213 protein-coding genes, 4 tRNA genes and 3 pseudogenes (1 of these 220 only partly in view) are annotated in these 218816 nt (G+C 63.8%); 133 read left to right on the top strand and 87 right to left on the bottom strand.

Annotation, left to right across the window (positions count from 1 at the left end):
- The 3 genes from YUA_RS0107335 to YUA_RS43605 all read left to right on the top strand — a co-directional run.
- The coding region (locus tag YUA_RS0107335; RefSeq protein ID WP_027530093.1) for a GDP-mannose 4,6-dehydratase at nucleotides 1-372 on the top strand (372 nt) is incomplete at its 5' end.
- Entirely contained in the window at nucleotides 353-1309 is a 957-nt protein-coding gene (locus tag YUA_RS43610) for a GDP-L-fucose synthase (protein ID WP_305728008.1), read from the top strand. The genes YUA_RS0107335 and YUA_RS43610, both read left to right, overlap by 20 nt.
- Before the next feature lie 597 nt (nucleotides 1310-1906).
- A complete protein-coding gene (locus tag YUA_RS43605; RefSeq protein WP_063627777.1) occupies nucleotides 1907-2272 on the top strand; it encodes a helix-turn-helix domain-containing protein in 366 nt (121 codons plus the stop codon).
- On the opposite strand, the gene YUA_RS43600 is transcribed toward YUA_RS43605, so the two are convergent.
- Together YUA_RS43600 and YUA_RS50900 are read right to left on the bottom strand one after the other, a co-directional pair.
- Entirely contained in the window at nucleotides 2269-3021 is a 753-nt protein-coding gene (locus YUA_RS43600) for a transglutaminase-like cysteine peptidase (protein WP_051383113.1), read from the bottom strand. The two genes, YUA_RS43605 and YUA_RS43600, sit on opposite strands and share 4 nt — an antisense overlap.
- Nucleotides 3022-3258: 237 nt before the next feature.
- Nucleotides 3259-3516, bottom strand: coding sequence for a hypothetical protein (locus YUA_RS50900; protein ID WP_027530092.1), 258 nt, complete (start codon nucleotides 3514-3516; stop codon nucleotides 3259-3261).
- A 192-nt stretch (nucleotides 3517-3708) separates the two neighbouring features.
- Between YUA_RS50900 and YUA_RS0107310 the strand changes: the two genes are divergently transcribed.
- The gene (locus tag YUA_RS0107310; protein ID WP_027530091.1) at nucleotides 3709-4083 is read left to right on the top strand and encodes a hypothetical protein; all 375 of its coding nucleotides are present in this window, start codon (nucleotides 3709-3711) and stop codon (nucleotides 4081-4083) included.
- Nucleotides 4084-4093: 10 nt separating this feature from the next.
- Here the strand turns inward: YUA_RS0107310 and YUA_RS0107305 are convergent, their stop codons facing one another.
- Nucleotides 4094-5353 (bottom strand): polysaccharide deacetylase family protein, encoded by a 1260-nt coding sequence (locus tag YUA_RS0107305; RefSeq protein ID WP_027530090.1) that lies wholly within the window; start codon nucleotides 5351-5353, stop codon nucleotides 4094-4096.
- Between the two features lie 178 nt (nucleotides 5354-5531).
- Entirely contained in the window at nucleotides 5532-6338 is an 807-nt protein-coding gene (locus tag YUA_RS0107300; protein WP_051383112.1) for a polysaccharide deacetylase family protein, read from the bottom strand.
- A 76-nt stretch (nucleotides 6339-6414) separates the two neighbouring features.
- Between YUA_RS0107300 and mgtE the strand changes: the two genes are divergently transcribed.
- The 4 genes from mgtE (at nucleotide 6415) to YUA_RS0107280 (ending at nucleotide 10113) form a co-directional block, all read left to right on the top strand.
- Entirely contained in the window at nucleotides 6415-7836 is a 1422-nt protein-coding gene (mgtE, locus tag YUA_RS0107295; protein ID WP_027530088.1) for a magnesium transporter, read from the top strand.
- A gap of 65 nt (nucleotides 7837-7901) precedes the next feature.
- The gene (locus YUA_RS0107290; RefSeq protein WP_027530087.1) at nucleotides 7902-8213 is read left to right on the top strand and encodes a DNA-binding transcriptional regulator; all 312 of its coding nucleotides are present in this window, start codon (nucleotides 7902-7904) and stop codon (nucleotides 8211-8213) included.
- A 129-nt stretch (nucleotides 8214-8342) separates the two neighbouring features.
- The gene (locus YUA_RS0107285; protein WP_027530086.1) at nucleotides 8343-9161 is read left to right on the top strand and encodes an aldo/keto reductase; all 819 of its coding nucleotides are present in this window, start codon (nucleotides 8343-8345) and stop codon (nucleotides 9159-9161) included.
- 49 nt (nucleotides 9162-9210) lie between these two features.
- Nucleotides 9211-10113 carry a hypothetical protein gene (locus YUA_RS0107280; RefSeq protein ID WP_027530085.1) on the top strand — a complete coding sequence of 301 codons (903 nt, stop codon included), beginning with the start codon at nucleotides 9211-9213 and terminating at the stop codon, nucleotides 10111-10113.
- A 1254-nt stretch (nucleotides 10114-11367) separates the two neighbouring features.
- On the opposite strand, the gene YUA_RS0107275 is transcribed toward YUA_RS0107280, so the two are convergent.
- Nucleotides 11368-12081 carry a DUF599 domain-containing protein gene (locus tag YUA_RS0107275; protein ID WP_027530084.1) on the bottom strand — a complete coding sequence of 238 codons (714 nt, stop codon included), beginning with the start codon at nucleotides 12079-12081 and terminating at the stop codon, nucleotides 11368-11370.
- A 120-nt stretch (nucleotides 12082-12201) separates the two neighbouring features.
- On the opposite strand from YUA_RS0107275, the gene YUA_RS0107270 reads away from it, so the two are divergent.
- From YUA_RS0107270 to YUA_RS0107250, 5 genes are all read left to right on the top strand, one after another.
- Nucleotides 12202-12864 carry a glutathione S-transferase family protein gene (locus YUA_RS0107270; protein WP_027530083.1) on the top strand — a complete coding sequence of 221 codons (663 nt, stop codon included), beginning with the start codon at nucleotides 12202-12204 and terminating at the stop codon, nucleotides 12862-12864.
- 81 nt (nucleotides 12865-12945) lie between these two features.
- Nucleotides 12946-13314, top strand: coding sequence for a YidB family protein (locus YUA_RS0107265; protein WP_027530082.1), 369 nt, complete (start codon nucleotides 12946-12948; stop codon nucleotides 13312-13314).
- 183 nt (nucleotides 13315-13497) lie between these two features.
- On the top strand, nucleotides 13498-13701 hold the full coding sequence (locus YUA_RS0107260) for a hypothetical protein (RefSeq protein WP_084292202.1): 204 nt from the start codon (nucleotides 13498-13500) through the stop codon (nucleotides 13699-13701).
- A 157-nt stretch (nucleotides 13702-13858) separates the two neighbouring features.
- Entirely contained in the window at nucleotides 13859-14842 is a 984-nt protein-coding gene (locus tag YUA_RS0107255; RefSeq protein ID WP_027530080.1) for a hypothetical protein, read from the top strand.
- Between the two features lie 42 nt (nucleotides 14843-14884).
- Nucleotides 14885-15325: a DUF1489 family protein gene (locus YUA_RS0107250; protein ID WP_027530079.1), complete on the top strand. Its 441-nt coding sequence runs from the start codon at nucleotides 14885-14887 to the stop codon at nucleotides 15323-15325.
- Here the strand turns inward: YUA_RS0107250 and panC are convergent.
- Complete coding sequence (gene panC / locus YUA_RS0107245; RefSeq protein WP_027530078.1) at nucleotides 15322-16173, bottom strand: pantoate--beta-alanine ligase; 852 nt, start codon at nucleotides 16171-16173, stop codon at nucleotides 15322-15324. The two genes, YUA_RS0107250 and panC, sit on opposite strands and share 4 nt — an antisense overlap.
- Nucleotides 16174-16443: 270 nt before the next feature.
- On the opposite strand from panC, the gene YUA_RS0107240 reads away from it, so the two are divergent.
- The 4 genes from YUA_RS0107240 to YUA_RS0107225 all read left to right on the top strand — a co-directional run bounded on the left by YUA_RS0107240 (nucleotide 16444) and on the right by YUA_RS0107225 (nucleotide 20253).
- Nucleotides 16444-17367, top strand: coding sequence for a division plane positioning ATPase MipZ (locus tag YUA_RS0107240; RefSeq protein WP_027530077.1), 924 nt, complete (start codon nucleotides 16444-16446; stop codon nucleotides 17365-17367).
- A 344-nt stretch (nucleotides 17368-17711) separates the two neighbouring features.
- On the top strand, nucleotides 17712-18572 hold the full coding sequence (locus YUA_RS0107235) for an alpha/beta fold hydrolase (protein ID WP_027530076.1): 861 nt from the start codon (nucleotides 17712-17714) through the stop codon (nucleotides 18570-18572).
- A 130-nt stretch (nucleotides 18573-18702) separates the two neighbouring features.
- Nucleotides 18703-19458, top strand: a complete 756-nt coding sequence (locus YUA_RS0107230) for a hypothetical protein (RefSeq protein ID WP_027530075.1) — start codon at nucleotides 18703-18705, stop codon at nucleotides 19456-19458.
- Between the two features lie 69 nt (nucleotides 19459-19527).
- Nucleotides 19528-20253 carry a DnaJ domain-containing protein gene (locus tag YUA_RS0107225; protein WP_027530074.1) on the top strand — a complete coding sequence of 242 codons (726 nt, stop codon included), beginning with the start codon at nucleotides 19528-19530 and terminating at the stop codon, nucleotides 20251-20253.
- Nucleotides 20254-20474: 221 nt separating this feature from the next.
- On the opposite strand, the gene YUA_RS0107220 is transcribed toward YUA_RS0107225, so the two are convergent.
- Complete coding sequence (locus YUA_RS0107220) at nucleotides 20475-22295, bottom strand: D-alanyl-D-alanine carboxypeptidase (RefSeq protein WP_027530073.1); 1821 nt, start codon at nucleotides 22293-22295, stop codon at nucleotides 20475-20477.
- A gap of 388 nt (nucleotides 22296-22683) precedes the next feature.
- On the opposite strand from YUA_RS0107220, the gene YUA_RS0107215 reads away from it, so the two are divergent.
- Complete coding sequence (locus tag YUA_RS0107215; RefSeq protein ID WP_027530072.1) at nucleotides 22684-23022, top strand: phasin family protein; 339 nt, start codon at nucleotides 22684-22686, stop codon at nucleotides 23020-23022.
- 72 nt (nucleotides 23023-23094) lie between these two features.
- On the opposite strand, the gene YUA_RS43595 is transcribed toward YUA_RS0107215, so the two are convergent.
- From YUA_RS43595 to YUA_RS0107200, 3 genes are read right to left on the bottom strand one after another with little or no spacing between them, the layout of a single operon-like run.
- The gene (locus YUA_RS43595) at nucleotides 23095-23688 is read right to left on the bottom strand and encodes a TadE/TadG family type IV pilus assembly protein (protein WP_051383111.1); all 594 of its coding nucleotides are present in this window, start codon (nucleotides 23686-23688) and stop codon (nucleotides 23095-23097) included.
- Nucleotides 23685-24245, bottom strand: a complete 561-nt coding sequence (locus YUA_RS0107205; RefSeq protein ID WP_027530071.1) for a TadE/TadG family type IV pilus assembly protein — start codon at nucleotides 24243-24245, stop codon at nucleotides 23685-23687. Before YUA_RS0107205 ends, YUA_RS43595 begins: the two co-directional genes overlap by 4 nt.
- A gap of 9 nt (nucleotides 24246-24254) precedes the next feature.
- Nucleotides 24255-25658: a TadE/TadG family type IV pilus assembly protein gene (locus tag YUA_RS0107200; protein ID WP_051383110.1), complete on the bottom strand. Its 1404-nt coding sequence runs from the start codon at nucleotides 25656-25658 to the stop codon at nucleotides 24255-24257.
- A 481-nt stretch (nucleotides 25659-26139) separates the two neighbouring features.
- Here YUA_RS0107200 and clpS point away from each other — a divergent pair, with 481 nt between their 5' ends.
- Both clpS and clpA read left to right on the top strand, forming a co-directional pair.
- Nucleotides 26140-26472 (top strand): ATP-dependent Clp protease adapter ClpS, encoded by a 333-nt coding sequence (gene clpS, locus YUA_RS0107195; RefSeq protein WP_027530069.1) that lies wholly within the window; start codon nucleotides 26140-26142, stop codon nucleotides 26470-26472.
- A gap of 293 nt (nucleotides 26473-26765) precedes the next feature.
- Nucleotides 26766-29177, top strand: coding sequence for an ATP-dependent Clp protease ATP-binding subunit ClpA (gene clpA, locus YUA_RS0107190; protein WP_027530068.1), 2412 nt, complete (start codon nucleotides 26766-26768; stop codon nucleotides 29175-29177).
- Between the two features lie 79 nt (nucleotides 29178-29256).
- Here the strand turns inward: clpA and YUA_RS43590 are convergent, their stop codons facing one another.
- The 4 genes from YUA_RS43590 to YUA_RS0107170 all read right to left on the bottom strand — a co-directional run bounded on the left by YUA_RS43590 (nucleotide 29257) and on the right by YUA_RS0107170 (nucleotide 33304).
- Nucleotides 29257-30678, bottom strand: a complete 1422-nt coding sequence (locus YUA_RS43590; protein ID WP_051383109.1) for an MFS transporter — start codon at nucleotides 30676-30678, stop codon at nucleotides 29257-29259.
- A 183-nt stretch (nucleotides 30679-30861) separates the two neighbouring features.
- Nucleotides 30862-31887, bottom strand: a complete 1026-nt coding sequence (locus YUA_RS0107180; protein WP_027530067.1) for an aldo/keto reductase — start codon at nucleotides 31885-31887, stop codon at nucleotides 30862-30864.
- A 115-nt stretch (nucleotides 31888-32002) separates the two neighbouring features.
- Complete coding sequence (locus tag YUA_RS0107175; protein WP_245285120.1) at nucleotides 32003-32293, bottom strand: hypothetical protein; 291 nt, start codon at nucleotides 32291-32293, stop codon at nucleotides 32003-32005.
- Between the two features lie 54 nt (nucleotides 32294-32347).
- Complete coding sequence (locus tag YUA_RS0107170; RefSeq protein ID WP_027530065.1) at nucleotides 32348-33304, bottom strand: helix-turn-helix domain-containing protein; 957 nt, start codon at nucleotides 33302-33304, stop codon at nucleotides 32348-32350.
- 198 nt (nucleotides 33305-33502) lie between these two features.
- Between YUA_RS0107170 and YUA_RS0107165 the strand changes: the two genes are divergently transcribed.
- Nucleotides 33503-34519 (top strand): carbon-nitrogen hydrolase family protein, encoded by a 1017-nt coding sequence (locus YUA_RS0107165; protein ID WP_027530064.1) that lies wholly within the window; start codon nucleotides 33503-33505, stop codon nucleotides 34517-34519.
- Nucleotides 34520-34547: 28 nt separating this feature from the next.
- Nucleotides 34548-35588 carry a phenylacetaldoxime dehydratase family protein gene (locus YUA_RS0107160; RefSeq protein WP_027530063.1) on the top strand — a complete coding sequence of 347 codons (1041 nt, stop codon included), beginning with the start codon at nucleotides 34548-34550 and terminating at the stop codon, nucleotides 35586-35588.
- On the opposite strand, the gene YUA_RS0107155 is transcribed toward YUA_RS0107160, so the two are convergent.
- Nucleotides 35585-36223 (bottom strand): HAD family hydrolase, encoded by a 639-nt coding sequence (locus YUA_RS0107155; protein ID WP_027530062.1) that lies wholly within the window; start codon nucleotides 36221-36223, stop codon nucleotides 35585-35587. The genes YUA_RS0107160 and YUA_RS0107155 overlap by 4 nt on opposite strands.
- Nucleotides 36224-36295: 72 nt before the next feature.
- The gene (locus YUA_RS0107150) at nucleotides 36296-37336 is read right to left on the bottom strand and encodes a TRAP transporter substrate-binding protein (protein WP_027530061.1); all 1041 of its coding nucleotides are present in this window, start codon (nucleotides 37334-37336) and stop codon (nucleotides 36296-36298) included.
- Nucleotides 37337-37375: 39 nt separating this feature from the next.
- Here YUA_RS0107150 and YUA_RS0107145 point away from each other — a divergent pair, with 39 nt between their 5' ends.
- The 4 genes from YUA_RS0107145 (at nucleotide 37376) to tsaA (ending at nucleotide 40108) form a co-directional block, all read left to right on the top strand.
- Nucleotides 37376-38398 (top strand): lytic transglycosylase domain-containing protein, encoded by a 1023-nt coding sequence (locus YUA_RS0107145; RefSeq protein WP_051383108.1) that lies wholly within the window; start codon nucleotides 37376-37378, stop codon nucleotides 38396-38398.
- Between the two features lie 99 nt (nucleotides 38399-38497).
- Complete coding sequence (locus YUA_RS0107140) at nucleotides 38498-39238, top strand: AzlC family ABC transporter permease (protein ID WP_027530059.1); 741 nt, start codon at nucleotides 38498-38500, stop codon at nucleotides 39236-39238.
- Nucleotides 39235-39585 (top strand): AzlD domain-containing protein, encoded by a 351-nt coding sequence (locus tag YUA_RS0107135; RefSeq protein ID WP_027530058.1) that lies wholly within the window; start codon nucleotides 39235-39237, stop codon nucleotides 39583-39585. The genes YUA_RS0107140 and YUA_RS0107135 overlap by 4 nt, the downstream gene beginning before the upstream one ends.
- Nucleotides 39586-39616: 31 nt before the next feature.
- Nucleotides 39617-40108: a tRNA (N6-threonylcarbamoyladenosine(37)-N6)-methyltransferase TrmO gene (gene tsaA / locus YUA_RS0107130; RefSeq protein WP_027530057.1), complete on the top strand. Its 492-nt coding sequence runs from the start codon at nucleotides 39617-39619 to the stop codon at nucleotides 40106-40108.
- A 110-nt stretch (nucleotides 40109-40218) separates the two neighbouring features.
- On the opposite strand, the gene YUA_RS0107125 is transcribed toward tsaA, so the two are convergent.
- From YUA_RS0107125 to YUA_RS0107110, 4 genes are all read right to left on the bottom strand, one after another.
- The gene (locus YUA_RS0107125) at nucleotides 40219-40644 is read right to left on the bottom strand and encodes an HIT family protein (RefSeq protein ID WP_027530056.1); all 426 of its coding nucleotides are present in this window, start codon (nucleotides 40642-40644) and stop codon (nucleotides 40219-40221) included.
- Nucleotides 40645-40705: 61 nt separating this feature from the next.
- Complete coding sequence (locus YUA_RS0107120) at nucleotides 40706-41947, bottom strand: GNAT family N-acetyltransferase (protein ID WP_027530055.1); 1242 nt, start codon at nucleotides 41945-41947, stop codon at nucleotides 40706-40708.
- A gap of 55 nt (nucleotides 41948-42002) precedes the next feature.
- Nucleotides 42003-42749 (bottom strand): glycerophosphodiester phosphodiesterase, encoded by a 747-nt coding sequence (locus YUA_RS0107115; RefSeq protein WP_027530054.1) that lies wholly within the window; start codon nucleotides 42747-42749, stop codon nucleotides 42003-42005.
- A 10-nt stretch (nucleotides 42750-42759) separates the two neighbouring features.
- Entirely contained in the window at nucleotides 42760-43227 is a 468-nt protein-coding gene (locus YUA_RS0107110) for a RidA family protein (protein ID WP_008130072.1), read from the bottom strand.
- A gap of 253 nt (nucleotides 43228-43480) precedes the next feature.
- Between YUA_RS0107110 and YUA_RS0107105 the strand changes: the two genes are divergently transcribed.
- From YUA_RS0107105 to YUA_RS0107095, 3 genes are all read left to right on the top strand, one after another.
- Nucleotides 43481-44326: a cell envelope integrity EipB family protein gene (locus tag YUA_RS0107105; protein WP_027530053.1), complete on the top strand. Its 846-nt coding sequence runs from the start codon at nucleotides 43481-43483 to the stop codon at nucleotides 44324-44326.
- Nucleotides 44327-44399: 73 nt separating this feature from the next.
- Nucleotides 44400-44801 carry a RidA family protein gene (locus YUA_RS0107100; protein ID WP_027530052.1) on the top strand — a complete coding sequence of 134 codons (402 nt, stop codon included), beginning with the start codon at nucleotides 44400-44402 and terminating at the stop codon, nucleotides 44799-44801.
- A 594-nt stretch (nucleotides 44802-45395) separates the two neighbouring features.
- Nucleotides 45396-45743, top strand: a complete 348-nt coding sequence (locus YUA_RS0107095; protein WP_210164564.1) for a DUF6188 family protein — start codon at nucleotides 45396-45398, stop codon at nucleotides 45741-45743.
- An 80-nt stretch (nucleotides 45744-45823) separates the two neighbouring features.
- Here YUA_RS0107095 and YUA_RS0107090 read toward each other — a convergent pair whose 3' ends face one another.
- The 3 genes from YUA_RS0107090 to YUA_RS0107080 form a co-directional block, all read right to left on the bottom strand.
- Nucleotides 45824-46492, bottom strand: a complete 669-nt coding sequence (locus YUA_RS0107090) for a transposase (RefSeq protein WP_027530050.1) — start codon at nucleotides 46490-46492, stop codon at nucleotides 45824-45826.
- A 90-nt stretch (nucleotides 46493-46582) separates the two neighbouring features.
- Nucleotides 46583-47872 carry a DNA polymerase IV gene (locus YUA_RS0107085; RefSeq protein WP_027530049.1) on the bottom strand — a complete coding sequence of 430 codons (1290 nt, stop codon included), beginning with the start codon at nucleotides 47870-47872 and terminating at the stop codon, nucleotides 46583-46585.
- Nucleotides 47869-48180, bottom strand: a complete 312-nt coding sequence (locus YUA_RS0107080) for a DUF3572 domain-containing protein (RefSeq protein WP_027530048.1) — start codon at nucleotides 48178-48180, stop codon at nucleotides 47869-47871. Before YUA_RS0107080 ends, YUA_RS0107085 begins: the two co-directional genes overlap by 4 nt.
- 239 nt (nucleotides 48181-48419) lie before the next feature.
- Between YUA_RS0107080 and YUA_RS0107075 the strand changes: the two genes are divergently transcribed.
- Both YUA_RS0107075 and YUA_RS0107070 read left to right on the top strand, forming a co-directional pair.
- Nucleotides 48420-48785 carry a response regulator gene (locus YUA_RS0107075; protein ID WP_008566616.1) on the top strand — a complete coding sequence of 122 codons (366 nt, stop codon included), beginning with the start codon at nucleotides 48420-48422 and terminating at the stop codon, nucleotides 48783-48785.
- A 14-nt stretch (nucleotides 48786-48799) separates the two neighbouring features.
- On the top strand, nucleotides 48800-50173 hold the full coding sequence (locus YUA_RS0107070; protein ID WP_027530047.1) for a PleD family two-component system response regulator: 1374 nt from the start codon (nucleotides 48800-48802) through the stop codon (nucleotides 50171-50173).
- A gap of 188 nt (nucleotides 50174-50361) precedes the next feature.
- On the opposite strand, the gene YUA_RS0107065 is transcribed toward YUA_RS0107070, so the two are convergent.
- Entirely contained in the window at nucleotides 50362-50967 is a 606-nt protein-coding gene (locus YUA_RS0107065) for a TetR/AcrR family transcriptional regulator (protein WP_027530046.1), read from the bottom strand.
- Between the two features lie 130 nt (nucleotides 50968-51097).
- On the opposite strand from YUA_RS0107065, the gene YUA_RS0107060 reads away from it, so the two are divergent.
- Nucleotides 51098-52336, top strand: coding sequence for an MFS transporter (locus YUA_RS0107060; protein ID WP_027530045.1), 1239 nt, complete (start codon nucleotides 51098-51100; stop codon nucleotides 52334-52336).
- 176 nt (nucleotides 52337-52512) lie between these two features.
- Here the strand turns inward: YUA_RS0107060 and YUA_RS0107055 are convergent, their stop codons facing one another.
- Nucleotides 52513-52962 (bottom strand): cytochrome c, encoded by a 450-nt coding sequence (locus YUA_RS0107055; protein ID WP_027530044.1) that lies wholly within the window; start codon nucleotides 52960-52962, stop codon nucleotides 52513-52515.
- Between the two features lie 312 nt (nucleotides 52963-53274).
- Here YUA_RS0107055 and YUA_RS47910 point away from each other — a divergent pair, with 312 nt between their 5' ends.
- Complete coding sequence (locus tag YUA_RS47910; RefSeq protein ID WP_084292196.1) at nucleotides 53275-54177, top strand: heme-binding protein; 903 nt, start codon at nucleotides 53275-53277, stop codon at nucleotides 54175-54177.
- A 323-nt stretch (nucleotides 54178-54500) separates the two neighbouring features.
- On the opposite strand, the gene YUA_RS0107045 is transcribed toward YUA_RS47910, so the two are convergent.
- From YUA_RS0107045 to topA, 7 genes are all read right to left on the bottom strand, one after another.
- Nucleotides 54501-56366, bottom strand: coding sequence for a tetratricopeptide repeat protein (locus YUA_RS0107045; protein ID WP_027530042.1), 1866 nt, complete (start codon nucleotides 56364-56366; stop codon nucleotides 54501-54503).
- A 242-nt stretch (nucleotides 56367-56608) separates the two neighbouring features.
- The gene (rpmG, locus tag YUA_RS0107040) at nucleotides 56609-56776 is read right to left on the bottom strand and encodes a 50S ribosomal protein L33 (protein ID WP_007603295.1); all 168 of its coding nucleotides are present in this window, start codon (nucleotides 56774-56776) and stop codon (nucleotides 56609-56611) included.
- A gap of 124 nt (nucleotides 56777-56900) precedes the next feature.
- Nucleotides 56901-58226, bottom strand: a complete 1326-nt coding sequence (locus tag YUA_RS0107035; RefSeq protein WP_027530041.1) for an LLM class flavin-dependent oxidoreductase — start codon at nucleotides 58224-58226, stop codon at nucleotides 56901-56903.
- A gap of 159 nt (nucleotides 58227-58385) precedes the next feature.
- Nucleotides 58386-59135 (bottom strand): NUDIX domain-containing protein, encoded by a 750-nt coding sequence (locus tag YUA_RS0107030; protein ID WP_027530040.1) that lies wholly within the window; start codon nucleotides 59133-59135, stop codon nucleotides 58386-58388.
- Nucleotides 59136-59168: 33 nt separating this feature from the next.
- Entirely contained in the window at nucleotides 59169-59609 is a 441-nt protein-coding gene (locus YUA_RS0107025) for a DUF983 domain-containing protein (RefSeq protein ID WP_027530039.1), read from the bottom strand.
- The gene (gene rnr / locus YUA_RS0107020) at nucleotides 59603-61960 is read right to left on the bottom strand and encodes a ribonuclease R (protein ID WP_027530038.1); all 2358 of its coding nucleotides are present in this window, start codon (nucleotides 61958-61960) and stop codon (nucleotides 59603-59605) included. The genes YUA_RS0107025 and rnr overlap by 7 nt, the downstream gene beginning before the upstream one ends.
- A 7-nt stretch (nucleotides 61961-61967) precedes the next feature.
- Entirely contained in the window at nucleotides 61968-64709 is a 2742-nt protein-coding gene (topA, locus tag YUA_RS0107015; protein WP_027530037.1) for a type I DNA topoisomerase, read from the bottom strand.
- A gap of 225 nt (nucleotides 64710-64934) precedes the next feature.
- Between topA and YUA_RS0107010 the strand changes: the two genes are divergently transcribed.
- Nucleotides 64935-65174, top strand: a complete 240-nt coding sequence (locus YUA_RS0107010; RefSeq protein ID WP_027530036.1) for a hypothetical protein — start codon at nucleotides 64935-64937, stop codon at nucleotides 65172-65174.
- A 179-nt stretch (nucleotides 65175-65353) separates the two neighbouring features.
- Here the strand turns inward: YUA_RS0107010 and YUA_RS0107005 are convergent, their stop codons facing one another.
- Nucleotides 65354-65839, bottom strand: a complete 486-nt coding sequence (locus YUA_RS0107005; RefSeq protein ID WP_027530035.1) for a helix-turn-helix domain-containing protein — start codon at nucleotides 65837-65839, stop codon at nucleotides 65354-65356.
- Nucleotides 65840-65960: 121 nt separating this feature from the next.
- On the opposite strand from YUA_RS0107005, the gene YUA_RS0107000 reads away from it, so the two are divergent.
- Together YUA_RS0107000 and YUA_RS0106995 are read left to right on the top strand one after the other, a co-directional pair.
- A complete protein-coding gene (locus YUA_RS0107000) occupies nucleotides 65961-66734 on the top strand; it encodes a glucose 1-dehydrogenase (protein ID WP_027530034.1) in 774 nt (257 codons plus the stop codon).
- 176 nt (nucleotides 66735-66910) lie between these two features.
- Complete coding sequence (locus YUA_RS0106995; protein ID WP_027530033.1) at nucleotides 66911-67093, top strand: hypothetical protein; 183 nt, start codon at nucleotides 66911-66913, stop codon at nucleotides 67091-67093.
- Between the two features lie 57 nt (nucleotides 67094-67150).
- Here YUA_RS0106995 and YUA_RS0106990 read toward each other — a convergent pair whose 3' ends face one another.
- Nucleotides 67151-67759: an FMN-dependent NADH-azoreductase gene (locus YUA_RS0106990; protein WP_027530032.1), complete on the bottom strand. Its 609-nt coding sequence runs from the start codon at nucleotides 67757-67759 to the stop codon at nucleotides 67151-67153.
- 83 nt (nucleotides 67760-67842) lie between these two features.
- Here YUA_RS0106990 and YUA_RS0106985 point away from each other — a divergent pair, with 83 nt between their 5' ends.
- The gene (locus YUA_RS0106985; RefSeq protein ID WP_027530031.1) at nucleotides 67843-68253 is read left to right on the top strand and encodes a helix-turn-helix domain-containing protein; all 411 of its coding nucleotides are present in this window, start codon (nucleotides 67843-67845) and stop codon (nucleotides 68251-68253) included.
- On the opposite strand, the gene dprA is transcribed toward YUA_RS0106985, so the two are convergent.
- The 4 genes and pseudogenes from dprA to YUA_RS47905 all read right to left on the bottom strand — a co-directional run bounded on the left by dprA (nucleotide 68250) and on the right by YUA_RS47905 (nucleotide 71281).
- The gene (dprA, locus tag YUA_RS0106980) at nucleotides 68250-69392 is read right to left on the bottom strand and encodes a DNA-processing protein DprA (protein WP_035970575.1); all 1143 of its coding nucleotides are present in this window, start codon (nucleotides 69390-69392) and stop codon (nucleotides 68250-68252) included. The genes YUA_RS0106985 and dprA overlap by 4 nt on opposite strands.
- Before the next feature lie 176 nt (nucleotides 69393-69568).
- Nucleotides 69569-70447, bottom strand: coding sequence for a hypothetical protein (locus YUA_RS0106975; protein WP_027530029.1), 879 nt, complete (start codon nucleotides 70445-70447; stop codon nucleotides 69569-69571).
- A 113-nt stretch (nucleotides 70448-70560) separates the two neighbouring features.
- Nucleotides 70561-70674 (bottom strand): annotated as a pseudogene (locus tag YUA_RS52515) (DNA-protecting protein DprA); the annotation flags it as partial.
- Between the two features lie 118 nt (nucleotides 70675-70792).
- The gene (locus YUA_RS47905) at nucleotides 70793-71281 is read right to left on the bottom strand and encodes a cupin domain-containing protein (RefSeq protein WP_198029378.1); all 489 of its coding nucleotides are present in this window, start codon (nucleotides 71279-71281) and stop codon (nucleotides 70793-70795) included.
- Between the two features lie 139 nt (nucleotides 71282-71420).
- Here YUA_RS47905 and YUA_RS0106955 point away from each other — a divergent pair, with 139 nt between their 5' ends.
- Complete coding sequence (locus YUA_RS0106955) at nucleotides 71421-72665, top strand: amidase (RefSeq protein ID WP_027530028.1); 1245 nt, start codon at nucleotides 71421-71423, stop codon at nucleotides 72663-72665.
- Here YUA_RS0106955 and YUA_RS0106950 read toward each other — a convergent pair.
- The 4 genes from YUA_RS0106950 to YUA_RS0106935 form a co-directional block, all read right to left on the bottom strand.
- Nucleotides 72657-73832 (bottom strand): patatin-like phospholipase family protein, encoded by a 1176-nt coding sequence (locus YUA_RS0106950; protein ID WP_027530027.1) that lies wholly within the window; start codon nucleotides 73830-73832, stop codon nucleotides 72657-72659. The genes YUA_RS0106955 and YUA_RS0106950 overlap by 9 nt on opposite strands.
- A 150-nt stretch (nucleotides 73833-73982) precedes the next feature.
- On the bottom strand, nucleotides 73983-74579 hold the full coding sequence (gene plsY, locus YUA_RS0106945) for a glycerol-3-phosphate 1-O-acyltransferase PlsY (RefSeq protein WP_027530026.1): 597 nt from the start codon (nucleotides 74577-74579) through the stop codon (nucleotides 73983-73985).
- A 17-nt stretch (nucleotides 74580-74596) separates the two neighbouring features.
- Nucleotides 74597-75898, bottom strand: a complete 1302-nt coding sequence (locus tag YUA_RS0106940; protein ID WP_027530025.1) for a dihydroorotase — start codon at nucleotides 75896-75898, stop codon at nucleotides 74597-74599.
- A gap of 5 nt (nucleotides 75899-75903) precedes the next feature.
- A complete protein-coding gene (locus YUA_RS0106935) occupies nucleotides 75904-76851 on the bottom strand; it encodes an aspartate carbamoyltransferase catalytic subunit (RefSeq protein ID WP_027530024.1) in 948 nt (315 codons plus the stop codon).
- Between the two features lie 219 nt (nucleotides 76852-77070).
- Here YUA_RS0106935 and YUA_RS0106930 point away from each other — a divergent pair, with 219 nt between their 5' ends.
- From YUA_RS0106930 to YUA_RS0106920, 3 genes are read left to right on the top strand one after another with little or no spacing between them, the layout of a single operon-like run.
- The gene (locus tag YUA_RS0106930) at nucleotides 77071-77811 is read left to right on the top strand and encodes a M15 family metallopeptidase (protein ID WP_027530023.1); all 741 of its coding nucleotides are present in this window, start codon (nucleotides 77071-77073) and stop codon (nucleotides 77809-77811) included.
- Between the two features lie 19 nt (nucleotides 77812-77830).
- A complete protein-coding gene (locus YUA_RS0106925) occupies nucleotides 77831-79474 on the top strand; it encodes an acyl-CoA dehydrogenase family protein (protein WP_027530022.1) in 1644 nt (547 codons plus the stop codon).
- A 23-nt stretch (nucleotides 79475-79497) separates the two neighbouring features.
- Nucleotides 79498-80262, top strand: a complete 765-nt coding sequence (locus YUA_RS0106920) for a CPBP family intramembrane glutamic endopeptidase (protein ID WP_027530021.1) — start codon at nucleotides 79498-79500, stop codon at nucleotides 80260-80262.
- A gap of 4 nt (nucleotides 80263-80266) precedes the next feature.
- On the opposite strand, the gene YUA_RS0106915 is transcribed toward YUA_RS0106920, so the two are convergent.
- From YUA_RS0106915 to YUA_RS0106905, 3 genes are all read right to left on the bottom strand, one after another.
- Nucleotides 80267-81190 carry an AEC family transporter gene (locus YUA_RS0106915; protein WP_027530020.1) on the bottom strand — a complete coding sequence of 308 codons (924 nt, stop codon included), beginning with the start codon at nucleotides 81188-81190 and terminating at the stop codon, nucleotides 80267-80269.
- Nucleotides 81191-81193: 3 nt separating this feature from the next.
- A complete protein-coding gene (gene ruvX, locus YUA_RS0106910) occupies nucleotides 81194-81685 on the bottom strand; it encodes a Holliday junction resolvase RuvX (protein WP_027530019.1) in 492 nt (163 codons plus the stop codon).
- 76 nt (nucleotides 81686-81761) lie between these two features.
- Nucleotides 81762-82652 carry a LysR family transcriptional regulator gene (locus YUA_RS0106905; protein WP_027530018.1) on the bottom strand — a complete coding sequence of 297 codons (891 nt, stop codon included), beginning with the start codon at nucleotides 82650-82652 and terminating at the stop codon, nucleotides 81762-81764.
- Between the two features lie 96 nt (nucleotides 82653-82748).
- Here YUA_RS0106905 and YUA_RS0106900 point away from each other — a divergent pair, with 96 nt between their 5' ends.
- The 8 genes from YUA_RS0106900 to YUA_RS0106855 all read left to right on the top strand — a co-directional run bounded on the left by YUA_RS0106900 (nucleotide 82749) and on the right by YUA_RS0106855 (nucleotide 90764).
- Nucleotides 82749-83771: a nitronate monooxygenase family protein gene (locus YUA_RS0106900; protein ID WP_027530017.1), complete on the top strand. Its 1023-nt coding sequence runs from the start codon at nucleotides 82749-82751 to the stop codon at nucleotides 83769-83771.
- A 148-nt stretch (nucleotides 83772-83919) separates the two neighbouring features.
- On the top strand, nucleotides 83920-84996 hold the full coding sequence (locus YUA_RS0106895; RefSeq protein WP_027530016.1) for a nitronate monooxygenase family protein: 1077 nt from the start codon (nucleotides 83920-83922) through the stop codon (nucleotides 84994-84996).
- A gap of 138 nt (nucleotides 84997-85134) precedes the next feature.
- Entirely contained in the window at nucleotides 85135-85422 is a 288-nt protein-coding gene (gene gatC / locus YUA_RS0106890) for an Asp-tRNA(Asn)/Glu-tRNA(Gln) amidotransferase subunit GatC (protein WP_007611211.1), read from the top strand.
- A gap of 83 nt (nucleotides 85423-85505) precedes the next feature.
- The gene (locus YUA_RS0106885; RefSeq protein ID WP_027530015.1) at nucleotides 85506-85718 is read left to right on the top strand and encodes a hypothetical protein; all 213 of its coding nucleotides are present in this window, start codon (nucleotides 85506-85508) and stop codon (nucleotides 85716-85718) included.
- Nucleotides 85715-87190 (top strand): Asp-tRNA(Asn)/Glu-tRNA(Gln) amidotransferase subunit GatA, encoded by a 1476-nt coding sequence (gene gatA / locus YUA_RS0106880; protein ID WP_027530014.1) that lies wholly within the window; start codon nucleotides 85715-85717, stop codon nucleotides 87188-87190. Before YUA_RS0106885 ends, gatA begins: the two co-directional genes overlap by 4 nt.
- Nucleotides 87181-87483 carry a hypothetical protein gene (locus tag YUA_RS0106875; protein ID WP_027530013.1) on the top strand — a complete coding sequence of 101 codons (303 nt, stop codon included), beginning with the start codon at nucleotides 87181-87183 and terminating at the stop codon, nucleotides 87481-87483. The genes gatA and YUA_RS0106875 overlap by 10 nt, the downstream gene beginning before the upstream one ends.
- On the top strand, nucleotides 87480-88958 hold the full coding sequence (gene gatB, locus YUA_RS0106870; RefSeq protein WP_027530012.1) for an Asp-tRNA(Asn)/Glu-tRNA(Gln) amidotransferase subunit GatB: 1479 nt from the start codon (nucleotides 87480-87482) through the stop codon (nucleotides 88956-88958). Before YUA_RS0106875 ends, gatB begins: the two co-directional genes overlap by 4 nt.
- Nucleotides 88959-90497: 1539 nt before the next feature.
- A complete protein-coding gene (locus YUA_RS0106855; RefSeq protein ID WP_027530011.1) occupies nucleotides 90498-90764 on the top strand; it encodes a hypothetical protein in 267 nt (88 codons plus the stop codon).
- A gap of 330 nt (nucleotides 90765-91094) precedes the next feature.
- On the opposite strand, the gene YUA_RS0106850 is transcribed toward YUA_RS0106855, so the two are convergent.
- Nucleotides 91095-91187: transfer RNA gene (locus YUA_RS0106850), tRNA-Ser, on the bottom strand.
- 909 nt (nucleotides 91188-92096) lie between these two features.
- Here YUA_RS0106850 and YUA_RS0106845 point away from each other — a divergent pair.
- Nucleotides 92097-93617, top strand: a complete 1521-nt coding sequence (locus tag YUA_RS0106845; protein ID WP_027530010.1) for a porin — start codon at nucleotides 92097-92099, stop codon at nucleotides 93615-93617.
- 445 nt (nucleotides 93618-94062) lie between these two features.
- Here the strand turns inward: YUA_RS0106845 and YUA_RS0106840 are convergent, their stop codons facing one another.
- The gene (locus YUA_RS0106840; RefSeq protein WP_027530009.1) at nucleotides 94063-96543 is read right to left on the bottom strand and encodes a lytic transglycosylase domain-containing protein; all 2481 of its coding nucleotides are present in this window, start codon (nucleotides 96541-96543) and stop codon (nucleotides 94063-94065) included.
- Nucleotides 96544-96785: 242 nt separating this feature from the next.
- On the opposite strand from YUA_RS0106840, the gene dapA reads away from it, so the two are divergent.
- From dapA to YUA_RS0106820, 4 genes are all read left to right on the top strand, one after another.
- A complete protein-coding gene (dapA, locus tag YUA_RS0106835; protein ID WP_027530008.1) occupies nucleotides 96786-97676 on the top strand; it encodes a 4-hydroxy-tetrahydrodipicolinate synthase in 891 nt (296 codons plus the stop codon).
- Between the two features lie 52 nt (nucleotides 97677-97728).
- A complete protein-coding gene (mscL, locus tag YUA_RS0106830) occupies nucleotides 97729-98142 on the top strand; it encodes a large conductance mechanosensitive channel protein MscL (RefSeq protein WP_027530007.1) in 414 nt (137 codons plus the stop codon).
- Nucleotides 98143-98215: 73 nt separating this feature from the next.
- The gene (gene smpB / locus YUA_RS0106825; RefSeq protein WP_027530006.1) at nucleotides 98216-98689 is read left to right on the top strand and encodes an SsrA-binding protein SmpB; all 474 of its coding nucleotides are present in this window, start codon (nucleotides 98216-98218) and stop codon (nucleotides 98687-98689) included.
- A 15-nt stretch (nucleotides 98690-98704) separates the two neighbouring features.
- Complete coding sequence (locus tag YUA_RS0106820; RefSeq protein ID WP_027530005.1) at nucleotides 98705-99298, top strand: peroxiredoxin; 594 nt, start codon at nucleotides 98705-98707, stop codon at nucleotides 99296-99298.
- Nucleotides 99299-99353: 55 nt separating this feature from the next.
- On the opposite strand, the gene YUA_RS0106815 is transcribed toward YUA_RS0106820, so the two are convergent.
- Complete coding sequence (locus tag YUA_RS0106815) at nucleotides 99354-100028, bottom strand: uracil-DNA glycosylase (RefSeq protein WP_027530004.1); 675 nt, start codon at nucleotides 100026-100028, stop codon at nucleotides 99354-99356.
- Nucleotides 100009-100653 (bottom strand): NYN domain-containing protein, encoded by a 645-nt coding sequence (locus YUA_RS0106810; protein ID WP_027530003.1) that lies wholly within the window; start codon nucleotides 100651-100653, stop codon nucleotides 100009-100011. Before YUA_RS0106810 ends, YUA_RS0106815 begins: the two co-directional genes overlap by 20 nt.
- Before the next feature lie 328 nt (nucleotides 100654-100981).
- On the opposite strand from YUA_RS0106810, the gene rpoZ reads away from it, so the two are divergent.
- The 11 genes from rpoZ to parC all read left to right on the top strand — a co-directional run bounded on the left by rpoZ (nucleotide 100982) and on the right by parC (nucleotide 111879).
- The gene (gene rpoZ, locus YUA_RS0106805; RefSeq protein WP_014494742.1) at nucleotides 100982-101374 is read left to right on the top strand and encodes a DNA-directed RNA polymerase subunit omega; all 393 of its coding nucleotides are present in this window, start codon (nucleotides 100982-100984) and stop codon (nucleotides 101372-101374) included.
- A 210-nt stretch (nucleotides 101375-101584) separates the two neighbouring features.
- The gene (locus YUA_RS0106800; RefSeq protein ID WP_027530002.1) at nucleotides 101585-103870 is read left to right on the top strand and encodes a bifunctional (p)ppGpp synthetase/guanosine-3',5'-bis(diphosphate) 3'-pyrophosphohydrolase; all 2286 of its coding nucleotides are present in this window, start codon (nucleotides 101585-101587) and stop codon (nucleotides 103868-103870) included.
- A gap of 45 nt (nucleotides 103871-103915) precedes the next feature.
- A complete protein-coding gene (locus YUA_RS0106795; protein ID WP_027530001.1) occupies nucleotides 103916-104668 on the top strand; it encodes a pyridoxine 5'-phosphate synthase in 753 nt (250 codons plus the stop codon).
- On the top strand, nucleotides 104665-105084 hold the full coding sequence (gene acpS, locus YUA_RS0106790; RefSeq protein ID WP_027530000.1) for a holo-ACP synthase: 420 nt from the start codon (nucleotides 104665-104667) through the stop codon (nucleotides 105082-105084). Before YUA_RS0106795 ends, acpS begins: the two co-directional genes overlap by 4 nt.
- 249 nt (nucleotides 105085-105333) lie before the next feature.
- Nucleotides 105334-106098: a signal peptidase I gene (lepB, locus tag YUA_RS0106785; RefSeq protein ID WP_027529999.1), complete on the top strand. Its 765-nt coding sequence runs from the start codon at nucleotides 105334-105336 to the stop codon at nucleotides 106096-106098.
- Nucleotides 106095-106979 carry a ribonuclease III gene (gene rnc, locus YUA_RS0106780; RefSeq protein ID WP_027529998.1) on the top strand — a complete coding sequence of 295 codons (885 nt, stop codon included), beginning with the start codon at nucleotides 106095-106097 and terminating at the stop codon, nucleotides 106977-106979. The genes lepB and rnc overlap by 4 nt, the downstream gene beginning before the upstream one ends.
- Nucleotides 106969-107895, top strand: a complete 927-nt coding sequence (gene era / locus YUA_RS0106775; protein ID WP_027529997.1) for a GTPase Era — start codon at nucleotides 106969-106971, stop codon at nucleotides 107893-107895. The genes rnc and era overlap by 11 nt, the downstream gene beginning before the upstream one ends.
- 21 nt (nucleotides 107896-107916) lie before the next feature.
- A complete protein-coding gene (locus YUA_RS0106770; protein WP_027529996.1) occupies nucleotides 107917-108297 on the top strand; it encodes a hypothetical protein in 381 nt (126 codons plus the stop codon).
- Nucleotides 108298-108430: 133 nt separating this feature from the next.
- Nucleotides 108431-109183, top strand: a complete 753-nt coding sequence (gene recO, locus YUA_RS0106765) for a DNA repair protein RecO (RefSeq protein WP_027529995.1) — start codon at nucleotides 108431-108433, stop codon at nucleotides 109181-109183.
- Between the two features lie 98 nt (nucleotides 109184-109281).
- Nucleotides 109282-109560 (top strand): hypothetical protein, encoded by a 279-nt coding sequence (locus YUA_RS0106760; RefSeq protein WP_027529994.1) that lies wholly within the window; start codon nucleotides 109282-109284, stop codon nucleotides 109558-109560.
- A 60-nt stretch (nucleotides 109561-109620) separates the two neighbouring features.
- A complete protein-coding gene (gene parC / locus YUA_RS0106755) occupies nucleotides 109621-111879 on the top strand; it encodes a DNA topoisomerase IV subunit A (protein WP_027529993.1) in 2259 nt (752 codons plus the stop codon).
- An 880-nt stretch (nucleotides 111880-112759) separates the two neighbouring features.
- On the opposite strand, the gene YUA_RS43580 is transcribed toward parC, so the two are convergent.
- A complete protein-coding gene (locus YUA_RS43580; RefSeq protein WP_245285118.1) occupies nucleotides 112760-113545 on the bottom strand; it encodes a tripartite tricarboxylate transporter substrate binding protein in 786 nt (261 codons plus the stop codon).
- A gap of 409 nt (nucleotides 113546-113954) precedes the next feature.
- On the opposite strand from YUA_RS43580, the gene YUA_RS0106740 reads away from it, so the two are divergent.
- Entirely contained in the window at nucleotides 113955-114926 is a 972-nt protein-coding gene (locus YUA_RS0106740) for a LysR family transcriptional regulator (protein ID WP_027529992.1), read from the top strand.
- 141 nt (nucleotides 114927-115067) lie between these two features.
- Nucleotides 115068-115223 carry a dodecin family protein gene (locus YUA_RS43575; RefSeq protein ID WP_245285117.1) on the top strand — a complete coding sequence of 52 codons (156 nt, stop codon included), beginning with the start codon at nucleotides 115068-115070 and terminating at the stop codon, nucleotides 115221-115223.
- A 39-nt stretch (nucleotides 115224-115262) separates the two neighbouring features.
- Here YUA_RS43575 and chrA read toward each other — a convergent pair whose 3' ends face one another.
- On the bottom strand, nucleotides 115263-116645 hold the full coding sequence (chrA, locus tag YUA_RS0106730; protein WP_027529991.1) for a chromate efflux transporter: 1383 nt from the start codon (nucleotides 116643-116645) through the stop codon (nucleotides 115263-115265).
- Complete coding sequence (locus YUA_RS0106725; protein WP_027529990.1) at nucleotides 116645-117463, bottom strand: chromate resistance protein ChrB domain-containing protein; 819 nt, start codon at nucleotides 117461-117463, stop codon at nucleotides 116645-116647. The genes chrA and YUA_RS0106725 overlap by 1 nt, the downstream gene beginning before the upstream one ends.
- Nucleotides 117464-117708: 245 nt before the next feature.
- Here YUA_RS0106725 and YUA_RS0106720 point away from each other — a divergent pair, with 245 nt between their 5' ends.
- From YUA_RS0106720 to YUA_RS0106710, 3 genes are all read left to right on the top strand, one after another.
- Nucleotides 117709-118551 (top strand): N-acyl homoserine lactonase family protein, encoded by an 843-nt coding sequence (locus YUA_RS0106720; RefSeq protein ID WP_035970617.1) that lies wholly within the window; start codon nucleotides 117709-117711, stop codon nucleotides 118549-118551.
- A 32-nt stretch (nucleotides 118552-118583) separates the two neighbouring features.
- On the top strand, nucleotides 118584-119225 hold the full coding sequence (locus tag YUA_RS0106715) for a glutathione S-transferase family protein (protein WP_027529988.1): 642 nt from the start codon (nucleotides 118584-118586) through the stop codon (nucleotides 119223-119225).
- Nucleotides 119226-119397: 172 nt separating this feature from the next.
- Nucleotides 119398-120276: a DMT family transporter gene (locus tag YUA_RS0106710; RefSeq protein WP_027529987.1), complete on the top strand. Its 879-nt coding sequence runs from the start codon at nucleotides 119398-119400 to the stop codon at nucleotides 120274-120276.
- Here YUA_RS0106710 and YUA_RS0106705 read toward each other — a convergent pair.
- A complete protein-coding gene (locus YUA_RS0106705) occupies nucleotides 120273-120464 on the bottom strand; it encodes a hypothetical protein (protein WP_027529986.1) in 192 nt (63 codons plus the stop codon). The genes YUA_RS0106710 and YUA_RS0106705 overlap by 4 nt on opposite strands.
- A gap of 31 nt (nucleotides 120465-120495) precedes the next feature.
- Nucleotides 120496-121653, bottom strand: a complete 1158-nt coding sequence (locus YUA_RS0106700) for an MFS transporter (RefSeq protein ID WP_027529985.1) — start codon at nucleotides 121651-121653, stop codon at nucleotides 120496-120498.
- 166 nt (nucleotides 121654-121819) lie between these two features.
- Here YUA_RS0106700 and YUA_RS0106695 point away from each other — a divergent pair, with 166 nt between their 5' ends.
- Entirely contained in the window at nucleotides 121820-123079 is a 1260-nt protein-coding gene (locus YUA_RS0106695) for an adenylate/guanylate cyclase domain-containing protein (protein WP_027529984.1), read from the top strand.
- Here the strand turns inward: YUA_RS0106695 and YUA_RS0106690 are convergent.
- Nucleotides 123076-124320 (bottom strand): MFS transporter, encoded by a 1245-nt coding sequence (locus tag YUA_RS0106690; RefSeq protein ID WP_027529983.1) that lies wholly within the window; start codon nucleotides 124318-124320, stop codon nucleotides 123076-123078. The two genes, YUA_RS0106695 and YUA_RS0106690, sit on opposite strands and share 4 nt — an antisense overlap.
- A 170-nt stretch (nucleotides 124321-124490) precedes the next feature.
- Between YUA_RS0106690 and YUA_RS0106685 the strand changes: the two genes are divergently transcribed.
- The 5 genes from YUA_RS0106685 to YUA_RS0106660 all read left to right on the top strand — a co-directional run bounded on the left by YUA_RS0106685 (nucleotide 124491) and on the right by YUA_RS0106660 (nucleotide 134061).
- Nucleotides 124491-125855, top strand: coding sequence for an Nramp family divalent metal transporter (locus YUA_RS0106685; RefSeq protein WP_027529982.1), 1365 nt, complete (start codon nucleotides 124491-124493; stop codon nucleotides 125853-125855).
- A gap of 607 nt (nucleotides 125856-126462) precedes the next feature.
- Nucleotides 126463-129486 (top strand): adenylate/guanylate cyclase domain-containing protein, encoded by a 3024-nt coding sequence (locus YUA_RS0106675; protein ID WP_245285116.1) that lies wholly within the window; start codon nucleotides 126463-126465, stop codon nucleotides 129484-129486.
- A complete protein-coding gene (locus tag YUA_RS0106670) occupies nucleotides 129483-130760 on the top strand; it encodes a cytochrome P450 (RefSeq protein WP_027529980.1) in 1278 nt (425 codons plus the stop codon). The genes YUA_RS0106675 and YUA_RS0106670 overlap by 4 nt, the downstream gene beginning before the upstream one ends.
- Before the next feature lie 29 nt (nucleotides 130761-130789).
- On the top strand, nucleotides 130790-132595 hold the full coding sequence (locus tag YUA_RS0106665; RefSeq protein WP_245285115.1) for a hypothetical protein: 1806 nt from the start codon (nucleotides 130790-130792) through the stop codon (nucleotides 132593-132595).
- Nucleotides 132592-134061: a Dyp-type peroxidase domain-containing protein gene (locus YUA_RS0106660; protein WP_027529978.1), complete on the top strand. Its 1470-nt coding sequence runs from the start codon at nucleotides 132592-132594 to the stop codon at nucleotides 134059-134061. Before YUA_RS0106665 ends, YUA_RS0106660 begins: the two co-directional genes overlap by 4 nt.
- Before the next feature lie 56 nt (nucleotides 134062-134117).
- On the opposite strand, the gene YUA_RS0106655 is transcribed toward YUA_RS0106660, so the two are convergent.
- The 3 genes from YUA_RS0106655 to hemB all read right to left on the bottom strand — a co-directional run bounded on the left by YUA_RS0106655 (nucleotide 134118) and on the right by hemB (nucleotide 136843).
- Complete coding sequence (locus YUA_RS0106655) at nucleotides 134118-134894, bottom strand: arginyltransferase (protein WP_027529977.1); 777 nt, start codon at nucleotides 134892-134894, stop codon at nucleotides 134118-134120.
- A 130-nt stretch (nucleotides 134895-135024) separates the two neighbouring features.
- Nucleotides 135025-135558, bottom strand: coding sequence for an RDD family protein (locus YUA_RS0106650; protein WP_027529976.1), 534 nt, complete (start codon nucleotides 135556-135558; stop codon nucleotides 135025-135027).
- Between the two features lie 223 nt (nucleotides 135559-135781).
- A complete protein-coding gene (gene hemB, locus YUA_RS0106645) occupies nucleotides 135782-136843 on the bottom strand; it encodes a porphobilinogen synthase (RefSeq protein WP_027529975.1) in 1062 nt (353 codons plus the stop codon).
- Between the two features lie 127 nt (nucleotides 136844-136970).
- Here hemB and YUA_RS0106640 point away from each other — a divergent pair, with 127 nt between their 5' ends.
- The 12 genes from YUA_RS0106640 (at nucleotide 136971) to YUA_RS0106585 (ending at nucleotide 147593) form a co-directional block, all read left to right on the top strand.
- Entirely contained in the window at nucleotides 136971-137474 is a 504-nt protein-coding gene (locus YUA_RS0106640) for a DUF6163 family protein (RefSeq protein WP_027529974.1), read from the top strand.
- A gap of 489 nt (nucleotides 137475-137963) precedes the next feature.
- Complete coding sequence (ldtR, locus tag YUA_RS0106635; RefSeq protein ID WP_027529973.1) at nucleotides 137964-138482, top strand: transcriptional regulator LdtR; 519 nt, start codon at nucleotides 137964-137966, stop codon at nucleotides 138480-138482.
- A gap of 195 nt (nucleotides 138483-138677) precedes the next feature.
- Nucleotides 138678-138914 (top strand): hypothetical protein, encoded by a 237-nt coding sequence (locus YUA_RS0106630; protein ID WP_027529972.1) that lies wholly within the window; start codon nucleotides 138678-138680, stop codon nucleotides 138912-138914.
- A 37-nt stretch (nucleotides 138915-138951) separates the two neighbouring features.
- Nucleotides 138952-139173 carry a hypothetical protein gene (locus YUA_RS0106625; RefSeq protein ID WP_027529971.1) on the top strand — a complete coding sequence of 74 codons (222 nt, stop codon included), beginning with the start codon at nucleotides 138952-138954 and terminating at the stop codon, nucleotides 139171-139173.
- A 262-nt stretch (nucleotides 139174-139435) separates the two neighbouring features.
- On the top strand, nucleotides 139436-140734 hold the full coding sequence (gene glyA, locus YUA_RS0106620; protein WP_027529970.1) for a serine hydroxymethyltransferase: 1299 nt from the start codon (nucleotides 139436-139438) through the stop codon (nucleotides 140732-140734).
- Nucleotides 140735-140749: 15 nt separating this feature from the next.
- Nucleotides 140750-141232, top strand: a complete 483-nt coding sequence (gene nrdR / locus YUA_RS0106615) for a transcriptional regulator NrdR (protein ID WP_027529969.1) — start codon at nucleotides 140750-140752, stop codon at nucleotides 141230-141232.
- Entirely contained in the window at nucleotides 141229-142377 is a 1149-nt protein-coding gene (gene ribD, locus YUA_RS0106610) for a bifunctional diaminohydroxyphosphoribosylaminopyrimidine deaminase/5-amino-6-(5-phosphoribosylamino)uracil reductase RibD (protein ID WP_027529968.1), read from the top strand. Before nrdR ends, ribD begins: the two co-directional genes overlap by 4 nt.
- 1 nt (nucleotide 142378) lies before the next feature.
- Complete coding sequence (locus YUA_RS0106605) at nucleotides 142379-142990, top strand: riboflavin synthase (protein ID WP_027529967.1); 612 nt, start codon at nucleotides 142379-142381, stop codon at nucleotides 142988-142990.
- Nucleotides 142991-143089: 99 nt separating this feature from the next.
- A complete protein-coding gene (gene ribH / locus YUA_RS0106600; protein WP_027529966.1) occupies nucleotides 143090-143581 on the top strand; it encodes a 6,7-dimethyl-8-ribityllumazine synthase in 492 nt (163 codons plus the stop codon).
- A 3-nt stretch (nucleotides 143582-143584) separates the two neighbouring features.
- Nucleotides 143585-144079: a transcription antitermination factor NusB gene (nusB, locus tag YUA_RS0106595; protein WP_008129447.1), complete on the top strand. Its 495-nt coding sequence runs from the start codon at nucleotides 143585-143587 to the stop codon at nucleotides 144077-144079.
- Nucleotides 144080-144232: 153 nt separating this feature from the next.
- Nucleotides 144233-145234 (top strand): thiamine-phosphate kinase, encoded by a 1002-nt coding sequence (gene thiL, locus YUA_RS0106590; RefSeq protein WP_027529965.1) that lies wholly within the window; start codon nucleotides 144233-144235, stop codon nucleotides 145232-145234.
- 238 nt (nucleotides 145235-145472) lie between these two features.
- Nucleotides 145473-147593 carry a sodium-translocating pyrophosphatase gene (locus YUA_RS0106585; protein WP_027529964.1) on the top strand — a complete coding sequence of 707 codons (2121 nt, stop codon included), beginning with the start codon at nucleotides 145473-145475 and terminating at the stop codon, nucleotides 147591-147593.
- 254 nt (nucleotides 147594-147847) lie between these two features.
- Here YUA_RS0106585 and YUA_RS49825 read toward each other — a convergent pair.
- From YUA_RS49825 to YUA_RS0106570, 3 genes and pseudogenes are all read right to left on the bottom strand, one after another.
- Nucleotides 147848-148015: pseudogene (locus YUA_RS49825) on the bottom strand (tripartite tricarboxylate transporter substrate binding protein); the annotation flags it as partial.
- Between the two features lie 578 nt (nucleotides 148016-148593).
- A complete protein-coding gene (locus YUA_RS0106575; protein WP_027529963.1) occupies nucleotides 148594-149595 on the bottom strand; it encodes a tripartite tricarboxylate transporter substrate binding protein in 1002 nt (333 codons plus the stop codon).
- Between the two features lie 126 nt (nucleotides 149596-149721).
- On the bottom strand, nucleotides 149722-150207 hold the full coding sequence (locus YUA_RS0106570; RefSeq protein ID WP_027529962.1) for an outer membrane protein assembly factor BamE: 486 nt from the start codon (nucleotides 150205-150207) through the stop codon (nucleotides 149722-149724).
- 98 nt (nucleotides 150208-150305) lie between these two features.
- Here YUA_RS0106570 and YUA_RS0106565 point away from each other — a divergent pair, with 98 nt between their 5' ends.
- From YUA_RS0106565 to YUA_RS0106515, 11 genes and pseudogenes are all read left to right on the top strand, one after another.
- A complete protein-coding gene (locus YUA_RS0106565) occupies nucleotides 150306-150860 on the top strand; it encodes a ubiquinol-cytochrome C chaperone family protein (protein ID WP_027529961.1) in 555 nt (184 codons plus the stop codon).
- On the top strand, nucleotides 150857-151432 hold the full coding sequence (locus YUA_RS0106560; protein WP_027529960.1) for a DUF177 domain-containing protein: 576 nt from the start codon (nucleotides 150857-150859) through the stop codon (nucleotides 151430-151432). The genes YUA_RS0106565 and YUA_RS0106560 overlap by 4 nt, the downstream gene beginning before the upstream one ends.
- Before the next feature lie 297 nt (nucleotides 151433-151729).
- Nucleotides 151730-152791 (top strand): phosphate acyltransferase PlsX, encoded by a 1062-nt coding sequence (plsX, locus tag YUA_RS0106555; RefSeq protein WP_027529959.1) that lies wholly within the window; start codon nucleotides 151730-151732, stop codon nucleotides 152789-152791.
- The gene (locus YUA_RS0106550) at nucleotides 152788-153768 is read left to right on the top strand and encodes a beta-ketoacyl-ACP synthase III (protein WP_027529958.1); all 981 of its coding nucleotides are present in this window, start codon (nucleotides 152788-152790) and stop codon (nucleotides 153766-153768) included. The genes plsX and YUA_RS0106550 overlap by 4 nt, the downstream gene beginning before the upstream one ends.
- Nucleotides 153769-153901: 133 nt before the next feature.
- Entirely contained in the window at nucleotides 153902-154243 is a 342-nt protein-coding gene (locus tag YUA_RS0106545) for an integration host factor subunit alpha (RefSeq protein ID WP_018456841.1), read from the top strand.
- Nucleotides 154244-154269: 26 nt separating this feature from the next.
- Complete coding sequence (locus YUA_RS0106540) at nucleotides 154270-154848, top strand: MerR family transcriptional regulator (protein WP_027529957.1); 579 nt, start codon at nucleotides 154270-154272, stop codon at nucleotides 154846-154848.
- 110 nt (nucleotides 154849-154958) lie between these two features.
- A tRNA-Pro gene (locus YUA_RS0106535) sits at nucleotides 154959-155036 on the top strand.
- Between the two features lie 249 nt (nucleotides 155037-155285).
- Nucleotides 155286-155552 carry a hypothetical protein gene (locus YUA_RS0106530; protein WP_027529956.1) on the top strand — a complete coding sequence of 89 codons (267 nt, stop codon included), beginning with the start codon at nucleotides 155286-155288 and terminating at the stop codon, nucleotides 155550-155552.
- Nucleotides 155549-156163, top strand: coding sequence for a hypothetical protein (locus YUA_RS0106525; protein WP_027529955.1), 615 nt, complete (start codon nucleotides 155549-155551; stop codon nucleotides 156161-156163). Before YUA_RS0106530 ends, YUA_RS0106525 begins: the two co-directional genes overlap by 4 nt.
- A gap of 110 nt (nucleotides 156164-156273) precedes the next feature.
- Nucleotides 156274-156525: pseudogene (locus YUA_RS47890) on the top strand (transposase domain-containing protein); the annotation flags it as partial.
- 13 nt (nucleotides 156526-156538) lie between these two features.
- Nucleotides 156539-156910, top strand: a complete 372-nt coding sequence (locus YUA_RS0106515; RefSeq protein ID WP_027529954.1) for a hypothetical protein — start codon at nucleotides 156539-156541, stop codon at nucleotides 156908-156910.
- A gap of 1262 nt (nucleotides 156911-158172) precedes the next feature.
- Here the strand turns inward: YUA_RS0106515 and YUA_RS0106510 are convergent.
- On the bottom strand, nucleotides 158173-158412 hold the full coding sequence (locus YUA_RS0106510; protein ID WP_035970566.1) for a hypothetical protein: 240 nt from the start codon (nucleotides 158410-158412) through the stop codon (nucleotides 158173-158175).
- Nucleotides 158413-158605: 193 nt separating this feature from the next.
- A complete protein-coding gene (locus YUA_RS0106505) occupies nucleotides 158606-159196 on the bottom strand; it encodes a TetR/AcrR family transcriptional regulator (RefSeq protein ID WP_245285114.1) in 591 nt (196 codons plus the stop codon).
- 160 nt (nucleotides 159197-159356) lie between these two features.
- Between YUA_RS0106505 and YUA_RS0106500 the strand changes: the two genes are divergently transcribed.
- Nucleotides 159357-160328 (top strand): alpha/beta fold hydrolase, encoded by a 972-nt coding sequence (locus YUA_RS0106500; protein ID WP_027529951.1) that lies wholly within the window; start codon nucleotides 159357-159359, stop codon nucleotides 160326-160328.
- A gap of 115 nt (nucleotides 160329-160443) precedes the next feature.
- On the opposite strand, the gene YUA_RS0106495 is transcribed toward YUA_RS0106500, so the two are convergent.
- A complete protein-coding gene (locus YUA_RS0106495; protein WP_027529950.1) occupies nucleotides 160444-160683 on the bottom strand; it encodes a hypothetical protein in 240 nt (79 codons plus the stop codon).
- 355 nt (nucleotides 160684-161038) lie between these two features.
- Here YUA_RS0106495 and YUA_RS0106490 point away from each other — a divergent pair, with 355 nt between their 5' ends.
- Both YUA_RS0106490 and YUA_RS0106485 read left to right on the top strand, forming a co-directional pair.
- Complete coding sequence (locus YUA_RS0106490; protein WP_027529949.1) at nucleotides 161039-162010, top strand: SDR family oxidoreductase; 972 nt, start codon at nucleotides 161039-161041, stop codon at nucleotides 162008-162010.
- 261 nt (nucleotides 162011-162271) lie between these two features.
- Complete coding sequence (locus YUA_RS0106485; protein WP_027529948.1) at nucleotides 162272-163387, top strand: alpha/beta hydrolase; 1116 nt, start codon at nucleotides 162272-162274, stop codon at nucleotides 163385-163387.
- A 34-nt stretch (nucleotides 163388-163421) separates the two neighbouring features.
- Here YUA_RS0106485 and YUA_RS0106480 read toward each other — a convergent pair whose 3' ends face one another.
- Complete coding sequence (locus YUA_RS0106480) at nucleotides 163422-163928, bottom strand: MarR family winged helix-turn-helix transcriptional regulator (protein WP_027529947.1); 507 nt, start codon at nucleotides 163926-163928, stop codon at nucleotides 163422-163424.
- Between the two features lie 409 nt (nucleotides 163929-164337).
- On the opposite strand from YUA_RS0106480, the gene YUA_RS0106475 reads away from it, so the two are divergent.
- Nucleotides 164338-165825, top strand: coding sequence for a porin (locus YUA_RS0106475; RefSeq protein ID WP_027529946.1), 1488 nt, complete (start codon nucleotides 164338-164340; stop codon nucleotides 165823-165825).
- Between the two features lie 279 nt (nucleotides 165826-166104).
- Here YUA_RS0106475 and YUA_RS0106470 read toward each other — a convergent pair whose 3' ends face one another.
- The 3 genes from YUA_RS0106470 to YUA_RS0106460 form a co-directional block, all read right to left on the bottom strand.
- Complete coding sequence (locus YUA_RS0106470; RefSeq protein WP_027529945.1) at nucleotides 166105-166593, bottom strand: GcrA family cell cycle regulator; 489 nt, start codon at nucleotides 166591-166593, stop codon at nucleotides 166105-166107.
- 72 nt (nucleotides 166594-166665) lie between these two features.
- Nucleotides 166666-166863, bottom strand: coding sequence for a hypothetical protein (locus YUA_RS0106465; RefSeq protein ID WP_007603456.1), 198 nt, complete (start codon nucleotides 166861-166863; stop codon nucleotides 166666-166668).
- Between the two features lie 189 nt (nucleotides 166864-167052).
- Nucleotides 167053-167994: an acetamidase/formamidase family protein gene (locus tag YUA_RS0106460; protein WP_027529944.1), complete on the bottom strand. Its 942-nt coding sequence runs from the start codon at nucleotides 167992-167994 to the stop codon at nucleotides 167053-167055.
- A 183-nt stretch (nucleotides 167995-168177) separates the two neighbouring features.
- Between YUA_RS0106460 and YUA_RS0106455 the strand changes: the two genes are divergently transcribed.
- The 4 genes from YUA_RS0106455 to YUA_RS0106440 are packed head-to-tail and all read left to right on the top strand — an operon-like array spanning nucleotide 168178 to nucleotide 172166.
- Nucleotides 168178-168945, top strand: coding sequence for a YdcF family protein (locus YUA_RS0106455; RefSeq protein WP_035970563.1), 768 nt, complete (start codon nucleotides 168178-168180; stop codon nucleotides 168943-168945).
- 45 nt (nucleotides 168946-168990) lie between these two features.
- Nucleotides 168991-169773 (top strand): DUF169 domain-containing protein, encoded by a 783-nt coding sequence (locus tag YUA_RS0106450; protein ID WP_027529942.1) that lies wholly within the window; start codon nucleotides 168991-168993, stop codon nucleotides 169771-169773.
- 9 nt (nucleotides 169774-169782) lie between these two features.
- The gene (locus YUA_RS0106445) at nucleotides 169783-170961 is read left to right on the top strand and encodes a trans-acting enoyl reductase family protein (protein ID WP_027529941.1); all 1179 of its coding nucleotides are present in this window, start codon (nucleotides 169783-169785) and stop codon (nucleotides 170959-170961) included.
- Nucleotides 170962-170990: 29 nt separating this feature from the next.
- Entirely contained in the window at nucleotides 170991-172166 is a 1176-nt protein-coding gene (locus tag YUA_RS0106440; RefSeq protein WP_027529940.1) for a trans-acting enoyl reductase family protein, read from the top strand.
- A gap of 118 nt (nucleotides 172167-172284) precedes the next feature.
- On the opposite strand, the gene YUA_RS0106435 is transcribed toward YUA_RS0106440, so the two are convergent.
- Entirely contained in the window at nucleotides 172285-173481 is a 1197-nt protein-coding gene (locus YUA_RS0106435) for an FAD-dependent monooxygenase (RefSeq protein ID WP_027529939.1), read from the bottom strand.
- 148 nt (nucleotides 173482-173629) lie between these two features.
- On the opposite strand from YUA_RS0106435, the gene YUA_RS0106430 reads away from it, so the two are divergent.
- On the top strand, nucleotides 173630-174103 hold the full coding sequence (locus YUA_RS0106430) for a MarR family transcriptional regulator (RefSeq protein WP_051383119.1): 474 nt from the start codon (nucleotides 173630-173632) through the stop codon (nucleotides 174101-174103).
- Here the strand turns inward: YUA_RS0106430 and YUA_RS0106425 are convergent.
- The 3 genes from YUA_RS0106425 to YUA_RS0106415 form a co-directional block, all read right to left on the bottom strand.
- Nucleotides 174075-175328, bottom strand: coding sequence for an O-antigen ligase (locus YUA_RS0106425; RefSeq protein WP_027529937.1), 1254 nt, complete (start codon nucleotides 175326-175328; stop codon nucleotides 174075-174077). The genes YUA_RS0106430 and YUA_RS0106425 overlap by 29 nt on opposite strands.
- Nucleotides 175329-175507: 179 nt before the next feature.
- Nucleotides 175508-177055: an undecaprenyl-phosphate glucose phosphotransferase gene (locus tag YUA_RS0106420; RefSeq protein ID WP_027529936.1), complete on the bottom strand. Its 1548-nt coding sequence runs from the start codon at nucleotides 177053-177055 to the stop codon at nucleotides 175508-175510.
- Nucleotides 177056-177175: 120 nt separating this feature from the next.
- Nucleotides 177176-178309 carry a glycosyltransferase family 4 protein gene (locus tag YUA_RS0106415; RefSeq protein ID WP_027529935.1) on the bottom strand — a complete coding sequence of 378 codons (1134 nt, stop codon included), beginning with the start codon at nucleotides 178307-178309 and terminating at the stop codon, nucleotides 177176-177178.
- A gap of 202 nt (nucleotides 178310-178511) precedes the next feature.
- Between YUA_RS0106415 and YUA_RS0106410 the strand changes: the two genes are divergently transcribed.
- A complete protein-coding gene (locus tag YUA_RS0106410; RefSeq protein WP_027529934.1) occupies nucleotides 178512-180782 on the top strand; it encodes an exopolysaccharide transport family protein in 2271 nt (756 codons plus the stop codon).
- 42 nt (nucleotides 180783-180824) lie between these two features.
- Here the strand turns inward: YUA_RS0106410 and YUA_RS0106405 are convergent, their stop codons facing one another.
- The gene (locus YUA_RS0106405) at nucleotides 180825-182006 is read right to left on the bottom strand and encodes a GNAT family N-acetyltransferase (RefSeq protein WP_027529933.1); all 1182 of its coding nucleotides are present in this window, start codon (nucleotides 182004-182006) and stop codon (nucleotides 180825-180827) included.
- 129 nt (nucleotides 182007-182135) lie between these two features.
- Between YUA_RS0106405 and YUA_RS0106400 the strand changes: the two genes are divergently transcribed.
- Complete coding sequence (locus YUA_RS0106400) at nucleotides 182136-183179, top strand: polysaccharide deacetylase family protein (RefSeq protein ID WP_027529932.1); 1044 nt, start codon at nucleotides 182136-182138, stop codon at nucleotides 183177-183179.
- Here YUA_RS0106400 and YUA_RS0106395 read toward each other — a convergent pair.
- The gene (locus YUA_RS0106395) at nucleotides 183169-183390 is read right to left on the bottom strand and encodes a DUF2842 domain-containing protein (RefSeq protein ID WP_027529931.1); all 222 of its coding nucleotides are present in this window, start codon (nucleotides 183388-183390) and stop codon (nucleotides 183169-183171) included. The two genes, YUA_RS0106400 and YUA_RS0106395, sit on opposite strands and share 11 nt — an antisense overlap.
- A gap of 110 nt (nucleotides 183391-183500) precedes the next feature.
- Here YUA_RS0106395 and YUA_RS0106390 point away from each other — a divergent pair, with 110 nt between their 5' ends.
- Nucleotides 183501-184583 carry a COX15/CtaA family protein gene (locus tag YUA_RS0106390; RefSeq protein ID WP_027529930.1) on the top strand — a complete coding sequence of 361 codons (1083 nt, stop codon included), beginning with the start codon at nucleotides 183501-183503 and terminating at the stop codon, nucleotides 184581-184583.
- A gap of 24 nt (nucleotides 184584-184607) precedes the next feature.
- Here the strand turns inward: YUA_RS0106390 and YUA_RS0106385 are convergent, their stop codons facing one another.
- The 4 genes from YUA_RS0106385 to YUA_RS0106365 form a co-directional block, all read right to left on the bottom strand.
- Entirely contained in the window at nucleotides 184608-184952 is a 345-nt protein-coding gene (locus YUA_RS0106385) for a hypothetical protein (RefSeq protein ID WP_027529929.1), read from the bottom strand.
- Between the two features lie 117 nt (nucleotides 184953-185069).
- A complete protein-coding gene (locus tag YUA_RS0106380; RefSeq protein WP_027529928.1) occupies nucleotides 185070-186350 on the bottom strand; it encodes an O-acetylhomoserine aminocarboxypropyltransferase in 1281 nt (426 codons plus the stop codon).
- A gap of 138 nt (nucleotides 186351-186488) precedes the next feature.
- Entirely contained in the window at nucleotides 186489-187073 is a 585-nt protein-coding gene (locus tag YUA_RS0106370) for a CoA-binding protein (RefSeq protein ID WP_027529927.1), read from the bottom strand.
- Between the two features lie 99 nt (nucleotides 187074-187172).
- Nucleotides 187173-187997, bottom strand: a complete 825-nt coding sequence (locus YUA_RS0106365; RefSeq protein ID WP_027529926.1) for an enoyl-CoA hydratase — start codon at nucleotides 187995-187997, stop codon at nucleotides 187173-187175.
- Between the two features lie 86 nt (nucleotides 187998-188083).
- On the opposite strand from YUA_RS0106365, the gene YUA_RS0106360 reads away from it, so the two are divergent.
- The 6 genes from YUA_RS0106360 (at nucleotide 188084) to YUA_RS0106335 (ending at nucleotide 191771) form a co-directional block, all read left to right on the top strand.
- On the top strand, nucleotides 188084-188512 hold the full coding sequence (locus tag YUA_RS0106360; RefSeq protein WP_027529925.1) for a PaaI family thioesterase: 429 nt from the start codon (nucleotides 188084-188086) through the stop codon (nucleotides 188510-188512).
- A 158-nt stretch (nucleotides 188513-188670) separates the two neighbouring features.
- Entirely contained in the window at nucleotides 188671-189135 is a 465-nt protein-coding gene (gene rplM, locus YUA_RS0106355; RefSeq protein WP_008137961.1) for a 50S ribosomal protein L13, read from the top strand.
- Between the two features lie 2 nt (nucleotides 189136-189137).
- The gene (gene rpsI, locus YUA_RS0106350; RefSeq protein ID WP_007611021.1) at nucleotides 189138-189617 is read left to right on the top strand and encodes a 30S ribosomal protein S9; all 480 of its coding nucleotides are present in this window, start codon (nucleotides 189138-189140) and stop codon (nucleotides 189615-189617) included.
- 231 nt (nucleotides 189618-189848) lie between these two features.
- On the top strand, nucleotides 189849-191081 hold the full coding sequence (locus YUA_RS0106345) for a GGDEF domain-containing protein (protein ID WP_027529924.1): 1233 nt from the start codon (nucleotides 189849-189851) through the stop codon (nucleotides 191079-191081).
- Nucleotides 191082-191138: 57 nt separating this feature from the next.
- On the top strand, nucleotides 191139-191375 hold the full coding sequence (locus YUA_RS0106340; protein WP_027529923.1) for a hypothetical protein: 237 nt from the start codon (nucleotides 191139-191141) through the stop codon (nucleotides 191373-191375).
- Between the two features lie 99 nt (nucleotides 191376-191474).
- On the top strand, nucleotides 191475-191771 hold the full coding sequence (locus YUA_RS0106335; RefSeq protein WP_027529922.1) for an antibiotic biosynthesis monooxygenase: 297 nt from the start codon (nucleotides 191475-191477) through the stop codon (nucleotides 191769-191771).
- Between the two features lie 6 nt (nucleotides 191772-191777).
- Here YUA_RS0106335 and YUA_RS0106330 read toward each other — a convergent pair whose 3' ends face one another.
- Nucleotides 191778-192917 carry an AI-2E family transporter gene (locus YUA_RS0106330; RefSeq protein ID WP_027529921.1) on the bottom strand — a complete coding sequence of 380 codons (1140 nt, stop codon included), beginning with the start codon at nucleotides 192915-192917 and terminating at the stop codon, nucleotides 191778-191780.
- A 228-nt stretch (nucleotides 192918-193145) separates the two neighbouring features.
- Between YUA_RS0106330 and YUA_RS0106325 the strand changes: the two genes are divergently transcribed.
- From YUA_RS0106325 to YUA_RS0106300, 6 genes are all read left to right on the top strand, one after another.
- The gene (locus YUA_RS0106325) at nucleotides 193146-193919 is read left to right on the top strand and encodes a gamma-glutamyl-gamma-aminobutyrate hydrolase family protein (RefSeq protein WP_027529920.1); all 774 of its coding nucleotides are present in this window, start codon (nucleotides 193146-193148) and stop codon (nucleotides 193917-193919) included.
- A 400-nt stretch (nucleotides 193920-194319) separates the two neighbouring features.
- Nucleotides 194320-195693 carry a nodulation protein NfeD gene (locus tag YUA_RS0106320; RefSeq protein WP_035970559.1) on the top strand — a complete coding sequence of 458 codons (1374 nt, stop codon included), beginning with the start codon at nucleotides 194320-194322 and terminating at the stop codon, nucleotides 195691-195693.
- Complete coding sequence (locus YUA_RS0106315) at nucleotides 195693-196451, top strand: slipin family protein (RefSeq protein ID WP_371259872.1); 759 nt, start codon at nucleotides 195693-195695, stop codon at nucleotides 196449-196451. Before YUA_RS0106320 ends, YUA_RS0106315 begins: the two co-directional genes overlap by 1 nt.
- Nucleotides 196452-196564: 113 nt before the next feature.
- Nucleotides 196565-196867, top strand: a complete 303-nt coding sequence (locus tag YUA_RS0106310) for a type II toxin-antitoxin system HigB family toxin (RefSeq protein ID WP_027529917.1) — start codon at nucleotides 196565-196567, stop codon at nucleotides 196865-196867.
- A 9-nt stretch (nucleotides 196868-196876) separates the two neighbouring features.
- Nucleotides 196877-197254, top strand: coding sequence for a type II toxin-antitoxin system HigA family antitoxin (locus YUA_RS0106305; RefSeq protein WP_027529916.1), 378 nt, complete (start codon nucleotides 196877-196879; stop codon nucleotides 197252-197254).
- A 9-nt stretch (nucleotides 197255-197263) separates the two neighbouring features.
- Complete coding sequence (locus tag YUA_RS0106300) at nucleotides 197264-197695, top strand: hypothetical protein (RefSeq protein WP_027529915.1); 432 nt, start codon at nucleotides 197264-197266, stop codon at nucleotides 197693-197695.
- A 64-nt stretch (nucleotides 197696-197759) separates the two neighbouring features.
- Here YUA_RS0106300 and glnA read toward each other — a convergent pair whose 3' ends face one another.
- Both glnA and YUA_RS0106290 read right to left on the bottom strand, forming a co-directional pair.
- Nucleotides 197760-199169 (bottom strand): type I glutamate--ammonia ligase, encoded by a 1410-nt coding sequence (glnA, locus tag YUA_RS0106295; RefSeq protein WP_027529914.1) that lies wholly within the window; start codon nucleotides 199167-199169, stop codon nucleotides 197760-197762.
- A 150-nt stretch (nucleotides 199170-199319) separates the two neighbouring features.
- Nucleotides 199320-199658 carry a P-II family nitrogen regulator gene (locus YUA_RS0106290; protein WP_007603495.1) on the bottom strand — a complete coding sequence of 113 codons (339 nt, stop codon included), beginning with the start codon at nucleotides 199656-199658 and terminating at the stop codon, nucleotides 199320-199322.
- A 376-nt stretch (nucleotides 199659-200034) separates the two neighbouring features.
- Between YUA_RS0106290 and YUA_RS0106285 the strand changes: the two genes are divergently transcribed.
- Nucleotides 200035-201534 carry a bifunctional ADP-dependent NAD(P)H-hydrate dehydratase/NAD(P)H-hydrate epimerase gene (locus YUA_RS0106285; protein WP_027529913.1) on the top strand — a complete coding sequence of 500 codons (1500 nt, stop codon included), beginning with the start codon at nucleotides 200035-200037 and terminating at the stop codon, nucleotides 201532-201534.
- Nucleotides 201534-201977 (top strand): GNAT family N-acetyltransferase, encoded by a 444-nt coding sequence (locus tag YUA_RS0106280; RefSeq protein WP_027529912.1) that lies wholly within the window; start codon nucleotides 201534-201536, stop codon nucleotides 201975-201977. Before YUA_RS0106285 ends, YUA_RS0106280 begins: the two co-directional genes overlap by 1 nt.
- A gap of 1 nt (nucleotide 201978) precedes the next feature.
- On the opposite strand, the gene YUA_RS0106275 is transcribed toward YUA_RS0106280, so the two are convergent.
- Nucleotides 201979-203283, bottom strand: a complete 1305-nt coding sequence (locus tag YUA_RS0106275) for a multicopper oxidase family protein (protein WP_027529911.1) — start codon at nucleotides 203281-203283, stop codon at nucleotides 201979-201981.
- Nucleotides 203284-203437: 154 nt separating this feature from the next.
- Here YUA_RS0106275 and YUA_RS0106270 point away from each other — a divergent pair.
- The 8 genes from YUA_RS0106270 (at nucleotide 203438) to YUA_RS0106235 (ending at nucleotide 212089) form a co-directional block, all read left to right on the top strand.
- Nucleotides 203438-203522, top strand: a tRNA-Leu gene (locus YUA_RS0106270).
- 184 nt (nucleotides 203523-203706) lie between these two features.
- Nucleotides 203707-205065 (top strand): trigger factor, encoded by a 1359-nt coding sequence (tig, locus tag YUA_RS0106265; protein WP_027529910.1) that lies wholly within the window; start codon nucleotides 203707-203709, stop codon nucleotides 205063-205065.
- A gap of 307 nt (nucleotides 205066-205372) precedes the next feature.
- A complete protein-coding gene (locus YUA_RS0106260) occupies nucleotides 205373-206008 on the top strand; it encodes an ATP-dependent Clp protease proteolytic subunit (RefSeq protein ID WP_027529909.1) in 636 nt (211 codons plus the stop codon).
- Between the two features lie 450 nt (nucleotides 206009-206458).
- Nucleotides 206459-207730, top strand: a complete 1272-nt coding sequence (gene clpX, locus YUA_RS0106255) for an ATP-dependent Clp protease ATP-binding subunit ClpX (RefSeq protein ID WP_027529908.1) — start codon at nucleotides 206459-206461, stop codon at nucleotides 207728-207730.
- A 325-nt stretch (nucleotides 207731-208055) separates the two neighbouring features.
- Complete coding sequence (gene lon / locus YUA_RS0106250; RefSeq protein ID WP_027529907.1) at nucleotides 208056-210479, top strand: endopeptidase La; 2424 nt, start codon at nucleotides 208056-208058, stop codon at nucleotides 210477-210479.
- A 73-nt stretch (nucleotides 210480-210552) separates the two neighbouring features.
- Nucleotides 210553-210957, top strand: a complete 405-nt coding sequence (locus tag YUA_RS0106245) for a GFA family protein (RefSeq protein ID WP_027529906.1) — start codon at nucleotides 210553-210555, stop codon at nucleotides 210955-210957.
- A 64-nt stretch (nucleotides 210958-211021) separates the two neighbouring features.
- Nucleotides 211022-211098: transfer RNA gene (locus tag YUA_RS0106240), tRNA-Val, on the top strand.
- Between the two features lie 127 nt (nucleotides 211099-211225).
- Entirely contained in the window at nucleotides 211226-212089 is an 864-nt protein-coding gene (locus YUA_RS0106235) for a class I SAM-dependent methyltransferase (protein WP_027529905.1), read from the top strand.
- A 3-nt stretch (nucleotides 212090-212092) separates the two neighbouring features.
- On the opposite strand, the gene YUA_RS0106230 is transcribed toward YUA_RS0106235, so the two are convergent.
- The 5 genes in view from YUA_RS0106230 to YUA_RS0106210 are tightly spaced (at most 55 nt apart) and all read right to left on the bottom strand, a layout consistent with a single transcriptional unit that may run on beyond the window.
- On the bottom strand, nucleotides 212093-213052 hold the full coding sequence (locus YUA_RS0106230) for a cation diffusion facilitator family transporter (RefSeq protein ID WP_027529904.1): 960 nt from the start codon (nucleotides 213050-213052) through the stop codon (nucleotides 212093-212095).
- Nucleotides 213053-213054: 2 nt separating this feature from the next.
- On the bottom strand, nucleotides 213055-216267 hold the full coding sequence (locus YUA_RS0106225; RefSeq protein ID WP_027529903.1) for an efflux RND transporter permease subunit: 3213 nt from the start codon (nucleotides 216265-216267) through the stop codon (nucleotides 213055-213057).
- Entirely contained in the window at nucleotides 216260-217237 is a 978-nt protein-coding gene (gene ihpB / locus YUA_RS0106220; protein WP_027529902.1) for a divalent metal ion exporter adaptor subunit IhpB, read from the bottom strand. Before ihpB ends, YUA_RS0106225 begins: the two co-directional genes overlap by 8 nt.
- Nucleotides 217234-218508, bottom strand: coding sequence for a divalent metal ion exporter subunit IhpA (ihpA, locus tag YUA_RS0106215; protein WP_027529901.1), 1275 nt, complete (start codon nucleotides 218506-218508; stop codon nucleotides 217234-217236). The genes ihpB and ihpA overlap by 4 nt, the downstream gene beginning before the upstream one ends.
- 55 nt (nucleotides 218509-218563) lie before the next feature.
- A protein-coding gene (locus YUA_RS0106210; protein ID WP_051383118.1) for a hypothetical protein crosses the window boundary here: on the bottom strand, nucleotides 218564-218816 show its 3' portion. The gene runs 110 nt beyond the window's last position; only the last 253 of its 363 coding nucleotides appear in the window; its start codon lies off the right edge, out of view — the gene reads right to left on this strand; it ends in the stop codon at nucleotides 218564-218566.

The following is a 218816-nucleotide window of genomic DNA, read 5'->3' as shown; positions in this document are numbered from 1 at the left end:
TACGTCGAGGGCATGCACATGATCCTGCAGGCCGACAAGCCCGATGATTTCGTGCTCGCCACCGGCGAGACGCGCTCGGTGCGGGAGATGGTGGAGCTGTCGTTCGCGCAGGTCGGCCGCCGCGTCGAATGGCGCNGCAAGGGCGTCGACGAGACNGGCGTCGATGCCAAGAGCGGCAAGACATTGGTGAAGATCGATCCGACCTATTTCCGCCCGACCGAGGTCGATCTGCTCGTCGGCGACGCCAGCAAGGCGCGCCAGGTGCTCGGCTGGAAGCCGAAGCGGAGCTTTGCAGAGCTCGTCGCGGAGATGATGGCAAGCGATCTGGCNGANGCNAAACGGGACNNNGNNNNTGGCAAGCGTACCGTTTGAGCTGAAGGGCAAGAGCGTCTACGTCGCCGGCCATCGCGGCATGGTCGGCGCCGCGATTGCGCGCCGGCTGGCGCGGGAGGACGTCAAGCTCGTCACGGTCGACCGGCGCGAGGTCGATCTCTGCAACCAGGCCGCCGTGTTCGACTGGTTCGCGACGGCGCGGCCGCAGGTGATCTTCCTCGCTGCGGCCAAGGTCGGCGGCATCGTCGCCAATAACACGCTGCGCGCCGAGTTCATCTACGACAACATCGCGATCGCGGCGAACGTGATCCACGCGGCGCATCAAAACAACGCCGAGAAGCTGATGTTTCTCGGCTCGTCCTGCATCTATCCGAAGCTCGCACCGCAGCCCTTGCGCGAGGACACCGTGCTGACCGGCCCGCTGGAGCCGACCAACGAGCCTTACGCCATTGCCAAGATCGCCGGCATCAAGATGGCGGAAGCCTATCGCAGCCAGTATGGCTCTGACTTCATCAGCGTGATGCCGACCAATCTTTACGGCCCCGGCGACAATTATCACCCTGAATTGAGCCACGTCGTTGCCGCGCTGATCCGGCGCTTTCACGAGGCAAAGCTGTCGGGCGCGAAGTCCGTCGCAGTCTGGGGCACCGGCACGCCGCGGCGCGAGTTCCTCTATGTCGACGACATGGCGGATGCCTGCGTGCACCTGATGAAGACCTATTCGGGTACGGACCTGATCAATATCGGCACCGGCGAGGACATAGCCATCGCCGAGTTCGCGCGCGTGGTCGCCGAGATCGTCGGCTATCGCGGCGAGATCAGTTTCGACACATCGCGCCCCGACGGTACGCCGCGCAAGCTGCTTGATGTGGGCCGGCTGACAAAGCTCGGCTGGCGCGCAACGACGTCGCTCGAGGACGGCTTGAAGCGCTCCTACGAGGCGTATCAGGCGGGCCTGCCGGCTCGCGCGCTGTAGCCTTCCTGGTCGTTCCAGACGTCGGTGCCATTGGACGCAAACGTCCGCCTGCAATCGCTCCAGCATGCGTCACAAAGCGCTCAGTTCGTCGTGGTGGATATATACGGCACTCGCCTCTGCTTGAGAGAGGTCATTTTGCACCGCCTTTCTTGGCGGACGACTTCCTCTTGGCCTTCGGCAGCTTGATCACCTCGGCATCGTCACCATCGGCCTCACCTCCATCCGTCAGTCCATCGTCATAACTTTCGATACGGTCCGCCCACCTTGTGGGTCGGAAACGAGACGTAATCCAATGCCTCCGGGTTGAGAAATACGGTTTGGTGATAGCCCTCATGCGGCGGGCGGATCAGACCAGGTTCCCGGGCGCTGTAGGTGGAATTGGGGAGGATTCCGGTGTGTGGTAACGCGGACACGGGGGGCCTCAGGCGAACGCGGGTTAGCCATCGGCAATTCAACGGCGGCGCGAAGGCCTTACTAAGCGGTCGATCCGCGCCAGGGCTGGCGTCGTGAACGCACCCGGCTTTTCATAACTATGTTGAAAAGGCTAACTAATCGCGCTTACTAGGGTGAGGCGGGACATTGGCCAAAGAGGGCGAGATGGTCGGCAGGAGACACGATTCGCGGGAAATTTCGGACAAGCTGGCCCAGGCGGATCAACTCGCGGCCAGAGGCAAGACCCAGCGCGAGATATCGAAAGCGCTCGGCGTCAGCATCATGACCTATCATCGCTGGAAGAAGATGATCAAATCCCCGGAGCCGGGGATGGATAGCGCGACCAGCGAAATCGTCAGCGGCTTGAGCGCGCCGCGCGATGCCTCGTCCAACGATGCCATCAAGCGGCTGGAGCTCGAAAACGCCCAACTGCGACGTCTTGTAACTGACATTTTGCTGGAGAAGCTGAAGTACGAAGAGGAGCTTCGTGCACGGCACGAGCCGCGGCTTCGGCGTCCCGAAAAGGGCTAGGGCTTGATCCCCAAGGGGGGAGGCAAGTCGAGCGCCGAGGGGCCAGACACCGGGATGGGCGAGGCCACCACCGGCATTGCCGGTTTGGCCTGCTCGGCGCCGTAGGACACCCAGACGTTCGGATCCGCCGCACTCTGCCGTGACAGATAGCGATAGCTGGTCTCGTACCAGAACAGGATTTCCGGCGTCTGGTTGTCGAGGATCATTTCGCCGCGGTCGGACCGGACGGTCAGGACGGCGTGACGCGTCTTCACTTGGCTCCCTTGGCTCACTTGGCTCCCTTGGCCACGCTCCTCGACGATGGTGATCAGCAGCGCGCCCTGCGGCCACCCGGCCTTGGTGAGCATCCGCCGCTTGAGCAGGACCATGTCCTCGCAATCGCCGCGGTCGAGCGGATAGGCCCAGCGTTCAGTCGCGCCGTAAAGCTCGGCATCGCTGGTCCAGATCACGCGGTCATTGACGTATTTGTTGATCTCGTAGAGTTGCTGGAGCAGGTCCGGCGTCAGCGTCATCTCGCGCGCCTGGTCGGCCGTCGGCTTGCACTCCTCGGCATTGGCGGCGCAGAGCTGCAACCATCCGTTCGGCGCCTTGGTGGCATTCCCGATCGCGGCGAACAGCGTCGGGCGGGCGAGGAAGGCGTGGGCCGGCTCGCCATCCAGCACGACGGTCGCGGCGAGGGCGGCGGCAGCCGTCAGCCATCGGCGAAGCCGTGCGATGCGCTTGCGTTGCTCCCTGCAGAATCCGTTCATGCCCGTCCCCCATCGACGCCCGGATGGGAGGCTCGCAGACAGACTTCGCGATGCCGCTAAGCCGTTCCTTCAAATTGAATCGATCTTGGAGAAAGTCGCACCTCACCCATTGGTCATGGTGTGGTTTCGATTAATGCACGCCTCTTGCAGCTTAGCCAAATGCTGAGCCTGAAGGACCGCCATCAACTCATTGAAATGACGTCAAAAGCGGCCGCCGCAGGAGGGCGCGCCGATCTCCTAGCCATATTCCTCGCCGATCCCGTATTCCCGGTAGATCTCAAGCGGGTCGAGGCCGGGGAACAGGCGGCATTTGGCCTGGGCGAGGTGCAGGCTCACCGCCGCCGGCTCCTTGCCGTTCGCCAGCAGCTTGCGGATGTCGTCCATATGCGCGCTCGGCTGGTGCTTGGCCTCGAGCTGCTCCAGCGCGACCAGCGCGGTTGCGAGCGCCTCGGTCAGGACCCAGTCGTCGTGGCCCGTGATTCCCTTTTTCGGCATCCGGAATCCTCGCGTGTGGCGGCCACAGCAGTCTACCGTAGCTTCGGTTGAATCTCCATCGAGCCGCGGCGGCGGCTCTCACTTGCATTATGGCGGCGCGTGGCTAAAAGGCGGCGGCACGCGGGCGATGGTATCCTTGTTGAAAAGTTGGCGTAGACGGGCCTCGCGCGACCTCTCTCGGCTGGAGCCAGCATGGTCTTTCTAAGCTTCGTCTACCGCTTCCTGACCAACTTCGCGTTCATGGCGCTGGTCTATTTCAGCCTGAACTTCATGGAGAAGTATCAGAACCGGGCGATCCTCGCGATCCTGGTGCTGGTCTATTCCGGCATGCGCGCGGCCTCGACCTTGCGCGCGTTCTACTTCTTCCAGAAGATCGAGAAGCTCGAGGCAGAGACCAAGCGGCTGCAGGCGCCGATCAATGACGGCTCGGGCGGAACCAGCGCGCGCAAGCAGGTCGTGGCCGACGTGGCCCGGCTGCGCCGTGACGGCGAGCTCAAGTCCTATATGGACCTGTTCTTCCTGGCGCTGATCGTGCTGCTCTGCGTCGCCAACATCATGCGGCAGTAACGGCTTTTACTCAGGCGCGCTTCTTCACGCTGTTAGCGACCCGGGTCGGGCGCGGCGCCGTGCTCGTGGCTTGAGCTGCGTGCTTCGGCGCCGCGTGTGCAGCATGGGCGGCTCGCCGTGCCTGTATCTTCGCCGCCTTGCCTTTGCCGGCGTGCGGTGCGTCGGCTGCCATCGCGAGCCGGATTGCGGCCCGTCGCGACAAGGTCGTCGACAGCAGCACCTCGACCGAGCCCTCGGGGATCGCGAACAGATCACGCCCGGGCGCGGGCAGGGTGGTGGCGACATCGGCCTGCGCCATGGTCCTGCGCGGCAGCACCAGCGGCTGGTGCGCGGTCTGCGCGTTGAGATCGGCGAGGCCGGGCGCAGGCAGTGTCGCGGTCTGCGCGAACACGAAGTTCGGCACGGACGGCCAGCGCGCGATCGGCGTCGTCTCCGTCGGCGGATGCAACAGCCACTCCACGGCCGTGGTCGGCGTCGCCGGCTGGTCGGCGGTCGCGGGCACCACATGCACGATGCGATAGCCGCGCGCCTTCAGCTCGCGGATGATCTTCGGCAGGGCCGCGACGGTGCGCGCCTGGATGTCGTGCAACAGCAGAATGCCCTTGCCCTTGGCCTCCAGCCGCTGGATTGCGAGCTGGTAGACGCGATCGGGCGACACATGCCGCCAGTCGTCCGCCGGAAAGTCGGCGCTCCACACCTGGATGCCGCGCGAGATCAGATAGTTCTCGACGCCTTCGGCGCGCATCAGACCGGGAATGCGAAAAAAGGGCGCAAGTTGGGATGACGGCTCGGTCATCGCCGCCGATGTCCACGCGATACCGCCGTTGACCTCGGCCTCGATCTTCTCGATCGGCATTTTGTCGAATGTCAGCGGATGGGTCATGCTGTGCGTGCCGACAGTGTGGCCCGCCGCGACCAGCTTGCGCACGCCTTCCGGGTTCGCCTTGGCCTGTTCGCCGATGGTGAAGAAGGTCGCCTTGATGCACTCGTCGGCGAGGATCTTGAGCACCTGGTTGGAATATTTCGGCAGCGGACCGTCGTCGAAGGTCAGCACCACCTCGTGGTCCTTCAGCGGCAGCGTCTCGCGGTACTGCATGGTGCCGATGCGCGGATGCTCGCGCGGGTCGACGACGAGGGTGCGGGAGGTGCCGATGGCGTCGGGATGGCCAGGGCATTCGACGGCGAAGGCCGCCGGCGACGCCGCGGTCAGCGACCCCAGAAGCAGGACGGTCCACGATCGCGTCCGAAAAACAACGCTACTGCCGATCATGAACCCGGTCTGCCTTCATCTGCGTTTGCCGCCATAGTAGGTCGGAGACATCAGGAAACGGTTCAGGCGCAAAGACCTTTCCCGCCCAAGGTCCCCTCGATCATTGCATGGCGTAGCATGAACAGAATGTTAATAAGGCTCAAATCACCCCATTTTGGTCAGGCGTGACATTCCGGTATCAATGCGCGTCGGCGTTCTTCTGTGATGTGTCCGCCGGCACGATGTGGACCACGTGAAAGCCGTTCTCCCGCAAATACCGCAGGAAGGCCGGCATCATGGCCGCCGTACGCGCCTGGGCATCGTGGAACAGGATGATGCCCTTGCCGGCGGCGGCGATGCGCTCGGTGATCAGCTTCAATTCCTGATCCGGCGTCATGTCGTTCCAGTCGCTGGCCCAGAGATCGGCGCCGAAAACGACGATGCCGCGCGACTGCAGCAGATCGAGCTGGGCCGGCGTGGACTCGAAATAGGGGAAGCGGAAGAACGGCGTCGACGGCGTCGTCGTCGAGACCCCGTGCAGCGCCATCTCGTCGGTGGCGATGCCGCGGTCGATCTCGTACTTCGCCGCATCGGCCGGGATCCGCGCCATGTGCGGATGCGACCAGGTGTGGTGGCCGACCGTGTGGCCCTCGCGGGCGATGCGCTTGACCAAGTCAGGATATTCGGCGGCGCTCCGGCCGACCAGGAAGAAGGTCGCGCGCACGCATTCCTGCGCCAGCGCCGCCAGCACCTTTGACGTCGTCGGCGGACGCGGGCCGTCGTCGAAGGTCAGCACCACCTCGTGATCTGCGAGCGGCAGCGTCTGCGGAAAACTCTTCAAGCCGACGCGTGGGGTCGTCTTGGCATCGACCCTCAGCACCCGCGACGTGCCGAGCGTATCGTTGCGTGGGCAGTCGGCGGCCTCGACTGAGCCGATCGCGGCGAGGGCAGCGAGAGCCGGGCCCACAATGATCGAGGTCCATTTCGGTCGATGCATCTTTGCCATTGCGCTTGCGATTGCCTTGTGGGTATTGCCTGACCGTCAGCTCAAACCGTCAACCTGTCAAACATCGAGGCGTTCCATGGATGAACATATGGATGACGCCGCTTCCGCCGAGACCTTGGTACTCGATCATGTCCCGATGCGCAATGAAGACGGCGAAATTCGGCACGAATTCGTCGAGGAAATTGCCCATGCGATCGAGGCCGCCAACAGCACCGCGCTGCGCGCCTGCGTCGCCGATCTGCACGAGGCCGATCTCGGTGATCTCATTGCGGCGCTCGCGCCCGACGACCGTGTCCGCCTGGTCGAGCTGACAGGCCGCGACTTCGATTTTTCCGCACTGAACGAGGTTGACGAGGCCGTCCGCGAGGAGATCCTCGACGAGCTGCTGCCCGAGACGGTCGCCGAGGGCGTCCGCGAACTGGAATCCGACGATGCGGTCGAGTTGCTCGAAACTCTCGACCAGGAGGAGCAGGAGGAGATCCTCGAGAAGCTGCCGCTGCGGGAGCGCGTCGCGCTCGAGCGCAGCCTGCTGTATCCGGAAAACTCGGCCGGAAGGCGCATGCAGACCGAGTTCATCGCCGTGCCGCAGGATTTCACGGTCGGGCAGGCGATCGACTACATGCGCGATACGCCCGATCTGCCGGACCGCTTCTACGAGATCTACGTCGTCGACAAGGACCAGCACTGGCAGGGCGCGGTTCCGCTGGATGTGCTGCTGCGCGCGCGCCGCCCGGTGCCGCTGACCGAGCTGACCGACGAGGATCGTCGCCGCGTCTCCGTCCTGGAGGACCAGGAGGAGGTGGCGCGCATGTTCGGCAAGTACAACCTCGTCGCAGCGCCGGTGCTCGACACCCATGACCGTCTCGTCGGCGTCATCACCGTCGACGACGTCGTCGACGTCATCGAGGAGGAGGCGGACGAGGACCTCAAGGCGCTCGGCGGCGTCACCAGCGACGAAGAGCTGTCGGACACGTTTCTCACCATCGCGCGCGCGCGCTTCAACTGGCTGCTGATCAATCTCGCGACCGCCTTTCTTGCGTCCTCCGTGCTCGGCCTGTTCGAGGGCCAGCTCGAACAGATGGTCGCGCTCGCCGTGCTCGCGCCGATCGTCGCGAGCCAGGGCGGCAATGCCGCGACCCAGACCATGACGGTCGCGGTGCGCGCGCTCGCGACCCGCGAGCTCGGTTCCTCCAACGCCTGGCGCGTGGTCGTCCGCGAGACGCTGGTCGGTCTCATCAACGGCGTTGCCTTTGCCGTGATCACCGGGATCGCCGCGGTGATCTGGTTCAAGATTCCGGGCCTCGGCGTCGTCATCGGGCTCGCGATGATCTGCAACCTGATCGCCGGCGCGCTCGGCGGCATCCTGATCCCGATGGCGCTCGAGCGCGTCAGGGCCGATCCGGCCGTGGCCTCGGGCACGTTCGTGACGACGGTGACTGACGTCGTCGGCTTCTTCTCCTTCCTCGGCATCGCCACACTGTGGTTCGGGTTGAAGTAGGGGCACGAGACCATCTTTAATCCCACCTTAAGCGTGCTGCCGCATGATCTCTCGCGCTTGGGGGAATGAGCATGCGGTTGCGGCTGAAGGCGGACGGACGGGTCGTTGAGTTGCGCGACGGGCAAGAGTTTCCCGTCCAGCCGCTCGCGTCTGCGGTCGTGACCCCGCCGGCGGAGGCCGGTTCGCTCGCGGTGCGCGATTTGCGCCGGCGCGCCTGTCTCACCCAGATGGAGTTCGCCGCCAAGCTCGGCGTCCCCGTCGAGACCATCCGCAATTGGGAGCAGGGCAAGCGCGCCCCGCGCGGACCCGCTCGCGCACTGCTGGCCGTGATCGCGCATGCCCCCGATACGGTATTCCAGGCGCTGGCCAAAGCCTGAACGCGTGACGCGAACCTCCCGTTAGCATTGCGGCTTAAGATCAGGTCCCGCGGCCGGCGTCCTCCGTTGCACTCTGACGGACCGGGTCCATAATGACATCAGGGGCTGCCGCAACAGAGAGGATTCCTCATGCTGTTCGTCGAGGCCAATGGCGCGAAAATTCCGGCGATCGGGCTCGGGACCTGGGAGCTGAGCGGCCGGACCTGCGCGCGCGTGGTCGAGCAGGCGCTGCGGCTCGGCTACCGCCATATCGACACCGCCCAGGTCTATGACAATGAGCGCGAGGTCGGCGACGGCTTGCGCGCCTCTGGCGTTCGCCGCGACGACGTCTTCGTCACCACAAAAGTCTGGACCAACCATTTCGCGCCCCACGATCTCGAACGGTCGGTCAAGGAGAGCCTGGTGCGGCTGCGGCTTCCCGCCGTCGACCTCGTGCTGCTGCACTGGCCCAATTCGCATGTGCCGCTGGAGGAGACGCTGGGCGCGCTGGCGCACGCCAAGCGGATGGGCCTGACGCGGCACATCGGCGTCTCCAATTTTACGGTGGCGTTGATCAACCAGGCGGTCGCGCTGTCACCCGAGCCGCTCGTCTGCAACCAGGTCGAATATCACCCTTATCTGGATCAGGCGAAGGTGAGGGCGGCCTGCGACCAGCATGGAATGGCGCTCGTTGCCTACAGCCCGATCGCCAAGGGCCGCATCAAGGCCGACCAGACGCTCGCGGGAATCGGTCGCGCCCATCACAAGACACCGGCACAGATCTGCCTGCGCTGGCTGGTGCAGCAGAATGTGTCCGCAATTCCCAGAACTTCGCGTGTCGAGCGCCTGTCGGAAAACATCGAGATCTTCGATTTCGAACTCTCCGATAACGAGATGGCTGAGGTCGCCGCGCTGGCCCGCCCGAAGGGCCGCCTGACCGATTTCGGCTTCGCGCCGAAATGGGATTGAGGGGGAACTTGGGTATGCTAGGAGCAGGGCGGCAACCCAAGATCGGGCGATGGAACCGCGGAAGATCATACGGACGGACATTGCGGCGTCGGCCATCGCGCATCTGACGCTGGTGGCGCTGATCATCGTGATCAGCGAGGTCCATCCGTTTCATTCCGCACCGCCCGAGACTGTCGCGGTCGACATCGTCACGCCGGAGCAGGTGAAGCAGGAGGAGGCCAAAGCAGAGGAAAAGGCCGAAGAGAAGGCTAAAGAGGAGGCGAAGGAGAAGCCGCCGGAGCCGCTCCCCGAACTGAGGCTGCCGAAGCTGGACCTTACCGACAAGGACAAGCCGGACGCCGCGCTGAAGCCTGCGCCCAAGGAGAAGGCGGCCCCGCAAACGTCGACGCAGAAGCAGGCCTCGCACGAACCGCAGCAGAAGCAACCGCAGCCACAGCCATCGCAGGTGCCGCCGCAACAGCCGCCGCCTCAGCCTCAGGCGCAGCAGCCTCCGCCCGCAATGCCGCAGCCGCCGGTCTATCAGGCGCCGGAGCCCGACGTCACCATCAAATACGGCGTGATGTTGGGCCTGCCGCCCGAATTGCCGCCCGAGCCGAAAGACGCCCCCAAGGATGACGGCGGCGATGCCAAGGATTCGATCGGCACCAAGCTGCCGCCCGAGGTTATTGCCGAGCTTCGCCGGCATTTGAGGAGCTGTTCGAAACTGCCAGCGGGGGTCGCGCCGACCGCCGCCGTGCGCATCAGGCTGCGCGCGGTGCTCGCCACCGACGGCACGCTGGCGCGCCCGCCAATCCTGATCGAAGCCCCGCCGTCAGCGAAGGGCGTGGCCATCGTGAAATCAGCGATGAGCGCGCTGGTGGCCTGCCAACCCTACAAGATGTTGCCTATCGACAAGTACGACGAATGGAAGGTGATGGACCTGTCATTCACGCCGGGGGATTTCGGGTCGTAGCGGTCGCCAGAGGGCTGACGTTCATGGAGAGCACCGGATTCTGACAAGACAGGATTGCGCTGGGTTCGCAGAGCTGAGGCGCGGTGCACTGGGTAGCTTCGAGCCTTGAGCAGTTCAGTCGCGCGACCTCGAGTGGTGCGCGTGACCTTGGTCACGCGGTCCTCAAATTGCCCGACGGGCAAAACACAGCGGATGCTGTCAATCCGCGCGGAAAAAAATATTCCACTTTACCGAAATTCGGAAATAGCGTATGTGTCGCGCTATCCCGGCTCATCCTTGAGGGGCGATCGTACGTCGTCACGAATTGCGAGCCGGGTTTGCGGTGGACGCGGCAGCGTCGGCACGAGGGGTGCGGGCAGGGCGGGTAGTCCCTGTGAGCCCGAAGCGGCGTGCGGACGAGCGGCGCTGTCAAGTTCGTCTCGCCAACATTTCGATGGCTACGTGCACGATGCCATCGAACCCTGTGGCATCAGGCGAACGCGCGTACGGCAAAACCGTGTGGTCCTGACCGTCGTTGCTACGGCCAAGCTTTCGCGGAGGTGTGGAGCGCCCAACCGGGTCAACCGCATCGTCAATTCGCGAGGCGAGGGAGGCCAGAAGGAATTCGGCTCCCGGGAGAGCACGGCATAAGCCGTCAACCCATCGCGCAGGGAAGGCCGAGTGATTGGCACCACCTGTATGCTGCTGTGCGGTTTTCCTGCGTGTGCTTTTCGCGCAGCGGACCGCGGGTGCGAGGTCAGCACCCGGCCTTCCCTGCGCCCTCTTGGACAAGAGGGTGGCAAGAAACTGGAGAGATCAAGCAAAGCTCGGGCGAATTGCGCCGCGAGGCCGCGAAGGTGTGTCTGGAGCTGCACACTCGCTGTCATCGCCCGGCTTGACCGGGTGATCCAGTACTCCGAGACGGTTGTGATCGAGCAGAGAGGCCGCGGCGTACTGGATTCCCCGCCTTCGCGGGGAATGACAGCGTCATTTGGAGAACCATGTTGCCTCATACGCCGTCATTGCGAGCGCAGCGAAGCAATCCAGAATCCCTCCCCGGAAAGGCTCTGAATTGCTTCGCTACGCTCGCAATGACGGTGTGGAGGGGGCCCGTGCGACACACTCCGCTCTCGTGCCCCGGACGCAGCGCAGCGTCTCTTCGACGATGCGCTGCAGAGCCGGGGCCCATGTCGCGGCATCGCGTCGTGTCGCCTTCTGGGTCCCGGCTCTGCGCAGCAGCGTTGCACGCTGCAGCGCGTCCGGGACACGAGTGCCTCAATGCCCGCGCTTCGGCGTCTCGTCTACCACCAGATCCGGCGCCATCGCCGCCCATGCACTGGACGCAAACTGCCGTCGCCAGGTCACGACTACCACCGCGGCCGTGGTCACGAACAGCACCCAGGGGCTGACGAACCAGCCGAGATAGCCGAGTGCGAAGAAGAACGCGCGCTGGCCGCGGTTGAAATGGCGGCCGGCGGATTCGAACACGCGCGAGGTGCGGGCGACGTGGGCTTCGGCCTCCGGCGTGTCGCGCAAGGAAGATGGGGGCATGCCGCCGAACAGGATCGCGACGTAGTTGAACAGGCGATAGGCCCAGGCGAACTTGAAGAAGGCGTAGACGCAGATCAGCACCAGGCCAACGCATTTCAGCTCCCACATTGCGGGCGATGTGCTGAGGTCGATCGGCAGCTTGCCCAAAATGGTGATGGCGTCGTTGGTTGCATGCAGCAGCGCCAGCGCGCCGCCGAGCGCGAACAGGCTGGTGGAGGCGAAGAAGGCGGTGCCGTTCTGGAGCGAGGCCATGATCTGCATGTCGACCATGCGCGCGTCGCGGTCGAGCAGGCGGCGGACCCAGACTTCGCGATAGCGATTCATCCGCGCCGACAGGCTGTCGCGGCCATAGGCGGAATGCTCGAGGGTTGCGGCATAGGCCAACCATTCGATGATGAAGAAGCCGACGGCGGTGATGTCGACCCAATGCCTGCTCATGTCTCTCTCCTCGCGACGATCGCAACGATTGCCACGCATGCACCCGTGCGGCAACGATTGATTGGCGGCAGGCGATGGCGTTAAAAGCAGCCGCAGAGGATTTACGGAAGGACCAGAGACATGGCAGCGCTCAAGCTCGCGATCGGCAACAAGAACTATTCGTCATGGTCGATGCGGCCCTGGCTTGCGCTGCGCGCCAACGACATCCCGTTCGTGGAGACCGTGATCCCGCTCTACACCGACAATCCCGCGGACAAGGAGCAGATCCTGTCCTTCAGCCGCGCCGGCAAGGTGCCGGTGCTGGTCGATGGTGACATCACGGTGTGGGATTCGCTCAGCATCATCGAATACATCGCCGAGCGTTACCCGGAGAAGAAGCTGTGGCCCGATGACGTTGCGGCCCGCGCCTTTGCCCGTTCGGTGTGCGCCGAGATGCATTCCGGCTTCATGGCCTTGCGCAATGAATGCGGCATGAATCTGCACCGTCCGGTGCGTGCCGTGACGCTGTCGGCGGACGCCAAGGCCAACGTCGCGCGCGTGCAGGAGATTTGGCGCGAATGCCGGACCCGCTACGGCGCCGGCGGGCCGTTCCTGTTCGGCCGCTTCGGCGCGGCGGATGCGATGTATGCGCCGGTCGTGCATCGCTTCCGGACTTACGCCATCGAGGTCACGCCGGAGGCCAAGGCCTACATGGACACGATGATGGCGATGCCGGCTTTCCAGGAATGGACCCGCGATGGGCTTGCCGAAACACTTGTCATCGAAAAGTTCGAGACCGTGTAATCGCGAATGTGAATGGGCGCAGCTTGACGGCATGGCCGCTGGCGGCGCTCAATCATAGGGAATAACGGAGAGGGGACGGCTATGGGAATTCTGGATTCGCTGGAGAACAATCCCGCGCTGCGCAGCGCGCTTGGCCAGCTCGGCGCCGCCGTCCTGCCGGCCGTGATGAACGAGGTGCTCGGCAGCAACAACCAGGGCGGCTTGGGCGCGATCGTCGCAAAGCTCCAGCAAGCGGGCTTCGGCGACCAGGTGAAGTCCTGGCTTGGTAATGGCCAGAACCTGCCGATCTCCGCCGACCAGCTCCGTGCCGTGCTCGGCAACGACACCGTCCGCCAGCTCGCCGCGCGCTACAACATCCCGGTCGACCAGCTGGGCGAGATCCTGGCCCAGGAGCTGCCAAAGGCCGTGGATCAGGCGAGCCCGCAGGGCCATCTGCCCCATGGCGCCTGAGGCCTGGTTCCAGCGGTCGTCCAAGCCGGCTGTGTTCCCGTTATCGTTCTGAAAAGACTTCAAAATTGGCACGTCCATGCTCGGATGAGGCTGGTCAAAAACGCCGCCTGCGTGCTATACAGCGGCTGGGTTTCCAGCCGGCCTCGCAGTGGGACCACGGGCGAGGCAGGCGTTGTTTGAGTGATGGAGAGGGTGTTGAAGCACAAATTCCCGATTGGAACGCGCGTATTGTTCACGGCCAGCAACGTCGCGCGTCCGGCTGCCAGCGGCTCGTATGAGATCATCCGCCTGCTGCCGACGGACGGTGACGACTGCCAATACCGGATCAAAAGTTCGACCGAAGCCTTTGAACGGGTCGCCAAGGAAAGCCAGCTCGCGCAATCCTGACGGATGACGGCGCTGCGCATGGGTGTCGCGGACGAATCTGCTTCCTCCGCCGTCAAAAGGCCCGCTTCGGCTCGACAAGCTGGGCCGGGGGGCAGTTGCCGAATAGCGGTGCTCGCTTTGACCATTCGCTCTCTGCTCGCGTGAGGGGACGTCGCGCATGAACTGGGCATGGGCCTCGTCGCTCGACGAAATCTGGCGCTCGCCGGCCTTTCCGATGTGGATGACGCTGGCGGCTGCCGGCTTCTTCGGATTGATCCTGCTGATCACGCTGCTGCGCGCCGAGAAATCGGTCGCCAACGGTGCGCTGACCGTTATCACGCTGCTCTCGATCGGCATCGCGGTGGCCGCCACCATGCGGGTCTACGGACCCGTGGGGCAGGCCGCGCCGAGTGAAGCGCGCGCGCTAGTCGTGGCAAATACAAGCCTGCCGGCGCTGTCCTGCCTCGACGATCTCGCCGGTGATGCCGTGGCCGTTGGCTGCGAGAAGGCGCTGTTCGGCGCGCCCGACGCAGCGGCTGCCGCCGTCGCTTATACGGCGGCCCGGATCGATCGGCTGACTGCACTCGGCGACGCCGCGACCGCCGACAAGAGCCTGACACCGGACACGAAGGTGCTGCGCAAGTCGCTGGAGCGCGATCGCTACGGCCTCGTTGCCCAGGTGCTGGTCGTGCGCGACGGCTGCACCCAGTTCGATTGTGCCGCCTTCCGCTCGCTGACCGATCAGCACCAGGTCGCCGCCAACATGGACGCGCATCTCTACGACATGCTGGTCGCGCGCTATGCGCCGACCTGGAACGCGCCCGCAGCGGCACCAGCGGGGCCAGCCACGGCTGCGCTTACCGGGCTGCCGGCGTCGATGCCGACGGGCAAGCCGACCAATGCGGAGTTCCCGAGCGCCTCGTCGACGCCGCCGGTGAGCATCATGAATCCGGAGCCGCCGACGGCGGCCACGCGCCAGGCACCGGCCGCCAATGCGGCCGCAGCGCCGGCATCGCGCGCCCCGGCTGCGACCTCGGCGCAGGCCGCAGCACCGGCTGCGAAGAAGCCGCCGGCGCCGAAGGCTGCGCGCGCGCCCGCAGCTGCGCCGGTTCCGCTCGCACCGCCGCCGGGCTCGGCTCCCGCGGCTGCGGATAACAACTAGTTCGGCTTTGAAAACCTGTGGCTGGCCCGCTAATGCTGGGCCATGCCACTTCATCTGATCAAGCTTGCCGTCGGCTGCGACTCCGTCAAGGAATTGAAGGGGTGGATCGCCGAACGGATGCAGGCGGCCAAGAAGAAAGGCCTGCCGCAACACCACATCCACGTCACCCGCATGGTGCCCAAGCGTGACGCCGAGATTCTCGGAGGCGGATCGCTCTATTGGGTCATCAAGGGCGAGATCGCAGCGCGCGAGAAGATCATCGGCATCGAGCCGTTCCGCGACAAGGACGGCATCGGCCGCTGCCGGATCGTGATGCAGCCGAAAGTGATCCCGGTGTCGCCGCGGCCGATGCGTCCGTTCCAGGGCTGGCGCTATCTCACCGACGATTCCGTGCCCCCCGATCTCGGCAAGTCCGCCGCCGGCACCATCGCGGCGATGCCGGAGCCGATGCGGCGCGAGCTGCGCGATCTCGGACTGCTCTAAACCGCGATATTGTCGATCAGCCGGGTCGCGCCGAGCTTGGCTGCGACCAGAATCCGCAGTGGCCCGCCCGCGCGCGAGGTGACCGGCGCCAGCGTCTCGGCATGACGGAGCTCGAAATAGTCGAGCGCAAAGCCGGCTGACTTGATCATCTCGGCGCCGCGCGCCATCGCGCTCGCGATGGCTTCGCCAGCCTGGATCCGCCCGGCGCTGTCCTTCATGGCGCGGTAGAGGGTGGTGGCGGTCTGCCGCTCATCGGGCGAGAGGTAGACGTTGCGCGAGGACATCGCGAGCCCGTCGCGCTCGCGCACCGTGCGGGAGCCGATCACCTTCACGCCCAGATCGAGGTCGCGCGCCATCTGCGCCACCACGCGCAATTGCTGAAAGTCTTTCTCGCCGAAGATCGCGACATCCGGCCGGCATTGCGTGAACAGCTTGCCGACGACGGTGGCGACGCCGCCGAAGAAGTGTGGGCGGAAGCGGTCTTCGAGGCCGGCCAGTGCCGGCCCCTCCGGAACAATGCGCGTCGCAAAGCCCCCCGGATACATCGCCTCGACCCCGGGGTGCCAGACGATGTCGACATCCTCGGCCGCAAGCTTGGCGATGTCGGATTTCCAGGTCCGCGGGTAAGCGCCGAAATCCTCGGTCGGGGCGAACTGGGTTGGATTGACGAAGATCGACACAACGACGCGGCTTCCGCGTCGCTTCGCGAGGCGCACCAGCGACACATGGCCGTCATGGAGTGCCCCCATGGTCGGAACCAGCGCGACCGTGGCCTTTCGCTTGCGAAGATTGTCGACGGCGCGTCGCAGGGCGGGCACCGTGCGGGTGATCAAGGGGCTTCGTGACATCAGGACTCGGCTAGGTTGGGGAGGGCGCGGCCTGCCGCGCAGCCCGGCTAACCTTAACAACCGGCGGTCGTGGACGCCATGCGTCGACATGCGGCACAGCATCCCCCGCTGCGAGGATGTCGCGCCATCGTGGGCTGGATCACAGACGCAACATCGCGACACGATTCATGATGAAGACCAGCGCACTGATTTCGTCATCCTGTCACGCATTTCACTTGACCGCAGACGCGGCCAACTCGAAGATATTGTTCAGGGGTGTTGAGGATCGCCATGCTTCTGCAGGCTAGCCAAAGCCAATCCGGCTCGGCGCATGTCGTCGTGCTCGGCAATGAAAAGGGCGGCTCCGGCAAATCGACCACCGCCCTGCACATCGCAGTTGCGCTCCTGAAGGCCGGCCAGCGTGTCGCCACCATCGACCTCGACTGCCGCCAGCAAAGCTTCACCCGCTACATCAACAACCGTTCCGCGTGGGCGCGCCGCACCAAGCTCGACCTCGAGCTGCCGATGCATCGCTGCATCAAGCTCGGCGAGACCATGCAGGTCGCGGAGAACGAGAATTCCGAGTTCCTTCAATTCATGGAGGCGGTCTCGGCGGTCGAGAGCAATTTCGACTTCATCGTCATCGATACGCCCGGCACCGACAGCTACCTGATGCGGCTTGCTCATTCGATGGCCGATACGCTGGTCACCCCGATCAACGACAGCTTTCTCGATTTCGACGTGCTCGGCACCGTCGATCCCGCCAATTACGCGGTGACGGGGGAAAGCCATTATGCCGAGATGGTGCGCGACGTCAGGCGCAAGCGCCGCCAGCTCGATGGCTCGACCACCGACTGGATCGTGGTGCGCAACCGCCTGTCGATGCTCGGCTCCCGCAACAAGCAACTCGTCGCCGAGGGACTGAAGGATCTGTCGCTGCGGCTCGGCTTCCGCTACGTCGACGGCTTCGCCGAGCGCGTCGTCTATCGCGAGTTTTTTCCGCGCGGCCTGACCGCACTGGACGAGATCGACGAAGCCACGCTCGGGATGCGGCCCAATCTCGGCCATCTCACCGCGCGGGAAGAGGTGACGAGCCTGCTCCGCCAGCTCAAGCTGCCGCTCGACGAGCGTGGCCGCCGCCGTGCAGCCAATCGCGCCGAGTGGTTCAGCCAGGTCGACAAGCCGCTCGAGGTTCACGACATCCTCGGCGCGTAATCCTGGCGGTATAGCGCTACTTCCAGTCGATCAAGGTTACCGGTTCCCACGGGAACCGCGGTCACGCTTAGCCGTTTTCACCCGACGATTATCGCGAAATTGAACCCGATCGAGACCGGTTGCGTCGGATGGTGACCTGCACGCTGATCTAATCTTATGAGAACGGGATGCCCAAGAAACGTGTGCGGCGCACAATGAAAGGGCTGCCAGTTCACAATATTTGGCCTTCCTGTCACGCCGCTGTGACATATATTAGGGAATAGGCGCGAAGGGGCCGAAGAGCCCCTCGAACAACACGATTTTCAACAGGGATCAGGTCGCAAGACCTGAGGCTGAGGACGAAAATGAAGCGTGGAATTGCCGTTCTGGTTTCTGTCGGAGCCCTCTGCGGCGTCGCTTATTTCACGGCGAGCAAGTGGGCCATCAAGCACGAAACCATCACCTTCTACGACGCTTCGCGCGACAACCGTCCCGTGCCTGTCGACATCGCGATCCGTCGCGACAAGGAAATGCAGGCCAATGCCGGCATGATCACCATGCCGGTCGCCGTGATCAATCACGGCAACACCGTCAAGAACACCGAGTACGGCTTCCTCGCCAACGCCTTCGCGGCCCGCGGCTATCTCGTCGTCAGCCCGCAGCATGATTTGCCGACCGATCCGCCGATGGTGACCAAGCCCGGCGAGATCTATGTCGGCCGCCTGCCGCAGATCCTGCGCGGTGTCGCCAACATCCATCTGGCGATGCAGGAAATGAAGAAGGTTCAGCCCAACGCCGACTATTCTCGGGTGACGATGGTCGGCCATTCCATGGGCGGCGACATCACGATGTACTTCGCCAAGCAGTATCCGGACGAGGTCAAGAAGGTCGTGACGCTGGACAATCTCCGCGTGCCCTTCGTCACCGCCGGCAAGTTCAAGATCCTGTCGTTCCGCTCCAAGGATCCGCAGTTCAAGACCGATCCGGGCGTGATCCCGACCGACGAAGAGTGCGAGAAGGCTGGTATTCAGGTCGTGAAGACCGACTTCCAGCACAACGACATGCGCGACACCGGCCCGGATGGCGCCAAGAATTCGATCCAGGGCATGCTCGATAAATTCCTCACCGACACCGACAGCGCGATCGCGCCGGTCGACACCACGTCGTCGCCGCCGAAGGTGCTCGAGCCCGGCCCGGTCGCTCTGATGGCGCCCGCTAAGAGCTGATCGGATCCGCTCGCCATAGCCGGAAACAAGTCTCAAGGCCTCCGCCGGCTTCCGCCTGCGGAGGCCTTGCACATTGACCGGGCAGGGCGCGCTATCCACATTGGTGGTGTGAGACCAAGTGCGACCCCAGATGTCAGGCGACCCCATCAAACCGCGCGATAGCGATGCCGTCTCGGCGAGAGCCGAAAATGACAGCTCGTTGCCGCAGGCCAAGACCTCGACCTCGGAGGACGTCGCCGCCTTCGTCGCCAAGGCGCGTGCGCTGTCGCCGCATGCGCCTGGTGCGAAGGGCCGCTTGATCTTCGCGCTGGATGCGACAATGAGCCGCCAGCCGACCTGGGACATGGCCTGCGCGCTTCAGGCCGACATGTTTCGCGAGGCCGCGGTGCTCGGAAGCCTCGACATCCGGCTTGTCTATTATCGTGGCTACAACGAATGCCGTGCCACGGGGTGGATTTCCGACAGCGGCAAGCTCGCGACGCTGATGAGCAAGATCGATTGTCGCGGCGGGGACACCCAGATCGGCAGGGTGTTGACCGACGCGCGGCGCGAGGCGGTCGCATCGGGCGTGCGTGCCGTAGTGTTCGTCGGCGATGCCATGGAGGAGAAGGTCGACGCGCTTTGCGCCAAGGCCGGCGAGCTCGGCATGCTCAAGGTGCCGGTGTTCCTGTTTCAGGAAGGCCATGATGCGGTCGCCGAACAGGCGTTTCGCGAGATCGCGCGTCTGACCGGCGGGGCCTGGTGCCGGTTCGATCCGGGCGCGGCGGCGCAGTTGCGCGAGCTGTTGCGGGCCGCTGCGGCCTATGCCGCCGGCGGCCGCGAGGCATTGTTGAAACTGGCGAAGACGGCGAACGGCGCGGCGCAGCTGATCGGACAGATGAAGTAAGCCGCTTAGGCCGGCGCGGTCCGCGGCGGAGCCAATGCATTTTGCCGGAAGGGCGATTATATTCCCGCCATGACACTGATCGCCGGCGTTATCGCCGTTATCACGCTCTATCTGCTGCTCCAGATGTTCCGCTCCGCCAATCCGGCGGTGCTGGCGCGCACCATCAAGTTCGGTGGCGGCGTGGTCGCGCTCGCGGTGGCCGCCTTCACGGGCTTGCGGGGCGAACTGGCCGTGGCGATTCCGCTCGGACTATTCGGTGCCGGACTGCTCGGCTGGACGCCGTTGGCGAATGCGGGCTTCGGCAATATTGGTGGCTTGTTCGGCGGTGGAGCGGCACGCTCGCCCAACCAGAGCTCGCGCGTGCGCTCGCAGTTCCTGGACATGCGGCTCGATCACGAGTCCGGCCAGCTCTCGGGCGAGATCGTCGCCGGGCCTCACGCGGGGCGCAGTCTCGACGAGTTCGATCTTGCAAGCCTGCTGGCGATGGTCCCTGCGTTCGACGCCGAGAGCGTGGCCTTACTTGAAAGCTATCTGGACCGCCGGTTTCCCGCTTGGCGTCAGAACGCGCAGGGCAACGCGGCAGGGGGGCAGCGCCGCACGCCGTCGAGCGGCAAAATGACGGCGGAGGAGGCCTATCAGATCCTTGGCTTGCAGCCGGGGGCGGGGCGCGACGACATCAGCCGGGCGCACAAGTCCCTCATGAAGAAACTGCATCCCGACCAGGGGGGCTCGACGTACCTCGCTGCCCGTGTAAACGAGGCCAAGGATACTCTGCTTCGTACGCATAACGGCTAACTCCGGCACCACGCTACAAACGCCCGTACCGCGTGAACTCCGCTTGCTCTGTCTGCCGTCGCCCCGATGCCCGCCATTGTCGGCGTGGTCGATCCCTTGAGTAAAGTTTTAACTGTAAATCCTTGACGAGAGGTTGTCGCGGAACAGCCTCCAGCGCCACCTCATCCCCAAAAACAAATGCCCGCGCAAGGCGCGGGCATTTGTTCGGAAGGGTCAGACGATCAGTTGCGGACGGTCATGCAGGAGATGTCGGCGCGCTTCAGCGCCTTGCACACCGCTTCGGCCTGGTCCCGCTCGAGCCCGGCAAAGCGGGCGCGGTAGAGCTTGCGGTTGTCCCTGGCGACAACAGGCTCGGTGAACGGATCGGCCTTGCTGAGCAGGCCGCGGGCTGAGCTGCGCGCGGCTTCAATTCGCTGCTGGGCTTCGGTCTCGCTCTCGAGCGCGCCGACTTGGACGATCCAGCCGCTATGGCTGACAACCGGCTTGGTGGTGGCACTCATCTGGATCGGCTGCGGTGACGGATCGGCGGAGGCGAGCCTGGCAACCGGGGCGGGCGCGGGGGCAGCGGCGGTGGTCGCCGGCAGCACGCCGAGGATACCGTTGCCGGTGCCGAAGCCTGCCGGCCGTTGCGGCATCTCGGTCCGGGCGACTTCGGCCCGGGCGGACTCTGGCTTGTTGACGATGTCGGCCCTAGCGACGACAGCGCCGGAGGTCTCGGCAATGTCGGCGCGGGGGGGAATCGTGTTGGTGACCTGCGGCGCGACCTGCGTCGGGGCGGCGGACGCGACCTTGACCGCGCCGGCCTTGACCTGAACCGTCTTGACCCGGACCGGCTTCATCGGCTCGGACGAACCCGGAATGAGAGCGAGCGGCTGGTTCGAGATCACGCCATTGGTCAGCGGCGCGGGCTCGATCTTGGACTCCATGGGCTTGGCTTCGGGCTTGGGCTGGGCCGGCGGCATCGCGGCGGTCGCAGCTGCAAGGGCCGACAGGCGCGAGGCGGCACGCGGCGCGGGTGCCTCGGCCGCCGGGGCGGCCGCGACCTGAACCGGCGCCGCGGAACGGGCCGGGGTATCCGAAGCATCGGCGACGTCGGTGCTGGTGTCGGCGCTGTTGCGCTCGCTCACCGCCACGACAGTGTGGGCGGTCGCGCCCTTCTCGAGATTTTCCGCGAGCAGATTGCGCATGATGGCGTCGCGCGAGCCGCCGCTGCGGCCGCCGAGCACCACGCCAATCAGATGGCGGTTGCCGCGGCGGATCGAGGTCACGAGATTGAAGCCGGAAGCGCGGGTGTAGCCGGTCTTGATGCCGTCCACGCCCTCGACGCTGCCGAGCAGGTGATTGTGGTTGCGGATCTGCTCGCCGCGCCAGGTGAACGAGGTGGTCGAGAAATAGCGATAGTAGCGCGGGAAGCGCTCCTGGATGGCGCGGCCGAGCGTGGCCTGGTCGCGCGCGGTCGTCACCTGCTCGTCGTTGGGAAGGCCGTTGGCGTTGCGGTAGACCGTCTTGGACATGCCGAGCGCGCGCGCCTTGCGCGTCATCATCGCGGCGAAATCGTCCTCGTCGCCGCCGATCGCTTCGGCGATCACGACAGCAGCGTCATTGGCGGAGCGGGTGACGAGACCCTTGATCGCGTCCTCGACGCGGATGGTCTGGCCGGCACGCAGATTGAGCTTGGTCGGATCCTGGTCGGCGGCGTGCTGCGACACCGGCAGCTCGGTGTCGAGCTTCATCTTGCCGGATTCGAGACGCTCGAACAGCAAGTAGAGGGTCATGATCTTGGTGAGCGAGGCGGGATGGCGAAGCCCGTCGGGGCTGGTCGACTGGAGCACCGCGCCGGAATTGCCGTCGACGATGATCGACGCGAATTGCGGGCTATAGCTTTCGGAAACGTCGCGATGCACCCGGTGGTGCGCGTAGTGGCGCCGATAGCGCCGCGCGTCGGCGGCATCGGTCGTGAAGATGACGGCCGTGGTGACCGTGAGAAGCCCGAAAACGCCAACCCGCGCCAAGCGCGAGGAAGACCAGTTGTTACGAAGCATGGAACCCCGTCCCCGTTTGTGACTTGATCACCGGCTCGTGAGGCGAAATTGTGCCCTGCGGACCCGGGATCATTACCTGCTCAGGCTGTCTCTCCGCTGGTGCTCGCCGCGGGAGACGTTGGGCCTGAGCCGCTGTTCTGGCTAAGGTGATGTTCTCAAACGGCTTTTGACCGTCTGCGGAAGGTGAACACGTCCAGGGAATCAGGGTAGGGTGCCGGAGTTTCCAAAAGCTTAAGGAACCCTTGCGGGAAAGCCCGGGAATCTCCGCAACTTGCATCGATTTTTGTGCGCCGCACAAGATTCTTGACTTTTTTGTGCGTTGCACTAATTATGGGCAGAGTCAGGGAGCCGGGGCTTCCGGACGCGAGCCAGGGAAAAGGATTCCAAGATGTTCAAGGTTGAAGACTTTCAGAACTACGGGAAAGAGCAGTTCGAGACGTGCGTTGCTTCCGCGACCTCGGTGCAGCACGGCCTCCAGGCGATCGCCAGCGCTTATGGCGACTACACCAAGAAGTCCTTTGAAGACACCAAGTCCTTCGTCGAGAAGCTTTCCGGCGTGAAGTCGCTGGACAAGGCGATGGAAGCCCAGACCGATTTCGCCCGCTCTGCCTACGAGACCTTCGTCGCGGAATCGCAGAAGATCGCCGGCCTCTATAGCGATCTCGCCAAGCAGGCGTTCAAGCCGGTCGAGACGGTCGTGTCGAAGTTCACCCCGGCTGCCCAGTAACGCTTTCGAAACGTGCTGGAATCGAAAAAGCCCGGCTGGTTCAGCCGGGCTTTTTTTGCGAGTGGTGGCACGTCAAGAGCTTGGGCATGAGGTACCTGGGACGGGCGGCGTGGTCCCGCTTGTGATAGTCGGCACAAAGCTCGTTTGGCGAGGATACAGATAGTAGCTGTCGCTGAGCGAAACTGTCCCGCTGATCGTGTAGCCGAGGTTAGGCGTATAGAAGTACGTCGCCTCACCGAGGATAAGCCCAGCTGTCGTCGGCACCCCCGTAAGGGATGTCGGCAGGTTGACGGTTGATCCGGTCGTTCTTGCCGTGCCGTTAAGCGACTGACTCCAGATCACCTTGGCCGTGACGTTGTCGCCGGTCGGCTGCACCTCCGAGACGGTCACCACAGCCTTGGTGATGTCATAGGGCGAAAGGACTTTCGCAGAGGCGTTGAGAATGCCGGTGACGTCGCTCGTCGTCACACATTTGTTCTGCGACAGGATATCGGCGATGGTATGCACCGTAGCCGTGACCTTGACGTTGATCGAGAGCGCGTTGCCGAGTTCGACTCCGCCCATGCAAAGCAGCAGCATGAACGGCAGCACGATCGCAAGCTCGATGGCTGCCACGCCATTTTCGTCGGCTCGGAATGCCCTCAGGCGCATGGGCAAGCGGGTCATTGATAGGGCTCGTTCTGGAAAGCGGCGGATGCTGTGATCTGGCGATTGCCGTTGGGCAGATTTGCCAGGGTGAAACCGAGCGGTCCCATGAAGACCGGCCATTGGTAGATCACCGCCAGGATGACCTTGTCGGAAGGACCGCCTGGGTTGTAGGGCCAGCTGTTGGCGACAGTGCCGTCGGCATTGAAAGTCAATGTCGGTGCAGCCGCGCTCAGCGCCGACCAGCTGCTCCCGGACTGAACGCTGATCATCAATTTGTTGCAGTTGAAGATGATACGGACCTGCGAGCAGACCAAGGTCGAAAATTGTGTCTGCGTCATGCCGGCCGCCTGTACCTGGCCGGTCATGACCTGGCGCGCCGACTGCTGCACGACCTGCTGAAGCAGCTGCTGGCCGAAGAAGACCAGGAAGATCTGGATGATTCCAACCAGCAACGCGATGAACACCGGTGCAACCAGCGCGAATTCGACAGCGTTCGCGCCGTCTTCGTCTTTGCGGAAAGTTGCGAACAGCTCGCGAAGGCGTCGCTTTCCGGATGCTGCTCGCAGCTTGGGCATGAGGTCAACTCAGTTCGTCAGGTGAGGGGCCGTTTCCACGACCAACAGGAACAGTTTCTTGAGTGCGTCGGTGATGTCGCCGCCCGATTGTACGTCGTAGAACAAGCCGGGCGACGCGCAGGATTTCGCATTTTGCGCGATCTGTCCGGTCGACGACGAGGGATTGTTGAATGGCGCGATGTAGGAGTTATACCAGCTGTTGCTTGTGAGCGGCAGGTACTCGGTATAAAGCACCGCGATGCGAATTCCCCGGTTCTTGATCGTCGTGCATATCGACGTATTGATCGGTTGCTGACATCGATATTTGGAGCCGTTGGCAAGCGGCGTTCCGCTGCAGGACGAGCTCAGCGACACCATCTTGTCGTCAACCCCGTCGGTAACGAGGAACACCACTTCCTGAGGCGTATCCCCGGTCTGATTTGACCCTCCGCCGGGCAAGGGCATGAGGGCGTTGACGCTCGTGAGCGCGTTTTCGATGTCGGTGCCGTAGTCGGTGCTGCAACTCCCCGAAACGACGCAGTTCTGATGGTCGACGGTGAGAAGCGAAATATTGTTGGCGGCCGAGGTCGCGGCACTCGACAGGTCGGCGGATGGCAGCCCCGACGGCGCATAGACCGTGTTGAATCCGTAGTCGAATGTATAGATCGCAGCCTTGTAGGTGTTGTTCTGCGCCGCCTGTACGGTTTGCGCGGTGCTCATGAGACTTGCGGTCGCCTGAGCCACGAGGTCGATTCGCAGCGTAATATTGTTGCTGCGCGCGATGGTGAGGTTGTCCTTGGTCGAGGCACTCGCGCCGCTGTCGAGATTGGGATGCGCTTCATGGCAGGCGAACGCGCAGTTCGCTGAGCCGAGGGGCTGGTTTTTCGTGGCCGTTATCATGGCGGTGATATCGGCCGACGTCGCTGCGATACCCATTGATGGCGAGTCGTCGAGCAGCAAGTAGAAGTTGATGTTCGGCGCGCCGGAGGCGCTGGCCGTCGCTGCGCCCCTGATCGGCCACACGGGGGCACCGAGCAACGTCGGGAAGGCGTTGCTGGAGTTCGCGGTGTAGCTGACGGTCGCAGTGCGCACCAGGCCGGTGTTGCCGACAGTGATCGTCAGGGCAGGGGCCCCTGACAGGCCGCCGGCGATCGCGTTCGCCGTCGCATTGAAGATATTTGTGGCGGTCGTCTGTGCGACTGTCGTGCTTTGGGCCATCATCGACGGCGTCACGGCCGCGATTGCGGCGGCATCGGCAGCGGCGTCCAGCTGCGATTGCCGGCGTTGGGCCTGGGTGTAATCAAGCGTCATGCCCAACAAATAGATGGTCGGGAACAGCATGATCGCGAAGATGACGGCGACGTTGCCTTGCTCGGCGGCGGCAAAACGAGCCAGGGGTCGACGAGTGCACCGGGCGGCGGGCAGGCGAAACATGACGTTCCCCGAAATCTCTGGTTTGCCTGATTTCAAGCCGCGCGGTTGAACATCAGGTAAACTCGACCGTACAAAACCGGGGCCGATTGCGCGCAAAAGGTCGCGCCCCACCGCCGAAGGGGTTTCTGGTTAATGTCGGTGAAACCGAGGACGGATTATTTTGTCAAATCGGTCCGGATTGATTAACCTTGGCCCGGATCGCCCGGACCGGGAATCGGACCGTCGCGGCCGCATCGGCTGGGCCTTTGCATGCTTGCGGCGAGCCGGGGGCGGGCCCATATTCCCAGCAATCGATCCGGCTCCGACCGGACCGGCTGGAAGCGGCGATCCAACAAGGCGGTACGCCCGCGCGAAGCTCCCGAGTCCGGGACCGCGCGGCAAACCGTCATACGCTTCCGTGGGGAATTTGAACGCCTGAGCCATGCCGAAACTGACTTCCAGACTAGACCTGACCGCGGCCGCCGCCGCCCACGCTCCCCGGATGAGCAACGATGAGAACCGTTCCGGCGGCCCGGCGGGTCCGAACACGTCCGTCATCACCAAGGTCAAACCAAAGACCAAGCGGCCCAACCTCTATCGCGTGCTGATCCTCAACGACGACTACACGCCGATGGAATTCGTCGTCCATGTGCTGGAGAAGTTCTTCCAGAAGGATGTCGAGGCCGCGACCAAGATCATGCTGCACGTCCATCATCACGGGATCGGCGAGTGCGGCGTGTTCACCTACGAGATTGCCGAGACCAAGGTGACGCAGGTGATGGATTTCGCCCGCAAGCACCAGCACCCGCTGCAATGCGTGATGGAAAAGAAGTAACCGCGCGTTCGAGTCCCGAGTTCTTTAGATCGGTTCTGTTCGTGCGGTGTGTGATGTCAGCGGATACCGCTGCACGATCCGGCGAAGATCAGCGCCGATGCCAATCCTGCCCAAATGGGTAGTTTTGCCCAAATCGGAACGGGTTTTGCATCGAGAATGCGGTGGGCGCGTAATGCCCATCGAGTCGCGGAACCGGTCTTTTGCCGCGATCTTGTATAACTATATGTGACAAAGGTTGTTGTTGCCTGACCGGGCGATGGCGATCATGATGGTGGGGGCCATAGAGGACGCGAATGCCGACTTTTTCCCAAAGCCTTGAACAATCCCTGCATCGTGCACTGGCGATCGCCAATGAGCGTCATCACCAATACGCGACGCTCGAGCATCTCCTGCTCTCCTTGATCGATGATTCCGATGCAGCCGCCGTCATGCGTGCCTGCAGCGTCGATCTCGACAAGCTCCGCACGAGCCTCGTCAATTATCTTGAGACCGAATTCGAAAATCTGGTGACGGATGGCGCCGACGACGCCAAGCCGACCGCCGGTTTCCAGCGCGTGATCCAGCGCGCAGTGATCCACGTGCAATCTTCCGGTCGCGAAGAGGTGACCGGTGCGAACGTGTTGATCGCGATCTTCGCCGAGCGCGAGAGTCATGCCGCCTACTTCCTGCAGGAGCAGGACATGACGCGCTACGATGCCGTCAACTACATCAGCCACGGCATTGCCAAACGGCCGGGCGTCTCCGAGGCGCGGCCGGTGCGCGGCGTCGACGAGGAGACCGAGACCAAGGGTGCCGAGGACGCCAAGAAGAAGGGCGAGGCGCTCGAGACCTATTGCGTCAACCTCAACAAGAAGGCGCGTGACGGCAAGATCGATCCGGTGATCGGACGCAATTCCGAGATCAACCGCGCGATCCAGGTGCTGTGCCGCCGCCAGAAGAACAATCCGCTGTTCGTGGGCGAGGCCGGCGTCGGCAAGACCGCGATCGCGGAGGGCCTTGCCAAGCGCATCGTCGACAGCGAGGTGCCGGAGGTGCTGGCGGCTGCGACCGTGTTCTCGCTCGACATGGGCACGCTGCTCGCGGGCACGCGCTATCGCGGCGACTTCGAGGAACGCCTCAAGCAGGTGTTGAAGGAGCTGGAGGCACATCCCAACGCCATCCTGTTCATCGACGAGATCCACACCGTGATCGGTGCGGGCGCGACGTCGGGCGGTGCAATGGACGCATCGAACCTGCTCAAGCCTGCGCTCGCCTCGGGCACGATCCGCTGCATGGGCTCGACCACCTACAAGGAATACCGTCAACACTTCGAGAAGGACCGCGCGCTGGTGCGGCGCTTCCAGAAAATCGACATCAACGAGCCGACGGTCGAGGATGCTATCGCCATTCTCAAGGGTCTCAAGCCGTACTTCGAGGACTATCACCGGCTGAAGTACACCAATGAGGCGATCGAGGCGGCGGTGCAGCTCTCCTCGCGCTACATTCACGACCGCAAGCTGCCCGACAAGGCGATCGACGTGATCGACGAGTCCGGTGCGGCGCAGATGCTGGTCGCCGAGAACAAGCGCAAGAAGACGATCGGCATCAAGGAGATCGAGACCACGATCGCCTCGATGGCGCGGATCCCGCCGAAGAGCGTGTCGAAGGACGACGCTGAGGTGCTCAAGCATCTCGAGCAGACGCTGAAGCGCACCGTGTTCGGCCAGGACAAGGCAATCGAGTCGCTTGCCGCTTCGATCAAGCTCGCCCGCGCGGGCCTGCGCGAGCCGGAGAAGCCGATCGGCTGCTATTTGTTCTCGGGTCCGACCGGCGTCGGCAAGACCGAGGTGGCCAAGCAGCTCGCGGCGTCGCTCGGCGTCGAGCTGCTGCGTTTCGACATGTCCGAATACATGGAGCGGCACACGGTGTCGCGCCTGATCGGCGCGCCTCCCGGCTATGTCGGCTTCGACCAGGGCGGCCTCCTGACCGACGGCGTCGATCAGCACCCGCATTGCGTGGTGCTGCTTGACGAAATCGAGAAGGCGCATCCCGACCTCTACAACGTGCTCTTGCAGATCATGGATCACGGCCGGCTCACCGACCACAACGGCAAGCAGGTCAACTTCCGCAACGTAATCCTGATCATGACCACCAATGCGGGCGCATCGGATCTCGCCAAGCAGGCGTTCGGCTTCACGCGCTCGAAGCGGGAAGGCGACGACCACGAGGCGATCAACCGGCAGTTCGCGCCGGAATTCCGCAACCGTCTCGATGCCATCGTCTCGTTCGGCCATCTCAGTGTCGAGGTGATCGGCACCGTGGTCGAGAAGTTCGTGCTTCAGCTCGAGGCGCAGCTCGGCGACCGCGACGTCACCATCGAGCTCTCCGAGCCCGCCAAGACCTGGCTGGTCCAGCATGGCTATGACGAGCAGATGGGTGCGCGGCCGATGGCCCGCGTCATCCAGGAGCACATCAAGAAGCCGCTGGCTGACGAGGTGCTGTTCGGCAAGCTCAAGGGTGGCGGCCACGTCCGCGTCGTCCTGGTCAAGGACGAGGCCGACGAGACCAAGGAAAAGATCGGCTTCGAGTTCGTCGAGGGCCCGGTCACGCCGAAGCAGGAAAAGCTGCCCGGCGCCCGCAAGCGCCCGCCGGGCAAGCCCAACAAGCCGGGCGGCCCCGGCGGCTCCAAGGGGCCGACCTCGAAGGGCCCGCTGGTCAAGGCCTGATCGGTGCATCATGAATAGAAAAGGCCGGCTGAGAAGCCGGCCTTTTTTATTTGCGAGCGTCACGCCTTGTCGGACGACCTCATTCACCCCGTAGGCGCTGGTCGTCCTGCACCCGGACGTGTTCGGCCCCCCGCGCGCCGGCGGGCGACAGCCGCAGCATGCTCAGCATCGCGCCGCAGAGGGCAAATCCAACGGCAGTGAGGAGCGCGATCCGGGTTCCCTCGACCGGATAGCGGCCGAGGAACAGCGCAACCAGCGCGGCTCCGGTGGTTTGGCCGAGCAGGCGCGCCGTGCCGAGCATGCCGCTGGCGCCGCCCGCGCGCTCGCGCGGGGCGGCGGCGATCATGGTGCGGTTGTTGGGCGTCTGGAACAAGCCGAAGCCGGCGCCCGCCAGCGCCATCCGCCAGATCACGTCCAGCGGCGTCGGGCTTGCGGGCAGGAAGGCGAGCGCGGCGAGACCGCAGGCGAACAGCGTCAGCCCGATGCCGCCGAGCAGGCCTGCCGGATAGTGCTCGACCAGCCGACCAGCGAGGGGGGCCGCAAACGCCACCGCGATCGGCCATGGCGTGATCAAGAGGCCCATATGCACGGCCGAATAGCCGAAGCGGCTCTGGAGGTAAAAGGGAATCGCGACGAAGGCCAGCATCTGCCCGCAGAACGAGGCGATCGAGGTCGCAATCGAGAGCCCGAACACCGGGATGCGCAACAGGTCGACCGGCAGCAGCGGCGACTTCACATGCGTCTCGCGATAAATGAGCAACGCGCCGGCGACGATCGCGACGGCGAACTGGACGAGGCAGGTGGTTGTCGCCTCGCCGTGGCCGACGCTGTCGATCGCGGCGATGCCGACGCCGAAGGTGATCGCCGAGAGCCCCGCGCTCTGCCAGTCGAAGGAATGGCTCGCCGGCGTCGTATGCGGCAGGCTGCGCAGGCCGAGCACGAGCGTGATCACGCCGAGCGGAACGTTGATGGCGAACAGCCAGGGCCAGCTGCCGATTGCGAGGATGCCGGCAGCGAGCGTCGGCCCGACCGCGGCGGAGAAGGCGACGACGAGCGCGTTGAGCCCGATGCCGCGGCCGAGCAGGCTGCGCGGATAGGTGAAGCGAACCAGCGCTGCGTTGACGCTCATGATGCCGGCTGCGCCGAACCCCTGGATGATGCGTGCGATCGTGAGCAACGGCAGCGTATGCGCCAGCGCGCAGAAAGCGGATGCGAGCGTGAACAGCACAAGCCCGACCAGATAGACGCGACGATAGCCGACGATCTCGCCGAGCGAAGCCAGCGGCAACAGCGAGATGGTGATCGCGAGCTGGTAGCCGTTGACGATCCAGATCGAGAAGGCGGGGCTCGCATTGAGGTCGGCTGCGATCGTCGGCAGCGCGACGTTAGCGATAGCGCTGTCGACGACGGCCATGGTGATGCCGAGCGCAATGGTCAGGATCGCCTGATTGCGCTGGGGTTGTGGCAGGCCGTCGACATGCTCGATCGGGACAGACGACATGGTGGAGGCGTGCTTGATTCGAGCCGTGATGTTCCCCGGGTTAAGGAATTGCGCGATGCATCGCAACCCGGCAGGACACGGACGGTTCCTGTGCGCCAAGGCAGACCATCCCGGCGTCGCGGACATGAGTAGCGCGGCCCCGCTTGATGCAACCCAAGCCAAGCCGCGCTCGACGTTCGCTTCTTATACCGGCGGCGGGTTGCGGTCGGAGAAGGTCCCCCGCTGGTGCCAGTACGGATAAGGCAGCGTCACCTTGCTCGCGGCATCGAGCTTTTCGATCTGGTCCTTGGTCAAGGACCATCCGACCGCGCCGAGGTTTTCGCGCAGCTGTGTTTCGTTGCGCGCGCCGATGATCAGCGTCGAGACGGTCGGACGCTGCAGCAGCCAGTTCAACGCGATCTGGGACACGCTCTTGCCGGTCTCCTTTGCGACCTCGTCGATGGCCTCGACCACGCGATAGACGTGCTCGTCCGGTACGGGCGGCCCGAAATCCGCGGTCTGGGGCAGGCGGCTCACTTCAGGCTTCGGCTGGCCGCGGCGGATCTTTCCGGTGAGGCGGCCCCATCCGAGCGGTGACCAGACCACGGCGCCAAGCCCCTGATCGAGACCGAGCGGCATCAGCTCCCACTCGTAGTCGCGCCCGACCAGCGAATAGTAGGTCTGGTTGGCGACGTAGCGGGGGAAACCGTGCTTGTCGGCGACGCCAAGCGACTTCATCAGGTGCCAGCCCGAGAAATTCGAGACGCCGACATAGCGGATCTTGCCGGCATGCACGAGGGTATCGAGAGTCCCGAGCACCTCCTCGGGCGGGGTGAAGGCATCGAAGCCATGGAGCTGGAACAGGTCGATATAGTCGGTGCCGAGCCGGCTCAGCGAAGCGTCGATGGCAGCGAGCAGATGTTGGCGTGACGAGCCGACGTCGTTGGGGCCGTCGCCGAAGCGGAACGTGGCCTTGGTCGAGACCAGCACCTTGTCGCGGCGGCCCTTGATGGCTTCGCCGAGAACCCGCTCGGATTCACCGAGCGAATAGACGTCGGCGGTGTCGAACATCGACACGCCGGCCTCGAGACAAATATCCAGAAGGCGCCGCGCTTCCGTGGCGTCGGTCGTCCCCCATGCCGCGAGACGGCCGACGCCGCCGAACGTGCCCGTGCCAAGGCTCAAAGCGGGCACCATGAGGCCGGACCGGCCCAAGCGTCGGTATTCCATCGAACTGCTCCTCACGGCCGCTGATTGATTGACGCGGCCTTGGAGGCGGATCGTAGTGCAAGCAGCCGCGCTGTCCTATCGCGCGCTGACATACCCGCCTTGCTTGGAATATGGCCTAGTCGTGCAGACGCATGTCATCGAATGCTGCATCTGCGACGCGCGTACCGACCGTCGTCGCAGCAGGTTGCGCCGCGATCCTGGCTGCGGACAGGGGGACGCAGGCAGCTTCGTTGTCACGCGCCTGCCGCGGCAGGAGCGTCAGGCCCCAGCCCACCAGGACCAGCACCGCGAGCCGGATCGCGATCACACCCAGCAGCAGCTCCGAGCCGCTTATCGTCGCGTGAGTCCTCATGCACGCCAGCCTGATGCAGGTCGCGAGACCTGACAATCTGGAATTGGCAAGCATGGCCTTCGCCTGAGGCGAAGGCTGATGATGATGATGGCTGACCGGAATGTCATCTCAATGCCGCAGCTGACTCTGCCGGAAGTCGCGTGGCGACATCCCGAAATGCTCGCGGAAGACGCGGCCGAAATGCGAGAGGTCGTTAAAGCCCCAGGCAAACGCAATCTCGCTGATGTGGCGGTGGCTGAGCACGGGCGAGGCGAGGTCGCGTTTGCACTGGGCGAGACGCTCGGCGAGCACATGGCGCTGGAACGAGGTGTCCTCGTCGGCGAGGAGATCGTTGACGTAGCGCGAGGAGATGCCGAGCGCGGCGGCGGTCTCGGCCAGCGAGAGGTCGGGATCGGCGAGGTGACCGCGGATATGCGCCTTGAGCCGGTAGCGCAAAGCGGAGCGATGGGTCGAGGATGGCAATGATGTTCCGCCGAGCCGCTCGCTCAGCGCCATGGCGAGCAGATCGACGGCTTGCTCGGACAGGGCGGCGGCGCTGTTGGGCGCGAGCCGGTCCGCGCTCTGGCAAAGGCGGAAGATGAAATCATAGGCGAGCCGCTCGAGCGGCACGTCAGCGCCGAACGTGATCGCGGTGAGCGTCTCGGTGGCGCCGAGCCGTCGCTGCAACATGTCGCGCGGCACCTTGAAGATGGTCTGGGAGAACGTGTCGTTGAACTTCAGCTCATAGGGGCGCGTGGTGTCGTAGAGCGCGAACTCGCCGGGATGGATCACGGTCTCCCGGCCATCCTGCACCACGCCGCCGTCGCCGCGATGGCCGAGCGCAACCAGAACATAATCCTGATCCGAGCGCGCGATGCGCGAGGGCGTCCGGAACACGTGCTGGCGGTCTGAGCAGACCTCGGAGCAAACGGCCTTGCCCAGCGCGACTTGCGTGACCGAGCCGTGAAAGGCGCTGCCGAGGTCCGACTTGCAGTCGAGCCCGACGAAGACGTCGCAGACGATGTCCTGCCAGAGGGCGAGCCGGCGGTAGCCGGGGCTGCCGTCTGTCGTGAACTGGATTGGCATCTCACAGGCCTCCCTTTCACATCCAGCAAAACCGCATGGTGGCGCAGATCCCGCCTGACCGCAGGCAAGTTCCGTACCGGGGCGGCGATCCCTTCCGGTCGAGTTTTTGTTCCGCCGTGGTCGAGCGCGCGGCCGCCCGGCTTGGCCCTATAGACTGCATCGGACGTGGTCTCCGATCAACCGGCAATGGAGGCGGCAATGGGCATTGAACATCCGAAATACAAGGTCGCGGTGGTGCAGGCGGCACCGGCCTGGCTCGATCTCGACGCCTCGATCGACAAGTCGATCGCGCTGATCAGGGACGCCGCCGAGAAGGGCGCCAAGCTGATCGCATTTCCGGAAGCCTTCATCCCCGGCTACCCCTGGCATATCTGGATGGACTCGCCGGCCTGGGCGATCGGCCGCGGCTTCGTGCAGCGCTATTTCGACAATTCGCTGTCCTATGACAGCCCGCAGGCAGAACGACTGCGCGACGCGGTGCGCAAGGCCAAGCTCACCGCCGTGATCGGCCTGTCCGAGCGCGACGGCGGCAGCCTTTATCTGGCGCAATGGCTGATCGGGCCCGACGGCGAGACCATCGCCAAGCGCCGCAAATTGCGGCCGACCCATGCCGAGCGCACCGTCTATGGCGAGGGCGACGGCAGCGATCTTGCGGTCCATGCGCGCCCCGACATCGGCCGTATCGGCGCGCTGTGCTGCTGGGAGCATCTCCAGCCCTTGTCGAAATACGCCATGTACGCCCAGAACGAGCAGGTGCACGTCGCGGCATGGCCGAGCTTCTCGCTCTACGATCCCTTCGCGCCGGCGCTCGGCGCCGAGGTCAACAACGCCGCTTCGCGCGTCTATGCGGTGGAGGGCTCCTGCTTCGTGCTTGCACCTTGTGCGACGGTCTCGCAGGCGATGATCGACGAGCTCTGCGACCGGCCGGACAAGAACGCGCTGCTGCATGTGGGCGGCGGCTTTGCCGCGATCTACGGGCCCGACGGCAGCCAGATCGGTGACAAGCTGGCGCCGGACCAGGAGGGGCTGCTGATCGCCGAGATCGACCTCGGCGCCATCGGTGTCGCCAAGAACGCGGCCGATCCCGCCGGGCATTATTCGCGGCCCGACGTCACGCGGCTGCTGCTCAACAAGAAGCGATACCAGCGCGTCGAGCAGTTCGCGCTGCCGGTCGACACTGTCGAGCCCATGGAGATCGGGGCAGCGGCGAGCTGATAGCTGAAATCAAGGGGAGCGCACGATCATGGAATCCGCAATTCCGCTACATCTCGAAGCCGAGCGCACGCGCCACAAGCGCGTGCCGGACGATTACCAGCCGCCATATCCGTCCTTCGTGGCGCGCTATAAGCCCGCGGTCGGCCGTGTCGTGATGGCCTATTTCGGTGTGCAGTATCGCGGCGCGACGCCGCCATCTGCGACGGAAGCGCTCACCGAGATCGCGGGGCTGTTCGCCGGCGAGGGTGGTCCCTCGCATTGGGATCGCGCGTACTATGTCGATCAGGCCGGCCACGCAAACATTGTCTCGGTGGCCTATTGGGACGACATCGCGCGCTTCGACGCCTGGTTTGTGCCGGCACGCGAGGCATGGACCGGAAAGCCCCGCGAGGGGATCGGCACCTTCATCGAGCTGCTGCGTCCCACTGTGGCGCGGCACGAGACGCTGTTCTCCTCGCTCGGCAGGCCAGAAGGTGTCGCGGTGATTGCGGACGGCATGAGCGGCGAGGTGCAGGAGCACGCCTATTGGGGTGGTATGCGCGACCGCATTCCGTTGTCGCAGACCGATCCGATGTCGCCGGGCGGCAATCCGGAGCTGATCCGCGACGGTGCCCGGCTGCGCGTCAACGCGCACGACAATCTCTGCCTGATCCGCTCCGGGCAGGACTGGAGCGATACCGAGGCGTCCGAGCGAAAGCTCTATCTCGACGACGTCGAGCCGGTGCTGCGCGAGGGCATGGAGTTTTTGCGTGACGACGGCCTCGGTATCGGCTGCTACGCCAACCGCTACATGCAGGTGCTCTCGGCTGACGGCAAGGCGAGTGAAAAGTCCTACGGCCAGAGCTGGTGGAAAAGTCTCGCCGCACTGGAGCGCTGGGCGGAATCGCATTCGACCCACGTAAAGATCTTCGGTGCGGCGATGAAATATCTCTCGACGCTGGGGCCGTCAGCGAAGCTGCGGCTCTATCACGAGGTCACAGTGGCCGCCGCCGACGAGCAGTTCTTCGAATATCTGAACTGCCATCCCAAGACGGGGATGCTTGCGGCGGTCGAGACGGTTACCGCTTAGGCGACACGGTGCCCGAGCAGCTCCGGATGCGCGGCGCAGATGTGATGCGCGCCGGCGTCCCGCAGCTCGGCCTCGCTGCCATAGCCGTAGAGCACGCCGATTGCGGTCATGCCGTTGGTCCGGGCGCCGACCACGTCATGGCTGCGGTCGCCGATCATGATCGCACTGGTCGCCTCGACCCTGGTCTCGTCGAGCGCGTAGCGGAGCAGGTCGCGCTTGTCGACGCGGGTGCCGTCGAGCTCGGAGCCGAACACGCGTTCGAAATAGGGTTTTAAGCCGAAATGATCGACGATGCGGGTGGCGTAGACCGCGGGCTTGCTGGTCGCGACGAACATGCGCGGTGTGGTCGCGGCGAGCGTCGCCAGCGTGTCCATGATGCCTGCATAGGCCTCGTTCTCGAACAGGCCGACATCGCTGAACCGCTCGCGGTAGAGCAGCAGCGCCTGGTCGGCCAGCGCGTCGGTTCCGGTGAGCTTCTTCAGGCTCGCATGCAGCGGCGGCCCGATGCACCAGGTCAGCTCGTCCTCACTCGGCACCGCGAGGCTCAGCCGCTCCAGCGCGTACTGGATCGAGCGGGTGATCCCGGGTTTCGGGTTGGTCAGCGTGCCGTCGAGATCGAAAAAGATAGTCGCCATCAGGAGCCGGCTCGCCTTGAAACTGCTGGTCCGTTGCTAGCCGGATCGGGTCTCGAGTCAAGACCCGTTACATTATTGCCGCTTCGTCCATTCGACGATCGCGGCGGCATCCGCGCCGGCCTGCGCTTCCCAGGCGGCAATCGTGGCCGTTGCCGCCTTCCGGAGCGCCGCAACGAGGGACTGCGGCGCGGGCTCGGCGATGTTGACGCCGTTGTCGCGCATGCGCGCATAATTCTCGGTCGTGCGATGGGGCAGCAGTGCGATCCGACGTTGCTCGGTCTCGGCTGCGGCAGCCAGCACCTCGCGCTGCATCGGCTCTGGTAGCGCGGCGAACGCCTCGTTGCGGACAAAGGCGATCGAGACCGGCATCGCGTAGTTGATGGCCGTGAAATAGGGCAGGAAGTCCCACAGCTTGCGCCCCGCGCCGCCGTCGCCGGAGGTGAGGAACGCGTTCAGTTGATGCTCTTTCAGGCCGGCAAGCGCTTTGTCCATCGGCAGGAACTGCGCGTTGGCTCCGGCCGCCTTCATCACCTCGCTGGAATTGGCATCATAAGCGCGCAGGTTGAGTTTCGGCAGGTCATCGGCGCCTGCGAGCGCGCGGTCCGACCACAGACCCGTCGCCGGCCAGATCGTCAGATAGAGCAGCTTGAGGCCGCGCGCGGCGAGCGCCTTTTCGTAAAGCGGCCGCGCACGCGCACTGGCGGCGCGGGCGATATCGACCGATTGCACCAGGAAGGGCAGGGTCGAAAAACCGAGTACGGGATCGAGGCCCGAGAGCGCGCCGGCGAAGGCATCGCCGCCGGCGATCCGGCCGTCCAGCGTCGCGCGGGGGATTTCGCCCGAGCTGATCTTCAGCTGGTTGTCGAAGGCATTGGTTACGGTCACGAAACCGTTTGTGCGCGCGGCCACGCGATCGGCGAAGGTTGTGAGCCCGATCCCGGATATGTTGTTCTCCGGATATTCCGTGGTCATCCGCCAGACGATCTGAGGGGCGGCTTGAGGCGAGACTTGCGCCAAGCCCGGCACCGCGCTGACGACGAGCGCAGCGAGGGCAAGCAGGGCACGGATCCGTTTGGCGGGGGAACGCATTGGGAGAAGCAGGTCAGGTAGCATAGAATGGCAACTCGTCGAACCATGGCACGATGCCACGACATGGCAGATCACCTTGTTGCACGCCGCGCCGGCGCCCGCCACCGCGATCCTTGGGCACGGTTGACGCGAATTGCGTCACTCATCGTTGCCGCGTTGCTGGTCCCGGCGACAGAGGTGGCGGCCTCGGACAGTTCGCCGGCAACGACCAACGTCGCCGTCCCCAGCGCCGAAGAGCTTGCGAGGCCGCCGGAGAAGCCGGCGGATGGCCGCGAGAGCGACACGCGGGAATCGATCTGCCTGATCGTGGAGGCGGCCGCGCGCGATGCCAATCTGCCGCTGGAATTCTTCGCCCGCGTGATCTGGCAGGAAAGCCGCTTCCAGGCCGATGCGGTGGGCCCGACGACGCGGAGCGGCGAGCATGCGCAGGGGATCGCGCAGTTCATGCCGGGCACCGCAAGCGAGCGCGGGCTTCTCAATCCGTTCAATCCGGTGCAGGCCCTGCCGAAATCGGCCGAGTTCTTGAACGAGCTGCGCAACCAGTTCGGTAATCTTGGTCTCGCTGCTGCCGCCTACAATTCCGGCCCGCGGCGGGTGCAGGAATGGCTCGCCGGCACCGGTGGCATGCCGGAGCAGACCCGCAATTATGTCTACGCCATCACGGGTGCGACGGTTGACGCATGGGCCAAGGCCGGCAGCACCGGCAAGGGGCCGCCGAGTTCGCCACCGACGAGCTGCCGCGATCTGATGGCGTTGTTGAAGCGCGCGCCGAACCCGTTCGTCGCCGAGCTCGAACAGCACGTCGAGCTCGCCGCCGCGAAGATCTGGGGCGTTCAACTCGCCGCCGGCTTCGACCGCAACAAGGCGCTGGCGATGTACTCTCGTGCCGTCACACGCCTCAGCGCCGTGATCGGCGAGCGCGATCCCAGCCTGTTGAGCTCGGTGGTGCGCAGCCGCGGTTCGCACGCCTTCTACCAGGTGCGCATCGGCACCGACACGCGCCCTGAGGCGGACGATCTCTGCAATCGTATCCGCAAAGCGGGCGGCGCCTGCTTCGTGCTGAAGAACCGGGGCGTAAGCGGGTAGGGAGCGCGCGCATGCCAGCCCCGCCGCGGGCTTCCTTGACGCAGCCGCCTGCATTGGCCGTTATGCAGGCACGATTCCTCACCCGCCGGCCAAGCTCCCGTGGCGCTTCCTTCGCTCGATTCCCCCCAATGGCAAAGTCCGTGGCGCGCCTTCGCGTGGGGGCTGCGCTCGATCACGCAGACGATCCTGACGCTGGTCCTGTTCGCGACCTATCTCGGCATCGGCGCGCTCGCCCATGACAGCCATTTCAGCCTGGTCTGGGCGCTGGCTTCGACACTGTTCGTCTGGGCCGGGCCGGCACAGATCATTTTGATTACCACGCTCGGCTCGGGCGCGACCATCATCCAGTCGGCGATCGCGGTGACCGTCAGTGCGATCCGGCTGTTTCCGATGGTGGTCTCGGTGCTGCCTCTGATGCGCACGCCGACGACCAAGCGGCGTGAGCTGTTCTTCGCGGCGCATCTCACCGCCGTGACGCTGTGGGTCGAATGCCATCGCTTCCTGCCGCAAGTGCCGCGCGAGCGGCGCATCGCCTTCGTCAACGGCCTCGGCTTCGGTCTCGTCTCGGTGTGTCTGACTGCCAACACGATCGGCTATTTCCTCGCCGCCAATCTGACGCAGACATTGGGCGCGGCGATCCTGCTGCTGACGCCGCTGTCCTTCCTGTTCTCGACCGCGCGCAACAGCCGCGAGGTCGCCGACGTCGTCGCGCTGGCGCTCGGAGTTCTGCTCTATCCGCTGGCCGCGAAGATGAACTCCGGCCTCGACATCCTCGTCAGCGGCCTTGCGGCGGGCACGATTGCCTATGGCGTGCACTGGTGGCGGGAGGTGCGCGCATGAGTGCCGCGCAACTGATCGGCGACTGGCACGCGCTGTTCGTGCTGTTCGTCGCCGGCGTCATTCCCAACCAGATATGGCGCATGCTGGGCCTGTGGTTCGGCGGCGGCATCGACGAGGGCTCGGAGCTGCTGGTCTGGGTGAGGGCGGTCGCGACCGCGATCCTGGCCGGCGTCATCGCCCAGATCGTGGTCGAGCCGCCGGGTGCGCTCGCCAGCGTGCCGGATAGCTTGCGCTACGGCGCGGTGGCCGCCGGCCTCGTCGTGTTCCTGCTGACCCGCCGCTCGATCTTTGCGGGCGTTGTCGCTGGCGAAGTCTTCATGCTGGCCGGCACGTGGTGGTTGGGCTAAAACCCTCGCGAATAGCCAAGGAACTGGAAATATGGTTCGCGAGAACGAACTCCGCGAGGGCGAGGTCGCCATCGAGCTGCCGTCGACGGAGGATGCCGGCCTTGTCTTCATCGGTCGTATCCGCACCCCCTGGACCTCGCGGCTGGAGACGCCACGGCAGGGCCGCGCCGACGGCCCGGTGTGCCGGCTCGAGATCTTCGAGCCCTTCGTGCCCGCCATCAAGGGCGTCGATTTCTACAGCAATCTCGAAGTGCTCTACTGGCTTGACAAGTCGCGCCGCGACATCGTCTTGCAAAGCCCGAAGAACAACGAAAAGACCCGCGGCACGTTTTCGCTGCGCTCGCCGGTCCGGCCCAATCCGATCGGCACTTCGATCGTGAAGCTCGTCGGCATCGAGGGAAATGCGATCCTGGTACGCGGCCTCGACTGCCTCGACAACACGCCGCTGATCGATATCAAGCCCGATCGTTGCGAGTTCACCCCGCTGGCCGCGCCGCAAGCCGGGGATTTTCAGACGGAGTAGACCGTCATTCCGGGGCGTGCCGCAGGCACGAGCCCGGCATCCATCAAGCGTCAGAGACGGTGGTGAAATGGATTCCGGGCTCGACGCTACGCGTCGCCCCGGAATGACGATCAGCTATTCAACGCCGCGATCAGCTTCGTCGCATTCTCTTCCAGCACCTTGACGTCTTCCTTGCGGCTCGCAGGCGGTAGCATCGCGACGCCGTCGTGGCGGGGCATCACGTGCATGTGGAGATGAAACACCACCTGTCCGCCGGCGGGCTCATTGAACTGCTGCACGGTGATGCCATCGGCCTTGAACGCGCTCATCGCGGCAGCTGCGATCTTGTGCGTGCCGCGGGCGACGTGGGCGTAGTCGTCGGGCTTGATGTCGAGGATGTTGCGGGCCGGGGTCTTCGGGATCACCAGCGTGTGGCCTGATACCCGCGGCATGATGTCGAGGAAGGCGAACACGTGTTCGTCCTCGTAGACCTTGTGGCAGGGCAGTTCGCCGCGCAGGATCTTTGCGAAGATGTTGTTGGGGTCATAGGCGGTCATGGCAGCTCCTCGGCGGCTCCCTCGAAATTTCGCGCTTACTGTCACCAGCGACGGCAAATCGTCAAGGCGCCTCGTCGATGCCTTTCCGGAACGGGCCGAGCTCGGCCAGCTCGCGCCCGGCCTCAGCGACATAGGCGCGCTCGCGCTTGAGATAATCGTCGATGGCGCGGCGCAGGCCGGGATCCGCGATGAAATGGGCGGAGTGGGTGGTCCGCGGCAGGTAGCCGCGCGCGATCTTGTGCTCACCCTGCGCACCGGCCTCGACATTCGCGAGGCCACGTTTGATCGCAAAATCGATCGCCTGATAGTAACAGACTTCGAAATGCAGGAAGGGATGATGCTCGACCGCACCCCAGTTGCGGCCGAACAGCGTGTCCGAGCCGATGAAGTTGATTGCGCCTGCGATCCAGCGGTCGTTGCGGCGGGCCATCACCAGCAGCACGTCATCGCTCATAGTCTCGCCGATCAGCGAGAAGAATTCGCGCGTGAGATAGGGACGACCCCATTTGCGCGAACCGGTCTCCATGTAGAATTCGAAGAATGCGTCCCAGGCGTCCTCGGTGATGTCTTTTCCTGTGAGCCAGTGGATGGTGATGCCGGCGCCGAGGGCATCGCGCCGCTCCCGCTTGATCGATTTGCGGTGGCGCGAGTTCAGCGTCGCCAGGAAATCGTCGAAACTCGAAAAGCCTTCGTTGTGCCAGTGGAACTGCTGGTCAGTACGCTGAAGGAAGCCGTGCCGGGCGAGCAGCTTCCACTCGGCCTCGCGGGCGAAGGTGACGTGCACCGAGGAGGCCTTGCTGACACCGCACAGCGCCACCAGGCCGCTCGCCAGTGCCTCGGTGATCCGCTCGCGGTCGACGCCGTCGCGGACCAGGAGCCGCGGCCCCGTCGCCGGCGTGAAGGGAACAGAGACCAGTAGCTTCGGGTAGTAGCGTCCGCCGGCGCGCTCATAGGCGTCGGCCCAGCCGCGGTCGAAGACGTATTCGCCTTGGCTATGCGATTTCAGATAGCAGGGCACGACGCCGGCGACACGGCCGTCGATCTTGGCCACCAGATGCCGCGGTCCCCAGCCAGTGCGGATCGTGGCTGAACCCGATTTCTCAACGGCGGAGAGAAACGCGTGCGAGACGAACGGGTTATAGGCGGGTTTTGAGAGGCCGAGAGAATCGCCTGGGAGCCCGGATGAGGTTCCCGCGCCATGCCCATTGCAGGCTTTGCCAGGATTGGCGCAGGCGTCCCAATCCTCCGGCGAAACTTCGCCAATCGACGGTACGGCTTCGAGCGTGATTTCGGGTGATGCCATTGCGCCAAAGATCGTGCATTGCAGCAGTGACTTCAAGGGTGGGGAACATCAAGCTTTACGGCACGAACCCCTCAAAGATCATCTGATCGGCATATTCCCTAACCCGTGTCTGCTGCTCCGGTGTGCGCACGGTCCAGCCGAGCAGGGCGCAGCCGAAGACGTTGCGGGCGACCCAGGGAGCCGGCGCCGGCAGGTGATCGACCTTGAAGGCAACGAAGTGGGGCTGTGTCTGGAAGCCGTGACGCAGGTACAGCATGCTGTCGCGTTGCGCCTCGGTCAGGTAGGCCCAATATTCATCCTCGTAGGTCCGCTGTGCAACGATGCCGCGCGGGCGAGAGGGCAGCAACTCGCGCAGCGCCACCACCTGGTCGGGATCGAAGGACATGCCGACCGCTTGCCCCTGATACGATGCCAACACCTCGGCCATCCGCTTCATCAGCTTGCGGTCGCCGTCAAAATGGCTCTTCACCTCGATCACCAGCGGCACGCGGCCGGCGACCATGGCGCAGAGGTCACTGAGCGACATCATCCGCTCATGCGTATCCTTGAATTTGACGGCTTTCAGCTCGGCTGCGGTTTTCGCGACCACCGGGCCGGTGGCCTCGGTGAGGCGGCCGAGCGCATGGTCGTGATGCACCATGGCCTCGCCGTCAGCCGAGAGCTGGATGTCGACCTCGATCGAGAAATTGCCGGCGATCGCAGCCTGCACCGCGCCCGGCATGTTCTCGACGATGCCGCGCGAAATGTCATGCAGGCCGCGATGGGCGACCGGCCGCGCTGTCAGCCAATCCGGAGCTCGCACGATGCCGGTCTCAGGCGACCTCGAACACGCCTTCGACCTCGACCGCCGCATCCGCGGGCAGCGAGGCGACACCGACGGTGGTGCGGGCATGGCGGCCCTTGTCACCGAAGGCCGCGACCATCAGGTCGGAGGCGCCGTTGAGAACCTTCGGCCCGTCCAGGAAGTCCGGTGCCGAGTTGATGAAGCCGCCGAGGCGCACCACGCGCACAACCTTGTCGAGGTCGCCAAGCGCCGCCTTGACCTGTGCGAGCAGGTTGACGGCGCAGCCGCGCGCGGCCGCAGCACCTTCCTCGATCGAGACGCCGGCGCCGAGCTTGCCCTTGGCGATCAGCTTGCCAGCGGGATCGAAGCAGACCTGGCCGGAGACGAACAGCAGATTGCCGGTACGTACGAACGGGACGTAATTGGCGACGGGAGTGGGGGCCTCGTGCAGCTTGATGCCCTGTTCCGCCAGTTTCTGCTCGACCGTGCCCGCCATGTCTCGACCTCGATGTCTGAAAACTCATCCGCTCCGGCGCGTCTGGTGACGGCCGGGTGCGCCCTGTTTCGCCCATCATGCCGCCACATGCAAGCAAGCCGATAGGGCGGCAGGATGCGCGGGCTGACTGCATTTTCCTGAGGCACGACAGCAGGTTCAACGGAGAGGCGCAACTTTACGTGAAACCGCCGCAGTTGCGACGCAATGGAACGGTCATTAAAGTGTCGAATCTGCGCGTCCTCAGGGAACAGACATGGTGCACCTTTTCCGGACTTCACTGGGTGTGATGGCGCTCGCGGCGGCCGCTGTCGGCGCCGGTGCCGGCGCGCATGCCGCGAACGGTCCGTTCCTCGCGCACCAGGCGCTCTATGATCTGAGCCTGGTCAAATCGCGCTCCAATTCCATCAGCAGCGCGCGGGGCCGCATCCTCTACAATTTCGCCGGCAGCAGCTGCGAAGGCTACACGTCCGAATTCCGCCAGGTCTCCGAGCTCGACAGCGGCGAGGGCAAGGTCACGCTCAGCGATCTCCGCTCCAATTCCTGGGAGGACGCCACAGGGAAAAGCTACCGCTTCAAGATCGAAACGCGGATGAACGAGACCGAGGCCGGCCTGGTCGACGGCTCGGCGGAACGTGACGGCGACCACATCAACGTCAAGCTCAAATTGCCGGCGCCGAAGAATTTCACCCTCGACGGCAAGATCGTGTTTCCGACCGAGCAGATCCAGCACATCATTGCGGCGGCCAGGGACGGCAAATCGCTCCTGGAGCTCTCCGTCTATGACGGATCCGACGATGGCCAGAAGGTCTACAACACGCTGACCGTGATCGGTCAGCCGATCCCCGCCGAGCGCACCGCCTCGCCCGATCCGTCGACGGCGGACGAGCACATGAAATCGCTGAAGCGCTGGCCGGTGACCGTCAGTTACTTCGACCGCGACGTCCAGCAGAAGGAAGGCGAGCAGACGCCAGTCTATGCGATGTCGTTTGAGCTCTACGAGAATGGGGTCTCCCGCCAGCTCGTGCTCGACTACAACGACTTTGTCATCTCCGGTGCGATGGGCAAGTTCGACGTCAAGGACAGCAAGCCCTGCAATTGAGTGCGCAAGGCTAGCCCTCAACGCCGTCTCCGGCTACGCTCTCCCTCAATCACAAACTTCGGGGAGCCCGCCCATGCCCAAGCTCGACCATCTCCGCCCCAGCGGCCTGCACCACAATCCCGCATATTCACACGTTGTCACCGCCTCCGGCGCGCGCACGATCTACATCTCCGGCCAGGTGTCGGTGGATGAGGAGGGGCGGATCGTCGGCGAAGGCGACCTCGCCGCGCAGACCACGCAGGTGATGCAGAATCTCGGCCATGCGTTGAAGGCGGCTGGCGCGAGTTACGCGAACATCGTGAAGATCACGACCTTCGTCGTCGGGTACAAGCCGGAGCTGCGCCCGATCATCGGCAAGGCCCGCTCGGTCTTCTTCGCAGGCATGGAGCCGCCGGCCTCGACCCTCGTCGGCGTCTCCGCGCTTGCCGCGCCGGAGTGGCTGATCGAGATCGAGGCGATTGCGGTCGCGGATTGATTGTGCAGCCCGGGCGGCCTCAAGCTGAGGAAGGGCGAAGCGATGCGCTGACGGCGCTCCCTCCTTGCTGAGGAGCGCCGGCCCACGCTTCTGCAAAAAGCGAAAAACAACCCCATGCACAGTAGAAATGCGGTTGCAGGACGGCACAATTCCCAATCGGTCAAGCTATTGCCGCGTCGAACAAATCGGCAGCAAGGGGGGCAGGGAACGTGGCAATTGCGGCAGGGGCCGGTCTTCGCAAACAACGACGGACAGGGCCAATTGGCCAACGCTCAGAAATCGCTCAGGAATTGCAGTTCAAGGCCCGGCCGGTATTTCGTATTTTACGAATTCTGTTTGACGCGTCGGGCAAAACAGTGCCAATATGCCATGGTGGGATTTTCGAAAGCAGCACCAGCCAGTCGCCGCGACGCAGGACGTCTCGGCCTTTTGGATTCGACGAACGAGCGATCCTCATTTCATGCTGAACCAGATACTTCGTGATTGCGAGGCCGGCAATTGAGGCGATGGTCCGGGTCCGGCACCGCAATTAGCGTGTCTCACTTACGGGTGCAGTCCATCGTAATGCTGTCCGGAACTTACAACAACAAAGCCATGACCAAACGAGAAGATGCTGACCCGATTGTGGGTGACGAACTTGTCGAAGTTTCACTTCGCCCATACAACTTGTCTTTCATTTTCGTGAAATCTGAGCTGCAGATCGATGCTCCATTTGCAGTATCACTTCCGGACGGGACCTCGGCAAAGTTCCTTCCCAAGGAGGGAATTGGGAATTTGGAGATCTTGTGGGGGCTAGTTGGAAAGACAGTTGAGGCTGTGATTTGGAATGAGACAATCACAGTAAGGTTTTCTGATGGGAAGCAAATTTTTGTCGAGCCAAGTGAAGGGCATCCCAGGGGATTGATTAGAGGGCGGGATGACATGACGGTTGAAGATTTCTAGTTAACTATGGACGGTAACAGCTTCAGTGCGCTGAATCGTTTCGCCCCCTTATTACGGTGACAGTGCACTTAATACGAGAATCATTCTTCCTGCTCCGATGGTTTCGGCCCGCGCTTGGCTGGCTTGAGGACGCGTCCGGTCTGGCGCTCGATACGGGCGAGAAAGCGGTTGTCTCCGAGCGGGCGGCCGATGCTCTCCGCGGAGCGCAGTGCATCGAACAGATCGGCTTCCGGTTCGGTTGCCAGCAAATCGCCGAACTCCGGAAAACGATCGCGGATCGGCGCCAGTGCGGTCAGGCCGTCGTCCTTGCCGCGCAGATGCGCGCGCGTGCTCGACCAGCGCCAATCCTGCGCACGCTTTACCAGGCGCGCCCGCACCGGATTGAGCGAGACGTAGCGCAGCGCCGCCGCAAGATGCTGCTCGTCCATCACAACGGCACCGAAACGGCCTTGCCAGAAATGACCGGTGCGCTTGCGCCGCGCCTGGATGGTCCCGGCATAGCTGCGGTGAACCCGCGCAAGCGCGTGGCGCAGCCCGTCGGGATCCGACGGCACGAGAATGAGGTGGACGTGGTTGGGCATCAGGCACCAGGCCCACACCTCGACCCCGGCGGCCTTGCAATTGGTCGCCAGCAGATCGCGATACAGCGCATAGTCGCCGTCCTCGAAGAACGTGCGGGCGCCACCGTTGCCGCGCTGGGTGACATGGTGGGGATGACCGGGAATGACAACACGAGCAAGACGAGCCATGCCGCATCATGCCCGCAAAACCGGCCGGTGTCAATTTAGTGCACTGTCACCGTAATTCCAGTAGCGCAGCAAGATCGCGTTCGGCGGCCATCATTCCTGCGCTTTCTCCGGCCCGTCATATGCGATGCCTCGAATGACGGCGGCGCTGCCGAACTTCTTGCGCAGGCTGTCCACTGCACGCTCGGCATGCGCGGCGCGGCGGTCGAGCATGTCGGTGTCGTCGGCGGGGGAGCCGTCGCGCAGCGCGCTGACGCCCGCGCCCATCAGGCGGAAGGCGGTGCCGTCGATTTCCTTGGCCAGCATCTCGCGGCAGATCGAAAAGATTTTTGCGGCGAGCTGCGTCGGCGCCGCGATCGACTGCGAGCGCGTGCGCTGACGGAAATCGGCGGTCTTCAGCTTCAGCGTCACGGTCGAGCCGGCCAGCTCGCTGCTTTTGAGCCGCGACGACGTCTTCTCGCACAACCGCCACAGGATCTTTTCCAGCGACGCGAAATCGTGGATGTCGGTTTCGAACGTGGTTTCGCTCGAAATCGTCTTGGCGCCGCGGTCGGCCTCGACGCGGCGGTCGTCGATACCACGCGCGAGCCGCCACAGCCTGCGGCCGTCACTCGGAAATTGCCGCATCAGCTCGATCTCGTCGGCCTTTTGCAGGTCGGCGATGCTGCGGAAGCCGCGCTGCATGAGGCGCTCCTGCGTCGCAGGTCCGACGCCGAAGATGAAGCCCACCGGCCTCGAAGCCAGCATCAAACGCGCTTCCTCCTGATCGAGCGCGGCAAAGCCGCGCGGCTTGTCGAGATCGGAGGCGATTTTGGCCAAAAACTTGTTGCAGGAGAGCCCGACCGAGACGGAGATGCCGACGTCGCGCTCGACGTCGCGGGCAAAGCGCGCCAGCACCTTTGCCGGGATCATGCCGTGCACCCGCTCGGTGCCGGAGAGATCGAGAAAGGCCTCGTCAATCGAAAGCGGCTCGACCAGTGGCGTCAGCGCCTGCATGGCCTGGCGCACCTCGCGGCCGACGCGGACATACTTCGCCATGTCCGGCCCGATCACGGTCGCATGCGGACAAGCTTCCAACGCCCTATACATCGGCATAGCCGAGCGCACGCCATAGGTGCGCGCGATGTAGCAGGCGGCCGACACCACCCCGCGCTTGCCCCCGCCGATGATGACGGGCTTGTCGGCGATATCAGGATTGTCGCGCTTCTCGACCGTCGCATAGAAGGCGTCGCAGTCGATATGGGCGATGGTCAGGCGCGCGAGCGCGCGGTGACGGATGAGGCGAGGGGAGCCGCAGGCGGAGCAGCGTCGCACGGCCATATCCAGATCGGCCAGACAATCCCGGCAGAAGCAGCGGGGCCCGGCCGGATCGGGCGCGCTCACGGCACGTCGCGCTCCCAGGTCCGGTCGCCGAGCGCATCGCCCAGCACCTGCCGCGCTGCGGCAACGTTGGTCGGATGCAGTTCCGAGGCCTTGGCAAAGGCCTTCACAGTGTCGTCATCGCGCAGCACGAAATCGAGCACGCTGAGCAGGAAATGGGGGTCCGAGGCGGCGTTCCGGAGCGTCTCCGGGCCGACCCCTGTCTCAGCCAGGAACAGGCCCAGCCTTTCAGGGTCGCCAGCCACAAAGGACAACGCCTGAATCGCAACGATTTCAGCGACTTCGCGAGGGTTGTGAACAGGCTTTTTCACGGGCCCGGTTTGCCTTTCCATTAACTTTCGGTGTCTACTTTGCATCATGCCCGAGTCTCGTGCCTGAGTCTTGCGACCCCGGGGCAAGCAACTGGAAACCACATCGCAGAAAGTGGCCCCTCGGGTTTAACGAAACTCAAGCGAATCTGAGGCTAGTTTGAATCCAGTTTTCGAAGCGCCGGAAAGCGGCGCCTGAGGCGTCACATGCATCGGTCTTTTGGACCAAACAGGAGGGCGGGATGGCTAAGACCGTCCTGATCGTGGAAGACAACGAGCTCAACATGAAGCTCTTCCGCGACCTGTTGGAGGCGCATGGCTACCAGACCTCCGGCACCAGCAACGGCTACGAGGCGCTCGACCTCGTACGCAAGATGCGGCCCGACCTGGTGCTGATGGATATCCAATTGCCGCAGGTCTCAGGCCTCGAGGTGACGCGCTGGATCAAGGACGATCCGGAGCTGCGCGCCATTCCCGTCGTCGCGGTCACGGCCTTCGCGATGAAGGGCGACGAAGAGCGCATCCGCGAGGGCGGGTGCGAAGCTTATTTGTCCAAGCCGATCTCGGTCGGCAAATTCATAGAGACGGTCCGGCGTTTTATCGGATAGGAAGTGAGTGCAAAGTGTCCGCGCGTATCCTGGTTGTCGATGACGTTCCCGCCAACGTCAAACTCCTCGAAGCCCGCCTGTCCGCCGAATATTTCGACGTGATGACCGCCTCGAACGGCACCGATGCGCTGGCGCTGGCCCGCCGCGCCGAATGCGACATCATCCTGCTCGACGTGATGATGCCTGACATGGACGGCTTTGAAGTCTGTCGTCGCCTCAAGACCGATCCGGCCACGCACCACATTCCCGTCGTCATGGTCACCGCGCTCGACAGCCCGTCCGACCGCAACCGCGGACTGGAAGCCGGCGCCGATGACTTTCTGACAAAACCCGTCTCCGACGTCGTGTTGATCGCGCGCGTGCGCTCGCTGACGCGGCTGAAGATGATGACGGACGAACTGCGCATGCGCGCCATCACCTCGCTCGAGATCGGCATGCAGGCGCCCGAGCGCAGCGCCATCGCCGATGCAGGCAAGGGCGGCCGCATCCTTTTGGTCGACGACCGGCAGTCGTCCTATGAGCGGCTGGCGACGATCCTCGCCGCAGAGCACACCATCGACGTCGAGAAGAATCCGACTGAAGCGCTGTTCCACGCCGCCGAGGGCAATTACGATCTCTTGATCGTCTCGCTCGACCTGAACAATTTCGACGGGCTGCGGCTCTGCAGCCAGGCGCGCTCGCTGGAGCGCACCCGCCACGTGCCGATCCTCGCGATCGCGGAAGCGGAAAATGCCACGCGGCTGCTTCGCGGCCTCGAGATCGGCGTCAGCGACTATCTGCTGCGTCCGATCGACAAGACCGAGCTGCTGGCGCGCGCCCGCACCCAGATCCGCCGCCGCCGCTACACCGATCATTTGCGCGACAACGTGCAGAACTCGATCGAGATGGCGATCACCGACGCGCTCACCGGCCTGCACAATCGCCGCTACATGGAGAGCCATCTGGCGACGCTGGCCGAGCAGGCCTCGACCCGCGGCAAGCCGCTGGCGTTGATGATTTTGGACATCGACTATTTCAAGTCCATCAACGATAATTTTGGCCACGACGGCGGCGATGACGTGCTGCGCGAATTCGCGGTGCGCGTGCGCAAATCGATCCGCGGCATCGATCTCGCCTGCCGCTACGGCGGCGAGGAGTTCGTCATCGTGATGCCGGAGACCGATCTCCACGTTGCCGGCATGGTCGCCGAGCGCCTGCGCCGCTCGATCGCCGGCGAGCCCTTTGCCGTCCACAAGGGCACCAAGCGCGTCGAGGTCACGATCTCGATCGGGCTGACCACGCTGGAGCAGAAGGGCGAGGCTGTCGCCGACGTTCTCAAGCGCGCCGACATGGCGCTGTATCGTGCCAAGCACGATGGCCGCAATCGCGTGGTATCGCAGGCGGCGTGAGGCAGCGTCCCATCTTCCGTGAGGTAGCGCCCCATCTTCGGTGTCGTCCCGGCGAAGGCCGGGACCCATAACCACAGGAAGCGGTTATGGTGCAAACTGGCAACTCCGAGTCTTCGTCAAACTACGGCCTGTGGTTATGGGTCCCGGATCTGCGCTCCGCTTCGCTGCGCTTGTCCGGGACGACATTGCTATTGCGGCGCGGGCTTGCGTCCCTTTGCCATCGCCGCATCACCGCCGACATCCACACCCGCATTCCGCAACAGCACCTTCGCCGCTTCCTTGGCCGCACGGGCCATCGCGGGGTCATCGCGGACGAGGTCTTGCGCGATCGAGCCGTCGACCAGCAGCACGAGCTGCGTTGCGAGCGCATCCGCGTCCGCAACACCAAGCTCGTTCAGCCGCTCGCGAAACCAGACGCGGCGGCTCTCCTTGAAGGCGATAGCGATTTTCTTCACGGCGCGATCCGTCGGCCCGAGCTCGGCGACGGCATTCACGAATGGGCAGCCGCGAAAATCCTTCGCCGCGAAGCGCCGCTCCAGCGAATCGAAGGTGGCGAGGATTTGCTCGGCCGGCGGCTTGTCGGAGGGGCGCTGAGCCACGAAGCGGCGCTCGAGATAGGCCGCGATCAGCGCGTCCTTGGAGGGGAAGTGGTTGTAGAGCGTGCGTTTGCTGATGCCGATCTCGGCCGCAATCGTGTCGACGCCGATGGCGCGAATGCCCTGCAGATAGAACAGCTTGTCGGCGGTCTCGAGGATCCGCTCTTTCATCGTCTGTGGGGCGGGCGGGGGAGCCATGCGGTGACGAACATCCTCTTCGCTTGACAGCGCCCGCTACCTATAGACTAATTACACAGGTCTGTGTAATCAAAATCAACGCCGATTGCAGATGCCGGCGCGCGTCCAGCGCCCACGAGGGAGACAAAAAATGCCCCTGTTGCAGGTCCTGCGTCCGACTTTGCCGATCCTGATCGGCGCCTCGATCATGCTGACGCTGAGCATGGGGCTGCGGCAGTCGCTCGGCATCTTCATGCAGCCGCTGACGCACGACATCCACCTCTCGGTGTCGGATTTTACGCTGGCGCTGGCGGTGCAGAACCTCGCCTGGGGATTTCTCCAGCCGCTCGCCGGTGCGATGACGGTGCGTTACGGCTTCCGCCCCATCATGATCGTGGGATCGCTGATGTACATCGCGGGCCTCGCTTTGATGACCACCGCGAACGGTCTCGTCAGCATCATGATCGGCGCCGGCGTGCTGATCGGTACCTCGCTCGCCTGCACCGCGGCCGCGATCGCGATGTCGGTGGCGGCACGCGCAGTGCCGGCGACGGTGCGATCCACCGTGCTCGGCATCGTCTCCGGCGCAGGGTCGCTCGGCGCGCTGCTGTCGGCGCCGATCGGGCAGATGCTCAACGAGGGCTTCGGCTGGCGCGTCGGTCTCGCCGGCTTCGTTGTCATGTCGGTGCTGATGATCCCCGCCGCCTGGTACGCCGGCCGCGTCGACGCCATCCCGCTGCCGAAGCCCGCCGCCGATGACATCGGCGATGCCACGGCCGCGTCCGTCGCCAAATTGGCGTTCGGCAATGCCTCCTTCATGGTGATGACCTGCGCCTATCTCGTTTGCGGCATGCAGCTCGTGTTCCTCACCACGCATCTGCCGTCGTATCTGGCGATCTGCGGCCTCGATCCGATGCTGAGTGCGCAGACGCTCGGCATGATCGGCGGCTTCAACGTGCTGGGCTCGCTGTTCTTCGGCTGGGCCGGCCAGCGCTGGAACAAGCTCGCGCTGTTAGGTGGCATCTACATCCTGCGTTCGCTGGCGCTGGCCTGGTACTTCATGCTGCCGGCGACGCCGTTCTCGACGCTGCTGTTCGGCGCCATCATGGGCTTCCTCTGGATGGGCGTCGGCCCGCTGGTCGCGGGCGCCGTCGCCGAGATGTTCGGCCTGCGCTGGCAGGCCATGATCCAGGGCCTCGCCTTCATGAGCCACCAGATCGGCAGCTTCCTCGGTGCCTACGGAGGAGGGGTGATCTACGACGCGCTCGGCTCCTACAATATGGCCTGGCGCATCGGCGTGGCGCTGGGACTGGCCGGCGGCATCATCCAGGTCACGTTCGCGCTGATCCGGCCGTCGCAACCGCCGGCGCCGGTGTTGCGGACGGCGTAGGCGGGGCGTGTGGTCACACTCGTCAGCTTGCGGGCTTTGAGCGGACGCCGCGCTGCCTGGTCGTGATGGCTCGTTGTGCCGCGGCTTGGTCGACTGCGGCGCAAGCAAACTTTTTACCCTCCACTTTGGAGGGCGCTCAAGCGTGATGGGCAGGGAATCTCAATGCTTGTCGGTTGCTATTTTAGCTGAATGCGACTCAGATAATCGATAACAGCGAGGATGCGTTTTCGCACGACGACTTCCGGGCTTTGCTCCGGCCCGGCCATCTTCCAATAAGACGGATCAACATAGTGAGGCAGGTTGATTATGGGGTTGAATCGCTCCCCCCAAATTGGCATTTCACGGGTACCGTGAGCGGGAACTGTTTTCATTCCGTCTATGGTTTCATAAACAACGTTCGTGGGAAACACGCCGTTGTTGTTCCTGGCCAACATCGTCAAATCGGGAGGCGGTATCTTAAGCTGGTCGCTAACCGGTCCTTTGCCCCTCGCATCCGCACCATGACAACTCGCGCACGAAGACTGAAATTCTGACTTGCCGATGTCGAGGTCTTCAGCCTGAACCGCAGCGGCGAACCCAGCGGCAAGACCGGCAAATATCAAACATTTTACACCACATTTTACCATGTCGCGCTCCGACGCTGGTTAGTAAGATTTCAATTGCTAGCCGTTTCGCTCCCCGACAGTTTGACGCACGTCAAGATTGGCTTCCGGCCTAAGCCTACGAATGCTCTGAGTTCACGCGGATTCATGCAGACGCGAAAGTTGTGTTTGGGCACGCTTCGCGTGAGGCGAAGATCAAAATTGCATGACACGTAAGAGGTGTTGACACACAAAACACCTGTCGGGGCGTGAACCTACGGTCTGACTTCCAGACGAAATTGAGGGGGCTCCCACCATACAATTTCAAGTCACGTGTAATTTGCAGAGGAGTAGCCAATGTTTGTTCAGCGACATCTGCTTTCGTGTTCCGTCAGTGTCCTCGCCGCGCTGCTTGCCGGTCCCGCCATGGCGGACTGTGGATCCTTGCCCAATCTATCGCAGCTTCGATCCGCTTTGGTCGGATCTCTTACGCCGACGAATGGCCCAAATGGCGGGCTTGGCTTTCACATGTGGGGCACGATCATTGACCGCGATGGTACGGTTTGCGCGGTTGCATTCTCCGGCAGCCAATTCACCGCCCAATGGCTTGGCAGCCGCGCGATTTCCGCCCAGAAAGCAAATACTGCGAATGATTTTAGCCTTGGCCATAACGCCACTCCCGCCGGCAGCGCATTCCCAGCCGGTCTTGCATTGTCGACGGCCAACTTGTTCTCGGCCGTTCAACCTGGCGGCAGCCTCTACGGCCTACAGCATAGCAACCCTGTGGACACCGGCGTTGCTTATGGCAATCAGCCCGGGTTTGGGGGCGTCACTCCAGCAAGTTTCAATCCGACTCCGGTCAACAGCCAAGCCTTCGGTACGAACGTTGATCCGATGGTCGGAAAACGAATTGGTGGCGTGAACGTATTCGGCGGCGGCCTTGCACTCTACAAGGCTGGACAGAGAGTGGGTGGTCTGGGTGTCAGTGGCGACACTTCGTGCACCGATCATATGGTCGCGTGGCGGACTCGTCACGCTCTTGGGTTCGATGAGTTTCAAGGGGTTCAGGGAGTCGCTGACGCGAACCACCCAGACAACATCATATTCGACATCACGGCGAATGCCGACGGAACCGGCGGGACCGGACAGGCTCCTACTGGTCAGGGCGGCGTCGGCCAAAGCGCAAGCGGCTTCGGCCATCCCAAATGCCTCAACAATCCGACTCCTTCAGCCGTAGCAGGCCTCCCGGCCGTGAAATGAAGCCGCTGCGCTCGGAGGACACCGCGTTACTTCTCCGAGCGCATTGCTTCGTGGGCTTCCTCTTGTTGGGCGTCGGCCGCTGGTCGCAGCCGCCGGCGCCTGTGTTGCGGGCGGCGTAGAGCTGGCTGCTAGACGCCGCGACGTTCGCCTTCACCGAACGGGCAGCGGAAGGCGCAGTCCGATGGCGTCGTGCAAGACAGCACCGGCAGTGCGACAGCGTTGAATATTGCGCTAGAGATGGTGAGACCCCAGGCGAGGTGTCGCAAGGTGATCTTCTTTGTGAGCATCGCGCAAAAGCCGAGACACGTGCGGAGCCGGGGGGATTACACAGGCAGGAGCGAAGCCTGATCTTGCCTTGCCCGCCACGCGGCGATTTGCCTCTCGAGTTCGACGCGAGCGTCGTCCACCACGCTGGCCCAGTCGCCTCGCTTTGCTTGCCTGAACAGCCGCATCGACCGATACCACGGGCTGTCATCGCGGTTGAGCAGCCAGCGCCAGTCCGGGTTGAAGGGCACCAGCGTCCAGACGGGAGCGCCGAGCGCGCCGGCGAGGTGGGCGACGCTGGTGTCGACCGAGATCACCAGGTCGAGACAGGAGATCAGCGCCGCTGTTTCGCTGAAATCCGTCAGATGGTGCGTGAGGTCGACAATGTCGGAACGTTCTGCGAGGAAGGCGCGGTCCTGATCCCGGACGCCTTTTTGCAAGGAGACGAACTGGACATCGCAATCCAACAGCGGCGCAAGCGTGCGTAGCGCCATCGATCGATTGTGATCGTTCTTGTGATCCGGATTGCCCGCCCAGACCAGACCGACGCGGAAGCGGGTGCGAGGACCAAGCCGGTGTTCAAGCCGGTGTTCAAGCCGTTCTTGCCACGCCTTCACGCGCGACGCCGGCGGCGCAGGAACGTATCCCTCTGCGAGCGGGATTGTATCGATGCGTGTCCTGAACGCGAGTGGCAGCGTTCCAAGCGGGCAGTGCAGGTCGAAAGCCGGCGTTGACGATCGGCCGACACAATCTGCGACTCCTTTGATGCCACCCAAAAGCTGCTGGATCGGAGGCTCGACCTCGAGGATCACCCGGGCGCCGAGCGCGGCCACCATCGGCACGTAGCGGGCGAACTGGATCGCATCGCCCAGTCCTTCGTCGGAGTGAAGCAAGATGGTCTTGCCTTCAATCGGCTGGTCGCCACGCCAAAGGGCTTGCGAAAAGCCGCGATCGACCAGACCGACGGAGGGAAGCCGCCAACGCGCCTCGCGCGCGCGCCAGCCGCGCTCGAAGTCGCCGGTCAAGAGCTGAAGCGTGGCCAGATAGAACAGCGTCTGCGCATCGTTGGGGGCGGCCGCCAGCGATCTGTGCAGGGTCGCGAACGCTTCATCCAGCAATTGCAGATGCAACAAGACCACGGCCTTGTTGTTGAGCACGGCATGAAAATCAGGTCGAAGGGCCAGCGCCCGATCGAAGCAGGCAAAGGCCTGCTCCAGTCGGCCAAATCGCCAATGCAGCAGGCCGAGATTGTTGTGCGTTTCCGCGAGACTCGGATCCAGCGCGATGGATTTTTCGTAGTCGGCCTCCGCTTCCTCGAACCGGTTCACAGCCGAGAGGCAGACGGCGCGCATTTGGTACAGGGCTGCGGAAGCTGGAGTCAGCTTCTCCGCGATGTCGAAGCATTTTACGGCTTCCGCATGCCGGCCGAGTTCGAGCAGCAGCATGCCGCAATTATGCGCGGCCTCCCAATATTGCGGATTCAGCTTCAGCGCCTGCTGCAAGTGCAGCGCGGCCTCGTCCTTGCGCGCGAGTTGCCAGAGGAGGTTGCCGAGGTGATTCCAGAGGCCCGCATCCTCCAGTTTGAGGCTCAAGGCCCGGCTGTAATGTTGCCGTGCGTCCTCGAGCCGGCCCTGCCGCTCCAGCACCATGGCGAGGCTCAGGAGATATTCGGCCTTCGGTAGCTGCCGGACTGCGCGCCCGATCCATTCCACGGCGGCGTCGGGCTGCTGCGCGTGAAAACAAAGCACGCCCAGCAAATGGAGGGCATCCGGGTGCTGCTCGTCCAGAGTCAGCGCCTGCTGGCAGCACAGCTCGGCCTCGGCAAGTCGTCCCGATTGAAGATGCGTGAAGCCCGCCTGACAAAGCGCCGCCGGCGTCGCTTTTCCGGATTGTGTGGCCGCGATCCGGCGCTCTCTGCGATTCATGAACGGCTGGAAATTGTCGCGCTCCGGATCGATGACTTAGAGCGGTGGAAGTGGCTGCAGTCTCGCAAATTTGAAGCCAGCGAGGCTGCCCCTTCTAACCATGGCAGGATTTCGCGAAGCTGATGGCTCGTCGCCAATGACCGCGGGTCAACCCCGCTCGCGTGCCCCGGACGAGACGGGCACCACAAAATAGAACGGGGCCCGAAAGGACCCCGTAAAACTCTTCAACGCCTTCGCCGATCTTACTTGATCTTGGCTTCGCGGAATTCGACGTGCTTGCGCGCCACGGGATCGTACTTCTTCTTGACCAGCTTGTCGGTCATGGTGCGCGAATTCTTCTTGGCGACGTAGTAGAAGCCGGTGTCAGCCGAGGACACGAGCTTGACCTTGATGGTGACCGCTTTGGCCATGTTCTGAACCTCAGAATATTGGGGAATCTGGAGCCGGCCAAACGGCCCGCGTTGGCCGGCAACCTAGCCAGAAACCGCCTGATGTCAAGGTTTTTGGGCCGGAAAACTACCCAAATCGGGCCCATTACGCCTCGAAGAACCGATTCTTCGGCCGCGGCAGGCCCAGATTTTCCCTCAAAGTGGCCCCTTCATACTCTTTCCGGAAAATCCCGCGCCGCTGCAGCTCCGGGACGACCTTGTCGACGAAATCGTCGAGGCCGGCGGGCAGGAACGGGAACATGATGTTGAAGCCGTCGGAGCCGCGGCCGACCAGCCACTCCTCCATCTGGTCGGCGATGGTTTTCGCCGTGCCGACGAAGGACAGCCCGCCGTAACCGCCGACGCGCTGGGCGAGCTGGCGCACAGTGAGCTTGTCGCGCTTGGCGAGGTCGACCATGCGCTGCCGGCCGCTCTTGCTGGCGTTGGTCTCCGGAATCTCCGGCAGTTGTCCATCCGGATCGAAACCGGAGGCGTCGGTGCCGAGGATGACCGAGAGCGAAGCGATGGCGCTGTCGTAGTGCACACGGCTGTCGAGCAGAGCGCGCTTCTCCTTGGCCTCATCGACGCTGTCGCCGACCACGACAAAGGCGCCGGGCAGGATTTTCAGGTGCTCGGGATTGCGGCCGATCTTTTCCATGCGGCCCTTGATGTCGGCGTAGAGCTTTTGCCCGTCGGCGAGGCTGCCGCCGCCGGTGAACACAGCTTCCGCCGTTTCGGCCGCGAGCTGCTTGCCGTCTTCCGATGCGCCGGCCTGCACGATCAGCGGCCAGCCCTGGACGGGGCGGGCGATGTTGAGGGGGCCGCGCACCTTCAGAAATTTGCCGTTGTGGTCGAGCACATGCATCTTCGCGGGATCGAAGAACAGGCCGCTGTCGACGTCGCGCACGAAGGCGTCATCGGCGAAGGAGTCCCAGAGGCCGGTGACGACGTCGTAGAATTCGCGGGCGCGTTTGTAGCGCTCGGCATGCTCCAGGTGGTCGTCGAGGCCGAAATTCAGCGCGGCATCCGGGTTCGAGGTGGTGACGATGTTCCAGCCCGCACGGCCGCCGCTGAGATGGTCGAGCGAGGCAAAGCGCCGGGCGACGTGATAGGGCTCGTCGAACGTGGTCGATCCGGTCGCGATCAGGCCGATGCGCTCGGTGACGGCGGAGAGTGCCGACAGCAGCGTGAACGGCTCGAACGAGGTCACGGTGTGGCTGCGCTTGAGCGCATTGACCGGCATGTTCAGCACGGCGAGGTGATCGGCCATGAAGAACGCGTCGAACTTGCCGGCCTCGAGCTTCCTGATCAGTTGCTTGATGTGGCCAAAATTGAAGTTGGCGTCGGGCCAGGCCCCGGGATAGCGCCAGGCGCCGGTGTGGATGCTGACAGGGCGCATGAACGCGCCAAGCTTGAGTTGCCGTTGTGACATCGCGCCCTAAATCCCGTTCTGGTGTCGTTGGGGCAAGACATAGGCACGCCGGGGAACTCCGCCATTGGGGGCGGCGGGAAGATTCTTTTGTTTTTCGGTGCCCGCTCAGCACAATCCCGTCATTCCGGGGCGCGCGTAGCGGGAGCCCGGAATGACCGATCAGCTCAAAATATCCTTCTGCATCTTGCCGGCGTAGAAATGGAAGAACGGCACTGGCGCGTCATGGCGTAGCGGGCCGGTGGCAAGGCGCGTGTGAAGCTCGTTGAGCACATTCCGTGTCATGGGATGCAGATCGGCGAGCGGTTTTGAGCCGAGCTCGACCCAGACCAGCTCGACCAGCTCCGCATCGGCATGGATCACACCCTCGACGTGATGGGTGATTGCGGAGGCATCCGCCGTGAAGAAGCGCGTGTCGAAGCGCTTGACGCGACCGGGCGGGGTGATCGCGCGCGCGATGAGGTACAGGCTGGAGGGATCGGGCAGCAGGCCTGCGTCCGCAAACGGCTTCCAAGGCCCTTCGAGCTTGGCTTTGCCCTCAGACTTGCGTCCGAGGCAGAGACCGGTCTCCTCGCAGGCCTCGCGGATCGCGGCAATCGCCAGCGATTTCGCGCGCGAGGCCGGGGTTTTCGGGCTGCCCTTGGCGAGATTGGCCTCTAATTCCGTGGTGATGGGGGCCGCGACCGGCACGCGATAATCGTCCTTGTCGACGCGGCCGCCGGGGAAGACGAATTTTCCGGGCATGAACACCACCTTGTCGTGGCGCTTGCCGACCAGGACCTTTGGAACGGAGCCGCTGCGATCGACCAGGATCAGTGTCGCCGCATCCCGGGGACGGAAATAGGGATGGTGATCGGCTTCCTTCTCCTCGTGCACCTTGGCTTTCTCAGCCGTCTGCGCCGTATCCGTCATATCCTCACCCAAACTGCTTTTTGCTTATTTTGCTTACACGGGCGGAATACCATCCGGCGGGGTCTCGTCAAACCCGTGCATGCGCAGAGCCCATTGCAAGCCGACCACAGCTCCCTTGACCGGCTGCAATAGCCCGAGCGAGGCGAAGAAGGTGAAGGGCAGGTAGGCGGCAAAGCTGAACCAGACTGGCGTGGTGTAGTTGGTTTCGATCCAGAGGATCGTGGGCACCACGATGTGCCCGACGATGACAATCACGAGATAGGCGGGCAGATCGTCGGCGCGATGCGGCGTGAAGTCGAGGGCGCAGGACGAGCAATTGTCCGCCGTCTTCAGGAAGGCGCGGAACAGTTTTCCTTGCCCGCAGCGCGGGCAACGCCCGCGAAAACCGCGCTTCATCGCAGCCCAGACGTCGCGCTTCTCGACGAGGCCGGTCTCGCGCGTCCAGATCTTTGGGGCAGTGTGCGTCGTTACCATGCCTTGCCCTTCTGTCCCCCGCCCTTTCCCTTGTTCTTTCCCTTGCCCTTCTTCGCCTTGCCGGATTTTGGCTTCGGCGGCTTGCGTTTTTTATCCGGGCTGCGTCCGGGATGCGCCTTGAACGAGGGGCGGCGCTGCGGACCAGCTTGCCTGCGGTCGCGGGGTGCAGTCTCGCTGGATGACGACAGCAGCTCAAAACGAAGCGCGCCTGCGATGGGGGCTGCCTCGATCAGACGGACGTCAACGATATCGCCGAGCTGGTACATGGTGCGGCTGCGCGTGCCGACCAGCGCATGGCGGCCCTCGTCATAGTTGAAATATTCCGTGCCAAGGGATCGGATCGGGATCAATCCGTCGGCGCCCGTTTCAGCGAGTTTGACAAAGAGCCCGGCGCGCGTGACGCCGGAGACGCGGCCTTGGAAGCTCGCGCCGATGCGGTCGGCGAGGTGATGGGCGATCAGGCGGTCGACGGTTTCGCGCTCCGCCTTCATTGCGCGCCGCTCGGTTACCGAGATATGCGCGGCGACCTCGCCGAGGCTCTCCGGCGTCTCGCTGTCGGGCAGGGCGCCTTCGCCAAGCCCAAGCGCGCGGACCAGCGCGCGGTGCACGACGAGGTCGGCATAGCGGCGGATCGGCGAGGTGAAATGCGCGTAGCGGCGCAAATTCAGGCCGAAGTGCCCATAATTCTCCGAGGAGTATTCGGCCTGCGCCTGGGCGCGCAGCACGACTTCGCTCACCAGCGGGAAGTGGTCGTGGCCTTCGAGCTGTGCCAGGACGCGGTTGAAGAGAGCAGGGCGAAGCGCGCCGCCTTTCGCGAAGGGGACGTCCAGCGTTTGCAAGAATTCCGCGAGCGCGTGAACCTTCTCCAGCGTCGGTTCGTCATGCACGCGGTAGATCAGCGGGAGCGATTTCTTCTCCAGCATCTCGGCCGCCGCGACGTTCGCGAGGATCATGAACTCCTCGATCAGCTTGTGCGCATCGAGACGCTCGGGCACGACGACGCGATCGACGGTGCCGTCGCTCTTCAGGAGGATCTTACGCTCGGGCAGATCGAGATTGAGCGGATCGCGCTCGTCGCGTGCGCGCTTGACGCAGGCGTAAGCCGCATAAAGGGGTTTGAGGATCGGATCGAGCAAGGGGCCGGTGGTGTCGTCGGGCCGGCCGTCGATTGCGGCCTGCGCCTGCGCATAATTCAGCTTGGCGGCCGAACGCATCAGGATGCGGTGAAAGCTGTGCGAACGCTTGCGGCCATCAGGGGCGATGATCATCCGCACCGCGAGTGCGCCGCGCGGCTCGCCCGGCACCAGCGAGCAGAGATTGTTGGAGATCCGCTCGGGCAGCATCGGCACGACGCGGTCAGGGAAGTAGACCGAGTTGCCGCGATCAAGCGCGTTATGGTCGAGCGCGGTGCCCGGCCGCACGTAGAAGCTCACATCCGCGATCGCGACGTCGACGATGAAGCCGCCCTTGTTGTTCGGATCGGGGTCGGGCTGCGCATGCACTGCGTCGTCGTGATCCTTCGCATCCGGCGGATCGATGGTGACGAGCGGGACATCGCGCCAGTCCTCGCGCCCTTTCAGGTTGGCAGGCTCTGCGGCCCCCGCCTCGCGCTCGGCGGCGGAGGAGAATTGCAAGGGAATGTCGTGGGCGTAGATCGCGATCAGGCTGATCGCCTTCTCCGATTTGACCGAGCCGAGCTTCTCTTTCACGCGTCCTGAGGCCAGCCCAAAGCTGCGGGTGCGGACGATGTCGACGCTGACGAGGTCGCCGTCCTGCGCGCCCTTCGTGTCGGCCGAGGCGATGTTCAGCTCGCGGTCGGCGGACCTCTTGTCGACCGGGATCAGCCGTCCGCCGCCTTCGGGCAGGCTGCGGAAGACGCCGAGGATGCGGCTCTTGGTCTTGTCGAAGACCTTGATGATGTGACCGCGATAGGCCGGACCTTCGCTCTCGTTGGTCGGCTCGACGCGCAGCAGCGCGCGATCGCCGACGCCGGCTGCGGTGCCGGGCTTCGGCCGGCGCGGCATTGCGATGAGGATTTTGGGCGGCTCGCCGCCTTCGACCTCGTCCCATTCAGTCGGGGAGGCGATCAGCTCGCCGTCTGTGTCGCGACCGGTGATGTCGGCGACCAGCGTCGTTGGCAGGCTGTCCGGTTCTGAAACCGTATGGCGCTTTTTCTTGATGGTGCCGTCGTCGGCGAGCTCGCGCAGCAGGCGCTTGAGCTCGATGCGATCGGCGTTCTTCAGGCCGAACTCGCGTGCGATCTCGCGGGTCCCGACCTTTCCTGGATGTGCCTTGATGAAGGCGACAATGGCGCTCCTGTCGGGAAAGCCATGGTCATTCTTGCGTTTCACTTAACCTCTAATTGGTGCCGGCACTCTTCTTGGCCGGGGTTTTGGTCGCGGCTGCCTTGGTCGGCGACGTCTTCGCCGTCGACGCCACGCCTGCGCGCGCCTTGCTGGTGGATTCAGATTTGGGTTTGGCCGCCTTCTTCGCGGCCGGTTTCTTCTTCGGCGCGGCGTCGTCGCCGTCCGCGGCCTTCGCCGTAGTCTTCTTGGCCTTGGCCGGCTTTGCCGCCTTCTTCGGCTTCTTGCCGCCGCCCTTGGCCGCGCGCTCGTCGATCAGCGCGATCGCCTGCGGCAGCGTGATGGCGTCTTTCTCGATGTCGCTCGGGATCGTCGCGTTGACGCCGCCAGCCGTGACATAGGCGCCGTAGCGGCCGCCCTTCACGGTGACGGTGCCGAGCGTCGGATGATCGCCGATCGCCTTGCCGGGGTCGACGCCGAAGCGGCGGCTCGGGCCCTTTGCAACCTTTTCGGCAATCAGCGTGACCGCGCGATTGAGGCCAATGTCGAACACTTCGTCGCCGGCCTCGAGGCTGGCATAGGTCTTCTCGTGCTTGACGAACGGCCCGAAGCGGCCGAGACCCGCGGTGATCGGCTCACCGGTCTCCGGATGCTTGCCGATCTCGCGCGGCAGCGACAGCAGTTTCAGCGCAAGCTCGAGCTCGACATCGCCAGGCGAGGCGCCCTTCGGGATGCCTGCGCGCTTCGGCTTCTCGCCTTCCTCATAATCCTTCTGCTCGCCGAGCTGGATGTAGGGACCGAAGCGGCCGGCCTTGACCCAGACATCGCGACCCGTATCAGGGTCCTGGCCGAGCGAACGATCGGCGGTGGTCTCGCTGTCGGCGGCGAGCTGACGGGTATAGCGGCACTCCGGATAGTTCGAGCAGCCGACGAAGGCGCCGAACTTGCCGGCCTTGAGATTGAGCCGGCCGTTGCCGCAGCTCGGGCACTGCCTGATGTCGCCGCCATCGGCGCGGGGCGGATAGATGTGCTGTCCCAGCATCTCGTCGAGCACGTCGAGCACCTGGGCGACGCGCAGATCCTTGATCTCGTCGACGGCACTGATGAAGCCGATCCAGAAATCCTTCAGCACCTGCTGCCAGGAGATCTCGTTGTTGGAGATGCGGTCGAGCTGCTCCTCCAGATTGGCCGTGAAGTCGTATTCAACGTAGCGGTTGAAGAAGCTTTCGAGGAAGGCGACCACGACGCGGCCCTTGTCCTCGCCGTGCAGGCGCTTCTTCTCCAGCTTGACGTAGCCGCGGTCCTTCAGGACCTGGAGGATCGAGGCATAGGTCGAGGGCCGGCCGATGCCGAGCTCTTCCATGCGTTTGACCAGCGACGCCTCCGAGAAGCGCGGCGGCGGCTCGGTGAAATGCTGGGTGACGGAGAGCGACTGCCGCTTCAGCGCGTCGTTCGGGCTCATCGCGGGCAGCCGGCGCGAATCCTCGTCCTCCTCGTCGTCGCGGCCTTCCTGGTAGAGCGCGAGGAAACCGTCGAACTTGACGACCTGGCCGGTGGCGCGGAGCTCCAGCGTGCGGGCACCCGCCTTCGCCGTGATGTCGACGGTGGTGCGCTCGAGCTCGGCCGATTCCATCTGGCTCGCAATGGTGCGTTTCCAGATCAGTTCATAGAGCCGCGCCTGGTCGGCATCGAGCTTGCGGCTCATGCTGTCGGGGCGGCGCGACATGTCGGTCGGGCGGATCGCTTCGTGCGCTTCCTGCGCGTTCTTGGCCTTGGCCTGGTACTGGCGCGGCGCATCCGGCACGTAGGCGTTGCCGTAATCCTCGCCGATCACCTTGCGGGCCTGCGTGATCGCGGACGGATCGATCTGCACGCCGTCGGTACGCATATAAGTAATGAGTCCAGTGGTCTCGCCGCCGATGTCGATGCCTTCATAAAGGCGCTGCGCGATGCGCATGGTGTGCGCCGGCGCAAAGCCGTATTTGCGGCTGGCTTCCTGCTGCAAGGTCGAGGTGGTGAAGGGCGCCTGCGGATTGCGCCGGGCCGGCTTCGCATCGACCGCAGTGACGGCGTAGGCGGCCGTTTCCAGCGCCTTCTTGAAGTCTTCGGCTTCGGCGCCGCTGCCGATGTCGAGACGCTGGATCTTCTTGCCGTCGGCACCGACCAGGCGCGCCTCGAAGGCATCGCCGCGCGGCGTCAGCAGGGTCGCGATCAGCGACCAATATTCGCGGGCGACGAATTTCTCGATCTCGAGCTCGCGGTCGCAGACGAGCCGCAGCGCCACCGACTGCACACGGCCGGCCGAGCGGGCGCCCGGCAGCTTGCGCCACAGCACGGGGGAGAGGGTGAAGCCGACCAGATAGTCGAGCGCCCGGCGTGCCATATAGGCGTCGACCAGCGCGCCGTCGATCTGGCGCGGATGCTTCATCGCGTCTGTGACGGCCTGCTTGGTGATGGCGTTGAACACCACGCGCTCGATCTTCTGATCCTTTAGCGCGCGCTTCTCTTTCAAGACCTCCAAAACGTGCCAGGAGATAGCTTCGCCCTCGCGATCAGGGTCGGTTGCCAGAATCAGGCGGTCGGCGCCCTTCAGGGACTTGGCAATGTCGTTGAGCCGGCCGGCCGCCTTGGGATCGATCTCCCAGATCATCTTGAAATTGGCGTCGGGATCGACGGAACCGTTCTTCGCCGGCAAGTCCCGGACATGGCCGAACGAGGCCAGAACCTCGTAGGACGAGCCCAAATACTTGTTGATCGTCTTGGCTTTCGCCGGCGACTCCACAATGACGATATTCATGTAGTTCCAGTAACTTACGGGGAAATATTAGGCCGAAATCGACAAGATTCGGGTCGGCCGTTTCGTCCCGAACATGGGTGGTGAGGCCCTCGCTGTCAAATCGAGGGGTGTTGAAAGCCCGCAGAATGGGAAAAGTTTCATATCGAGAAAGTTGCGAAATACCACCTTGGAGTTGTGGCCGGTGTCAGCGTAATGTTTCCGCGGGGCATGGATTCGGTGGGGCTGGTGGCAAAGCCAGGAAAGAAACGGAAGCGCGCCGCATCAGGCGTGCGGCGAGGCTCGCGCAACGAGGAACCGGGGGAGGGCGGGGTCGATGAAGCCGCGGCCTTCATCGCCGAGCAGGTGGGCGCATTGCGCAAGCTCGCCGAGCGCCACAAGCTCGACGTGCTGCATTATCTCTTAGGGATGACCAAGCTCGAGGCCGACGAGCATTTGCGGCTGCGGAGCAAACGCAAGCTGTCGTGAGGGATCGGGATGGCGTGAGACCTGAGTGCGCCGCTATTCGAACCGTCATCCTGAGGCGCGAGTGGCGCGATGCGGAGCATCGTGCCGGGAGCCTCGAAGGATGAACGGCCGAGATGCAGCGGGGCCGTCGCCCTTCGAGGCTCGCCCTGCGTCGCAGGACGAGCACCTCAGGATGACGGTTACAGGTTTGAGCGCGCTGAGGCCGATCGCCGCCGCGGCGCTGGCCGCGGCTTCAACGTCGTGTCGGCGAGGGTCAGCAACCGTCCGTCCTCCGCGCGCAGCTCGATCTTCCGGATCGGGCGGCCTTTGGCGCGATCGACCAGGATCGTCTCGATCTCCTCGGGATAATCGTCGAACTCCTCGCTCCATTGCCGCAGCGCCACCAGGATTGGAAAGGTGCCGCGGCCCTTCGGCGTCAGCACGTACTCCTGGTAGGCGCTGCCGTCGGAGGCAGGGGCTGTCGTCAGAATGCCGTGATCGACCAGCGCGCGTAGTCGCGTGGCCAAAATGTTCTTGGCCATGCCGAGCTTGTTCTGAAATTCGCCGAAGCGCCGCACGCCGAGCAGCGCCTCGCGGATGATCAACAGCGACCACCAGTCGCCGAGCGCCTCGAGCGCTCGCGCGACCGGGCAGGCATCGCCCTCAAAACTCGTTCGCTTCACCATGGTCCAGGTCCCGTCGCGCCTGCCGCATCCAGCGGACGATCACGCTCTCGTGTGGTTGCATTATAAAACCATTTGGCCTACATGGCAATCGAGTTTCATTATGCAACTACTGGAGGCGAGCATGAGGCTGAAGAACAAGACGGCACTGATTACCGGCGGCAATAGCGGCATTGGACTGGCAACGGCAAAGCTGTTCGTAGCCGAGGGCGCCAAGGTGATCATCACCGGACGTAACAAGGAGACGCTGGAAGCCGCCGCGAAGGAACTCGGCCCGAACGCACTCGCGGTTGCGGCCGACGCCACCGACATCGCAGCGACCGAGGCCGCGATCAAGAAGGGCACCGAAAAGTTCGGCAAGCTCGACATCGTGTTTGCCAATGCCGGCATTCCCGGCAGCACGCCGCTCGGCTCGGCGACGCTCGAGACCTTCGAGAAGGTGATCAGCACCAATCTCACCGGCGTGTTCTTCACGGTGCAGTCGGCGCTGCCTTATCTCAACGACAACGCCTCGATCATCCTCAACGGTTCGGTGATCTCCGTGCTCGGCATTCCCGGCTATTCAGCTTACGGAGCGGCGAAGGCCGGCGTGCGGGCGATGGCGCGGATCATGGCCTCGGAACTGTCGCCGCGCGGCATCCGCGTCAACGTGGTCGCGCCGGGTGCGATCCGCACGCCGATCTGGGGCGCGGCGATCGCGACGCCCGAAGCGGAGAAGGCGTTCGAGAAGCGCATCGGGCTGTCGACGCCGCTCGGGCGCATTGGTGAACCAGATCACATCTCGAAGACGGTGCTGTTCCTTGCGTCGGACGATGCCGCGCACATCCAGGGCCAGGAGATCTTCGTTGATGGCGGCGCCGTTGCGTCTCCGAGCGGCGCGCCGATCTATCGCGGTTGATCGAATGATGTGAAAATTGAATCGGCCGGCGCGCTGGATGCGGTTGCGCTGGCCGGTTCCCACGTCTTGCGAGCTGTATTTTCTGAAGCTTGCGTGATGCGTTGAACCTTCGCGTGTGTTGCAAAGACTCTTCTACGGGCAGGGGTCAAAAGACTCATTTTTAAAAGGAGTCCGTTATGCCGAAAGCAGCCCGCATTTATTCTCCCATTTCAGCACCGCGTATTTACACCGAACGTTCCGCTATTCCCGCCAAACGCTCCGACACGTCGGAGTTCATCGGGGTTGCCATCTTTTCCGGCATCGGCCTGCTCATTTCGCTCGCTGCCGTGATCTTCGGCGTGCAGGGCGGCTGGTTTTAGCTTTGTCGATCTTTCAGCCGCCGCCGGAGTCCGGCAGCGGCTGTCGTCGGCGTGCTGTCAGGCCGCGCGAAGGCTCGTTGCCGCCTCAAGCGCGCCAGCGAGCGCCTTCTCGCGATGGTTCGGGCCGATCTGGATGCCGTCGGCGGGGATGAATTCGAGGCTCGTGATTCCTATGAAGCCGAACACCCAGCGCAAATAGGTCTCGAGGTGTTCTCCAGCCGCATACGGCGTCTCGGCGCCGTAATAGCCACCGCGTGAAATCGCCACGATCACGCGCTTGCCGCCGGCGAGTCCCTCGGGCCCGGCCGCTCCATATTTGAAAGTCTTCCCCGCAATGAGGACGCGATCGATCCAGGCCTTGAGCTGGCTCGGAATCGTAAAATTGTACATGGGCGCGCCGATCACGACGACGTCGGCATCGAGGAACTCGTTCAGCACTGCCGCGCTCGCCGCGAGATCGGGTGCGAGTTCCGCGGGCGCAGGCGCGCCCTGGGCTGCCGCAAGATGCGAGCCGGAGAGGTGGGCGAGCGGGGTCTGGGTCAGGTCGCGGTAGACGATGTCGAGCGAGGGCGTGGCCTGCCGTAACCGGTCGACGATGGCGGCGGACACCTGCCTGGAGACAGAGTGGGGGCCGAGCACGCTGGAGTCGATATGGAGGAGTTTCATTTGGGTCACCTATGGTATAGATTTGTAACCCGCACTACATGAGTGACCGTCAAATTCCCCGCAAGAACGCACTTTTTTGAGCCATGGGCACATCTTTGAGACCTGCACACACCGATTTGCCTGCACCGCGGGTGCCGGACCCCGACCATGCCGACTGCCGTGGCGTGGCTTCGATCCTGTCGCGCGTCGGCGACAAATGGAGCGTGTTCGTCATCATGATGCTGAGCGACGGACCCAAGCGCTTCAACGAGCTGAAGCGCATGATCAACGGCATCTCGCAGCGGATGCTGACCCTGACCTTGCGCGGGCTCGAGCGCGACGGTCTCGTCACGCGGACGATCTTCCCGACCATTCCGCCGCGCGTCGATTACGAGCTGACGGATCTCGGTCGCGGGTTGCAGGAGCCTGTGAAAGCGCTCGGCGAGTGGGCGATCACGCATCAGGAGCAGATCGCGGCTGCACGCACGCGCTTCGACGAGCGCAACGGCTCTTAAAGCAGCGACACCAGCCCGCCGCCGTGACGTTCGAGTCGCCCCGCGAGCTCCAGTTCCAGCAGCACCGTGCGCACGATCGCGGGCGAGGCGCCGGACATGCGCACGAGGTCGTCGATCGAGATCGGGACAGGCCCGAGGAGACGAGTGATCTGGTCGCGATCATGTCCTTGCGGATCGCTTTCAAAAGGCTCGCTGTCGGGTTCGCTGGCCGGATGCATGACCGGGCGCTCCATGATCGGTGCGACCGCGTTGACGACGTCGGCCGCCTCGGTGACCAGCGTTGCGCCCTGCTTGAGCAGATCATTGGTGCCGGCAGCGCGCGGATCGAGCGGCGAGCCGGGGACCGCGAACACTTCGCGGCCCTGTTCGGCCGCCATGCGCGCGGTGATCAGCGAGCCCGAACGGTGCGCCGCTTCCACCACGACCACGCCGAGCGCGGCGCCCGAGATCAGCCGGTTGCGGCGGGGAAAGTCGCGGGCGCGCGGCTCGTGGCCGAGCGGCATCTCGGAGATCGCAGCGCCCGAATGATCGAGGATAGCGGTGAGCAGATCGCCATGTTCGGACGGATAGATGCAGTCATGTCCGCCGGCGAGCACGGCGACCGTGCCCGTTTCGACGCTGGCGCGATGCGCGGCCTGATCGACGCCGCGTGCGAGCCCGGAGATGATGATAAAGCCGGCTTCGCCAAGCTCGCGCGCGAGCTGGCCGGCGAATTTCAGGCCAGCGCCGGAGGCGTTGCGCGAGCCGACGATCGCGATCATCGGCCGCATCAACGTCGCGTTGTCACCACGCACCGCGAGCAGTGGCGGTGCATCGTCGAGCGTTGCCAGCCGATCCGGATAGCCGTCCTCGCCGGGCGCAAGCCAGGCGATGCCGAACTTGCGGCTCGCCGCGAGCTCGGCCTTAGCCTCATCCACACTGCAAATGCGCCCGGATCGCGACGCGCCGCCACGGCGCGCCAGATCGGGCAGCCGCTCCAGCGCGGCGCGCGCGCCGCCAAAATGATCGACCAGCGAACGAAAGGTGCGCGGCCCGACATTGTCGGAGCGGATCAGCCGCAGGCGGTCGACCCGCTCAGTTTCGGTCAGCTCCACGTTTCGATTGATGGCGTCCACGGCGTCTCCTGGTGGGGGCAGCATGGAACAACCTGAGGGCGTGAGCAACAGGGTCGTGCGCTTAGGCGACATTGTCGCGGCCAGAAGCGATCGGAATTCGCGATACCCTCAGGCGCCGCGGAGGACGAACAGGGGCCGGTGGGCTGCTGCCTTGCTCAACGCTGAAATGAGGAAGGCCAACTTAGCTAGCGGAAGTTTGACTATCTGGTCTCTTCGAACCGCACGGGTGTCTTACCTCCCAAATCCAGCTTCACACGCAACTGAAGCGAAATTGCATCGTCGGCAGTCACAACCACGGACATGGGCCAATCAGGATCAGGGGCGTCGGGGTTATGATAAATGCCGTATGCTTTAACACCCGTTGCGGTGGAAACCTCAAAGTGCCTCGGATGGTCAGACTTTAGATAGCTATATTGCTTCTTCTCATCGTCGTTGAACGTGACAAAACCACCGGTAGGAAAACCATCAACGGCAACGATCTTCCCAATCTCAAAAAATGCCCATTCGCCATGCCGTATGTCTGTAGATGTGTCGCCGGATTCCTTCACTCTGGCTAACAATGGTTCCTGTCCTAGGAAAAACACTCTCGTCTTGATGTTCTTGACGGCTTTCCCTGTGTCCAGGGCATTGCCCACCATTAGGTAATACCTCGACTCGAACAGCCCAGCATTGGTGCCGTCTGCCCATTTAACAAGGCGCGTCTCGACGAACGCGTCATTCCTGAACTTGAAGACGATCTCCGGCTTGACGGTTGGTGTTTCTGAACTTGCTGCATTTTGAACCGGATGATGCTCTTCCTGTTGGACGTTCATTTGAAGGAAAGCAACCAGGCCCACGAAGAACACGCATGCAGAAAAGACCATCAAGTACTGAGGCCACATCCGACCGAAACCTTTCATAAGGTTTTTGCGAATTGCTCTAAGGCACGCTGGAGCTAGTCCCCATACCATCACGCCTATGAGAACCGCATATAGGAGCGCTACTAAAACGGCATGAGATTCAAAAAAATGAGGCTCGATGAGTGCCAACAGCGCGATACCCGCTGCCGCACCCGTACCGATTTTCGTTTGCTCGTCCATGCTGATCGCCCTCAGGACAGCCTATCCTAGGGATATCGATTCTCGAAACTATAGGTGGTTGAAAACCGCTCGCGGCCATGATCTGGCTTTTGTTGCGTTCGAGACATAGCTCCGCGCGGCCCGACATTGTCGGAGCGGATCAGCCGCAGCCGGTCGACCCGCTCAGTTTCGGTCAGCTCCACGTTTCGATTGATGGCGTCCACGGCGGCTCCTTGTGAGGGCAGCATGGAACAACCTGAGGGCGTGAGCAACAGTGTCGTGCGCTTGCGCGTCGCGAAGGGCTCAGAAACGGAAATCTGGCAGCTTCCCTTGCACCTGACAGACCGGCTGCGATTCTTCCACGGTTCAAAAGCGCGACGGGGATTCCACTTTTAAGGGTGGGCCCACCAATGCCATTTCGAATGGCGACCAAAATCCTGGGTCCGTTGGCGCCATCGCGTTCGCCTTGCTGATTTCCAGGAAGAACGCCTCCGCTTGACCCGCTGGTGCGAACACGAAAGTGATCCGTCCCGGCCCTTCGCTTACGTTGACCCAGCAGTGTGGTACTCCACGCGGCCCGAAGGCCGAGTCGCCCGGCCCCAGCAGGTACCGCTCGTCGCCAATCTCGACAATGTATTCACCCTCAATGACGTGGAACCACTCGTCCTGATGGCGATGTAAATGTCGAGGAGGGCCGCCTTTGGCATGATGTGCGATCTCGGCCACCAGAAATGCCCCGTTGCTGTCCGCAGTCGTGACCTTGAAAGAGAGGGTGCCAATGCCAACGTTGCGATGCACCGCGTGTCGGTCGCCGTTACGTTCGACCTGAAATGGCCCTGTCGGCGTCGCGGTCAACTCTACGTTTCGATTTGATGACATTCGCGGCGGCTCCTTGCGGACGCAGCATGGAGCAACCTGAGGGCGTGGGCAACAGCGCCATGCGCTTGCACGGCCTCGTCGCGATGCTAAAAGCGATGCCAATAAGGATTTTGCCATGATCTCACTTGCCGACCTCCAGCGCCGCATCGCTAGCGGTGAGCTTTCGCCTGACGACGCCATCGCCCAGTCGCATGCGGCGATCGAGGCCAAGGAGAAGGACGTCCGCGCCTTCGTCCGTCATGACAAATCCGCGAAGGCGCAGGCCTCCGGCGCGCTGCGGGGCATCGCGGTCGGGATCAAGGACATCATCGACACCGCCAATATGCCGACCGAGATGGGCTCCGAGATCTATCGCGGCTGGCAGCCGCGCTCGGATGCGCCGGTCGTGATGATGCTGAAGCGGGCAGGCGCCACCATCATCGGCAAGACCACGACCACGGCGTTCGCCTCGCGCGATCCGACGCCGACGCTCAATCCGCACAACACCGGCCATACGCCGGGCGGCTCGTCCTCGGGGTCGGCCGCAGCCGTCGGCGCCGGCATGATCCCGCTGGCGCTGGGCACGCAGACTGGCGGCTCGGTGATCCGCCCCGCTGCCTATTGTGGAGCCGCCGCGATAAAACCGTCGTTCCGGATGCTGCCGACGGTCGGCGTGAAGTGTTATTCTTGGGCGCTCGATACGGTCGGCCTGTTCGGATCGCGCGCGGAAGATCTCGCGCGCGGACTTTTGGCCATGACCGGCCGTGCTGAATTCTCCGGGATTACTCCGGCGAACTCTCCGCGCATCGGTGTGGTCCGGCAGGAGTTTGCCGAGGCCGTGGAGCCGGCGGCGGAAGAGGGGCTGCAGGCTGCGATCAAGGCGGCCGAGAACGCCGGCGCCAGCGTGCAGACCATCGATCTGCCCGAGGCGGTGCAGGAGGCCTGGCGCATCCATCCGATCATCCAGGACTTTGAGGCGCATCGCGCGCTCGCCTGGGAGTTTGACGCGCGTCACGACGAGATCGCGCCGATGCTGCGCGCCAGCCTCGATGAGACCGTCGGACTGACGCCGAAAGAATATGACGATGCCCGCCGGATTGCCCGCCGCGGCCGTCGCGAGCTCGGCGAATTGTTCGAGGGGTTCGACGTGCTGCTCACCTATTCGGCGCCGGGCACTGCGCCGGCCAAGGAGCTCGCCTCGACCGGCTCGCCCCGCTACAACCGGCTGTGGACGCTGATGGGCAATCCTTGCGTCAACGTGCCGGTGATGAAGGTCGGCGGCCTGCCGATCGGCGTGCAGGTGATCGCGCGCTTCGGCAACGATCCCGGCGCCTTGGCGGCGGCGTGGTTCCTGGAGAATGCGCTGGCGAAATCAGGCTAGCGCTGGCTCGGCGGCGGGCAGGGGGCGTTGGGTCTCGGCGCCATCAGCGCCTTGCCCAAGCCAGCGCTCGGCGGCTTCGCGGCCGCTCCGATGCAGCGTGCGAATGAAGCCGCGGCCGAGATCAGTGGACGAGCGCTGTGCGAGGCCCTCGATCGAGTCTTCCGCGGCGATCTTTGAGAGCTGCAGCGCGGGTGCTGCGTGCGACTGCGCCCATGCGATCGCCGCGATCTCGGCCTTGAGGGCGGCGTTGGCGGCGATCTGGTCGAGGCGGCGATCGATCGCGGCGAGCGTGATCGGCACATAGCTGTCGCGCGTGGGCGTGATCTGGACGAGCAGCAGGTCGGCGGTTGCCGATTGCTGCGCGAGCTTGATCAGCGGCGGATTGCCGCCGAAGCCGCCGTCCCAATAGCCCTCGCCGTCGATTTCGACGGCGCAGTGAACCAGGGGCGGGCATGTCGACGCAAGCGCAACATCCGCGGTGATGGCGTCATTGCCAAAAATCTCCTGCTGGCCGTCGCGAATGCGCGTTGCCGCGATCAGCAGCTTTGGGCACGCTTCGTCACGCAAAGCCGCAAAATTGATGTCGCGCGACAGCGCCTGGCGCAGCGGATCGAGATCGAACGGATCGAACTGGCCCGAGCGCAGCGTCGGGCCGAAGGCGACCGAGCTTCCCGCCGGCGAGAAGCCGCCGATCAGCATCAGCGAGCGGAACGAGGCCTCATGCATCAGCCGGACCCAGAACCGGTTCAGCCGGCTGCGCGCGCCTTCGCGGCCGCCTTCGGCAAGGCCGCAGGCCAGGAGCAGCGCGTTGATGGCGCCGGCGCTGGCGCCGCTGATGGTGTCGAATTCGATGGAGGGCTCTTCGAGCACCCGTTCCAGCACGCCCCAGGTGAAGGCGGCAAAAGTGCCGCCGCCCTGGAGCGCCAGCGAGAGTTTTCGCGGCGGCCATGGCCGCGCGTGCGTCGGCGCGGGCGCAGCAGTGGTTACGACCTCGACAGCGACAGGAGCTCGCAAGACGGGAGCAGGTGGCGGCGAAACGGTGACAGGCTTTGGCGCAGGAGGCGGCGAGGGCGCGTCGGACCAGATATTGGTCGACGAGAGCAGCCGGCTTGCCGCAGTGCGCCGCGAGCCACCGTCATCGTGCGTGCCGTCAATTTTCTCGCTCATTCTGAGCAACCGCGTAACGCCATTTCCTCTTTCAGGATGACAGGCATGGAACCCGTTTGCTACTGCCACCCACGAGTTGGACGGAAGTTGCGAACAGGATTTGGCATATAATGCGGAGGCCCTGCGGCGGTATCCGTACTTTTTCCGGCTTCAGGCTTTCTCGCCGATCCGGCCTTCTTTTCCCGATTGCAATCGCTTGATGTTCTCGCGATGCATGTAGAACAGCAGCAGCGTCAACACCGCGAACAGCGAGGCCAGCCTGGGGTCACTGAACCACCACAGGAACAGCGGCGTCACGAAGGCTGCCACCAGTGCCGAGAGCGACGAGTAGCGGGTGGTAAAGGCGGTGGCGAGCCAGAGCAGGCAGAACACCAGCGCGCCCGCTGGAATCAGGCCTAGCAGGATGCCGATGTAGACCGCGACGCCCTTGCCGCCCCGAAATCTGAGCCAGACGGGGAAGAGATGACCGAGGAAGGCGCCGAGCCCAGCTAGCAGCGCCGCATTGAGGTCACCGATGCGAAACGCGATCAGCACCGCTGCTGTACCCTTGAGTGCGTCTAGTAGCAGGGTCGCTGCGGCGAGACCCTTGCGTCCGGTGCGGAGCACGTTGGTGGCGCCGATATTGCCGGAGCCGATCGAGCGCAGATCCTGCGTGCCGGCGAGCCTGGTCAGCACCAGCCCGAACGGAATCGAGCCGAGCAAATAGCCAATGACGAAGGCCCCCGGCAGGAATGCATCAAGCCCCATGGTGAGAACTCCGCATGTCAGACATGCTCGTACACCGTTCGCCCGCCGACGATGGTCCTGATAGCGCGGCCTGTAAAGCGGGCTTCGTCGAACGGGGTGTTCTTGCAGGGCGATTTGAGGTCGGCCGGGTCGACCACCCAGGGCACATCGGGGTCGATCACGACGACGTCGGCTGGGCTGCCGACGCGCAGGGTTCCGCCCGGCAGGCCCAGAATCTCCGCCGGCCGGGTCGACATCGCCCGGATCAGCGTCTTGAGGTCGAGCTCTTCATTGTGAACCAGCCGCAGGCCCGCTGGCAGCATGGTCTCGAGGCCGATTGCGCCGGGAGCTGCTTCCGCGAACGGCAGGCGCTTGACCTCGACGTCGTGCGGATTGTGATCGGACATGATGACGTCGACGAGGCCGGAAGCCACCGCCTCCACCAGCGCCCGGCGATCGTCCTCGGTGCGCAGCGGCGGCGACAGCTTCAGGAAGGAACGGTACGGGCCGATGTCGTTCTCGTTCAGCGCAAGATGGTTGATCGAGACCGAGGCACTGACGGCGAGGCCGGCGTCGCGGGCGCGCTTCAAGATCTCGAGCGACTCGATGCAGGACAGCGAAGCCGCGTGATAGCGGCCGCCGGTGAGCGCGACGAGGCGCATGTCGCGCTCGAGGATTACGGCCTCAGCGGCCTTCGGGATGCCCATCAGGCCGAGCCGGCTCGCGAACTCGCCCTCGTTCATCACGCCTTCGCCGACGAGATCGGGGTCCTCGGTGTGATGCACGATCAGCGCGTCGAAATCGCGGGCGTAGGTCAGTGCGCGCCGCATCACCTGCGCATTGGTGACGCTGCGGTCGCCGTCGCTGAAGGCCACGGCGCCGGCGGCCTTGAGCAGGCCGAACTCGGTCATCTCCTCGCCGCGCATGCCCTTGGTGAGCGCCGCCATCGGCTGGATGTTGACGATCGCGGTGTCGCGCGCGCGGCGCATCACGAAATCGACGGTCGCCGAATTATCGATCACGGGCGACGTGTCGGGCTGGCAGATGATGGTGGTGATGCCGCCGGTCGCAGCCGCCTGGCTCGCGGAGGCAAAGGTCTCGCGATGGCTGAAGCCGGGCTCGCCGACGAAGGCGCGCATGTCGATCAGGCCGGGCGCCACGATCTTGCCCGAGCAGTTGACGACGTCGGTGCCCTCGGGGACGCCGGCAGCTCCGATGCCGCGGCGGGTCTCGCGGATGATGCCGTCGGCAATCAGGACGTCGCCGGGGCCGTCGAAATCCCTGGAGGGATCGACGACGCGGGCGTTGGCGAGCAGGATGGGGCGGCGGTCAATCAGCATGAGCATCACGCGTTCGGCAGGTTACGGGCGAGCGCTTCAAGCACAGCCATGCGCACGGCCACGCCCATCTCCACCTGTTCGCGGATCAGGGACTGCGCGCCGTCGGCGACCGCGGTGTCGATCTCGACGCCGCGGTTCATGGGTCCTGGATGCATCACCAGCGCGTCGGGCTTGGCGTAGGCGAGCTTCTTCTGGTCGAGCCCGAAATAGTGGAAATATTCGGAGGTCGACGGCACGAAGGAGCCGTTCATGCGCTCGCGCTGCAGGCGGAGCATCATGACAATATCCGCGCCGTTGAGCCCTTCGCGCATGTCGCGCGCGACCTCGACGCCCATCCGCTCGATGCCGGGCGGCAGCAGCGTGGAGGGGCCGACGACGCGGACCCGGGCGCCCATCGTGTTGAGCAGGATGATGTTGGAGCGGGCCACGCGCGAATGCAGCACGTCGCCGCAGATCGCGACCACAAGGCCCTCGATCCGGCCCTTGTTGCGACGGATGGTGAGCGCGTCGAGCAGCGCCTGGGTCGGGTGCTCATGCGCGCCGTCGCCGGCATTGATCACGGAACCGTCAACCTTGCGGGCCAGAAGTTCCACCGCGCCGGATGCGTGATGGCGCACCACCAGGATGTCCGGATGCATGGCGTTGAGCGTCATCGCGGTGTCGACCAGCGTCTCGCCCTTCTTGATGGACGAGGACGACACCGACATGTTCATGACGTCGGCGCCGAGGCGTTTTCCCGCGAGTTCGAACGAGGACTGGGTCCGGGTCGAAGCTTCGAAGAAAAGGTTCACCTGCGTCCGTCCACGCAGGACGGTACGCTTCTTGTCAACCTGGCGGTTGAGCTCGACATATTCTTCGGACAGGTCGAGGAGGCCGCTGATGTCGGCCGCGGAAAGGCCCTCGATGCCCAGCAAATGCCGGTGGCCGAGGACGAAGGTCGATTTCGATGTCATTAAAGCGAGAGCTATAGGCGCGGATGGCGGGGGGAGCAAGGGCCAATGCCGGGGCGGGGAGTTATCCCCTGATCTGTCTCCCGCTCAGTCATTCCGGGATGGCGCGCAAGTGCCAGACCCGGAATCTCGAGATTCTCAGGTACGCAAGAGCGCACCATAGTTCGATGCTTCGCATCGTCCCGGAATGACGCTGATGGACAAGGAAGCATCGTGAAATCAATTCTTGCTGCATTTGTATCAATCATCGCCATTTCATCAGCCCACGCCCAACCGCTCCCCGGCGGCTTCGTCTATTTGCGCGACGTCGACCCCACCATCATCCAGGACATCCGCTACGCCACACCGAACAACTTTGTCGGCCGCCCGCTCGCCGGCTATGGCGCCGGCGAATGCGTGGTGAAGCGCGAAGTCGGGCTGCGGCTGAAGGCGGTGCAGCAGGAACTGGCCGCACAGAACCTGTCGCTGAAAATGTTCGACTGCTACCGGCCGGCGCGCGCCTCGCTCGACATGGTAAAGTGGTCGCAGAACGGCCACGAGACCGCCGCCGATCGGCGCTACAATCCGCAAATTCCCAAGACCGAGCTGTTCCGCCTCGGCTATATCGCGACCCGCTCGCAGCATTCGACAGGTGCGGCGCTCGACCTCACGCTGGTCGATCTCAAGGCCGACAATTCCGCCAGGATTGATCCCTCTAAATCCTATGCCGATTGCACGGCGCCGGTCGCGGCGCGGTTGCCGGAAGGAAGTGTCGACATGGGCACCGGCTATGATTGCACCGATGCGAAGGGGCATACCGCTGTAACGTCGATCAATCCGGATCAGCGCGCCTGGCGCAAACGGCTGGTCGCTGCGATGGCGAAGCAAGGCTTTGTGAACTATTCGAAGGAGTGGTGGCATTTTTCCCTGCCGGGGGCGGGCGGGGCGGCCTATGATTTCCCGATCCAGCCGCGGCGGAACTGATTCCGCCAAGGAAGCGCAGATGACCCAGCCCAGCTTCGCGACCCACGAGGTCTTCAATCAGTCGCCGCCATTCGAGGACGTCGACCTGTTTGCCGTGGATCGGCCATTGGTCGACGCCGTGAAGGCGCACGGCGGCGCATCGGCGGAGCGGGAGCTGTCCGAGTTCGGGAAACATTGGGGCTCGGCGGCGATGGCCGATCGCGGGCGCGCGGCGAACGAGAATACGCCGAAACTCCGTAGCTTCGACGCCAAGGGCAATCGCCGCGACCAGGTCGAGTTTCATCCCGCCTATCACGAGTTGATGGCGCACAGCGCTCATGCCGGCGTGCACAATTCGACATGGACCGCGGACGGGAAGCCCGCGGGCGATGCCGCCGAAGTCATTCGCGCGGCTAAATTCTACATGGCGTCGCAGGTCGAGACCGGCCATCTCTGCCCGATCACGATGACGCGCGCCTCCGTCGCGGCGCTGGCGATGCAGCCGGAACTGCTCTCACGCGTGATGCCGGTGCTGTCGACGAAGAGCTATGATCCCAGCTTCGCGCCGTGGTGGGACAAGCGCGGCATGACGCTCGGCATGGGCATGACCGAGAAGCAGGGCGGCACCGACGTGCGCGCCAACATGACGCGCGCGGTGCGCGACGGCAGCTCCTATCGCATCACCGGCCACAAATGGTTCATGTCGGCACCGATGTGCGATGCGTTTCTCGTCCTGGCGCAGGCCGAGGCGGGGCTGACCTGCTTCTTCATGCCGCGCTTCGCGCCTGATGGCTCGGTCAACGCCATCCAGTTCCAGCGGCTGAAGGACAAGCTCGGCAACCGTTCCAATGCGTCCTCCGAGGTCGAATTTGTTGGCGCCTATGCCGAGCGAGTCGGGGAAGAGGGCAAGGGCATCCGCACCATCATCCAGATGGTGCAGCTGACGCGGCAGGATTGCGCGATTGCCTCCACGGGCCTGATGCGCTCGGGGCTCGCGCATGCGCTGCATCACGCCCGTCACCGCAGCGTGTTTCAAAAGCATCTCGCCGATCAGCCCTTGATGCAGGCCGTTCTGTCAGACATGGCGCTGCACGTGGAGGCGAGCACGGCGCTGGTGATGCGGCTCTGCCGCGCCTTCGACCGCACGCCACACGATGCGGCGGAGGCCGCCTACATGCGGCTTTTGACGCCGGCGATCAAATACTGGACCTGCAAGAGTGCGCCGCCGTTTCTCTACGAGGCGATGGAGTGCCTCGGCGGCAATGGCTATGTCGAGGACGGCATTCTGGCGCGCCATTACCGGGAGGCGCCGGTCAACGCGATCTGGGAAGGCTCGGGCAACGTGATGTGCCTCGACGTGCTGCGCGCGCTCGCGCGCGAGCCGGAGGGTGCGATGGCCGTGCTGCAGTCCCTTGCGGCCGAGACGAAAGATCTGCCCGGGGTGGGCGAGGCGGTCGCATTCATCGGAAAAACCTTCCGCCGCGCCGATGGTGAGCGCGTCGCACGGCTCGCGGTCGAGAAACTGGCGCTGCTGGCCGCCGCAGCCGCACTCAACGGTGTCTCATCCCACCACGCCAAATTGTTCGCCGCCACACGTCTCGCCACCAATCACGCCAGCATGTATGGCGCGGTCGAGTTCGAGAGCGGCGACGTGCGTCAGTTGCTGGAGCGGGCGCTGCCGTGAGCCTGCCAAATGAAAGCCTTCTGATGGATTCCCTCAATCCCGATCATCCGCCGCTGATCATTAGGCCTGCGCCGCTGCGCGTCTGGAAGTTCTGGGGCACGGCGCTGTGGGGCCTGCTCGTCTTCGTCGCGATGTTCGTCGGCCAGGTCGGGGCGGTCCTGCTGCTGGGGGCGATGCGCGGGCTGCCGCTCGACATGGACTCGATCCAGTCGGTCGGCCGAGAGCCGCAGGCGCTGGCGCTGTCGGTGATCATGGGGCTGCCGGCAACGCTCGCGGCGGTGTGGCTCGCCATCCGCATCAGGAAGGCAACCTTCGTCGACTACCTCGCGCTGCGCTGGCCGGATTGGAAGCAACTCCTGCTCGGCGCCGTCGGCCTCATCCTGACCGTGCTGGCCTGGGAGGTGGTGTCGCGATCCCTCGGCCGCGAGGCCACGCCGGGCTTCATGACCGATCTCTTGAAATCGGGCCGCGACAACGGCGCGGCACTGTTGCTGTTATTCGCCTTCAGCGTGGCAGCGCCGATGTCGGAGGAGGTGCTCGCGCGCGGCTTCCTGTTCCGCGGCTGGTCGGCGAGCTTCCTGCGCGTGCCCGGTGCGATCATCCTGTCGTCCCTGGTGTGGACGGCAGTGCACCTGCAATACGATCTGTACTTCCTCGCCGAAGTCTTCTCCATCGGCCTGTGGTTCGGCTACATGCGCTACCGCGCCAACTCGCTCTGGCTCACCATCGTGCTGCATGCGCTGAACAACATGACCGCAGTGGTGCTGACGATGTGGCTGGGTGGCTGAGGCCTCAGGCCACCAGCGCGATCGCGATCGGCATTGTGATCGCCGCCAAGATCGTCTGCAGCGTGATGATCTGCGCCAGCAATGGGGCATCGCCGCCCATTTGGCGAGCCAGCACATAGGCGCTCGGCGAGGTCGGCACTGCCGCGCAGATCGCGACGATCGCGAGGTTGGTACCTGACAGTCCAAACCAGACTGCGAGCGCCAGCGCGAGCACCGGCATCAGCGCCAGCTTGAACGCCACGCCGATCGTCGCGCCCACGCTCGGACGGAGCAGGCCCTTGAGCTGGAGGCCGGCGCCGGTGACGAGCAGGCCGATCGCGAGCGAGGAGCGGCCGAGCGCGTCGGCAACCTCATGCCAAATCCTTGGCAGGGGCAGGTGAACGACATTAATGAACAGCCCGATGGCGCAGGCCCAGATCAGGGGATTGCGGATCACCGTCATGACGATGGCGCGCGCCGACTGCTTCTCGGGTGATGCGTAGTGCGCGAGCACGGCGACGCTGAACACGTTGACCAGCGGAATGATCGCGACCATCGCGACCGAGGCCAGCGCCAGCCCGACCTCGCCGTACAAATTGGCGGAGACGGAGAGAGCGACATAAGTCTGCCAGCGCGTCGCGCCCTGAAAGATCGAGGTGAAAGCGGGGCCGTCGATGTCGAGCCGCGACAGGGCAGGGCGGAGCGCGAGGCAGAGCAGCGACATCGCGAGTGCTGACAGCAGCAGCGCGCCGCCGACGCCAGCGACCGGCACCTTGGAGAGGTCGGCCTTCACCAGCGTCTGGATCAAGAGCATCGGGAACAGCACGAAATAAGTCAGCCGCTCCAGCCCGTGCCATTGCGTGTCGAGCTGCATCAGGGTGCGCTTCAGCACCACGCCGAGCACGATGAGGATGAAGACCGGCAGCAGTGCCGCGATCACGACGGCCATGGATCAGCCATTCCCCGATGCCGTGCGCAGATTGGCGAGCCGGTCGAGCGCGCCCTGCAAGATGAAGATGGCGGCGTGCTCGTCGATCACCTCGGCGCGCTTGGCGCGGCTCACATCCATGCCGATCAGCTCGCGCTCGACCGCTGCGGTCGAGAGACGCTCGTCCCAGAGGCCTATGGGGAGCGTCGTCAGGTTGGCGAGATTGCGGGCAAAGGCGCGGGTCGACTGCGCGCGCGGGCCCTCGCTGCCGTCCATGTTGATGGGAAGGCCGAGCACGAAGCCGACGACCTTGCGTTCGGCTGCGATGGTGAGCAGCCGCGCCGCGTCCTGCTTGAACGCCTTGCGCTGGATGGTCTCGACACCGGTCGCGAGCCGGCGGTCCGGATTGGACACAGCAACGCCGATGGTTTTGCTGCCGAGGTCAAGTCCGATCAACCCGCCGCGTTCGGGCCAGTGGGTTGCCGCTTCGATGAGCGGGAGGATGGGAGCCGGCATGGCGTTAGCGCATAACACGCGATGCGCTGCGGAGTGAACCAGAGAATCCAGTCCTTCGTGACGCAGCTGCAATGCGTCAGGCCGCGATGCCCTGATCGTCGCTCTTCAAACAGGACAGGAAGCCTTGAAGCGCGCTGGATTGATGGCCGGCGCGGCGCTGGATGAACAGAGTCTCGACGCTGGCGTGCGACGGGGTCAGCGTGTGCATCGTCACGCTACCGGTCATCGCGCTGCGCTCGACCACGGCGCGCGGCAAGAGCGTCACGCCCATGTCGGCGGCGACGCAGCCGATCATGCCGTCGAGCGTACCGAGATCGAAGCGCGCTGCGGAGGGCCAGCCGAATTCGACGAAGATTTGCTCGAGCCGCTGCCGATAGGTGCAACCGGTGCGAAACGCCAGCGCCGTCGGACCGGACTCTGGCGTGCCGGCGCGCAACTCGGCGAGCGAGGCCCAGCGCCGCGCGCTGACCAGCACCAGCTCTTCGCGGAACGCGCTTGTTACGGAGAGGTCAGCATGCGCGATGGGACCAGCGACGAAAGCGCCGTCGAGCGTGCCTTCGAGCACACCGGCGACGAGATCGGCGGTCGGCGACGTGCGCAGGCTGAGCCGCACGGCCGGGAAGCGGCGGTGGAAATCGGCCAGCAGCGGCGGCAGCCGCACCGCGGCCGTCGTCTCCATCGAGCCGATCGCAAGCGGCCCCTTCGGTTCGCCATCGTCGCGTGCCGCGAGCACGGCCTCGTGCGACAACGCCGTCATTCGCTGCGCGTAGGGGAGGAGGCGCTTGCCTGCGCCGGTCAGCGCCATGCCGCGGCTATGGCGCTCGAACAGCGGCGTGCCGATCTCGGCCTCCAAGGCCTTGATGCGCTGGGTGACGTTGGATTGCACCGTGTTGAGCTCTTCGGCGGCGCGGGTGATGCCGCCGGTGCGGGCGACCGCGGCAAAGGTCTGGATGTCACTCAGTTCCATGGCATCGTTTCGCTTTTGTGATGGCAGCGTTCGCAACAATTCATTTTTCGAGAATGCTAGTTGCGCCTAATGTTCCTGTCCAGAGCGGGAGACCCCATGCCGATCGCCACGCCGCTGACGGAGCTTCTCGGGATCAGGCATCCGATCCTGTCGGCGCCCATGGACACGATCGCAGGCAGCCGACTGACCCGCGCCGTCAGCGAGGCCGGCGGCTTCGGAATCCTCGGCGGTGGCTACGGCGACCGCGCCCGACTTCAGGCCGAGGCGGCTGAGTTGAAGGGCTTTGCACCGTTCGGCATCGGCTTCATCACCTGGAGCCTGGCAAAGCAGCCCGAGCTTCTCGACATCGCGCTCGATGCCGGCCCGCAAGCCGTCATGTTGTCGTTCGGCGATCCCGCGCCGTTCGCGCCGCAGATCAAGGCGAGCGGTGCGCGATTGATCTGCCAGGTCCAGAACGAGGACATGGCAAAGCAGGCGCTCGATGCCGGCGCGGAGATTTTGATCGCGCAGGGGACGGAGGCGGGCGGCCACGGCGCATCGCGCACCACGGTCGATATCGTGCCTGCGATCGCCGATCTCGCGGCCGGGCGCGTGCCGGTTGTCGCGGCCGGTGGGATCGCCGATGGCCGGGGCCTCGCCGCAATGATGATGCTCGGTGCGTCTGGCGTGCTGGTCGGCACGCGCTTTTATGCGAGCGTGGAGGCCAATGGCGCCGCCGGGGCCAAGGAGCGCATTCGTAACGCCGACGGCAATGATACCGTGCGCGGTGTCGTTCCCGACTGGTCTCGGAAGCTGTTCTGGCCGGCTCCGTTCACCGCACGCACGCTGGTCAACGATCATATCAAGACCTGGACCGGCCGTGAGATCGAGCTGATGCAGCGCGCGGACGAGGTTTCCAAGGACTATGCCGCGGCAAAAATGGCAGGCAATTTCGAAATCGCGGCTGTCTTTGCGGGAGAAGCGGTCGGCCTGATCCATGATATCCCACCGGCGGCCGAGATCGTCGAGCGGATTGCGTCTGAGGCTGAGCAGTTGCTTGCCGGCCAGCGCAACTCGACGACAGCGGCGCAGGACCAATTCTTACCCTCCCCTGGAGGGGGAGGGTCGCTGCGCATGTAGCGAAGCGAAATGCGTAGCGGGGTGGGGTGATCTCGCCCCTCGGGCAGCGTCTCAATGGAGAGACTGTCACTCCACCCCGCTCGCGCTTCTCGCGATCGACCCTCCCCCTCCAGGGGAGGGTAAGAACAACGAGCAAGAGAGACACACCATGTGGCCTGACCGTCGACTGATCGATCTCTTCAAGACCGAATTCCCGATCGTGCTGGCGCCGATGGCCGGCGTGATGGATGCCGAGCTTGTCATCGCCGCCGCGCAGGGCGGGGCGCTCGGCTCGCTGCCTTGCGCCATGCTGTCGGGGCACAAGATCCGCGAGCAGGTCAATATCATTCGCCAGCGGGTGACGGCGGCGGTGAACCTGAACTTCTTCTGCCACACGCCGGTTGAGCTTACCGCTGAGGCTGAGGCGCGCTGGAAGCAGCGCCTCGCGAGTTATTACGAGGAGCACGGCCTCGATCCGGCTGCGCCGGTCAACGCCGCCAACCGGGCGCCGTTCGATGCCGCGACCTGCGCGGTAGTGGAAGAGTTGAAGCCGGAGGTCGTGAGCTTCCATTTCGGCCTGCCCGAGAAGGCCCTGCTTGATCGCATCAGAGCGGTCGGCTGTCTCGTGATCGCCTCGGCGACGACGGTGAAGGAGGCGGTCTGGCTCGACCAGCGCGGCGTCGATGCGGTGATCGCACAAGGCGCCGAGGCGGGCGGCCATCGCGGTATGTTCCTGACCGAGACCATCGCCGAGCAGCCCGGCCTGTTCGCGCTTTTGCCGCAGGTCGTTGATGCCGTGAAAGTGCCGGTCATTGCAGCCGGCGGCATCGGTGACGGCCGCGGCATTGCGGCGGCGTTCACGCTCGGCGCATCCGGCGTGCAGATCGGCAGTGCCTATCTGCGCTGTCCGGAATCCACGCATACGGCGGCGGGACGGGCTGCGCTTGCGCAGGGGCGGGACGATTCCACCGTGATTACCAACGTCATGACCGGCCGTCCGGCGCGGGGCGTCCAGAACCGCCTGATCCGCGAAGCCGGCCCGATCTCGCCCGATGCCCCGCCATTTCCCCACGCCGCAACCGCCCTGGCGCCGCTGAAGGCGGCAGCCGAGAAGCAGGGCCGAGTGGATTTCACCAATCTCTGGGCCGGACAGGCCATTGCCCTGGGCCGCGAGCTTCCCGCCGCCGAATTGACCCGGGATCTCGCCAAATCGGCGCTGGCACGCCTGCGTCAGATGGCTGGCTAAGTCTTAGGTTCTTGTTTGCGCATGATCTTTTCGAAAAACCGCTTCACACTTTTCCGGATCATGCGCTAGCGCCGGTTGCGGCGCAAAACCGGCCTCTGCTATACGGCACATAGGTTTTGCCGTGAGAGGCCTTATATAATGTCCGTCGACGCCGCTACCGTCCGCCGCATCGCGCATCTGGCGCGCATTGCGGTTTCCGAGGGCGAGGTTCCGCATCTGCAGGGCGAGCTCAACGCCATGCTCGCCTTTGTCGAGCAGCTCTCGGAGGTCAATGTCGAGGGCGTGGAGCCCATGACCTCGGTGACCCCGATGCAGATGAAGAAGCGGCAAGACGTGGTCAATGACGGCGAGATCGCCGACGATATCGTTGCCAATGCGCCTGCGACCGAAGGTCACTTCTTCCTGGTGCCGAAGGTTGTTGAGTAATTTGCATAGCGTTTTCGAGCGAAGTGGAAGCCGGTTCGCGCAAAGAAAACGCGTCAAACTAAAGAGTCTTGGGACGCCGTCCGATGTGCATGCTTTGCGACGATGAGAAGGCCTATCAGGCCTACATGAACTACCTCGACAAGATGGAGCGGCAGGGCAAGGCTGCCGATCCCAATGTCGCTGTCAATGCCGTGCTCGACGAGCTCCAGGCCGCCGCGAATGCAGCCGCCAAAAACGACGACCCGGCCGACGACAAGACCCTGTCTCCCTTCTTCTGCAGCCCGATCAATAAATGACCGATTTGACATCGCTGACGCTCGCCGAGGCCCGCAAGGGTCTCGCCGACAAGACTTTCACGTCACTCGAGCTGACCGACGCGCATCTCAACGCGATCGAAGCCGCGCGCGTGCTCAACGCCTTCGTGATGGAGACGCCCGACCAGGCGCGCGCGATGGCGCGCGAGGCGGACGGCAAGATCGCCAAGGGCGACGCGGGTCCGCTCGCCGGCATCCCGCTCGGCATCAAGGATTTGTTCGCGACCAAGGGCGTGCGCACCACGGCGTGCTCGAAGATCCTCGGCAATTTCGTGCCGACCTATGAGTCCACCATCACCTCGCAGCTCTGGCGCGACGGTGCCGTGATGCTGGGCAAGCTCAACAATGACGAGTTCGCGATGGGCTCGGCGAACGAGACCTCGTGCTTCGGTCCGGTGGGCAATCCCTGGCGCCGTGAGGGAAGCAACACCACGCTGGTGCCGGGCGGTTCGTCCGGCGGCTCGGCCTCGGCCGTGGCGGCGCTGCTCTGCATGGGCGCGACTGCGACCGACACCGGCGGCTCGATCCGCCAGCCGGCCGCGTTCACCGCGACCGTCGGCATCAAGCCGACCTATGGCCGCTGCTCGCGCTGGGGTATCGTCGCCTTTGCCTCCTCGCTCGACCAGGCCGGGCCGATCGCGCGCAGCACGCGCGATGCCGCGATGCTGCTGCGCTCGATGGCCGGGCACGATCCGAAGGACACGACCTCGGTCGACATCCCCGTGCCGGATTACGAGGCCGCGATCGGCAAGTCCGTGAAGGGCATGAAGATCGGCATCCCCAAGGAGTATCGTCTCGACGGCATGCCGGCTGAGATCGAGAAGCTCTGGAGCGAGGGCGCGGCCTGGCTGAAGGCCGCCGGTGCCGAGCTCGTCGAAGTGTCGCTGCCGCACACGAAATATGCGCTGCCGGCCTATTACATCGTGGCGCCGGCGGAAGCGTCCTCCAACCTCGCGCGCTACGACGGCGTCCGCTATGGCTTGCGCGAGCAGGGCAAGAACATCATCGAGCAGTACGAGAACACTCGCGCCGAGGGTTTTGGTGCAGAGGTGCGCCGCCGCGTCATGATCGGCACCTACGTGCTCTCGGCCGGCTATTACGACGCCTATTATCTGCGCGCCCAGAAGGTGCGCACGCTGATCAAGAAGGATTTTGAGGATTGCTTCGCCATGGGCGTTGACGCGATCCTGACGCCGGCGACGCCGTCGGCGGCCTTCGGCATCGGCGAGAAGGGCGGCGCCGACCCGGTCGAGATGTATCTCAACGACATCTTCACGGTGACCGTGAACATGGCGGGCCTGCCGGGCATCGCGGTGCCCGCCGGCAAGGACGCGCAGGGCCTGCCGCTCGGCCTGCAACTGATCGGCCGTCCGTTCGAGGAGGAGACGCTGTTCTCGCTCGGCGAGGTGATCGAGCAGGCCGCCGGCCGCTTCACGCCCGCGAGGTGGTGGTGAATGTCGCGGCCTTCATCGCGAGCCTCGACGGCGCGGCGCCCGCGCCGGACCTGACCGCGCCGCTTGCCGGTCTCTGGTGGGCCGCGAAGGGTGACTGGGACCAGGCGCACAAGATCGTCCAGGACGACCAGGGGCGCGACGCCGCCTGGGTGCACGCCTATCTGCACCGCGTTGAAGGCGATCTCGGCAATGCCGGCTACTGGTATCGCCAGGCCGGCCAGCCCGCGGCAAAAGATTCATTGGAAGCGGAGTGGGAGCGGATCGCTGCCACGCTGCTCGGGAGCAGGACATGAGCACGGCCACGCACAAGCTTCTCAAGGGCGCCACCGGCGATTGGGAGATGGTCATCGGCATGGAGATCCATGCCCAGGTGACGTCGAACTCGAAACTGTTCTCGGGCGCGTCGACCACGTTCGGTGGCGAGCCGAACAGCCACGTGTCGCTGGTCGATGCCGCAATGCCGGGCATGCTGCCCGTGATCAACGGGGAATGCGTCAGGCAGGCTGTCCGGACCGGGCTCGGCCTCAACGCAAAGATCAATCTGCGTTCGGTGTTCGATCGCAAGAACTATTTCTACCCGGACTCGCCGCAGGGCTATCAGATCAGCCAGTACAAGTCGCCGGTCGTCGGCGAGGGCGAGGTGCTGGTCGAACTCGACGGCGGCCGCAGCGTCACCATCGGCATCGAGCGGCTGCATCTGGAGCAGGACGCCGGTAAGCTGATGCACGACCAGTCGCCGACCATGTCCTATGTCGACCTCAACCGCTGCGGCGTGGCGCTGATGGAGATCGTCTCAAAACCGGACATCCGCGATGCCGAGCAGGCCAAGGCCTATGTGACCAAGCTGCGCTCGATCCTGCGCTATCTCGGCACCTGCGACGGCGACATGGAGAAGGGAAGCTTGCGCGCCGACGTCAACGTCTCCGTGCGCAAGCCGGGCGCGCCGCTCGGCACACGCTGCGAGATCAAGAACATGAACTCGATCACCTTCATCGGCCAGGCGATCGAGTACGAAGCGCGTCGCCAGATCGAGATTTTGGAGGATGGCGGCGCGATCGACCAGGAAACGCGGCTCTACGACCCCAACAAGGGCGAGACGCGCTCGATGCGCTCGAAGGAAGAGGCGCATGATTACCGCTACTTCCCCGATCCGGATCTGCTTCCGCTGGAGTTCTCCCAAAGCTTCGTCGACGAGCTGAAGGCTGAGCTCCCCGAGTTGCCGGACCAGAAGAAGACGCGCTTCGTCGCCGACTTCGGCCTGTCGGCCTATGATGCGAGCGTGCTCGTCGCCGAGCGCGAGAGCGCGGTGTTCTACGAAACGGTGCTCGACAGGCTCGCCAACCGCGCCCGCGACGGCAAGATGGCGGCGAACTGGGTGATCAACGAGCTGTTCGGCCGTCTCAACAAGGAAGGCCGGGAAATTGCGGGCTCTCCGGTGTCGTCTGAGCAGCTCGCTGCGATCATCGACCTGATCGGCGAGGGCACGATCTCCGGCAAGATCGCCAAGGATCTGTTCGAGATCGTCTGGCAGGAGGGCGGCGACCCTCGCGCGCTGGTCGAAAGCCGCAGCATGAAGCAGGTCACGGATCTTTCGGCGATCGAAAAGGTTGTCGACGACATCATCGCGGCCAATCCCGACAAGGCCGCGCAGGTGAAGGACAAGCCGCAGTCGCTCGGATGGTTCGTCGGCCAGGTGATGAAGTCATCCGGCGGCAAGGCGAACCCGCAGAGTGTCAACGACCTGCTCAAGTCCAAGCTCGGCATCTGACGTCACGCGCTCGGACGAGACGGTGAGACGCTCGCCGTCACCTCGCGCGACGTCGAGACGAGACGCGCGCACGCATCGCAGACAGCAAACTTCATCCCGCTGAGGTCACGATGCAGTTGCGAATCGCGGTGGTGCGATTCGCGCAAAACGGCGGCTTGCACATGCTCTGACGAGCGCTTCCGCCGTTAAGCATGAAAATAATTTCGTTGCCAAAATTGGCGACTCAGAGTCCGCGACTCGCCTCCACGACGCCATCGCGCGCCTTGCGGCGCGCGTCATCGCACTGATCGCGCGTGATGTGCGCGCGCAGAATAATACTTGCGGCATAGGGTATTCTTGCAATCGCCGCTGTTGTCGAGATCAATGCTGCGAGAAGCATTTGCAATCGCAGACGCGTGTCTCTGCGTGTCGGCAGATCAAGTGCGGCTGGCGCACGCGCGCTGCGCCGTCAACACTTCCTTAAGTGAGAAGATGTTTTTTTCGTCGTGTTGGTGTATTCGGGGTGAGTGCATTCGATCCCCGAATGCGCGCAGCAATTAAGCCATCTCACACATCGGAGGGCAACATGGCCAAGAAAGCAAAGAAGGCGAAGAAGGCGAAGAAGGCGAAGAGCGCAGTGAAGAAGACTGCGAAGAAGACCCGCAAGGTCGCCAAGAAGAAGTAACTTCGCTTCTGAAGTTGCCGGCTCCTAGAGAGCCGGCACGTCATCAGCGCCTCTCAAAAGGTTCTGGTCGACGATAGAGGGTGTCGGCGAGACATCAGGTCAACGGTCGGATCGTCAGCTTTCACGGGCTCGCTCGTCAAAGTCCGGTCCGGCAGAAGAAACAAGTTTTCTTCGTTCGGTGCGGCTCCTTGAATAAGGGCTCCGCAATTCCACAGACGGCCTTCGAGCCAATTTGGAATCTGATCCTGACGTGTTCGCCGACGCCCTCGTTCCCTGAGGCCGGGGTATTGCCGGCATTCCTTTCCCGACATTGTTGATCTGACCGCGACGCAGTCGCATTGTGCTGTCGCGTTGCCTTGGCCGTGCTGTCTTGAGGCAGGCGAGGGTGCGGCGTGATTGCGCGCTGACCGCACGCTGCCTCTCCACTCGCGATGTCATCGCCCGGCTCCGACCGGGCGATCCAGTACGCCGCGGCTTCCCGGGGGACGATTGCTGCCTCTGGAATACTGGGTCACCCGCCTTCGCGGGTGACGACAGCGGGAGGGAGGCATCACAGGACACGCGCGACCGCGCGCGATGGTTATCGATGTCCCAAAATCCCACGGTAAACCGAATCTGACGAATCGCAGAAGTGCCTGCAAATCAGCGACATCTTGAATTGCTTGCGCCTGCGGGACGCGCCCGCGTTTACGTCTGCTTCATCGCGATACTTAAACTGCCATTCAAATTTGCCCGCCATCATTGTCTTCAACAAGCCGGGAAGCGGCATGGACTTGGGGATGAGTTGAACAGCGCATGATCAAGGATCAGGCAATCAGAGTAGACGGGAGCCGCGCTCGGGGGAACGAGGCGGCATAAGAAAAAGGGGATGCGTTATGTTTCAGGGTACTTTCGATCTCGATGCGGCAACGCCGATCGATGCAAGCACGCTGTCGGACGTTCTGTTCGAGCGCGGGATATATTGGGCGAGCGGCCGCTCGGGCCTGGTTGACCTCGTCGCCGCGCACAAATGGTTCAACCTCGCAGCCCTGAAGGGCCGCAAGGACGCCATCGCGCTGCGCCAGGAAGTGGCCGGTCAGATGTCCGAGGCCGAGATCTCGGCTGCGCAGCGTGACGCGAGGGCCTGGGTGTCCGCGCACTGAGCGAACAACGGCGCCAATCGATTTGGCGCGATTGCGCTGAATCGAGCAAATGCGTTGTGCCGTCGCCTGGACCCGCGCGGCATAGGCGATCCCGACAAGAATGACCCAATGGCTGCCGATTCGGATCGCGCCCGACGATTGCGATCTGGAACTCGGGCGACCGCACGGAGGAGGTGCTCATCTCGCCCCCGTATTGGCGTCCGGCCGGTCAGATGCGGGCACACATATATAGGGAGAGCGCGAATCGGGCTGAGCTCAGCCGCGCGGATCCTTGCGCCAGGCTTTCGCGCCGGCTTCATGGTCGCTTCTAGCTTTGATTCTGCGGTTGGGTGGCGGAGAGGGAGGGATTCGAACCCTCGATACAGCTTGAGACCGTATGACGCTTTAGCAAAGCGTTGCCTTCAGCCACTCGGCCACCTCTCCGGTGCGAGCCTTATGCATCTAATTACTTGGGCCGGTCAATTTGGAAGCGCGTGTTTTCGCTCGAATATTCCCAACGATTTCCGCAGGACTGCGCGCCAATAATGACGGTTTGCTATCCAGTCGGGAAAGATCACGTCCGAAAGAGCTAACGCAGACCTAAAGCGTTTGGCAGAGCTGACAGAGATGGTTCCGCGGACGACACTATTTTTGTTTTAGCAAGCGATTGAGTTTACTTGGAATTTCCTGCCGCGCGGCCTGCCTCTCGCGAGGCAGGATACCGGCTTGTTAGGCCGCCGGAGGCCTATGAAGGCTGATCGACGGGCGAATCCTTCCATCTCCGCCGGCCGGGATGCCGGCCCTGATTCCCCAATCGCCCGAACGACGTCAGCTACATAAAGAGTCTGCGCGGTGTCGGCCGTTTTTTGCACGCGTCCTGCCGGAGATCACCGAGAGTTACGGCGCGTTACCGTCCCCTGGAGTCTGCGTGCCGATTCCACGATTCGTGTGTGTCAGAGCCGTCTCTGTGTGTAAGCCGATCCGCGCGCCATCGGATCGGGAACCTCGGCGGCGAATGGAACCGCGTAAAAAAATATAGTAAAAACAATATGTTGTAGGCGTCGTCCGATCACATCTGCGTGTTATTTGTGCAACACCCGTCGGAAAACACGCTTCATAGGCCCGCTTCGGAGCGTTCTCTTGTTGTGTGTGCAAGGACGTTCGGTAATTGTGATCGGGCGACGGAGGGGGGCATCCCAAGGTCGTCCCGTTTAGGTCTTTCGCTTAAGTCCCTCGCGTTCATGCGGGTGTGTCCGAAGACGCGAAGGCGGCCAAAGCGGTGATTTAAAGGGGGTTGGGGAATTGGCCGTTCGGGTCAGTGACCTTCCCTGAAGAGCAACTTGGAGGTTTAACATGAAGTTGGTTAAGAGCCTTTTGCTCGGCTCAGCGGCGGGTCTCATCGCCGTGGGCGGAGCGCAGGCAGCCGATCTCCCCGTGAAGGCCAAAGCGGTCGAATACGTGAAGATCTGCTCCCTGTACGGTGCGGGTTTCTACTACATCCCGGGCACCGACACCTGCATCAAGCTGGGTGGTTACGTGCGCGCTGACGCAATTGTTGGCGGCGCCGGCGACTATGGTTTCAACCAGAGCTCGGCCACTGCGAACGGTGGGTCGAACAACCGTTTGACCAACTACTATTACACCCGCGCTCGTATGGACTTCAACGTCGATACCCGCACGGCGACCGAATACGGTGTGGTTCGCACCTACGCTGATATGATCTTCAGCTACGACACGGCCAACGTGACCGGCGTCGCAGCGGGTGGCACGGCGTTCTCGACCGGCAACCCGTCGCTCGGCCTCTACCATGCGTTCATCCAGTTCGCTGGCTTCACCTTCGGCCGCACGGTCTCGATCTTCGATGCCCCGTGGCAGAGCTATCCGGCTGGCGGTCCCGATTCCATTCCGGGCGGCTCCAACCACGTCACCGGCGTGAACCAGTTCGCTTATACCGCTGACTTCGGCCAGGGCATCACCGGTTCGCTGGCCTTGGAAGAAGACACGACGCTGACCTCCGGTCAGTCGAACCTGTGGAACACCACTGGCTTCGCGACGGCTGCCGCCGCTGGTGCAGCGTTCGTCCAGGGTCAGTACGGCGTCCAGTCTTGGGGTGGAACGCGTACCCCCGACATCATTGGTGCTGTTCGTGTTGATCAGGCTTGGGGTCTGGCCCAGTTCTCGGTTGCTGCCAAGGATCTCCATCCCTCCTACTACGGCACGACGGAACCCACCGGTCATCCCGGCGACAAGTGGGGTTGGGCTGTTCAGGGTTCGTTGTCGATCAAGAACATCCCGACTGGTGCGGGTGACTCGCTCAACTTGCAGGCCGTCTACACCGATGGTGCAAGCAAGTATAACTTCCAGACCCTGTTCCCGCAGAACTTCTTCATGTACAGCGGTTCGGGCATCGGTGCCTATCAGAGCGTCGGCTTCGCCGGCATCTCTGATGGTGTCTTCGGTGGTCCCGGTGGCAGCATCGAGACCGTCAAGACCTGGGGCGTCCGTGGTGGCTTCACCCACAACTGGAACCCCTACTGGGTTAGCGCCGTCTACGGTGGTTACGCTCAGCTGAAGTACACCGACGCGGGCAAGGCGCTGATCTGCGCCAACTTCGCGGCCCTCGGTCCGTCCGCTGGTGCGACTTGCAACCCGGACTTCAACTTCGGCGTGGTTGGCATCAACACCGTCTGGACCCCGGTCAAGAACCTGGCGTTCACTGCGGACTTGAGCTACTCGCGTCTGGACCAGAAGTACGCTGGCACCATCTCGGGTGCGAACACTGCGGTTGCTACCGCTGCCAAGCCGGCTGCGGTGTATGAGCTGAAGGATCAGAACTCGCTCACTCTGCTCCTCCGCGCTCAGCGCAACTTCTGATATCTACCAATCAACTCGAGCCCCGGCGGGAAACCGCCGGGGCTCTTGCTTTTTTTGGCGATACGGCCCTGGCCTTCTGACGCGCAAATCGACAGATGATAATCGACCGGGCAGGACCGGACGGAGCCGATCTCGTCTCCCGAAACGAAAGAGGCCGCCTTGCGAGGCGGCCTTTTCGATTCTGATGCCCAACCGTCCCTATTTCAGTCCAAGCCTCGATTTCAGTCCAAGCCTCGATTTCAGTCCAAGCCTCGATTTCAGTCCAAGCCTCGGCGGTGGCAAAGGCGCGGCAGTGGCGATATCGTTCCAGCCCCAATTCATCTCATCCAGTTGGTTCGGCACGGCGTAGCAAGTCTTGAAGTTCAGACCGCTTCTGCAGTTCTGGACCGGCCTCGCTCAACCCGGCATGGCCGGTGGTGGTTCTTCCGTTCCAGAGAGGGCGGCTCTACTCCACGCTGCCGGCGCCGCGGCGCAAATCGGCCTCGATCTGCAAGCGCGTGCCGCCGCCGAAGCGGGCGCGGTAGACCTGAAGATTCTCCATGATCCGCTGCACGTAGTTGCGCGTCTCGGAGAAGGGAATCAACTCGACCCAGTCGACCGCATCGACCTTGGCGTCGCGGGGATCGCCGTAACGGTCGATCCATTTCTTCACGCTGCCGCGACCGGCGTTGTAGGCGGCGAAGGTCATGATGTAGGAGCCGCGATAATCCTCGAGCAAGCCGCCGAGCTCGGCCGCCCCGAGCGTGGCATTGTAGGACGAATCCTTCTTCAGCCGCGAGAGGTCATAGGTCGCGCCATGCCGCTTGCAGACGTAGCGTGCGGCGTCCGGCGTCACCTGCATCAGGCCGTAGGCCTGCGCCGGCGAGACCACGGAGGGGTTGAATGCGCTTTCCTGGCGCGCGATCGCGTAGACGATGCTGCGCTCGACCTCGGGACCGATCTGCGTGAAGTGTGGAATGCCGTTGACGGGATAAGCGTAGAAGTCGAACGGGAGGCCGCGATTGAGCGCGGCCTTGCCGACCAGCAGCATGCCACGCGCGTCGCTGTAGCGTTGGGTCAGCTCGCCGAGGCCGGTCAGCGCCTCGGGATCGCCGTTCTCACCCATGTCGGCAAGCATCGGCACCGTCATCTCGCGCTCGTCGAGCTCGTAGAGCAATTGCGCCGCGCGCACGATCTCCAGCCGCTCGGCGCCGCGGCCGCGCGGCTGGCTGTTCAGCTCGATCTGCGGCAGGCCGAGCTTTGCGCGCGCGAGCTGGCCGTAATAGCTGGTCGATTGCTCGGCAGCGCGGGCATAAGCGTTGCGCGCCTCCTGCTGGCGACCGGCGGCCTCGGACGCGCGGCCCTGCCAGTAACCGGCACGCGCCAGCGTGGTCGGATTGACGCTGCCGACGCCGATGCGGGCAAAGTGCTGGGCGGCTGCCGCGGGATCGTTGAGGAAGCGCAGCGCGATCCAGCCCGCCGTGAATTCCTGCTCGGTCTTGTAGATGTCACGCGAAGGGAGCGCCGCGTCGCGCGCGATCAGATAGGCGCTGCGGAATTCCTCGGTGTCGATCATCTTGCGCGCCAGCAGGCGCCGCTCGATCCACCATTCGTCGAGGTTGTGGAGCCGGTTCGGATCCTTCGGCGCCGACAGCATGAGCTGGGCGGCTTCGGCAAACTTCTCCTCGCGGCGCAGCAGTTGGATCTTGCTGAAGATGAAGCCGGGATCGTTGTGCAATTCGCTCGGCACTTGTTCCAGCAACGCCCGCGCGTTCGGTGCCTTCTTGAACGAGGCAATGCGGGCCTTGGCGAGCGCGACATAGCCGGCGCCGAGCCGCTTTGCAGCGCGCAACGCGGCCTCGTTCTCGCTGCCATAGAGCAGCGTGTCCATTCGCGCCTTCTGGTCGCCCGGCGTCAGCAGTGCGCCGAACTGGTCGAGCGCGTTGTTCTCGGTGTCCTCCGACATCGGATCGCTGCGCCAGGCCTCGCGCACCAGCCGCTCGGCGTTGGCGCGGTCGCCGCGCGCCAGCATCGCCTTGGCGAGCACGAAGCGGCCCTTGGCCGAAACAGGGGATTCGTTCTCGAACCACGACCAGCCAACGGAATCGTCGCGCCTGTCGTCCCACATCGCGGCTTCGAGGCGCCGGCGCAGGAAGGTTTGCGAAGGCCAGCTCGGATTGGCGGAGAGGAAGGCGCGGTAGCGCTCAACGCTCGCGCCATTGTCCTCGCTACGGAGGATGATCCATTCCGCGAGCTTTCGCGCAACGGGGTCCGAAATCGAATCTGCGTAACTGCTGGCGTCGCCCGGCTTGCGCTTGCGCACGAGCTCGATGACGTTCTCGAGCGTGTCCTTGTCGGCTTGCGACGTCGACGACGTCGCAGCGACCGCGGCCGGCGTGACCGGCTTGCGCGGCGCGGCGTGCTGGCGGGTCGCAGGTGCGAGTACCGGCGTTGCGACTGGTCTGACGGAGGTGGGGGCCGGGGCAGAAGGTCTGACGGTGGCTGTCACCGCCGGCGTGGTCTGGGAGGCCGGGGCATTGGCCGCCGGTTTTGATTTTGGCGCGGGAGCGGCAGCAGCGGACTTCGGCTTGTCCTTCGCGGCATCCTTGCCGGCAGGTTTCTTCGCCGCATCCTTCGCCGCATCCTTGGCGGCTGCTCCCTTGGTCGGGCCCTTGGCTGCTTCTTTGCCTGTGCCCTTGGCTGTTTCCTTGGCCGATCCCTTCGCAGCGTCCTTCGCGGGCGGCTTGGCGGCTGGCTTCGCGGTTCCCTTGGTCGTTCCCTTGGTCGTTTCCTTGCCGGCCTGCCTGGCCGGTTCCTTCGCGGTGTCCTCAGTCGTCTCATTCGACTTGGCCAGGGCGACGCAGCCGATCGACAGGCCGGCCATCAGGCATATGGCCAGACCGGCGGATCGCGCGGATCGCCATGCGGCACCAGGAAAGGAGGTCACGAAGGTTCGTCGCCCCGAATCAGTCAATTGGCTCAAGACCTATCTGTACAAGATCTGGCTGTATTTGATTGAATATGCGGACAAAATACCAACAGCCGCTTACCTTCGCCGGGTTTGCACCACCACCGCGGCAAAATCGCGGCTTAAACGGTGCGTCAGTCGGCAGCAGGTCTTTTACCGGCCGGACAGACCCGATAAGAATGGGGCTTGCTCAAAAATCACGCCGCGTACGGAGGAAGTCCATGGCAGCCAAGACGAAATTCCGGGGGTCGTTCACCGCCTTGGTCACGCCCTTCAAGAACGGCTCGCTGGACGAGGCGGCGTTCCGCTCCCTGGTCAACTGGCAGATTTCGGAAGGCACCAACGGCCTGGTCCCGGTCGGCACCACTGGCGAGAGCCCGACGCTCAGCCACGACGAGCACAAGAAGGTGGTCGAGTGGTGCATCGCTGAGGCCAAGGGCCGCGTGCCTGTCGTCGCCGGCGCCGGTTCCAACTCGACCAGGGAAGCGATCGAACTCGCCCAGCATGCCGAGAAGGCGGGCGCGGACGCCGTGCTGATCGTGACGCCCTACTACAACAAGCCCACCCAGGAGGGCATGTACCAGCACTTCAAGGCGATCAATGATGCGATCGGGATTCCAATCATCATCTACAACATCCCGCCGCGCTCGGTGATCGACATGTCGGTCGACACCATGAAGCGGCTGTGGGAGCTGAAGAACATCGCCGGCGTCAAGGACGCTACCGCAAGCATGGTTCGCGTCTCGCAGCAGCGCGCCGCGATGGGCGAGGACTTCAACCAGCTCTCCGGCGAGGATGCGACCATCCTCGGCTACATGGCCCATGGCGGCCATGGCTGCATCTCGGTGACCTCGAACGTCGCGCCGCGCCTGTGCTCGGAATTCCAGGCCGCCTGGGCCAAGGGCGACGCCAAGGCGGCGCTCGCGATCCACGACAAGCTGATGCCGCTGCACAACAACCTCTTCATCGAGAGCAATCCGGCCCCGATCAAGTACGCGATGTCCTTGCTCGGCAAGCTGGACGAAACGCTGCGCCTGCCAATGGTTCCGGTGTCCGAGCCGACCCGCGTTGCCGTGCGCAGCGCCATGGTGCACGCCGGCCTGGTCAACTGATGCGCTACCAATCGGGGAGCCGTTCATGAGCGTCGACGAAAAGGGCAGGCGGATGCTCACGGAGTTCCGCGATTTCGCCATGAAGGGCAATGTCGTCGACCTCGCGGTCGGCGTCATCATCGGCGCGGCCTTCGGCGCCATCGTCACGTCGCTGGTCGGTGACATCATCATGCCGATCATCGGCGCCGCCACTGGCGGCCTCGACTTCTCGAACTACTTCGCCCCCTTGTCGAAGGCGGTGACCGCCACCAACTTAGCGGATGCGAAAAAGCAAGGCGCAGTGCTTGCTTACGGCAGCTTCCTTACGCTGACGATCAACTTCATCATCGTCGCCTTCGTGCTGTTCCTGGTGATCCGCGCCATGAACACGCTGAAGCGCAGGGAAGAGACCAAGACCGCGGAGCCGCCGAAGCCTTCGGCGGAGGTCGTGCTGTTGACCGAGATCCGCGATCTCCTCAAGAAGTGACGCGCGCGCTTCATCCGAACTGTTAGCTTACGCGCGCATCTCGATCAGGTTTGTTGTCCGGATTTTGTAGGTCATGGCCGATAAGAACGAACGTCCTATCAAGGTCATGGCGGAAAATCGCAAGGCCCGCTTCAACTATGCGATCGAGGATACGATCGAGGCGGGCATTGCGCTGACCGGAACCGAGGTGAAGTCGATCCGTAACGGCAAGAGCACGATTGCGGAGTCCTACGCCGACTCGAAGGACGGCGAGATCTGGCTGATCAACGCCACCATTCCCGAATACCTCCAGGGCAACCGCTTCAACCACGAGCCCAAGCGGCCGCGAAAGCTGCTGCTGCACCGCCGGCAGATCAACAAGCTGATGGGCGCAGTCGACCGCGAGGGCATGACGCTGATCCCGCTCAAGCTCTATTTCAACGAGCGCGGGCGGGCCAAATTGCAGCTCGCGGTTGCGAAGGGCAAGAAGCTGCACGATAAGCGCGAGACCGAGAAGAAGCGCGACTGGAGCCGGGAGAAGGGCCGGCTGATGCGGGCGAGGGGATAGCGGCAAGAGGACGGGATGACTCAGAAGAATTTGCTCGAGGTCGATTGGACCCAAATTCCCCCACCCGCTGACGATGGCGGGGCTGCGCATCTGAAAGGCCTGACGTTGCCCGCAATCAGCCTGCGCGCCACCGACGACAATTCGGTCGATCTGTCGGCGCTCCCGGGCCGCACGGTGGTGTTCGCCTATCCGCGCACCGGCGAGCCCGGCAAGATCGCGCTGGTCGACGACTGGGACATGATCCCGGGCGCGCGGGGCTGCACACCGCAGACATGTGCGTTTCGCGACCTCTTCGCAGAGCTGAAGGCCGCCGGCGCCTCGCAGGTGTATGGCCTTTCGACCCAGAGCAACGACTACCAGACCGAGATGGCGTCGCGGCTGCATCTGCCGTTCCCGGTACTCTCGGACGAGAAGCTGGCGTTCACGCGCGCGCTCAACCTGCCGACCATGGAGGTCGCGGGCCTGACGCTGATCAAGCGGCTCGCGCTGATCATCGACGACGCCCAAATCACGCATGTGTTCTATCCGGTGTTTCCACCCGACCGGAACGCCGGCGATGTGCTGAACTGGCTGAAGGCCAATCCTGCAAAGACCACAGCAAAGGACTGATTAGTTTGACGCGTTTTCTTCACGCGAACCGGTAGCCAATTCGCTCGAAAACGCTCTAGTCGAGATCGGCCTTCACCTTCGCGAACACGCTGCGGAACATGTCCGGCGTCAGCACGCCGGTGTTCGTGTTGTAGCGGGAGCAGTGGTAGCTGTCGTAGAGCCTGAACGCGCCGGCCTGGTGCACGGCGCCGTGGCCGAAAGGGGCCTGCGACGCCTTCAGCTTCAGCGGTCTGAGCACGCTGTCGTGCGCAATCCGCCCGAGCGCGATGATCGCGCGCAGCTTCGGCATCGTTTCGAGATTCGCAATGAGGAACTGCCGGCAGGTGTTGATCTCGACCGGCAGCGGCTTGTTCTGCGGCGGAACGCAATGCACGGCATTGGCGATCCGGCAGTCGACAAGCTTCAGGCCGTCGTCGGGCCGGGCCTGATAGCTGCCCTTGGCGAAACCGTATTCCAGCAGCGTGGCATAGAGCAGGTCGCCGGCATAGTCGCCGGTGAAGGGGCGGCCGGTGCGGTTGGCACCCTGCATCCCCGGCGCGAGGCCGACGATCAGAAGGCGCGCCCTGATGTCGCCAAAGGGCGCAACCGGCGCGTTGTGCCACAACAGCTCGCGCGCGCGGTTCGCCTCGCGAAAGGCGACCAGACGCGGACAGAGCGGACAGTCACGATCGGGGACGAGGGTGGGGGCCTGGCGGCTTGACCGCGCCGTCTCACTCGTCGAGGTCGTCATCGCCCCTCGGCGCCATCGTCGTCGCGCGCTGGAGGAACTGCGGAGCGTGATGGCGCGGCTCGCGGTCGCCGCGATCGCGCGGGGCGGGGCGCTCGGACGGGTCGCGGCCAAGCTTGGACTGCAACTCGACAAGATCGGTGAAGACGTCCGCCTGGCGGCGCAACTCGTCGGCGATCATCGGCGGCTGGCTGGCGATGGTGGAGATCACCGTGACCCGCACGCCGCGACGCTGCACGGCCTCGACCAGCGAGCGGAAATCACCGTCGCCGGAGAACAGCACCATCTGGTCGATATGCTCGGCCAGCTCCATGGCATCGACCGCGAGCTCGATGTCCATGTTGCCCTTGACCTTGCGCCGGCCGGAGGCGTCGATGAACTCCTTGGTCGCCTTGGTGACGACGGTGTAGCCGTTGTAGTCGAGCCAATCGATCAGGGGACGGATCGAGGAATATTCCTGATCCTCGATAATCGCTGTGTAGTAGAACGCCCGCAGCAGCGTCCCGCGACTCTGAAATTCCTTCAGAAGGCGCTTGTAATCGATGTCGAAGCCGAGAGTTTTCGCGGTTGCGTAAAGATTGGCCCCGTCGATGAAGAGCGCGATCTTGTCGGTAGAGGAAGGTGACATTCAGTTTGCTCGCGTAGTGTTCGTGATAAATCGTTTATTGTTGGCGCGGCGGCAGCAAGCCGCGCAGATCAAAGTCCTGCCGAAACCCGTCGAAACCGCAAATCCGGAGAAGTCGGGGCAATCAAGGTATAGTTATGGCGGACTTTCATACACCCGGCGCCGCCCTCAATAGCAGCCCGGGAAACCACCCGTCCCAGCCCCAATGTGGGGGTACCAGAGGCGTTTGGCGAGACCAAATCACAAATTTGCCTTGCGAAACCGCCCTGGCCCCTATAACTAGCCCCGATCATCCACATATTTCGTCCCACCCACAACGGAGCGACAGTCCATGGCTCGCGTCACCGTAGAAGATTGTATCGACAAGGTCGACAACCGGTTTGACCTGGTCCTGCTGGCCGCCCACCGCGCCCGCATGATTTCGTCCGGTTCACAACTAACGGTTGACCGCGATAACGACAAGAACCCTGTTGTATCTTTGCGTGAAATTGCCGACGAGACCATCTCGCCGGAGGATCTCCGCGAGGAGCTGGTGCACTCCCTCCAGAAGTTCGTCGAGGTGGACGAGCCCGAGCCGGACACGGTGCCGCTGATCGGTTCCGCCGGCGCCAGCGTCGATGCCGACGATACCGAAGTCGCTGTGGAGCGCATGACCGAAGAGGAGCTCCTGAAGGGCCTCGAAGGTCTCGCGCCGCCGGAAGAGCAGCCCGAGGAGGACGAGTAATCCTCTTACTCGCGATCGTCGACTTCTTGTGATCTTATCAAAGGCCCGAACCCGCGTTCGGGCCTTTGCTTTTGTTGGCGTTTTCGTGGTTACCATAGCGTTGCCGGTTCGCGCCGCGCGCCTGTCATCGAATTGATCGGCCACGTCCGCGATCGGAGCTTAAGATGTATACAACGGGCCGCTTCATGGTCCGTTTGAAGGCAGGACGGCATGGTGTATCGACGCCGCAGACCCACGCAGATGCAGGCCGCAACCGAATCGGTTGCCGTGGCCCCGACTGCGCCGGTGGCACGGCCAGCGAAGCCGCGCGCGCGCATGATGCGTCAATATGACCTCGTCGAACGCGTCCGGTCCTACAATCCGAACACCAACGAAGACCTGCTGAACCGAGCCTATGTCTACGCCATGAAGGCGCACGGTTCGCAGACGCGCGCCTCGGGCGACCCGTATTTCTCGCACCCTCTCGAAGTCGCGGCGATTCTCACCGACCTGAAGCTCGACGACGCGACCATCGTCGCCGCGCTGCTGCACGACACGATCGAGGACACGGAAGCGACTCGCGCCGAGATCGACCAGCTGTTCGGCCCCGAGATCGGCGCACTGGTCGAGGGCTTGACCAAGCTGAAGCGGCTCGAACTGGTGTCGCGCGAGGCCAAGCAGGCCGAAAACCTGCGCAAATTGTTGCTGGCGATTGCCGACGATGTCCGCGTGCTGCTGGTCAAGCTCGCCGACCGCCTGCACAACATGCGCACGCTCGACTTCGTGCCGACGGAATCGCGCCGGCGCATTGCCGAGGAGACGCTCGACATCTACGCGCCGCTGGCAGGGCGCATGGGCATGCAGGAAATGCGCGAGGAGCTGGAGGATCTGTCCTTCCGCACTCTCGATCCCGAAGCCTATTCGGTGGTGATGCAGCGGCTCGATGGGCTCGCCGAGCGCAACCGCAATCTGATCGGCGAGATCGAGGACCAGCTCTCCAACAATCTGCGCCACCGGGGTCTCGGTGCGCGGGTCTATGGCCGCCGCAAGAAGCCGTTTTCGATCTGGACCAAGATGGAGCGCAAGTCGGTCGGCTTCGAGCAACTGTCCGACATCTTCGGCTTCCGTGTCGTCGTCAACGACATCGAGGCCTGCTATCGCGCGCTCGGCATCGTCCACACCACCTGGCCGGTCGTGCCGGGACGCTTCAAGGACTACATCTCGACGCCGAAGCAAAACGACTACCGCTCGATCCACACCACTGTGATCGGTCCCGGCAATCAGCGCGTCGAGCTCCAGATTCGCACCGAGGCGATGGACCAGATCGCCGAGCGCGGCATCGCCGCGCATGTCTTCTACAAGGAAGGCGTGGGCTCGCCGACCGAATTCCTCAAGCGCGAGTCGAACGCGTTCGCCTGGCTACGCCACACCATTGGTATCCTCTCGGAGAGCGCCAACCCCGAGGAATTCCTCGAGCACACCAAGCTCGAGCTGTTCCACGACCAGGTGTTCTGCTTCACCCCGAAGGGCAAGCTGATCGCGCTGCCGCGCCATGCCAATGTGATCGACTTCGCTTATGCCGTGCATACCGACGTCGGCAATAGCGCGGTCGGCTGCAAGATCAACGGCCAGTTCGCGCCGCTGTCCTCTGAGCTTCAGAACGGCGACGAGGTCGAGGTGCTGACCTCGGAAGCGCAATCGGCGCCACCCTCGGCCTGGGAAACGCTCGCGGTCACCGGCAAGGCGCGCGCCGCGATCCGACGCGCCACGCGCACCGCCGTGCGCGATCAATATGTCGGTCTCGGCCGGCGCATCGTCGAGCGCCTGTTCGAGCGCGCCAAGATCGAATATGCGGACGACAAGCTCAAGGGGGCGCTGCCGCGGCTTGCGCGCACCTCGATCGAGGACGTCATGGCTGCGGTCGGCCGGGGCGAGATCAAGGCCTCCCACGTCGCGCGCGCGATGTATCCCGACTACAAAGAGGAGCGCGTCGCGCGCTACGGCGTCAAGAAGGGGCTCGCCGCCAAGCTCAAGGAGAAGGCGCTGGAGCCGTCGCGCCGTCCAGTTGCGATCCCCATTGGCGGAAACAATTCCGACCTGCCGGTGAAATTCGCGCCGAACGGGGGTGCCGTGCCGGGCGATCGCATCGTCGGCATCGTGACGCCAGGCGAGGGGATCACGATCTATCCGATCCAGTCGCCGGCCTTGAAGGACTTCGAGGAGGAGCCGGAACGCTGGCTCGACGTGCGCTGGGACATCGAGGACTCCGCACCGCAACGCTTCCCGGCGCGCATCAAGGTCGAGAATGTCAACGAGCCCGGCGCACTGGCGCAGATCGCGACCGTGATCGCCGAGCACGACGGCAACATCGACAATATCAGCATGCAGCGCCGCTCGCCCGACTTCACGGAGACGACGATCGATCTCGAAGTCTACGATCTCAAGCATTTGAGCGCGATCCTGGCCCAGCTGCGCGCCAAGGCGGTCGTCGCCCGCGTCGAACGTGTTAATGGATAGGCGGCTGTCGTAGTCGCCTGTCTCTCCGATCTCGTGAGTCCTGAAATGCCCGCATCTCCGCTCCGCCTCGGCGTCAATATCGACCATGTCGCGACCGTCCGTAACGCCCGCGGCGGCCGTCATCCCGATCCGGTCCGGGCCGCGCTGCTTGCGATCGAGGCCGGCGCCGATGGCATCACCGCGCATTTGCGCGAAGACCGCCGGCACATCCGCGACGAGGACATGGCGGGGCTGAAGGCCGAGATCTCCAAGCCGCTGAATTTCGAGATGGCGGCGACCGACGACATGATGCGCATCTCGCTCGCGACCAAGCCGCATGCGGTGTGCCTGGTGCCGGAGCGGCGCCAGGAGGTGACGACCGAGGGCGGCCTCGACGTGGTCGGCCAGCACAATGCGCTCGCGCCCTATATCGCGCGGTTGAACGATGCCGGCATCCGCGTCTCGCTGTTCATTGCCGCGGACCCTGCGCAGATCGCGATGGCGGCGCAGCTGCGCGCGCCCGTGATCGAGATCCACACCGGCGCCTGGTGCGACGCCGTGGTCGACGGCCATACCGACAAGGCCGAGGCCGAATGGCAGCGGATCGTGGCGGGCGTTAAGGTCGCGAAGGACGCAGGTCTTGAGGTCCATGCCGGTCATGGGCTGGACTACGCGACGGCCGAGACGATTGCCGCGCTGCCTGACATCATGGAGCTCAACATCGGCTACTACATGATCGGCGAGGCGCTCTTCGTCGGTCTTGCCGAGACGGTACGCAAGATGCGCGGGGCGATGGATCGCGGACGGAGCCGGGCATGATCATCGGTATCGGCTCCGACCTCATCGACATCACCCGTGTCGGCAAGGTGATGGAGCGCCATGGCGAGCGCTTCCTCGACCGCATCTTCACAGCGGCCGAGCGGGCCAAGGCGGAGCGCCGTTCCAAGAACGAGAAGATGGTGGTGGCGACCTACGCCAAGCGCTTTGCCGCCAAGGAGGCCTGCTCCAAGGCGCTCGGCACCGGCATCAGACACGGCGTGTGGTGGCGCGACATGGGGGTGGTCAACCTGCCGGGCGGAAAACCGTCCATGCGGCTGACCGGAGGGGCGCTGGCCCGGCTCCAGGCCCTGACACCGGAGGGATTCGAGGCCCAGATCGATCTGTCGATCACCGATGACTGGCCGTTGGCGCAGGCCTTTGTGATCATTTCCGTCGTGCCGCGGGCCAAGTCCTGAAACTTTGGTGGTAATTTTATAATTCGTGTTAAAAATCAATATCTTATAAGTTTTTGATGCGATCCTTGATTGCGTGGCCTGCGACAACCGTCTAAAAGTCCGCGAACGCAAATCAGGCTGGGCGAATTCGGCTTTACGCCGGAATTGGCCCTCACTATCAGAATCAGGACAATCTCCTTGGGCTGCGAACCGGTGGGCCGTTCGCGGGGGGAGGGCGTTCTGTGATCGCCGGCCGGAATTGAGAGAGCAATGAGCGTGACTTCGGGAACGAAAACTGAAAGCGGCGTCGGCGAAACGATCCGGGTCGTGATCCATGCTCTCCTGATCGCGCTGGTCATCCGCACCTTCCTGTTCCAGCCGTTCAACATCCCGTCCGGCTCGATGAAGGCGACGCTGCTGGTCGGCGACTATCTGTTCGTCTCGAAATATTCCTACGGATATAGCCACTACTCGATCCCGTTCTCGCCACCGCTGTTCTCGGGACGGATCTGGGGCTCGGATCCGAACCGCGGCGACATCGTCGTGTTCCGCCTGCCGAAGGACGACACCACCGATTACATCAAGCGCGTGATCGGTCTTCCGGGCGACCACGTCCAGATGAAGGACGGGCTGCTCTACATCAACGACACTCCGGTCGAGCGCCAGCGCATGAGCGAATTTGTCGGCGAGGATCCGTGCGGCTCCGAAGGCGGTGGCATCTCGCGGGTGAAGCGCTGGAAGGAAACGCTGCCGAACGGCGTCTCCTACGAGACGCTCGATTGCGCCGACAACGGCTACATGGACAACACCAACGTCTACACCGTGCCGCCCGGCCATTTCTTCATGATGGGCGACAATCGCGACAACTCCACCGACAGCCGTTTCCTCGGCCAGGTCGGCTATGTGCCGCAGGAGAACCTGATCGGCCGCGCGCAGATGATCTTCTTCTCCATCGGCGAGGGCGAGCATGCCTGGATGTTCTGGCGCTGGCCGTGGGTAGTGCGCTGGAATCGCTTCTTCAAAATTGTCCGATGAAAGACGAAGCCAAGGACATCGCGACCCAACCGATCGAGGCGCAAGCCGCTCCTGAGGGCGAAGCTGCAACCAAGACGCTTGCGACCAAGACTCCTGAAACGAAGGCTGCTGAAACTAAGACTACTCCTGCGAAGAAGAAGCGGACGCGAAGCAGCAAGGCCAAGGACAAGGCGAAGGCGGCGGCTGACGCGAACGCGGCGCTCGAAGCGCGCATTGGCCACAACTTCGCCGATCCGAACCTGCTGATGCAGGCGATCACGCATGTCTCGGCGCTGAAGTCCGGACGCAAGCGCGGCGATAGTTATCAGCGGCTGGAGTTCCTCGGCGACCACGTGCTCGGGCTCGTCGTCTCCGACATGCTCTATCACGCCTTCCCGAATGCCGATGAGGGCGAGCTGTCCAAGCGACTTGCCGAGCTCGTGCGCAAGGAGAGCTGCGCCGACGTCGCCAAGTCGCTCGGTCTGCTCGACGACATCAAGCTCGGCTCGGTCGGCTCGAGCGCGGATGCCCGCCTGCGCAAGTCCATCCTCGGCGACATCTGCGAAGCCGTGATCGGCGCCATCTTCCTCGACGGCGGTCATGCGGCGGCGGACGAGTTCGTCAAGCGCAACTGGACCGAGCGCATGCACCAGCCGCGGCGGCCGCTGCGCGATCCCAAGACCGTGCTGCAGGAATGGGCCCAAGGGAAGGGATTGCCGACGCCGGTCTATCGCGAAGTCGAGCGCACCGGCCCGCATCACGATCCGGAGTTCCGCGTCGCGGTGGACCTGCCCGGATTGGCACCGGCCGAAGGCACCGGCGGCAGCAAGCGCGCGGCAGAGAAGGTGGCGGCCTCAGTGATGATTGAACGTGAAGGTGTTGGCGGCGGCAATGACGGCTGAAACAAGCGGCGAGGCGCCCACGGCTACGCGCTGCGGCTTCGTTGCGCTGATCGGCGCGCCGAATGTCGGCAAGTCCACGCTGGTCAATGCGCTGGTCGGAGCCAAGGTCACCATCGTCTCGCGCAAGGTACAGACCACGCGCGCGCTGATCCGCGGCATCGTGATCGAGAGCAACGCGCAGATCATCCTGGTCGACACGCCCGGCATCTTCCTGCCCAAGCGCAGGCTCGACCGCGCAATGGTCTCGACGGCCTGGAGCGGGGCGCATGACGCCGACCTCGTCTGCGTGCTGCTGGATGCCAAGGCCGGCATCGACGAGGAGGCCGAGGCGATCCTCAGCAAGGCCGCCAGCGTCAAGCATGAGAAGATCCTGGTGATCAACAAGGTCGACCTGGTCCAGCGCGAGAAGCTGCTGGCGCTCGCACAAGCCGCGAACGAGCGCATGGCCTTCGCGAAAACCTTCATGATCGCTGCGATCTCGGGCGACGGCGTCGACGACCTCAGGCATACACTGGCCGAGATCGTGCCGCCGGGGCCGTTCCTCTATCCCGAGGACCAGATGTCGGATGCGCCGATGCGGCAGCTTGCGGCCGAGATCACGCGCGAGAAGATTTATCGCAAGCTGCACCAGGAATTGCCCTACCAGTCCACGGTCGAGACCGACAAATGGGAGGAGCGCAAGGACAAATCGGTGCGCATCGAGCAGACGATCTTCGTCGAGCGCGAGAGCCAGCGCAAGATCGTGCTCGGCGCAGGCGGCGCCACCATCAAGTCGATCGGCGCGGACTCGCGCAAGGAGCTCGCCGAGATCCTGGGCGTACCGGTGCACCTGTTCCTGTTCGTCAAGGTGCGCGAGAACTGGGGTGACGATCCCGATCGCTACCGCGAGATGGGCCTGGAATTTCCCAAAGAATAAGCAAGAGCAGATCGGTATTTGATGAGCGTGCCTCGCAACGTCCAGCGCTTTGAAGCGTTGCTCTATGCCTCGCTGATGCTGGACGCCCTGTCGGTGGCGGTGCAGGACCGTACGCCCACCATCGAGATGACCGAGCAGATGATCATGACGGCGACCCTGCTCGCCGGCGCGATGATCCTGCTGCTGGTCTATTTCGTCTGGCTCGCTGCGCACTGGCGCAAGAACTGGCCGCGCTGGGTGCTGGTGGCGGCGCTGGTCCTGTCCGTGATCTCGCTCGGCCAGATCCTGGGCGAGCGGGGCCTCGAGCTCGATAGTGTCATCGAGATCGTCTCCTGCGTGCTGACAGCGTTCGGGCTGTATTTCTCATTCACCGGCGACGCGCAGGGCTGGTTCAACGCGTGAGGTTTTACGCGGTGCCGTAGGGTGGATTAGCGAAGCGCAATCCACCATTTGAGCGTGCACGCGGGATCGGCGGATTACGCCTTCGGCTGATCCGCCCTACGATTTCAGGCTGGAATCCGCTACACTTCACCCCATGGAATGGACCGACGAAGGCATCGTGCTGGGCGTGCGGCGGCATGGCGAAAGTAGCGCCATTGTCGAACTGCTGACGCGCCAGCATGGTCGGCATCTCGGTCTCGTGCGTGGCGGTGCCGGCTCGCGGCTGCGGCCGCTGCTGCAGCCCGGCAACAGTGTCAGCGCGGTGTGGCGGGCGCGGCTCGACGAGCATCTCGGCACTTATGCGGTTGAGGGATTGAAGCTGCGCGCGGCGACGCTGCTGGGATCGTCCCATGGCGTCTATGGCGTCACCCATCTGGCCTCGATTGCGCGGCTGCTGCCGGAGCGCGATCCGCACCAGGACATCTTTGCGCTGCTCGAACATTCGCTCGACGATTTCGACGACATCGGCAGTGCCGCCGTGCACGTGATCCATTTCGAGCTTGCGATGCTCGCCGAGCTCGGCTTCGGGCTGGCGCTGGACAACTGCGCGGTGACCGGGGAGACTACGGACCTGATCTATGTGTCGCCCAAATCCGGGGGCGCGGTGTCGCGCGGCGCGGGCGAGCCGTGGCGCGACCGGCTGTTGCGGCTGCCGGCGTTCCTGCGCCATGGCGACGCCGCGAGCGACCTCACCGACGAGGATCTTCAGGACGGCTTTCGGCTGACCGGACTGTTCCTGCTGCGGCACGTGCTGGAGCCGCGCGGGCAGGCCCATTCCGACGCGCGCGCCGGCTTCATTAACGCCCTGATCCGGCAGCAGACCAAAGCGGCGCTTTCTGCGCCATGATCTGAGGGGCGCCTCTGCTCGTTCCACTGGAACCAAATCGGCCGGGTTGAGTTGGCCCGCGCAGGTTCCGCAGGTTCCACAACGGGGGACAGCCTAAAATGTTGATCAAAGGATTCGTGCTGTCGGCAGCGCTTCTCGCGTTGGCGCCGGCCGCCATGGCTGGCGAGCCACAACCGGGGGTCTTTCGGCGGGCTTCCTGTACCGTCGTCAGGTACTATGTCGCGAAATATTCGGCTGCGGCCGCAGAGACATGGGCGCGATCCCATGGCGCAACCGAGGCCGAAATCGAGGCCGCCCGCCGCTGTGTAGCCAATATGCCGGCGACGCCTCCGGCCAAGGTCGAGCCGACTGTGACGGCCGGCTGGGCAGGGCGGTAGCCGCCCACAGGGAACCAATCCATCCTTGCCCGATTCGCTTCCACGGTTTAACCGGGCGGCATGGGAAAACGAATCGTTCCGCCGGAAGAACCGGCCGAAATTCACGAGGTGCCGCTGCGCGAGGCGCTCGAAGAGCGCTATCTCGCGTACGCGCTCTCCACCATCATGCATCGCGCGCTGCCCGACGCGCGCGACGGCCTGAAGCCGGTGCACCGGCGCATCCTCTACGGCATGCGCCTGCTCAGGCTCGACCCCGGCACCGCCTTCAAGAAGTCCGCCAAGATCGTCGGCGACGTGATGGGCTCGTTCCATCCGCATGGCGACCAGGCGATCTACGACGCCATGGTGCGCCTCGCGCAGGATTTCTCCTCGCGCTATCCGCTTGTCGACGGCCAGGGCAATTTCGGCAATATCGACGGCGATAACCCTGCCGCCTACCGTTACACCGAAGCGCGCATGACCGATGTCGCGCGGCTTCTGCTCGATGGCATCGACGAGGATGGCGTCGAATTCCGCGCCAATTACGACGGCCAGTCGAAAGAGCCGGTCGTGCTGCCCGGCGGCTTTCCGAACCTGCTCGCCAACGGCGCGCAGGGCATCGCGGTCGGCATGGCGACCTCGATCCCGCCGCACAATGCCGCGGAGCTTTGCGATGCCGCGCTGCATCTGATCGAGAAGCCCGACGCGAAATCCAGGGCGCTGCTGAAGTGGGTGAAGGGCCCGGATTTCCCGACCGGCGGCATCTGCGTCGATTCCAAGCAGGCCATCGCCGAAGCCTACACCACCGGCCGCGGCTCGTTCCGCGTCCGCGCCAGGTGGGAGCAGGAAGAGGGCGCGCGAGGCGTCTGGATCGTCGTCGTCACCGAGATCCCCTTTCTGGTGCAGAAGTCGCGCCTGATCGAGAAGGTCGCCGAGCTGCTGGACCAGAAGAAGCTGCCGCTGGTCGGAGACATCAGGGACGAGTCGGCCGAAGACGTCCGCATCGTGATCGAGCCGAAATCGAAGAACGTCGATCCGGCGCTGATGATGGAGTCGCTGTTCCGGCTCACTGAGCTCGAAAACAAGATCCCGCTGAACCTCAACGTTCTGATCAAGGGCCGCGTCCCCAAGGTGGTGGGGCTGGCGGAGTGCCTGCGCGAATGGCTCGACCATCTGCGCGACGTGCTGATCCGCCGCAGCAATTACCGCAAGGCGCAGATCGAGCACAGGCTGGAGGTTCTCGGCGGCCTGCTCATCGCCTATTTGAACATCGACGAGGTCATCAGGATCATCCGCAACGAGGATGAGCCGAAGCCGGCGCTGATGAAGGCGTTCAAGCTCACCGAGGTGCAGGTCGAAGCCATCCTCAACATGCGGCTCCGCTCGCTGCGCAAGCTCGAGGAGATGGAGATCCGCACCGAGGACAAGAACCTCCGTGCCGAGCTCAAGGGCATCAACGCGATCCTCGCCTCCGAGCCCGAGCAGTGGAAGAAGGTCGGTGAGCAGGTCGGCAAGGTCCGCGACATGTTCGGACCGAAGACGCCGCTCGGCAAGCGCCGCACCACCTTTGCAGATGCGCCCGAGCACGATCTCGCCGCGATGGAGGAAGCCCTCGTCGAGCGCGAGCCGGTGACCGTCGTCGTCTCCGACAAGGGCTGGATCCGTACCATGAAGGGCCATGTCGAGGATCTCTCGGGCCTCGCCTTCAAGCAGGACGACAAGCTCGGCTTCGCCTTCTTCGCCGAGACGACCTCGAAGCTGCTGCTATTCGCCACCAACGGCAAATTCTACTCGCTCGATGTCGCGAAGCTTCCGGGCGGCCGCGGCCACGGCGAGCCGATCCGCCTGTTCATCGACCTCGAGCAGGAGGCCGCGCCCGTCGCGCTGTTCGTCAACAAGGGCGGTCGCAAATTCCTGGTCGCGAGCCACGAGGGTCAGGGCTTTGTCGTCAACGAGGATGATTGCGTCGGCACCACCAAGAAGGGCAAGCAGGTCCTCAATGTCGACATGCCGAACGAGGCGCGCACGGTCACCGAGGTGATCGGCGACACCGTCGCGGTTATCGGCGAGAACCGCAAGATGCTGATCTTCCCGCTCGACCAGGTGCCGGAGATGGCCCGCGGTCGCGGCGTGCGTCTGCAGAAGTACAAGGACGGCGGCCTGTCCGACGTCGCTGTCTTCGAAGCCAAGGCAGGCCTCACCTGGAAGGACTCCGCTGGCCGCGAATTCTCGGCGACCATGAAGGAGCTCGCGGAGTGGCAGGGCACCCGCGCCGATGCCGGCCGCCTGCCGCCCAAGGGTTTCCCGAAGTCGAACAAGTTCGGCAAGGTGATCGGGTAGGGCGGCAGGACGCGACTGTCGCCACAATGCCGGCGTCATGCCCCGCGAAAGCGGGGCATCCAGTACACCGCGGCTTCTCGGATTGATCACGACCGTCTCGAATTACTGGGTCGTCCGATCAAGCCGGGCGACGACAGCGAGAGTGAGGCGAGATTAGCCATCGCTCCGTTACACTTTTCAAACAGCAGGCGAGAGTTCGCAATCTCGCGGCGCATTTCGCCCGAGTTTTACTTCTCGCGTCGCCCTCATTGAGACAAGGGCGCAGGGAAGGCTGGATGCCGGCTGGCACCCGAGATCCGTGCGCTACAGAAATGCACACGGGGTGGACCACAGGTGTTGCCGGTCGCCCGGCCTTCCCTGCGCGATGGTTTTAACGTGTCCTTCGTGCTCCCCGGGGAGCGATGCACTATTGCCCCCGTCGCCTTGCGGATGACCGATGCGCGCGCCCGGTCGGGCCGCCGCATCACCGCAAGCCTTGACGCACAGACCCCGGGCGTCAGGACCACACGACTTCTCCGTTCGCGCACGTCCTCGCTGGGAATCCGAGGGGTGGCGTGTGCTCGCCCCCGAAGCCATGCGAAGACGATGTCAGCATCGTGTCGTTCGCGCGAACGCCATTGCTCACGGCCGAAGCCGCCCTGCAACACCGATCCCGCGCGACGTCGTCGCGTCCATCGCACCCTGGCCCGCGGTTCGTGACGATCGCGATCCGCCCCTTGTCTCGGGCCAGGGTGTTTCGCTTGTACGACAAATCCGAATTTCGGTAAAGTGGAATATTTTGCGATTCTGGGGCTTGACAAGCAGTTGGGTCGTTTGGTGTGGCTGTTTTGCCCGACGGGCAGCGATTTGCGCGACGTCGAGCAAATCCGGCGCTAAGCCTTTAGCTGGCAGGCGTGAAGCCTGTGGCTTGCACGATCGCCTTCCACCGGGCGGATTCAGACGCGATTAATTGGCCGAAGGCGGCCATGGAGATGGAATCGAGCTCAACCGACATTTTTGCCATCCCGGATTTTACCTCATTTGATCCTAGGGACTCCTGGATGGCACTGTTGAGCCTCTCGACGGTCTCCGCCGGCGTCCTGGCGGGGACGAAAAACCCAAACCAGGTGACGTCTTCAAGCAGGGGGAAGCCGGCCTCCGCCATGGTCGGCACGTCGGGCAGAAATGAACTGCGGCGCGGACCGGTAGTCGCAAGCGCTCGAATATCGCCGGATCGGACAAGGCCCAACGAAGTCCCCATCGGCATGATGGCCGACGCGATCTCGCCCTTCAGAAGGTCATCGATTGCCTCCCGACCCTGATAGGGGACATGAAGATACTCGAACTGCGCAGTGCGCCCCAGCATCGCACCAGTGAGATGCAATGTGGTTCCCACGCCGGCAGTGCCGTAGGTCGCAATTTTGGGGTTGGCGCGACACCATGTGATGAAATCGGCAATCGTTTTTACATCGCCGGGCACCTTTCGACCTACCGTCAGCGACATCGGAAATGACGCAACAGTCGATACCGGCGTAAAGTCCTCCACCTTGTATCCGAGCGTTTTGTACGTGTGCGGAAACAGTGTGACGAAACCAAGCGGAGCGAACAGGACGACCGATCCGTCCGGATCGGCCGTCCTGAGGGCTTCTGCAGCAATACGACCACCGGCGCCTGGCCGCGTCTCCACGACGATCGAGGAAGCCTAACCCTTCATCTGGCCAGTCACGAGCCTTGCCACTGCGTCAGGCAGCCCGGGAGTGAAACCCGTCAAGACGTGGACGGTTTTCGCAAGGGTTTGAGCCTTGCTCCGCGGCACGATACCAGCTCGGCTCAACGCAAGCCCGACCGCCGACAAAGTTAACAAGCCACGACGTGTCAGCATGACATTTTTCCCCGGAAGCAACCAGTGTTCGGCGGCAGTTGGACGCAAACCGACCAAGGTCGGCGATAAATCATCGCGTGGTTCGATGCGACGGGAACTGGGGGCCACGCCTGCATCGATAGGACGCAACTTGTCCGGGAGGATGCTAGAGGCGTGGATATCCGTCCAATGCTACTGTCTGAGGCTCCCATAACTGTTTTGATAAGGATCGCGGATGCAAGACATCGACAGAGCTCGACGCCGCATCAAACTGCGCGATATGAAGATACTGCTCGCTGTTGCCATGCGTGGAAGCATGGCAAAGGCGGCGGCTGAGCTTGCCATCTCCCAGCCCGCGGTTTCGCGGTCAATCGCGGATCTGGAGCATGCGCTTGGGCTCCGACTTCTCGACCGCGGCCGTAACGGCATTGAGCCCACGCTCTATGGCCGGGCCTTCGTCAGGCGTGGCGCGGCGATTTTCGACGAACTGACACAGGGCCTTCAAGAGCTTGAGTTTCTTTCCGACCCGACAAGGGGACAATTGCGCATTGGCAGTTCCGAGAGCGTTGCGGCAGGCCTGCTCTCGGCCGTAATCGATCAATTTGCACGGCAGCATCCGGGTATACGACTGAACGTCGTGCAAACGGTGCTGGGCACAACGCACTATCGCGAATTGCGCGAACGCAGCATCGATTTGTTGCTCGGATGGGTCCCGACATCATTTGCAGAAGACGATCTGGTCGCGGAGCCCGTATTCAGTGATCGACGCGTTGTGGTCTCGGGACGGCACAGCAAATGGGCGAAGGTTTCCAAACTGAGCCTTGCCGATCTCGCCGGCGAAGCGTGGATCGTGCCGCCGCCCGACACGTTTCCGGGCACCGCCACCGCTGATCTGTTTCGAGAGGGAGGATTGGGCATGCCGCGCGCCACTCTCACGACGCTGTCCATTCACCTGTGCTGCAACCTGGCTGCAACTGGTCACTTTGTTACGCTCTTGCCAGGCTCTATCATGCACTTCAGCGGTCGCGGCTCCTCCTTGATGAAACTTCCGGTCAAGCTTCCGCGAATGTCTGCGATACCGGTGACCATTCTCAGGTTAAAGGGGCGCACGCTGAGTCCGGCAGCCGAATTGTTCATCGAATGCACTCGCGAAGTCGCGAAGCCCCTCACAGGCAGACCGTCGTCTCGAAGGGGCATGAGTCTCTGACCTCAAATCCTGGTTCTTGCCTGGCTCGCTGGCGGCAGGGAGCACCTGCTTCCTGCTTGACCACGAACAGGAGGACGAGCATGTCCGAGAGCGTCTACAAGGTCATCGAGCTGGTCGGCACCAGCAGCAGTTCCGGGGTAGATGGCCGCCGCCAATGCGGTCGAGCAGGCTGGAAAGTCTCCTCGAGACCTCTGCATTGCCGAGGTTGTCAAACTCGACATGCAATTGGACGCCAAGGGCAAGGTAGAGGCCTTCCGCGCCAAGCTGTGCGTGTCGTTCAAACCCGAGGGCACCTGAGTTGACGAAATCTCGCCCCGCTTGCGGGGCGAGATCGCTCTAGATTACGGCGACGAGCCGCAGCGCCACGCCGGCCGCGCAACTGCCCGCGAGCACCGTGAGCATGCCGAGCTTGAAGCGGAAGATCGCGGTCGCCGCCGCGATCGACAGCACCAGCGCCGGCACATCGACGCTCGTCAGGACCGGCCTGTCAAAATCCAGCGGGAAGGCGTGCACCGGCACGGTCTCGCGGAACAGCGTGTGCAGCGCGAACCAGATCGAGAGGTTGAGGATCACGCCGACGACGGCGGCGGTGATCGCGCCGAGTGCGCCGGCTAGCCCGGTGTTGCCGCGCAGGCGCTCGATGTAGGGGGCGCCGACGAAGATCCAGAGGAAGCACGGCGTGAAGGTGACCCAGGTCGCGAGCAGTCCGCCCAAGATTGCCGCAAGCATCGGCGACAGGCCGCTTGGGTCGCGGTAGGCCGCCATGAAGCCCACGAACTGGAGCACCATGATCAGCGGGCCCGGCGTGGTCTCGGCCATGCCGAGACCGTCGAGCATCTCGTGCGGCTTCAGCCAATGATAATGCTCGACCGCCTGCTGGGCGACATAGGCCAGCACGGCATAGGCGCCGCCGAAAGTGACCAGCGCCATCTTCGAGAAGAACAGCGCGATGTGGCTGAACACGCTGGCCTGGCCGAGGACCAACAGCAGCGCGATCACCGGCACCAGCCAAAGTGCAAGCCACAACGCAGCGGTGCGGATTACACGCGCGGTATTGGGGCGGACATGCTCGGGCACGGCTTCGCCGAGCATGCTGTCGATCGCTGCGCTGCTGCCATGGCCGTGACCGGCAGGTGCGAATTCCGGACGGCCGACGCGTGCACCGGCATAGCCGATCACGCCGGCGGCGATGATGATGATCGGGAAGGGGACCGCGAAGAAGAAGATCGCGACGAAGGCCGCGGCCGCGAGCGTGATCATGATGCGGTTCTTCAACGCCCGCTTGCCGACGCGGACCACGGCCTCGACGACGACGGCGAGCACGGCGGCCTTCAGCCCGAAGAACAGCGCCTCGACGAAGCTGACATTGCCGTAGGCCGCATAGACGTAGCTCAGGCCCATGATGGCGATAATGCCGGGCAGGATGAACAGCCCGCCCGCCATCAGCCCACCGGCGGTGCGATGCATCAGCCAGCCGACATAGGTCGCGAGCTGCTGCGCTTCCGGCCCCGGCAGCAACATGCAGTAGTTGAGCGCATGCAAAAAACGGCCTTCCGAGATCCAGTTCTTCTCCTCGACCAGGATGCGGTGCATGACCGCGATCTGGCCCGCGGGCCCGCCAAAGCTTAAGCACGCGACGCGCAGCCAGACGCGAAAGGCTTCACCGAAGCTGATGCCGTGACCGGCATCAGCTTCTGCTTGGGCGTTACGAATATCCATTACGCCTTCACCTTGTTGGTCGGCCAGTTGTGGGTTTCTCCGGTCGCGTCGCGGCACCAGCGATAGAAGGCGTCGTAGAGCAGCATGCCGGCCTCGAGTTGTTCGAGGTCGTCATCGTAGATCCGCGACAGCCCGAGGGAGGCGGCGAGCAGGCCGGGCGCTTCCGGCGCGAGGTCCGGCCGGGCTGTGTCGGCGCCGCGCACCAGGGTGGCCAGCCGCAGCAGCGCCGGCGTCGCGATCCCGAACTCCTCGATCATAACATCGAAGGTGCAGAGCTCGCCGCGGTGGCTCCAGAACACGTTCTCGATGTCGAAGGGGTCGGCGTTGAAGCGTTCACCGACGGCGACGACCTCGGACGGTGCTACGTAGAGGAACACCGCATTGGGATCGACGAAGCGACGGATCAGCCAGGGGCAGGCGATGCGGTCGATCTTGGGCCGCGCGCGCGTCACCCAGATTGTGCGTCCCTTCGAATCGCGCGGCGGCAGCTTTCGCGTGTCGAGCAGCGGCAGCTTTGCTTCCCTCCAGCCTTCGAAGCCGCCTTCCAGCGTTTCGGCTTCAGCGCCGAGCTGGCGCAGCCAGGCCGCGGTGCCCTGCGCGAGTTTCTCGCCGCGGAAACAGGAGACGATGGCCCGGCGGCCGGCGAAGTCGCCGCCCCATTCCGCAACGGTCTCGTGGCTGAGCTTGATGGAGCCGGGGATCAACCGCGGGTCGGCGGCAAAATCCTCCTCCGTCCGCACGTCGATCAAGACAGGGGCATTGGCCGTGCCGATCAGGCGCGCCAATTTGTCGGATGATATGGTCGTGAATGTTGACATGATGCGTCCTCGCATAATCAAACGGGACGCGATACTTGGGCATGTCGCCTCGTGGGGAGATCGCTCAAATCCCCATGGCGCTGATTACAGCGAAACCGCGCCGTCCTGTCAATCGCCGGTTTCATTGGCATTGAACGTTAGAAAGATATGCTGCCGCGACCTACGGTGGGTGGAGGCGGAATTCTGCGGCGAGGTCGGGGTTGATCCTCAGTCGCAGCAGGAAGGCGCTGCAAGGAGGGACCAAGATGACGCCCAAGATCATGTCCAAAATCACGCTCGCTCTCGCCGTTGTTGCGCTCGCGTCGTCCGGCCAGACCGCGCTCGCACAGTCGGAACAATCCGGCGTCGAGAAGCTCTACATCATGAATTGCGGCGAGGGCGTCGCCGGCGACATCGGGCGCTGGTCACCCGGGGTGAACGAAGGCCAGTCGATGGACTTCGTCGACACCTGCTATCTCATCAAGCACAAGCAGGACTGGTTCCTGTGGGACACCGGCATCCCCGACGCGGTCGCCGCGATGCCGAATGGGCTTGCGCCTGCCGATCCCAAGGCCGTGACCTGGAAGCGGCCGAAGACGCTCGCATCGCAGCTCGAGCAGATCGGCGTCAAGCCCGCTGACATCAAGGCGATGGGCGTCTCCCACACCCATCCCGACCACATCGGCAATGTCGAGATGTTTCCGCAGGCCACGCTCTATGTGCAGAAGGCCGAATATGACTGGCCCGGCGCGAACAACGAGCCGCGCTTCAAGCCTTCGCATCCGGTTGAGTTGCTCGTGGGCGACAAGGACGTGTTCGGCGACGGCAGCATCACCATCCTGTCGACGCCCGGCCACACGCCGGGACACCAGTCATTGCTGGTGAAATTGCCGAAGACCGGCGCGGTCGTACTGTCCGGGGATGCCGTTCACTTTAGGAGCAATTGGGAGAACCGCCGCGTTCCCGTCAACAATGTCAGCAAGGACCAGTCGCTCGCCTCGATGCAGAAGATTGCGGACACGCTGACCAAGGAGAAAGCGCAGCTCTGGATCAACCACGACAAGGCGCAGCGCGACAGCCAGAAGATGTCGCCGGAGTTTTACGAGTAGGTCGTGAACTCACAATCCAGGAACGCTTAACTATGCTCACCGTCTATGGCGAAGGTCGTGGCTTCCGCGTTATTTGGCTGCTTGAGGAATTAGGATTGGCTTATCGGCTGCGCCCGGTCGATCTGCTGGCAGTCGAGAATGATCGCGATTTCCTCGCGATCAACCCCGCCGGCTTCATTCCCGCACTGCAGGACGGCGAGACGATCATGGTCGAATCGATCGCGATTCTTGAGTACCTGCTCGCCTGCCACGGCTCAGGCTCGCTTGCCGTCGTCCCGGACGATCCCGCCTTCGCTTCCTATCTGCAATTTCTGCACTTAGGCGAGGCCGGGCTCGCCGGGCCGATGAACGCCGTCTTTGTCGGTCGCGAACTGGCGCCCGAAGCCGAGCGAGATGCCCGGGTTACCTGCTGGGCACTCGAGACCTTCAAGAGCCGGCTGGACTTGGTTATCCGCCGCCTCGCGGATTGCCCCTATCTCGCCGGCGACCGATTCACTGCTGCCGATATCTCGGTGAGCTACGCCCTCCTGCTTGGCCTGCGAACTGGTAACTACGTTCCCGGTTCTACCGAGCGGCACTATCTCGCCCGCACGACGGCACGCCCTGCCTACGTCCGAGCGATGGAAAGCTGCCAGGCCACCAAGGCCTGGGCGGCGAGATCGCCGGGATTGTAGTGCGCGCTTCATCGGAGAGGCCAAGCGCCCGATTGAATAGTTGCGAAACAGACTCTACCGCGAGCGCAACCTCATCAAGCTGTTTTTAGCATTCGCCGGCACTCCTGTTGCCAGGATGGTGGCAGCAGGGTTGTGGTAGGCGCCTCCAAAAGCTCCAGGACGGGAGGCAGCGGTGGGGGAGTGGCTCGGGGTCGCGATCGCGCTGGCGTCGAGCAGCATCGGCGGCACCGCCGCAGCGATTACCCGTTATCTCGTCGCAGGTGCCGATCCGGTCATGCTTGCGATCCTGCGCTGGGGGATCGGTTTTCTCTGCCTGCTGCCGTGCGCGTTGCTGCTTCGCGTCCGCTGGCCGCAGCGATCCGACTGGCCGGCCGTGATGGCGCTCGGCATCTGCTTCTTCGGCCTGTTCTTCATCCTCTACAATATCGCGGTGTCCTACACGACCGCCGCGCGCGCGAGTCTCGCGCTGGCAACGCTACCGCTTCACACCATGGTCGTCGGTGCGATCCTCGGCGTGGAACGGCTGACAGCGCGCAAGATCGCGGGCGTCGGCATTGCCGTGCTCGGCGTGGCTGCGGCGTTGGCCGTGGGGCTCGCGCAGAGCCCGCCGGGCGCGTGGCGCGGCGAACTGATCATGACCGGCGCGGTGTTCTGCATGGCTTTCTATAACGTGCTGTCGCGGCCGCTAATGCAGCGCTCCAGCGCGCTCGGCTTTCTCACCGTCGGCATGGGCGCGGGCGCCGCGGTGCTGGTGCTCGTGGGTTTTGCGAAGGGCAGCTTTGCCGCTCTCGCGCACTTCACCACGGCGCAGTGGATCGCCGGAATCTATCTCGGCGCCGGCGGCGGTGCGCTCGCCTTCATGCTCTGGGTCATGGCGCTGGCGCGCGCGACGCCGACCCGGGTCGCCAACACGATGACGGTCAATCCGATTGCGGCAACCTTGTTGGCGGCACTGCTGATCGGAGAGCCGATCACGCCAAATCTTCTGATCGGGCTGGTTGCCGTGTTCGCCGGGATTTGGATCGCGACCAGCGAGGCGAAGCCGGCTTAGCTCTTCGGTGCCGTGACCGTAGGCGGGCTCGCATCCGGCGTCTTCTTCGGCTTCAGCGTGCCGGCATAGAACGAGAGCAGCCACACCAGCAGAATGGCGAGGAGATAGACGCCCCAGGCCTGCGGCGGTGTCATGGCCCAGCGCAGAAGGCCTTTGAACGTGCGGGGCGGGGGGCTGTCTTCGGTCATGGTGCGCTTGTGCGCGAAAGCGGTGGCACGGTCAATCCGGCCGAGGCGCTGCGCGGATCAGGAACAACGCCGCCAGCGCCGACAGGCTGAGGGCGGATGAGACCATCAGCACTTTGGCGCCCATGACGTCGATCAGCAGGCCGAAAGCCAGCGGTGCCACGGCTTGCGCCATCCGCGCCGGCGCGCCGATGATGCCGAGGCGATAGCCGAAATCCTTCGGGCCGAAGATCGAGAGCGGCAGCGTTCCGCGGGCAATCGTCAAAATGCCGTTGCCGGAGCCGTGCAACAGCGCAAAGGCGCTGGCCGCGGGGGCGCCGAAGATGGCGACGACGGCAGCTCCGATCGGATGGGTGAGGCAGGCGAGCCGCGTCGACCACAGCGGATGGAAGCGGGAGAGAAAGCTCGCTTCGAGGATGCGGGCGACCACCTGCGCCGGGCCGATCAGCGCGCCGGCCGCGATGGCCTCGATATGCGTCGCGCCCATGGTTTCCAGGATGCGCGGGAAATGCACGGCCATGGCGCCGGTGACGGTCCAGACCGCAGCAAAGACGAAGGCGAGCAGAAACATTGTGCGGTCGAGCGGGAGATGTGGCTTGTCGGCCGTTGCCGCAGCCTGCTTCGCGCCCTTGATCGCCGGCAGCATGAAGAAATTGAGCGGCAGGCCGATCAGGATGTTGGCGGCGGCCCAGGCGAAACACGTGTCGCGCCAGCCGATATGAGTGAGGCCCCAGGCCGTGAGGGGCCAGCCGATGGTGGAGGCAAAGCCCGCCATCAGCGTGATGCCGGTGATGGGCCTGCGCGCCGCCGTGCCGTAGATGCGGCCGAGCGCGGCGAAGGCAGCGTCATACAGCCCCATCGCCATGCCGATGCCGAGCACGAGCCAGGCGAGCGCCATCACCGGAACGGATTGCGAGAACCCAAGAAGCACGAGGCCGGTGGCAATGGTCAGGTTCGAGGCCGATAGCACCTGCCGCCCGCCGACGAGATCAATCTGCCGGCCGATGCGCGGCCCCAACATTGCGGAGATCACGAGCGAGACCGAGAACGCGCCAAAGATCCAGTTGGTGGAGATGCCGAGGTCGTGCGCCATCGGATCCGCAAGCAGGGCCGGCAAATAATAGCTGGAAGCCCAGGCCAGGGTCTGCGTCGTGCCGAGCGCCAGGATGATTGGAAGCTGGCGCTGGCTCATGTCCCCGTATTTCTGATCGGCGGTGTCATCATTTGCATTTGCGGCCCGAGGCGAGAGCGCGTCAACAGCGTCCGCGGCATATTCGATCTGCTGCAGGCGGGACCTTGGTCTGCACACGGTCTGCGCGTGGCCTTTCGCTCGTCACGAATGCACGCCATAATGGCGTATGCAATTGACCTCGCGCCTCGCGCTGATGAACTGGCTGGCCGGCCAGGGGCTCACCGGACTGCCCGAACCTGAACTGCTGCGCGGCTTCTGCGAGCGCTGCCGCGCCGACGGACTGGAACTCTCGCGCGGCCTCGTCGTCATCGACACGCTGCATCCGATCTACGAGGGCCGCGCCTTCCGCTGGAGCGATACGCCGACCAACGAGAGCGACGTCATCGAGTACGGCTCGACGGCGGAGGGCGACGCGGCCAAGAACTGGCGCCGCTCGGTATTTTATCATTTGCTCGAACATGGCCATGACGAGATGGTGATCGACCTCGCCGACGCGCCCTCGCTCGATTTTTCGCAGATCGGCGACCTTGCCGAAACGGGTCACCGCCATTTCCTGGCTTTCGTGCACCGCTTTGGCGAGACCGGAGCGCTCGGGCAGATGGACTGCCTCTACTCCTACTGGACCACGCGACGCGACGATGGCTTTACGGAAGCCGAGCTCGCCGCGCTGCGCGATCTCGTGCCAGTGCTGGGGCTGGCGATCAAATCGGCGCAGCAGGTCGACATTGTTCGGACGCTGGGGCGCGTCTATCTCGGGCGCGATGCGTCAGAGCAGGTCCTGCGCGGGCGTATCTCGCGCGGCGTCACCGAGCGCATCAACGCCGTGCTCTGGTATTCGGATTTGCGCGGCTCGACCGGGATCAGCGAGAGCATCGGGCCGGACGAGATCATCCCGTTCCTCAACGACTATGCCCAGGCCGTGATCGACGCGATCCACGATGGCGGCGGCGACGTGCTGAAGCTGATCGGCGATGGCGTACTTGCGATGTTTTGGGGCGAGGACATGGCGGATGCGCGACGGGCCGCGTTACGGGCCGAGCACCTGTTCCGCAAGAATGTCGCGGCGCTCAATGCACGCCGGGCGGCGGAGGGCCGTCCGACCACGTCGGCCTATATCGGCCTGCATGTTGGCGAGGTCTTTTACGGCAATATCGGCAGCGAGGACCGGCTCGATTTCACCGTGGTGGGCCCGACGGTGAACGAGGTCAGCCGCATCGCCTCGATGAGCCGCTCGGTCGATCGCGAGCTGCTGGCGTCGGCGGAATTCTACAAGGGCCTGGACGCTTCCGGCCGCCGCTACCTCGTCTCCACCGGCCGCTATGCGCTGCGCGGCATCGGCCGCGCGCAGGATCTCTACACCCTTGATCCCGAGGTCGATTCGAGCGAGCCGGTGACCGGGAGCTACGAGCGGTATCTGGCGAATTAGCACCGCGCCGGCGCTTCGTCCCCCACCATGGCCGGCTGCCGGTCCAGCACCACCGCGGGCGAGAGCCAAATGATCAGCGCTTGCACGCCGAACACGGCCGCAGCGAGATAGAGGCACGCTTCCGCGCTCCAGAAGCCGCCGACGATCGCGCCGAGCGCCGAGCCGAGCGGGCGGGCGCCGTAGCTCATGATGTTGATCGCGGATACCCGCCCCAACAGCCGCGGCGGCGTCACCGACTGGCGCAAGGTCGTGGTCGAGATCACCCACAGGATCGGGCCGACGCCGAGCAGGAAGAAGCTGAGGCCCGCAAGCCACGGCGAGGGCACCAGCACCGTCAGCGCCATCACCACCGCAGCGACGAAGCCGGTGACCGGGCCGAGGCCGACCACGGTGCCGAACGCGATGCGCTTCATCACGCGCGTGGCGAATAGCGCGCCGATCACCATGCCGACGCCGTACATCGTCAGCACGGTGCCGACGCCGGCGGCGGTCAAGCCGAGATGGCGCACCGCGTAGGGCACGAATACCGCGATCTGCAGGAACCAGCCGGTGTTGAAGATGAACTGCGTGATGAACACCGGCCGCAGCAGCGGATGATGAAACACGAAGGCTGCGCCTTCGCGGATGTCCTGGAACGGATGGCGACGCGGCACCGGTGCGCGCGCGGGCTCGTAGATGCCGGAGAGCAGCACCACGGCGATAGCCGAGAGCGCTGCGGCAAAGCCGAAGGCCGGGCTTGCGCCCCACCAGCCGACAAGCGCGCCGCCGAGCGCGGGACCGCTTGCGAAGGCGATGGTACGGGCAAGCTCGATCCGGGCATTCGCCGCCGGCAACAGCTCCGCGCTCACCAGAGAGGGCACGAGCGCCGGTGCGGCGACGCTGTAGACGACGGTGCCGCACACGGCGGCAAAGCCGAGCAGCGCGAGCAACGACAGATTGAGCACACCGAGCGCGAGCAGGAGCACGATCGCCGCGAGGGCCACCGCGCGCAGCGCCTCGGCGCCCGCCATCAGCGAGCGGCGGGAGATGCGGTCGGCGAGCAGGCCGGCGGGGATGGCGAACAGGACGAAGGGCAGGGTGAGAGCGGTCTGGAGCAGGCCGGTCTGGCCCTCGGCCACACCCAGCGTCAGCACCGCGACGATGGGGGCCGCGGCCAGCGCGATCTGCTCGGCCGACTGGGCCGCGAGGTTGGACCAGGCCAGGCGGTTGAAGGTCTCAGGGAGGCGGGGCGGATTTGACATGGCTCATTTCCTGCAAAGTCGGATTGGCGCCAGTATCGGCTTCCGGGGACGGCCAAACCCACCCGCTTCCCGACAGGCTGGGGCAAAACGAGGCGGTCGCAGGGAACCGATGCGGCTAGATGCAGTTGCAAATGAGTTGCAATAAGGTTCGACATCGGTATTGTGCCAACATGGATGCCCGATCGCCCGATCTCACCCAGGAACTGACCCAGGACGCCGCCGGCTGGCGCGACGACGCGCCGACGACGAAGAGCCTGGCCGAAGTGAACGCCACGGTCGCCATCCCCGCAGGGGGGGCGTGGTGGCGGCGGCTGCTGGCCTTCGTCGGCCCGGGCTACATGGTCTCGGTCGGCTACATGGACCCCGGCAACTGGGCGACCGACCTCGCCGGTGGATCGAAGTTCGGCTACGCGCTGCTCTCGGTCATCCTGCTCTCGAATTTGATGGCGATCCTGCTGCAGTCGCTGGCTGCGCGGCTTGGCATCGTCACCGACCGCGATCTCGCGCAGGCCTGTCGCGCCACCTATTCGCCGGCGGTGAATTTCCTGCTCTGGCTCGCCTGCGAAGCGGCGATCATTGCCTGCGATCTCGCCGAGGTCATCGGCACCGCGATCGCGCTGAAACTCCTGTTCGGCATTCCCCTGGTCGGCGGCGCGCTGATCGCAGCGATGGACGCGTTCCTGCTGCTGATCCTGATGAACCGCGGCTTCCGTTTCCTCGAGGCCTTCGTCATTGCACTCCTCGTCGTGATCGCAGTTTGCTTCACGGTCCAGCTTGCCGCGGCAGCGCCGCCGGTTGCCGAGATGCTCAGGGGGTTCGTGCCGGCGACCGAGATCTTCACCAACCCTGACATGCTCTACATCGCGATCGGCATCATCGGCGCCACCGTGATGCCGCATAATCTGTACCTGCATTCGTCGATCGTGCAGACGCGCGCCTATGAACGTAATGACGAGGGCCGGCGCGAAGCGATCAAATGGGCGACGACGGATTCCACCATCGCGCTGATGCTGGCGCTGTTCATCAATGCAGCGATCCTCGTGGTGGCGGCTGCGACGTTCCATAAGAGCGGTCATTCGGACGTTGCCGAGATCGGGCAGGCGTTCGAATTGTTGTCACCGCTGCTCGGCCTCGGCATCGCCTCGACATTGTTCGCGGTCGCGCTGCTGGCCTCGGGCCTCAATTCAACGGTGACGGCGACGCTCGCCGGCCAGATCGTGATGGAAGGCTTTCTCGACCTGCGCCTGCCGAGCTGGGCCCGTCGTCTCGTCACCCGCGGCATTGCGATCGTTCCGGTGATCGTCGTCACGGTGATCTATGGGGAGCGCGGCACGGCCGATCTTCTGGTGTTCAGCCAGGTCGTGCTGTCGATGCAGCTTCCCTTCGCGGTCATCCCGCTGGTGCGCTTCGTCTCCGACCGCCGCAAGATGGGCCAGTTCGCGATACCGACGTCAGTCGCTGCGATCGCGTGGATCGTCGCAGGCGTGATCGTGGTTTTGAACGTGAAGCTGCTGGTGGATACGCTGTTCGGGTGAGACAAGCCGACCGCTTGCTCCGCCTGTTCACGACAGCCGTGCCCCTTCATTTCGGGCCGCTAGCGGCGCGAGGGCAGGCAGACAGATGGCCCTCGATTTTGTGAACTACGTCGCTTTTCAATTTGGGTGGCACGCGTATACTGGCTCTCAATTACCGGTTGGACGTAATGTGTAGGCGTAATATCATGTTGTTCATTTCAGGATTGATTTTGAACCCCGCGGGATGATCGGCGGTCCCGCGCCGGAGGAAATGCGCCGACTGCATTTTCTCCGGAGCCATCTGTCGGTTGTGCGCGAGCCACGTCGGCGCGCATAATTCTTGCTTAGATTCATTGGTTTGATCGACAAGTTGTTTTTCTGCTGTGCGGGTTCACGTCCGGGAGGGGGCGATGATCAGGCCAGAGCGCATTGGTTGTTTCGGTGAATTCATTGAAGCGTGGAGGCAGCCGTGACCAGGTGTCCCACATGTTCAGCCCGTGCTGCCCCCGAGCATCGCTTCTGCTCCCAATGCGGCGCGGGTCTCGATCGTAGCGCGGAGGAGCCCGACACCGCGGATCAGGATGCGCGCGTTGTCTCGCTGCGTGATCATTTGCCGTTTCGATCAAAGATGCTGACCGAAAACAAGCAGGTCAGCGTGCTGTTCGCCGATGTTTGCGACTCGACCAACCTGCTGCAACATGCCGACCCCGAAGAGGCTCGCGACTTTCTCGGCAAGGCGCTGGACCAACTGGCCGAGGCGGTCGAGACCTACGGCGGCACAGTAAGCCAGTTGCTCGGCGATGGACTCGTCGCCTTGTTCGGTGCGCCACTGGCGCAGGAGGATCACGCCTTACGTGCATGCCTTGCCGCCCTCAAGATGCAGAGAGCAATCATTCCCGGCCACGACGTGCAAAGCGCCGTAAGCCCGATGCTGCGAATCGGCATCAATTCGGGAGAGGTGTTGGTCGGTGTCGTCGGACAATACGAATGGTCTCATTACGGTGCGGATGGCAAGACGATTCACCTTGCGTCACGGCTCGAAAAGATGGCTCCGCCCGGCGGTATTCTGATCAGTGCCGCGACCCAACGGCTGGTCGCCCAGCAGATCGACACGCGGTCGGTAGGGACCCGACCGGTGCGGGGATTGGACGAGCCGATCGAACTTCACGAGGTCGTCGTCGAGACTGAAAGTTCGGCAGCGGCGCCGCTGACGCGCAAGCAACGTTGGGCGCCCCTGGTCGGACGCGAAGAGCCCTTGAGGATCCTGGCCGGAGACGTCGAGGTCGTTCGAAAGGGCGGAATGCGAGTGATCGGGCTGTGTGGCGATCCCGGGATCGGAAAGTCCCGCTTGATCGCCGACTGGACGGCTGCCCTCGCAACCGAAGGTATGGAGGTGTGCGTCTCGCAGGCGAGAGGTTATGCGAGCACGCGCGCTTACAGCACCGCCGCGGACCTGATCGCAAGCCTGGTCGGGTCGGCGCAAATGAACGTGACGGACGTACGACAGTCGGCCAGGCAGGCCTTGATCGAGGGATGGCCCGTCGATGGGGCCGACCACCTCGCGGCGGCCAGCGACCTACTTGGGCTGGCATCGCCCGATCAGGCCTGGCTGGCGCTGAACCCGGCACAACGACGCCGCCGCATTGGCGAGGCACTGCTGTGGCTGGTGCGCAGGCGCGCCCGGTCCGGCCCATTCGTGCTGGTGCTTGAGGACGTTTTCCTGGCCGATCGCGAGAGCCGGAGGTTATTCGAGGCCTTGCTTCCGAAGCTTCAGGGGTTGCCGGTTCTGATTTGCGTCAGCTATCGGCCCGGTTTCGACCATCAGTGGCGACAGGTGCCTTGGTTCGCAGAGCGCATGATCGAGCCTCTACACGACGGCGAGATGCTCAGGCTCGCGCGGGCCCTGCTGGGGGACGAACCATCCGTGCTCGGCGTCATGAGCGAGCTGGTCGCCCGCGCAGACGGCAATCCCTTCTTCCTCGAGCAACTGGTCATCACTCTGATCGATGACGGATCGTTCGAGGGAACGCCGGGCGCTTATCGCCTGCGGAGACCTCTCGGAGAGCTGCGCGTGCCGGGCTCGATCGCCGCGGTCATCGGCGCGCGGACTGACAGGCTGCCCGAGGCCGCCAAGTCTGCGCTCGAGGCTGCCGCCATCCTTGGCGATCCCATCACGCGCGAACTGATCGCCGCGATGCAGGCCGTAGACCTTTCGCGCGCCGAAGAACTGCTCGGCCTTTGCGTCGCGTCCGGATTGCTGACGAGCCCGGAGCAAACAAACGTACTGCTCGAGCCGCACGCATTCGCGTTCCGCCACGCGCTGGTGCGCGACGTCGTGCTTGGGGTGCTCACACGTAGCCGGCTCAAGGCGCTGCATCGGCAGGCCTTCCTGGCGCTGCACGCGCAGCCGGGGGCCGCGGATCCCGATGCCGCGCCAGCGTTGGCGCATCATTCCTTCAAAGGCGAGGAATGGGAGCAGGCGGCGAAGTTCGCCGTCAAGTCGATGGCGCGGGCCATCTCGCATTCGGCCAATCAGGAAGCCCTCCAATTGTTCGAGAAAGGCATCCAGGCGGCGCGGCGTGTCGACGGCGCCTCGACAGCGCAGGCCCTGGAGCTTGCGCTTCGGCTGGAAGCCATGGGAGCAATGCTCGCCCTCGGGCAGATCGACGACATCTTCAGCAACATGGAACGGGCCGAAACCATCGCCGTGCATCTGAACGATCAGCGCGCACGGGCGGCAGTATCGACACAGACAGCGGTATTTCTGTGGATGCGCGGACGTTTCGAGCAAGGCTTGCGCTACGCTTCGCTGGGCCTGGAAGCAGCCCGTCTTGCACAGCGTCGCCACATGATGATGGCGGCGCATCAAACCCGTCTCATGCATCTGCACGCGCTCGGGCGATATGCAGAAGCGGCCGTCGAGGGGCGCGTCCTGCTGTCCGATTATGGACCGGAGCTGTCGGCGCATCGTGTCCAACCCGGATGGGCTGCCATCCCCGTCATCAATCTGTACGCGTTCCATGGCAGCTCGCTCTGGCGCCTGGGCGACGTGGAAGCCGGGCACGACTTCTGCGCCCGCGCCTACGACATCCTGTCGAGCGTCAACCATCCCTATTCCCGGCTGCTGGTGGACACCGTTCAGGCGCAGATCTGGCTCGAGATTGACGAAGTGGACAGGGCCGAAGCCCTGATGCGCAACGGCGTACAGCAATGCATGACGCACAACGTGCCGACCATGCTGGCCGTTTGCTCGGGCGTGCTGGGAGCGGCGCTTGCGCGCAACGGCCAAGCCGCCGAAGGGGCCCGGCTGCTGGAGAAAGGATTTGCTGATCGCATCCACGACGCGGCCGGCCCGTATGGCCGAACCTTCATGCGTGTCAGCCTCGGCGTTGCCTATCGGAATCTCGAACGGCTGGATGATGCGGTCACGGTCGGGCGCAAAGCTGTCGAGCAGGCCGGCGAAGAGTACGGGCATCAGACCGAAGCTCTGTACGAACTCGCTGAAACGCTGCGGCAAGCCGGCAAGGAGTCGGAGGCCCAAGCCTATTTCACACGGACCGCGGAGGCGGCGGACCGCCTGGGCATGCTTTTCTACCAGAGATGGGCCACCAAGGCCCTTGCAGATCTGCGCAAGGATTGGAACGCAGCATGAAGATTACACCCGGCATGCCTGACGCCCTGCCTCCGGGGCTCCGCAACCTTTTCTACGGTATTTTTTGTTGGGCCAACCGCCATCCGGGTGCCCTGCGCGCGGTCGGCGTCATGCTTCGGCGGTGGCCGTTCGTCGCGGGCTGGTTGGGGATGGCGGCCCGCGCCAGTGCAGTCAAAGCCGTGTTGACGAGGCCGAATAGTTTCTCGAACACGGCGCACGCGGCCAACCTGTCGGCCGGTGACTATCTGATCGGAATGGATCCCGGCGCCACCTACACCGCCGACAAGATTTTGCTGGATGATCGGCTGGCTGTCCTGAAGGCGACATTGCCGGCTGCGGCCGATCTGGCGGTCCAGGCCTACGTTAAGGCCCTCCAGCCGCTCGGGGCGGACAAGTCGTTCGATCTCATCGAGGATTACCTGATGTGGATCGTGTTTCGCGCCATGTATCCCTTGTTCGGGCCGGCCACCGACAGGGTGGCGGCGGGCGCGACCGGCAGCCTCAATGACCCCGGACTGCAACGGCAATATCTTCTCGAGATCCGCTACGTGGCAGGGCAGCTTCTGGCCGGCAGTTCGGCGACACTCAGGGTGCAGCGCAGGGCCGAGCTCAACGCTGACGCACTGAAGTCGCGCATCGCGGGCGTGAGGACCGACATTCAAAATGCATGGAGCCTGCCGGGTCACAACATTGACCGAAACGCAATCGGACTTGCCTGGATCTCGCACCCGGTGACGGTGCAGTCGGGGGCTCTTGCCGTTCAGGAGCTTCTGGGGCGCCCCAATGTTCACAAGGCCCTGCGAGAGGAGGCGCGCCGGCTTGGGGACCCCGGAGTTTGGCAGTGTGCGAAATTTCGCGCTTCCGTGCGCGACCATGTGCTGGAGCTGATGCGCTTCCGTCCGATCTTTCCGCTGCTTGCGCGCGATGTGCCCCGCGCCACGGAATTCGAGACGGGCGCGCGGCACAATGCAACATGTCCCGCCGGTGGAAAGATGGCGATCTGGGGGATCGCTGCACTGTTCGATCCAGAAGCGGTGGAGAACAGCAGGCAATTCTGCCCGGCGCGCAACTGGGGCAACCAGGCGGACTTGCGGTGGATGATGTTCGGTTACGGCACCCGCCAATGCCCCGCCATGGTTTACGCGGTCGAAATCCTGACCAGCGCGCTGATTGGCCTGTTGATCCTGCCTGAGCTGCAACTGGCGCGAGGTGAGGGCAAGGCCATCACCTACGACGGACCGCTGATGTCGCAAATGCGCGTGAGTTTCATTTAGCTGGCGGGAGGGGAACGGGCATGCTCGAGATGGTTCGCCAGCAGATGATCTGCATCGTAGTGCCAGGCTGGGACGGCACGACCGATCTTTCGGAATCTGGCAGCGTTTGCACCGGGCTGGACGCTCTGCTGAAAGATGTCGCGGTCGTTCAATTCGCCTCCATCGCATTGCTGCCGGCGAGGGCGGATGCGAAGGACCCGAGACCGTCGCTCATGCTTGAGCTTGCCATCGAAGAGGGCATCGCCCCCTACGATATAGTCTACAGGCTCGTCTATCATCCGAGCGGTGCAATGTGGTCGCTCTACAGCTCGTTTTGGCCCGGCGGTGGTCCACCGCTGCAGAGCGCGCGCAACGACCAATTGCAGGGCAAGCTGATGGAGGGCCTCACCATCGCCGAAGGCGGCTTCATCGGCGCCCGAGACCGGACGGCCCGCCAGATCGAGAAGGAGCAGGATCTGCTTCAATGGACGCGGGACCAGGCGCGAGCCATGAAGGCAGCGAAGCTGTACGGCGATGATCGCGCAGCGTTCGCGCTGGCGCTTGCCCAAAGGGCATTCAAGAACCCTCGCTTCGACTGGGCGCTTGATCCGGCGCCGCGATCCTACTGGCGCGAGAAAGGCGCGAGCATCGGCGCAAAAATCGGCTATGTGCTGGCGCTCTTCGTGCTGTGGCTGGCCGCGGTCTGGCTGATAGGCGCAGTGCCGCGTGGCCTGCTCGGCGTCTACACTTGGCTGTTCGGCGCGCCATATTCCGGCGTGCAAGCCGTGGTGGATGCCGTTAGCAAGGTGAGCGGCTGGGTGCTCGGCGTAAGCATCCGTAGTTTATTCGCGCTGCTCGGGCTCGGGGTTTTGGCAGTTTTTTTCCTGCTCGCACTGCCGGCGGTGTCCAAGTCATGGCGGCGCTGGCTTAAGAGTGTGGGGCGTGAGCTCGATCGGCCCACGGAGACGTGGTCGTCATGGTCCACCTATTGGGTTGGCTGGATCGTCGGCGTGCCGACCGTTCTGGCCGTCGTCGCATGCGCGTTGGTCTTCATCTTCTGTCCTGGGACGATCGTGGACGCGTACCATGCATTGACCGCGAAATTCCTCGGATGGCAGATCATTGCCTTCATCATCCTCGCGATCGTCGCGTTGATCTGCGTCTTCGGTGTGCTCTCCCGGATCGATCAGCAGCTTGCGGCGGCGGGCAACTGGTTCTTTCATCCCTATGAAGACGATGTTCCTCGAGCCCAACAGGTCGATACGTCGATCGATCATTGCGAAGGACTGGTGGTCCGCGAAACGGCGCATATGTTCAGCCTGACGGATATCCGTAGTCCGAACGGCTGGAGTGCCTTCTGGATCCGGGCGTCGCTGCGCATCGTGACACTGTTTGGACGCGTGTTCTTCACCGAGGGCCGGCTGGGTGATGCGCCGGGCATTCATTTCGGCCACTGGCACATCATCGAGAAGGGGCGCCGCTATCTGTTCTGTTCGAACTATGACGGCAGTTTCGGCGGCTACCTCGACGATTTCATCAATGGCGCCACGATCGGGACGACCTTGGCCTGGCGGTGGACCACGCTGAAGCGCCGTGGATCGGCGGCGATCGGCCAGCCCGCCGTCGAAGAGCCGCGCAGCTTCCCGCCGACGCGGTTTATCGTGTTCCGGGGCGTGAAGTGCGAGCTGAAGTTCAAGTCGTATGCGCGCGACAGCATGCTTCCTCATGTGTTCCGCTTCGACGCGCGAAAGGAAACGGTCGACGGGATCAACCTCGCCACCAGTCTCCGCGACGCTCTGTTTGGGGAGCGCAATGACAGCAACGACGACCAGATCATGAGGGCCATCGAATCATGAAAGCGCAAGCGCCGCATCTGGCTGAGCAGTTTGGCGACATCCAGGGAATGCTGAGGAGCGGCTACGGCTGGCTGAAGAGCAGTCGTTTCTGGCTGCTGACGATCAGGGACGGGCAGGAGAAGGCAGCCCGGGCGTGGCTCGCAAAACTCGTTGAGAGCGGAGTGATCGCCAGCGCAAATGACGTCGGGAAATCGAGAGCGCATCCGATCGAGAGGGCTGCGGCGATCGCGTTCAGCTTTTCGGGACTGACAAAGCTCGGATGCATGGAAACCAAAGAGCATCCGTTCCCATCACCATTCCGCAGTGGCATGGGCAGCGACGTGCGCGCGCTGCTGTTGAGGGACAACCCTCGGAAATGGCGTTGGTCCGATGTTGACGGTGTCGCTTGCGGTCCCGTGCATGTCCTGATTGCCGAGTGGACGCCGAAAGACGCCCGGCCCCTCGTTTCGGATGTGGACGAGGCGGTGTTCTGCGTCATCAGGGTCGAGAACGATCCTTGCTCATTCCAGAAAATTGGCGACGGCAAGGATGAGAGATTACACGAGGCATTCGGGTTCCGCGACGGGCTCGCGCAACCAGTGATCCGGGGGCTGAGGCAAGACGACGGTGTCGGACTGAGTCAAGCCAAGGACGACGCCGGCACCCTGTACGATGATCGCGTCGTCTCGGCTGGAGAGTTCATCCTCGGCTATCGCAACGAATATGACGAGCTCACCTACTGTCCAAACGTGGAGGGGTGGACTCAATCAGGCCGCGCCCGACATCCCGGCGGCCGCTTTGCTCTGAACGGAAGCTACCTCGCCGTGCGCCAGATCGAGCAGGACGTAAAGGCGTTCGATGCCTTTCGGGCGGCGAACGGTCAAGGCATCTGTGAGAAGCTGATGGGCCGCCAGGCCAATGGCTTGCCGCTCGGGTGGAAAGACGACCCGAGCAAGCCGATCTCAGATTCGAAAGCTGACGCTTTCCGCTATCGTGTCGAAGACGCCAACGGATTCACGTGTCCCAAGGGGGCGCACATTCGCCGGGTGAATCCGAGGGATACGCTGGGCGTCGATGTCCAATCGAGCATCAAGTCGACCAAGCTGCACAGGCTGCTTCGCCGCGGCCGGCCCTATCGCGAGGACAGCAACGGCGAAACGCGCAAGGGCATCTTCTTCATCGCCTGCAATGCGGATCTCGAGCGGCAGTTCGAGTTCATCCAGCAGCGCTGGGTGCGGAACCCGAGTTTCGTGAATGTCCACGCTGACGATCCGATTGTCGGGTCGTCTGATCCCAAGACCTTCCCAAAGGTCTTGTCCGTGCCGGGCCTGCCGAGCGGTGAAGAGGTCTCCCTGGCGAGCTTCACGACAACGCTGGGAGGAGGCTACTTCTTCCTGCCGGGCATTGCGGCGCTCAATTTCATCGTTGGCAATGACAGCAGTTCGAAGTCCGCGGCATCGGAGGTGGCTGAAGCTGCTGCGTCCTGAAAGCGACAGCTTATGTCGGTGCTGCGCCGTGCACGGCACGACGCACGAACTCGTCGTCAATCCTGCGGCTCCGACGCCGCGTCGCCCTGCGCGTCGATGCGCAGCCAGCCTGAGGGCGCGAGGCGCTGCTGCGGCAGGAAGCGGGCCTTGTAGTCCATCTTCTTGGAGCCCTCGATCCAGTAGCCGAGATAGACGTAAGGCAGGCCCTGGCGCCGTGCACGCGCGATGTGGTCGAGGATCATGAAGGTGCCCATCGAGCGGCTGACCTGGCTCGGCTCGAAGAACGAATAGACCATTGACAGGCCATCGCTGAGCACGTCGGTGAGCGCCACCGCGATCAGCTCCTCGCCGCGGCCGGTGATGCCGCTGTCGGGGCCGCGCTTGCGATACTCGATGATCCGGGTCTCGACATGGCTGTCCTCGACCATCATGGCGTAGTCGAGCACGGTCATGTCGGCCATGCCGCCATGGCGGTGGCGGGCGTCGAGATAGGCGCGGAACACTGAATATTGCTCGGAGGTCGGTACCGCGCTGCGCTGCTCGCCGATGATGTCGGCGTTCCGCGCCATCACCTTGCGGAAGTTGCGGGACGGGCGGAACTCGTTGGCGATCACCCGGACCGAGACACAGGCCCGGCACTGGTCGCAGGCCGGCCGGTAGGCAATCGACTGGCTGCGGCGGAACCCGCCATGGGTCAGGAGGTCGTTGAGGTCGCCGGCGCGCTCACCCACGAGGTGCGTAAACACCTTGCGCTCATGCCGGCCCGGCAGATACGGGCAGGGCGACGGCGCCGTGAGGTAAAATTGTGGGGTGTCGCGCGAGTGCTGGGTCAAGGGACGTCGTGGGCCTCCGAAATAAGTATCAGCATCGCGCTACGAAGGCTCCCGGTCAATCGGTCCGCTTGGTAGGCCAGATCAGTCAGCTTAGCGGAACCAGGTTAGTAGGTCCTTGATCACCAAGTCCTCAATACGTCCTTGCCGTCTGCGGCACCGGCGCCCGAACGGAATTGTTGATCACGACCGTTCCCAGCACGAAATCGTGCAACAAGCGCCGGCGGCCGTTAAACAGACCGACCAGCACGACGAAGGGCGACAGGAACGAGACCGTCACCCAGAACAGCACGGCGTGGGTGGCGCCGAGCACAAAGTAGCCGGGCGCGCCGTACCAGGTGCGCAACTCCAGGTCCATGATCCGCATTCCGACCGTCGCCGACGAGGGGCCGCCGATGCAGGCGCCATAGTAGACGATGGCCCAGATTACGGAGGCCGGCCAGGCCAGCCAGAACAGCGCCCAGCCGATGCCGAGCGTCACTACGCCGAACAATGCGATGAAGATGTAGCCGAGGATGACGGGAACGGAGATCACCACCATGTCGATCAGGAACGCGAACACGCGCCGCATTGCGACACCGCGGAACAGTTCCGGATGCAGATAGGGATCATAGGCGTGAGCCGCGCCATCACTGCGCCAGGTATTGCCTGAGTCCGAATACGACATGGTCCGTTCTCCCGGGGAAACTCCCGTGGCAGGACATGGGAACAGGCCATCCCCGTGCCAAGGGCGCGCGTGGATTAACAAGCCGAAATATTCCGGCGATTCGGGGGCGGGGGAGGCGTCACGACGACGCTAGAAGACAAGACTGCCGGGCTTCACAGGGTGGGCAAAGGCGCTTCAGCGCCGTGCCCACCATCGTTCCGCGATCGCTCACACCCTACGATGCTTATCCTTGGGCCCGCAGCTTCTCTGCCGCCTTCGGCGCGAAATAGCTGAGTACGCCGTCGGCGCCGGCGCGCTTGAAGGCGAGCAGGCTTTCCATCATCGCGCGGTCGCCATCGAGCCAGCCGTTGCCCGCGGCGGCCGCGATCATCGCGTATTCGCCGGAGACCTGGTAGGCGAAGGTCGGCATCGCAAACGTGTCCTTCACGCGGCGGACGACGTCGAGATAGGGCATGCCGGGCTTCACCATCACCATGTCGGCGCCTTCGGAAATGTCGAGCTCGACTTCGCGCAGCGCCTCGTCGGTGTTGGCGCTGTCCATCTGGTAAGTGCGCTTGTCGCCGGTGAGCGTCTTGGCCGAGCCGATCGCGTCGCGGAACGGGCCGTAGAAGGCGGAGGCGTATTTGGCCGCATAGGCCATGATTTGCACGTCGAGCAGACCGCTGCGGTCCAGCCCCTCGCGGATCGCCGCGACGCGGCCGTCCATCATGTCCGAGGGCGCGATGATGTCGCAGCCGGCTTCGGCCTGCACCAGCGCCTGACGCACCAGCACCGCGACCGTCTCGTCGTTCAAAATCTTGCCGTCGACGATCAGGCCGTCGTGGCCGTGGCTGGTGAAGGGATCGAGCGCGACGTCGCAGAGGATGCCGAGATCGGGAAACTCCTTCTTGATCGCGCGCACCGCCTGGCAGACCAGATTGTTCGGGTTGGTCGCCTCCGAGCCTTCCTCGTCGCGCAAGGAGGGGTCGGTATAGGGAAACAGCGCGAGGCAGGGGATGGTGAGCCTCATGGCGCGCTCGGCCTCGCGCACAGCCTGGTCAACGCTGAGGCGATCGACGCCCGGCATCGAGGCGATCTGCTCGCGCTTGTTGTTGCCGTCGATCAGGAACAGCGGCCAGATCAGATCATCGGTGGTGAGCACGTTCTCGCGCACCATGCGCCGAGCCCACTCGGCCTTGCGGTTGCGGCGCGGACGGATGGTCAGATCGAGGGCTGGGGAGGCTGTCGTGCCATCCCGGCGCGAAACCTCGCGCAATTCGATCGGACGTCCGTATTTGATCGCCATCACTCTCTTCCTCCGGCTGGAATTATTCTTATACCAGTTCGCATGGTTCCCGTCACCGCGACTTGACCGGCCGCAAAGGGATGGGCAGCCGATTGATTTTGCGGGGCGAAACAGCCAGAAGGGGGCCATGTCCGAGATCTCCACCCGCGATGCGGCCCGCGACAGCGCCAATGCCAGGGACGCCGTCAGAGACAGCGCCCGAGACAATGCGATGTCGGTGGCGGCGATCTCGTCGGAACGGCCGGAGTCAGACGATAGTGTCTGGACGCGCCGGCTGGTGCTGTTCCTCCGGGTGATGGCGCTGCTGTCGATCCTCAAGGGGCTCTATCACTGGGCGCAGGTGACGGGCTTCGTCGGTGGCGAAGACGAGGCGTTCGAGAACCAGTCGATGGCCTGGCAGGCCTCGACCATCTACTTCGCCGTGATCGAGCTCGTCGCCGCCGTCGGCCTCTGGCTCGCCACGCCGTGGGGCGCGGTGGTGTGGCTCACGACCGTGGTGTCGATGGCGGTGATCGAGCTGATGTTCCCCGGCATCTATGGTGGCAGCCTCGTTGTCGTCGGCATCGAATCCTTCATGCTCGCCGCCTATCTCGCACTCGCCTGGATGGCCGCGCGCGAACGGCCGCCGTAGCGCGACGTCGTCGATATCAGAAATACTCTCGTGCCCCCGGACGCGGCGCAGCGGTGATGCGGCCCATCACCCCACAATCTCGTTTTCGGCTTCTGGGTCCCGGATCTGCGCTTCGGTTGTCCGGGACATGAGAGCGGAGTTGTGCGCGCCTGGTTGACCGCTGGTTGCCTAAAATTCGAGGTAACTTTTCGTTGACTCAGCGAGATCCGCCACAGTTCTTACGCGTGCGTTTCGAAACGGGGCGGGGCTGTTCTGGAATGCGACAGACGGTGTGCACGGAGGGTGAACAGGACCTTGCGACGGTCAACAGACGGTTGCGAAAAGTGCTTGTGACACAGGCTTAATCCGCAATTCACTGTCTTAAATTCATGATCTCTTTATTCTCTTATTTAAGCCGATCTTCAAACGCTCCCCTTAAGTTGCACCTATCAGACGGGACACAAGTTTCGTCGAATAAGTGTCGATAAAAACGACAACAGGGGAAGTGTCATGATGAAAGCCGTCGCAACTGCGGCAGATACCGCAGAGCGCGTTTCGGGCCCGCAGGGTTCGGTGCAGTCGCTCTATCTGGAAGCATTGACTCTGGTGGAGCGGCTGCATCGCCGTCTCCTCGACGTGATCAAGGACGAGTTCGATCGTCGTGGCCGCGCCGACATCAATTCCGTGCAGGCGCTCCTGCTCTACAACATCGGCGACAAGGAGCTGACCGCGGGCGAGCTGCGCACGCGCGGTTACTATCTCGGCTCCAACGTCTCCTACAATCTGAAGAAGCTCGTCGAGCTCGGCTTCCTCGACCATCAGCGCTCGCGCGTTGACCGCCGCTCGGTGCGCATCCGCCTGACGCCGCAGGGCCAGGAAGTTCGCCGCATCGTCGACTCCCTCTACCAGAAGCACGTCAAGACGGTGGAACAGGTCGGCGGCATCTCCGGCGAGGAGTTCTCGACCCTCAACAAGTCGCTGCACCGCCTCGAGCGGTTCTGGACCGACCAGATCCTGTATCGCCTCTGAGTTTTAATGGGATAGGCCAAGCCGGCCCGCAACAAGACCGGCAAGCCCTTCCGAACGTGCCTAACTTCCCCAAGCGCGCCGGCCCGGATTTCCCCGGACCGGTGCGTTTTGTCGTCTTCGCGCTTGCGAAAAAATCGCCGGCCGAATGGAACCGATTTCCCGCATCGCAGTTAGTTGTCCGGATCGGAGGATGCGATGCTGGTCGGACGCGGGTTGCAGGCTATGAACGTCGAGCTCGTGAGCGATGCCTATGCGATCGCCGCGAATTATCTCCGCCGTTCCGGCGCGATCCCCGACACGCTCGTCACCAATGAGCGCCTGCTCGAGATCATCATCAAGCTGCTCCAGCACGGCGAATTCAACAGGATCAGGCTGGCCAACAAGGCCATCGCCAGGTTCGAGGCGCAGGCCGAGGCCAGAGCGGTTGCCTGATCAAGACTCCCAAAACTTCAGAGAACCAGAGGGTGCCATGGAAGCCGCCATCGATCGCATCATGCAGACCTATGACCTGCTCGCCAACCGCACGTCCGCGGCGAGCGCTGAGGCGCGTTTGAAGGTGACGAACTACCTCAACACCTTGATGGAAGCCGGCGAGAAGGACCCCCACAGGTTGACTGTCTGCGGCCTGACCTATCTGCGCCAGCTCGATGGCAGCGTGGACCCCGTGAAGGCGGGATATACCGGGCTGTAGCTGTAGGGTAGGTCCGGGCGCTGGGGCGTCATTAGGGTCCGAAGCGGGCCCTTCTGGGATGATCGGATCGGGGCGGTTCCAGAGAGCCGTCCTCGTCCCAAAATCCTTCAATCCCCACCATATCTTGCATAAATATCAGGCCCGACCCGCAAATGCTTGGCCGGGGGCTGCCGATGTGGTAGATCGCGCTCGCCGCTTCCGATCGCCACACCAGACCGCCCGTAGCCTGCCAAAAGGCTGCGGCGGTGGAGATATTCGCAAGATGACCTTCGCCAAAACCGCCTCCGCACCCGATTCGTTTTTCACCGCCTCGCTCGAGCAGGCCGACCCGGAAATCGCCGCCGCCATCAAGGGCGAGCTCGGCCGGCAGCGCCATGAAGTCGAGCTGATCGCCTCCGAGAACATCGTCAGCCGGGCCGTGCTGGAAGCGCAGGGTTCGGTGATGACCAACAAGTACGCAGAGGGTTATCCGGGCGCGCGCTACTATGGCGGTTGTGAATGGGTCGACGTCGCCGAGAACCTCGCGATCGATCGCGCCAAGAAGCTGTTCGGCGCCAATTTCGCCAACGTGCAGCCGAACTCCGGCAGCCAGATGAACCAGGCGGTGTTCCTGGCGCTGCTCCAGCCCGGCGACACCTTCATGGGTCTCGACCTCGCGGCCGGCGGCCATCTCACCCACGGCTCGCCCGTCAACATGAGCGGCAAATGGTTTAAGGCCGTGCACTACACCGTGCGCCGCGAGGACCAGATCATCGACATGGATGCGGTCGCCAAGCAGGCCGAAGAGGTCAAGCCGAAGCTGATCGTCGCCGGCGGCTCGGCCTATTCGCGTGCCTGGGACTTCAAGCGTTTCCGCGAGATCGCTGACTCGGTCGGCGCGTATCTGCTGGTCGACATGGCGCACTTCGCGGGCCTCGTTGCCGGCGGCGTGCATGCTTCGCCCGTGCCGCATGCCCACGTCACCACCACCACCACCCACAAATCGCTGCGCGGCCCCCGCGGCGGCCTGATCCTCAGCAATGACGAGGTGCTCGCCAAGAAGCTCAACTCGGCGATCTTCCCGGGCCTGCAGGGCGGCCCGCTGATGCACGTCATCGCGGCCAAGGCGGTCGCCTTCGGCGAGGCGCTGCGTCCGGACTTCAAGGTCTATGCGAAGAACGTCGTCGAGAACGCCAAGGCGCTCGCCGAGACGATGAAGAGCCACGGCTTCGATATTGTCTCCGGCGGTACCGACAACCATTTGATGCTCGTTGACCTGCGGCCGAAAGGCCTGAAGGGCAACGTCTCCGAGAAGGCGCTGGTCCGCGCCGCCATCACCTGCAACAAGAACGGCATTCCGTTCGACCCCGAAAAGCCGTTCGTCACCTCGGGCCTGCGTCTCGGCACGCCTGCGGCGACGACGCGCGGCTTCGGCGTCGCCGAATTCCAGCAGGTCGGCGGCATGATCGCCGAGGTTCTCAACGCGATCGCGCAGTCCGACGACGGCAAGGCGCCGCTGGTCGAGGCCGCGATCAAGGAACGGGTCAAGGCGCTCACCGATCGGTTCCCGATCTATCAGTAAGGCTGGGTTCAACGGATGCGCTGCCCGAACTGCAACAGTCTCGATACGCAGGTAAAGGACTCGCGTCCGACCGAGGACTCTTCTGTCATTCGCAGGCGACGCGTGTGCGTCGCCTGCGAATTCCGTTTCACCACCTTCGAGCGCGTGCAGCTGCGCGAGCTCACGGTGATCAAGCGCAATGGCCGCCGCGTGCCGTTCGACCGCGACAAGCTGATGCGCTCGGTGTCGATCAGTCTGCGCAAGCGGCCGGTCGAGCCGGAGCGGGTGGAGAAGATGGTTTCCACCATCGTGCGCGAGCTCGAGACCGGGGGCGAGGCCGAGATTTCCTCCGAGGTGATCGGTGAGACCGTGATGGAGCATCTGCGCACGCTCGACGACGTCGCCTATGTGCGTTTCGCCTCGGTCTACCGCAATTTCCGCGAGGCCAAGGATTTCGCCGACGTGCTCGGCGAGCTCTCCGGTGAGGAGGAAGCGCGGCTCGCCGCGATCCGCAAATGATCTTCCGTATCCTGGAGGATCAATTCGCCCAGAAGATTCGCGAGTCCAAGGATTCCGATCGCCGCTTCATGCAGCTTGCGCTTGCGCTGGGCAGGCGCGGGCAGGGGCGCACCTGGCCCAATCCGGCGGTCGGTGCCGTCATCGTCAAGGATGGCATCATTGTCGGCCGTGGCTGGACCCAGCCTGGTGGGCGCCCGCATGCCGAGCCCGAAGCGCTGCGGCGGGCATGCGAGGCGGCGCGCGGTGCCACGCTCTACGTTACGCTCGAACCTTGCTCGCATTTCGGGAAGTCGCCGCCTTGCGCCGACGCGGTGATCGCGGCCGGCATCAAACGCGTGGTGGCCGCGATCGAGGATCCCAATCCGGACGTCGCAGGCCAGGGCCATGCGCGCCTGCGCGCGGCCGGCATCACCGTGGATGTCGGCCTGTGCGCGGCGGAGGCCGCGTTCGACCACGCCGGTCATTTCCGCCGCATCCGCGATCACCGCCCGCACGTGATCCTGAAGCTCGCGGTCTCGCCCGACGGCAAGATCGGCGGTGCCGACGGCAAGCCGCTCGCGATCACGGGCGAGGCGGTACGCAACCGCGTGCATCTTTTGCGCGCCTCGAGCGATGCCATCCTGGTCGGCATCGGCACGGCGCTGGCGGACGATCCGCAGCTCAATTGCCGCCTGCCGGGCATGGCGGCGCGCTCGCCGGTGCGCGTGGTGCTCGACCGGAGCCTGCGCATTCCCGCCGCGAGCCAGCTCGTGCGTTCCGCGCGTGAGACGCCGGTCTGGGTCGTGGGTTCGGAGCTCGCCGAGGCGGCAGCCGCAACCCGCCTTGGCGCTGCCGGTGCGCAAATCATGCGCATGCCGCCGGGCAGTGCATCGGGGCTCGATCTTCCGGCCGTGCTGCATGCGCTCGCTGAGAAGGGCATCACGCGCCTGATGGTCGAGGGCGGCAGCCGCGTTGCGGCGTCGTTCATGTCCGCCGACCTCGTCGACGAGATCTGGCTGTTCCGCGGAGCGGACGAGGTGGGCGCCGGCGGCGTCGATGCGCTCGATGCATTGCCCCTGTCGAAAATCACGCAGTCGCAGGCCTACAAGGTTCATGCTAGCGAGACATTCGACACCGATACTCTCACCATCTACGAGCGCGCCTAACATGTTCACCGGCATTGTCACCGATATCGGCGAGATCGTCAGCTTCAGGCCAACGGCGCAGGGCCAGCTGCACCGGCTGCGCATCGCCTGCAGCTATGATCAGACCACCATAGCCGACGGCGCTTCGATCGCCTGCAACGGTGTCTGCCTCACCGTGGTCGCCTCCGGCATCGCGGGCGGCAAAACCTGGTTCGACGTCGATGCCGCCGCCGAGACGCTGGCGCTGACGACGGCAAAGCACTGGAAGCTGGGGACGCGGCTCAATCTCGAGCGTGCGCTCAAGATCGGCGACGAGCTCGGCGGCCATATCGTCGCCGGCCATGCCGACGGCATCGCAACCATCGTCGGCCGCGAGGACCTGCCCGACATGGCACGGTTCGAGCTCTCCTCCACGCGGGAGCTGGCGCGCTTCATCGCCACCAAGGGCTCGATCACGCTCGACGGCGTCTCGCTGACGGTCAATACGGTGAAGGACGTGACCTTTTCGGTATTGATCATCCCGCATACGCTTGATGTTACGACGATCGGCGGCTGGAAGGCGGGCACCGAGGTTAATATCGAGGTCGATCTGATGGCCCGCTATGCGGCGCGGTTGACGGAAATGACGGTTTAAAACTTGGCTTACTCGCCTGCGGCGCCTACATAACGCGCCGACCCAAGAGACCAACCAAGCGACCAACCAAGCGACGACTTCACGAAACGGATTGAGACGATGGCAGACGCGCGGCGCGCACCCCTGAAGGACCAGACCGACATTTCCGGCGCGCGGGCGCTGATTGTCGAGGCGCGGTTCTATGACGATCTCCAGGACGCGCTTCTGGACGGCGCGGTCACCGAGCTGAAGGCGGCCGGCCTGACCCATGACGTCATCACGGTTCCCGGCGCGCTGGAGATCCCGGCGGCGGTCGCGATTGCGGTCGACGCGGCTGCGGCAAACGGGAAGCCCTATGACGCGGTGATCGCGCTCGGCTGCGTCATCCGCGGCGATACCATCCATTTCGAGATCGTCTCGCAGGAATCCTCGCGCGCACTGATGGACCTCGCGGTGGCGCGAAAGCTGCCGCTTGGCAACGGCATCCTCACGGTCAACTATGAGGACCAGGCTTGGGCGCGTGCGCGCGCCAGCGAGCTCAACAAGGGTGGCGATGCAGCTCGCGCAGCACTTGCGATGCTGCGCATCAAACGCCGCATGGCGCGGGCCTGAGCGATGGCTGACACCAGGAAACCGGCGGGGCTTACGGAGAAGAAGGCGAACCGGCGTGGTGCTGCGCGGCTCGCGGCCGTTCAGGCGCTGTACCAGATGGACATCGCCGGCGCCGGCATCAACGACATTTTTGCGGAGTTCGAGAGCCACTGGCTCGGCAACGAGGTCGAGGGCGACACTTACCTGCCGGCGGAAGCCGCGTTCTTCCGCGACGTCGTCTCCGGCGTCGTGCGCGACCAGAAGAAGCTCGATCCCCTGATCGACGAGGCGTTGTCGAAGGGTTGGCCGCTGAAGCGGATCGAGGCGATCCTGCGCGCGGTGTTGCGGGCAGGGGCCTACGAACTGGAGCATCGCAAGGACGTGCCGGGCCGCGTCGTGGTGTCCGAATATGTCGACGTCGCGAATGCCTTCGTCGACCGCGAGGAGACCGGCATGGTCAACGCCGTGCTCGACCAGATCGGCCGCCAGTTTCGCGGTGACGAGTTCGGGCGGGGGTAATTGAGACGACCACTTCCGCCGTAGCCGTCACCCTGAGGTGCCGGAGCGAAGCGGAGGCCTCGAAGGGCGGCGGCGTGCCGCTGAGGCGCACCTTGGCCGTGCATCCTTCGAGGCTCGCAAGGGCTCGCACCTCAGGATGACGGGTCTTCTGTTGTGACGCAGGACAAGAAACAGATCTCCGCCGAAGACGCCCTCATCGCGCGTTATTTCAAGCCGCTGGCGACCGATCCCGGTGCGTTCGGGCTGGTCGATGACGCCGGGATCCTGTCCTCGTCCGGCGACGACATCGTCGTCACCACGGATGCCGTGGTCGAGGGCGTGCATTATCTTGCCACCGATCCCCCCGACACCATCGCGCGCAAGGCGCTACGGGTGAACCTGTCCGATCTCGCCGCCAAGGGGGCCGCGGCCGCCGGCTTCGTGCTGACTCTGGCGCTGCGCAGCAAGGAGGACGCCTGGCTCAGGCCGTTTGCGGATGCGCTCGGCGAGGACGCAAAGAGCTTCGGATGCTCGCTGCTCGGCGGCGACACGGTGTCGACGCCGGGACCGCAGATGATCTCGATCACCGCCTTCGGCCGCGTGCCGAAGGGGCATATGGTTGGCCGTACCGGCGCGCGGCCAGGCGACGTTATCATGGTGACGGGGACGATCGGCGATGCCGCGCTCGGTCTCGACGTACTCACTGGCGGTACGGTGGCCACGGCGCTTACGTCCGATCCCGCTGCGAGGGATGCACTCATCTCGCGCTATCGGATCCCGCAGCCTCGCAATGTGCTGGCACAGGCCGTGCGCGACCACGCGACAGCGGCGATGGACGTGTCCGACGGGCTCGCCGGCGACCTGACGAAACTCTGCTCGGCCTCCGGCGTCTCGGCCACGGTCAACGTGGCAACCGTACCCCTGTCACCCGCTGCGGCCGGCCTGGTGGCGGGCAAGGCGATTTGCGTTGAGACGCTGCTGGCCGGGGGCGATGATTACGAGGTGCTGTGCACGGTGCCGCCGGCACAGAGCGATGCGCTGATCGCCGCGGGGCGGGCGGTGGGCCTGGCCGTCACGGCGATCGGCACTATCGTCGCGGGCCATGAGCGACCGCGCTTCCTGGACGGGCAGGGTCAGGAACTGGTCTTGAAGCGGCTGTCCTACAGCCACTTCTAGGAATTGCGCCAAGCCGGCGAGCAGGCGCTCGGCATTAGGTCTAAATACCTGCCGAGATCGGCTTTTTTGGCCTTATCCGGCGTTGCACCCTCAATTTGATTTTGGCAAGCTTGTGACCGACCAGGGCTACCTCTTCGAGGAAGGGGCAGCCCTGTTCAACATAAGGGCGCCCACCGCATGACGGAAAAACAAAGGGCGCCGGGGGTTCGTACATCAAGGATCTGAGGCAAAAAATCACATGACAGCATTATGGTTGATAGTGCTCTGCGGAGTGCTTTCCGTCGTCTACGCGATTTGGGCGACGTCTTCGGTGTTGAGTGCGGACGCGGGGTCACCGCGCATGCAGGAGATCGCGGGAGCTGTGCGTGAAGGCGCACAAGCGTATCTCCGGCGCCAGTACACCACGATCGGCATCGTCGGCATCGTCATCTTTGTGCTGCTTGCCTATTTGCTTGGGCTTTATGTCGCGATCGGTTTTGCCATCGGCGCGATCCTGTCGGGGGCGGCCGGCTTCATTGGCATGAACGTCTCGGTCCGCGCCAATGTGCGCACCGCCCAGGCCGCGACGACGTCGCTCGCCGGCGGCCTCGAGCTCGCCTTCAAGGCGGGCGCCATCACCGGCATGCTGGTGGCGGGTCTCGCGCTGCTCGGCGTGACCCTCTATTTCGGCTTCCTGGTCCACTCGCTGAAGCTCGCGCCCGACAGCCGCACCGTCATCGACGCCATGGTGGCGCTCGGCTTCGGTGCCTCGCTGATCTCGATCTTCGCCCGTCTCGGCGGCGGCATCTTCACCAAGGGTGCGGACGTCGGCGGCGATCTCGTCGGCAAGGTCGAGGCCGGCATCCCGGAGGATGATCCGCGCAACCCGGCCACCATCGCCGACAACGTCGGTGATAACGTGGGCGACTGCGCCGGCATGGCCGCTGACCTGTTCGAGACCTACGCGGTGACCGCGGTCGCGACCATGGTGCTCGCGGCGATCTTCTTCGCCAAGACGCCGATCCTCTCCAACATGATGACGCTGCCGCTCGCCATCGGCGGCATCTGCATCATCACCTCGATTATCGGCACCTTCTTCGTGAAGCTCGGGCCGAGCCAGTCGATCATGGGCGCGCTCTACAAGGGCCTGATCGCCACCGGCATCCTGTCGCTGATCGGCATTGCGGGCGTGATCTATTACCTGATCGGCTTCGGCAAGCTCGACGGCGTCGACTACACCGGCATGGCGCTGTTCGAATGCGGCATCGTCGGCCTCGTCGTCACCGCGCTGATCATCTGGATCACCGAGTACTATACCGGTACCGACTACCGTCCGGTGAGGTCGATCGCCCAGGCCTCGGTGACCGGTCACGGCACCAACGTGATCCAGGGCCTCGCCGTCTCGATGGAAGCGACCGCGCTGCCCGCGCTCGTCATCATCGCCGGCATCCTGGTCACCTATAGCCTCGCCGGCCTGTTCGGCATCGCGATCGCGACCGCCACCATGCTGGCGCTGGCCGGCATGGTCGTGGCGCTCGATGCGTTCGGCCCGGTGACGGACAACGCCGGCGGCATCGCCGAAATGGCAGGCCTGCCTAAGGAAGTGCGCAAGTCGACCGACGCGCTCGACGCGGTCGGCAACACCACCAAGGCGGTGACCAAAGGCTACGCGATCGGCTCCGCCGGTCTCGGCGCGCTGGTGCTGTTCGCAGCCTACAACCAGGACCTCAAGTTCTTCGTTGCGGACTCCGCGCACCATCCGTACTTCGCCGGCGTCAATCCGGACTTCTCGTTGAACAATCCGTACGTCGTGGTGGGCCTGCTGTTCGGCGGCCTGCTGCCGTACCTGTTCGGCGCGATGGGCATGACGGCCGTGGGACGTGCGGCGAGCGCGATCGTCGAGGAGGTGCGGCGCCAGTTCCGCGAGAAGCCGGGCATCATGCAGGGCACCGACAAGCCGGACTATGGCAAAGCGGTCGACCTGCTCACCCGCGCGGCGATCAAGGAGATGATCATTCCCTCGCTGCTTCCGGTGCTGTCACCGATCGTGGTCTACTTCCTGATCTACGCGATCGCGGGCGGTGGCGTGGCCGGCAAGTCGGCGGCGTTCTCGGCCGTCGGTGCCATGTTGCTCGGCGTGATCGTGACGGGCCTGTTCGTCGCGATCTCCATGACCTCGGGCGGCGGCGCCTGGGACAACGCCAAGAAGTACATCGAGGACGGTCATTTCGGCGGCAAGGGCTCTGATGCCCACAAGTCGGCCGTGACCGGCGACACCGTCGGCGATCCCTACAAGGACACGGCGGGCCCCGCGGTGAACCCGATGATCAAGATCACGAACATCGTGGCCTTGCTGCTGCTGGCGATCCTGGCGCACTGAGCCGCGCAAACGGCACAAGACAAAGCCCCGCGGCGCGAGCCGCGGGGTTTTGTTTGGTGATGCGAAGATCTCTCACCGCGTCATTGCGAGCGCAGCCTCAATCTCGCTGTCATCGCCCGCGCAGGCGGGCGATCCAGTATTCCAGAGGCCATAATGGGATACGGATAGGGTGCGGCGTACTGGATTCCCCGCCTTCGCGGGGAATGACAGCAGTGTGTTGGGCGTTGTCTGCCGACCTCGCTTGAGCGCGCCTTCTACTGCACGTCCGTCTGCAACCCTTCCTTCTGGATGATGCCGGCGAATTTCCTCGTCTCCGCGTCCACGAAGTCGGAGAATTGCTGCGGCGTGCTGTAGTCGGCGCGGGCGCCCATGGCGACGATCTGCTTTTTGATGTCGTCGCGCTCGAGCATCGCCTTGACCTGGGTCAATTACGCAATTACGAATTACGCGAATTACGGTGACAGTGCTGGACTGCACCCCTGAAGTGAGACACGATAATTGCGGTGACGGGTGACGGACCATCGCTTAGACCGCCGGCCTCGCAATCACGAAGTATCTGGTTCAGCATGAAATGAGGATCGCTCGTTTGTCGAATCCCAAAGGCCGAGACGTCCTGCGTCGCGGCGACGGGCTGGTGCACCTGCGAAAAACGCCAGCATGGCATCGTGCCACTGTTTTGCCCGATGCGTCGAATGGAATTCGCAAAATGCGAAATACAGACTGGCGCCGAACTGCAATTCCTGAGCGATTTCTGCGCGCTGGCCAATGGGGTCGTCCGTCGTTGTTTTGCGAAGACCGACCCTTGCCGCAGTTGCCGAGTTCCTTGCCCCCTTTTCCGCTGATTTGCTCGATGCTGCAATAGCTTGACCGATTGGGCATTGTGCCGTTCGGGCTCCGCGCTTCTACTGTGCATGGGGTTGTTTTTCACTTTTTGCCGGAGGGGAGCCGGCTTCGCCCAGCAGGGATTGCTTCGCTTCGCTCGCAATGACGGGAGCGAGAGCTACTGCACGTCCATCTGCAGGCCTTCCTTCTGGATGATGCCGGCGAACTTCTTTGTCTCGGCGTCCACGAAAGCGGCGAACTGCTGCGGCGTGCCGTAGTCGGCGCGGGCGCCCATGGCGGCGATCTGCTTTTTCATGTCGTCGCGCTCCAGCATCGCCTTGACCTGGAGATTGAGCGCTTCGAGCACGGGGGCGGCGACGCCTTTGGGCAGAAACACCGAGAACCATGACGACACGTCGAAGTCCGCCAGTGCCGGCGCGCTCTCGCGCATGGTCGGCAGGTTCGGTGCGAGATCACTCCGCTCTGTCGTGGTGACGCAGAGGCCGTTGAGCGTGCCGTTCTGCACCTGCGGCAGGCTCGGATAGAGATTGTCGAACAGGATCTGGATGTCGCCGGCCAGCGCGGCCTGAAGCGCAGGACCGGCACCGCGGAACGGGATGTGCGTCATCTTCAGCCCGGTGAGCTGGAGAAACCAGGCGCCGGTGAGGTGAGGGCTCTGGCCGACGCCGGAGGAGGCGTAGCTGAGCTTGTCCGGGTTGGCCTTGAGAAAAGCGATCAGCTCGGCGACCGACTTGATGCCGGTCTTCGGATGCGCCGACACGATGTTCGGGATCCGGATCATGTTGGAGACCGGCTGGAGCTGGTCCGGCTTGTAGCTGAGGTTCTTGAAGATGCTGTAGGCGATCGCGTTCGGACCGGGATTGCCGATCAGGATGGTGTGGCCGTCGGCCTTGGAGCGAACGACTTCGGCGGTCCCGATCGTGCCGCCGCCGCCTGAGCGATTCTCCACCACCGCGGTCTGGCCCCAGGCGGACTGGAGATGTGCTGCGAGCAGCCGACCCATCACGTCGGTCGAACCGCCCGCCGCGGCCGGCACGATAAGGCGGATGTTCTCGGTCGGCTTCCAATCGCCAAGGCTCGATCGCGGCAGGATGGCTGCGGCGGACAGCCCGGCGGCACCGGCGAGCACGCGACGACGGGACAGAATTTTGTTGGGCACGAATCCACTCCCTGCATTTTGTTTTGCAGAGAGCGTATGGAACCCGGCGGGCAACGGCAAGTCGCGCGCGCATGCGCTGCGGGAACGGCGGCACGACGCCGCAGGCCGAAATATCAGCTCACGATATCAGTTAAAGCTGAGCAGCTTGAACAGCGGCGCGAGGTAGCTCATCTCCTGACCCGAGGTCGGCGTGGTCCGGCTGATGGAGTCGAAGATCTTGCCGTCCTGGAGGCCGTAATTCGCAAGCCGGCGCACGCGCCGGTTCTTGTCGAAATAGACGGCGATGACGCGTTGGTCGACCACCTTCTGGTTCATGAAGGCGACCATGCGCTCCGAGCGCTGCGAGATGTAGTAGAACACTTCACCGTCCAGGGTCGCGACCGTGGAGGGCGTTCCCATCACAATCAGCACCTGGTCCTGGCTCGCGCCGATCGGAATCTGCTCGAGCGCGCCGGGCGGCAGGATGTAGCCCTTCTGGAATTGCTCGCCGGTGCATCCCGCAAGGGCGCCACCGACCAGAGCCACGGCCGCGAGCATGCGCAAGCCGCGCCAGCGTGCGTAAAGGCCGCGCCGCTTGTCTGCGCGCAGGCTGGTCTGGTTCGTTATCGTCATAGCGGAACTGATTCCGTCCCCTTGCGTCGCGCGAGGCGCTGAAGTACCGGGCGGAGGCTCTGAATGCAACTCGCGCGCGCCCGCTTGCGGAACCCACAATGCTTTGGCCGTTCAATCACTTCAGGAAACCCCGGCTAGCCCCGGCCGGCACCATTGAGACCATCTATGGCATGATCGTGACGCAGGCGCGAGAACCCATATTTTACCGGGACTTGGGCGTGCCGGATACGGTTAATGGCCGTTTCGACCTGTTGCTTCTGCACCTCTGGCTGTTGCTGAGACGGCTGCGGGCCGCCACCCAGGGCGGGGCGGAGCTGTCGCAGGCCGTGTTCGACCGCTTCTGCGAGGACATGGACGACAATCTGCGCGAGATGGGTGTAGGCGACCAGACCGTCCCGAAGCGGATGCGGGCCTTCGGCGAGGCCTTTTACGGCCGTGTTCAGGCTTATGATCAGGCGATCGAGACGAGTTCTGAAGCGCTGGCGCAGGCCATCAGCAAGAATATCTTGAACGGGACCGGGATGGACCAGGCGCAGCGGCTGGCCGCGTACGCAGTCGCCGCGGATGCGAAGCTCAGCCAGGCAGGCGATCCCGCGCTGTTGCTCGGATCTTTCAAATTTCCCGCACCGCTCCGGGAGGATGAGACGTCATGAACCGACCGATGACCGGACCCGACCCCTGGCGCGCACCTGTAATCGTGGCGCAGATTCCCGATACCGGGCTGCACCGTGAGCTCGAAGCCTCGGCGGCTGAGCGCCAGGCCATGGCTGATCTCGCGGGCGTGCGCGACATCCTGTCGGCCCATGCCGACTTCGATGTCGTGCCGAAGAGTGGCGGCCGGATCCATGTCACGGGCCATGTCCGTGCCCGGGTCGGCCAGACCTGTGTGGTCACGCTCGATCCGATCGAGAGCGAGATCGACGAAGATGTCGACCTGACCTTTGCGCCCGAGGCCGAGGCGCGGCGGCTGGAGGACCTGATTGAGGAAGGGCAGGACGAGGCGGAGCCGGCGCAGATTGCCGATGCGCCGGAGGCCATCGTCAACGGAATCATCGACCTCGGGCGGATCGCGACCGATGCGCTGTTCCTGGCGATCGATCCCTATCCCCGCAAACCGGGGGTCGTGTTCGAGGCTGAGGTCACCGCGCCCGACCCGGAGGACCATCCGTTCGCGGCGCTGAAGGCGCTCCAGGACAACAAGCAGGGCAAGAAGAAAGGTAAATAGCTGGGCATTCCCCGTAAGACCGCTGTGCTACGGGGTGTGAGGTGTTTGCGGGGCTGGTTTGAAAGGCTGGTCCACCTCTTTGATTTTTAAGCTATTTTTGTGAATTCGAACGTCCGCCGGCGGATCGCCCCTTAATCCAAAAGGCTGGGGGCAAGAGGTTGTTTCGGGATAACAAAACGCTATTGTCCGCCCCGGTCCGGGCGCGGCGTCGCGCTTGGCCGGTCGCCATGTCCATGGCGAACCCATTTCGCGGCCCGCTGATTGACGACCGCGCCAGACCAGGTTTCCGGGATTTTGATGCCAAGCAAGGTTCGTATCGCGCTTGACGCCATGGGCGGCGACGTCGGCGCCCCTGTCGCCATTCCAGGCGCGGCCATCTCGCTCGGCAGGCATCCCGAGACCGAATTTCTGTTGGTCGGGGATCGCGCCAGGATCGAGCCCGAGCTCGACCTCCACCCCAAGCTCAAGGCCGCTTCCCGGATCATCCACACGGACGTCGCCGTCAGCATGGAGGATAAGCCGAGCCAGGCGCTGCGGCGCGGCCGCAAGACCTCCTCGATGTGGCTGGCCATCGATGCCGTCAAGAAAGGCGAGGCGCATGTCGCGATCTCCGCCGGCAACACGGGCGCCTTGATGGCGATGTCGCGCTTCCACCTGCGTACACTGCCGGGAATCGACCGCCCGGCCATCACCGGGATATGGCCGACCAGGCGTGGCGAGTCCGCCGTGCTCGACCTGGGCGCCACCATCGGCGGCGACGCGCACCATCTGGTGTCGCTCGCGGTCATGGGGGCTGCGATGGCAAGCGTGCTCTTCAACAAGGAGCGCCCCACGGTCGGGCTGCTGAACATCGGGGCCGAAGAGATCAAGGGCCACGAGGAGATTCGCGAAGCCAGTGAAATCCTGCGCACGAGGAACCTGCCGGAACTCGACTATATAGGCTTCGTCGAGGGCGACGGCATCGGCAAGGGGCTGGCCGACGTGATCGTCACGGAAGGTTTCAGCGGCAACATTGCGTTGAAAGCCGCAGAGGGAACCGCACGCCAGATGGCGGACTTGCTTCGCAACGAGATTCAGCGGAGCTGGCTGTCCAGGCTCGGTTACCTCTTTGCCCGCAAGGCCTTCCAGGCCCTGCGCGACAAGATGGACCCGAACAAGTCGAACGGGGGCGTGCTGCTCGGGCTGAACGGGCTGGTGGTCAAGAGCCATGGCGGAATTAATGCCGAGGGCTTTGCCTATGCGATCGATGTTGGTTATGAGATGGCCAAATTCGATCTTCTGAACAAGATCAAGCAGATGCTCAACCGCGATGGGGGTGCGCTCGCTTCAGTGCCAACCGCGCCGGAGGATGTTTCGTGACCAAAATTCGTTCGGTCGTGCTGGGCTGCGGCTCCTACCTGCCGGAGCAGGTGGTGACCAATGCCCAATTGGCGGCGCGCATCGACACGTCTGACGAGTGGATCGTGCAGCGGACCGGCATTCGCGAGCGGCACATTGCGGCCGATGGCGAGTTCACCTCGCATCTTGCGCTCAAGGCGGCGCAGGCCGCCCTCGCTGACGCCGGCGTGGATGCGCAGTCGATCGAGCTGATCGTGCTGGCGACCTCGACGCCGGACAATACGTTCCCTGCGACCGCGGTCGCCGTGCAGCACGGGCTCGGCATCAACCATGGTGCGGCCTTCGACCTCCAGGCAGTGTGCTCGGGCTTCGTGTTCGCGCTTGCGACCGCCGATAATTTCCTGCGCACCGGCGCCTACAAGCGCGCGCTGGTGATCGGCGCCGAGACCTTCTCGCGCATCCTCGACTGGAACGATCGCGGCACCTGCGTGCTGTTCGGCGACGGCGCCGGCGCGGTCGTGCTGGAGGCGCAGGAGCAGCCGGGCAACGCCGCGACCGACCGCGGCCTGGTGACCACGCATCTGCGCTCCGACGGCCGCCACAAGGCAAAACTCTTCGTCGACGGCGGTCCGTCCTCGACCCAGACGGTCGGCCATCTGCGCATGGAGGGCCGCGAGGTCTTCAAGCATGCGGTCGGCATGATCACCGACGTGATCGTCGACGCCTTCGAGGCAACAGGGCTCAATGCGGACAGCATCGACTGGTTCGTGCCGCACCAGGCCAACAAGCGAATCATCGACGCATCCGCCCACAAGCTCCATATCGCGCCGGAGAAGGTGGTGCTGACGGTGGACCGTCACGGCAACACCTCGGCCGCCTCGATTCCCCTGGCGCTGTCGGTGGCCCGCAAGGACGGCCGCATCAAGCGCGGCGACATGGTTCTGCTGGAGGCGATGGGCGGCGGCTTTACCTGGGCCTCCGCACTCGTGCGCTGGTAGAGCCACATTCGATAAAATTTGCCGGAATCAGCACCGATTATCGATGCGTCTGCATTGATGAGCGCTGTTGACCGCCGTATCGTAACCTCATAATTTCAGACAACAATTGTTCGCCGTGATGTGGGGCAGGGCGATGACCGATCAAAGTAAAACCGTAACGCGTGTCGATCTCTGTGAAGCCGTCTACCAGAAGGTAGGGCTGTCGCGGACGGAATCCTCCGCCTTCGTGGAACTCGTGCTGAAGGAGATCACCGACTGCCTCGAGAAGGGTGAGACGGTGAAATTGTCCTCGTTCGGGTCCTTCATGGTCCGCAAGAAGGGCCAGCGCATTGGCCGCAACCCGAAGACCGGCACCGAGGTGCCGATCTCGCCGCGCCGGGTGATGGTGTTCAAGCCGTCGGCGATTCTGAAACAGCGGATCAACGCCCAGCACCGCACCAATGGCGATGCCAGCAAGGCTCAACCCGAGGCGTAAGTCGCCTCGCGCGAAGGATTTGGCATTTGGACAAGGCGCCGGATGCGTTCCGAACCATCAGCGAAGTAGCGCAGGAACTCGACATTCCGCAGCACGTGCTGCGGTTCTGGGAAACGCGATTCTCCCAGATCAAGCCGATGAAGCGCAGCGGCGGCCGCCGCTATTACCGCCCCGACGATGTCGACCTGCTCAAGGGCATCCGCCGTCTGCTTTACGGGGAGGGCTACACCATCCGCGGGGTGCAGCGGATCCTGAAGGAGCACGGCATCAAATCGGTGCAAGGCGTGGCCGACAGCTCGGCCGCGGTCTCGTTCGGGGCGATCGAGGACGCCATCGGCGCAAGCCTGATGGAGCCCGACGACGAGGCACCGATCAAGGGCGTCACGGATGCCGACGAGGACGACTACCAGGGCGACGAGGAGGAAGGCATCGACTTCCGTTTCACGGAGGTCGACGACGAGGATATCCTGACCACCTTCCGCAAAGGCGGCACCGCCGCCGCGCCCACCGGCCCCAGTGCCGTCGACCGGGAGCGGTTGGGACGGGCGCTCGCCGACCTGGTCGCCTGCCGGGAAATGCTGGATCAGGCGTTGAAGGACGGGTAAGGCGCTTTTCGCGCGCTTTACGGGCAGTTCCGGGGCCTCGGGGCGGGGATGCCAAAATGGTGTGACCTTGCCTTGCGCAAAGCGGCGATCCTAGCTAATGGAACGACGTTCGGAGCGTGGCGCAGCCCGGTTAGCGCACTAGTCTGGGAGACTAGGGGTCGGAGGTTCAAATCCTCTCGCTCCGACCAACAAAATCAAAGACTTAGCCGGAAGTCGACAAGTTGGCTATAAAATTTGTAGCCATCTTGTAGCCAGCCCTCCAAAAAGAACGCGTACCCTCGCGGATGGGGCGTGTCTCGGCGGCGCGGGTCGGTCCGGCTGTCGGATATTGAGCCGCGCTTCGTATGCAAAGCTTGCGGCCCGCGCGGTGCTATCCTGCATGGCGGCACCGCGCCAACGATCATGAGTCTTCTGCCAAGCTCGAATCGCGATAGGGCATGGCTCATGACGCCGACCGCCCCTTCGCTGATCCAGAAGTTGCCGCGCGCAAGCTGCTTGAATTCGCCCGCGGCATCGAGCCAATCCATGACGGACGCATCTACATTGAGCAGATCAACTATCCAACGCTGTTCAAGCTGAAGGCTTCGCCGGCTGAATACAAGGCTGGAGCTCGCCATTGCGCGCGGCTGGATCGAGCTAAGCTACACGTACACGAAAGCGGGACGTTTGTGAGACTCCTCCAGGGGGCGCGCGACCAGCAATGAAGAAGCGACTGCACAATAACGGCGTCTTCGTCTGCGAGTTCGAGTCGACTGGCGATAACATGAAAGACATCGCCCTCGTTGACAAGCTGCTTGAGGAAAGAGGGCTGAAGCCTCCCCCTGCCACCTTGGAGCGCTCTATTTTCAATCAAGCCAATTCCTTTGCGGGGGCATCGGCCGACATCTTCGAAAAGCATCTATTAAATCAACCACCCAACGGCGCTGCAGTGAGCCCGTTCGTCGTCAACATTGCCTTCGCCATTGAGCTATCCCTCAAGACTCTTTCTATCCAGCACGGGAAACAACTCCGTGGGCATGAGATCAAGAGGCTCTTCAAAAAGTTCCCCGCTCCCGCAAAGAATGAGGTCGAGCATCATCTCCGCCGCCTGAGCACTACCAGCCAATGGGCAGCCGGAACTAAGACGATAGAAGATATCCGGGTCGTCATCGACGAGATCGACACTGCTTTTGAGGATTGGCGGTATCTTCACGAGGACACAACAAAGCCCCTTACGGTCACCTTCAGACCCACAATATTCTTGAGCGAGGTGTTGCACGCGGCATGCGCTGAAAATCTGCTGAAGAATGTGACCGAGCCGAACCGCGGTTCTTAAGATAGGATCGATGGCACAGCGAGGCTGGAGAAGAAAACTCCCGTTCAGTCTGCGGCCTGATCGGGCCACCGCGCCACGCGATCATCCCGCGGCCCTCGCCGGACGGTTACGCCGAGCGTGCCCTGCGCGGCTTTGCACTTGGGCGCAAATCCTGGCTGTTCGCCGGCTCAGACCGCGGCGCTGACCGCGCTGCCGTCATGGCCACGCTGATCATGACCGCCTAACTCAACAACATCGATCCACAGGCCTGCTGGCTCGCCGATGTGCTCGCCCGCATCAACGACCATGCCGTCCACAGGCTAGATGAGCTTCTGCCTTGGAACTGGCGAAAGCCCACGCCATGCTGTGCCGAAGCGGCGTGAGCAAAGAGGACACATGAGATCGAGCGGTCTTTCCGCAACGGAAAAATCGGCGGTGACGGCCGCCTGCCAGCACCTGATCGACGACTTCCTGAAGCCCCGCTTCCTGCCCACCATCCGGCCAACGCAGTTCAACTATCCCGTCGACATACTCGGCAAGTGGCATGGCACCAAGTATCGCTTCATTCAACGCTACCGCTCCGGCTTCCCCGAGAATCTGGGCGAAGAGTTTGATGCGCCCTTCGCCCGCATCGACTGGATCAGCCGCAATCGCTTCGACCTCCAGTGGCATCGCCACACCGGAGAATGGTTCTGCTTACATCGCGGCCTTACCCTCGCCGAAGCGATTGACATTCTAAGATCCGACGGATTGTTCCACCTCTTTTGAACACCGCAGGTTCAGCCATCCCGCGGTGCTCGCCGGATGGATACGATCTTCGCGTGGAAAGGAAAGGGCAGGTGACGATGATCCAGGCAGATCAGATTGGGACCTGACGAGCGCCTGACGCGAAACCGCTAAAGACTTTTACTCTCGATGACAAAGGATCCCGCTAGTGTGCTGACCTTTTAGATAGGTCGTGAAAAATCCGGGTCGAACGTAACGTTGCCGTTGGTCAAGCGTCCATCCAGGTTTAGGATGGCCCCTTACAACTCCATGATTGCAGAAGCAGGCTGCTCCGTGAGGGGTGTGACGAGAACAAGGCTCCGAAGCCACCATTTGCGCGCGGACTATGCCGCCAGCAATCAAGGCTAGTAGGAAGAAGATCACTTTCATCATTCGCCCCCGTGATCAAAATGTAAAATTCCCCGCGCAATCTAAGCGCGAGGGATGATCGCGGGCAATGGGAATTGGCGGGCGGCCCTAGCCGTGCCCAGCTCAATCTCTCGGGCTAACTCGCCAAGCATCCATTCCGCCGTCTTTTCGGCCGTCTTGCCTTCCGATAGTGGGGGTGCTCAAGGCAGACAAGCTGCCCGTCAAAATACCACTCCGATGTGAGCCCGGATATTGGGCCGACCGTTCCCTCTCGATCGTCCCTCATGCGGCTTCCTTCAGAAATTCGTGCGGTCCGAGCACGCCTTCGTCACGACACCACGATTCTACCTCATTAAGTTCTCCGCTCATGACGATGAAGTTTCGATCTACCATACCGTAGGACGCCCGAAGGTTGCTCGCCTCCTTCAGATTTAGCTGGCAGATGCGTAGCTGAAAGTTGGTCGCACGCTCGAAACGGCGGCGGGCCGCTCAGACCGGCTTGAATGGGTCGATTGGCAACTATTTTCTCCTTGTCAGTAGTTGAAAATGATCTCCCCCTGAAAAATCAGCCGGCGGGTGATGCACCGCCGGCTGAGTGACTGACAGAGGAGACACGAACGGGCCGTAAGGCCGTGCGCTAAATTGCGCTATAGTCAGGACGATTCGCCGGCATTAGATGACACATCGAAATTGTTGATTTGTCTGAATAATCTTGTTCAGGGGGTGTCAACAGATTTGCCCGAATGCAAATAGCTTTGGTCTGGGAGACTAGGGGCCGGAGGTTCAAATCCTCTCGCTCCGAGCATTTTTCTTCAGAGATGGGCCGAACGCTTGCGCGATCGCTGATTGGCAAGCGATCTCCTGTTTTCGCAATGAGCCCGTGCCCGCGGTGGCCGTCAGTACGCGCTGCGCTGACACTGCTGCTCCGGTGGACTCTTGCCACGGGCCCATGGCCTAACGGCGAAGGCGAGTTGATGCTGCGCCATCGTCTCCACGAAGGAGGCTTGCGCGCTCTCCAGGCGTTTGACCAACGCGTTGGCATTCAGGTCCAGGAGCGCGTCGGCTGCCAAAAGGGATACTGACAGGAACGCGATAGCGGACGCGACGGCAATTCCCTTCCATTCTGGTGACTTCATCAGCTGACTTTCTCAGGTATTCTCCTGCCCGGATAGGTAGGGCTTCTGCGCACGATTCAACCCCTCGAAGGACTCGCGCACGCGTTCTTGAAGTGCGACGATTCTGTAACAGCGCGCGCCTCGCGGTTGCAGGCCGACCGCAGCTTGCCGAAGCTCGGCTTGGAGTCACCGAGCCTGTATCGAACAACGAGAGCTAAGCCGGTGGCCGCAAAAACCCCACCACCATCCGCGTCGTCTCGTCCACCAGCGTCCGCACCATCTTGTCCGACAGCATCTCGGCCTGGTTCAGCACCGTGTTGTGCGCGACTGCTTCGATTGTGCTGACGCAGATCAAGGTCGCGACATCGAGATCAATCTTGCGCATTTCCTTGCGATGGCTGTTGAAATAAGCGCGGACGTGGGCGTGGACCTCGCGGTTGAAGGCTTCGACGTCGAGCTTTCCTGCGCGCGGGATCTGCTCGGCGAGCACGCGATGCAGTTCGGGGTTGATGCGGTGCGCGTCGATCGCGACAGTGACGAGGCGGCGGACGGCTTTCTCGATCGGCATGTCCGTGACTTCGGTGAGCGTCGTGCGGACGATACCCATGATCTCCTCGTTGTGACGCTCGATCACGGCGGCGACCAGCGCCTCCTTGCTCGGAAAATACTGATAGAGCGAGCCGACGCTGACGCCGGCGATTTCGGCGATCCGGTTGGTGCTCGTCTTCTCAAAACCTTCGCGAACCAGAATGCGAGCAGTTGCCTCGACGAGCGCGTCGACCGTGACGCGGGATCGCTCCTGCAAGGCATTTTTCCGGGGTTTTGTCGGCGGTTTGCGCGCCATGATCCTGTACTTTGAATGCGAGTATGAAAAGCGAGTGAATGCTCGCATTATAGGCGGGGTTGGTAGCCGAGAGATAGAAGCAAGTTGGTGCCGGTCGGGCGCAGCAAATGAGGGCAGGAGCATGAGCGTTGCGAAGATGCTGTCGATCGGGCGGCTTTGCGAATGCAATGTCTCGCGGGCGAAGCCTGCAAACGATCCCGCGCCGAGCTTGCAGAGCCGCGTCTTCAACTTGCTGCTCGGGCTGCTTTCCTACAAGGTGCAGCTAGCCTCAGCCGAGGCCGTGCAGGCGCATGTTCAGAAGCTCGCATTGGCGCCAGCCTCGCATGAGCCTACCGGGCTTGGCCGTGGCGTCGAGGCGACGCTGACGAAGATGGGCGGATGGCCAGTCTATTACACTGCTCCGTCGTCAGGACACGAGGGCTGCAACCACGTGATGTTCCTGCATGGTGGCGGCTACATCAACGAGATCGTGCCGGCGCATTGGCGCTTCGTCGGCCAGATGACACGCAAGGCGGGCGTCGTCTGCGTCGTGCCGATCTATCCGCTTGCGCCGCGCGCGACCGCAGAGGACGTCGTACCGGCGACGGCGGAGCTGTTGCGGATGCTGCTGGAGGATGCCGGGTCGGCAAAGGTCACGGTAGTCGGCAATTCGGCCGGCGCCGGCCTCGCGCTTGCCGCATGCCAGTGGCTGCGCGACCGCGGGCATCGGCAGCCGAGCCGGCTGATCCTGATCTCGCCCGCAGCCGACGCATCGATCAGCCGTCCGGAGCAGGTCGAGATCGCCGCGCGCGATCCGATTCAGGACATTCCGGGAATCATCGAGGCGGGGCGGCTCTATGCCGGCGAACTCGATATCGGCCATCCCTTCGTCAGCCCGCTCAACGGCGCCTTTCGTTCGCTCGCGCCGATGACGATCTTTTCGGGCACGCGTGATCTGCTCTTTCCCGACAGCGTCGATCTTGCCGAGCGGGCGAGGGCGGCCGGCGTGCCGGTTGAGCTGCATCTGCTCCGTGACCAGCCGCACAATTATGCGCTGATGCCGACGCCGGAAGGGAGGCAGGCGCGTGCGAACATTCTGCGTGCGGTGGCTTAAGGGGAAGGGCGTGATCGTTGTCACGCGGCGCGCCGCCGCGATGGGGCTGGCGCTGCAATCTCGCGCGGGGAGGGCGGCCCGGGCGTTTCCTCGATATCAGTAGTTTTGCGGGGCCTTAGGCGTGGCCCTTGATCTCGTAGTGACCCGGCACGCATTTGTAGCGATCGAGGCGCCAGTTGGCGTGATAGATCGGATGCTCGCCCATCCATTTTGCAAGCGGGGCCTGCGCACCGACCGCACACGCCATCATCGACATATCGGGCGTCATGTTGCTGTCGGTCACGATTTCTTCCACGCAGCTGCCAGAAGCAGCGGCGCCAAGCCGGCAGAGCACGGCCACGACGGTTATGAACATTCCAGTCACCTCATCGGTAGTTACGACCACGAGGAGAATGCAAGCCGAGTGCCACAGCCTGTGTCGGAAACGACACGCGGCCGGCCCGAATCGCCCCGCGTTCCCCATTTGACGATTCGGATTGTGAAAAAGTTGGCTCAAACCCGAAGCCGGACCACTACGGGGAATCCACAGGGAAAGGCGCAGGAATGAGCGATCGTCGGGCAGCGCCGCGCGATCCGCCATTCACAAGACCCGGGTAGCAGCGCCGATCCGCTTTTACCTGCGGATGCGGCGCTGCTACATTTGGCGCGCGTCGCATGCGCGGCGCGCCAACGACGAAGAAGCATGCCGATAAGGGGAGGGCCGAAGTCCCATGAAGGAATTTGCTGGAAAGATCGCCGTCATCACCGGTGGTGGCACGGGCATGGGGCGCGAGCTCGCACGGCAACTCGTTGTCGAGGGCTGCAACGTCGCGATGTGCGACGTCTCGGAAGCCGCGATGGCGGCGACCAAGCGGCTCTGCGAGATCGAGAAGCTGCCGCAGGGCCTGCGCGTCACAACGCATGTCGCCGATGTCTCGATCGAGGATCATCTCAAGCGTTTCCGCGACGAGCTTGCCGAGCAGCAAAAGACGGACAAGATCCATCTGCTGTTCAACAACGCCGGCATCGGCGGTGGCGGCAGCCTGTTCATCAACACACGCGAGCAGTGGGAGCGCACCTTCAACATCTGCTGGGGCGGCGTCTATCTTGGCGTCCGCACCTTCCTGCCCATGCTGGTCAAGGCTGACGAAGCCCACATCATCAACACCGCCAGTGTCAACGGATTCTGGGCCTCGATCGGCATGGGCCAGGCGCACACCGCCTACAGCTCGGCGAAGTTCGCGGTGAAGGGATTTAGCGAAGCGCTGATCAACGACCTCCGCTTGCATGCGCCGCACGTCAAATGCTCGGTGGTGATGCCCGGCCATATCGGCACCTCGATCGTGTCCAACTCACGCAAGGTGCAGAGCGGCGACGGATCGGAGCGTCTCAACACCGAGGAGGTCGTGCTGACCCGCAAGCGCATGGTTGCGGCCGGCGTGCCAGATGCTGACAAAATGTCGGACGAGGACATCCAGGCGGCGTTCGCCGAACGCGCCCGCACCTTCCTCGAGGACGCGCCGACGACGGCGGCGCAGGCCGCCAGGATCATTCTCGACGGCGTTAAGGCGGAGCGCTGGCGCATCCTTGTCGGCGAGGACGCCAAGCTGCTCGACGAACGCGTGCGCGCCGCGCCCGAGCAGGCCTATGACCGCGCCTTCTACGAAAGTTTCACCCAGGAAGTCGGCTGGCGACTCGGCTGAGACTGTCAACGAGCGCGCGCAGATGTGGGTATGATGATCATCATTGCAAGAGTGCGCAGGTGATTTTGCTCGGGTAATTTTCGTTGCCCTCCCGCGCGCGTTCTCCGTCTCATGACGTGACGGAATGTCACGCATGCGACATGTGACATGCGTTCAAGCGATGGTGATCTCGAACGGGTCTCATTCAGCGCAGGGCAGCTTGGTTGGCGAACTGAAATAGTTTAGTGAAGCACGGTAACGCCACGATAAAGCGTAGCACCGATGATACCCGCATGCCTCTCCGACGATTTTATCCTCTGCCCGGAGAGAGAGGATATCTCTGCTGAATTCACGCGGCTGCTCACCGCGGCCCAGGAGGGCGGCGCCACCATCGCCGAATGCCTGATGATCGCGCGGCAGCTGAAGCGCGACGACGAGCAGTCCTGGCATCGCGAGTGGAAAAAGCTGGCGCAGGCCAACCGGCATCGTGCCGAGGCGGCGTTCGCGGAAGGCCATATGGTGACCGCGCAGCGCAACTGGCTGCGCGCGATGAACTACTACGGTGCGGCCGCGATGCCGCTCGATCCCGCCGACGAGCGCCGCTGGGTCGCGGTGCTCGCGATGCAGGAATGCGCTCGCCGTTTCCTCACGGCGCGCGGGCCGGCCGGCGAAGTCGTGACAATCCCGTGGGGCGAAGGTCATTCGTTGCAGGGCTATTTCCTGCCTGCGCCTGCGGCGAACGGTCGCGCCCCGACGGTGATCTGCATCGGCGAGCCCGGCCACCGCAAGGAAGAATTCCTGTTCAAGCTCGCGCCCCATGCGCGCGAGCGTGGGTTGTCGATGCTCGCGCTGGACTTGCTCGGCGACCAGCGCGACGATTACGCCGACATGCTCATGCAGCGCCGGGATCTCGAAAGCTCGGTTGCCAGCGCGATGGATTATCTGGAGGAGCGCGAGGACGTCGATTTCGATCGCGTTGCGATCGTGGCTGACGGGTGGGGCTCTTCGTTCGTGGCACGTGCGGTGTTGCAGGAGCCGCGTCTCGCCGCGGCCGTCTGCGATGGCGGCCTGTGGGACCTGCACGAGCGGTCGTTCTTTGCCAGCCGTTTTGCGATGAGCGATCTCAGCATCGTCCCGGTGCCGCATGCGCCGCTGATGGCCTCGGGCGCCGAATGTCCGGTGTTGATCACGCTCGGCGAGGACGGCTGGCTCAAGGCCGACCGGGCGCGTCAGATCCTGCAAAAATCCCAGCTCGGCAGTTCGGATATCGTGCTGAAAGTGTTCACCGCGGCGGAGACCGGCGCGGCGCAGGCTCATGCCGACAACCCGAGCCTTGCCAACGAATACATCTTCGACTGGCTCGAATCGCAGCTCGGTGCCGTCGGCAAGCGGATCTGAGCGCGGCCTCCTGGCGCAAGATCGGATGCGCGCCTCAGAAGTCGAGGGAGATCCTGACGCAGGCCTTTTCAAGTCGGGTCTTCAGCGTCGCGAGCTTGGTGGTGAATTCGGTCAGCTCGTTCTCGTCGAACTCCTGGAAGACGAATTCGCGAATCGTCTTGTACTGCTCGTTGAGGCTCGCGATGTGCTTCTGCGTCTTTTCGACCAGCGACAGCCGTACCACGCGGGCGTCGGTCGGTGAGGGGCGGCGGCGCAGCAGGCCCTTCTTCTCGAGAAGCTTGGACTGGGTGGTGACGAAGGACGGATCGACATGAAGCAGCTTGGAGACCACGTTGACGGGGACGCCGTCGTCCTTGTCGAGGTCGGAAATCGCCATCAGGATCAGCCATTGCGGTCCGCTGATGCCTAGCGTCCTGGCCCAGAACTGACGCAGCTCCTCCAGATACATGTTGATCGATGATATCTCCCAGGTGAATCGCCTGATGATATCGAGATTGCCGACGGAGCGGACGCGCGCCCCTTCTTTCCTCGTCGCTGACACAGCGTCACTCCCGCAGGCTGATTTCTTTCTGGCCGGTCTTCGCGGCGGTCATAGTCCACGCAAGCCTGCCCTGACGCAAGTGCAGAGCAGGGTAATTGTGTCACGGAAATTACAAATATGATCCGGTCAGCCTTTTAGCTCGCGCGTCCGGTGTTGCGCGGCAGACACAGGGTTGGTGAAACCACAAAGCTGAGCTGATAAACTATTTTGATTAACGGAACGGCGCAGGCATATTGATCCGGACGGTGGGGGGTTCTCAATCGTCCCGTTGCAGGTGGTTCGCTCACGTCCCTCGCGTCTCAAGCGGGTGCGTCCGAAAGCGGGAAGCGGCCGAGCGGATTTGAAGAGACGGGGATCTGGGGGGCCTCACGGTCCGGTCTCCGTAAAATGAACAACTTGGAGGTTTTATATGAAAGTGGTGAAGAGCCTTTTGCTCGGCACTGCGGCGACTCTGATCGCCGTCGGTGGAGCTCAGGCGGCTGATCTTCCGGTCAAGGCCAAGGCGGTCGAATACGTGAAGGTCTGCTCGCTCTACGGCGCGGGTTTCTACTACATGCCGGGTACCGACACCTGCATCAAGCTGGGTGGTTACCTGCGCGCTGACGCGGTTCTCGGCGGCACTGGCGACTACGGTTTCAATAACAGCACGAGCTCTGTGAACGGTGGGTCAAACAACCGTGTGACCAACTACTATTACAGCCGCGCCCGTTTCGACTTCAATGTCGACACCCGCACGGCGACCGAGTACGGCGTTGTTCGCACCTACGCCGACATGGTTTTCACCTATGACACGTCCAACGTCACCGGCAGCGGCCCGTCGACGATCTCGCCCAGTGCCCCCGCGCTCGGCCTCTACCATGCATTTATCCAGTTCGCCGGGTTCACCTTCGGCCGCACGGTATCGATCTTCGATGCCCCGTGGCAGAGCTATCCGGCTGGCGGTCCCGACACCATTCCGGGCGGCTCCAACCACACCAACGGTGTGAACCAGGCTGCCTATACGGCGGACTTCGGCCAAGGCATCACCGCTTCGATCGCGTTGCAGGAGGAGACGACGGCGTCAAACGGCCAGTCGAATCTCTGGAACGTGTCGTCGGGTACGGCTGCTCAGTTCGTGACGGGCGTCTATGGTGCCAACTCATGGGGTGGCACGCGTTCTCCCGACATCCTTGGTGCCGTGCGCGTCGACCAGGCCTGGGGTCTGGCCCAGCTCTCGGTTGCTGCGCATGACCTCCATGCTGCCTACTACGGCTTGACGGAGACCAGCGGTCACCCCTCCGACAAGTGGGGCTGGGCTGTGCAGGGCTCTTTGTCGATCAAGAACATCCCGACCGGTGCGGGCGACGTCATCAACCTGCAGGCCGTCTACACGGACGGTGCAACTCGTTACAATTTCCAGAGCTTGTTCCCGCAGAGCTTCTTCATGTTCAGCGGTAGCGGCACCGGCGCGTATCAGAGCACCGGCTTCGCCGGTATTGCTGACGGCGTCTTTGGAACGACTACCGGCATCGATACCGTCAAGACCTGGGGTCTCCGTGGTGGCTATACCCACAACTGGAGCCCGAACTGGGCGAGCGCCGTCTACGGTGGTTATGCCCAGCTGAAGTACGGCAATACGGGCAAGGCCCTGATCTGCACCAACTTCGCTGCGATCGCCGTGGCCGGTTCGACCTGTAATCCGGACTTCAACTTCGGGGTCATCGGTGTCAACACCGTGTGGACTCCGGTCAAGAACCTGGCGTTCACTGCCGACTTGAGCTGGTCGCGTCTGGACCAGAAGTACTCTGGCGCCATCGCGAGCCCGGGCATTGCCACCGCAGCGAAGCCGGCGGCCGTGTACGAGCTGAAGGACCAGAACTCGGTGAGCATGCTGCTGCGTGCTCAGCGCAACTTCTGATCATCGATCGCGCAATTCGATTGGAGAACCCCGGCGGGAAACTGCCGGGGTTTTTTCTTGATGAGGTGCTGATCTTCAAAATCAGAAATGTCCTGCGCGAGCGAAGACGAGCTATGCGATTCGATAGACAAAAATTTTATTTACTTACCTGAGTTGATCAGCTATATTGCTCTTAGCCGGTTTTGAAAATTCGCGGCTCTTAGCTTCACGCTAAGCCTCCAGAAACCTCCGGCAGTGCCCTGCCGGAGGTTTTTCGTTGAGTCCAAGGGACGGCGGGCTTCAGCCGCGCATGACGCGCGCACGCGAGTTCGGCCGGTAGGCGAGGCGCTTGTGGCCGGTGCAATAGGGCTGTCCGTCGTGCGCGGCATTGCCGCAGAAGCAGAAATCCTCCGCACCGGGCGTCGAGATCGGCCAGCGGCAGCGGTTCTCGCCGAGCTCCATTAGCGAGCAGCGATTGGCTTCGTCGATTGGTCCGGTCGCGACAGGCACGTCCGATTCGCCGTAGATCGTGGCGAGCATCTCAAATTGCAGCCGGGGCACTGCTTTGTGCGCGCGCGGCGCGCTAGTCCGGTCCTGGTGCCTGTCTTGGAGTCTGCGCTCGTCGACCGAGCGGCCGCGCGTGAGATTCAGGCGCGACAGCTTGCCGATCACGGCGTTGCGGCTGACGCCGATGTCGGCGGCGATCTCGCGGCAGGATAGACCAGCCTCGAAATGTTGCTTCAGAAGTTCAATTCGTTCGTTGGTCCAGGTTGGTGAGAGAACAGGCATTGTAACGGTCCCAGGTTGCGACAATCGGCCAACCGCAGCTCGAGATCCGTCCGCTTCACGTTCGGCGCACGCTCACGTTCTGCCATTGTCGCGAATCGACAAAAGCCCGTCCTTGATGGCGAGACGGATGCCTTCCTCGATCAAGGTACGTGCGACGCCGGGAACGCTGGTGCCGTGGGTGCCCTGTCTCACCAACTTCTCCAGGTAGGTGATGGTCGAGAGCGCCAAGGTTACGGGAATGCGGTCAGTCTCGGCTTTTTCGGTGGCCATGGCCCGAACGCTAGCCTCTTACTCGGGTACATAAAAGTAACGATTAAGACTCTATTTAGGTTCAGGGGTGGAAGTCAAATGCAGGCTTAGCTCGTCGCTTAGATCGTTGGAATCGTGCAGGAAATCAGACGCGACTCAGCGCGCCGTCCGGAATGCCCGGGCGGCCGCGGTCAGGAGGTGCCGGCGAGATCAGCCGTGCACGATCGCCTTGTCGATCATGCAATGGATGCCCTTGGAGCCGTTGACGGTCTGGGTCACCCGCAGATCGGCCGCGAGACTGCACAATGTATAGGCGTCCTCGCGCGACAGGTTTCGCGTCTCGCCCAGCAGCACGATCATGTCGCGCAGCGCCCGCACCGCGCATTGGTCGAGGTCGGGGTCCATCGCCATGGTCATATAGTGGGTCGGCGTCTCCGCGCGCGGATAGTCGAACCGCAAATCCCTGCGCAGCGTCAGCCGGAAGCGGCCCTGAAGCGCCGTCTCAATCGCGGTGACGCAAACCTCACCGTCACCCTGCACGCCATGACCGTCGCCGCAGGAGAACATCGCGCCCGGGACGAACACCGGCAGATACAACGTCGCGCCGGCGCCGAGCTCCTTGTTGTCGAGATTGCCGCCCATGGCGCGCGGAACGAGCGAGGAGATGCGGCCCCAGGCGGGCGGCGGCGAAACGCCCATCACGCCGAAAAACGGTTTTAGCGGCAGGTCGAGGCCCCACGGCATCCGGCCGACCATTCGCGTCCGGTCCAGCGGGATGTTGAGAATCCGCGTCTCGTGGAAATCGTCGGGCAGGGTGCCTGACAGTGGCTTGATCATGTTCCAGCCCCAGTCCTGGCGGAGCTGGACGTCGAGGATCTCGACTGCGAGCACATCGCCGGGCTCGGCGCCTTCGACCGCGATCGGGCCGGTCAGGATGTGGCCGGGGAGCATGCGTTCGTTCTTGGCGTGAACCTCGAACATCTCCGGCGGAATGTGAAACCTGCTGCGGTCGGGCAGCATGTCCGGGCCGCCGCTGATGGTATCGACGGTCACCTCATCGCCGCTGGCGATGGTGAGGACGGGCTTGAGCGCGGCTTCAAAGAAGCCCCAATGGCAGGTTTCGGGACTTGAATGCAGGTGATGATGGGTCATTTGCCGCGTCCAATCGATTTCATCAGAACTTGTCATGAGATCTTGTTATGCCCGGGCTTGACCCGGCAATCGATCCTCTTCCAAGAAGATTTCTGAAGATGGGCGGGGTCAAGCCTGCGCACCACGATCGTTTCAGCGAGGCTTCCCCTGTACTTCCTTCTTTCCAAGACGCTCGGTGCCGCAGTGGTGCCGATCAATCTTCTGGTCGAACTCGGGATCATCTCGGTCGTGCTGATGGCAACGCGCTTTGCCGGGCTCGGCCGGAAGCTGGCCGCGACCACGCTGATCCTGTTCGCGCTCGCTGCCTTTTCGCCGCTTGGCAATCTCTTGCTCTATCCGCTTGAGTCACGCTTTCCGGCGTGGGATCCGTCGCGCGGCACGCCCGACGGCATCATCGTGCTGGGCGGCTCGGTTGATACCGATCTGTCGGCGGCGCATCACACGCCGGTGGTCTCACACGCGGCCGATCGTTTTTTTGCGCCGGCCGAGCTTGCGCGTCGCTATCCGAATGCGCGCATCGTCTTCACGGGGGGCTCTGCCAACCTAGTCTCGCCCGGCGCCAGGGAAGCCGACTACTCGGTACCGGTCCTGGAAAATATCGGCATATCGAGGGAACGCCTGATCGTGGAACGGGACTCGCGCAACACCTACGAGAATGCGATCTTCACGAAGCGCTTGGTGGCACCGAAACCGGGCGAGCGCTGGCTGCTGGTTACCTCGGCCTTTCACATGCCGCGTTCGATGGGGATATTCCGCAAGGCTGGATTTGATGTCGAAGCCTATCCCGTCGACTGGCGGATGGGCGGACGCGACGATCTGTTCTCTTTCACCAATGTCGGTTCGGACGGTCTCGGCCGAACCGACACGGCTGTGCGCGAATGGATCGGCCTCGTGGCCAACCGACTCGTGGGCAGGACCAGCGAGTTGCTTCCCGGGCCGGCCAAGGACTAGAACAGCCTCAGTAGCCCAACAACAGGGGCGCGCCGGGAGGATGCCATGCAGCAGTTAGCCGCTGATACGATCGATCTTGCCGGCCTCGTGGCCGATCTCAATACCCTGTTGCGGCTGAAGACCACGGTGATCGGCATGAAGCTGTTCGCGCATGCCGCGGACATGGAGGCGATTCCGAAAATCCGGCGGCCGAATGCGGTCCACACCACCGACCAGATCGTCAGCATGGCTTCGCGCCTGGGATGGACCGTCGGCATTACCGGCGACGATCTCGTCGGCGCGCAGTGCCGCGCGGTGATCGGGCTTAGCCCCCAGGACGAGAAATGGCTCGCCGGCGAAAATTATGTCGGGGTCTGGCACGGCACCGCGGAGGATGCGCGCAAGCGCCAGGAGGCGCTGGACGTGGTTCCGTTCGGGCAATATCAGGCGCTCGCGGTCAGCCCGCTGGCGAGCGGCCGGCTCGATCCACCCGACATCTGCCTCGTCTACGCAACGCCCGGCCAGATGATCATCCTGATCAACGGGCTGCAATACACCGGCTACAAGAAGTTCGAATGGGGCGTGGTCGGCGAGACCGCGTGCGCGGATTCCTGGGGCCGGGCGCTCAAAAGCGGCGAGCCCAGCCTGTCCTTGCCATGCTATGCCGAACGGCGCTATGGCGGCGTGCCGGACGAGGAGATGCTGATGGCCCTGAAGCCTGCGCATCTCGCCAAGGCAATCGAAGGCATGAAGGCGCTGGCCAAGAACGGCCTGCGCTATCCGATTCCGCCCTATGGTATTCAAAGCGACGTCCGTGCCGGCATGGGCGTGAGTTACGCGAAGAAGTAAAGGTCGACCATGAGCTCTGCGAAATTCGACATCGTCGTCTACGGCGCAACCGGTTTCACCGGTCAGCTCGTCGCCGAATATCTGACCCAGCATTATAAGAGCGACAAGACACTCAAATGGGCGCTGGCGGGCCGTAGCCTTGGCAAGCTGAAATCGGTGCGCGATGCGATCGGCGCGCCCGGGAATATTCCGCTGATTGTCGCGGATGCGTCGGACGCCGCCTCGCTAAGGGCGATGGCCGAGCAAACGATGTCGGTGATCACGACGGTCGGTCCGTATCAGCTCTACGGCGAGGAACTGCTCGCGGCCTGCGTTGCGACCGGCACGGATTATTTCGATCTCTGCGGCGAGCCGATCTGGATGCGGCAGATGATCGACAAGTACGAGGCGGCTGCGAAGGAAAGCGGCGCGCGTATCGTGTTCTCCTGTGGCTTTGACTCCGTGCCGTTCGAGCTCGGTACGTTCTTCGTGCAGGAAGAGGCCAACCGCGTGTTCGGCGCGCCCGCCGCGCGGGTGAAGGGCCGCGTGCGCGACATGCGCGGCACGCTGTCGGGCGGCACCGCGGCGAGCGCGAAGGCAACCTTCGATGCGGTCGCGAAGGACATCAGCCTCATTGCGATCCTGAACGATCCGTTCGCGCTGACGCCGGGCTTCACCGGACCGAAGCAGCCGAAGGGCAACAGGTCGGTGCTCGAGGACGACCTGCAATCCTGGGCCGCGCCGTTCATGATGGCGCTGATCAACACCCGCAACGTCCATCGCTCCAACATGCTGATGGGCTTTCCCTACGGCCAAGACTTCGTCTACGACGAGATGGTTCTGACCGGTCCCGGCGAGAAGGGCGAGGCCAACGCCAAGCGCGTGATGGCGGCCAACGCCGAGAAGACCGGCCCGAGCGCGCCGAAGCCGGGTGAGGGACCATCGAAGGAAGAGCGCGAGAACGGGCTCTTCAATTTGCTTTATGTCGCGATCGCGCCCGACGGCCGTGCGGTCCGCGCCGGTGTCACCGGCGACCGCGATCCCGGCTACGGCTCGACATCGAAGATGATCTCCGAATGCGCCATCTGCATGCTGCGCGACGTGACCGACGTCGCAGCCGGCTTCTGGACCCCTGGCGCAGCGCTGCAGCACAAGCTGATCAAGCGGCTGCGGGACAACGCAGGGCTGACATTCACAGTGGAAGCATAAGGTCTGCGATCCCCAAGGAAGCGTGATCCGTGTCTGCGAAGTTCGACATCGTCGTCTATGGCGCAACGGGATATACCGGCCAGCTCGCGGCCGAGTATCTCGCCGCGCACTATGTCGGGGACGGTGCGCCGACATGGGCGATGGCAGGGCGCAGCCGAGACAAGCTCGCGTCGGTTCGCGATGCGATCGGCGCACCCGCGCATACGCCGCTCATCGTTGCGGACGCAGCCGATCCTGTATCGTTACGCGCGATGGTCGATCAGGCGAAGCTGGTCGTCACCACCGTCGGCCCGTATCAGCTTTATGGCTCCGATCTGCTTGCGGCCTGCGTCGCGTCGGGCACCGACTACATGGATCTCTGCGGCGAGCCGATCTGGCTGAAGCAGATGATCGACAGGCATGAAGCGGCCGCCAAGGCGAGCGGCGCGCGCATTATGTTCTCCTGCGGCTTTGACTCCGTGCCGTTCGAGCTCGGTGCGTTCTTCGTGCAGGAGGAAGCCAGGCGCGTGTTCGGAGCGCCGGCGCCGCGCGTCAAGGGGCGCGTCCGCGATCTCAGCTGGAAGTTCTCCGGCGGCACCTCGGCGAGCGCAAGGCTCACCTTCGCAGCGGTTGCGCAGGATCTCAGCCTGGTGTCGATTCTCAAGGATCCCTTTGCGTTCACGCCAGGCTTCGAGGGGCCGAAGCAGCCGCGCGGCAATAAGCCTGTTTTCGAAGAGGACCTGCAATCCTGGTCGGCCCCGTTCGCGATGGCGACGCTCAACACGCGCAATGTCCACCGCTCCAACATGCTGATGGGGTTCCCCTATGGCCGGGATTTCGTCTACGACGAGATGGTGCTGACGGGAACGGGCGACGAAGGTCAGGCCAACGCCAGGCTTGTCATGGCCGCCAACAGCGAAAAGACCGGCCCCGAGGCGCTCAAGCCCGGCGAGGGGCCGTCGAAGGAAGAGCGCGACAACGGGCATTACGACTTGCTCTATGTCGCGATTGCGCCCGATGGCCGTCAGGTTCGCGCGGCCGTGAAGGGCGATCTCGATCCCGGCTATGCGTCAACGGCCAAGATCATCTCCGAATGTGCGATCTGCCTGCTGCGCGACACGCCTGATGTACCGGCAGGGCTCTGGACGCCGGGTGCAGCGATGCAGCACAAGCTGATCAAGCGGCTCGTCGATCACGCCGGTCTGTCGTTCGCTGTGGAGAGCTAGCTCGGTTTCGTAGGATGGGCAAAGCTGAGCGTGCCCACCACTTCCATTGCGGAGAGATGGTGGGCACGGCGCGTTGCGCCCTTTGCCCACCCTACGACACCTACACGACAGTTCGCCATTACACCGCTCGCGCGTCGTACGCGTACATGAAATCCATGCTCTTCGATCCCAGCGGCAGCAGCCATTTCATCATCTGATTTCTCATCCAGGCGCCGGTGGCGCTGAATTCGCGCTTGCTGTTGCCGTTGCGGCGGGCGATGGCGACGATCTTCTCGGCGCGGGGGCGACGTTCGGCCTCAAAAGCCTGGAAGGTGGCGGTCAGCTCCTGGCCCTCCTGCATCAGTCGCGCAAGCCGCATCGCATCCTCCAGCGCGAGTGAGGCGCCCTGGCCCGCGTGGGGGCTGGTTGCATGCGCAGCATCGCCGATCAGCAGCGAGCGCTTGCGCGACCAGGTCGGCAAGGTCGCGACGTCGAGCGTGTCGGTGACCACGATCTTCTCGGCCGCCTCGATAATGGCAGCGATCGGATCGTGCCAGCCGTGATGGAAGCCGCGCAGATGCTGCTTCAGCGTCTGCTGGTCGAGCGCGCGGAACATCTCGGCATCCATGCCATACGCGGGCTGCGTGCTCCACCACATCACGCCGTCCTTCGGATCAGGGCTGCAATAGCCATAGCCGAAGAAGCCGCTCCGCCCGAACGTGGTCTCGACATGCCGGCCGATCGACCGGCTGTCGAGTACGGTGTGCGGCACGAAGCCGCCGAACCCGATGAGGCCGGTGTTGAAGGGCGTTGGTCCGTCCGGCACGACCTGGCGCCGCGTGATCGAATGCACGCCGTCGGCGCCGATCAGGAAGTCGCCTTCGGCCGTGGTGCCGTCGGCGAAATAGGCAATGATCGGCTGGTCGCCGCGATCCTCGATCTTGATCAGGCGCTTGTCGAAATAGAGCGAGACGCAGGCGCACCAGGCCTTGTCGATCAGCATCTCGTTCAGCGTGGCGCGGCAGACATTGACCGCGGGCTGGCCGAAGCGCCGCGCCATGTCGCGGTTGATCGAGCCGAGCCGTCGGCCTTCTTGCGAATAGAAGTCGAAGGATTCCGCGATCGAACCGCGACTGATCAGCTCGCCCGAAAGCCCGATCTCGTCCATCACATGCATGCCGTTGGGCGCGATCTGGAGGCCGCCGCCGATGCCCTTCGCGTAGGGCCAGGCTTCGTAGATCGCGGATTCGATGCCGGCGCGGCGCAACAGGATGGCGGCAACGGGCCCGGCGATGCCGGCGCCGATGATCAGGGCCTTGCGGGGACGATGAGGCATTGGCTTGCTCCCGACGCTTCCGTGGTGCTAGGAGAAATTACGGCCGCTAAATCTCTTAGTGGCTAAGATATATATCGACTAAGAGATGAGGTGGGCCTTGTCAAGGGCAAAGGCGCGCGCGGCGCTGCTCGGAGAATTGGAAGAGGCGATGCGGCGGTCTTCGGCGCAGGGCGTGCTCTATGGGCAAACCGTTGCGAACGTGGCCGGAATTGCCAATTCCGACCTCGAATGCATGGACATCCTCTACCTCGAGGGGCGCGTGACCGCCGGCCGGCTCGCCGAGGTGACGGGGCTAACGACTGGCGCCATCACCGGCGTGGTCGACCGGCTCGAGAAGGCGGGGCTGGTGCGCCGCGAGCGGGACGAGACCGATCGCCGCAAGGTCTACATCGCCGTCGTGCCGGAAACCGCCATGAAGATCGGCCAGCTCTACGTGCCGATGCAGCAGGCAATGGAGAAGGTCTTCAGTGCCTATTCAGACGAGGAACTGCGCCTGCTGCTGCGCTTCGCGAACGAAGGCTACAAGGGCGTCCTCGCGGCGACCGCGGCGCTGAAAGGCCTGCTCGATACGCCGCCGGAGAAGCGGCCCGCGCTCAAGCTGAAGCATCCTCGCCAGACTTGATCTTGTAAGCCTGCGCGGCGGCGATCATGCCCCACATCGCGCCCAGCATCATCCAGAAGTGGCGCCAGTGATCGGTGTCGATCACGAAACTTTCGCCGACGGTGCCGACGAAGGCCGAGAACACCGCCAGATAAGCGCGCTGCCAGGGCACGCGGACGAAGATGTGGCGGAAGCCTGTGATCATGGTGGTGAAGACCAGCGCGGGATAGCACACGCCGGAGAGCCAGCCGCCGGACATGAAGGCGTTCAGGTAGGAATTGTGGGTGTCTTCGGGAAAGAAGCGGTGGAATTGTAGGGGACCGATGCCGAACGGCAGGTCGAGCGCCATCTCTGCGCCAAGGATGTGCCGGCCGAACCGGCCGAAGCGGCCTTCGTCATAGCTCTGGTCGAAGCTCGCGCGCTGCTTGAACATCTCGGCGATGGAATCGAACGACAGCAGCACCGCGATCAGCGCGAGGCCCAGCACCACCGCGACGATGGCCATGATGATGATGCGCGAGCGCTGCGCATTGGTGCGGCTTGTCAGCACCATCAGCGCCAGCATGAAGGCCGAGGTCAGCACCAAGCCGCCCCAGGCGGCGCGGGAGAAGGCGAGCAGGATCGCCAGTGACATGATGCCGAAGGCGATAACGTTGCGGAATGCCTTGGCCAGCTTGTCCGAGACCACGCTCTGGAGCGCGAACAGCGCCGGCAGAATCAGGAACGCGCCGAGCACGTTCGGGTCCTTGAACGTGCCTCGCGCGCGCTCGTAGAGCGTCAGCAGATCGTGGCCGCCGGGAATGAGGTTGAAATAGCCCGCGATCGCCGAGAGCGATGCGACCATCGCGCCGACCACGAGGCCGCGGCGCAACATGTCGAGCCGCGCCGCCGTGTCCTCGGAGGTGACCATGGCGAAGAACACCACGGTCACCGCCATGTACCAGGAGGTCGCGATCCAGCTTGCGACCTCGGACTGGTCGAGCAGCGGGATCGCGCTGATGGTGTAGCCGAAATTGAGCAAGATCAGGGCCAGCACCAGCGGTATCAGTACGAGCTTGAGCCGCAGGCCGGTGGCGAAGAACGCGACGGTGGCGAATAACGTCGCGATCTCGTAGGGGCTCGGCTCGATGAAGACGATCGCACCGGAAGCGCCGACCAGCCACACCAGCGCGCGCTGGAGGGCCAGCACGCCGGGCGCAGCCGGTGCGGCTACGTTCATTCCACCGGCTGTTGCCGCATACGCCATCATACGCTCATACGCTTACGCTACTTGTACGCCACAAACACCGCTGTCATCGCCCGGCCTGACCGGGCGATCCTGTATTCCGCGGCGCCTATTGCGAAACGGCTGATGCCGCGGAGCACTGGATGCCCCGCCCCAGTGCGCAATTGCGCACAAGGCGGGGCATGACAAAGAAACTCAGATCAATACGCGTTCTCGTTCTTGGTCAGAAGCGAGAGCGGCGTCTTCAGGAGAATGACGAGGTCGAACAGCACCGACCAGTTCTCGATGTAATAGAGGTCGAACTCGACCCGCTTCTGGATCTTCTCTTCGTTGTCGATCTCGCCGCGCCAGCCATTGATCTGGGCCCAGCCGGTGATGCCGGGCTTGACGCGATGGCGGGCGAAATAGCCGTCGACGGCTTCGTCGAACAGGCGGCTCTGGAGCTTGCCCTGCACCGCATGCGGACGCGGGCCGACCAGGGAGAGATTGCCGGAGAACACCACGTTGAACAGCTGCGGCAACTCGTCGAGGCTGGTCTTGCGAATGAAGCTGCCGACGCGGGTGACGCGCGGATCGTTCTTGGTCACGACCTTCGACGCCGTCGGGTCGGCCTGGTGATGATACATCGAGCGGAACTTGTAGACGTCGATGCGCTCATTGTTGAAGCCGAACCGCTTCTGGCGGAACAGGACAGGGCCAGGGCTGTCGAGCCTCACCGCCAGCGCCACCAGCGCCATCACGGGGAGCGCAGCAAGCAGCGCGAGGCCGCCGACGACACGGTCGAACAGCCATTTCATCACCAGATCCCAGTCGGTGATCGGCGCCTCGAACACGTCGAGCGTCGGCACCTCGCCGAGATAGGAATAGGAGCGGGGACGAAAGCGCAGCTTGTTGGTGTGCGCGGAGAGGCGGATGTCGACCGGCAGCACCCAGAGCTTCTTCAGCATTTCCAGCATGCGCGTCTCCGCCGAGATCGGCAGCGAGAACAGCACCAGATCGACCCTGGTGCGGCGGGCGAATTCGACGATGTCGTCGACCTTGCCGAGCTTGCGCGCGCCGGCGCAGGTGTCGAGCGCGCGGCTGTCGTTGCGGTCGTCGAACACGCCGAGCACGTGGATGTCGGAATCTTCCTGTGCCTTCAGCGCCTCGACGAGCTGCTCTCCATTGCTGTCGGAGCCGACGATAATGGTGCGGCGGTCGAGCCGGCCCTGACGCGCCCAGTTGCGCACAAGCGAACGCAGGATGAGGCGCTCGACGATCAGAGCCGTGAAACCGAGAATATAGAAGCCAGCAAGCCACACGCGCGATGTGTCGCTGCCGAATTTTGCGAAGAAGGAGATGCCGATGAACAGCAGGAAGACGAACGACCAGGAGGAGATCATCCGTGTCATCTGCCGGAGGTGACCGCGGAACAATTGCACTTGGTAGATGTCGGCAGCCTGGAAGCAGACCACGGCGGCGACCGCCACGGCGGCGATCTCTGCGGGGTAGACCCAGCTGAAGCCGGCGAGCGGCATAACGTAGCCGACATAGAGGGTGACGCCGACGAAGCTCAGCAACACGAAATCCGCTGCGCGCACGATGCCGGCGATCACGATCGGCGAATAAGCGCGGGCAACCTTCTGGTTCACGACCTCGAGCGCGGCCGGCGTCAGCCGGCGGCGGCGTTCGATGAAAGCTGTCTCGGCCGGCTTGGCCGCGGCGCTGGTCGCGGCATCGAGCATCGAGCGTGCATTGAGCGGTTCCACGGGCGTCCACGTCCATTCCAAAGACCCGCGGGCGCGGCTTTGCGTCCCCGGGGCATCCATCCCCTGGCACTTCGATTATCGGACAAATCGGAAGATTCTCTAAAGCGGCCTTAAGGATGGTTAATGATTGGCGAATGCATCGCGATAACCCGCGAGCACGCCATCGACCATCGCCTGCTGGGAGAAATGCGCCGAGATGCGCTCGCGCAAGGCGACTGCGCGTTGCGCGGTCGCCTGCGGGTCATCGAGCGCGGCCGCGATCGCCTCGGCCATGGCTTCGGCGTTGCTGGCCGCGAACAGGGCCGGGCTCTCCGCGCCAAAAATCTCCGGGATGCCGCCGACGCGTGCGGCGATCATGGGAATGCCGGCCGCGCCGGCCTCGATCACGACATAGGGCATGGAATCGCCGCGCGATGGAACCACCAGCAACCGCCCCTTGGAAAAGCCGTAGCGCGCCTTGACGTGGCCGACGAAACGGATCGCGCCCGTCAGGCCGAGCCGCTCGACCTGTGCCTTCAGCGTCGCCGTCTCCTCGCCGTCGCCGCCGAGCGTCAGCGTGACCTTCTTGCCGCTCTCATGCAGCCGCGCCACCGCATCGACCAGGAGGTCTGCGCCCTTGATGTGCCTGAACTCGCCGACATAGGCGAGGTCGGTGGCGTCGTCGGTGATGACAACGGGCTCGAACTCTTCCGGCGTCACGCCGTTGAAGACGCAATGCACCACGCCTTTGGGCGTGCCGACGATGCGCTGGTAGGTGTCGCGGGCAAAGGCGCTCTCGAACAGGAACAGGTCCGTCGCGTCCATCAGCGTGCGCTCAAGCCGCGCGTAAAACTCACCCTTCAGGGTGTTGAGGGGATAGTGCAGCGAGCCGCCATGCGGGGTGTAGATGCGGATGGTGTCGTCCGCGCGACGCCGCATGCGGACGAAGGCGCCGGCCTTTGCGCCGTGGCCGTGCAACACGTCGGGCTTGAGCGTGACGATCAGGCGGCGCATGCGCAGCCAGACCAGAAAATCCTCCGGCGAGGGTTCGCGACGGATCGCGAGCCGATGCACGCCGAGTTTCAACCGCGGCGCGAGTTCGGCCAGCGCCTTGTCCGCGCGCTCGCCGCCGGTGAGGCTGTCGGCGAGAATCCCGACATGATGGCCGCGATCGACCTGGCCGTTGGCGAGGTCGAGGATGTGGCGGATGATGCCACCGACGGGGGCGCGTACGGCATGCAGGATACGGAGCGGCTGGTCGGAAGAGGGGGGCATGATCAAAACCAGCGCTCGACGGCGAATGCCGAACAACGTTCTCGAAATATCGAGATGGATTAAGGGCCCTCGTGGTTAACAAACGGTGACGAGCGCACATGCGCTACCCGCGAGACCTCGTGATTAACCCAGCGGCAACCTTAATGGAGTGTAATTGGCCCCATTGAGGTAGACGAGTGGCGTTGCCCTGCGGGAGTGTTCGATGCGTTTAGCGTTCTGGCGTGCCGGCAAGGACAAGGCCGTCATCGAGCGGGTCGTTTCGAAGGCCAAGCACCAAGCCAAGCCCGAGTCCAAGGTTGAGACCAGGCCCGGAGTTGAAGCCAGGCCCGCGTCGGTTGTTGCGCCGCAGGCGCCCGCCGAATCCGGTGACATCGATCTGCACGCGCTCGGTGGCGCGCTCGCGCGCAAGCGCGGCTGGATCATCGTGCCGACGGTGCTTGCGCTCGTCGCATCCGTTGCCCTCGTCAATTCCATCACGCCGCGCTACAAGTCGGAATCGCGCATCCTGATCGACGGTCGCGAGAACGTCTTCCTGCGGCCGAGCAGCGACCGCAGCACCGAGGAGCGGCAGGCGCTCGACCCCGAGGCCGTCACCAGCCAGGTGCAGCTCGTACTGTCGCGCGACCTCGCGCGCGAGATCATCAAGAAGAACAAGCTTGCCGAGCGGCCGGAATTCGATCCGGTGCTGCAGGGCGTGTCGCCGCTGAAATCGCTCGCGGCGCTGGTCGGCATCGGCCGCGATCCGTTCTCGATGACGCCGGAAGAGCGCGTGCTTGATTCTTATTACGATCGCCTTCAGGCCTATGCCGTCGACAAGTCGCGCGTGATCGTGGTCGAATTCCAGTCGGCTGACCCGGAGCTCGCTGTCCGCGTCGCCAACTCGATCGCCGACGGCTACCTCGTGCTCCAGCAGAACGCGCGCCAGGATCAGGCGCGCAATGCGAGCCAATGGCTTTCGGGCGAGATCGAGAATCTGCGCAAGAAAGTCTCCGACGCCGAAGCCAAGGTCGAGGACTTCCGTTCAAAATCGTCGCTGTTCGTCGGCACCAACAACACCACGCTGTCGAACCAGCAGATGGGTGAGGTCAACACCCAGCTCAACAATGCGCGCGCAATGAAGGCTGACGCAGAGTCCAGGGCCCGGCTGATCAAGGAGATGCTGCAGAGCGGCAAGCCCATCGAGGCATCCGAGGTCGTGAACTCCGAGCTGATGCGGCGCTTGTCGGAGCAGCGGGTGACGCTGCGCGCCCAGCTCGCCGAACAGTCGTCCACCCTGCTCGGCAATCATCCGCGCATCAAGGAATTGAAGGCACAGCTTGGCGACCTCGACAATCAGATCCGCGACGAGGCGGCCAAGATATCGCGCTCGCTCGAAAACGACGCGCGGATCGCCGGCGGCCGGGTCGACGGCCTGACTGCGAGCCTCGAGCAGCTCAAGAAGCAGGCGACTTCGACCAACGGTCAGGATGTCCAGCTCCGTGCGCTCGAGCGCGAGGCCAAGGCGCAGCGCGACCTGCTCGAGACGTATCTTGGGAAGTATCGCGAGGCCAGCACCCGCGAGAGCATCGACGCTGCGCCGGCGGAAGGCCGCATCATTTCGCGCGCCATCGTCTCCAACACGCCGGCCTATCCGAAGAAGCTGCCGATCGTGCTGATCGCGACACTGGCGACGCTGCTGCTTTCGTCCGGTCTCGTCGTCACCGGTGAGTTGCTGCGCCAAACCGCGCCGCGCGCGGTGGCTGTGTTTACGCCGGCGGCAACACAAGGGTCGATTCGCCGGGAGGCGATTGTCGAGCCCGTGGTCGAACCGATCATGGCAGAACCTGCATCGCTCCAGCCGGAGATGACGGCAGACGCCGATGCCACCGAATTGGCCGAGATCGAACATCTAGCCGACAGGCTGCGCGCCGCAGGCGCTGCGGCGAAGAAGGTCACGGTGCTCGGCACTGCGGCCGGCGAGGCCATCACGTTGTCGACGCTGACGCTCGCGCGGCATCTGGCGCGCGACGCGCGCGTCGTCGTGGTCGATCTCGCCGCGTCCTCACCGACGATCGCAGCGGTGTCCGTTGATCCGGCGGCGCCCGGTCTTGCCGAGTTGATGCAAGGGCAGGCCTCTTTTGCGCAGGTCATCACGCGCGACAAGCTCTCGCGGCTGCACCTGGTCATGGCCGGCCGTCCCGGCTTCGACCGCAGCCTGCTGCAGTCGCCGCGGGTGACACTCGCGATCGATGCCTTGCTGCGCGCCTACGATCATGTGCTCCTTGATGCCGGCAGCGCCTCCGATCTGCCGGCCGAACTGCTGACGGCGAATGCCCGCGCCGTCGTAGTGCCCGATGTCTCGATGGATGTGGATGCGCGCGCGCTGATGTGCGAGCAGCTGAAGGCCGTTGGCTTCAGCGAGGTGACGATGCTGAGCCGGCCGGTGCAGCCGTCTGATGCCGGCGAGACGCCGCCACGCGTGGTAGCGGCGTAGGCCGCTCGCAAGCGGATAGAGCTCTTTGAAAGCTTGAGCCTGCTAACCGAACGCCTGGCGCAGCCGTCGCGCCAGGTCGAACAGCATCTGGTTCTGCTTCACCAGGCGCTTGCCGTGGTTGAGCGAGGACATCGCCATTGCCGCGAGCTTGCCGCGCGAGGTCAACGGGACGAAGCTGTCGAAGATGTCCTCGTCGTCCTTGCAGAACATGCGCTTGTACTCGTCCGTGCCGATGCCGAGATCGAGCGAGCGATAGCCGCGCTCGCCGCAGCGGTCGATGATGTAGCGCATCAGGATCAGGCCCGGGCTGTAGCGGGCGTGCTCGGACATCGTGTAGGTGTTGAACATCGTCGAGAAGCGGTGGCCGTCGGCGACCCCGGCGAAGATCGCGATCACCTCGTCGTCGCATTCGAGCGCATGGATGTCGATGACACGGCCTTCGCCGCACGGCGCAAGGCAGGCGCTGCGGATGAACTGTTCGACACCCGGTTCGGCAAAGACGTTCGGCAGTTTTTGCTCCGCCATCCGTACCGGCTTGACGCGGAAGAACCAGTCGAGCAGGCGGGTGACGTCCGCGTCCGTCGTGGCAAGGTGATAGCGATAACCGGCGAGCGTCTGGAGTTTCTTCTCCTTGCTCTTCAGCCGGCGGCGGAAAGAATTGCTGATCCGGGATGCGGGTGGGCCACCCGGCTCCATCGCCAGCAGCGGGCAGCCGTTAATCGCGCTCTGCTGCGGCAACAGCGCAAATGGATTCTGCTGGTCATGCCAGCGCTTTGGCTGCTGTGTCAGCGCGAGAACGTCGACCTGATCACGAAGCGGGGCGAACAGCACGTCGAGATCGGCGGCGACAGCCTGTGCTGCGAACTCGGCGTTCCACAGACCCATGTTGAAGGTCGTGTGCTTGCCGCCCATGAAGCAGGCCGTGCGCACACTGTGGCCCTGGCGCAGCGCGAGCGGAAACAGCGCAAGCGGCGTCTGCTCGCCGTTGCGGGCGATCACGACCAGGGGGCGGGCGCCTTCGTGCTCCCCGACTGATTGCGCCCACGAGCCCAGGAGATCGAACCGCTGATAAGGCGTGAAGAGATGACCGGGCTCCTCAAGTGCGCGCCAGGCTGCCTCAGCCTCTGCAATATCGCTGATGAGGTCGACATGCGCGATACGGCTCGCTTTCGACCGCGCTGGCGATTCTGCCGTCCGGCTTTGCATCGCCACAGCCATGGTCATCCGCGAAACCTGTCGAGAAAACGAAAAATACGTATTTCGGCCTGTGGCCGACCTTTGCAAATAAATGTCAACAAAGGGTAATGACAATAGCTGAGGGAACGGGCCGCCGGCGAACGCGAAGGTGGAATATTGGCATCCGACGACAGATGGCTGGAGCGGTTGCGGCTCGAACTGGCCTGGTTCACCGGCCAGCCGCTGCTGCGCAGCCGTGGCGCAGGTGCGATCATGCGCTTCGAGCGCGTGCGGCCGCGGCGGAGCGGCGCGTTCCAGCCGCTGCGCCAGAACGAGATCACGCCGCAATTTCTCGATCGCGCCATTCGCGCGCTGAAGCGCTGGAATTATGATTTTCTCGGCATGGACGAGGTCTGCCGGCGCGCGGTGACGCTGCCGGAGAAGCGGCGCTTCGTGGCGTTGACCTTCGACGGTGCTGCAAAGGACTTCATCAGCTTTGCCTATCCGGTGCTGGCGCGCCACGCCGTGCCGTTCACGCTCTACGTTCCCACTGCCTTTCCCGATGGTGTCGGCGAGGCGTGGTGGCTCGGGCTCGAGCAGGTGATCGTGCGTGAGAGCCGGATCAGCCTGATGATGGGCGACAAGGAGCAGCGCTTTACCGTGACGGGCAATGCCGAGAAGCAAGCGCTGTTTTCGCATCTCGAGAATTGGCTGCGCTCGCTGGCGCCGGCGGATCTGTCGGCGGCGATCACCGATCTCTGCACGCGCTACCGCATCGATCTCGCCGTACTCTCGCGCGAGGCGTCAATGGATTGGGGGGATCTGGCCAGGCTCGCGGCCGATCCGAGTGTGACGATTGGCAGCGCGACTGTGAACTATCCCGTTCTCGCCAACATGAAGGACGCGGCCGCGCTGCGTGAGATGACGATGGGCAAGGCGGTGGCGGAAGCGTCCTTCCGCCGCGAGATCCGGCATCTGGCGTTCCCGTTCGGCGATCGCTCGTCGTTTCGGCGCAGCCACGTCGTGATGGCGGAGGAGGCCGGCTTTGCCAGTGCGGTGTCGACTATGCCGGGCATCGTGGATGCGGAAGGGCGCACCAATCTGCGCGCGCTGCCGCGGATTTCCTGGGACGGAAGGGTGCGCTCGCTGCGCATGATGCGCGTGCTGGTGTCCGGTGTTGCGTTTGCGCCGGTGAAACCAACCGGCAGCGTTACGAGCTAGATTTGGCCCGGTCCGGCCGCTGCATCCAACTGACGATCGGCATCGCCGGCAGCACCCAGCCCATGCCGACCACCACGTAGTAGATTGCCTGCCGCCAGCCGGACTCAGCGATCCACGGCATCTGCGCCAGCGCCATGCCGAGCAGAGCCCAGACGGTGGCCAGCACCAGGAGCAGGATGGCGCCGAGGAACTTGCGGGTGCGGATCGTCATGGCGGACTATTGCGGCTTTCGCGTAACTTGCGCTGCGGGAGCGGGGGACTATAAGGGGCACGCAGTTCGGTTCAAGTATCTTCGGTACAAGGCTTGGTTTTGCTCCTGAAATGACGACGAATTCCGCCCCGACCAACTCGCATCGCGCCGTGCGCTGCTGGCTGATCTCCGTGGCCGCCCTGATCGCGCTGATGGTGCTGGTCGGCGGCGCGACGCGGCTGACGGAATCCGGTCTTTCGATCGTCGAGTGGAAGCCGGTCACCGGCAGCGTTCCGCCACTGTCGGACGCGCAGTGGACCGACGCTTTCGAGGCCTACAAGAAGATCCCGCAATATCGCGAGCTCAATACCGGCATGAGCCTGTCCGAGTTCAAGCAGATCTTCTGGTGGGAATGGAGCCACCGGCTGCTCGGCCGGTTCATCGGCGTCGCCTATCTGCTGCCGTTCCTGTTCTTCCTGTGGCGCGGCGGTCTGTCCGGTGAGTTGAAGCGGCGGCTATGGCTGCTGTTCGCGCTCGGTGGTCTCCAGGGCGCGGTCGGCTGGTGGATGGTGGCATCAGGACTGTCCGAGCGGGTCGAGGTGTCGCAATATCGGCTGGCGACGCATCTGATGCTCGCGCTACTGATCTTTGCCGGCATCGTCTGGACGGTGCGACGGCTTGCCGATCGACCGCAGATTGCGGTGTCGGCGCGGCTGCGCTTCACCAGCGCGGTGCTGGTGATCGTGACCTTCGTCCAGATCTATTTCGGTGCGCTGGTCGCGGGCCTGCGCGCCGGGCGCGCCTACAACACCTGGCCGCAGATCGACGGCGCCTTCATTCCGTCGGCGGAGCGGCTGTGGTTCGAGACGCCCTGGTGGCGCAACATGTTCGGCAATGTGCTGACCGTGCAGTTCGAGCACCGCATGACGGCTTATCTGCTGTTCACGCTGGCAGCGCTGCATGCGTTCGATGCGGTGCGTTCACGCGCGGGCTCAGCGGCGAGTGGCGCGCTTTGGCTCTTCGCGGCCGTGAGCGTGCAAGCGGTGCTCGGCATTCTCACGCTGCTCAACCAGGTGCCGATTGATCTCGCGCTCTCGCACCAGGCGGTTGCGATCGTGGTGCTCACGCTTGCGGTGATGCAGGCCGAACGGCTCGCGTCGCGGCAGAACGCGGAAGCGCAGCAGCGCGCGGTTCCGGTCGGGCAGCCCGGCTGATCACCATCGGCCCGGCTGATCAGATCAGCAATAGCCGTAGATGCCGCACGAGTAGGGCAGGCGCCAGAAATAATCGACCTGCTTCCCGCCGTAATACGACCCCTGATAGTCGTAGTCCCACGGGCGACCGTAATAACCCGGCAGCGTGTGCGAGCCCGGCAGCAGCGGCGTGCCCGGCAGGTTGCGGATGTAGCTGCCGACGCCATAGGCCGGCGAGATCAACGCATCCGGATCGGTCTCGACATAGACCTTTGGCGGGTCCTGCGGCGGAGCGGCGGCCCGCCGCTTCGGCGTGGCCGGAAGGTCTGCGGCGAGCGCGATCGAGAGCGTCATCATCACCGCAAGGGCAGGCACCGTCCAGCGCAGCATCGTCGGCTCCGAATCCAAGGCGATCCAAAGACGATGTATGCGCCAGATGTGGTTAACGACTGTTAACTGGGGCCGTCATTCCGGGGCAGCTCTTTGCGGCGCCCCGGACGACAACAACTACGCGCCCAGCGCCTGCTCCAGGTCTGCGATCAAATCTTCCTTGTCCTCGATGCCGATCGAGAGCCGGACCACGTCGGGACCGGCGCCGGACTTGATCTTGGCGGCATCGTCGAGCTGGCTGTGCGTGGTCGAAGCCGGGTGGATCACCAGTGAGCGGGTGTCGCCAACATTGGCCAGATGCGAGAACAGCTGCAATTTCGACACTAGGCTGACGCCGGCGTCGTAGCCGCCCTTGAGGCGGAAGGTGAACACAGCGCCTGCGCCCTTTGGCGCGTATTTGCGCGCGAGCTGGTTGTACTTGTCGCTGGCGAGGCCGGCATAGTTCACCGCGGACACCGCGGGATGGCCAGCGAGGAATTCGGCGACCGCCTTGGCGTTGTCGCAATGCTTCTGCATCCGCAGCGGCAGCGTCTCGATGCCGGTGAGGATCATGAAGGCATTGAACGGCGACAGGGCAGGCCCGAGGTCGCGCAGGCCGAGCACGCGGCAGGCGATGGCGAAGGCGAAATTGCCGAACGTCTCCTGGAGACGGATGCCGTGATATTCGGGCCGCGGCTCCGAGAGCATCGGATATTTGCCACCGGCGGACCAATCGAAGGTGCCGGCATCGACGATGATGCCGCCGAGCGAATTGCCGTGGCCGCCCAAAAACTTCGTCAGCGAGTGCACGACGATGTCGGCGCCGTGGTCGATCGGGCGGATCAGATAGGGCGAGGCCAGCGTGTTGTCGACGATCATGGGCACGCCCGCCTTGCGCGCCACCGTCGAGATCGCCTCGATGTCGGTGATGCTGCCAGCGGGATTGGCGATGGACTCGATGAAGATCGCCTTCGTGCGCGGCGTCACCGCGCGCTCGAAGCTCGCGATGTCATCGGGATCGGCCCACACCACATTCCAGCCAAAGCTCTTGAACGCATGCGCGAACTGGTTGATCGAGCCGCCATAGAGCTTTCGCGCGGCGATGAATTCGTCGCCGGGCTGGAGCAATTGCTGCAACACCACGACCTGCGCGGCATGGCCTGAGGCCACCGCAAGCGCGGCGGTGCCGCCCTCGAGCGCGGCCACGCGCTCTTCCAGCACCGCGTTGGTCGGGTTGCCGATGCGAGTATAGATGTTGCCGAACGCCTGCAGGCCAAACAGCGAGGCGGCGTGGTCGGCATCGTTGAAGACGAACGAAGTCGTTTGATAAATCGGAGTCGCGCGCGCACCGGTGGTCGGATCGGGCTGTGCACCGGCATGCACGGCGAGGGTTGAAAATCCCGGAAGGCGATCGCTCATTGAGGGCGTCCTGTTCTTGTGGTCTGAAATCGCGCGGCATGCTGATCGGCGCCTCGCCCGGCGTCAAGCCGCGGCTTCACATCGCAACGATCGTGCTACGCATTGTCGCGTGCGCGAAATGAATCCTTTGCAATTGCGTCAGCTTTGCTCGCTCTTGTTTTTGGCTGCGCGATCGGAGGCCGCGGTGTCGCCGCCGCCGACACTCATCCGATTGAGGGATAGACGCATACCCTGCGTCGGCGCAGGCGGGCGCTTGGAACTGAGCGTGCGGGAATTGACGCCCATCCATGAAATCTCCGACGACAGTCGGCCATATTCGATCTTGGGGCAGCGGTTCATCACGACCTTGATACCCGCAGCCTCGGCTTTTTCCGCCGCCGCATCGTCACGCGCGCCAAGCTGCATCCAGATCACCTTCGGCAACGGATCGAGCGTGAGGGCTTCTTCGACCACCGGCATGATGTGGCTGGAGTTGCGGAAGATATCGATCATGTCGACGGGGCGGCCGATGTCGCGCAGCGAGGCGACGAAGGGCTTTCCGAGCAGGTCCTTGCCGACATGACCAGGATTGACCGGGATCATGTCGTAGCCGCGCTGCGCCAGATATTTGAACGCGAAATAGCTCGGCCTCACATTGACCGGCGAGGCGCCGACCATCGCGATCGACTTCACGCTGTTGAGGATGCTGCGGATGTAATTGTCGGGATAGGCGTCGTGGTTCATTTGTCGTTCTTCCTTGCGAGGAGCGAAGCGACGAAGCAATCCAGCCTGTTTTCCAGGGGTAATTTCTGGATTGCTTCGCTTCGCTCGCAATGACGAATGTCACTCATCCCGCCATGTCGGCGTGCGCTTCTCGATGAAGGCGCCGATGCCTTCCTCGGCGTCGCGGGCCATCATGTTCTCGGTCATGACCTCTGCCGCATAGCGATAGGCGTCCGCAAGACTCATCTCGGCCTGACGGTAGAACGCCTCCTTGCCGAGCTTGACGGTGTAGGCGGATTTCAGCGCGACCTGTTGCGCCAACGCGATCGCGGTGTCGCGCTCGGTGCCGGCGGCGACCACGCGATTGACGAGGCCGATCTCCCGGGCCCGCGCGGCCGGGACCGGCTCGCCCGTGAGCAGCATCTCCATCGCCTGTTTACGCGGCACGTTGCGGGAGAGCGCCACCATCGGCGTCGAGCAGAACAGGCCGATGTCGACGCCGGGCGTGGCGAAGCTCGCTGCTTCCGATGCGATCGCAACGTCGCAGCTCGCCACGAGCTGGCAGCCGGCCGCGGTCGCGATGCCCTGGACGGAAGCGACCACCGGCTTCGGCAGATGCACGATCGCCTGCATCATCGCGCTGCAGGCATTCATGGTCTCGGCGAAGAAGGCGCGGCCGCGATCCGGATCGGCGCGGCGCGCGGTCAGCTCCTTCATGTCATGACCGGCCGAGAAGGCAGGACCGTTGGCGGCAAGCACGACACCGCGGATTGCCTTGTCGTTGCGGATATCATTGAGCTCGGCATGCAGGCTTGCGATCATTGCCATCGACAAGCTGTTGCGTGCGGCCGGCCGGTTCAGGGTCAGCACCGCGATGGGGCCTGCCATTTCGCGCAGCAGAATTGGCGGTTGCGGGGAGGGGGCGCGGGCGACCTGGGCAGACATCGAGGCGTTTCCGGTTGGATTATTACGTTTGGATGATGCAGATAACCTAATGTAACAGGCGACGTGAAGCGAGGGTTGGGAACAGCATGGCACTAGCGAAAATGAGCGTGGCGGAGGTCGAGCAGTTTCTTCGTGACGAGTTTCCCCAGGCCTTCGGCGGCGACGACATCATGATCGAGAGCGCAGACGGCCAGACCTGCCTTTTGCGTCAGCGTTTCAGCGAGCGGATGCTGCGGCCGGGTGGAACCGTGTCCGGCCCGACGCTGATGGCGTTGGCCGATTTCGCCATGTACGTGGTGCTCCTCTCGGCCATCGGACCGATCGGGCTCGCGGTGACAACCAATCTCAACATCAATTTCCTGCGCAAGGGCCAGCCCGGGCAGGACGTGCTGGCGGAAGCCCGGCTGCTTAAACTCGGCAAGCGCCTGGCGGTCGGTGAGGTGAACCTGTTGTCCGGGACCTCGCCCGATCCCATCGCTCACGTCACATCGACCTATTCCATTCCAAATGTTTGAGCTTTTCGCGGGTAATATGGCACCATAATTTTAAATCGTTGATTTTGCTCATATAATTTCCATCTCTGGGCATTGACCGTTGTGCGTCTCTTCTCTAGAAATCCGCGCAGTCCGGTGCGGTGTTCGCGCCGATGCTCCCCGTCCACGGAAACTCTGACATGAAAACCTTTTCGGCAAAGCCGGCCGAGGTGACGAAGAAGTGGGTGCTGATCGACGCCAAGGGTCTGGTCGTCGGCCGTCTCGCCACCATCGTTGCCATGCGTCTGCGCGGCAAGCACCTACCGACCTACACCCCGCACGTTGATTGCGGCGACAACGTCATCATCATCAACGCCCAGCATGCGGTCCTCACCGGCCGCAAGCGCGAGCAGAAGACCTACTACAAGCACACCGGCTATGTCGGCCACGTCAAGGAGCGCACCGCGCGCCAGATCCTTGAAGGCAAGCATCCCGAGCGCGTGCTCGAGAAGGCCGTCGAGCGCATGATCCCCCGTGGTCCGCTCGGCCGCGTCCAGATGGGCAACCTCCGCGTTTATGGCGGCGCTGATCATCCGCACGAGGCCCAGACGCCCGAGAAGATCGACATCGCCAAGCTGAACCGCAAGAACACGAGGGCCGCATAATCATGGCCGAATCCATTCAGTCGCTCGACCAGCTCTCGCAGCTCAAGACCGCGGCGGCGCCGGACGCGCCCAAGCACGAGAAGAAGGTCGACAAGTTCAACCGCGCCTACGCCACCGGCAAGCGCAAGGACGCGGTCGCCCGCGTCTGGATCAAGCCGGGTGCCGGCAAGGTCACGGTCAACTCGCGCGAGGTCGAGGTCTATTTCGCTCGTCCCGTGCTGCGCATGATGATCGAGCAGCCGTTCTCCGTGGCCGCGCGTTCCGGGCAGTACGACGTGATCTGCACCGTCGCCGGCGGCGGTCTGTCCGGCCAAGCTGGCGCTGTGCGTCATGGCATCTCCAAGGCGCTCACCTATTTCGAGCCCGAGCTGCGCACCGTGCTCAAGAAGGGCGGCTTCCTCACCCGCGACTCCCGCGTGGTCGAGCGTAAGAAGTACGGCAAGGCCAAGGCCCGCCGGTCCTTCCAGTTCTCGAAGCGTTAATCGCTTCGGTCACATTCGCCGCGAAAGCGGCTTCAATGAGATGCAAAAGGGCGCTGATTTCAGCGCCCTTTTTGTTGTCCGTTTGTACGCAAATTGATGACGTGTTTCGCGAAAACTTGGCCTCGCGCGAAAACCTGAATGGAACTTGGCGGACTTAGCGTCGCATTTGGAAGGGCGCGCAAGTCGGATGTGCCGATCGCGTAACTGCTATGTTTCAAGAGGGGGGCCGACATGATGTCGCTCGATAGCATCACGCTCTATTTGGTCGCCACGATGGTCGCCGCATTGCTCGGCGCCATGATGGTGTTTTTTGGCAGGCAGGAGAACAGCCCCGCGCTGAAATGGTGGGGCACCGCCTATCTGCTCGGCGCAGCCTCCGTCGCGCTGTGGACGGCGACCGGCGACAAGCTCGGCCCGCACCTTTATCTCGCGCTCAATGCGGTCGGCTTCGTCGCCTGCGGCATGGTGTGGAACGCGGCGCGCGTCTTCCACGGCCGCAAGCCGAACTGGCCCGGTCTCGTGCTCGGCGCGGTCGCCTGGGTCGCGACGGTGACGCTGCTCGATCCCGCCGCGTCGATGCTGCGCATGATCATCGGCGCCGGCATCGTCTCGGTCTATGCGGCACTGACCGCGAGCGAGCTCTGGGTCGAACGGCGCAAGAGCCTGCAACGGCGATGGCCGGCTTTCGTGGTGCCGGTGATGCACGGCTGCGTGCTGATGATGCCGATCCTGCTCGGCAGCTTCCTGCGCCCGAATGATGCCGGCTTCTCCCACAGCGTCTGGGTCACCGTGTTCGCGGTCGAGCTCGTGCTCTATGCCGTCGGCACCGTGTTCGTGATCTTCATGCTGGTGTCCGAGCGCACGGTGACTGCGCACCGCACTGCCGCGTCGACCGATCCGCTGACCGGCATGCTCAACCGCCGCGGCTTCTCGGAAGCCTGTGCGCGGATGATCGAGCGCGAGGCCAAGGGCGGCCGGCCGGTCACGGTGATGATCTTCGACATCGACCATTTCAAGTCGATCAACGATCGCTTCGGCCATCCCGCCGGCGACGAGATGCTGAAACTGTTCTCGACCATCGTCGTCAACAATCTGCGCATCTCGGACCTGTCGGGCCGCATCGGCGGCGAGGAGTTCGCCGCGCTGCTGCCTTGCGCGCTGGAGGAGGGTGCGCTGGTCGCCGAGCGCGTTCGCGAGGCGTTTGAAACCTCCGGTATTGTGGTCGACGAGGGTCCGGTCGACACCACCGTCAGCATCGGTGTGGCCGGCGGGCCCGCCGGCACCGAGCTCGAGGTTCTGCTGGCCTCGGCCGACACTGCACTCTACCAGGCCAAGCGCGGCGGCCGTAACCGCGTCGAGGCGGCGGAGGAGTTGCCGTTGTCGCTGGAGAACTGGCGTCGCCAGAGCGCCGCGCGGATCGGTGTGCCCAGGGGAGAATCCAAGACACAGCCGGCGACGGCCTGAGACGAAAAGGCCTCGCGGTAATCTCCTGTTTACCATTCGGTTCCTACCATTGCGGTCATGGAATCGATCCGTCGACAGAATCCGCAGGCTGCCCTGATGTCGCTCGAAGCCGCTGCGGCCTCGGCACGCGGCGGTTTCGGCTGTCTGTTCTCGACCGCGGACGAATACGAGACCGCACTGATTGCCGAGCGCCGCGCCCAGGGGCGCTATGCGCAGAGCCGCAGCTATTGGCCGATTGCGCTGTTTCTCGGTTGCGCGTTCATCGTTGCAGGCACAGTGCTGTTGTTCGCCTGAGAGCGGCGCGTTTTCGGCCGGGCAGGGCGCCGTTTCGGCGCCTTTTTCTTTAGCCCCGGCTGCGGTAGATACGCCCATCAAACAACGGGGTGGAAACCGATGATCACCGAGATCGCGCAAATCGACGTCAAGCCGGGCAGCGAGAAGGATTTTGAGGCCGCCGTCGCCAAGGCCAAGGCCGCCTTCGGCCGCTCCAAGGGCTTTCATAGCTTCGAACTGCACAAGTCGATCGAGAAGCCGCAGCGCTACCGGCTGATGGTGAAATGGGCAACGCTGGAAAACCATACCGTCGACTTCCGCGGCTCCGAGAATTTCACCGAATGGCGCGGCCTCGTCGGCCAGTATTTTGCCTCGCCTCCGGAGGTCGAGCATACCGAGACCGTGCTGACGACCTGAGGCGGCTTACGCCGCCTCCGCCAGAGGCGGCGCCTCATACGTCTTGAAATGGTCGATCATGACCTTGACGATGGCGACGAGTGGCAACGCCAGCGCCAGGCCCCAGATTCCGAAGACGACGCCGAGCAGGATCTGGAACGCGAACAGCGTGGCCGGCGGGATGTCCAGCGCCTGGCGCTGGAGGATCGGCGTCAGCACGTAGCTCTCCATCGCGTGCACGCCGAGGAACAGGATCAGCGCCGATAGCGCCGGGATCCAACCCGAGGCGAGGCTCGCCAGCACCACGACGACGCCGGCGATGATGGCGCCGACCGTGGGGATGAAGGCGAGCAGGCCGGCCTGGATCCCCAGGATGAACGAGCCGGGGATACCGATGATGGCAAGCCCGATCCAGGTCACGACACCGACTGCGATCATCACGATGATCTGGGCGACCAGCCAGCGCTCGAGCGTCTCGCCGATGCAGTCGATGATGAGGGTCGCGCGGATGCGATGTTTCGCCGGCGCGAGGAACAGCAGCCCGTCGCGATAGATGCCGGGCTGCGTGGCGAAGGACAGCCCCAGAAACAGCACGATGAAGATGTTTCCCACACCGTGGATGGTGCCGAGCAGCAGCTTGAAGGTCTGGCTCACGATCGCTCCGCCGCTGGAGGCCAGCGCGCCGGCACCGGGCAAGGGACCGCGCGGGGGCGTTGCCGGCGAAGGCGTCGAGTCCGACGGCGTATTGGCCGCGGCGTCAGATGCACCGTTGCCGAAATCGAAGAAGCTGGTGTCGATGCCGTGGTTATCCAGGAAGGACTTCACATTGCCGATCTGCGACTTGATGGTGCTGCTGAGAACCGAGGCCTGCTCGGCGATGGTCGCGCCGCCGAGATAGGCGACGCCCGCGAGCAGCGCCGCAAGCACGAAGCAGACGATCGCAAGCCGCACCGCATGCGGCAGGCGGACATGGCGGCCGAGTGCGTTGGTCAGCGCGTTGAGGCCGACGCCGAGCAGCATGCCGGTGAAGATCAGGAGCAGGGTCGCCGAAAAGTACCAGGTGAAAACCAGCGCCGTGGTGAACAGCACGATCCCGATGCCGCCGACCATGATAGCCCAAGCCAGATCGGAGCGGGTTTTGGGCTGTTCATCTCTGGAAGCCGTCACATCGGGTCCTTTCGAAGCGGGCCGGAGCACTCTTTCGTGAAATCTCTCCGGGGATCAAGCCCGGGGCCAACGCCGCCGGCGCGCGGGGGGGCGATCAGGGGTTATGGGCGCGCTGAGGGGGCATTTGCGCGAAAATAGCATTGCCGTCCCGCGATCCCTTCTGTTGAATTTGTTCCATCCGAGGGGCATGTTTGGAGAATCTTTTTCGGCGCGAGGTCGGAACGGGAGATGAGAAAGCCGGTCGTCGGCGTGATCGGGAACGCCAGTCGCATCGAAAATCGATTTCAGGTGCAGATGGTCGGCGAGCGCAATCTGCGCGCCGTGGCCGAGGTTTCCGGCGGCTTGCCGGTGATGTTCGCGGGCTCGCCCGACATCACCGATATCGCCGCGCTGCTCGATACGGTCGACGGTATTGTCCTCACGGGTGCCCGTGCCAACGTCCATCCGACCCGCTTCAACGTTGACCCCTGCGAGAAGCACGAGCCCTACGACATCCACCGCGATGAGGTCGCGCTTGCGCTCTCGGTCGCCTGCGTCGCCCGCGGCATCCCGCTGTTCGGCATCTGCCGGGGCTTGCAGGAGATGAATGTCGCCTTCGGCGGCTCGCTCCACCCCGAGATCCGCGAAATCCCGGGCCGCATGAACCACCGCATGCCCAGGCTCGAGAATGGCGAGATCCATCCCGACCCGACCGTCGTGTTCGCCGACCGTCACGACGTCGACCTTACGCCGGGCGGCGCATTCGCAAAGCTCCTCGGCTGCGAGAAGATCCGGGTCAATTCGCTGCACGGGCAGGGCATCCTCGATCCCGGCAAGCGCGTGCTGATCGAAGGCGTGGCCGAGGACGGCACCATTGAGGCGATCCGCATCGCGGAAGCGGCGAGCTTCGCACTCGGTGTGCAATGGCACGCCGAATACGACCCGCAGCGCAATCCGATCAATCGCAAGCTGTTCGAGGCGTTTGGCGAAGCGATGGTGGCGAAGCAGAGGGCGGCGGCGTAGGCGCAGGTCTTTTGGTCGCGTCGACATTGCGAGCGCAGTGGAGCGGGACGTGCGGCTGCGTGCTATTTCTCCATGCCCGTGCTTCGAAAGGCGGCGGATTACGCCTTCGGCTAATCCGCCCTACGAACTGTGCTCGCGATATCTCAGACAGAATAAACCAATCAGCAAGAATTGGTGCATGCCGATTTTCGCGATTCCGATTCGTTCTTCGAGAACGAAATGGAGTCAGATGTAGAACAAAATCGACGGGACGAACGTACCGCGCCCCGTCTGCGATCTCGTCCACTTCGACCCCATCCATTGCATCGCACAATCGCAGCGGCGGCCACGTACGCTGCTGCATTGAGGTTCGCGAACCGACCACCATATATGTGGCAAGGGAGCCCTTGCCGTGTGGATCATGAAGGCGGCCCTCATAGCGGCGATCGGCGTCGTCGCTCTTGCTCTCTGCCTCCTTCCCGGTGCGGCGGAGGAGAACGGCCGTCTTGCACTCACTGTCACGATCGACGGAGCCATCGGACCGGCGTCGGCGAGCTACGTGAAGGAAGCCTTGGCCACGGCAGCCGCGCGGCGCGCCGAGGTCGTGATTCTGAAAATGAACACGCCCGGCGGTCTCAACTCGAGCATGCGCGAGATCATCGCGGATGTGCTTGGTTCGCCCGTCCCTGTCGTGGGGTACGTCGCGCCCTCGGGCGCTCATGCGGCGAGCGCGGGGACCTACATTCTTTATGCAACCCATATCGCGGCGATGGCGCCCGGTACCAACCTCGGTGCCGCGACGCCGGTGCAGATTGGCGGTCCCCTCCCGGGACTGCCGAGCGGCACGCCCGACAAGGACAGCAAGGACAAGGCGGCTGAGCCGAAAGACGCGATGACGGCAAAGGTGACGAACGATGCCGTCGCCTTCATCCGCAGCCTTGCCGAGTTGCGCAATCACAACGCCGATTGGGCCGAGAAGGCGGTCCGTGAAGCCGCCACGCTCTCCGCCAACGGCGCGTTGCAGGAAAAGGTCATCGATCTCGTCGCGCGCGATCCAGCCGAATTGCTCAGGCAGATCGATGGTCGCGTGGTCGAGGTCGCAGGCGGCAAGACGCAGCGACTTGCGACGAAGAACGCCGTGGTCGAAGTCGTCGATCCGGGATGGATTTCCCGATTTCTGGCGGTCATCACCGATCCCAACGTTGCCTTCATTCTCCTGATGGTCGGATTCTACGGCCTGATCTTCGAGTTCGTGTCGCCCGGTGCGGTCGCCCCGGGAGTGGTCGGGACGATCTGCCTATTGATCGGCCTCTATGCCCTCAATCTTCTGCCGATCAACTATGCCGGCCTCGGCTTGATGCTGGTCGGGATCGCGCTGCTGGCCATCGAGGCGTTCAATCCAACCGTGGTGATCGGTCTTGGCGGCGTCGTCGCCTTCGTGCTGGGAGCGCTCATGCTGGTCCGGGTCGAAGCGCCGGGCTACCGGCTGTCATGGTCGGTCATCGCCGTCGTCGCGGCGATGTTCACCGGCTTTGTTCTCGTCGTGCTCGGCGCGCTTCGGCGCGCCCACAACGCCCCGACCCGGGTCGGCGCGCAGGCCATGCGCGGCTTGTCCGCCGAGGTCCTCGACTGGAACGAGACCGAAGGTCACGTCTTTGCGCATGGCGAACGCTGGCAGGCGCGTGGCGCCGGCGCCTTCAGGCCCGGCGAGCGGGTCGAGGTCGCCAACATCGTCGATTTGACGCTGGTGGTCCGGCGACCCGGCCCGGCCAGCGGCGAGGGAGGTCAACTCTGATGATTGAATATTCGATCTATGCGGTGCTTGCGCTGCTCGTCGTCATGTTTCTCACCCAGGCGGTTCGCATCCTCAGGGAATACGAGCGCGGCGTCATTTTCACGCTCGGTCGCTTCACCGGGGTGAAGGGGCCGGGCCTCGTCATCCTCGTTCCGGTCGTGCAGCAGCTCGTCAAGGTCGATCTCAGGGTGATGGTGCAGGTGGTGCCGCCACAGGACGTGATCTCGCGCGACAATGTCTCGGTCAAGGTCAACGCCGTCCTATACTTCCGTATCGTCGATCCCGAGCGCGCCATCATCAAGGTCGGCGATTACATGGCCGCGACCAGCCAGCTCGCCCAGACCACGCTGCGCTCGGTGCTCGGCAAGCACGATCTCGACGAGATGCTGGCCGAACGCGACAAGCTGAACGCCGACATCCAGGAGATCCTCGACAAGCAGACCGACGTCTGGGGCATCAAGGTCACGGGTATCGAGATCAAGGACGTCGACATCAATGAAACCATGATACGCGCGATCGCGAAGCAGGCCGAGGCGGAGCGGTTGCGGCGCGCCAAGGTGATCAACGCTATGGGCGAGCAGCAGGCCGCCGAAAAGCTGGTCGAGGCCGGCCGCATTCTGGCACAGGAGCCGCAGGCGATGCAGCTGCGTTACTTCGCGGCTCTGCACGACATCGCGGGCGAGCGGTCGTCGACCGTCGTGTTTCCGCTGCCGACGGGCCTGCTCGATCATTTGATGCCGCGGCGGGACACGCCGTGATTGAAGAATGTAGGGCGGGCCGCAGCCGGTAGGACGGGTATCGCTCCGCCCGACCGTCACCGCAGACTATTGCACCTGCTTGACGCGATGTTCCCAATATGGGAATATATGCTGTGAGGATCATCAAGCAGTCCACGCTGGCCAAATTCGCGGCGGGAAATCCCAAGGCGAAGCCGGCGCTGACCCGGTGGGTCAAGCTTGTCCGGATGGCCAAATGGGCTTCAATGAATGAAATCCAGACGACCGTTCCGGGAGCGGTCGTTCTCAACGGCGAGCGTGCAAGATTCGAAGTCGCGGGCGGCAACTTCCGGCTGATCGTCTCGTTCTCGTTCAAGCATCAAATCGCGTTCATCAAGTTCATCGGCACGCATGCGGAATATGACAGAATCGACGCGCTGACGGTCGCGATATACTGAGGAGCCATCATGGAAATCCATCCAATTCGGACTGAAGCAGACTATGATGCCGCCGTTGCCGAGATTGAGCGGCTCTGGGGCGCAGAGCCCGGAACCGATGACGGTGACAAGCTCGATATTCTGGCAACGCTCGTCGAGAAATACGAGAACGAGCATTGGCCGATCGATACCGCGCGCGTCGATCCGATCGATATGCTGAACTACCTGATCGAGGAGGGCGGGCATACGCAGGCCGAGCTCGCCGAACTGCTCGGCTCCCGCTCGCGCGCGTCGGAGATTTTGAACCGAAGGCGGGCGCTGACGGTGGAGATGATTTTTCGTATCAGCGAGGCTTGGAAGGTGCCGGCCGAACTGTTGGTCAGGCCGTACCGGTTGAAGGCGGCTTGAGGTAAGAACATGGATGTCGAGGCGACCCTCACTGCGCACCTTGTCGGTCGTCACCTCGCCGATGTTAAGCGTCGCGAATACGATTGGAGCTTTGGTTTTGGGGACGCCGGGGCGTCAGGGTTGAGTGGTGAATGCCCTTGGCGGATCATCGTCGCAAATAGAATTGCATTTGCTAGCAGCGATGATGGCCAACAGTTCGGGCTGGCGACTCCTCTCGATGGCGAGAAGATAGCGCTAAGCCTTCTCGGCGCGAAAATCATCGAGCGCGTTTCGATCCGCCCGGATACGGGAGACGTGTCGATTTTCTTTTCAGGCAATTCTGTCTTGGAAGTTCTCAATATGTCGTCCGGCTATGAGGGGTGGCAAATCGGCATTCCAGGGCTCCAGATTATCGCGACTGGGGGCGGCGAATTGGCCGTCTTCCAAAAAAGAGAGAGCTAACTAGCCCAAAACGAAAAGGCGCCCTGCGACGGGCGCCTTTTGCTTGCGACGGTCTTCCGGCCGATCAGCCCGAATAGTACATGTCGAACTCGACCGGATGCGGGGTCATTTCGAAGCGGGCGACTTCGGTCATCTTCAGCTCGATGTAAGCGTCGATGAAGTCGTCGTCGAACACGCCGCCGGCCTTGAGGAAGCCGCGGTCCTTGTCGAGGTTTTCGAGCGCCTCGCGCAGCGAACCGCACACCGTCGGGATCTGCTTCAGCTCTTCCTTCGGCAAATCATAGAGGTCCTTGTCCATCGCCGGACCCGGATCCATCTTGTTCTTGATGCCGTCGAGGCCGGCCATCAGCATCGCGGCGAAGCCGAGATAGGGATTGGCGAGCGGATCGGGGAAGCGCACCTCGACGCGCTTGGCCTTCGGCGAAGCGGTGTAGGGGATGCGGCAGGAGGCCGAGCGGTTGCGCGCGGAGTAGGCGAGCAGCACGGGAGCCTCATAGCCCGGGACCAGACGCTTGTAGGAGTTCGTCGACGGGTTGGTGAAGGCGTTGATCGCCTTGGCATGCTTGATGATGCCGCCGATGTAGTGGAGGCAGGTCTCGGACAGGTCGGCGTACTTGTTGCCGGCGAACACCGGTTTGCCGTCCTTCCAGATCGACTGGTGGACGTGCATGCCCGAGCCGTTGTCGCCAAAGACCGGCTTCGGCATGAAGGTGGCGGTCTTGCCGTAGATGTGCGCGACCTGGTGGATGCAGTATTTGTAGATCTGAAGGTGGTCGGCCATCAGCGTGAGCGTGTCGAACTTCATGCCGAGTTCGTGCTGGGCGGAAGCGACCTCGTGGTGATGCTTCTCGACCTTCACGCCCATCTTGGCCATGGCGCCCAGCATCTCCGAGCGCATGTCCTGCACGGAATCCTGCGGCGGGACCGGGAAGTAGCCGCTCTTGGTGCGGATGCGGTGGCCGAGGTTGCCGCCTTCATATTCGGTGTCGGTGTTGGTCGGGAGCTCCGAGGAGTCGAGCCTGAAGCCGGTGTTGTAGGGGCCGCTCGAGAAGCGCACATCGTCGAACACGAAGAACTCGGCTTCGGGGCCGACGAAGACGGTGTCGCCCACGCCCATCGACTTCACCATGGCTTCGGCCTTCTTGGCGATGCCGCGGGGGTCGCGGTTGTAGGGCTCGCCAGTGGTCGGTTCGAGCACGTCGCAGGTGATGACCATGGTGGTCTCGGCGAAAAACGGATCGATCGTCGCGGTCACCGGATCGGGCATCAGGCACATGTCGGACTCGTTGATCGCCTTCCAGCCGGCGATCGAGGAGCCGTCGAACATCGTTCCTTCGGCGAAAATGTCCTCATCGATCATGCTGACGTCGAACGTCACGTGCTGCCACTTGCCGCGCGGATCGGTGAAGCGCAGGTCGACGTATTTGACGTCGTTGTCCTTGATCGATTTCAGGACGTCTTTGGCGGTCTTCATGCATACCCCTTTTGGCTCTGCGGGTCGATTTCCAGGTGAGCAGATTCGTTCTCGCTTTCGGCGAGTTGGCGCAACCGCACAAACGAAATCAGGCCGCCGAAGCAGCCTTTTTTCTTTCAGAGTGTCGCAAGATTCGGGATAGCACCCGGCTCAGATAGCGTCCAGCCCGGATTCGCCGGTTCGGATGCGGATCGCCTCTTCAATATTGGAGACGAAAATCTTGCCGTCGCCGATGCGCCCGGTTTGCGCCGCGCGGCGGATCGCGTCGATGGCGCGCTCGACCAGGTCATCGCCGATCACGATCTCGATCTTCACCTTGGGCAGGAAGTCGACGATGTATTCTGCGCCGCGGTAGAGCTCGGCGTGGCCCTTCTGGCGGCCAAAACCCTTGGCCTCGGTCACGGTGATGCCCTGAAGGCCGACTTCCTGAAGCGCTTCCTTCACCTCGTCGAGCTTGAACGGCTTGATGATGGCTTCGATTTTCTTCACTGCGCGCCTCCGGCCTTTCGATCAAATAGCAACGTCTTCGTCAGGATGCGCTTTTCTTAAAGCACGGACTTGTCTTCGCTGTCCCGGGTCGCCTGACCGGCCCGGTGGCGGCCGGCCACACCCGGATAATGCCAGTGAGCACGACGAACCGAAGCGGCTTCCTCGAAAGCAGGGTCTATGCCAAGTTGCAAATGCCCTGGTTATTGGAGCGTTATCAGCCTTTTAACGAGCATCTCTGTAGGTGGAGCCGACTGGTCCAAAATAGCGGAGACTGCGAAATAGGCAAACGGTTCAATCTCTGTGCAGATCAGGGTTTCAAGTTTGGGGTCGGCATGGAAAATGCCTGTCGAAAAGGCGTTTGTACCAGGGAAGTGGCATGGAAGTTCTGACCAACGCCGAAATGCAGCGGGCCGACCAGCTCTCTATCGCGGCCGGCACGCCCGGATTCAAGCTCATGCTGAGCGCTGGCCAGGCGGTCGCCGAAGCCGCCAACGCGCTGGTGGAGGAGGGGCCGATCCTGATCGTGGCCGGCCCCGGCAACAATGGCGGTGACGGTTTTGTCGCAGCCGCCGAGCTCGCTGCCCAGGGCCGCGAGGTCTCGGTGATCCTGATGTGCGAGCGCGACCAGCTCCAGGGCGACGCGGCCTCGGCCGCGCGGGGCTGGAAGCATCCGGTGCTGCCGTTCACTCCGCAGGCGATCGGAAAGCCGGCGCTGATCATTGACGCGCTGTTCGGTGCGGGCTTGAGCCGTCCCGTCGACGGCGAGGCGCACGCGATGATCGAGGCGATCAACGCCAATGGCGCGCCGGTGCTCGCCGTCGATTTGCCGAGCGGCATCAATGGCACCAGCGCGGCCGTGCTGGGCGTCGCGGTGAACGCAGCCGAGACCGTCACCTTCTTCCGCAAGAAGCCGGCGCATTTGCTGCTGCCCGGTCGCATGCATTGCGGTCACGTACGCGTCGCCGACATCGGCATCGACGCGCAGGTGCTGGACGAGATCGCGCCGCAGACTTTTGAAAACGATCCGGACTTCTGGGGCGCGGCTTTCCCGGTGCCGCGCATCGACGGCCACAAATACGCCCGCGGCCATGTGTTGGCCGTTTCGGGCGATGCGGCCGCGACCGGCGCTGCGCGGCTTGCCGCCCGCGGCGCGCTGCGCGCCGGCGCGGGCCTCGTGACGCTCGCGACCCCGCACGATGCGCTCGCGATCAATGCAAGCGCGTTGACGGCCGTGATGGTTCGCCCTGTCGACACCGTGCTCGAGTTCGGCGAGCTCCTCGATGACAAGCGCTACAACACCTGCATGATCGGGCCCGGCGCCGGCGTCGGCGAGCGCACCTGCGATTTCGTTCACACCGCGATCTCGGCGCAGCGCCATGTCGTGCTCGACGCGGATGCGCTGACGAGCTTTGCCGCCAATCCCGAACGGCTGTTTGAGTCGATCAAGTCCGCGGCTGAGGCCCAGGTGGTGCTGACGCCGCACGAGGGCGAGTTTCCACGGCTGTTCTCCGACCTTAGTAACAAGACCCCAGGCCGCTCGAAGCTCGAGCGCGTGCGCGCCGCCGCGGAACGCTCCGGCGCCGTCGTGCTCTTGAAGGGCCCTGACACCACGATCGCCGCGCCCGACGGCCGGGCCACTATGGCCGCCAACGCGCCACCCTGGCTCGCGACCGCAGGTGCCGGCGACGTGCTCGCCGGCATCATCGCTGGCCTCTTGGCGCAAGGCGTGCCGGCGTTCGAGGCTGCCAGCATCGGCGTTTGGATGCACGGCGAGGCGGGAAGCGAAGCAGGGCCGGGCTTGATCGCGGAAGATCTCACCGAGACGCTGCCGGCCGTGCACCGGCGGATCTACAACGCGCTCGGGATCGAGTACTGATGCTCCGACCGCTCGCGCTCACCGACATGGGCGCGGCGGCGCAGGTCCATCGGACCGCCTTTGACCAGGCGATGCCGTCGCTCGTCGGGCTGCACACGCCGGATCAGGATCACTGGTTCTACCGCGAGCGTGTCTTTCCGATCTGCCGGGTGTGGGGACACTTCGACGGCGATGAGCTGAGCGGGATCATCGCGTTTCGTGACGACTGGATCGAACAGCTCTACATTCGTCCCGCCGCGCAGGGCCGCGGCATCGGCACGGAGCTGCTCGACATCGCCAAAGGCACCAGCGAACAGCTCGAGCTGTGGACCTTCCAGCGCAACGCACGGGCGCGACGCTTCTACGAGGCGCGTGGGTTCACGCTGGCCGAGGAAACGGACGGAACGCGGAATGAGGAGAAGGAGCCAGACGCCCGGTACGTCTGGACGCGAACGAGCCGATAGCTCACTCCACCCCATACCACCGCACCAATCGCGGCGCGGCCCAATCCGTCACGACGGATTCGATCAGCCACCGTCCCGGTGAGGTCGCAGCGAGGGCGATGCGCTGCGTCTGGCCGGGCTCGATGGCGAGCGTGTCGAGCCAATAGGGCTTCCAGCCGTCGTCGAGCCGGTCGAGCAGGCGGAAATGATGGCCGTGCAAATGGAAGACGGTTGTGACGGGCGCGGGGTTCTTCAGGGCCAGCACGACGGTCCGACCGGCCTTGGCACGGAAGGCGGGGGCGGAGGTGGTGGAGAAATTGGCCGTCCGGGTCCAATCGGTATCGGCCGCGCCGAGCGCGACATCGAACCGCAGGGCGCCTTTCAGGTCGAGCTTCTCGGGCAGATCGTTCGAAGGAAGCGCCTGCGGCGCCAGCAGTGGCGTGCGTCGCTCAAGTTTGCCGGAGACCGCGAGGCGCCCGATCGGACGCGCCTCCTTGCCGTCATGCAGCACCAACGCGGCCGACATGGCCGCATCCACAAAGGCGTCGGCGCGGGCGCCGGGGGCCAGCACCAGGGCACCGTTGCGGGCCGGGAACGGCTCGGCCGGCTGTCCGTCCAGGGCCATCACCTGGACCTCGTGGCCTTCCAATTTGATCGCCAGAACAGAGCGTTGCGAGCCGTTGATGAAGCGCAGCCGCAATCGCTCGCTGGCCGCGGCTGAGAGTTCGAATGAAGTCCGCCCGTTCAGCGTGTAGAGCGGAGTCGTGTCTTTGGCATCCTGGCCCGGCGGAAGCGCGGTGCCGTCCAGCCTCACGCGCCATTCCTCGATCAGCAGAACCTCGTCGCGATCGACGGCGACGCGGCTGGTCTCCTCGGCAATCACCGGGAGCGGACGCATAGGCTGCTTCAGGCGGTCTTCAAAGAGGCGGAAGTCGGCTACCAGGGTCCCGGCGTTTGGTATTGAAATAATTGATATTTCGGTTGCGTCCGGAGCGGTGGGTGCGCGCCCCCGCAAGGGATCGGCCACCGCAGCGCCGTCGAGGCCGTACCAGACTGGCGCAAGCGGGACAGGCAGGGCGTTGCGGAAGGTCACCTCGCAGCGGTCGCCGCGTCTGAGATGGACGTTACCGAGATGGCTTACGGCGGTGAGTTCCCAGATCGGTGCAGGGGGCTGATCCGGCCTCAGAGCCAGGGTCGCCGGGCGGGCCTGGAGGGCAAGCTGGGTGGTCGTAACGGGCGTTGCGCCACCGCCAAGCAGACCCGCGGCGGAGGCCCCAAGGCCGGCCAAAACCTCGCGTCTGGTCGGGTTGAAAATCCGCGGTTTCATGGGCTCGATCCGGACCACGCCGCGCTGGATAAGTCCAGCCATCGTGCCTACTTGGAGAGTGCCTCCATCGGGCCATTTTTTTGCTGCGAACAGTCGGGCGCATGCTATAAGCCCGCCGCTCGCGGCATCGCGGCCGGTCTTGATGCAAATATACGCGGGCGTGGCGGAACTGGTAGACGCGCTGGATTTAGGTTCCAGTGACGAAAGTTGTGGGGGTTCGAGTCCCTCCGCCCGCACCAAGCGCTTTCAGCGTTTGCACGGATTTACCGAAGGCTCTGGCTCCGAGCGGACGTTTGTTCGTACGGAGCAGGGCTCTGATGAACCCACCGGCGCAGGGGTGTTGGCCTCGCGCGCCGGACCGATTGATGACAGCGTCCCGACGCGCGAGCGTGCCGGGACCGAACGAGAAGAAGATTGGACGCCATGCAGGTCACAGAAACCCTCTCGGAAGGCTTGAAGCACGAGTTCAAGATCAGCGTTCCCGCGTCTGATCTCGACGCCAAGGCTGGCGCCAAGCTCGTCGACCTCAAGGACAAGGTGCGCCTCAACGGCTTCCGCCCCGGCAAGGTGCCGGTTACTCACCTCAAGAAGGTCTACGGCCGCTCGGTGATGGCGGAGACGATCGACCAGACCATCCGCGACACCAATACCCAGCTGTTCTCCGACCGCGGCTTCAAGCTCGCGACCGAGCCGAAGATCACCATGCCGACCGAGCAGGCCGAAGTCGAGGAGCTGCTCAATGGCAAGACCGACCTGACCTACACGGTCGCGATCGAAGTGGTGCCCGCCATCGCGCTCGCCGACTTCAAGACCTTCCAGGTCGAGAAGCCCGTCGCCGACGTCTCCGATTCGGACGTCGACGAAGCGATCAAGCGCATCGCCGACACCAACCGCGGCTATGCCGACAAGGGTGAGGGCGCCAAAGCCGCCTCCGGCGACCGCGTCACCATCAACTTCAAGGGCACCATCAACGGCGAAGCCTTCGAGGGTGGCGCCGGAGAGGGCATCCAGGTCGCGATCGGCTCCAACACCTTCATCCCCGGCTTCGAGGAGCAGCTCATTGGCATCGGCGCCAACGAGACGCGCACGCTGAAAGTGTCGTTCCCCAAGAACTACATGAGCGAGAAGCTCGCCGGCCAGCCGGCCGAATTCGAGACCACCGCGACCTTGATCGAGGCGCCGCAGGATCTCACCATCGACGACGAGTTCGCCAAGACGCTCGGCCTGGAATCTCTGGACAAGCTCAAGGAAGCCGCGCGCGAGCGACTGGTTGCCGAGTACGCCGGTGCGACGCGCCAGCGCGTCAAGCGCGCGCTGCTCGACCGTCTCGACGAGGCGCATCGCTTCGAGGCGCCGCCCTCGCTCGTCGACGAGGAGTTCAATCTGATGTGGAACTCGGTCAAGGCCGAGATGGACTCCGCCGGCAAGACCTTTGCGGACGAGGACACCACTGAGGACAAGGCGAAGGAAGAGTACCGCAAGATCGCCGACCGCCGCGTGCGGCTCGGCCTCGTGCTCTCCGAGATCGGCGAGAGGAACAAGATTACCGTCACCGACGACGAGGTCGGCCGCGCCGTGATCGAGCGTGCGCGCTCGATGCCGGGCCGCGAGAAGGAAGTCTGGGACTATTATCGCAGCAACGCCCAGGCGCTGGCCCAGCTTCGTGCCCCGATCTATGAGGACAAGGTCGTCGACTTCATCCTCGAGCTCGCCAACGTGACCGAGAAGAAGGTCTCGCGCGAGGACCTGTACAAGGACGACGAGGAAAAGACTGCAGCCTGAAGGCTTTGAGACGGTCTTCTATTAAGCGGTCTTCTATTAAGGATGATCAGCGAACGGGCCCAGCTAGCCAGATGGCCGGCTGGGCCTTTTTGCCAGAATCAGCTTCAAGTGCCCCAAAGGGCTCAATGGATTAAGCCTTAATTCGCTCCGCACTTGTCTGGCGTGAATTGGGCTATATCTGTCGGTACATACGCGTTCTACCTCTACCAACTTCCTGCATCACGGGACGTCCATCGGCCTTCCGGCACATCCAGCCCGACTGGCAGCCAAGACTGGCGATGTCCGCCTCTAAAAACCTAGGTGACTCATGCGCGATCCGGTTGAAACCTACATGAACCTCGTGCCCATGGTGGTCGAGCAGACCAACCGTGGCGAGCGCGCCTACGACATTTTCTCGCGCCTGTTGAAAGAGCGCATCATCTTCGTGACCGGGCCGGTCGAGGACGGCATGTCGACGCTGGTCGTCGCGCAGCTGTTGTTCCTTGAGGCGGAAAATCCGAAGAAGGAAATCTCGATGTACATCAACTCGCCGGGCGGCGTGGTGACGTCGGGCCTTGCGATCTACGACACCATGCAGTTCATCCGTCCGCCGGTCTCGACCCTGTGCACGGGACAAGCTGCGTCGATGGGCTCGCTGCTGCTCGCGGCCGGCGAAAAGGATATGCGCTTCTCGCTGCCGAACGCGCGCATCATGGTGCATCAGCCCTCCGGCGGCTTCCAGGGCCAGGCCACCGACATCATGCTGCACGCCCAGGAAATCCTGAACCTGAAGAAGCGGCTCAACGAGATCTACGTGAAGCATACCGGCCAGACCTACAAGTCGATCGAGGATGCGCTGGAGCGCGACAAGTTCCTGACCGCCAACGACGCCAAGGAGTTCGGCTTGGTCGACAAGGTCATCGACAAGCGTGCGGAAGAGCCCGCGGCAGCGAAGACCCAGTAGCATTACCGGGACTGCAACAGCGATCCTCGGAATTAGCGGGGATCGTCAGCACGGCGTTCGGGTTAAGAACGCGTTCGCAACGGCGCAAAAAGCCAGTTTTGCGCCCTGCGACAGGCAGAAAGTTCCGCTTTCGTGCTCGTTTTTTCGTGGTAATGCAGCAACGCTGGGGTGATTTCGATCACTTCGCCCGTGCCAAGACGTGAAATCACGGTATTGTCACGGGTAGCCGGCGAGCCCCCGATTAGCGAATTCTTGATAGTCGGGTGACAGCATGGTTGGCTACGAATGATCGGCTATGATCGCGGAGAATCGAGTGACCGTGATTCGCACGGGATGTAACGCGTAGGGTCTTTTTTGGTACGGAATTTGCTCTATTTGAATCCCTTACCCGCCAACGTTTCGGGATGGGACGATCGAGCGGACGGGATCGAACCGCGGACGGAGACATGAATGAGTAAGGTCGGCACGAGCGACTCCAAGAACACGCTATATTGCTCGTTCTGCGGCAAGAGCCAGCACGAAGTCCGCAAACTGATCGCGGGTCCCACGGTCTTCATCTGCGACGAGTGCGTCGAGCTCTGCATGGACATCATCCGCGAGGAGAACAAGTCCTCGCTGGTCAAGTCGCGCGACGGGATTCCGACGCCGAAGGAAATCTGCAAGGTCCTGGACGATTACGTCATCGGTCAGAGCCATGCGAAGAAGGTCCTGTCGGTCGCGGTGCACAACCACTACAAGCGCCTCAACCACCAGACCAAGCACAACGATGTCGAGCTCGCGAAGTCGAACATCCTGCTGATCGGTCCGACCGGTTCAGGCAAGACGCTGCTCGCGCAGACGCTCGCCCGCATCCTGGACGTGCCGTTCACGATGGCGGACGCGACCACGCTGACCGAAGCCGGCTATGTCGGTGAGGACGTCGAGAACATCATCCTGAAGCTGCTCCAGGCTGCGGACTACAATGTCGAGCGCGCCCAGCGCGGCATCGTCTATATCGACGAAATCGACAAGATCAGCCGCAAGTCCGACAATCCCTCGATCACGCGCGACGTGTCGGGTGAGGGTGTGCAGCAGGCGCTGCTGAAGATCATGGAAGGCACGGTGGCTTCGGTCCCGCCGCAGGGCGGCCGCAAGCATCCCCAGCAGGAGTTCCTGCAGGTGGATACCACCAACATCCTGTTCATCTGCGGCGGTGCGTTCGCCGGCCTCGAGAAGATCATCTCGACGCGCGGCCGGTCGACCTCGATCGGCTTCGCCGCCCAGGTGATGGCGCCGGAAGATCGCCGTACCGGCGAGATCTTCCGTCACGTCGAGCCTGAGGACCTCCTGAAGTACGGCCTCATCCCTGAGTTCGTCGGTCGTCTGCCGGTCGTGGCGACGCTCGAGGATCTCGACGAGGCTTCGCTGAAGAAGATCCTCACCGAGCCGAAGAACGCGCTGGTGAAACAGTACCAGCGGCTGTTCGAGATGGAGAATATCGAGCTGACCTTCGCCGACGAGGCGCTTGGCGCGGTTGCCCGCAAGGCGATCGAGCGCAAGACCGGCGCGCGTGGTCTGCGTTCGATCCTCGAAGCGATCCTGCTCGAGACCATGTTCGACCTGCCGGGCCTGGAAGGTGTGGAAGAAGTCGTGATTTCCCGCGAAGTTGTGGAAGGCACGGCGCGTCCGCTCTACATCTATGCCGATCGGTCCGATCGCGCCGTCGAGAACGCCAGCGCCTGATTTTGCGGCGTTGGAACGCTCCAAACGTCATTCATAGTAGCGGCTGCGGACATGTACTCCGCAGCCGGCGTTGTGTCGCTTACTCCAGTGCGTAAGCGCCTGATGGCGCGTGTTTTTCAATGACTTGACACCCCCCGGGTCGATAGCCACCTAATGTCGGCGGCGAGCGAGAATTCTGTTCAAGATTCGCCTCCGTTCCGATCCGGCAAGCCCGGTCCAACCTTCAAATGGTAGGCTGGTTTTGTGGATCACCTCGGCACCTTGTGGCGGTTGCGCATGAGAGAAGCGGACTGCGTGCGAGGGGGCAAAGCAAAAGGAAAAGGCCATGACTAATCCAAAACCCCGGCCAACCATCGTCCATGGTGAGACGCACGCTTATCCCGTGTTGCCGCTGCGCGATATCGTCGTCTTCCCGCACATGATCGTTCCGCTCTTCGTCGGTCGCGAGAAGTCGATCCGCGCGCTCGAAGAGGTGATGAAGAACGACGCGCTGATCATGCTCGCGACGCAGAAGAACGCGTCGGACGATGATCCGGCGCCCGATGCCATTTACGAGACCGGTACGCTTGCAAGCGTCCTGCAGCTCTTGAAGCTTCCCGACGGCACCGTGAAGGTGCTGGTCGAAGGGCTCGAGCGTGCGCGCGTGCAGAAGTACACCGATCGCGCCGATTACTATGAAGCCACCGCAGTTGCGCTCGCCGACACCGATGCGAAGTCGGTCGAGGCGGAAGCGCTGTCGCGTTCGGTCGTGTCCGACTTCGAGAGCTATGTGAAGCTCAACAAGAAGATCTCGGCCGAGGTCGTTGGCGTCGTGCAGGCGATCACCGATTTCGCCAAGCTCGCCGACACCGTTGCCTCGCATCTCGCCGTCAAGATCGCGGATCGGCAAGGAATCCTGGAAACGCTGTCCGTCACCACGCGCCTGGAGAAGGTGCTGGGCCTGATGGAGAGCGAGATCTCGGTGCTGCAGGTCGAGAAGCGCATCCGCTCGCGCGTCAAGCGCCAGATGGAGAAGACCCAGCGCGAGTATTATCTCAACGAGCAGATGAAGGCGATCCAGAAGGAACTCGGCGACGACGACGGTCGCGACGAGCTCGCCGATCTCGAAGAGAAGATCTCCAAGACCAAGCTCTCCAAGGAAGCGCGCGAGAAGGCGCAGCATGAATTGAAGAAGCTGCGTCAGATGTCGCCGATGTCCGCGGAAGCGACCGTCGTGCGCAACTATCTGGATTGGCTGCTGTCGATCCCGTGGAACAAGAAGTCCAAGGTGAAGAAGGATCTGGAAGCGGCGCAGGCCATTCTGGACTCCGATCACTACGGGCTGGAGAAGGTCAAGGAGCGTATCGTCGAGTATCTCGCGGTGCAGTCGCGTGCCAACAAGCTGACGGGCCCGATCCTGTGCCTCGTCGGTCCTCCCGGCGTCGGCAAGACCTCGCTCGGCAAGTCGATCGCGAAGGCGACCGGACGTGAGTTCGTGCGCGTCTCGCTCGGCGGTGTGCGCGACGAGGCCGAGATCCGCGGTCACCGCCGCACCTATATCGGCTCGATGCCCGGCAAGATCATCCAGTCGATGCGCAAGGCGAAGTCGTCCAATCCGCTGTTCCTGCTGGACGAGATCGACAAGATGGGCGCCGATTTCCGCGGCGATCCGTCCTCGGCGCTGCTCGAGGTCCTGGATCCCGAGCAGAACGCGACTTTCAACGACCACTATCTCGAGGTCGACTACGATCTGTCCAACGTGATGTTCATCACGACCGCGAATACGCTGAATATTCCGGGACCGCTGATGGACCGCATGGAAATCATCCGGATCGCCGGCTACACCGAGAACGAGAAGGTCGAGATCGCGCGCAAGCACCTGATCCCGACCGCGGTGTCCAAGCACGGCCTGGACTCCAAGGAGTTCTCGATCGACGACGACGCGCTGCTGCTGCTGATCCGCCGCTACACCCGCGAAGCGGGCGTGCGTAATCTGGAGCGTGAGCTCTCCACACTCGCCCGCAAGGCGGTGAAGGAGCTGATGATCTCCAAAAAGAAGTCGGTCAAGGTCACCGAGAAGACTCTGGAAGAGTTGCTCGGCGTGCCGAAGTACCGCTTCGGCGAGATCGAGAGCGAGCCGCAGGTCGGCATCGTCACCGGCCTGGCCTGGACCGATGTCGGCGGCGAGCTCTTGACCATCGAAGGCGTCATGATGCCCGGCAAGGGCAAGATGACGGTCACGGGCAATCTGCGTGACGTCATGAAGGAATCGATCTCGGCGGCAGCGTCCTATGTCCGCTCGCGCGCGATCGTCTACGGCATCGAGCCGCCGCTGTTCGACCGGCGCGACATCCACGTGCACGTGCCGGAAGGCGCGACGCCGAAGGACGGTCCGTCGGCGGGCGTGGCCATGGCCACCGCGATCATTTCGGTCATGACCGGCATCCCGGTCCGGCACGATGTCGCGATGACCGGCGAGATCACGCTGCGCGGCCGCGTGCTGCCGATCGGCGGCCTGAAGGAGAAGCTGCTCGCGGCTGCCCGCGGCGGCATCAAGACTGTGCTGATCCCCGAGGACAACGCCAAGGATCTCACGGAGATTTCCGATGCGATCAAGGGCGGCATGGAGATCATCCCGGTCTCCCGTCTCGACGATGTCGTCGCCAAGGCGCTGGTGAAGAAGCCCGTGCCGATCGTCTGGGAAGAGGACACCAAGGTGACGGTGAAGCCGGACGGCGACGAAGCCGCCGGCGGCCTGACCGCTCACTGAGATCGCAATTCGAAAAGATGATAAAACGGCGCCTTCGGGCGCCGTTTTTGCTTTGGGGAAAGGGACGCGGGCGATGCGGGTCGACGGTCGCTGCCATTGCGGAAAGATCACCTTTGAGGCCGAAATAGACCCTGACACCGTCTCGGTCTGCCACTGCCGCGACTGCCAGACCCTGACGGGATCGCCGTTCCGGGTGACAGCGATCTGCACCGGTGCCGACGTGCACGTCACCGGCGGCACGCCGAAGGTCTACGGCAAGCGCGGCGACAACGGCCGGATGCGTTTCCAGCATTTTTGCGCCGACTGCGGTTCCCCGCTGTTCACCAGCGGCGAGGGCGACCAGACCGACGATTGGGGCATCCGCTGGGGCAGCATCCGCCAGCGCGACAAATTGCGCCCCGTCAGGCAGATCTGGTGCCAGTCGGCCGCGGTGTGGATCGACGCGGTCCCGCTGCTGCCGGGGCGGCCGGGGGATTGAAGGCCCGGGGATTGACGTTCCGTACTTGCCCGTACGGGGTGGGTAGGGATAAAGAAGCGCCGTGGGGCGGTTAGCTCAGCTGGTTAGAGCATCTCGTTTACACCGAGAGGGTCCGCGGTTCGAATCCGTGACCGCCCACCAGCCTGCGCTCGCGAAGCGAGGCTGGGCCACGCCGGAGCCCAACAGGGCGAAGGCGGGCTTTTCAACGCGAGCTGCGGCTCGGCAAGCCAACCTTCGCAATGAGCTTTGTCGAGCGAGGGAGGGCCTAATGCATCAGCCAAGCGGGCACGAACAGAACGCCGACCAGATCGCCTATTGGAATGGCCCAAGCGGGCAGCGCTGGGCCGACCGACACACGGCGCAAGAGAGTCTGCTCGGGCCCATTGCCGACGTGCTGATCGACCGTGCCAAGCCCAGGCCGGGTGAGCGCGTCCTCGATGTCGGCTGCGGCTCCGGTGCAACGACCTTTGCATTCGCGAAAGCTGTCACACCGAATGGATTTGCGCTCGGCCTCGATGTGTCCGATCCGATGCTGTCGCAGGCACGCGCGATGGCGCCGAAGGGGCTGCCGCTCGATTTCGCGCTGGCGGATGCGACGGTCCATCCGTTCGAGCCGGCGAGTTTTGATCTGCTCGCCTCGCGCTTCGGCGTGATGTTCTTTGCCGATCCCGTCGTATCCTTCACTAATCTTCGTCGCGCGCTGAAGCCGACCGGGCGGCTCGCGTTTGCCTGCTGGCGCGAGCCGAAGGAAAACCCGTGGATGATGGCGCCGCTGATGGCGGTCTACAAACACGTTCCGAAGATGCCGCCGGTCGGGCCGGAAGAGCCAGGCCCGTTCGCCTTCGCCGCGGAAGAGCGCGTGATACGCATCCTCAAGGGCGCCGGTTTCGTCGACGTGGCGATGGAGCCGCATAATCTTGCGATGGACATCGCCATTGGCGGCGGTCTCGATGCTGCCGTCGACGGCTCACTCCAGATCGGCCCCGCCAGCCGCGCGCTGCAGGGCCATCCTCCGGAGACGTATCAGGCCGCCAAGGCGTCGATCCGCGAGACGCTCGCTCCGTTCGTGAAAGGGCAGAACGTGGCGCTGCAGGGCGCGATCTGGATCGTGACGGCGCGGATGGGCCCGTGAGTCCTAAACCACATCATCCGGCGCCAGCGCGCAGCCATTGTCGGGATGCGTCTCGACCTGGAGCGTGGTGTGGCCGATGCGGAAAGATGTCTTCAGCAGCTGCGCGGTCTCCATCAGGAACGCGTCGGCGGTGCCGGCGGGCATCACGAGATGGCAGGTCAGCGCCGTCTCGGTGGTCGAGATCGGCCAGACGTGGAGATCGTGGATCGCTGATACGCCGGGCCGCGCCAGCAAAAACGCCCTGATAGCGACGAGGTCGGTGCCCTTCGGCGCGGCCGCCATCGACATGTCGATGGAGCCGCGCAGCAGGCTGGTCGTGCCCCACAAAATGCTCGCGCAGATGACGAGGCTGGTGACGGGATCGAGCCAGAGCCAGCCGGTCCAGATGATCAGCGCGGCCGAGACGACGACGCCGAGCGAGACCGCAGCGTCGGCGGCCATGTGCAAGTACGCGCCTTCGATGTTGATGTCGTCCTTGCGTCCGCTTGCGAACAGCAGGGCGGTAAAGCCGTTGATGAAGATGCCGATGCCGGCCACCACCATCACGGTGACGCCCGCGACCGGCTCGGGCTCGCGCAGCCGCAGGATCGCTTCCCAGCCGATCGCGCCTGTTGCGACCAGCAGGAACACCGCATTCGCGAGCGCCGCCAGGATCGTGGAGGCGCGAAAGCCATAGGTGAAACGGCCGCTCGGTGCGCGCTGCGCCGCGATCGATGCGCCCCAGGCCACGACCAGGCCGAGCACGTCGGACAGATTATGGCCGGCATCCGCCAGCAGCGCTGTGGAGTTGCCGAGATAGCCATAGACCGCCTCGGCCACGACCAGCGCGGTGTTGAGCACAATGCCGATCGCGAACGCCTTGCCGAAATCGGCAGGCGCATGGACATGACCATGACCGTGGGCATGATCATGCGCGTGGCTGTGGTCATGGTGGTGATGGCCGTGGTGGTCGTGACTGCCCAAACCTAGCGCTCTCCGGAAATCGCCAAATCAGGCGCCATTGTAGGCGTTTCGCCCGCGCCGTCACGCCGGAACAGTATGTAGAGCGCCGGCAGCACGAGTAGCGTCAGCACCGTCGAGGAGATGATGCCGCCGATCACGACGGTTGCCAGCGGCCGCTGCACCTCGGCGCCGGCACCGGTGGCGAGCGCCATCGGCACGAAGCCGAGCGAGGCGACCAGCGCCGTCATCAGCACCGGTCGCAGTCGCGTCAGCGCGCCCTCGCGCACGGCCTCCGCGATGGGGTGCCCCTCGCTGCGCAGACGCTCGATGAAGGCGATGATGACGAGCCCGTTGAGTACGGCCACGCCCGACAGCGCGATGAATCCGACCCCGGCGCTAATCGACAGCGGGATGCCGCGCAGCAAGAGGGCCGCGACGCCGCCGGTCAGCGCCAGCGGCACCCCGGAGAACACCAGCGCCGCATCCGCCATCGATCCCATGCTCATGAACAGCAGCAGGAACACCAGCGCGAGCGCCACCGGCACGACGATTGTCAGCCGTTTGCTGGCGGAAACCAGCTGCTCGAACTGGCCGCCCCAGCCGATCCAGTAGCCCGGCGGCAGTTTCACCTTCTCGGTGACGGCGGCTTCGGCCTCCGCGACGAAGGAGCCGAGATCACGTGCGCGGACATTGGCGGTGACGACGATCCGCCGCTTGCCGTTTTCGCGGCTGATCTGGTTCGGTCCGGGCGTCGCGTCGACGGTTGCGACCGACGACAGCGGCACATAGCGCATCTGGGCGAGAGGGGAGCCCGGCAACGCCGTTCGGATCGGCGCGCTCGCGTCCTCGCCGGGCGGCAGCGGAATCGGGATAGCTCGGATCGCATCGAGATTGCCGCGCAGATGCTCCGGGAGACGCACGACGATCTCGAAGCGGCGATCGCCCTCGAACAGCTTGCCGGCGGACTTGCCGCCCACCGCGATCTCGACGATGCCCTGCACCTCACCGATGCTGAGGCCGTAGCGGGCGAGCGCCTGACGGTCGAGCCGGACGGTGAGGATCGGCAGGCCCGAGACCTGCTCGATTTTGACGTCGCTGGCGCCGCGAATGCCGCGGATCGCGGCCTCCACCTGTTTCGCTGCACCTTGCAGGATGTCGAGGTCGTCGCCAAAAACCTTGATGCCGACGTCGCTACGCACGCCGGAGATCAACTCGTTGACGCGGAGCTGGACCGGCTGGGAGATTTCATAGGCGCTGCCGGGAATGTCGTCGCCGGCCTTGTCGATGGCCTCGATCACCTCCGATTTTGGCTTGCCCGGGTTCGGCCACTCGGCGCGCGGCTTGAGCATGATGTAGCCGTCGGTCTGCGCCGGCGACATCGGATCGGTGGCGACCTCGGCCGTGCCGATACGGGTGAAGAATTCTTTCACCTCGGGAATCTGCGTGATGCGCTTTTCCAGCGCCTTCTGCAGGTCCAGCGATTGCGTGAGGCTGGTGCCGGGAATCCTGATCGAGGCCAGCGCTACGTCGCCTTCGTCCAGGCTCGGGATGAACTCGCCACCCATGCGTGACGCAGACACGCCGCTTGCAATGACGATGATTGCGGCCATAATGGCGACCGCGACGCGATTGTCGAGGGCAAGGCGGAGCAGGGGGAGATAGGCGCGCCTCGCCAGCCGCATGAACAGGTTTTCGTGCTCGGACACCTTGCCGGTGACAAAGAGGGCTACGGCCGCCGGCACGAAGGTGATGGAGAACAGCGCGGCGGCGCCGAGTGCCATCAGCACGGTGAGCGCCATCGGCGTGAACATCTTGCCCTCGACGCCCGTCAGCGTGAGCACGGGCAAATAGACCACCGCGATGATCAGTGTTCCGAACAGGCTCGGCTTGATGACCTCGCTCGACCCGCGCAGGATCGTGCGCAGCCGTTCGGACGTGGTGAGCAGCCTGGCTCTCTCGCGCTGGGCTTCGGCGAGCATCCGCAAACAATTCTCGACGATGATCACGGCACCATCGACGATGATGCCGAAGTCGATCGCCCCCAGGCTCATCAGATTGGCGCTGACCTTGGTCTCGACCATGCCGGTGACCGTCATGGCCATGGACAGCGGAATGACGCAGGCCGCGACGAGCGCGGCGCGGATGTTGCCGAGGATCAGGAACAGCGCGCCCACCACCAGGGCTGCGCCTTCGAGAAGGTTGTTCTCGACGGTGCGGATGGTGGCCTCGACCAGATGGGTGCGGTCATAAACGGTGCGGGTGACGACGCCCTCGGGCAGCGATTTGGCGATGTCCGCGAGACGGGCCGCAACGCTGGTCGCCACCGCGCGGCTGTTTTCGCCGATCAGCAGCATGGCGGTGCCGAGCACGGTTTCCTCGCCGTCGCGCGTCGCCGCGCCTGTGCGCAGGTCGCGCCCCTCCGTAACGGTCGCGACATCCCTGATCCTGACCGGATTGCCGTTGCGCGAGCCGATCACGATGTCCCGGATTTCGCTGATATTGCTGACCTGGCCCGGCGAGCGGACCAGATATTGCTCGCCGTTGCGCTCGATATAGCCGGCGCCGACGTTGGCGTTGTTGGCGGCGAGCGCTGTCATGACGTCGCGAAAGCCGAGCCGGTAGGCCATCAGCTTGCCGGGGTCCGGCAGCACGTGGAATTGCCGCTCGAAGCCGCCGATGGTGTTGACCTCGATCACCCCCGGCACGTTGCGAAGCTGCGGCCGGATGATCCAGTCCTGCACGGTGCGCAGGTCCGTCAACGAATAGTCGTGGCCGGCTTGCGTCTTCGCGCCGGCCTTCGCCTCGACCGTGTACATGAAGATTTCGCCGAGCCCGGTCGAGACCGGGCTCATCGCGACCTCAACTCCCGCCGGAATCTGGTCCTTCACCTGCTGGATGCGCTCGCCTACGAGCTGTCGCGCAAAATAGATGTCAGTGCCATCCTGGAACACGACCGTGACCTGGCTCAGGCCGTAGCGCGACAGCGAGCGGGTATGGTCGAGCTTGGGCAGGCCGCCCATCGCGGTCTCGACGGGGAAGGTGATGCGCTGCTCGGTCTCCAACGGAGAGTAGCCGGGCGCGCGGGTGTTGATCTGAACCTGGACGTTGGTGATATCTGGCACGGCGTCGATCGGAAGCCGCTGGAAATTCCAGGCTCCGAAGGCGACGGCACCGAGCGCGAGCAGGAGCACCAGCCAGCGCTGTTGCAGCGAGACGGCGATGAGGCGCTCAATCATGTTGGGCCTCGCCCTTGCCCATCTCCGCCTTCACGACGAAGCTGTTTTCGGCGACGTAGTGTTCGCCGACGGATAGACCGGCGCGGATTTCGACGAACTGCGGATCGGAATCCCCAAGCTCCACGGGCCGCGCCTCGATCTTGTCGACGTCCTCGCGGACGAACACGATGGTCCTGTTTTCGAGCGTCTGGATCGCGCTGCGGCGCACGGCGACCCCGACGTTGCGGGCGGCGAGGATCAGCCGTGCCGTGACGAACAGACCGGGGCGCAAGCGCCCGTCGGGATTTGGCAGCACCACGCGCGCCAGCGCGGTCTGGGTCTCGCTCGAGCCGATCGGGGCGATGTAGGAGATCGTGCCCTTGATCTCGCCGCGGCCATCATCGGGATCGATCAGCACTTCGTCGTTGAGGCGGACACGCTTGAGGTCCTGCCGGTAAATCGAGAGATCGACCCAGATGGTCGAGAGGTCGGCGACGACGAAGGCCGGTTTCTGCTCGGAAGCATATTCGCCGAGCGAAATCTGGCGTTCGATCATGGTGCCGGCGATTGGCGCCTTCAGCTCGTAGACGGTGAGGCTCTGGTTGCTCTCGATCGTGGCGAGCAGATCGTCCTTGCCGACCGTGTCACCGATGCGCTTCCGGATCGATTTGGCGAGGCCCGGGAAACGCGGGGTCACCTGCACCACGGCCTCCTGGTTGGTGCGCAAAATGCCGTTGAAGGACAGCGTATCGGTCAGCGTAGTGCCTGCGGCTTCCGCGAGCGTCACGCCGGCAGCGGCGAGCTTGACGTCGGAGATGCGGATGCGGTCGGCGCCGTGCTCGTCCTGCTCGACGTGGTCGTTCGGCTTCTCCGGCTTCTTCTCTTCGGTATGCGCGGCGGGCGCAAGCTTGGCCGGGGCGAGCAGGGAATAGCCGTAGGCGCCGAGCGCGGCGGCAATGATGGCGACGAGGATGGTGGAGGATGCCTTCATCGTGCGCTCTCCCGCGCCAGCGCAAAGGGATTGCCGACGAGACCTTCGATGGTGGCAACGCCGGCGTGGAAGTTTTGTAGCGCTTCCTGCTCGCGCAGCCGTGCCTGCGTCACGCTCGCCTGGGCGTCGAGAACTTCCAGCAGTGTGAAGCGGCCCTGGCCGTAGCCCTGCGAGATCGCGTCAGCCGCTTCGGTCGCCTTGGGAATCGCGGTCTCGCGCAGCACCGCAAGCTCGCGCAGCGAGCCTTGGAGCGAGTCGTAGGCGCGGCCGGCGACCACGATCAGCGTGTTGCGGTTGGCCTCGCGCTCGGCGCGGGTCTTGGCGAGACTCTCCTGCGCCGAGAGGATGTTGCCCTGGTTCTGGTCGAATACGGGGATCGGCACCGAGACGGAGAGGCGGACTGCGTCGTCATTGGTCTCGTTGAAATGGCGCCAGCCGGCGGCGATGCGCACGTCGGGATAGGGCCTCAGCCGCGCCATCAGCAGCTCGGCGTTGCGCTGGGCATAGACTGCGGTCCAGCGCACCAGCTGCGGGTTGGCATCGATGGCGGCGACCACCGACTGGAAGGCGGGCGGCTTGCCCATGGTGTCGAGACGTCCCGAGACCTCGCCGAATTTTGCCGCGGGATCGCCCATCAGCACCGCGAGCTCGCGCCGCGCGCTGGCCAGCGTCGCCTTGAAGCGCTCGCGGTCGGCCTTCACCAGGGCGGAGGCGACTTCGGCGCGGCCGGTTTCGGCCGGCGAGGAGGCGCCGGCCTCGACGCGGCGTCGCAAGAGCGGCGTCAGCTTGTCGATCGCGCTGATCTGCTCGTCGAGGATCTGGATGCGCCGCTGCGCACCGAGCACGCTGAGGAAGGCGATCGCGGTTTCCGACAGCACCTCCAGTCTGACAGCCTTGCGCTGGATCGCAGCGACTTCGATGCCGGCCGCGCCGGCTGCGATCCGCGCCTCGCGTTTGCCGAACAGCTCAAAGGCCTGGCTGATCTGGAGCGTGGTCTCGGCCGATTTGGTGCCGCGATAGATGCCCGACCCGAACGAATTGTCCTGCTCGTAGGACAGTTCCGGATTGAGCAGGGCACCGGCCTGGATGCGCTGGCCGGTGGCGATGCCGACATCGCGCTCCGCCGCGGTCAGGCGCGGGCTCGCGGCCAGCGCGCGCGAGAGCGCGGCGCGCATCGTGAGCGTCTGGGCGTGGGCGTGCTGCGTCAGCCAGGGGCTGACGATAATCGCCATCGCGCACGAAAAGCGCGCGGCAGTCCGTCTGCAAGACATGGGGGGACCTGTGAACAATAGCATCGTGGGCGCACGCAGCGCCCGGCTGATCAGTTCAGGTCAGGTGTTTAGGGGGCCGGGAGTCGGTATCGGGCGCGATGCCGATCAGCGCGAGCGCGCGCTGCGGAACCGGCGCGGCAACGATGTCGGCCACGATTTGGGACTGCATCGGCTGCGCGACGGCCACAGAGAAGCAGCCGTGGCAGTGATGGCCGCCGATGGCCTTGTGATCGCCATGGACGGAACCGTTGTCGAGGATCGAGGCGATCTCCGACCCACCGGAGGGGCTGGTGACATCAATGTCGTGC

This window comes from Bradyrhizobium sp. WSM3983 (assembly GCF_000473045.1).
Lineage (GTDB): Bacteria > Pseudomonadota > Alphaproteobacteria > Rhizobiales > Xanthobacteraceae > Bradyrhizobium.
Note: the sequence above shows the minus strand (reverse complement) of the source record. Positions and strands in the feature narration are given on the sequence as shown.

Excerpts from the sequence above, each read along its gene's own strand:
- YUA_RS0106415 (WP_027529935.1), bottom strand. The coding sequence starts at position 178,309 with ATGCCCCCCTCTTCCGACCAGCCGCTCCGTATCCTGCATGCCGTACGC.
- YUA_RS0107025 (WP_027530039.1), bottom strand. The coding sequence starts at position 59,609 with ATGGTAACGACGCACACTGCCCCAAAGATCTGGACGCGCGAGACCGGC.
- YUA_RS0106660 (WP_027529978.1), top strand. The coding sequence starts at position 132,592 with ATGAAAGCGCAAGCGCCGCATCTGGCTGAGCAGTTTGGCGACATCCAG.
- YUA_RS0106955 (WP_027530028.1), top strand. The coding sequence starts at position 71,421 with ATGATCTCACTTGCCGACCTCCAGCGCCGCATCGCTAGCGGTGAGCTT.
- YUA_RS0106815 (WP_027530004.1), bottom strand. The coding sequence starts at position 100,028 with ATGACGACCTCGACGAGTGAGACGGCGCGGTCAAGCCGCCAGGCCCCC.
- lon (WP_027529907.1), top strand. The coding sequence starts at position 208,056 with ATGACTAATCCAAAACCCCGGCCAACCATCGTCCATGGTGAGACGCAC.
- YUA_RS0106605 (WP_027529967.1), top strand. The coding sequence starts at position 142,379 with ATGTTCACCGGCATTGTCACCGATATCGGCGAGATCGTCAGCTTCAGG.
- YUA_RS0107110 (WP_008130072.1), bottom strand. The coding sequence starts at position 43,227 with ATGGCGGGCACGGTCGAGCAGAAACTGGCGGAACAGGGCATCAAGCTG.
- YUA_RS0106380 (WP_027529928.1), bottom strand. The coding sequence starts at position 186,350 with ATGAGCGATCGCCTTCCGGGATTTTCAACCCTCGCCGTGCATGCCGGT.
- YUA_RS0107200 (WP_051383110.1), bottom strand. The coding sequence starts at position 25,658 with ATGTTTCGCCTGCCCGCCGCCCGGTGCACTCGTCGACCCCTGGCTCGT.
- YUA_RS0106435 (WP_027529939.1), bottom strand. The coding sequence starts at position 173,481 with ATGCCTCATCGTCCCCGCAAGGCCCTGATCATCGGCGCCGGCATCGCC.
- YUA_RS0107270 (WP_027530083.1), top strand. The coding sequence starts at position 12,202 with ATGGCAGCGCTCAAGCTCGCGATCGGCAACAAGAACTATTCGTCATGG.
- YUA_RS0106855 (WP_027530011.1), top strand. The coding sequence starts at position 90,498 with ATGTTTCAGGGTACTTTCGATCTCGATGCGGCAACGCCGATCGATGCA.
- YUA_RS0107280 (WP_027530085.1), top strand. The coding sequence starts at position 9,211 with ATGGAACCGCGGAAGATCATACGGACGGACATTGCGGCGTCGGCCATC.
- YUA_RS0107275 (WP_027530084.1), bottom strand. The coding sequence starts at position 12,081 with ATGAGCAGGCATTGGGTCGACATCACCGCCGTCGGCTTCTTCATCATC.
- clpS (WP_027530069.1), top strand. The coding sequence starts at position 26,140 with ATGAGCAACGATGAGAACCGTTCCGGCGGCCCGGCGGGTCCGAACACG.
- YUA_RS0106245 (WP_027529906.1), top strand. The coding sequence starts at position 210,553 with ATGCGGGTCGACGGTCGCTGCCATTGCGGAAAGATCACCTTTGAGGCC.
- YUA_RS0106305 (WP_027529916.1), top strand. The coding sequence starts at position 196,877 with ATGGAAATCCATCCAATTCGGACTGAAGCAGACTATGATGCCGCCGTT.
- YUA_RS0106995 (WP_027530033.1), top strand. The coding sequence starts at position 66,911 with ATGCCGAAAGCAGCCCGCATTTATTCTCCCATTTCAGCACCGCGTATT.
- YUA_RS0107090 (WP_027530050.1), bottom strand. The coding sequence starts at position 46,492 with ATGGCTCGTCTTGCTCGTGTTGTCATTCCCGGTCATCCCCACCATGTC.
- YUA_RS0107265 (WP_027530082.1), top strand. The coding sequence starts at position 12,946 with ATGGGAATTCTGGATTCGCTGGAGAACAATCCCGCGCTGCGCAGCGCG.
- YUA_RS0107285 (WP_027530086.1), top strand. The coding sequence starts at position 8,343 with ATGCTGTTCGTCGAGGCCAATGGCGCGAAAATTCCGGCGATCGGGCTC.
- YUA_RS0107100 (WP_027530052.1), top strand. The coding sequence starts at position 44,400 with ATGCCCAAGCTCGACCATCTCCGCCCCAGCGGCCTGCACCACAATCCC.
- YUA_RS0106905 (WP_027530018.1), bottom strand. The coding sequence starts at position 82,652 with ATGGAACTGAGTGACATCCAGACCTTTGCCGCGGTCGCCCGCACCGGC.
- YUA_RS0106510 (WP_035970566.1), bottom strand. The coding sequence starts at position 158,412 with ATGAAGTCACCAGAATGGAAGGGAATTGCCGTCGCGTCCGCTATCGCG.
- YUA_RS0106385 (WP_027529929.1), bottom strand. The coding sequence starts at position 184,952 with ATGCTGCGCTGGACGGTGCCTGCCCTTGCGGTGATGATGACGCTCTCG.
- YUA_RS0107235 (WP_027530076.1), top strand. The coding sequence starts at position 17,712 with ATGAAGCGTGGAATTGCCGTTCTGGTTTCTGTCGGAGCCCTCTGCGGC.
- YUA_RS0106485 (WP_027529948.1), top strand. The coding sequence starts at position 162,272 with ATGATACCCGCATGCCTCTCCGACGATTTTATCCTCTGCCCGGAGAGA.
- ribD (WP_027529968.1), top strand. The coding sequence starts at position 141,229 with ATGATCTTCCGTATCCTGGAGGATCAATTCGCCCAGAAGATTCGCGAG.
- clpX (WP_027529908.1), top strand. The coding sequence starts at position 206,459 with ATGAGTAAGGTCGGCACGAGCGACTCCAAGAACACGCTATATTGCTCG.
- YUA_RS0106320 (WP_035970559.1), top strand. The coding sequence starts at position 194,320 with ATGAAGGCGGCCCTCATAGCGGCGATCGGCGTCGTCGCTCTTGCTCTC.
- YUA_RS0107095 (WP_210164564.1), top strand. The coding sequence starts at position 45,396 with ATGACCAAACGAGAAGATGCTGACCCGATTGTGGGTGACGAACTTGTC.
- YUA_RS0107125 (WP_027530056.1), bottom strand. The coding sequence starts at position 40,644 with ATGACCGCCTATGACCCCAACAACATCTTCGCAAAGATCCTGCGCGGC.
- YUA_RS0107105 (WP_027530053.1), top strand. The coding sequence starts at position 43,481 with ATGGTGCACCTTTTCCGGACTTCACTGGGTGTGATGGCGCTCGCGGCG.
- YUA_RS0106715 (WP_027529988.1), top strand. The coding sequence starts at position 118,584 with ATGCTCACCGTCTATGGCGAAGGTCGTGGCTTCCGCGTTATTTGGCTG.
- YUA_RS0106885 (WP_027530015.1), top strand. The coding sequence starts at position 85,506 with ATGTGCATGCTTTGCGACGATGAGAAGGCCTATCAGGCCTACATGAAC.
- YUA_RS0106565 (WP_027529961.1), top strand. The coding sequence starts at position 150,306 with ATGCTTTGGCCGTTCAATCACTTCAGGAAACCCCGGCTAGCCCCGGCC.
- YUA_RS0106545 (WP_018456841.1), top strand. The coding sequence starts at position 153,902 with ATGACCGATCAAAGTAAAACCGTAACGCGTGTCGATCTCTGTGAAGCC.
- mgtE (WP_027530088.1), top strand. The coding sequence starts at position 6,415 with ATGGATGAACATATGGATGACGCCGCTTCCGCCGAGACCTTGGTACTC.
- YUA_RS0106795 (WP_027530001.1), top strand. The coding sequence starts at position 103,916 with ATGCCCGCATCTCCGCTCCGCCTCGGCGTCAATATCGACCATGTCGCG.
- ribH (WP_027529966.1), top strand. The coding sequence starts at position 143,090 with ATGGCAGACGCGCGGCGCGCACCCCTGAAGGACCAGACCGACATTTCC.
- YUA_RS0106740 (WP_027529992.1), top strand. The coding sequence starts at position 113,955 with ATGCAAGACATCGACAGAGCTCGACGCCGCATCAAACTGCGCGATATG.
- lepB (WP_027529999.1), top strand. The coding sequence starts at position 105,334 with ATGAGCGTGACTTCGGGAACGAAAACTGAAAGCGGCGTCGGCGAAACG.
- YUA_RS47910 (WP_084292196.1), top strand. The coding sequence starts at position 53,275 with ATGTTTGTTCAGCGACATCTGCTTTCGTGTTCCGTCAGTGTCCTCGCC.
- YUA_RS0107160 (WP_027530063.1), top strand. The coding sequence starts at position 34,548 with ATGGAATCCGCAATTCCGCTACATCTCGAAGCCGAGCGCACGCGCCAC.
- YUA_RS0106920 (WP_027530021.1), top strand. The coding sequence starts at position 79,498 with ATGGATTCCCTCAATCCCGATCATCCGCCGCTGATCATTAGGCCTGCG.
- gatC (WP_007611211.1), top strand. The coding sequence starts at position 85,135 with ATGTCCGTCGACGCCGCTACCGTCCGCCGCATCGCGCATCTGGCGCGC.
- YUA_RS0106895 (WP_027530016.1), top strand. The coding sequence starts at position 83,920 with ATGTGGCCTGACCGTCGACTGATCGATCTCTTCAAGACCGAATTCCCG.
- panC (WP_027530078.1), bottom strand. The coding sequence starts at position 16,173 with ATGTCACGAAGCCCCTTGATCACCCGCACGGTGCCCGCCCTGCGACGC.
- YUA_RS0106685 (WP_027529982.1), top strand. The coding sequence starts at position 124,491 with ATGGATGCCCGATCGCCCGATCTCACCCAGGAACTGACCCAGGACGCC.
- ihpA (WP_027529901.1), bottom strand. The coding sequence starts at position 218,508 with ATGTCTTGCAGACGGACTGCCGCGCGCTTTTCGTGCGCGATGGCGATT.
- YUA_RS0106990 (WP_027530032.1), bottom strand. The coding sequence starts at position 67,759 with ATGAAACTCCTCCATATCGACTCCAGCGTGCTCGGCCCCCACTCTGTC.
- YUA_RS0106665 (WP_245285115.1), top strand. The coding sequence starts at position 130,790 with ATGGTTCGCCAGCAGATGATCTGCATCGTAGTGCCAGGCTGGGACGGC.
- YUA_RS0107255 (WP_027530080.1), top strand. The coding sequence starts at position 13,859 with ATGAACTGGGCATGGGCCTCGTCGCTCGACGAAATCTGGCGCTCGCCG.
- YUA_RS0106300 (WP_027529915.1), top strand. The coding sequence starts at position 197,264 with ATGGATGTCGAGGCGACCCTCACTGCGCACCTTGTCGGTCGTCACCTC.
- YUA_RS0106325 (WP_027529920.1), top strand. The coding sequence starts at position 193,146 with ATGAGAAAGCCGGTCGTCGGCGTGATCGGGAACGCCAGTCGCATCGAA.
- YUA_RS0106225 (WP_027529903.1), bottom strand. The coding sequence starts at position 216,267 with ATGATTGAGCGCCTCATCGCCGTCTCGCTGCAACAGCGCTGGCTGGTG.
- smpB (WP_027530006.1), top strand. The coding sequence starts at position 98,216 with ATGGCCGATAAGAACGAACGTCCTATCAAGGTCATGGCGGAAAATCGC.
- YUA_RS0107075 (WP_008566616.1), top strand. The coding sequence starts at position 48,420 with ATGGCTAAGACCGTCCTGATCGTGGAAGACAACGAGCTCAACATGAAG.
- YUA_RS0106365 (WP_027529926.1), bottom strand. The coding sequence starts at position 187,997 with ATGTCTGCCCAGGTCGCCCGCGCCCCCTCCCCGCAACCGCCAATTCTG.
- gatB (WP_027530012.1), top strand. The coding sequence starts at position 87,480 with ATGAGCACGGCCACGCACAAGCTTCTCAAGGGCGCCACCGGCGATTGG.
- YUA_RS0106395 (WP_027529931.1), bottom strand. The coding sequence starts at position 183,390 with ATGACGATCCGCACCCGCAAGTTCCTCGGCGCCATCCTGCTCCTGGTG.
- YUA_RS0106810 (WP_027530003.1), bottom strand. The coding sequence starts at position 100,653 with ATGTCACCTTCCTCTACCGACAAGATCGCGCTCTTCATCGACGGGGCC.
- YUA_RS0107045 (WP_027530042.1), bottom strand. The coding sequence starts at position 56,366 with ATGAATCGCAGAGAGCGCCGGATCGCGGCCACACAATCCGGAAAAGCG.
- ruvX (WP_027530019.1), bottom strand. The coding sequence starts at position 81,685 with ATGCCGGCTCCCATCCTCCCGCTCATCGAAGCGGCAACCCACTGGCCC.
- clpA (WP_027530068.1), top strand. The coding sequence starts at position 26,766 with ATGCCGACTTTTTCCCAAAGCCTTGAACAATCCCTGCATCGTGCACTG.
- ihpB (WP_027529902.1), bottom strand. The coding sequence starts at position 217,237 with ATGAAGGCATCCTCCACCATCCTCGTCGCCATCATTGCCGCCGCGCTC.
- ldtR (WP_027529973.1), top strand. The coding sequence starts at position 137,964 with ATGATGAAAGCCGTCGCAACTGCGGCAGATACCGCAGAGCGCGTTTCG.
- YUA_RS0106470 (WP_027529945.1), bottom strand. The coding sequence starts at position 166,593 with ATGCCTGTTCTCTCACCAACCTGGACCAACGAACGAATTGAACTTCTG.
- rnc (WP_027529998.1), top strand. The coding sequence starts at position 106,095 with ATGAAAGACGAAGCCAAGGACATCGCGACCCAACCGATCGAGGCGCAA.
- YUA_RS0107120 (WP_027530055.1), bottom strand. The coding sequence starts at position 41,947 with ATGGCATCACCCGAAATCACGCTCGAAGCCGTACCGTCGATTGGCGAA.
- rpoZ (WP_014494742.1), top strand. The coding sequence starts at position 100,982 with ATGGCTCGCGTCACCGTAGAAGATTGTATCGACAAGGTCGACAACCGG.
- YUA_RS0106820 (WP_027530005.1), top strand. The coding sequence starts at position 98,705 with ATGACTCAGAAGAATTTGCTCGAGGTCGATTGGACCCAAATTCCCCCA.
- YUA_RS0106770 (WP_027529996.1), top strand. The coding sequence starts at position 107,917 with ATGAGCGTGCCTCGCAACGTCCAGCGCTTTGAAGCGTTGCTCTATGCC.
- YUA_RS0106760 (WP_027529994.1), top strand. The coding sequence starts at position 109,282 with ATGTTGATCAAAGGATTCGTGCTGTCGGCAGCGCTTCTCGCGTTGGCG.
- YUA_RS0106695 (WP_027529984.1), top strand. The coding sequence starts at position 121,820 with ATGCAATTGACCTCGCGCCTCGCGCTGATGAACTGGCTGGCCGGCCAG.
- YUA_RS43575 (WP_245285117.1), top strand. The coding sequence starts at position 115,068 with ATGGCCGCCGCCAATGCGGTCGAGCAGGCTGGAAAGTCTCCTCGAGAC.
- YUA_RS0106285 (WP_027529913.1), top strand. The coding sequence starts at position 200,035 with ATGGAAGTTCTGACCAACGCCGAAATGCAGCGGGCCGACCAGCTCTCT.
- dapA (WP_027530008.1), top strand. The coding sequence starts at position 96,786 with ATGGCAGCCAAGACGAAATTCCGGGGGTCGTTCACCGCCTTGGTCACG.
- YUA_RS0106640 (WP_027529974.1), top strand. The coding sequence starts at position 136,971 with ATGTCCGAGATCTCCACCCGCGATGCGGCCCGCGACAGCGCCAATGCC.
- YUA_RS0106340 (WP_027529923.1), top strand. The coding sequence starts at position 191,139 with ATGGAATCGATCCGTCGACAGAATCCGCAGGCTGCCCTGATGTCGCTC.
- YUA_RS0106495 (WP_027529950.1), bottom strand. The coding sequence starts at position 160,683 with ATGTTCATAACCGTCGTGGCCGTGCTCTGCCGGCTTGGCGCCGCTGCT.
- YUA_RS0106915 (WP_027530020.1), bottom strand. The coding sequence starts at position 81,190 with ATGGCCGTCGTGATCGCGGCACTGCTGCCGGTCTTCATCCTCATCGTG.
- YUA_RS0106515 (WP_027529954.1), top strand. The coding sequence starts at position 156,539 with ATGAGATCGAGCGGTCTTTCCGCAACGGAAAAATCGGCGGTGACGGCC.
- YUA_RS0107155 (WP_027530062.1), bottom strand. The coding sequence starts at position 36,223 with ATGGCGACTATCTTTTTCGATCTCGACGGCACGCTGACCAACCCGAAA.
- mscL (WP_027530007.1), top strand. The coding sequence starts at position 97,729 with ATGCTCACGGAGTTCCGCGATTTCGCCATGAAGGGCAATGTCGTCGAC.
- YUA_RS0106475 (WP_027529946.1), top strand. The coding sequence starts at position 164,338 with ATGAAAGTGGTGAAGAGCCTTTTGCTCGGCACTGCGGCGACTCTGATC.
- dprA (WP_035970575.1), bottom strand. The coding sequence starts at position 69,392 with ATGCTGCCCCCACCAGGAGACGCCGTGGACGCCATCAATCGAAACGTG.
- YUA_RS0106570 (WP_027529962.1), bottom strand. The coding sequence starts at position 150,207 with ATGACGATAACGAACCAGACCAGCCTGCGCGCAGACAAGCGGCGCGGC.
- YUA_RS43605 (WP_063627777.1), top strand. The coding sequence starts at position 1,907 with ATGGTCGGCAGGAGACACGATTCGCGGGAAATTTCGGACAAGCTGGCC.
- YUA_RS0106630 (WP_027529972.1), top strand. The coding sequence starts at position 138,678 with ATGCTGGTCGGACGCGGGTTGCAGGCTATGAACGTCGAGCTCGTGAGC.
- gatA (WP_027530014.1), top strand. The coding sequence starts at position 85,715 with ATGACCGATTTGACATCGCTGACGCTCGCCGAGGCCCGCAAGGGTCTC.
- YUA_RS0106425 (WP_027529937.1), bottom strand. The coding sequence starts at position 175,328 with ATGGCGTATGCGGCAACAGCCGGTGGAATGAACGTAGCCGCACCGGCT.
- YUA_RS0107250 (WP_027530079.1), top strand. The coding sequence starts at position 14,885 with ATGCCACTTCATCTGATCAAGCTTGCCGTCGGCTGCGACTCCGTCAAG.
- YUA_RS0106430 (WP_051383119.1), top strand. The coding sequence starts at position 173,630 with ATGCGGCGGTCTTCGGCGCAGGGCGTGCTCTATGGGCAAACCGTTGCG.
- YUA_RS0106675 (WP_245285116.1), top strand. The coding sequence starts at position 126,463 with ATGCTGACCGAAAACAAGCAGGTCAGCGTGCTGTTCGCCGATGTTTGC.
- YUA_RS0107240 (WP_027530077.1), top strand. The coding sequence starts at position 16,444 with ATGCTTCTGCAGGCTAGCCAAAGCCAATCCGGCTCGGCGCATGTCGTC.
- YUA_RS0106985 (WP_027530031.1), top strand. The coding sequence starts at position 67,843 with ATGGGCACATCTTTGAGACCTGCACACACCGATTTGCCTGCACCGCGG.
- YUA_RS0106690 (WP_027529983.1), bottom strand. The coding sequence starts at position 124,320 with ATGTCAAATCCGCCCCGCCTCCCTGAGACCTTCAACCGCCTGGCCTGG.
- era (WP_027529997.1), top strand. The coding sequence starts at position 106,969 with ATGACGGCTGAAACAAGCGGCGAGGCGCCCACGGCTACGCGCTGCGGC.
- YUA_RS0106800 (WP_027530002.1), top strand. The coding sequence starts at position 101,585 with ATGGTGTATCGACGCCGCAGACCCACGCAGATGCAGGCCGCAACCGAA.
- YUA_RS0106650 (WP_027529976.1), bottom strand. The coding sequence starts at position 135,558 with ATGTCGTATTCGGACTCAGGCAATACCTGGCGCAGTGATGGCGCGGCT.
- YUA_RS0106335 (WP_027529922.1), top strand. The coding sequence starts at position 191,475 with ATGATCACCGAGATCGCGCAAATCGACGTCAAGCCGGGCAGCGAGAAG.
- YUA_RS0106700 (WP_027529985.1), bottom strand. The coding sequence starts at position 121,653 with ATGAGCCAGCGCCAGCTTCCAATCATCCTGGCGCTCGGCACGACGCAG.
- YUA_RS0106260 (WP_027529909.1), top strand. The coding sequence starts at position 205,373 with ATGCGCGATCCGGTTGAAACCTACATGAACCTCGTGCCCATGGTGGTC.
- YUA_RS0107000 (WP_027530034.1), top strand. The coding sequence starts at position 65,961 with ATGAGGCTGAAGAACAAGACGGCACTGATTACCGGCGGCAATAGCGGC.
- YUA_RS0107225 (WP_027530074.1), top strand. The coding sequence starts at position 19,528 with ATGACACTGATCGCCGGCGTTATCGCCGTTATCACGCTCTATCTGCTG.
- YUA_RS0106465 (WP_007603456.1), bottom strand. The coding sequence starts at position 166,863 with ATGGCCACCGAAAAAGCCGAGACTGACCGCATTCCCGTAACCTTGGCG.
- YUA_RS0106845 (WP_027530010.1), top strand. The coding sequence starts at position 92,097 with ATGAAGTTGGTTAAGAGCCTTTTGCTCGGCTCAGCGGCGGGTCTCATC.
- nrdR (WP_027529969.1), top strand. The coding sequence starts at position 140,750 with ATGCGCTGCCCGAACTGCAACAGTCTCGATACGCAGGTAAAGGACTCG.
- YUA_RS0106235 (WP_027529905.1), top strand. The coding sequence starts at position 211,226 with ATGCATCAGCCAAGCGGGCACGAACAGAACGCCGACCAGATCGCCTAT.
- YUA_RS0106940 (WP_027530025.1), bottom strand. The coding sequence starts at position 75,898 with ATGCTGATTGACCGCCGCCCCATCCTGCTCGCCAACGCCCGCGTCGTC.
- YUA_RS0106525 (WP_027529955.1), top strand. The coding sequence starts at position 155,549 with ATGAAGAAGCGACTGCACAATAACGGCGTCTTCGTCTGCGAGTTCGAG.
- parC (WP_027529993.1), top strand. The coding sequence starts at position 109,621 with ATGGGAAAACGAATCGTTCCGCCGGAAGAACCGGCCGAAATTCACGAG.
- YUA_RS0107055 (WP_027530044.1), bottom strand. The coding sequence starts at position 52,962 with ATGGTAAAATGTGGTGTAAAATGTTTGATATTTGCCGGTCTTGCCGCT.
- YUA_RS0107220 (WP_027530073.1), bottom strand. The coding sequence starts at position 22,295 with ATGCTTCGTAACAACTGGTCTTCCTCGCGCTTGGCGCGGGTTGGCGTT.
- YUA_RS0106560 (WP_027529960.1), top strand. The coding sequence starts at position 150,857 with ATGAACCGACCGATGACCGGACCCGACCCCTGGCGCGCACCTGTAATC.
- YUA_RS0106405 (WP_027529933.1), bottom strand. The coding sequence starts at position 182,006 with ATGACCATGGCTGTGGCGATGCAAAGCCGGACGGCAGAATCGCCAGCG.
- YUA_RS0106720 (WP_035970617.1), top strand. The coding sequence starts at position 117,709 with ATGACGCCCAAGATCATGTCCAAAATCACGCTCGCTCTCGCCGTTGTT.
- tsaA (WP_027530057.1), top strand. The coding sequence starts at position 39,617 with ATGGTTCGCGAGAACGAACTCCGCGAGGGCGAGGTCGCCATCGAGCTG.
- YUA_RS0106625 (WP_027529971.1), top strand. The coding sequence starts at position 138,952 with ATGGAAGCCGCCATCGATCGCATCATGCAGACCTATGACCTGCTCGCC.
- YUA_RS0106585 (WP_027529964.1), top strand. The coding sequence starts at position 145,473 with ATGACAGCATTATGGTTGATAGTGCTCTGCGGAGTGCTTTCCGTCGTC.
- YUA_RS0106705 (WP_027529986.1), bottom strand. The coding sequence starts at position 120,464 with ATGACCGAAGACAGCCCCCCGCCCCGCACGTTCAAAGGCCTTCTGCGC.
- YUA_RS0107175 (WP_245285120.1), bottom strand. The coding sequence starts at position 32,293 with ATGCTTGCCAATTCCAGATTGTCAGGTCTCGCGACCTGCATCAGGCTG.
- YUA_RS0107180 (WP_027530067.1), bottom strand. The coding sequence starts at position 31,887 with ATGGAATACCGACGCTTGGGCCGGTCCGGCCTCATGGTGCCCGCTTTG.
- YUA_RS0106950 (WP_027530027.1), bottom strand. The coding sequence starts at position 73,832 with ATGAGCGAGAAAATTGACGGCACGCACGATGACGGTGGCTCGCGGCGC.
- YUA_RS0106670 (WP_027529980.1), top strand. The coding sequence starts at position 129,483 with ATGAAGATTACACCCGGCATGCCTGACGCCCTGCCTCCGGGGCTCCGC.
- YUA_RS0107145 (WP_051383108.1), top strand. The coding sequence starts at position 37,376 with ATGGCAGATCACCTTGTTGCACGCCGCGCCGGCGCCCGCCACCGCGAT.
- YUA_RS0107060 (WP_027530045.1), top strand. The coding sequence starts at position 51,098 with ATGCCCCTGTTGCAGGTCCTGCGTCCGACTTTGCCGATCCTGATCGGC.
- plsX (WP_027529959.1), top strand. The coding sequence starts at position 151,730 with ATGCCAAGCAAGGTTCGTATCGCGCTTGACGCCATGGGCGGCGACGTC.
- YUA_RS0106490 (WP_027529949.1), top strand. The coding sequence starts at position 161,039 with ATGAAGGAATTTGCTGGAAAGATCGCCGTCATCACCGGTGGTGGCACG.
- rpsI (WP_007611021.1), top strand. The coding sequence starts at position 189,138 with ATGGCCGAATCCATTCAGTCGCTCGACCAGCTCTCGCAGCTCAAGACC.
- YUA_RS0107215 (WP_027530072.1), top strand. The coding sequence starts at position 22,684 with ATGTTCAAGGTTGAAGACTTTCAGAACTACGGGAAAGAGCAGTTCGAG.
- nusB (WP_008129447.1), top strand. The coding sequence starts at position 143,585 with ATGGCTGACACCAGGAAACCGGCGGGGCTTACGGAGAAGAAGGCGAAC.
- YUA_RS0106460 (WP_027529944.1), bottom strand. The coding sequence starts at position 167,994 with ATGACCCATCATCACCTGCATTCAAGTCCCGAAACCTGCCATTGGGGC.
- YUA_RS0107170 (WP_027530065.1), bottom strand. The coding sequence starts at position 33,304 with ATGCCAATCCAGTTCACGACAGACGGCAGCCCCGGCTACCGCCGGCTC.
- recO (WP_027529995.1), top strand. The coding sequence starts at position 108,431 with ATGGAATGGACCGACGAAGGCATCGTGCTGGGCGTGCGGCGGCATGGC.
- topA (WP_027530037.1), bottom strand. The coding sequence starts at position 64,709 with ATGAATATCGTCATTGTGGAGTCGCCGGCGAAAGCCAAGACGATCAAC.
- YUA_RS43600 (WP_051383113.1), bottom strand. The coding sequence starts at position 3,021 with ATGAACGGATTCTGCAGGGAGCAACGCAAGCGCATCGCACGGCTTCGC.
- tig (WP_027529910.1), top strand. The coding sequence starts at position 203,707 with ATGCAGGTCACAGAAACCCTCTCGGAAGGCTTGAAGCACGAGTTCAAG.
- glnA (WP_027529914.1), bottom strand. The coding sequence starts at position 199,169 with ATGAAGACCGCCAAAGACGTCCTGAAATCGATCAAGGACAACGACGTC.
- YUA_RS0106935 (WP_027530024.1), bottom strand. The coding sequence starts at position 76,851 with ATGACATCGAAATCGACCTTCGTCCTCGGCCACCGGCATTTGCTGGGC.
- glyA (WP_027529970.1), top strand. The coding sequence starts at position 139,436 with ATGACCTTCGCCAAAACCGCCTCCGCACCCGATTCGTTTTTCACCGCC.
- YUA_RS0107005 (WP_027530035.1), bottom strand. The coding sequence starts at position 65,839 with ATGGTGAAGCGAACGAGTTTTGAGGGCGATGCCTGCCCGGTCGCGCGA.
- YUA_RS0107065 (WP_027530046.1), bottom strand. The coding sequence starts at position 50,967 with ATGGCTCCCCCGCCCGCCCCACAGACGATGAAAGAGCGGATCCTCGAG.
- YUA_RS0107030 (WP_027530040.1), bottom strand. The coding sequence starts at position 59,135 with ATGACGGATACGGCGCAGACGGCTGAGAAAGCCAAGGTGCACGAGGAG.
- YUA_RS0106500 (WP_027529951.1), top strand. The coding sequence starts at position 159,357 with ATGAGCGTTGCGAAGATGCTGTCGATCGGGCGGCTTTGCGAATGCAAT.
- YUA_RS0107205 (WP_027530071.1), bottom strand. The coding sequence starts at position 24,245 with ATGCCCAAGCTGCGAGCAGCATCCGGAAAGCGACGCCTTCGCGAGCTG.
- YUA_RS0107290 (WP_027530087.1), top strand. The coding sequence starts at position 7,902 with ATGAGCATGCGGTTGCGGCTGAAGGCGGACGGACGGGTCGTTGAGTTG.
- chrA (WP_027529991.1), bottom strand. The coding sequence starts at position 116,645 with ATGGATATTCGTAACGCCCAAGCAGAAGCTGATGCCGGTCACGGCATC.
- YUA_RS0106275 (WP_027529911.1), bottom strand. The coding sequence starts at position 203,283 with ATGAAACCGCGGATTTTCAACCCGACCAGACGCGAGGTTTTGGCCGGC.
- YUA_RS0106900 (WP_027530017.1), top strand. The coding sequence starts at position 82,749 with ATGCCGATCGCCACGCCGCTGACGGAGCTTCTCGGGATCAGGCATCCG.
- YUA_RS0107165 (WP_027530064.1), top strand. The coding sequence starts at position 33,503 with ATGGGCATTGAACATCCGAAATACAAGGTCGCGGTGGTGCAGGCGGCA.
- YUA_RS0106280 (WP_027529912.1), top strand. The coding sequence starts at position 201,534 with ATGCTCCGACCGCTCGCGCTCACCGACATGGGCGCGGCGGCGCAGGTC.
- YUA_RS0106725 (WP_027529990.1), bottom strand. The coding sequence starts at position 117,463 with ATGTCAACATTCACGACCATATCATCCGACAAATTGGCGCGCCTGATC.
- YUA_RS0106410 (WP_027529934.1), top strand. The coding sequence starts at position 178,512 with ATGCGTTTAGCGTTCTGGCGTGCCGGCAAGGACAAGGCCGTCATCGAG.
- YUA_RS0107230 (WP_027530075.1), top strand. The coding sequence starts at position 18,703 with ATGTCAGGCGACCCCATCAAACCGCGCGATAGCGATGCCGTCTCGGCG.
- plsY (WP_027530026.1), bottom strand. The coding sequence starts at position 74,579 with ATGGGGCTTGATGCATTCCTGCCGGGGGCCTTCGTCATTGGCTATTTG.
- YUA_RS0107300 (WP_051383112.1), bottom strand. The coding sequence starts at position 6,338 with ATGGCAAAGATGCATCGACCGAAATGGACCTCGATCATTGTGGGCCCG.
- YUA_RS0106360 (WP_027529925.1), top strand. The coding sequence starts at position 188,084 with ATGGCACTAGCGAAAATGAGCGTGGCGGAGGTCGAGCAGTTTCTTCGT.
- YUA_RS0106315 (WP_371259872.1), top strand. The coding sequence starts at position 195,693 with ATGATTGAATATTCGATCTATGCGGTGCTTGCGCTGCTCGTCGTCATG.
- YUA_RS0106370 (WP_027529927.1), bottom strand. The coding sequence starts at position 187,073 with ATGAACCACGACGCCTATCCCGACAATTACATCCGCAGCATCCTCAAC.
- YUA_RS0107305 (WP_027530090.1), bottom strand. The coding sequence starts at position 5,353 with ATGATCGGCAGTAGCGTTGTTTTTCGGACGCGATCGTGGACCGTCCTG.
- YUA_RS0107135 (WP_027530058.1), top strand. The coding sequence starts at position 39,235 with ATGAGTGCCGCGCAACTGATCGGCGACTGGCACGCGCTGTTCGTGCTG.
- YUA_RS43590 (WP_051383109.1), bottom strand. The coding sequence starts at position 30,678 with ATGTCGTCTGTCCCGATCGAGCATGTCGACGGCCTGCCACAACCCCAG.
- YUA_RS0106925 (WP_027530022.1), top strand. The coding sequence starts at position 77,831 with ATGACCCAGCCCAGCTTCGCGACCCACGAGGTCTTCAATCAGTCGCCG.
- YUA_RS0106450 (WP_027529942.1), top strand. The coding sequence starts at position 168,991 with ATGCAGCAGTTAGCCGCTGATACGATCGATCTTGCCGGCCTCGTGGCC.
- YUA_RS0107035 (WP_027530041.1), bottom strand. The coding sequence starts at position 58,226 with ATGTCACAACGGCAACTCAAGCTTGGCGCGTTCATGCGCCCTGTCAGC.
- YUA_RS0107150 (WP_027530061.1), bottom strand. The coding sequence starts at position 37,336 with ATGCTACCTGACCTGCTTCTCCCAATGCGTTCCCCCGCCAAACGGATC.
- YUA_RS43595 (WP_051383111.1), bottom strand. The coding sequence starts at position 23,688 with ATGACCCGCTTGCCCATGCGCCTGAGGGCATTCCGAGCCGACGAAAAT.
- YUA_RS0106345 (WP_027529924.1), top strand. The coding sequence starts at position 189,849 with ATGATGTCGCTCGATAGCATCACGCTCTATTTGGTCGCCACGATGGTC.
- YUA_RS50900 (WP_027530092.1), bottom strand. The coding sequence starts at position 3,516 with ATGCCGAAAAAGGGAATCACGGGCCACGACGACTGGGTCCTGACCGAG.
- YUA_RS0106975 (WP_027530029.1), bottom strand. The coding sequence starts at position 70,447 with ATGGACGAGCAAACGAAAATCGGTACGGGTGCGGCAGCGGGTATCGCG.
- rplM (WP_008137961.1), top strand. The coding sequence starts at position 188,671 with ATGAAAACCTTTTCGGCAAAGCCGGCCGAGGTGACGAAGAAGTGGGTG.
- YUA_RS0106390 (WP_027529930.1), top strand. The coding sequence starts at position 183,501 with ATGACGACGAATTCCGCCCCGACCAACTCGCATCGCGCCGTGCGCTGC.
- acpS (WP_027530000.1), top strand. The coding sequence starts at position 104,665 with ATGATCATCGGTATCGGCTCCGACCTCATCGACATCACCCGTGTCGGC.
- YUA_RS0106530 (WP_027529956.1), top strand. The coding sequence starts at position 155,286 with ATGGCTCATGACGCCGACCGCCCCTTCGCTGATCCAGAAGTTGCCGCG.
- YUA_RS0107310 (WP_027530091.1), top strand. The coding sequence starts at position 3,709 with ATGGTCTTTCTAAGCTTCGTCTACCGCTTCCTGACCAACTTCGCGTTC.
- rpmG (WP_007603295.1), bottom strand. The coding sequence starts at position 56,776 with ATGGCCAAAGCGGTCACCATCAAGGTCAAGCTCGTGTCCTCGGCTGAC.
- YUA_RS0106445 (WP_027529941.1), top strand. The coding sequence starts at position 169,783 with ATGAGCTCTGCGAAATTCGACATCGTCGTCTACGGCGCAACCGGTTTC.
- hemB (WP_027529975.1), bottom strand. The coding sequence starts at position 136,843 with ATGGCGATCAAATACGGACGTCCGATCGAATTGCGCGAGGTTTCGCGC.
- YUA_RS0107260 (WP_084292202.1), top strand. The coding sequence starts at position 13,498 with ATGGAGAGGGTGTTGAAGCACAAATTCCCGATTGGAACGCGCGTATTG.